At 34.8% G+C, this 230,686-nt stretch carries 216 protein-coding genes, 4 tRNA genes, 1 pseudogene and 1 CRISPR repeat array (2 of these 222 running past the window's edge); of the genes and pseudogenes, 109 read left to right on the top strand and 112 right to left on the bottom strand.

Annotated features, from left to right (window positions below):
- The 3 genes from CYAN10605_RS17235 to CYAN10605_RS17225 form a co-directional block, all read right to left on the bottom strand.
- Positions 1–1,119: the 5' portion of a NuoF family protein gene (locus tag CYAN10605_RS17235; protein WP_015221223.1), read on the bottom strand. Its footprint begins 471 nt before the window's first position; 1,119 of the gene's 1,590 nt are visible here — the first part of the coding sequence; it begins with the start codon at positions 1,117–1,119; its stop codon lies beyond the left edge, outside the window.
- Between the two features lie 6 nt (positions 1,120–1,125).
- Positions 1,126–1,632 carry a bidirectional hydrogenase complex protein HoxE gene (gene hoxE / locus CYAN10605_RS17230; protein WP_190275004.1) on the bottom strand — a complete coding sequence of 169 codons (507 nt, stop codon included), beginning with the start codon at positions 1,630–1,632 and terminating at the stop codon, positions 1,126–1,128.
- A 381-nt stretch (positions 1,633–2,013) separates the two neighbouring features.
- Complete coding sequence (locus tag CYAN10605_RS17225; RefSeq protein WP_051018170.1) at positions 2,014–2,334, bottom strand: four helix bundle protein; 321 nt, start codon at positions 2,332–2,334, stop codon at positions 2,014–2,016.
- A 117-nt stretch (positions 2,335–2,451) separates the two neighbouring features.
- Here CYAN10605_RS17225 and CYAN10605_RS17220 point away from each other — a divergent pair, with 117 nt between their 5' ends.
- The 3 genes from CYAN10605_RS17220 to gghA all read left to right on the top strand — a co-directional run bounded on the left by CYAN10605_RS17220 (position 2,452) and on the right by gghA (position 6,308).
- On the top strand, positions 2,452–2,706 hold the full coding sequence (locus tag CYAN10605_RS17220) for a HypC/HybG/HupF family hydrogenase formation chaperone (RefSeq protein WP_015221220.1): 255 nt from the start codon (positions 2,452–2,454) through the stop codon (positions 2,704–2,706).
- Between the two features lie 320 nt (positions 2,707–3,026).
- Entirely contained in the window at positions 3,027–3,752 is a 726-nt protein-coding gene (locus CYAN10605_RS17215; RefSeq protein ID WP_241212786.1) for an IS200/IS605 family accessory protein TnpB-related protein, read from the top strand.
- Positions 3,753–3,797: 45 nt separating this feature from the next.
- Entirely contained in the window at positions 3,798–6,308 is a 2,511-nt protein-coding gene (gene gghA, locus CYAN10605_RS17210) for a glucosylglycerol hydrolase (RefSeq protein WP_015221218.1), read from the top strand.
- 97 nt (positions 6,309–6,405) lie between these two features.
- On the opposite strand, the gene CYAN10605_RS17205 is transcribed toward gghA, so the two are convergent.
- Both CYAN10605_RS17205 and CYAN10605_RS17200 read right to left on the bottom strand, forming a co-directional pair.
- Positions 6,406–7,392, bottom strand: a complete 987-nt coding sequence (locus CYAN10605_RS17205) for a GGDEF domain-containing response regulator (RefSeq protein ID WP_015221217.1) — start codon at positions 7,390–7,392, stop codon at positions 6,406–6,408.
- Between the two features lie 16 nt (positions 7,393–7,408).
- Positions 7,409–8,599: a response regulator gene (locus tag CYAN10605_RS17200; protein ID WP_015221216.1), complete on the bottom strand. Its 1,191-nt coding sequence runs from the start codon at positions 8,597–8,599 to the stop codon at positions 7,409–7,411.
- 129 nt (positions 8,600–8,728) lie between these two features.
- On the opposite strand from CYAN10605_RS17200, the gene CYAN10605_RS17195 reads away from it, so the two are divergent.
- Both CYAN10605_RS17195 and CYAN10605_RS17190 read left to right on the top strand, forming a co-directional pair.
- Positions 8,729–9,898: a homocysteine biosynthesis protein gene (locus CYAN10605_RS17195; RefSeq protein WP_015221215.1), complete on the top strand. Its 1,170-nt coding sequence runs from the start codon at positions 8,729–8,731 to the stop codon at positions 9,896–9,898.
- 105 nt (positions 9,899–10,003) lie between these two features.
- The gene (locus CYAN10605_RS17190) at positions 10,004–12,403 is read left to right on the top strand and encodes a DHH family phosphoesterase (protein WP_015221214.1); all 2,400 of its coding nucleotides are present in this window, start codon (positions 10,004–10,006) and stop codon (positions 12,401–12,403) included.
- A 449-nt stretch (positions 12,404–12,852) separates the two neighbouring features.
- Here CYAN10605_RS17190 and CYAN10605_RS17185 read toward each other — a convergent pair whose 3' ends face one another.
- The 4 genes from CYAN10605_RS17185 to CYAN10605_RS17170 all read right to left on the bottom strand — a co-directional run bounded on the left by CYAN10605_RS17185 (position 12,853) and on the right by CYAN10605_RS17170 (position 15,009).
- Positions 12,853–13,218: a hypothetical protein gene (locus tag CYAN10605_RS17185; protein ID WP_015221213.1), complete on the bottom strand. Its 366-nt coding sequence runs from the start codon at positions 13,216–13,218 to the stop codon at positions 12,853–12,855.
- 33 nt (positions 13,219–13,251) lie between these two features.
- Positions 13,252–13,548, bottom strand: coding sequence for a hypothetical protein (locus CYAN10605_RS17180; protein WP_015221212.1), 297 nt, complete (start codon positions 13,546–13,548; stop codon positions 13,252–13,254).
- Positions 13,549–13,551: 3 nt separating this feature from the next.
- On the bottom strand, positions 13,552–13,806 hold the full coding sequence (locus CYAN10605_RS17175) for a SemiSWEET transporter (RefSeq protein ID WP_015221211.1): 255 nt from the start codon (positions 13,804–13,806) through the stop codon (positions 13,552–13,554).
- A gap of 213 nt (positions 13,807–14,019) precedes the next feature.
- The gene (locus CYAN10605_RS17170; RefSeq protein WP_041922570.1) at positions 14,020–15,009 is read right to left on the bottom strand and encodes a DnaJ C-terminal domain-containing protein; all 990 of its coding nucleotides are present in this window, start codon (positions 15,007–15,009) and stop codon (positions 14,020–14,022) included.
- Positions 15,010–15,246: 237 nt separating this feature from the next.
- On the opposite strand from CYAN10605_RS17170, the gene rlmN reads away from it, so the two are divergent.
- Together rlmN and CYAN10605_RS19235 are read left to right on the top strand one after the other, a co-directional pair.
- The gene (rlmN, locus tag CYAN10605_RS17165) at positions 15,247–16,275 is read left to right on the top strand and encodes a dual-specificity RNA methyltransferase RlmN (protein WP_015221209.1); all 1,029 of its coding nucleotides are present in this window, start codon (positions 15,247–15,249) and stop codon (positions 16,273–16,275) included.
- Positions 16,276–16,386: 111 nt separating this feature from the next.
- Positions 16,387–16,782: an HNH endonuclease gene (locus CYAN10605_RS19235; RefSeq protein ID WP_051018168.1), complete on the top strand. Its 396-nt coding sequence runs from the start codon at positions 16,387–16,389 to the stop codon at positions 16,780–16,782.
- A 452-nt stretch (positions 16,783–17,234) separates the two neighbouring features.
- On the opposite strand, the gene tnpB is transcribed toward CYAN10605_RS19235, so the two are convergent.
- The 7 genes from tnpB to gcvA form a co-directional block, all read right to left on the bottom strand.
- Positions 17,235–18,428 (bottom strand): IS200/IS605 family element RNA-guided endonuclease TnpB, encoded by a 1,194-nt coding sequence (gene tnpB, locus CYAN10605_RS17155; protein ID WP_015221208.1) that lies wholly within the window; start codon positions 18,426–18,428, stop codon positions 17,235–17,237.
- Between the two features lie 172 nt (positions 18,429–18,600).
- On the bottom strand, positions 18,601–18,759 hold the full coding sequence (locus tag CYAN10605_RS18955; RefSeq protein ID WP_155084367.1) for a hypothetical protein: 159 nt from the start codon (positions 18,757–18,759) through the stop codon (positions 18,601–18,603).
- A 2-nt stretch (positions 18,760–18,761) separates the two neighbouring features.
- A complete protein-coding gene (locus tag CYAN10605_RS17150; RefSeq protein WP_041922569.1) occupies positions 18,762–19,019 on the bottom strand; it encodes an HU family DNA-binding protein in 258 nt (85 codons plus the stop codon).
- Between the two features lie 106 nt (positions 19,020–19,125).
- Positions 19,126–19,455 carry a hypothetical protein gene (locus CYAN10605_RS17145; protein ID WP_015221207.1) on the bottom strand — a complete coding sequence of 110 codons (330 nt, stop codon included), beginning with the start codon at positions 19,453–19,455 and terminating at the stop codon, positions 19,126–19,128.
- Positions 19,452–19,709 (bottom strand): HNH endonuclease, encoded by a 258-nt coding sequence (locus CYAN10605_RS17140; protein ID WP_015221206.1) that lies wholly within the window; start codon positions 19,707–19,709, stop codon positions 19,452–19,454. Before CYAN10605_RS17140 ends, CYAN10605_RS17145 begins: the two co-directional genes overlap by 4 nt.
- A gap of 49 nt (positions 19,710–19,758) precedes the next feature.
- Positions 19,759–20,509: a CRISPR direct-repeat array (repeat unit 37 nt; unit sequence GTTTCCGTCCCCTTACGGGGTAAATGTGGAATCGAAC).
- Between the two features lie 523 nt (positions 20,510–21,032).
- Positions 21,033–21,515 (bottom strand): cupin domain-containing protein, encoded by a 483-nt coding sequence (locus CYAN10605_RS17135; RefSeq protein ID WP_015221205.1) that lies wholly within the window; start codon positions 21,513–21,515, stop codon positions 21,033–21,035.
- A 162-nt stretch (positions 21,516–21,677) separates the two neighbouring features.
- Positions 21,678–22,580, bottom strand: coding sequence for a transcriptional regulator GcvA (gene gcvA / locus CYAN10605_RS17130; protein WP_015221204.1), 903 nt, complete (start codon positions 22,578–22,580; stop codon positions 21,678–21,680).
- Between the two features lie 340 nt (positions 22,581–22,920).
- Here gcvA and CYAN10605_RS17125 point away from each other — a divergent pair, with 340 nt between their 5' ends.
- The gene (locus tag CYAN10605_RS17125; protein ID WP_015221203.1) at positions 22,921–23,577 is read left to right on the top strand and encodes an FMN-dependent NADH-azoreductase; all 657 of its coding nucleotides are present in this window, start codon (positions 22,921–22,923) and stop codon (positions 23,575–23,577) included.
- 88 nt (positions 23,578–23,665) lie between these two features.
- On the opposite strand, the gene CYAN10605_RS17120 is transcribed toward CYAN10605_RS17125, so the two are convergent.
- From CYAN10605_RS17120 to CYAN10605_RS17110, 3 genes are all read right to left on the bottom strand, one after another.
- Positions 23,666–24,001: an antibiotic biosynthesis monooxygenase family protein gene (locus tag CYAN10605_RS17120; RefSeq protein WP_015221202.1), complete on the bottom strand. Its 336-nt coding sequence runs from the start codon at positions 23,999–24,001 to the stop codon at positions 23,666–23,668.
- Positions 24,002–24,251: 250 nt separating this feature from the next.
- Entirely contained in the window at positions 24,252–26,087 is a 1,836-nt protein-coding gene (gene feoB / locus CYAN10605_RS17115; RefSeq protein WP_015221201.1) for a ferrous iron transport protein B, read from the bottom strand.
- 85 nt (positions 26,088–26,172) lie between these two features.
- Positions 26,173–26,739, bottom strand: a complete 567-nt coding sequence (locus tag CYAN10605_RS17110; RefSeq protein WP_015221200.1) for a metal-binding protein — start codon at positions 26,737–26,739, stop codon at positions 26,173–26,175.
- A 45-nt stretch (positions 26,740–26,784) separates the two neighbouring features.
- Between CYAN10605_RS17110 and CYAN10605_RS17105 the strand changes: the two genes are divergently transcribed.
- The 4 genes from CYAN10605_RS17105 (at position 26,785) to tatC (ending at position 30,813) form a co-directional block, all read left to right on the top strand.
- Positions 26,785–26,856, top strand: a tRNA-Val gene (locus CYAN10605_RS17105).
- Positions 26,857–27,395: 539 nt separating this feature from the next.
- A complete protein-coding gene (proS, locus tag CYAN10605_RS17100; protein WP_015221199.1) occupies positions 27,396–29,198 on the top strand; it encodes a proline--tRNA ligase in 1,803 nt (600 codons plus the stop codon).
- Positions 29,199–29,269: 71 nt separating this feature from the next.
- Entirely contained in the window at positions 29,270–29,773 is a 504-nt protein-coding gene (locus CYAN10605_RS17095) for a late competence development ComFB family protein (protein WP_015221198.1), read from the top strand.
- A gap of 272 nt (positions 29,774–30,045) precedes the next feature.
- Entirely contained in the window at positions 30,046–30,813 is a 768-nt protein-coding gene (tatC, locus tag CYAN10605_RS17090) for a twin-arginine translocase subunit TatC (RefSeq protein ID WP_015221197.1), read from the top strand.
- A gap of 385 nt (positions 30,814–31,198) precedes the next feature.
- Here tatC and CYAN10605_RS17085 read toward each other — a convergent pair whose 3' ends face one another.
- Complete coding sequence (locus CYAN10605_RS17085; RefSeq protein WP_015221196.1) at positions 31,199–31,867, bottom strand: DUF4335 domain-containing protein; 669 nt, start codon at positions 31,865–31,867, stop codon at positions 31,199–31,201.
- On the bottom strand, positions 31,860–32,459 hold the full coding sequence (locus CYAN10605_RS17080) for a hypothetical protein (protein WP_015221195.1): 600 nt from the start codon (positions 32,457–32,459) through the stop codon (positions 31,860–31,862). The genes CYAN10605_RS17085 and CYAN10605_RS17080 overlap by 8 nt, the downstream gene beginning before the upstream one ends.
- A 314-nt stretch (positions 32,460–32,773) precedes the next feature.
- Here CYAN10605_RS17080 and glgA point away from each other — a divergent pair, with 314 nt between their 5' ends.
- The 5 genes from glgA (at position 32,774) to aroA (ending at position 38,642) form a co-directional block, all read left to right on the top strand.
- Positions 32,774–34,276, top strand: a complete 1,503-nt coding sequence (gene glgA / locus CYAN10605_RS17075; protein WP_015221194.1) for a glycogen synthase GlgA — start codon at positions 32,774–32,776, stop codon at positions 34,274–34,276.
- Positions 34,277–34,598: 322 nt separating this feature from the next.
- Complete coding sequence (dapB, locus tag CYAN10605_RS17070; protein WP_015221193.1) at positions 34,599–35,426, top strand: 4-hydroxy-tetrahydrodipicolinate reductase; 828 nt, start codon at positions 34,599–34,601, stop codon at positions 35,424–35,426.
- 306 nt (positions 35,427–35,732) lie between these two features.
- Entirely contained in the window at positions 35,733–36,455 is a 723-nt protein-coding gene (gene pyrH, locus CYAN10605_RS17065; protein ID WP_015221192.1) for a UMP kinase, read from the top strand.
- Between the two features lie 16 nt (positions 36,456–36,471).
- Positions 36,472–36,993 (top strand): ribosome recycling factor, encoded by a 522-nt coding sequence (gene frr, locus CYAN10605_RS17060; protein ID WP_041922993.1) that lies wholly within the window; start codon positions 36,472–36,474, stop codon positions 36,991–36,993.
- Positions 36,994–37,313: 320 nt separating this feature from the next.
- The gene (gene aroA, locus CYAN10605_RS17055) at positions 37,314–38,642 is read left to right on the top strand and encodes a 3-phosphoshikimate 1-carboxyvinyltransferase (protein ID WP_015221190.1); all 1,329 of its coding nucleotides are present in this window, start codon (positions 37,314–37,316) and stop codon (positions 38,640–38,642) included.
- Positions 38,643–38,759: 117 nt separating this feature from the next.
- On the opposite strand, the gene CYAN10605_RS17050 is transcribed toward aroA, so the two are convergent.
- Entirely contained in the window at positions 38,760–39,926 is a 1,167-nt protein-coding gene (locus CYAN10605_RS17050; protein ID WP_015221189.1) for a cysteine desulfurase family protein, read from the bottom strand.
- Between the two features lie 53 nt (positions 39,927–39,979).
- Here CYAN10605_RS17050 and CYAN10605_RS17045 point away from each other — a divergent pair, with 53 nt between their 5' ends.
- Positions 39,980–40,192: a type II toxin-antitoxin system VapB family antitoxin gene (locus tag CYAN10605_RS17045; RefSeq protein ID WP_041922568.1), complete on the top strand. Its 213-nt coding sequence runs from the start codon at positions 39,980–39,982 to the stop codon at positions 40,190–40,192.
- Positions 40,179–40,574: a type II toxin-antitoxin system VapC family toxin gene (gene vapC / locus CYAN10605_RS17040; protein WP_015221187.1), complete on the top strand. Its 396-nt coding sequence runs from the start codon at positions 40,179–40,181 to the stop codon at positions 40,572–40,574. Before CYAN10605_RS17045 ends, vapC begins: the two co-directional genes overlap by 14 nt.
- On the opposite strand, the gene CYAN10605_RS17035 is transcribed toward vapC, so the two are convergent.
- The 15 genes from CYAN10605_RS17035 to CYAN10605_RS16965 all read right to left on the bottom strand — a co-directional run bounded on the left by CYAN10605_RS17035 (position 40,551) and on the right by CYAN10605_RS16965 (position 60,057).
- Complete coding sequence (locus CYAN10605_RS17035; RefSeq protein ID WP_015221186.1) at positions 40,551–40,784, bottom strand: hypothetical protein; 234 nt, start codon at positions 40,782–40,784, stop codon at positions 40,551–40,553. The two genes, vapC and CYAN10605_RS17035, sit on opposite strands and share 24 nt — an antisense overlap.
- A 3-nt stretch (positions 40,785–40,787) precedes the next feature.
- Positions 40,788–46,235 (bottom strand): FtsK/SpoIIIE domain-containing protein, encoded by a 5,448-nt coding sequence (locus tag CYAN10605_RS17030; protein WP_015221185.1) that lies wholly within the window; start codon positions 46,233–46,235, stop codon positions 40,788–40,790.
- Between the two features lie 116 nt (positions 46,236–46,351).
- Entirely contained in the window at positions 46,352–48,061 is a 1,710-nt protein-coding gene (locus CYAN10605_RS17025; RefSeq protein ID WP_015221184.1) for a methylation-associated defense system protein MAD7 family protein, read from the bottom strand.
- Positions 48,052–49,941 (bottom strand): hypothetical protein, encoded by a 1,890-nt coding sequence (locus tag CYAN10605_RS17020; RefSeq protein ID WP_015221183.1) that lies wholly within the window; start codon positions 49,939–49,941, stop codon positions 48,052–48,054. The genes CYAN10605_RS17025 and CYAN10605_RS17020 overlap by 10 nt, the downstream gene beginning before the upstream one ends.
- A gap of 15 nt (positions 49,942–49,956) precedes the next feature.
- Positions 49,957–50,757, bottom strand: coding sequence for a phosphoadenosine phosphosulfate reductase family protein (locus CYAN10605_RS17015; RefSeq protein WP_015221182.1), 801 nt, complete (start codon positions 50,755–50,757; stop codon positions 49,957–49,959).
- 198 nt (positions 50,758–50,955) lie between these two features.
- Positions 50,956–52,098 carry an HNH endonuclease domain-containing protein gene (locus tag CYAN10605_RS17010; protein WP_015221181.1) on the bottom strand — a complete coding sequence of 381 codons (1,143 nt, stop codon included), beginning with the start codon at positions 52,096–52,098 and terminating at the stop codon, positions 50,956–50,958.
- A gap of 57 nt (positions 52,099–52,155) precedes the next feature.
- Entirely contained in the window at positions 52,156–52,569 is a 414-nt protein-coding gene (locus CYAN10605_RS17005) for a putative toxin-antitoxin system toxin component, PIN family (protein ID WP_015221180.1), read from the bottom strand.
- Positions 52,562–52,780, bottom strand: a complete 219-nt coding sequence (locus CYAN10605_RS17000; protein WP_015221179.1) for a hypothetical protein — start codon at positions 52,778–52,780, stop codon at positions 52,562–52,564. The genes CYAN10605_RS17005 and CYAN10605_RS17000 overlap by 8 nt, the downstream gene beginning before the upstream one ends.
- Before the next feature lie 221 nt (positions 52,781–53,001).
- A complete protein-coding gene (locus CYAN10605_RS18715; protein WP_041922567.1) occupies positions 53,002–54,045 on the bottom strand; it encodes a hypothetical protein in 1,044 nt (347 codons plus the stop codon).
- A 169-nt stretch (positions 54,046–54,214) separates the two neighbouring features.
- A complete protein-coding gene (locus CYAN10605_RS16990) occupies positions 54,215–56,770 on the bottom strand; it encodes a hypothetical protein (RefSeq protein ID WP_051018167.1) in 2,556 nt (851 codons plus the stop codon).
- 137 nt (positions 56,771–56,907) lie between these two features.
- Complete coding sequence (locus tag CYAN10605_RS16985; RefSeq protein WP_241212784.1) at positions 56,908–57,183, bottom strand: PIN domain-containing protein; 276 nt, start codon at positions 57,181–57,183, stop codon at positions 56,908–56,910.
- Positions 57,183–57,359 (bottom strand): type II toxin-antitoxin system VapB family antitoxin, encoded by a 177-nt coding sequence (locus tag CYAN10605_RS16980; RefSeq protein ID WP_015221178.1) that lies wholly within the window; start codon positions 57,357–57,359, stop codon positions 57,183–57,185. Before CYAN10605_RS16980 ends, CYAN10605_RS16985 begins: the two co-directional genes overlap by 1 nt.
- Positions 57,360–57,511: 152 nt before the next feature.
- A complete protein-coding gene (locus CYAN10605_RS16975) occupies positions 57,512–58,426 on the bottom strand; it encodes a DUF4007 family protein (RefSeq protein WP_015221177.1) in 915 nt (304 codons plus the stop codon).
- Positions 58,427–58,730: 304 nt separating this feature from the next.
- The gene (locus tag CYAN10605_RS16970; protein ID WP_015221176.1) at positions 58,731–59,363 is read right to left on the bottom strand and encodes a DedA family protein; all 633 of its coding nucleotides are present in this window, start codon (positions 59,361–59,363) and stop codon (positions 58,731–58,733) included.
- Positions 59,364–59,481: 118 nt separating this feature from the next.
- Complete coding sequence (locus tag CYAN10605_RS16965; RefSeq protein WP_015221175.1) at positions 59,482–60,057, bottom strand: TerD family protein; 576 nt, start codon at positions 60,055–60,057, stop codon at positions 59,482–59,484.
- An 11-nt stretch (positions 60,058–60,068) separates the two neighbouring features.
- On the opposite strand from CYAN10605_RS16965, the gene lpxD reads away from it, so the two are divergent.
- Positions 60,069–61,115: a UDP-3-O-(3-hydroxymyristoyl)glucosamine N-acyltransferase gene (lpxD, locus tag CYAN10605_RS16960; protein ID WP_015221174.1), complete on the top strand. Its 1,047-nt coding sequence runs from the start codon at positions 60,069–60,071 to the stop codon at positions 61,113–61,115.
- On the opposite strand, the gene CYAN10605_RS16955 is transcribed toward lpxD, so the two are convergent.
- On the bottom strand, positions 61,096–61,956 hold the full coding sequence (locus CYAN10605_RS16955; protein WP_015221173.1) for a hypothetical protein: 861 nt from the start codon (positions 61,954–61,956) through the stop codon (positions 61,096–61,098). The genes lpxD and CYAN10605_RS16955 overlap by 20 nt on opposite strands.
- Positions 61,957–62,044: 88 nt before the next feature.
- On the opposite strand from CYAN10605_RS16955, the gene CYAN10605_RS16950 reads away from it, so the two are divergent.
- From CYAN10605_RS16950 to CYAN10605_RS19375, 3 genes are all read left to right on the top strand, one after another.
- Positions 62,045–63,502, top strand: a complete 1,458-nt coding sequence (locus tag CYAN10605_RS16950; protein WP_015221172.1) for a DNA phosphorothioation system restriction enzyme — start codon at positions 62,045–62,047, stop codon at positions 63,500–63,502.
- A gap of 174 nt (positions 63,503–63,676) precedes the next feature.
- Complete coding sequence (locus CYAN10605_RS16945; protein ID WP_015221171.1) at positions 63,677–63,922, top strand: four helix bundle protein; 246 nt, start codon at positions 63,677–63,679, stop codon at positions 63,920–63,922.
- Between the two features lie 10 nt (positions 63,923–63,932).
- Positions 63,933–64,055, top strand: coding sequence for a hypothetical protein (locus tag CYAN10605_RS19375; RefSeq protein ID WP_277422491.1), 123 nt, complete (start codon positions 63,933–63,935; stop codon positions 64,053–64,055).
- Between the two features lie 280 nt (positions 64,056–64,335).
- Here the strand turns inward: CYAN10605_RS19375 and CYAN10605_RS16940 are convergent, their stop codons facing one another.
- Positions 64,336–65,445, bottom strand: coding sequence for an ABC transporter permease (locus CYAN10605_RS16940; protein ID WP_015221170.1), 1,110 nt, complete (start codon positions 65,443–65,445; stop codon positions 64,336–64,338).
- Between the two features lie 144 nt (positions 65,446–65,589).
- On the opposite strand from CYAN10605_RS16940, the gene CYAN10605_RS16935 reads away from it, so the two are divergent.
- From CYAN10605_RS16935 to gatC, 4 genes are all read left to right on the top strand, one after another.
- Complete coding sequence (locus tag CYAN10605_RS16935) at positions 65,590–65,979, top strand: hypothetical protein (RefSeq protein ID WP_015221169.1); 390 nt, start codon at positions 65,590–65,592, stop codon at positions 65,977–65,979.
- 157 nt (positions 65,980–66,136) lie between these two features.
- Entirely contained in the window at positions 66,137–67,252 is a 1,116-nt protein-coding gene (locus CYAN10605_RS16930; RefSeq protein ID WP_015221168.1) for an iron-containing alcohol dehydrogenase family protein, read from the top strand.
- 81 nt (positions 67,253–67,333) lie between these two features.
- Complete coding sequence (locus tag CYAN10605_RS16925; protein ID WP_015221167.1) at positions 67,334–67,855, top strand: photosystem I assembly protein Ycf3; 522 nt, start codon at positions 67,334–67,336, stop codon at positions 67,853–67,855.
- 221 nt (positions 67,856–68,076) lie between these two features.
- A complete protein-coding gene (gene gatC / locus CYAN10605_RS16920) occupies positions 68,077–68,364 on the top strand; it encodes an Asp-tRNA(Asn)/Glu-tRNA(Gln) amidotransferase subunit GatC (protein WP_015221166.1) in 288 nt (95 codons plus the stop codon).
- A gap of 245 nt (positions 68,365–68,609) precedes the next feature.
- Here the strand turns inward: gatC and CYAN10605_RS16915 are convergent, their stop codons facing one another.
- From CYAN10605_RS16915 to CYAN10605_RS16885, 7 genes are all read right to left on the bottom strand, one after another.
- On the bottom strand, positions 68,610–69,980 hold the full coding sequence (locus CYAN10605_RS16915; RefSeq protein ID WP_015221165.1) for a (Fe-S)-binding protein: 1,371 nt from the start codon (positions 69,978–69,980) through the stop codon (positions 68,610–68,612).
- Positions 69,981–70,261: 281 nt separating this feature from the next.
- The gene (locus tag CYAN10605_RS16910) at positions 70,262–71,776 is read right to left on the bottom strand and encodes a dicarboxylate/amino acid:cation symporter (protein WP_015221164.1); all 1,515 of its coding nucleotides are present in this window, start codon (positions 71,774–71,776) and stop codon (positions 70,262–70,264) included.
- A gap of 63 nt (positions 71,777–71,839) precedes the next feature.
- Positions 71,840–72,532 (bottom strand): 5'/3'-nucleotidase SurE, encoded by a 693-nt coding sequence (gene surE, locus CYAN10605_RS16905; RefSeq protein WP_015221163.1) that lies wholly within the window; start codon positions 72,530–72,532, stop codon positions 71,840–71,842.
- A gap of 349 nt (positions 72,533–72,881) precedes the next feature.
- Positions 72,882–74,003 carry a geranylgeranyl reductase family protein gene (locus CYAN10605_RS16900; protein WP_015221162.1) on the bottom strand — a complete coding sequence of 374 codons (1,122 nt, stop codon included), beginning with the start codon at positions 74,001–74,003 and terminating at the stop codon, positions 72,882–72,884.
- A 185-nt stretch (positions 74,004–74,188) separates the two neighbouring features.
- The gene (locus CYAN10605_RS16895; RefSeq protein WP_015221161.1) at positions 74,189–75,514 is read right to left on the bottom strand and encodes a dihydrolipoamide acetyltransferase family protein; all 1,326 of its coding nucleotides are present in this window, start codon (positions 75,512–75,514) and stop codon (positions 74,189–74,191) included.
- Positions 75,515–75,569: 55 nt separating this feature from the next.
- The gene (locus CYAN10605_RS16890) at positions 75,570–75,761 is read right to left on the bottom strand and encodes a DUF2949 domain-containing protein (protein WP_015221160.1); all 192 of its coding nucleotides are present in this window, start codon (positions 75,759–75,761) and stop codon (positions 75,570–75,572) included.
- Positions 75,762–76,314: 553 nt separating this feature from the next.
- A complete protein-coding gene (locus CYAN10605_RS16885; protein ID WP_015221159.1) occupies positions 76,315–76,866 on the bottom strand; it encodes a DUF192 domain-containing protein in 552 nt (183 codons plus the stop codon).
- Positions 76,867–77,032: 166 nt separating this feature from the next.
- Between CYAN10605_RS16885 and CYAN10605_RS16880 the strand changes: the two genes are divergently transcribed.
- On the top strand, positions 77,033–77,317 hold the full coding sequence (locus tag CYAN10605_RS16880; protein WP_015221158.1) for a ssl2009 family thylakoid membrane protein: 285 nt from the start codon (positions 77,033–77,035) through the stop codon (positions 77,315–77,317).
- 178 nt (positions 77,318–77,495) lie between these two features.
- Here CYAN10605_RS16880 and CYAN10605_RS16875 read toward each other — a convergent pair whose 3' ends face one another.
- The 3 genes from CYAN10605_RS16875 to CYAN10605_RS16865 all read right to left on the bottom strand — a co-directional run bounded on the left by CYAN10605_RS16875 (position 77,496) and on the right by CYAN10605_RS16865 (position 81,239).
- Complete coding sequence (locus CYAN10605_RS16875; RefSeq protein WP_015221157.1) at positions 77,496–78,899, bottom strand: DUF1822 family protein; 1,404 nt, start codon at positions 78,897–78,899, stop codon at positions 77,496–77,498.
- Between the two features lie 52 nt (positions 78,900–78,951).
- Positions 78,952–80,430: a sigma-70 RNA polymerase sigma factor region 4 domain-containing protein gene (locus CYAN10605_RS16870; protein WP_015221156.1), complete on the bottom strand. Its 1,479-nt coding sequence runs from the start codon at positions 80,428–80,430 to the stop codon at positions 78,952–78,954.
- Between the two features lie 272 nt (positions 80,431–80,702).
- The gene (locus CYAN10605_RS16865) at positions 80,703–81,239 is read right to left on the bottom strand and encodes a DUF1176 domain-containing protein (protein WP_241212783.1); all 537 of its coding nucleotides are present in this window, start codon (positions 81,237–81,239) and stop codon (positions 80,703–80,705) included.
- 149 nt (positions 81,240–81,388) lie between these two features.
- On the opposite strand from CYAN10605_RS16865, the gene metK reads away from it, so the two are divergent.
- From metK to CYAN10605_RS18285, 3 genes are all read left to right on the top strand, one after another.
- Positions 81,389–82,651: a methionine adenosyltransferase gene (gene metK, locus CYAN10605_RS16860; RefSeq protein WP_015221154.1), complete on the top strand. Its 1,263-nt coding sequence runs from the start codon at positions 81,389–81,391 to the stop codon at positions 82,649–82,651.
- Between the two features lie 73 nt (positions 82,652–82,724).
- Positions 82,725–84,419, top strand: coding sequence for a TM0106 family RecB-like putative nuclease (locus CYAN10605_RS16855; RefSeq protein WP_241212782.1), 1,695 nt, complete (start codon positions 82,725–82,727; stop codon positions 84,417–84,419).
- Positions 84,420–84,579: 160 nt separating this feature from the next.
- Complete coding sequence (locus CYAN10605_RS18285) at positions 84,580–84,798, top strand: hypothetical protein (RefSeq protein ID WP_015221152.1); 219 nt, start codon at positions 84,580–84,582, stop codon at positions 84,796–84,798.
- An 86-nt stretch (positions 84,799–84,884) separates the two neighbouring features.
- Here CYAN10605_RS18285 and CYAN10605_RS16850 read toward each other — a convergent pair whose 3' ends face one another.
- From CYAN10605_RS16850 to CYAN10605_RS16825, 6 genes are all read right to left on the bottom strand, one after another.
- Positions 84,885–85,364, bottom strand: a complete 480-nt coding sequence (locus tag CYAN10605_RS16850; protein ID WP_015221151.1) for a pentapeptide repeat-containing protein — start codon at positions 85,362–85,364, stop codon at positions 84,885–84,887.
- A gap of 330 nt (positions 85,365–85,694) precedes the next feature.
- Positions 85,695–85,766: transfer RNA gene (locus CYAN10605_RS16845), tRNA-Thr, on the bottom strand.
- A gap of 3 nt (positions 85,767–85,769) precedes the next feature.
- Positions 85,770–85,851, bottom strand: a tRNA-Tyr gene (locus CYAN10605_RS16840).
- A gap of 344 nt (positions 85,852–86,195) precedes the next feature.
- Entirely contained in the window at positions 86,196–87,773 is a 1,578-nt protein-coding gene (locus tag CYAN10605_RS16835; protein WP_015221150.1) for an NAD(P)H-quinone oxidoreductase subunit N, read from the bottom strand.
- A 374-nt stretch (positions 87,774–88,147) separates the two neighbouring features.
- Positions 88,148–88,636, bottom strand: coding sequence for a hypothetical protein (locus tag CYAN10605_RS16830; protein WP_015221149.1), 489 nt, complete (start codon positions 88,634–88,636; stop codon positions 88,148–88,150).
- A 132-nt stretch (positions 88,637–88,768) separates the two neighbouring features.
- Complete coding sequence (locus CYAN10605_RS16825) at positions 88,769–90,898, bottom strand: hypothetical protein (protein WP_015221148.1); 2,130 nt, start codon at positions 90,896–90,898, stop codon at positions 88,769–88,771.
- 216 nt (positions 90,899–91,114) lie between these two features.
- On the opposite strand from CYAN10605_RS16825, the gene CYAN10605_RS16820 reads away from it, so the two are divergent.
- A complete protein-coding gene (locus CYAN10605_RS16820) occupies positions 91,115–92,146 on the top strand; it encodes a rod shape-determining protein (RefSeq protein ID WP_015221147.1) in 1,032 nt (343 codons plus the stop codon).
- 498 nt (positions 92,147–92,644) lie between these two features.
- Here the strand turns inward: CYAN10605_RS16820 and CYAN10605_RS16815 are convergent, their stop codons facing one another.
- On the bottom strand, positions 92,645–93,901 hold the full coding sequence (locus CYAN10605_RS16815) for an FIST signal transduction protein (RefSeq protein ID WP_041922566.1): 1,257 nt from the start codon (positions 93,899–93,901) through the stop codon (positions 92,645–92,647).
- Positions 93,902–93,999: 98 nt separating this feature from the next.
- On the opposite strand from CYAN10605_RS16815, the gene CYAN10605_RS16810 reads away from it, so the two are divergent.
- Positions 94,000–94,674 (top strand): YqiA/YcfP family alpha/beta fold hydrolase, encoded by a 675-nt coding sequence (locus CYAN10605_RS16810; protein ID WP_015221145.1) that lies wholly within the window; start codon positions 94,000–94,002, stop codon positions 94,672–94,674.
- A gap of 81 nt (positions 94,675–94,755) precedes the next feature.
- Here CYAN10605_RS16810 and CYAN10605_RS16805 read toward each other — a convergent pair whose 3' ends face one another.
- On the bottom strand, positions 94,756–94,935 hold the full coding sequence (locus tag CYAN10605_RS16805; protein ID WP_015221144.1) for a (2Fe-2S)-binding protein: 180 nt from the start codon (positions 94,933–94,935) through the stop codon (positions 94,756–94,758).
- Between the two features lie 1,317 nt (positions 94,936–96,252).
- Here CYAN10605_RS16805 and rpoD point away from each other — a divergent pair.
- Positions 96,253–97,413 (top strand): RNA polymerase sigma factor RpoD, encoded by a 1,161-nt coding sequence (rpoD, locus tag CYAN10605_RS16795; protein WP_015221142.1) that lies wholly within the window; start codon positions 96,253–96,255, stop codon positions 97,411–97,413.
- A 334-nt stretch (positions 97,414–97,747) separates the two neighbouring features.
- Here rpoD and CYAN10605_RS16790 read toward each other — a convergent pair whose 3' ends face one another.
- The 4 genes from CYAN10605_RS16790 to CYAN10605_RS16775 all read right to left on the bottom strand — a co-directional run bounded on the left by CYAN10605_RS16790 (position 97,748) and on the right by CYAN10605_RS16775 (position 100,804).
- Positions 97,748–98,200 (bottom strand): SRPBCC family protein, encoded by a 453-nt coding sequence (locus CYAN10605_RS16790; protein WP_015221141.1) that lies wholly within the window; start codon positions 98,198–98,200, stop codon positions 97,748–97,750.
- Between the two features lie 608 nt (positions 98,201–98,808).
- Complete coding sequence (locus tag CYAN10605_RS16785; protein ID WP_015221140.1) at positions 98,809–99,129, bottom strand: P-II family nitrogen regulator; 321 nt, start codon at positions 99,127–99,129, stop codon at positions 98,809–98,811.
- Between the two features lie 58 nt (positions 99,130–99,187).
- The gene (locus CYAN10605_RS16780) at positions 99,188–99,685 is read right to left on the bottom strand and encodes a glycosyl-4,4'-diaponeurosporenoate acyltransferase CrtO family protein (protein ID WP_015221139.1); all 498 of its coding nucleotides are present in this window, start codon (positions 99,683–99,685) and stop codon (positions 99,188–99,190) included.
- Positions 99,686–99,703: 18 nt separating this feature from the next.
- Complete coding sequence (locus CYAN10605_RS16775; protein ID WP_041922984.1) at positions 99,704–100,804, bottom strand: glycosyltransferase family 2 protein; 1,101 nt, start codon at positions 100,802–100,804, stop codon at positions 99,704–99,706.
- Positions 100,805–100,982: 178 nt separating this feature from the next.
- On the opposite strand from CYAN10605_RS16775, the gene CYAN10605_RS16770 reads away from it, so the two are divergent.
- From CYAN10605_RS16770 to CYAN10605_RS16760, 3 genes are all read left to right on the top strand, one after another.
- Positions 100,983–101,771 (top strand): TrmH family RNA methyltransferase, encoded by a 789-nt coding sequence (locus tag CYAN10605_RS16770; RefSeq protein WP_015221137.1) that lies wholly within the window; start codon positions 100,983–100,985, stop codon positions 101,769–101,771.
- A gap of 141 nt (positions 101,772–101,912) precedes the next feature.
- Positions 101,913–102,734, top strand: a complete 822-nt coding sequence (gene mazG / locus CYAN10605_RS16765) for a nucleoside triphosphate pyrophosphohydrolase (RefSeq protein WP_015221136.1) — start codon at positions 101,913–101,915, stop codon at positions 102,732–102,734.
- A gap of 136 nt (positions 102,735–102,870) precedes the next feature.
- Entirely contained in the window at positions 102,871–103,689 is an 819-nt protein-coding gene (locus CYAN10605_RS16760) for a Cof-type HAD-IIB family hydrolase (RefSeq protein WP_015221135.1), read from the top strand.
- Between the two features lie 277 nt (positions 103,690–103,966).
- Here CYAN10605_RS16760 and CYAN10605_RS16755 read toward each other — a convergent pair whose 3' ends face one another.
- The 4 genes from CYAN10605_RS16755 to CYAN10605_RS16740 all read right to left on the bottom strand — a co-directional run bounded on the left by CYAN10605_RS16755 (position 103,967) and on the right by CYAN10605_RS16740 (position 105,747).
- Positions 103,967–104,266, bottom strand: a complete 300-nt coding sequence (locus CYAN10605_RS16755) for a hypothetical protein (RefSeq protein WP_015221134.1) — start codon at positions 104,264–104,266, stop codon at positions 103,967–103,969.
- Between the two features lie 22 nt (positions 104,267–104,288).
- On the bottom strand, positions 104,289–104,570 hold the full coding sequence (locus CYAN10605_RS16750; protein WP_015221133.1) for a hypothetical protein: 282 nt from the start codon (positions 104,568–104,570) through the stop codon (positions 104,289–104,291).
- Positions 104,571–104,677: 107 nt separating this feature from the next.
- A complete protein-coding gene (locus CYAN10605_RS16745; protein ID WP_015221132.1) occupies positions 104,678–105,262 on the bottom strand; it encodes a rhomboid family intramembrane serine protease in 585 nt (194 codons plus the stop codon).
- The gene (locus tag CYAN10605_RS16740) at positions 105,259–105,747 is read right to left on the bottom strand and encodes a GNAT family N-acetyltransferase (protein WP_015221131.1); all 489 of its coding nucleotides are present in this window, start codon (positions 105,745–105,747) and stop codon (positions 105,259–105,261) included. The genes CYAN10605_RS16745 and CYAN10605_RS16740 overlap by 4 nt, the downstream gene beginning before the upstream one ends.
- 24 nt (positions 105,748–105,771) lie before the next feature.
- Here CYAN10605_RS16740 and CYAN10605_RS16735 point away from each other — a divergent pair, with 24 nt between their 5' ends.
- Together CYAN10605_RS16735 and CYAN10605_RS16730 are read left to right on the top strand one after the other, a co-directional pair.
- Entirely contained in the window at positions 105,772–106,188 is a 417-nt protein-coding gene (locus tag CYAN10605_RS16735; RefSeq protein ID WP_015221130.1) for a secondary thiamine-phosphate synthase enzyme YjbQ, read from the top strand.
- A 104-nt stretch (positions 106,189–106,292) separates the two neighbouring features.
- Complete coding sequence (locus CYAN10605_RS16730) at positions 106,293–107,354, top strand: YheT family hydrolase (RefSeq protein ID WP_015221129.1); 1,062 nt, start codon at positions 106,293–106,295, stop codon at positions 107,352–107,354.
- Between the two features lie 88 nt (positions 107,355–107,442).
- Here CYAN10605_RS16730 and CYAN10605_RS16725 read toward each other — a convergent pair whose 3' ends face one another.
- On the bottom strand, positions 107,443–108,402 hold the full coding sequence (locus tag CYAN10605_RS16725; RefSeq protein WP_015221128.1) for a GGDEF domain-containing protein: 960 nt from the start codon (positions 108,400–108,402) through the stop codon (positions 107,443–107,445).
- A gap of 119 nt (positions 108,403–108,521) precedes the next feature.
- On the opposite strand from CYAN10605_RS16725, the gene CYAN10605_RS16720 reads away from it, so the two are divergent.
- Positions 108,522–108,848, top strand: coding sequence for a YbjQ family protein (locus CYAN10605_RS16720; protein ID WP_015221127.1), 327 nt, complete (start codon positions 108,522–108,524; stop codon positions 108,846–108,848).
- 70 nt (positions 108,849–108,918) lie between these two features.
- A complete protein-coding gene (recQ, locus tag CYAN10605_RS16715; protein WP_015221126.1) occupies positions 108,919–111,042 on the top strand; it encodes a DNA helicase RecQ in 2,124 nt (707 codons plus the stop codon).
- A 3-nt stretch (positions 111,043–111,045) separates the two neighbouring features.
- Here recQ and queD read toward each other — a convergent pair whose 3' ends face one another.
- From queD to CYAN10605_RS16700, 3 genes are all read right to left on the bottom strand, one after another.
- Positions 111,046–111,423, bottom strand: coding sequence for a 6-carboxytetrahydropterin synthase QueD (gene queD / locus CYAN10605_RS16710; protein WP_015221125.1), 378 nt, complete (start codon positions 111,421–111,423; stop codon positions 111,046–111,048).
- Between the two features lie 65 nt (positions 111,424–111,488).
- Complete coding sequence (locus CYAN10605_RS16705) at positions 111,489–112,052, bottom strand: 1,2-dihydroxy-3-keto-5-methylthiopentene dioxygenase (protein ID WP_015221124.1); 564 nt, start codon at positions 112,050–112,052, stop codon at positions 111,489–111,491.
- The gene (locus tag CYAN10605_RS16700; RefSeq protein ID WP_015221123.1) at positions 112,049–112,678 is read right to left on the bottom strand and encodes a methylthioribulose 1-phosphate dehydratase; all 630 of its coding nucleotides are present in this window, start codon (positions 112,676–112,678) and stop codon (positions 112,049–112,051) included. The genes CYAN10605_RS16705 and CYAN10605_RS16700 overlap by 4 nt, the downstream gene beginning before the upstream one ends.
- A gap of 47 nt (positions 112,679–112,725) precedes the next feature.
- On the opposite strand from CYAN10605_RS16700, the gene CYAN10605_RS16695 reads away from it, so the two are divergent.
- Entirely contained in the window at positions 112,726–112,944 is a 219-nt protein-coding gene (locus tag CYAN10605_RS16695) for a DUF2997 domain-containing protein (protein ID WP_041922565.1), read from the top strand.
- A gap of 59 nt (positions 112,945–113,003) precedes the next feature.
- On the opposite strand, the gene CYAN10605_RS16690 is transcribed toward CYAN10605_RS16695, so the two are convergent.
- The 3 genes from CYAN10605_RS16690 to CYAN10605_RS16680 form a co-directional block, all read right to left on the bottom strand.
- On the bottom strand, positions 113,004–113,366 hold the full coding sequence (locus CYAN10605_RS16690; RefSeq protein ID WP_015221121.1) for a HepT-like ribonuclease domain-containing protein: 363 nt from the start codon (positions 113,364–113,366) through the stop codon (positions 113,004–113,006).
- Entirely contained in the window at positions 113,350–113,673 is a 324-nt protein-coding gene (locus CYAN10605_RS16685; RefSeq protein WP_015221120.1) for a nucleotidyltransferase family protein, read from the bottom strand. The genes CYAN10605_RS16690 and CYAN10605_RS16685 overlap by 17 nt, the downstream gene beginning before the upstream one ends.
- A gap of 64 nt (positions 113,674–113,737) precedes the next feature.
- Positions 113,738–114,340 carry a Uma2 family endonuclease gene (locus CYAN10605_RS16680; RefSeq protein WP_015221119.1) on the bottom strand — a complete coding sequence of 201 codons (603 nt, stop codon included), beginning with the start codon at positions 114,338–114,340 and terminating at the stop codon, positions 113,738–113,740.
- 176 nt (positions 114,341–114,516) lie between these two features.
- Here CYAN10605_RS16680 and CYAN10605_RS16675 point away from each other — a divergent pair, with 176 nt between their 5' ends.
- From CYAN10605_RS16675 to CYAN10605_RS16665, 3 genes are all read left to right on the top strand, one after another.
- Positions 114,517–114,900 carry a DUF1257 domain-containing protein gene (locus tag CYAN10605_RS16675; protein ID WP_015221118.1) on the top strand — a complete coding sequence of 128 codons (384 nt, stop codon included), beginning with the start codon at positions 114,517–114,519 and terminating at the stop codon, positions 114,898–114,900.
- A gap of 193 nt (positions 114,901–115,093) precedes the next feature.
- A complete protein-coding gene (locus CYAN10605_RS16670; RefSeq protein WP_015221117.1) occupies positions 115,094–115,522 on the top strand; it encodes a ferredoxin in 429 nt (142 codons plus the stop codon).
- A 41-nt stretch (positions 115,523–115,563) separates the two neighbouring features.
- Positions 115,564–115,743 (top strand): hypothetical protein, encoded by a 180-nt coding sequence (locus CYAN10605_RS16665; RefSeq protein WP_015221116.1) that lies wholly within the window; start codon positions 115,564–115,566, stop codon positions 115,741–115,743.
- Between the two features lie 258 nt (positions 115,744–116,001).
- Here CYAN10605_RS16665 and CYAN10605_RS16660 read toward each other — a convergent pair whose 3' ends face one another.
- On the bottom strand, positions 116,002–116,376 hold the full coding sequence (locus CYAN10605_RS16660; protein ID WP_015221115.1) for a four helix bundle protein: 375 nt from the start codon (positions 116,374–116,376) through the stop codon (positions 116,002–116,004).
- Between the two features lie 498 nt (positions 116,377–116,874).
- Here CYAN10605_RS16660 and adhE point away from each other — a divergent pair, with 498 nt between their 5' ends.
- From adhE to CYAN10605_RS16635, 5 genes are all read left to right on the top strand, one after another.
- Positions 116,875–119,514, top strand: a complete 2,640-nt coding sequence (gene adhE, locus CYAN10605_RS16655) for a bifunctional acetaldehyde-CoA/alcohol dehydrogenase (RefSeq protein WP_015221114.1) — start codon at positions 116,875–116,877, stop codon at positions 119,512–119,514.
- A gap of 377 nt (positions 119,515–119,891) precedes the next feature.
- Positions 119,892–121,541: an NAD(P)H-quinone oxidoreductase subunit 4 gene (locus CYAN10605_RS16650; RefSeq protein WP_015221113.1), complete on the top strand. Its 1,650-nt coding sequence runs from the start codon at positions 119,892–119,894 to the stop codon at positions 121,539–121,541.
- A gap of 280 nt (positions 121,542–121,821) precedes the next feature.
- Positions 121,822–122,178 (top strand): DUF1815 family protein, encoded by a 357-nt coding sequence (locus CYAN10605_RS16645; protein ID WP_015221112.1) that lies wholly within the window; start codon positions 121,822–121,824, stop codon positions 122,176–122,178.
- A gap of 107 nt (positions 122,179–122,285) precedes the next feature.
- Positions 122,286–123,380, top strand: a complete 1,095-nt coding sequence (locus CYAN10605_RS16640) for a linear amide C-N hydrolase (protein WP_015221111.1) — start codon at positions 122,286–122,288, stop codon at positions 123,378–123,380.
- A gap of 132 nt (positions 123,381–123,512) precedes the next feature.
- Complete coding sequence (locus CYAN10605_RS16635) at positions 123,513–123,968, top strand: NUDIX domain-containing protein (protein ID WP_015221110.1); 456 nt, start codon at positions 123,513–123,515, stop codon at positions 123,966–123,968.
- A 238-nt stretch (positions 123,969–124,206) separates the two neighbouring features.
- On the opposite strand, the gene CYAN10605_RS16630 is transcribed toward CYAN10605_RS16635, so the two are convergent.
- Positions 124,207–125,382, bottom strand: coding sequence for a GNAT family N-acetyltransferase (locus CYAN10605_RS16630; protein WP_015221109.1), 1,176 nt, complete (start codon positions 125,380–125,382; stop codon positions 124,207–124,209).
- A gap of 331 nt (positions 125,383–125,713) precedes the next feature.
- Here CYAN10605_RS16630 and CYAN10605_RS16625 point away from each other — a divergent pair, with 331 nt between their 5' ends.
- The 6 genes from CYAN10605_RS16625 to CYAN10605_RS16600 all read left to right on the top strand — a co-directional run bounded on the left by CYAN10605_RS16625 (position 125,714) and on the right by CYAN10605_RS16600 (position 130,143).
- Entirely contained in the window at positions 125,714–126,334 is a 621-nt protein-coding gene (locus CYAN10605_RS16625; protein ID WP_015221108.1) for a DUF938 domain-containing protein, read from the top strand.
- 279 nt (positions 126,335–126,613) lie between these two features.
- Positions 126,614–127,819: an MFS transporter gene (locus tag CYAN10605_RS16620; protein WP_015221107.1), complete on the top strand. Its 1,206-nt coding sequence runs from the start codon at positions 126,614–126,616 to the stop codon at positions 127,817–127,819.
- 105 nt (positions 127,820–127,924) lie between these two features.
- A complete protein-coding gene (gene minD / locus CYAN10605_RS16615) occupies positions 127,925–128,734 on the top strand; it encodes a septum site-determining protein MinD (RefSeq protein WP_015221106.1) in 810 nt (269 codons plus the stop codon).
- 51 nt (positions 128,735–128,785) lie between these two features.
- The gene (gene minE / locus CYAN10605_RS16610) at positions 128,786–129,085 is read left to right on the top strand and encodes a cell division topological specificity factor MinE (RefSeq protein ID WP_015221105.1); all 300 of its coding nucleotides are present in this window, start codon (positions 128,786–128,788) and stop codon (positions 129,083–129,085) included.
- Between the two features lie 403 nt (positions 129,086–129,488).
- Positions 129,489–129,752: a glutaredoxin family protein gene (locus tag CYAN10605_RS16605; RefSeq protein WP_015221104.1), complete on the top strand. Its 264-nt coding sequence runs from the start codon at positions 129,489–129,491 to the stop codon at positions 129,750–129,752.
- Between the two features lie 31 nt (positions 129,753–129,783).
- Positions 129,784–130,143 carry a DUF1622 domain-containing protein gene (locus CYAN10605_RS16600; protein ID WP_015221103.1) on the top strand — a complete coding sequence of 120 codons (360 nt, stop codon included), beginning with the start codon at positions 129,784–129,786 and terminating at the stop codon, positions 130,141–130,143.
- A 255-nt stretch (positions 130,144–130,398) separates the two neighbouring features.
- On the opposite strand, the gene clpB is transcribed toward CYAN10605_RS16600, so the two are convergent.
- Positions 130,399–133,032 carry an ATP-dependent chaperone ClpB gene (gene clpB, locus CYAN10605_RS16595; protein ID WP_015221102.1) on the bottom strand — a complete coding sequence of 878 codons (2,634 nt, stop codon included), beginning with the start codon at positions 133,030–133,032 and terminating at the stop codon, positions 130,399–130,401.
- Positions 133,033–133,408: 376 nt separating this feature from the next.
- Between clpB and CYAN10605_RS16590 the strand changes: the two genes are divergently transcribed.
- Positions 133,409–133,795 carry a hypothetical protein gene (locus CYAN10605_RS16590; protein WP_015221101.1) on the top strand — a complete coding sequence of 129 codons (387 nt, stop codon included), beginning with the start codon at positions 133,409–133,411 and terminating at the stop codon, positions 133,793–133,795.
- Between the two features lies 1 nt (position 133,796).
- Here CYAN10605_RS16590 and CYAN10605_RS16585 read toward each other — a convergent pair whose 3' ends face one another.
- Positions 133,797–134,204, bottom strand: a complete 408-nt coding sequence (locus CYAN10605_RS16585; protein WP_015221100.1) for a Fur family transcriptional regulator — start codon at positions 134,202–134,204, stop codon at positions 133,797–133,799.
- Positions 134,205–134,366: 162 nt separating this feature from the next.
- On the opposite strand from CYAN10605_RS16585, the gene hemB reads away from it, so the two are divergent.
- The 5 genes from hemB to CYAN10605_RS16560 all read left to right on the top strand — a co-directional run bounded on the left by hemB (position 134,367) and on the right by CYAN10605_RS16560 (position 138,397).
- Positions 134,367–135,341 (top strand): porphobilinogen synthase, encoded by a 975-nt coding sequence (gene hemB / locus CYAN10605_RS16580; RefSeq protein ID WP_015221099.1) that lies wholly within the window; start codon positions 134,367–134,369, stop codon positions 135,339–135,341.
- Between the two features lie 306 nt (positions 135,342–135,647).
- Positions 135,648–135,911: a hypothetical protein gene (locus CYAN10605_RS16575; protein ID WP_015221098.1), complete on the top strand. Its 264-nt coding sequence runs from the start codon at positions 135,648–135,650 to the stop codon at positions 135,909–135,911.
- The gene (locus tag CYAN10605_RS16570) at positions 135,898–136,344 is read left to right on the top strand and encodes a type II toxin-antitoxin system VapC family toxin (protein WP_015221097.1); all 447 of its coding nucleotides are present in this window, start codon (positions 135,898–135,900) and stop codon (positions 136,342–136,344) included. The genes CYAN10605_RS16575 and CYAN10605_RS16570 overlap by 14 nt, the downstream gene beginning before the upstream one ends.
- 258 nt (positions 136,345–136,602) lie before the next feature.
- Complete coding sequence (gene folE / locus CYAN10605_RS16565; protein ID WP_015221096.1) at positions 136,603–137,262, top strand: GTP cyclohydrolase I FolE; 660 nt, start codon at positions 136,603–136,605, stop codon at positions 137,260–137,262.
- A gap of 133 nt (positions 137,263–137,395) precedes the next feature.
- Complete coding sequence (locus CYAN10605_RS16560; RefSeq protein ID WP_015221095.1) at positions 137,396–138,397, top strand: CobW family GTP-binding protein; 1,002 nt, start codon at positions 137,396–137,398, stop codon at positions 138,395–138,397.
- A gap of 279 nt (positions 138,398–138,676) precedes the next feature.
- Here CYAN10605_RS16560 and CYAN10605_RS16555 read toward each other — a convergent pair whose 3' ends face one another.
- Positions 138,677–140,065 carry an MATE family efflux transporter gene (locus CYAN10605_RS16555; RefSeq protein ID WP_015221094.1) on the bottom strand — a complete coding sequence of 463 codons (1,389 nt, stop codon included), beginning with the start codon at positions 140,063–140,065 and terminating at the stop codon, positions 138,677–138,679.
- A 58-nt stretch (positions 140,066–140,123) separates the two neighbouring features.
- On the opposite strand from CYAN10605_RS16555, the gene CYAN10605_RS19370 reads away from it, so the two are divergent.
- The 8 genes from CYAN10605_RS19370 (at position 140,124) to CYAN10605_RS16520 (ending at position 146,277) form a co-directional block, all read left to right on the top strand.
- Positions 140,124–140,255 (top strand): hypothetical protein, encoded by a 132-nt coding sequence (locus tag CYAN10605_RS19370; protein ID WP_277422490.1) that lies wholly within the window; start codon positions 140,124–140,126, stop codon positions 140,253–140,255.
- The gene (locus CYAN10605_RS17975; protein ID WP_051018166.1) at positions 140,236–140,475 is read left to right on the top strand and encodes a hypothetical protein; all 240 of its coding nucleotides are present in this window, start codon (positions 140,236–140,238) and stop codon (positions 140,473–140,475) included. The genes CYAN10605_RS19370 and CYAN10605_RS17975 overlap by 20 nt, the downstream gene beginning before the upstream one ends.
- A gap of 75 nt (positions 140,476–140,550) precedes the next feature.
- Positions 140,551–141,735: an NAD(P)H-quinone oxidoreductase subunit H gene (locus CYAN10605_RS16545; protein ID WP_015221093.1), complete on the top strand. Its 1,185-nt coding sequence runs from the start codon at positions 140,551–140,553 to the stop codon at positions 141,733–141,735.
- A gap of 175 nt (positions 141,736–141,910) precedes the next feature.
- Complete coding sequence (locus CYAN10605_RS16540) at positions 141,911–143,278, top strand: 16S rRNA (cytosine(967)-C(5))-methyltransferase (protein WP_015221092.1); 1,368 nt, start codon at positions 141,911–141,913, stop codon at positions 143,276–143,278.
- Positions 143,279–143,692 carry a tellurite resistance TerB family protein gene (locus CYAN10605_RS16535; RefSeq protein WP_015221091.1) on the top strand — a complete coding sequence of 138 codons (414 nt, stop codon included), beginning with the start codon at positions 143,279–143,281 and terminating at the stop codon, positions 143,690–143,692.
- A 159-nt stretch (positions 143,693–143,851) separates the two neighbouring features.
- Entirely contained in the window at positions 143,852–145,300 is a 1,449-nt protein-coding gene (atpD, locus tag CYAN10605_RS16530) for a F0F1 ATP synthase subunit beta (RefSeq protein WP_015221090.1), read from the top strand.
- A 314-nt stretch (positions 145,301–145,614) separates the two neighbouring features.
- Complete coding sequence (gene atpC / locus CYAN10605_RS16525; RefSeq protein ID WP_015221089.1) at positions 145,615–146,019, top strand: ATP synthase F1 subunit epsilon; 405 nt, start codon at positions 145,615–145,617, stop codon at positions 146,017–146,019.
- A 171-nt stretch (positions 146,020–146,190) separates the two neighbouring features.
- Positions 146,191–146,277: transfer RNA gene (locus tag CYAN10605_RS16520), tRNA-Ser, on the top strand.
- Here CYAN10605_RS16520 and CYAN10605_RS18280 read toward each other — a convergent pair.
- Positions 146,259–147,506, bottom strand: a complete 1,248-nt coding sequence (locus CYAN10605_RS18280; RefSeq protein ID WP_015221088.1) for a BaiN/RdsA family NAD(P)/FAD-dependent oxidoreductase — start codon at positions 147,504–147,506, stop codon at positions 146,259–146,261. The two genes, CYAN10605_RS16520 and CYAN10605_RS18280, sit on opposite strands and share 19 nt — an antisense overlap.
- A 192-nt stretch (positions 147,507–147,698) precedes the next feature.
- Between CYAN10605_RS18280 and CYAN10605_RS16515 the strand changes: the two genes are divergently transcribed.
- Both CYAN10605_RS16515 and CYAN10605_RS16510 read left to right on the top strand, forming a co-directional pair.
- Positions 147,699–147,902, top strand: coding sequence for a DUF433 domain-containing protein (locus CYAN10605_RS16515; RefSeq protein WP_015221087.1), 204 nt, complete (start codon positions 147,699–147,701; stop codon positions 147,900–147,902).
- A gap of 208 nt (positions 147,903–148,110) precedes the next feature.
- Positions 148,111–148,995: pseudogene (locus CYAN10605_RS16510) on the top strand (adenine-specific methyltransferase EcoRI family protein); the annotation flags it as partial.
- Between the two features lie 94 nt (positions 148,996–149,089).
- Here CYAN10605_RS16510 and CYAN10605_RS16505 read toward each other — a convergent pair.
- The 3 genes from CYAN10605_RS16505 to CYAN10605_RS16495 form a co-directional block, all read right to left on the bottom strand.
- On the bottom strand, positions 149,090–149,278 hold the full coding sequence (locus CYAN10605_RS16505; RefSeq protein WP_015221086.1) for a type II toxin-antitoxin system HicA family toxin: 189 nt from the start codon (positions 149,276–149,278) through the stop codon (positions 149,090–149,092).
- Complete coding sequence (locus CYAN10605_RS16500; protein WP_015221085.1) at positions 149,278–149,502, bottom strand: type II toxin-antitoxin system HicB family antitoxin; 225 nt, start codon at positions 149,500–149,502, stop codon at positions 149,278–149,280. The genes CYAN10605_RS16505 and CYAN10605_RS16500 overlap by 1 nt, the downstream gene beginning before the upstream one ends.
- A gap of 111 nt (positions 149,503–149,613) precedes the next feature.
- On the bottom strand, positions 149,614–151,683 hold the full coding sequence (locus CYAN10605_RS16495) for a M3 family metallopeptidase (protein WP_015221084.1): 2,070 nt from the start codon (positions 151,681–151,683) through the stop codon (positions 149,614–149,616).
- 8 nt (positions 151,684–151,691) lie between these two features.
- Between CYAN10605_RS16495 and CYAN10605_RS19365 the strand changes: the two genes are divergently transcribed.
- From CYAN10605_RS19365 to kaiC, 5 genes are all read left to right on the top strand, one after another.
- Positions 151,692–151,826, top strand: coding sequence for a hypothetical protein (locus tag CYAN10605_RS19365; protein ID WP_277422489.1), 135 nt, complete (start codon positions 151,692–151,694; stop codon positions 151,824–151,826).
- A 238-nt stretch (positions 151,827–152,064) separates the two neighbouring features.
- Positions 152,065–152,808 carry a YebC/PmpR family DNA-binding transcriptional regulator gene (locus CYAN10605_RS16490; protein ID WP_015221083.1) on the top strand — a complete coding sequence of 248 codons (744 nt, stop codon included), beginning with the start codon at positions 152,065–152,067 and terminating at the stop codon, positions 152,806–152,808.
- 265 nt (positions 152,809–153,073) lie between these two features.
- A complete protein-coding gene (locus CYAN10605_RS16485; protein WP_041922980.1) occupies positions 153,074–154,018 on the top strand; it encodes a circadian clock protein KaiA in 945 nt (314 codons plus the stop codon).
- Between the two features lie 66 nt (positions 154,019–154,084).
- On the top strand, positions 154,085–154,390 hold the full coding sequence (kaiB, locus tag CYAN10605_RS16480) for a circadian clock protein KaiB (protein ID WP_015221081.1): 306 nt from the start codon (positions 154,085–154,087) through the stop codon (positions 154,388–154,390).
- A gap of 105 nt (positions 154,391–154,495) precedes the next feature.
- Positions 154,496–156,040 (top strand): circadian clock protein KaiC, encoded by a 1,545-nt coding sequence (gene kaiC, locus CYAN10605_RS16475; protein WP_015221080.1) that lies wholly within the window; start codon positions 154,496–154,498, stop codon positions 156,038–156,040.
- Positions 156,041–156,292: 252 nt separating this feature from the next.
- Here kaiC and CYAN10605_RS16470 read toward each other — a convergent pair whose 3' ends face one another.
- Positions 156,293–156,790 (bottom strand): hypothetical protein, encoded by a 498-nt coding sequence (locus CYAN10605_RS16470; protein ID WP_015221079.1) that lies wholly within the window; start codon positions 156,788–156,790, stop codon positions 156,293–156,295.
- A gap of 141 nt (positions 156,791–156,931) precedes the next feature.
- On the opposite strand from CYAN10605_RS16470, the gene CYAN10605_RS16465 reads away from it, so the two are divergent.
- The 4 genes from CYAN10605_RS16465 to CYAN10605_RS16450 all read left to right on the top strand — a co-directional run bounded on the left by CYAN10605_RS16465 (position 156,932) and on the right by CYAN10605_RS16450 (position 160,284).
- Positions 156,932–157,345 (top strand): GtrA family protein, encoded by a 414-nt coding sequence (locus tag CYAN10605_RS16465; RefSeq protein WP_015221078.1) that lies wholly within the window; start codon positions 156,932–156,934, stop codon positions 157,343–157,345.
- Between the two features lie 28 nt (positions 157,346–157,373).
- The gene (locus tag CYAN10605_RS16460; protein WP_015221077.1) at positions 157,374–158,510 is read left to right on the top strand and encodes a glycosyltransferase family 4 protein; all 1,137 of its coding nucleotides are present in this window, start codon (positions 157,374–157,376) and stop codon (positions 158,508–158,510) included.
- Positions 158,511–158,627: 117 nt separating this feature from the next.
- Positions 158,628–159,140: a flavodoxin FldA gene (gene fldA / locus CYAN10605_RS16455; protein ID WP_015221076.1), complete on the top strand. Its 513-nt coding sequence runs from the start codon at positions 158,628–158,630 to the stop codon at positions 159,138–159,140.
- A gap of 115 nt (positions 159,141–159,255) precedes the next feature.
- A complete protein-coding gene (locus CYAN10605_RS16450) occupies positions 159,256–160,284 on the top strand; it encodes a chlorophyll a/b binding light-harvesting protein (protein ID WP_015221075.1) in 1,029 nt (342 codons plus the stop codon).
- A 477-nt stretch (positions 160,285–160,761) separates the two neighbouring features.
- Here CYAN10605_RS16450 and CYAN10605_RS16445 read toward each other — a convergent pair whose 3' ends face one another.
- The gene (locus CYAN10605_RS16445) at positions 160,762–160,995 is read right to left on the bottom strand and encodes a hypothetical protein (protein WP_015221074.1); all 234 of its coding nucleotides are present in this window, start codon (positions 160,993–160,995) and stop codon (positions 160,762–160,764) included.
- Positions 160,996–161,129: 134 nt separating this feature from the next.
- Here CYAN10605_RS16445 and CYAN10605_RS16440 point away from each other — a divergent pair, with 134 nt between their 5' ends.
- The 6 genes from CYAN10605_RS16440 (at position 161,130) to hypF (ending at position 166,664) form a co-directional block, all read left to right on the top strand.
- Positions 161,130–161,612 (top strand): acyl-CoA thioesterase, encoded by a 483-nt coding sequence (locus CYAN10605_RS16440; RefSeq protein WP_015221073.1) that lies wholly within the window; start codon positions 161,130–161,132, stop codon positions 161,610–161,612.
- 54 nt (positions 161,613–161,666) lie between these two features.
- Positions 161,667–161,936, top strand: coding sequence for a YtxH domain-containing protein (locus CYAN10605_RS16435; RefSeq protein ID WP_241212781.1), 270 nt, complete (start codon positions 161,667–161,669; stop codon positions 161,934–161,936).
- A 66-nt stretch (positions 161,937–162,002) separates the two neighbouring features.
- The gene (locus tag CYAN10605_RS16430) at positions 162,003–162,377 is read left to right on the top strand and encodes a hypothetical protein (RefSeq protein WP_015221071.1); all 375 of its coding nucleotides are present in this window, start codon (positions 162,003–162,005) and stop codon (positions 162,375–162,377) included.
- Positions 162,378–162,602: 225 nt separating this feature from the next.
- Positions 162,603–162,950, top strand: a complete 348-nt coding sequence (gene hypA, locus CYAN10605_RS16425) for a hydrogenase maturation nickel metallochaperone HypA (RefSeq protein ID WP_015221070.1) — start codon at positions 162,603–162,605, stop codon at positions 162,948–162,950.
- Positions 162,951–163,037: 87 nt separating this feature from the next.
- The gene (gene hypB, locus CYAN10605_RS16420) at positions 163,038–163,778 is read left to right on the top strand and encodes a hydrogenase nickel incorporation protein HypB (RefSeq protein WP_015221069.1); all 741 of its coding nucleotides are present in this window, start codon (positions 163,038–163,040) and stop codon (positions 163,776–163,778) included.
- 519 nt (positions 163,779–164,297) lie between these two features.
- Entirely contained in the window at positions 164,298–166,664 is a 2,367-nt protein-coding gene (gene hypF, locus CYAN10605_RS16415; protein ID WP_015221068.1) for a carbamoyltransferase HypF, read from the top strand.
- A gap of 138 nt (positions 166,665–166,802) precedes the next feature.
- Here the strand turns inward: hypF and CYAN10605_RS16410 are convergent, their stop codons facing one another.
- Positions 166,803–167,570: an HAD family hydrolase gene (locus tag CYAN10605_RS16410; protein ID WP_015221067.1), complete on the bottom strand. Its 768-nt coding sequence runs from the start codon at positions 167,568–167,570 to the stop codon at positions 166,803–166,805.
- A gap of 74 nt (positions 167,571–167,644) precedes the next feature.
- Here CYAN10605_RS16410 and CYAN10605_RS16405 point away from each other — a divergent pair, with 74 nt between their 5' ends.
- The gene (locus CYAN10605_RS16405) at positions 167,645–168,118 is read left to right on the top strand and encodes a CRR6 family NdhI maturation factor (RefSeq protein WP_015221066.1); all 474 of its coding nucleotides are present in this window, start codon (positions 167,645–167,647) and stop codon (positions 168,116–168,118) included.
- Between the two features lie 597 nt (positions 168,119–168,715).
- On the opposite strand, the gene CYAN10605_RS16400 is transcribed toward CYAN10605_RS16405, so the two are convergent.
- Entirely contained in the window at positions 168,716–169,348 is a 633-nt protein-coding gene (locus CYAN10605_RS16400) for a M23 family metallopeptidase (protein ID WP_015221065.1), read from the bottom strand.
- A gap of 173 nt (positions 169,349–169,521) precedes the next feature.
- Here CYAN10605_RS16400 and CYAN10605_RS16395 point away from each other — a divergent pair, with 173 nt between their 5' ends.
- The 3 genes from CYAN10605_RS16395 to cobQ all read left to right on the top strand — a co-directional run bounded on the left by CYAN10605_RS16395 (position 169,522) and on the right by cobQ (position 173,148).
- A complete protein-coding gene (locus CYAN10605_RS16395) occupies positions 169,522–170,070 on the top strand; it encodes a thioredoxin family protein (RefSeq protein WP_015221064.1) in 549 nt (182 codons plus the stop codon).
- 363 nt (positions 170,071–170,433) lie between these two features.
- Positions 170,434–171,189 carry an LmeA family phospholipid-binding protein gene (locus CYAN10605_RS16390; RefSeq protein WP_015221063.1) on the top strand — a complete coding sequence of 252 codons (756 nt, stop codon included), beginning with the start codon at positions 170,434–170,436 and terminating at the stop codon, positions 171,187–171,189.
- A gap of 474 nt (positions 171,190–171,663) precedes the next feature.
- Positions 171,664–173,148 carry a cobyric acid synthase CobQ gene (gene cobQ / locus CYAN10605_RS16385; protein ID WP_015221062.1) on the top strand — a complete coding sequence of 495 codons (1,485 nt, stop codon included), beginning with the start codon at positions 171,664–171,666 and terminating at the stop codon, positions 173,146–173,148.
- Between the two features lie 264 nt (positions 173,149–173,412).
- On the opposite strand, the gene CYAN10605_RS16380 is transcribed toward cobQ, so the two are convergent.
- Positions 173,413–173,847, bottom strand: coding sequence for a photosystem I reaction center subunit II PsaD (locus CYAN10605_RS16380; RefSeq protein WP_015221061.1), 435 nt, complete (start codon positions 173,845–173,847; stop codon positions 173,413–173,415).
- A gap of 126 nt (positions 173,848–173,973) precedes the next feature.
- Positions 173,974–174,294 carry a hypothetical protein gene (locus CYAN10605_RS16375; protein WP_015221060.1) on the bottom strand — a complete coding sequence of 107 codons (321 nt, stop codon included), beginning with the start codon at positions 174,292–174,294 and terminating at the stop codon, positions 173,974–173,976.
- A gap of 432 nt (positions 174,295–174,726) precedes the next feature.
- On the opposite strand from CYAN10605_RS16375, the gene CYAN10605_RS16370 reads away from it, so the two are divergent.
- Together CYAN10605_RS16370 and CYAN10605_RS16365 are read left to right on the top strand one after the other, a co-directional pair.
- Positions 174,727–174,927: a hypothetical protein gene (locus CYAN10605_RS16370; RefSeq protein WP_015221059.1), complete on the top strand. Its 201-nt coding sequence runs from the start codon at positions 174,727–174,729 to the stop codon at positions 174,925–174,927.
- A gap of 32 nt (positions 174,928–174,959) precedes the next feature.
- Positions 174,960–175,742 carry an aminotransferase class IV gene (locus CYAN10605_RS16365; protein WP_015221058.1) on the top strand — a complete coding sequence of 261 codons (783 nt, stop codon included), beginning with the start codon at positions 174,960–174,962 and terminating at the stop codon, positions 175,740–175,742.
- Between the two features lie 604 nt (positions 175,743–176,346).
- Here the strand turns inward: CYAN10605_RS16365 and CYAN10605_RS16360 are convergent.
- Complete coding sequence (locus tag CYAN10605_RS16360) at positions 176,347–177,507, bottom strand: nucleotidyltransferase family protein (protein ID WP_041922564.1); 1,161 nt, start codon at positions 177,505–177,507, stop codon at positions 176,347–176,349.
- Positions 177,508–177,763: 256 nt separating this feature from the next.
- On the opposite strand from CYAN10605_RS16360, the gene CYAN10605_RS16355 reads away from it, so the two are divergent.
- A complete protein-coding gene (locus CYAN10605_RS16355; RefSeq protein WP_015221056.1) occupies positions 177,764–181,015 on the top strand; it encodes an efflux RND transporter permease subunit in 3,252 nt (1,083 codons plus the stop codon).
- Positions 181,016–181,185: 170 nt separating this feature from the next.
- A complete protein-coding gene (lgt, locus tag CYAN10605_RS16350; protein WP_015221055.1) occupies positions 181,186–182,034 on the top strand; it encodes a prolipoprotein diacylglyceryl transferase in 849 nt (282 codons plus the stop codon).
- Between the two features lie 128 nt (positions 182,035–182,162).
- Here the strand turns inward: lgt and rfbB are convergent, their stop codons facing one another.
- Entirely contained in the window at positions 182,163–183,227 is a 1,065-nt protein-coding gene (gene rfbB, locus CYAN10605_RS16345; RefSeq protein WP_015221054.1) for a dTDP-glucose 4,6-dehydratase, read from the bottom strand.
- A 69-nt stretch (positions 183,228–183,296) separates the two neighbouring features.
- Positions 183,297–184,007 carry an MBL fold metallo-hydrolase gene (locus CYAN10605_RS16340; RefSeq protein WP_015221053.1) on the bottom strand — a complete coding sequence of 237 codons (711 nt, stop codon included), beginning with the start codon at positions 184,005–184,007 and terminating at the stop codon, positions 183,297–183,299.
- A gap of 89 nt (positions 184,008–184,096) precedes the next feature.
- Here CYAN10605_RS16340 and CYAN10605_RS16335 point away from each other — a divergent pair, with 89 nt between their 5' ends.
- The gene (locus CYAN10605_RS16335) at positions 184,097–185,629 is read left to right on the top strand and encodes a site-2 protease family protein (RefSeq protein ID WP_015221052.1); all 1,533 of its coding nucleotides are present in this window, start codon (positions 184,097–184,099) and stop codon (positions 185,627–185,629) included.
- A 111-nt stretch (positions 185,630–185,740) separates the two neighbouring features.
- On the opposite strand, the gene CYAN10605_RS16330 is transcribed toward CYAN10605_RS16335, so the two are convergent.
- Entirely contained in the window at positions 185,741–186,553 is an 813-nt protein-coding gene (locus tag CYAN10605_RS16330; RefSeq protein WP_015221051.1) for an ABC transporter ATP-binding protein, read from the bottom strand.
- Between the two features lie 256 nt (positions 186,554–186,809).
- Here CYAN10605_RS16330 and CYAN10605_RS16325 point away from each other — a divergent pair, with 256 nt between their 5' ends.
- The 6 genes from CYAN10605_RS16325 to CYAN10605_RS16300 all read left to right on the top strand — a co-directional run bounded on the left by CYAN10605_RS16325 (position 186,810) and on the right by CYAN10605_RS16300 (position 192,026).
- On the top strand, positions 186,810–187,826 hold the full coding sequence (locus tag CYAN10605_RS16325; protein WP_015221050.1) for a FecCD family ABC transporter permease: 1,017 nt from the start codon (positions 186,810–186,812) through the stop codon (positions 187,824–187,826).
- 280 nt (positions 187,827–188,106) lie between these two features.
- A complete protein-coding gene (locus tag CYAN10605_RS16320) occupies positions 188,107–188,715 on the top strand; it encodes a hypothetical protein (RefSeq protein WP_015221049.1) in 609 nt (202 codons plus the stop codon).
- A 193-nt stretch (positions 188,716–188,908) separates the two neighbouring features.
- Positions 188,909–189,946, top strand: coding sequence for a FecCD family ABC transporter permease (locus tag CYAN10605_RS16315; RefSeq protein WP_015221048.1), 1,038 nt, complete (start codon positions 188,909–188,911; stop codon positions 189,944–189,946).
- A gap of 92 nt (positions 189,947–190,038) precedes the next feature.
- Positions 190,039–190,239 (top strand): cytochrome b6f subunit PetP, encoded by a 201-nt coding sequence (petP, locus tag CYAN10605_RS16310; RefSeq protein ID WP_015221047.1) that lies wholly within the window; start codon positions 190,039–190,041, stop codon positions 190,237–190,239.
- A gap of 86 nt (positions 190,240–190,325) precedes the next feature.
- Entirely contained in the window at positions 190,326–191,420 is a 1,095-nt protein-coding gene (locus tag CYAN10605_RS16305) for a Get3/ArsA fold putative tail anchor-mediating ATPase NosAFP (RefSeq protein ID WP_015221046.1), read from the top strand.
- A gap of 312 nt (positions 191,421–191,732) precedes the next feature.
- Positions 191,733–192,026, top strand: coding sequence for a four helix bundle protein (locus CYAN10605_RS16300; RefSeq protein ID WP_015221045.1), 294 nt, complete (start codon positions 191,733–191,735; stop codon positions 192,024–192,026).
- A 553-nt stretch (positions 192,027–192,579) separates the two neighbouring features.
- Here the strand turns inward: CYAN10605_RS16300 and CYAN10605_RS16295 are convergent.
- From CYAN10605_RS16295 to CYAN10605_RS16255, 8 genes are all read right to left on the bottom strand, one after another.
- A complete protein-coding gene (locus tag CYAN10605_RS16295) occupies positions 192,580–193,431 on the bottom strand; it encodes an SWIM zinc finger family protein (RefSeq protein WP_015221044.1) in 852 nt (283 codons plus the stop codon).
- 447 nt (positions 193,432–193,878) lie between these two features.
- Positions 193,879–194,250, bottom strand: coding sequence for a hypothetical protein (locus CYAN10605_RS16285; RefSeq protein WP_015221043.1), 372 nt, complete (start codon positions 194,248–194,250; stop codon positions 193,879–193,881).
- A 264-nt stretch (positions 194,251–194,514) separates the two neighbouring features.
- Complete coding sequence (locus CYAN10605_RS16280) at positions 194,515–195,081, bottom strand: hypothetical protein (protein ID WP_015221042.1); 567 nt, start codon at positions 195,079–195,081, stop codon at positions 194,515–194,517.
- 122 nt (positions 195,082–195,203) lie between these two features.
- Positions 195,204–195,737 (bottom strand): hypothetical protein, encoded by a 534-nt coding sequence (locus tag CYAN10605_RS16275; protein WP_015221041.1) that lies wholly within the window; start codon positions 195,735–195,737, stop codon positions 195,204–195,206.
- A gap of 253 nt (positions 195,738–195,990) precedes the next feature.
- On the bottom strand, positions 195,991–198,675 hold the full coding sequence (locus tag CYAN10605_RS16270) for a carboxypeptidase regulatory-like domain-containing protein (protein WP_015221040.1): 2,685 nt from the start codon (positions 198,673–198,675) through the stop codon (positions 195,991–195,993).
- 46 nt (positions 198,676–198,721) lie between these two features.
- Positions 198,722–199,555: a fimbrial biogenesis chaperone gene (locus CYAN10605_RS16265; protein WP_015221039.1), complete on the bottom strand. Its 834-nt coding sequence runs from the start codon at positions 199,553–199,555 to the stop codon at positions 198,722–198,724.
- Positions 199,556–199,713: 158 nt separating this feature from the next.
- The gene (gene queC, locus CYAN10605_RS16260) at positions 199,714–200,382 is read right to left on the bottom strand and encodes a 7-cyano-7-deazaguanine synthase QueC (protein ID WP_150109016.1); all 669 of its coding nucleotides are present in this window, start codon (positions 200,380–200,382) and stop codon (positions 199,714–199,716) included.
- Positions 200,383–200,572: 190 nt separating this feature from the next.
- Positions 200,573–202,318, bottom strand: a complete 1,746-nt coding sequence (locus CYAN10605_RS16255; RefSeq protein ID WP_015221037.1) for a beta-barrel domain-containing protein — start codon at positions 202,316–202,318, stop codon at positions 200,573–200,575.
- Positions 202,319–202,717: 399 nt separating this feature from the next.
- Here CYAN10605_RS16255 and dps point away from each other — a divergent pair, with 399 nt between their 5' ends.
- A complete protein-coding gene (gene dps, locus CYAN10605_RS16250; RefSeq protein ID WP_015221036.1) occupies positions 202,718–203,203 on the top strand; it encodes a DNA starvation/stationary phase protection protein Dps in 486 nt (161 codons plus the stop codon).
- A 537-nt stretch (positions 203,204–203,740) separates the two neighbouring features.
- Here dps and CYAN10605_RS16245 read toward each other — a convergent pair.
- The gene (locus tag CYAN10605_RS16245; RefSeq protein ID WP_015221035.1) at positions 203,741–204,475 is read right to left on the bottom strand and encodes a class I SAM-dependent methyltransferase; all 735 of its coding nucleotides are present in this window, start codon (positions 204,473–204,475) and stop codon (positions 203,741–203,743) included.
- A 124-nt stretch (positions 204,476–204,599) separates the two neighbouring features.
- Between CYAN10605_RS16245 and CYAN10605_RS16240 the strand changes: the two genes are divergently transcribed.
- Positions 204,600–205,406, top strand: a complete 807-nt coding sequence (locus CYAN10605_RS16240) for a DUF3598 family protein (protein ID WP_015221034.1) — start codon at positions 204,600–204,602, stop codon at positions 205,404–205,406.
- A 337-nt stretch (positions 205,407–205,743) separates the two neighbouring features.
- Here CYAN10605_RS16240 and CYAN10605_RS16235 read toward each other — a convergent pair whose 3' ends face one another.
- Together CYAN10605_RS16235 and CYAN10605_RS16230 are read right to left on the bottom strand one after the other, a co-directional pair.
- Positions 205,744–207,951: a molybdopterin oxidoreductase family protein gene (locus CYAN10605_RS16235; protein WP_041922971.1), complete on the bottom strand. Its 2,208-nt coding sequence runs from the start codon at positions 207,949–207,951 to the stop codon at positions 205,744–205,746.
- A gap of 344 nt (positions 207,952–208,295) precedes the next feature.
- Positions 208,296–208,769, bottom strand: coding sequence for an Hsp20/alpha crystallin family protein (locus CYAN10605_RS16230; protein ID WP_041922562.1), 474 nt, complete (start codon positions 208,767–208,769; stop codon positions 208,296–208,298).
- Positions 208,770–209,009: 240 nt separating this feature from the next.
- Here CYAN10605_RS16230 and CYAN10605_RS16225 point away from each other — a divergent pair, with 240 nt between their 5' ends.
- Both CYAN10605_RS16225 and CYAN10605_RS16220 read left to right on the top strand, forming a co-directional pair.
- Complete coding sequence (locus CYAN10605_RS16225) at positions 209,010–209,852, top strand: HvfC/BufC N-terminal domain-containing protein (protein WP_015221031.1); 843 nt, start codon at positions 209,010–209,012, stop codon at positions 209,850–209,852.
- Between the two features lie 160 nt (positions 209,853–210,012).
- Complete coding sequence (locus tag CYAN10605_RS16220; RefSeq protein ID WP_015221030.1) at positions 210,013–211,164, top strand: NAD-dependent epimerase/dehydratase family protein; 1,152 nt, start codon at positions 210,013–210,015, stop codon at positions 211,162–211,164.
- Positions 211,165–211,395: 231 nt separating this feature from the next.
- Here CYAN10605_RS16220 and CYAN10605_RS16215 read toward each other — a convergent pair whose 3' ends face one another.
- The 5 genes from CYAN10605_RS16215 to CYAN10605_RS16200 all read right to left on the bottom strand — a co-directional run bounded on the left by CYAN10605_RS16215 (position 211,396) and on the right by CYAN10605_RS16200 (position 221,043).
- Positions 211,396–212,397, bottom strand: coding sequence for a zinc-dependent alcohol dehydrogenase family protein (locus tag CYAN10605_RS16215; protein ID WP_015221029.1), 1,002 nt, complete (start codon positions 212,395–212,397; stop codon positions 211,396–211,398).
- A gap of 370 nt (positions 212,398–212,767) precedes the next feature.
- Positions 212,768–218,944, bottom strand: a complete 6,177-nt coding sequence (locus tag CYAN10605_RS16210; RefSeq protein WP_015221028.1) for a translocation/assembly module TamB domain-containing protein — start codon at positions 218,942–218,944, stop codon at positions 212,768–212,770.
- Positions 218,945–219,197: 253 nt separating this feature from the next.
- Positions 219,198–219,293, bottom strand: a complete 96-nt coding sequence (gene petL / locus CYAN10605_RS18275; RefSeq protein WP_071880501.1) for a cytochrome b6-f complex subunit PetL — start codon at positions 219,291–219,293, stop codon at positions 219,198–219,200.
- 73 nt (positions 219,294–219,366) lie between these two features.
- Positions 219,367–220,239, bottom strand: coding sequence for a mechanosensitive ion channel family protein (locus CYAN10605_RS16205; RefSeq protein WP_015221027.1), 873 nt, complete (start codon positions 220,237–220,239; stop codon positions 219,367–219,369).
- A gap of 96 nt (positions 220,240–220,335) precedes the next feature.
- The gene (locus CYAN10605_RS16200) at positions 220,336–221,043 is read right to left on the bottom strand and encodes a hypothetical protein (protein ID WP_015221026.1); all 708 of its coding nucleotides are present in this window, start codon (positions 221,041–221,043) and stop codon (positions 220,336–220,338) included.
- Between the two features lie 233 nt (positions 221,044–221,276).
- Here CYAN10605_RS16200 and urtD point away from each other — a divergent pair, with 233 nt between their 5' ends.
- The gene (urtD, locus tag CYAN10605_RS16195) at positions 221,277–222,395 is read left to right on the top strand and encodes an urea ABC transporter ATP-binding protein UrtD (protein ID WP_015221025.1); all 1,119 of its coding nucleotides are present in this window, start codon (positions 221,277–221,279) and stop codon (positions 222,393–222,395) included.
- Positions 222,396–222,456: 61 nt separating this feature from the next.
- A complete protein-coding gene (urtE, locus tag CYAN10605_RS16190) occupies positions 222,457–223,158 on the top strand; it encodes an urea ABC transporter ATP-binding subunit UrtE (RefSeq protein ID WP_015221024.1) in 702 nt (233 codons plus the stop codon).
- A gap of 122 nt (positions 223,159–223,280) precedes the next feature.
- On the opposite strand, the gene CYAN10605_RS16185 is transcribed toward urtE, so the two are convergent.
- Both CYAN10605_RS16185 and CYAN10605_RS18950 read right to left on the bottom strand, forming a co-directional pair.
- Positions 223,281–224,615 carry an aromatic ring-hydroxylating dioxygenase subunit alpha gene (locus CYAN10605_RS16185; protein ID WP_015221023.1) on the bottom strand — a complete coding sequence of 445 codons (1,335 nt, stop codon included), beginning with the start codon at positions 224,613–224,615 and terminating at the stop codon, positions 223,281–223,283.
- 422 nt (positions 224,616–225,037) lie between these two features.
- A complete protein-coding gene (locus tag CYAN10605_RS18950) occupies positions 225,038–225,184 on the bottom strand; it encodes a hypothetical protein (RefSeq protein WP_015221022.1) in 147 nt (48 codons plus the stop codon).
- Positions 225,185–225,804: 620 nt separating this feature from the next.
- Here CYAN10605_RS18950 and CYAN10605_RS16180 point away from each other — a divergent pair.
- Positions 225,805–226,845 carry an NAD(P)/FAD-dependent oxidoreductase gene (locus tag CYAN10605_RS16180; protein ID WP_015221021.1) on the top strand — a complete coding sequence of 347 codons (1,041 nt, stop codon included), beginning with the start codon at positions 225,805–225,807 and terminating at the stop codon, positions 226,843–226,845.
- A gap of 197 nt (positions 226,846–227,042) precedes the next feature.
- On the opposite strand, the gene CYAN10605_RS16175 is transcribed toward CYAN10605_RS16180, so the two are convergent.
- The 3 genes from CYAN10605_RS16175 to CYAN10605_RS16165 all read right to left on the bottom strand — a co-directional run.
- Positions 227,043–228,410: an HD domain-containing phosphohydrolase gene (locus CYAN10605_RS16175; RefSeq protein WP_015221020.1), complete on the bottom strand. Its 1,368-nt coding sequence runs from the start codon at positions 228,408–228,410 to the stop codon at positions 227,043–227,045.
- A gap of 302 nt (positions 228,411–228,712) precedes the next feature.
- Entirely contained in the window at positions 228,713–229,831 is a 1,119-nt protein-coding gene (locus tag CYAN10605_RS16170) for a mechanosensitive ion channel family protein (protein ID WP_015221019.1), read from the bottom strand.
- Between the two features lie 185 nt (positions 229,832–230,016).
- Positions 230,017–230,686: the 3' portion of a mechanosensitive ion channel family protein gene (locus CYAN10605_RS16165; RefSeq protein WP_241212779.1), read on the bottom strand. It continues 236 nt past the right edge of the window; the window shows 670 of its 906 coding nt (coding positions 237–906); its start codon lies off the right edge, out of view; the stop codon is at positions 230,017–230,019.

Genomic DNA, 230,686 nt, shown 5'->3' with positions numbered 1-230,686 from the left:
AGTTCCCATGGGTACTTCAATTAAGCCTGTATTCTGGACTTTTCCCGTCAAAGCAAAAACTTTTGTACCTTTACTGGTAGCTGTGCCAATACTGCTATACCATGTCCCTCCCTGACGAATAATTGGTACAACACTGGCGAAGGTTTCCACGTTATTAATGAGGGTTGGGCTTCCCCATAAACCTGACTGGGCAGGGTAGGGGGGGCGAGGGGTGGGATTTCCTCTTTTCCCTTCGATGGAGGCGATAAGGGCTGTTTCTTCGCCACAAACGAATGCCCCTGCTCCAACTCGAATTTCTACTTTAAAGTCAAAGAGACTATCAAATATCTGTGTCCCTAGCAAGTCTTTGCGTTTTGCCTGTTGAATGGCTTTTTGTAATCGGGCTATGGCTAGAGGATATTCTGCCCGAACATAAATATATCCTTCATTTGCTCCCACCGCATAAGCGGCGATCGCCATTCCTTCAATAATACGATGAGGATCACTTTCTAAGACACTACGATCCATAAATGCACCGGGATCACCTTCATCCGCATTACAAACTACATATTTCTGCTCATTAGGCATTTTCGCCACGGTTGCCCATTTTAAGCCAGTAGGATAACCTCCTCCACCTCTGCCTCTTAATCCACTGATGGTAATTTCTTTGACGACTTCTTCGGGGGTCATTTCATGAAGAACATGATATAACTGTTGATAACCACCAACAGCGATGTAATCTTCGATTTTCTCAGGGTCAATTTTGCCACTATTTTCTAAGACAACGGGCATTTGTAAGGCAAAGAAAGGATGATTATAGTCTCCTTCTGGGGCAGTGGGGTTTACTTGAGAATTTTGTAGGGCTAGAATCATAAGATAAGCATCTTCTGGTCGCACATTTTCGTAGAGTTTTCCATTGACATCTACTAAGCAACCTCTACCGCAAAAACGCATACAACCCACGGCACATAAATCAACTTTTTCCTTTAATCTCTGAGATACGATCGCATCTTCCAAAGCCTTAGCTACTTCCGCCGCCCCTGAAGATTGACAACCTGCGGCATTACAATATAAAACCCGAATCGGTTTACGAGAGTTAACGGTTTCAAGTGCGATCGCCTGTAGTTCATGCAATTCCATTATTATTTACTCCTGTAACCAGCTAGTGACTTTTTTGACAACCTCATCGGCGGTTTGTTTTCCGCATACCTTACCGTCATAAACCACAGAAGGAGCTAAACCACAGGCCCCAATACAACGAGCAGTAAGCAAAGATACCTTGCCATCAGCAGAAGTTTCCCCTTGTTGTAACCCAGTAGCCTCCGCCAGTTTTTCCAGTAATTCCGATGAACCTTTTACATAACAGGCAGTACCCAAACAAACAACGCAATTATGAGCACCTGAAGGCTTTAAAGAAAAAAGATGGTAAAAAGTAGCCACCCCAAACACTTCACTAAGAGGTAGTTTTAACTGTCGAGCAACATAGATTAAAACATCATCTTCAAGATAACCAAAAGTTGATTGGGCTTTATGCAAAACTTGAATTAAAGCATCTTGTCTGCTGTGATTTTTTTTGATAACTACATCTAAAATTTTGAATCGTTTATCTTTCACCTGTGTATTTTCCGCAGGAGATTCGATCGTTGTAGTCATGATTCCTCTGAGTAAAATAAGCCCCCAAGAAAAACCAACCTTGAACAAGTCAAACCTTTGCTACGATTGAAATTCAGGCAATTTTTCTTAGTTTTCCAATTTCAATTTAACACGAATATAAAAGCTCAAATCTCTTTGTTAACTTAGTGATAATATTCTTAACTAAAAATAACATTTACTAAATTTTTTTCACAAGTTTGTTATTGAGAATAAATCTATTTAGCTTTTGTTTTTTAATAATTATGATATAAAATTCTGACAAGAAATATACTAAGTTAACGACAAGTAAATTAATAGTTAAAATTGAGGCAAAAGGCAAAAGGCAGGAGGCAAGAGTATTTAATAATTTAATTTTTTGATAAGAGTAGAAATCATTCTAGTTTATTCTTTCAAGTTGTTAATAATTGTTTCTATATCTTTAAGTGTACATAAGCCTACTCTTGCGGATAAAAGAAGATGAGTTTCTGTTTCATTTACAGAACCCTGAGCTATGCTTAAAAAACGCTTATAATCTCTCGAAGATTTTCTTCCATAACCTTCAGATATATTTGCTGGTATAGATGATGATGATTTTCTAATTTGTAAAACCATCCCGTATAATTCTTCTTTTGGAAATTTTTTGGTCACAAAATAACATTGTTCAGCAATTTCCATCCCTTTTTGCCAAATTATTAAATCTTTAAAGTCTTTTATCTCTGACATCTTGAAGTCTTTAATATCAAAAAATATTTTAACACTTTTGCCTTTTGCCTCTTGCCTCTTGCCTACCAAAGACCAATAATTTACATACTCAAAGTAATAGAACCTTAATTTTTACCTATGTGTTTAGCAGTTCCGGGAAAAGTAATTGAGATAATATCTAGTGATAATCTCTTAGATTTAAAGGGAAAAATAAGTTTTGCAGGGATTATAAAAGAAGTATGTCTAGCTTATGTTCCAGAAGTAAAAATCAATGATTATGTAATCGTTCATGCGGGTTTTGCATTGAGTATTATAGATGAGCAAGAAGCCAAACAAACCCTAGATGATTTAGCTACGATCAAGAATTTTGATGAAGGGGTTGCTAAATTGTAATGTGCAACATTACTGATTTACCGAGATAGGCTAACCCGTTTTAATTATTCTTTCTTAGAAAGTTTTTTTAGCAGTCATGGTGTAGTTATAGAAGTATTAGATGAAGTATTACCCAAAAGTTATGAAGCTGAATTGGTAGAAGATATTATTTCTTTGATGGCTTCTATGAGTGCTAAGATATACGGGAAACGAGCCAGTGAGAATAGAAAGAAAAAATCTCATCTTTCGGTGGTATCTGGAGGTGAATCTTGAGATTAGTCCAAAGACATATCATCAGACCTGACCATAAATACTACCAGTATTTTGATCAGCAATGCTACTTGTCCAAAAATCTTTATAATCTCTCCACTTATCGTTATAGACAGCATTTCTTTCAAACAGGACAAAAGTTGTCATTCAATGATTTATACCATCAAGTATCTAAAACCTCAGCTTACTATGCTTTACCAAATACCAAAGTCGCAAAGCAAATTATTAGACGTATCGATCAGTCATGGAAGGGATATTTTCAGGCACACAAAGACTGGAGTAGAGTTGATAATTATCTTCATACAGTGTCTCGCCGTGTTATTGATTGGTGCTTGTTAAATAGCATTGGTACTTTAGTAATTGGGAAAAATGATCATTGGAAACAATCTATAAACATAGGCAAAAAAAATAATCAGCAATTTGTCAGCATTCCCCATGCTCGTTTGATTGAAATGCTTTGCTACAAAGGCGAACTAATGGGAATCAAAGTGGTGGTAACAGAAGAAAGTTACACTAGCCAATCTTCCTTTTTGGACTTTGATACATTACCGTCTTATGGTGAGAAAAAACCTAAATTCTCAGGTAAAAGAATCAAGCGAGGATTGTATAAAACATCAACAGGGAAATTGATTAATGCCGATGTTAACGGGAGTTACAACTGCATCAGGAAACATCTTCAACAAGAAAAAGTAAAGTCAAATGCTTTTCATAGCCATGACTTAATGGCATTGCCGTTTATGCCAGTAACGTATGATCCGTTACGAACACACAATCTCAATTTTCTACAGATTGTGTGAACGGTTTATTATAAGATGATCGAGATACATCCAGAAATAAAAACTATGGGTATAGAAGACAAAAAAGAAGAAAACAAATTAGTTTATTTAGTAGAGGAAGAAACTCAGAAACTGATAAAATGGGTTAAAAATATTGAAAAATCCGATGATTTAACCATATTTGAGAAAAATCAAGAGATTGTTACCCGTTTAGGGACGCATTATCGTAGTGATGGTTTAACAGAAATAGGTTTTTGGACTCCCAAGTTAATGAGGGAAGTGCTTCACCCCAAAGATATTTACTTAGAAATTTTTACTCCCCTTGAAAAAATTGATTGGCGTAAACCTTCTCAAAATATTAAATTTAGGAGAGATTGCGTCTGTTTGGAGAGATATGATATTTACTTTTGGGGAGTAATTGCAGGATTACAAGCTGGAACAAGAGATAATGCAGGATCTTTTTATTGGTTAAGATACGTTACTCCTTCGGGAAAAGTTGAGATTATCAGGGATGTTATGGCTTATTCCCTGCCTTATGGTATCTTTGCCCCTGCCGAGCTTTATGATATTGACAGTTTACAAAAGGAAAGGGCGGACATAGACTATTTTAAGCATACAGGTACCATTAGGGATAAGAAAATACCTAGGGTGTCAGATCCAAGACATATTCTACAACTTCATGTAGGCACTGCTACTCAGGAGGGAACTTTTGAAGGATTAACTCACCTTTACCGCACCATTGGCGATAAAATTCGTAAAAATCAAACCCTTTCTCCCTATGAGCAAAATTATGTGGGTTATGATGCCATTCAATTATTACCCGTTGAACCAACCATTGAATATCGACGAGATTTCAGCAATCATAGCACCATGTTTCATATTACCACTGATGTTAATGGACTCGATCGCGATTTGTCTCATGAGCCTATTGTAGTAAAACTATCGAAACCGAATACTCAAAATTGGGGTTATGATGTTCCTATTCTTGGTTCAAATGCGACTAACCCTAGTTTTTTGGGAACTTTACGCCCAGATGAGTTATTTGATTTTATTGGTGTTTTACACAATTTTCCGGAAAAGCCGATTAAATTAATTTATGATTTAGTCTATGGTCATGCCGATAACCAAGGGGAATTACTGGTAAACCGTCTCTTTTTCAAAGGTCCGAATATGTATGGACAAGATTTAAACCATCAATCGCCGATGGTAAGGGCGTTACTACTGGAAATGCAAAGAAGAAAAATCAATACGGGGGCAGATGGTATCAGAATCGATGGGGGACAAGATTTTCGCTTTTTTAATCCTCTTAGTGGTCGAGTGGAATATGATGATCAATATCTACTGGCAATGAGTGACGTGGTTCAGGAAGTAGAAGGTTATAAAAGACGATTATTTACTATTTTTGAAGACGGAAGGCCTTGGCCTGAAGAGGGTTGGGAAGAAAAATCAACCTATCTGGACTTAATTAAACTTAAATCAGAATCCTATCAATGGGGTCCTTTAATTTTTGCCCATAATACCCCTGCTTTAAAAGGTTTTTGGGATAGAAAGTGGAGTCGGGTTTGTGAGGTAATGACTCAGGGTCAAAATTGGATTACTGGATGTGGTAATCATGACACTTTTAGGAGAGGAAACCAAATACCTTTGGATTCCGATGTCAATGAGTACTTAGGAGACTCTTTAAATGAAATTATTTATAATGCCTATGATAATCCAGCAGTGGCTTTGTGGGTATATGGTTTTAGTCCGGGTTTACCTATGGATTTTATCAATGTTTTGATGCACACCCCTTGGATGTTTTTCCGTAATACCGATGAAGAATATGGGGTAAAAGTGGTTTGTGAGGAGGTGGGTTTTCTTGATTGGCGCATTACTGAGCAGTTATATCAAAGAGATGATGTCTTTACCCGTATGAAGTCTTGGGGATTTAGAGAATTGCATCAGTTGAAGGAATTTACCCACACTCTCAACTCGACGATGATTGCTAAAGATTATGACTTAGAAGAAGTTATTTTAGCCTGTCAGAGTTGTTTTAAAGAAGTTGATGGTGCTTATTGCGACTTAGAAACCCTTAAATTTCTCAAACAAGCAGAAATGATTGATTTTCTCCAAAGTTTAGACAGCGATCGCCTCAAACAATGGGCTAATATGTTTATGGAAGACTGTTATCAAGTGTGTAATGTATCTCATTATTTTGAAAAAGTAGATCCTGCCTACACCCAATTTAATTTGTCTCTGCGACATTTTCGCTCTCAACATAATTGGCTACACAATAATATACAAGGAAGCGATCGCTTCAATCGTATTAGTGAAGATGGTGCAACAATCTTTTATGGCATTCGGAATAATCCCGATAATACAGATGAAAAATTGGCATTAGTAGTAAACCTAGAAGGAAAATCAAGAGAAATCAATCTTTTAGACTGGTTACAACTAGATGTAGATGAATGGGAGATTGTTTTTACAACTCCGAATTTATCACCCCCAGATGACATCAAAGATTTAAACTGTTTTCCTCTGGCACAAAGTCAGGGATTTTTGCTCAAAAGCAAGAAACAAGAAATAAGTAATAAGTAATAAGTAGGGGCGAATGGCCATTCGCCCGTACAAGGGTTTTTAATTCTTAATTTTTAATTATCAACTATTCACTTTGCCCTTTTCTCCTTCAATGGAGTTATCCTAAAAGAACATTAACTTGGTTTCTTCCCTTTGTTTTTGACTGATATAAGGCTTTATCTGCATTTTTTAATAAATCATCAGGGTTATTTTTTTGGTCAGGAATAGTGCAACTAGCCCCAACACTTAGGGTTACATATTCAGATGTATTTGAGGTTTCGTGAGGAATTTTTGCCCCTAAAACTTGGTCACAAATCAATTTTCCTAAATGTAATGCCCCTTGCCAAGAAGAGTAGGGTAGAATCATGGCAAATTCTTCTCCGCCATAACGGGCGAGTAAGTCTGTTTTTCTTTTGGTACTAGATGATAGTATTTGAGCAACGCAACGTAAACATTCATCTCCTTTTTGATGACCATAGGTGTCGTTATAGAGTTTAAAGTGATCTATATCACAAATTAGGAGAGAAAGGGGTTTTTGTTCTCTTTTCATTTGTTGCCATTGTTGAGATAAATATTGATTGAAATGACGGCGGTTAGAAACTTTTGTTAGATCGTCAATGATTGCTAATTCTTCTAATTTTTTATTTGCTTGGCGTAGGGATGCCTCTGCTTTTTTTCTTTTTTCTATTTCTTTTTGGAGGGAAAGATTTTGATTAATTAGTTGTTTTTTTTGTTCTTGAATTGTTAACTGATTTTTAGTTCTAATTAAAACTTCTTCGGGGTAAAATGGTTTTGTAATGTAGTCCGCTCCACCTAAGTTAAAGGCTCTGATTTTATCATCTGAACGATCGCACCCACTAAGAAAAATAATGGGAATTTCTTGGGTGATGGAATTAGACTTAATAATTTCACAAACTTGATAGCCATTAATTCCGGGCATATTTATATCTAAAAGAATCAAATCTGGTTTTTTTTTGGCGATTTCTTCTAGGGCATGAGAACCGTTATTAGCTTGACGGACATGATAACCTTGAGTGGCAAAAATCTTTTTTAACAACTGAATATTATTGACAATATCATCAACTATCAAAACATCATAATTCATATTTTTACCATTAGTTTTAAAGGGGCGATAAATGTTTATTGACGATGACTAATACTTCTTCGGGATTAATTGGTTTTGCCATAAAATCTGAAGCACCAATTATTTTACTCCTCACTCTTTCAATCATGCCGTCATTAGAAGTTAAAATGATGATCGGAGTATTGCGGAAAAGAGATAATTTGCGTAAACTGGCACAAATCTCATAACCGTTAGTATCTGGCATTACTAAGTCTAAAAAAATCATATCTGGTTTTGAGGCTAAAATTTTGGCGATCGCCTTTAGGGGTTCTGTAATACCTAAAAATCTGTATCCAGCTTTTTTAAGAATAATATTCATGGTTTCGCAAATTAGAGGGCTATCATCGATACAAGCAATCAATGGTGTTGCTGTTTCCGCTTCTTGGACTTCTGTAACTGGGGAAATGGGTGCAGGTAAATCAGCCACAGAAACTAAATCAATGTAACCTTGTTGAATATAGGGGAGTAAAGAACTACTAAACTGGGGTAAATCCCGTTTAAATTGTACCGCTAAATCTCTTAGAGTGTTCCTACCATTGAATAATTTTTGGAAAATTTCATAGGTTTTCGGTGATGTTTTTGCTTGTAATTGTTTTGCAGAGCGTATTACAGGGGCTTTGTTAGGACTGCGATCACCTAATCTTAAGTTAACCCATTGTTGCCATTGTTGCCATGCGGGTACGATAACTTGACTTGCGTCAAGAAGACAAATTTGCTCCTCAAGGGGAATATGTACCTTACTATTAAGAAAAAAACTGATTTCCAGAGTTTGATTGAGATCAAAAAAAATCTCGATAAAGATATTATTCACCATTTTGATAACGCCATCTCTACCAACTTTGCCTTCTAAAAGCCAATGACGCACCAACTCATATTCCCAACAAAACTTAATCTTGTCCGAAGAGATAGATTTTATTTCCTGCTCTAAAAAAACTTGATCTGATGCCACTTCTGGAAGAAAAGCCGCTAAATTACGACGCCAACGCCTGACAGAATGATTCCCTCCTGTAGCACAAATCAATCTACCCATATAAAGATAAAATCGCCATTGTTCTTTTCCCGGATGTACTAACTGTAATTCACCACTAAACTGATGCTTTTTCAAAACATTAAACAGATAACTTTGTTTTGATGCCACAAAACCTTTAATGGGAATACTACTATGATTTTCTTGGTTTGGCGTTTCCATTAGTGGTATATCAAATCTATTCGAGCTTTAATTATGTTGATCTTAGTATAATATTTCAATTAGGAATTAGTAATTATCATCTAAAATCCAATACCTACAATCCGAAACCAAAAGCTCTACACCTAAATAATGCGTACTATTAACGAAATTAACGAAAAAATACTACAGAAAAAAGCAAGGGTTTGCACCATCGAAGAATTAAAAGCGAAAGTAAAGAAAATAGGCATAAAGAAAACTTATGAAAAAGTCGATGTAATTTGTGCTGGTACTTTTGAACCCATGGAGTCTTCAGGGGCAATTTTAAATCTTGGTCATACCGATCCCCCCATGAAAATACGTCATTGTTGGTTAGATGGTGTTCCTGCCTATGCTGGTTTTGGAGCTGTGGATCTTTATTTGGGGGCAACGGCTTTGCCTGATGTCAATGATGCAGAAAATACGGTTATTCCTGAAAAGGGAGGGGCTCATGTGATTGAAAGTCTCATTGCGGGAAATTCTGTTTCCGTTAAAGCCATCGGACAAGTTACTGATTGTTATCCCCGTGCTTCTTTCGATGCAACGATTAATATTAACTCCATAAATCAGTTTTACTTATATAATCCTCGTAATTTGTATCAAAATTTTATTGTGGGGGTGAATGGAGGCGATCGCATCTTATATACTTATTTAGGACCTTTGTTGCCTCGTTTAGGTAATGCGGTTTATTCTAATATCGGGGCTTTATCACCTCTTTTAAATGATCCTTACCTAGAAGCGATCGGTATTGGTACAAAAATATTCTTAGGGGGTGCAGAGGGTATGATAACCTGGGAGGGTACTCAACATTTTCCCTTACAAAAAAGAAGCACTAATGGTACTCCTATTGGGCCTGCTTCCACTTTAGCATTAGTAGGAGATGCAAAAAAAATGGATCGTAAATGGGTGAGGGGTTGCTACTTTAAAAATTATGGAGCATCTTTAATGTTAGGGGTGGGGATTCCTTTCCCCGTGTTAAATGAAAAAATCGTTGAAAATTGTGCGGTGGAAGATAAAGATATTTATGCTCCCGTGATGGACTTTTCTATTCCTCGCCGAGTGCGTCCTAGTTTTGGTTTAGTCAATTATGCTCAACTTAAACAGGGTAAAATCAAAATTGAAGGACAAATAGTTAAAGTAGCTTCCGTTGCTAGTCTTTATCTTTCTCGTCAGGTAGCAGAAACCTTAAAACAGTGGATTTTGGATGGTAAATTTACTTTGACTGAAGCAGTTTCTCCTTTACCTTCATCGACAACTTTTATTTCTCAGGATGGTGTCAATTAACTTCTGTTTGGGGAGTAATCTTAGAAGTTAAGAAGTAATAGTAATGAGTAATGAGTTGAAATCAGAAGTTTTTTATTCTTCATTATTATTGTGGAAATATAAGTCATGTATAAAAGTAGTATTTTATGGTGTTTTAATCCTGATGAAAATATACCAGACGACTTTTTTATTCAAGTAAATAATATTGTTAATAATCGACAACAAAATCAACTAAAAGATATTAAATATTTAGCTTTATTATTATGGAAAAGAAATGTTCGTACTAAACAAGATTTAGAACATTTTTTTAACCCTCAATATATTCACGATAATAACTCTATCTTTGAGCAGGAAATTGATGTTGCTGTTGCTAGATTAATTAAAGGAAGTGAGAAACAAGAAAAAATTATTATTTGGGGAGATTATTCTTGCGATAGTATTATTACAACTACCATCCTATTTACTGGATTAAAGAATATTTTTAGGGCAGAAGATAATCAATTATCCTATTATTTTTCTCCTAGAAATTATCCTAAATTTGGATTAAATTCTTCAGAAATTAAAAACTTAGCAGATAAAGGTTATAAATTAATTATTTGTGCTGGAATGGGAAGTAATAATTATCAAGAAATTAATTATGCTAATAGTTTAGGCTTAGATATTATTATAGTTGACAATACTTTTTTATCTGTAGATAAACCTCCGGTTTGTGCATGGCTTAATCCTCATTTTTTACCAAAACATCATCCTGATTATTCTTTATCTGGAGGCGCATTCGGCGTAGTCACACCTTCGGTGATCGCATTTTTTCTTATTAAAAAGTTATTTTCTCGTTTGTCTGAAAATATTAACTTAAATAATTTATTATTGTTAATCGCTTTAGACTTGCTACAAGGAAAATATGATTTATGGGGAAATAATCGATACTTACTTCTAAAAGGAATAAATTTGTTAAAAAAAGAGCATAATTTTGGGACACAACTTTTAATAGAGGTATGCAAAAGAAATGGTTATCATCCTTTAAATACTTATCAGGGAATCAGTGAGAAATTTAATACTTTAATAGGAATGTATAGTAATCCTGAAAATATAATTAATATTATTACTAATGAAGATAAAAATAAAAATTCCGCCTATATAAATAAAATCGAGAAAGCATACTTTAGTTATCAAGACTTAAATTATACATATTTACAGTATATACATAAGCAGGTTAATTTACTGGATCTAAGTAATCACAAGTATTTAATTTTTAAAGGTAACAAATGGAATGTAAATATTATCAATCTAGTTGCAAAAAATACTTATAATTTATATAAATTACCTGTCATCATTTTATCTAATTACGATCAAGATAATATTTTTTATGGTTTTATTTATGGCTTTTTTTCTGAGTATTGGGAACAAGTATTTAGTCAAAAAGATTGGATTATTGACTATAAATTATCTTCAGATGGTTTCAGTTTTTTTATATTAGAAGAAAATATTACAATTTTAACCGAATTGATTAGTCAAAAAATTAACAATAATATTTATCATAATTCGCAAACCATTAATATAGACCTAGTTTTAACTATATTTGATTTGAATAATATTCTCTTTCAACAAATAGGAATTATTGAGCCTTATTCGATAAATAATCCTCCTGTAAATATAATGCTTAAAAACTGTAATGTTAATAACTTATTTGAGAAAAAATATGATAAATTTAAAGGAAAAAATCAGAATTACACTAGAGATTTAACTTTAGAGTTTTGGATAGAAGATGATAGTTGTGATATTCCGTTCAAAGCCATTTGGTGGGGAGCAAAAAAAGATAATCTTGAAAAAGATAAAACTTATGATATTATCGGCACTATTGAGTATCAATATCACTTCAAAAGTACTGAGAAAATCTATTATTTAAGAGTGATTGATTTAAAACCAAGTAATTCTAGTAATAGATTTTATGTAAAAAATAATTACATTTCTATTCTTGATTATAGACGAGCAAAAAAAACAGATGAATTAGCAAATATTAATGGTAAAATTATAGATAAATGCCCTCTTAAATGGTCAGAAATTAATCGTAGTTATCAGGATGCGATCGCCGAAGGTGGGGCTACGTCGAACGCAGAATCTACAGCTTCACCTAAGCCTTACAAAAGTAGTTTAATCCTAGCTTATAATCATCCATCAGAAAAAGAGTTAGAAGAATTATGGCATCAATTTCTAACCATTATTAAACTATCCCTACAAGGGAAAAAAAGCGTTAACAAAGAGTCTTTATTAGAGACATTATGTATCAGTGATTTATCCTTAAATAAAATTTGTCATATTTTGCCTTTAATTGGTGTTAGTTTTCGGATTCAGCCGGAAGAAATTATATTCAGTAAAATATGGGAGACTTTTCCTCCAGAAAATTATTTAGAAGCAAAGCAGAATTTTCAAGATATAATTAGTCAAGAATATTTACAAAAAGAGTATTTTTATAAAGTTAAAGTAGAAAAAATAAAGGAATATTTAGATTTTCAGAAACATATTTAGTTAATGGTTCTTCAGAGTGTGGTTATGATAAATTATGTCTTAAAAAGGTTTCAGGTGGCAGGTAGCAGGTGTCAGGTTAAATAACCTCAGTTCGGTTTAAGAATATCGGAAAAGGATAGGTGTCAGGTGTCAGGTTTCAGGTTGCAGGTGTTAAAGTGATGAGAGGATGAGAGGGGAAGTAGGGGCTTGGGGTTTTGGGGTGTAACGTCAGTTCGGGTTAAGGCAATTTTATTCTTATTTCTAAAAAGCTATAAGGTTTTTTAACTACGGGATAATGCTTTCAGCTTATCCAAAACTCAGGTTAAATAAAAATTTATAAAATTTAAGTTTTAAAATCCCCTCTTCCCTATTCCCTTTCTCCCCTTTTAAGGGGAGACACAGAGGGGTTTCCCCTTTTCCCTTTTTCAACGAACAATTTATCACGACGAGAAGTGATAGAGCCAAATTAATTAGTTAGAACTAAAGAGGGATTTAACTAATGTTTTAGTTTTTTCGTCTAAAGTCTGCCAGTTTAACTGTCCATCCTCTTCAAAAAGAGTTTTATCAGTTGTTACAGGTTGAGTAGTGCTTTCTGAATAGTTATTGAAACAAACTTGAAAACATAACTCCCAAACATTATTTTTTTCTGTTTTATTTTCCTTTTTAATAGCAACAATATAACTGGGAAAAGGTTCATTAATTTCTTCATAACTAACATCATAATTAGATAATTCTGACTCCTTACGAATATTATCCAAGAGACGAATAAAAATGGGTTGCATTAATACTTGTGCTAATTCATATTCTTGGGCGTTTTTAAATTTAGGTTCAATCATGGATTTTTTTTTGATATTTAATACTTCTATATATTAGTTAGTTTGATAAACTATTTTATAAATAATTCTGCTGATAGTTAGTATTTTTTGAACATTACTAATATTATTTTTCAATCGTCGATATTTTTCTTTAATTTTTTTGATTTCTAAAGCTGTTGTTAGAATAGATAAGGAAACCTCTTTGATAATTAAAGGTAAGTTTTTATTGATATAAATTAGCCTAGTATTCAGAGTCTTTAAATATTTTTTGATTCTGATGAGTTGCCATAATAAATAAAAATTAATTACACAAATAAATATATTAAAAGATAGTATAAAAATTAAAGACATCAACTACTTATATTTAAGTTTAAAAAATAAAATTGTACCTGCTAAAATTAAGGTAACAATATTCGTAACTAGGACAGGAATATCCATGATAAATAATCCATAAATAATCCATAAAACAACCCCTAAACAAAAGCAAAGAAACATTGCTAAAGATATATCTTTTGCGGATTTACTTCTCCAAGTTTTAATCGCTTGGGGCAAAAAAGAAATAGTGGTCAAACTACCAGCCATCAAACCTATAATTGTTATCCATTCCATATATTTTTATTAAACATTAATTATTAATAAATGAAGTTATTTTACAGTAGTTATGATCAATAATATTTCTCAAAAAAGTTTCAGGTGGCAGGTGTGAGGTTGTTGGGAGGAAACAAGTAATGAGTTAGGATTTAGGAGTTAGGGGTTTTTAATTTTTAATTCTTAATTCTTAATTATCAACTATTTACCTTTGCCCTTTTCCGTAACTTTTAATTACAATTTGATATTTTTCAATGACAAACGAGGATCATCTTGACTAATTGAGCGAATTTTTTCATAATATTCTTTTTCCTGATCAGAAATATTTTTAGGAGTTGCGATCGCAATTTTCACTAATAAATCACCATTACCCCCTTTTGGATTACTCCAGCCCTTGCCTTTAAGACGTAAAGACTGCCCGTGACGAATACCCGCAGGAATTTTAACCATAACTTCCCCTTCAGGAGTTGGCACATTAACTTCTCCTCCCAAAACAGCCTCATAAGGAGTAATTGGCACTTCACACACTAACTTATCATCCTCAAAAGAGAAAAAATCATGAGGCTTTAATTCAACCTTTAAATATAAATCTCCTTTATGATTACTGATAGGGTTAATTTGCCCTTTTCCTTTCAATCTGACTTTTGTGCCATTTTTTGCCCCCGCAGGAATTTTAACAGTAACGATTTCTGAACCTAAATCTAATTTTGTCTGTACCCCATGATAGGCTTGATAATAGGTAAGAGTAATGCTTTTTTCAATATCATTTCCCCTCCCTTGACTAGCAGTTGTACCAGTGTTAAAACCGCCAAAATCACTAAAACCAGTAGTTTGAGTGCGTGTATTACCAAAAGGTCTTCCTAGTAAATCAGCAATAAACTCGTCAAAGCTATTATACTTACCAAAATCAAAATCCATATCATTAGAACTTCGTGTTTGATAGGTATTGCCCCAAGTCGTTGTATTTCTGCTTGTAGTTCTTTGTCCCATGGGTCTGCCATAACGGATAAATTGGTCATATTTTTTCCGCTTTTCCGTATCTCCTAAAACCTCATAAGCCTCGCTAATTTCCTTAAATTTTTCCTCTGCCGCTTTGTTATCAGGATTTCTGTCAGGGTGATATTTAACGGCTAATTTACGAAATGCTTTTTTTATCTCCTCTCCAGAGGCTTTTTTATCTACTCCTAACACTGAATAATAATCTTTGAATTCCATTCCTTGCATAGTTGATTTTTTCTTCTCAGGTTAAAATAATATTCTATACTTTGATCACAAATAACATAAAGTTACTATTTCTTGTAAAAAAGTCGGGGATAGTCGAAAAGATGTAGTGATTGAAAAAGTTAAGTGGGATGATGTCCGAAATCAAAAACAACTATTTGCGAGAAAGCACTGGGTTTTTATCTACAAATCAAAACACTATTTTAGTTTCTATCTATAATTTTATTCATAATTGAGAAAATGGCAATAAAAGAAAAGGAAGTTTTATTAGGAAAATCTTTATCAGAATTAACTACATGGGTGGAAAATCAGGGGCAACCCGCCTATCGTGGCAAACAACTCTATCAATGGCTATATGAAAAAGGTGCAACATCTTTAATGGATATAACCGTTTTTCCGAAACAGTGGCGAGAAAATCAAGCAGAAAATATCATCGGACGTTCACAAGTTCATTATTGTAGCACAGCAAGCGATCGCACTTGTAAATATTTATTAAAATTAGCAGATGGTTTAATTATTGAAACCGTAGGGATTCCCACAGACAAAAGATTAACGGTGTGTGTTTCCTCTCAGGTGGGGTGCATCATGGCTTGTGATTTTTGTGCCACAGGAAAAGGAGGTTTTACTCGCAATCTTTACGCCCATGAAATTATTGATCAAATTTTGACAGTACAAAATGATTTTGGTGAAAGAGTCTCTAATGTGGTATTTATGGGTATGGGTGAACCTTTACTTAATTTACCCCAAGTGGTGAAAGCCATAAAATCTATCAATGAAGACGTAGGAATCGGGGCGCGATCGCTTACAATATCTACTGTGGGTTTGCCGAATAAAATCCTCGAATTAGCTCAACATAAATTACAAATTACCTTTGCGGTTAGTCTCCACGCCTCTAATCAGGCAGTGAGAGAAAAACTGATTCCCAGTGCCAATCATTACCCCCTAGAGCAACTTTTAGCCGATTGTCGAGAGTATGTCAAAATGACAGGTAGAAGGGTAACTTTTGAGTATATTTTGCTTTCTGGAGTTAATGACTTACCCCAACACGCCCAAGAATTGGCTCAACATCTTCATGGTTTTCAGACTCACGTTAATCTCATTCCCTATAATCCCATCTCAGAAGCCGATTATCAACGTCCTTCTCCCGAAAGGGTAAGTCAGTTCAAAAAGTTATTACAACAGGAAAAAATCGCCGTCAGTGTGCGTTATTCTCGTGGTTTGGATGCCGATGCCGCTTGTGGGCAATTAAGAGCCAGTAAAATGAAGTGACATACTCCCACACCAAAATTCAAAGAATTTATCTAAATGGGAGCAAGAATACCCTATCCTTCTTTAAGGTAGGGATGAATTGCGACGTGCGACCTGAACTGGTCATTTGAATTGGTACAGCCTTGTACCGTTCACAAAAATTGTAGAAAAGGAAAAGAATTAAATCTTATTCTTTACAACATTGCTAGTACACCTATAATCAGACACATTAAAGTTAAGGGCAATGCCAGTCCAGATGATTCCTCACTCCGTGAATATTGGAATAACCGCAAACTTAAACAGGGTAAAAACTATTGGGCAAAAGGGAGTAAATACTACCTAATAGCTAAAAATCAGGAATGGAAATGTCCTGTATGTGGTGAAAACTTATTCAACGGAGAACAAATAATAGAAACCCATCATATAGTACCCGTTAAGTATGGTGGTGAAGACTCCACTGATAATCTTGTACATTTACACAAGGCTTGTCATAAACAGGTACATTCAAAATCCAAGTCAAAGGCTTGAAGTAAGGCTTGAGCCGTGTGATTGGTAACAGTCACGCACGGTTCTTAGGGGAGGGGAGAGAGGTGACTCTCAAACCTTACCCGCTCCAACAAAAAAATATTGCAGTAGCAATTCCTATTTGGTAAAATCAAGAGACCTCTCCATAAATTATTTTTCGTTGGCTCGTAGTAAGGGCTTCAGCCCTTAAAATGTCTATTATTGGAGATGTCTAAAGTATACCGTTAACGGGTATCTACGGGGGGTCTCCTCGAAAGTCACGGCTAACCATGAATTGGCATGGTGTCTAGGTTTCCTAGATGGATGTATGACCTAGTAAGGTAAGTACCAGTCAGCCTAGCAACCCTCGTGTATAGTGGAGGGAATTACAAGTAATTGCAGTTCAGAATCGCTATCCTTCTACGAGATAGGGTTCTTCAATATATTGTTCTATTAACAATTGACAACTCCCACCGTTAACCTTGCGGTGTAACGGGGGATTCTTCCTTCACAGAAAGATGCCTTACAAAAGCGGTGCCTTTACTTGGTCTTACTCTTTCTCCAGAAGCTGATGCGATATGCCCTACCGCCAAAATTCGTAAACCTTCATCTCTGATATTTTTCGCTGCATTTACATCCCTGTCATGTATTGTTTCGCATTTAGGACATTGCCAACGACGAATATCTAAAGTTAAGCTATCTACTTGATATAAACAGTGATTACACGTTTTAGAAATAGGGAAAAATCTATCCACCTCAATGTAAGTTTTTCCTTCCCATTCTGCTTTATATTTGAGCATGGTGCAGAATTGTCCCCAACCACAATCATTAATTGATTTGGCTAATTTGTGGTTTCTTACCATGTTTTTTACTGCTAGATTTTCTACTACTATGACTTGGTTTTCGTCCACTAATTTACGACTTAGCTTGTGTAAAAAATCTTCTCTACATCTAGTTATTTTTTCATGTACTTTAGCAACGGCTTTTCTTGCTTTATGACGGTTATTTGAGCCTTTCTGCTTCTTAGCTAAACGTTTCTGTTTCTTAGCTAACTTTTGCTCATACTTACGATAATAATTAAGATTACCATATTTACTACCATCACTGGTAATGGCAAAATCTTTTACTCCCAAATCAATACCCACTGCTTTACCTTCTGAGTTTTGCTCTGGTAAGTCTTGCCCGTCATCATAGAGACAAGAAGCAAAATACTTGCCCGATGAAGTCATCGATATCGTAACCGATTTCAGCTTACCCTCTGGTAAACGAGATACCTTACAGTAAACTTTTTTTAATTTAGGTAAAGTCAAGTAATCACCGTCAAGTTTAATTCCTTGTGGGAATCGTACTGATTGTTTATTTCCTTTCTTTTTGAATTTAGGAAATTTAGCCCGTTTCTCAAAGAAGTTAAGAAAAGCACTACTTAAGTCTAAAGCTACTTGTTGTAAAGCCTGAGATGGAACTTCACTTAACCATTCCTTCTCTTTCTTTAATTGTGGTAGTTTATTGATTATTTCATCACGGCTTAAACCTTTTCCTGTCGCTTTGTAAGTTTCGTTAGTTAAATCTAAAGCAAAGTTATAGAACCACCGACAGCAACCAAAAGTCTTAGCCAGTAAGACCTTTTGCTCATCAGTAGGATAGATTCTATATTTGTATGCTTTTAACATTTAACACTTTAATTTAACTACTACTACCTTATCTTAGCATAGATTGTCTATTTTGTTAAGGACTCGCTATCGCTAGATTTTCTTTATTGGTTCGTTTACATGAGGGGCTGTGGGACGAAGTGAATTCGCCCCGATAGCAAACCCCTATCCCCGGGTTAATATTTCATCTATCTTATATTTGCTGTCCGATGACTGCTTTAACTAGAGTCTCAAAAGGATTATTATGATTATTCTTCAGAGGTTGTTGAGGATATGAGGTTACTAATTGACTAATAATTTTATCTTGCTGATGGAGAAAAATAACAGCTTCTTGCCAGTAGGGAGGAGTCACAATTAAATATCTCCTCTATACGTAGAAGACCAACCAAATAGCTTGCGCAATCTTTGAGAAGGATTAAATTTAAACACTGTACTATCTCTTTTTCTTTGAATATAAAATGTTCCAAAATTCCTAAAATTGACACTTTCTTGAGCTTTTAAACAATCATATATTTCGTCTAAGGTAGCATTAACAATTTCTTCGATAACTTCATCTTTTTGATTAATTTTTTTAGCAATACGCTTTACTAATTCTTTCTGATTAATTGACATTTTATGTTTTCCAATCAATTTTGTTTTCTTCTAAATATTGGGCAATATCCACTTCTAAATCTTCTAAAGTGTCCTCGTATATAAATATTGGTTGAAAATGTTATTATTACCAAGGCCAACGACCTTTAATTATTCTAATAGGGTGATGATTTAACTCTAAATCATCTAGGGAAAAATCTTCTTTATTAACTATTTTATTAACAAATGGAATAAACCAAGCAATTTTTTCTTCAAATGCAGGATTTAGACAATTATAATAATGTCTTAATGCTCCTTCTCCATTAGTATAAAAAGAACCATCATAGTCCCCGCCAACACGGAAAGTTGTTTCTAGGTTGCTCGGACAAAATACGAAGCCTTCTGCTTTCTCGTAAACAATTACAATAAAATCAATACCTCGCGCGATCGCTTCTTGATACCAAGTAGGATAAGTCATAGATTGAGGGATAATTGACCGATAAGAATATTACTTTTACCGCCACGATGATATTTTAAATGACATATATTGCATAAGGCTACTAAATTCTCTGGTCTGTTATCTTCTGGTATTCGGTTCCAGTGATGGACTTGCAGACAACTACCTCTACTTGATTTATTTTTGAAGTCAGCACCACATTGACTACACTTCCAATCGGCTTTTTGTTTGATGGCACACGCAATCTTATTCCAATCTTTGCTATATCTGCTCATCTTATCATCTCTAATTCTGTATCTATTGTAGGGCTTTTTTTTCTGAGCCGTTTCCGTCCCCTTACGGGGTAAATGTGGAATCGAACCGCGTTGCACGTCTTAAAGCAGCCGTAGATAAAATCGTTGGGGAAGTTTCCGTCCCCTTACGGGGTAAATGTGGAATCGAACGAAGTTATGATTAAGTTTCATATTACTGAGCGGTAGTTGGGTTTCCGTCCCCTTACGGGGTAAATGTGGAATCGAACTTTCTGCCATCTCTTTTGATTACGGTTTTGCTCATTATCTTAGATTTGTTTCCGTCCCCTTACGGGGTAAATGTGGAATCGAACTCTTCCCCTGTTGAATTAAACAGAACTATTAGTGTCGAAGTTTCCGTCCCCTTACGGGGTAAATGTGGAATCGAACACAGTGATATTTTCACTCCCATTGAGTGAAAATTTTTCTACAATTTTGCTACTACTTGTTTCCGTCCCCTTACGGGGTAAATGTGGAATCGAACGCGCTACTATGTATTTTCTGGCATCAAAGGACAGGTGAAAGTTTCCGTCCCCTTACGGGGTAAATGTGGAATCGAACCTTTGCAGGGTGTGCAGAGTTCTTGGGATTTCAAGCGAAAGGTTTCCGTCCCCTTACGGGGTAAATGTGGAATCGAACGTCGATGCAAAACAAACGGAAGCTAAGGAACTAGTGTTTCCGTCCCCTTACGGGGTAAATGTGGAATCGAACCCCACCAATATAAGGAGATTCCGCAAACTTAAGTAAAGTTTCCGTCCCCTTACGGGGTAAATGTGGAATCGAACCCTAGCCGTTAGAAACCTTGTCAGACATAGCTTTTACAAACTGTCTGCGAAAAACTACAAAGTAGTTCTTTACATTTCTTAATGATATTAAATTATCAAGGTAAAAAAACTTGTTTTAGACGTTTATTCGGCAATAAGCACAATTAAAAAGTGAAGTTAAGCATTAACACTCAGTTATTTACTTATTAACCTTAAAATCTAACTCTAACTATTATTTACTAACTGCGACATTTTTACAACCCCTTGTTACTTTTCTTTACAACAAATAAACTACTAATTTTATTCTTTCAGGATATAGTCAATTATTATTGGACAGGAACAAGCCATTGCGGTAAGACAACAAGTAAAAGATAAGTTGCGATATAGCAATTTAAAAGAATGGTTAGTAGCTTTTGCCGAAGATAATCAATTTAGTCACAACATTACAGAAAATCATTTATTACATTAAGTGCGATCGCAATTTATTCCTAAACAAAGCCTTTACCCTTTTGCTTAGGTTAACCTTAGCAGTTTCAATACACACCTATTCATCTAATACCCCAAAAGGTTTAGCATCAGAAGTATCATAAATCTCCACTGAATCTCCACGACGGAGCATCCGTTTTTTCAGACGTGGAAAATCAGCAACTTCCACTTCCAGATTTTCTCCCCCCACTAAATACACTAAATCTTCATCCCCTATATTTCTGAGATGATGAGGGACTGAAGGAGTCGGAAATCCCATAAAATCTCCTGAACCCACCTCAAATTCCTCGCCGTCAATTTCTGCAATACCCCTACCTGATAAAATATAAATCCATTCTTCCTCCCGATAGTGGGAATGATAAACAAAAGACTCCTTACCTGGGGCAATCCTCGCAAAATTAACTCCAGTACGCTTTAACCCAACTGTACGTCCAAGATAGACTCCAGATATTTCAGATTTTGAGTTCCAAGGGTGAGAAAAAGTTTGGATACTGTCTGCAATTTCTGCCGCCCTTAAAATAAAAGTTTTTTTGCCTTCCATAATGTTCTAAGGTTTTTGACTCTTGTTTCTTAGTTTAATAGTAGGCATCAACTCATAACTTGACAACTAACACCACTTTTTGATCGGAAATTTATTCGGGTACGGCTCTTTGTATAAAGAAAGTCAGGCTCGTATTTTTTTCTCAAAAGAAATTACGGCTACTCAAATATACGTTTGTTCTTCTAACCAACTCACAAATTGGAGAATAAAAGCCTTTTTTGGATGGTTTTTGAGATAAACAACTGAGTAAATGAATCCGGGTAACGTAATATCAAAGGGTTGGATTAAAAAACCCATTTTGACATCGTCTTGAACATGAATACTACTGCATAATGCTATACCTTGACCTGCGATCGCAGCTTGAATTGCTAAATTTTCGTCATCAAATTTTAATCCTTTATCAGCATTAATTTCACTAAGTTCTGCTTTTGCCAACCAGTTTTTCCAGCTAGGAGCTTCTGAACCGTAGTTTAACCAGTCAAAATGAATTAACGTATGCTGAGAGATTTCTTTTGGTGTAATAGAATTTTGTTTATGGGCAAATAGTTTTGGACTGCAAACTGGAGTGAACTGATCCTGTATTAAATGATGAACTTCTAATCCAGAATAATTGCCTTGACCATAACGAATGGCGATGTCAACAGTACGAGCTTGTAAATCAACTACAGTATTAGATGTTTGCAATCGGACATCAATATCTGGATGTCGCCTTTGAAAATCGTTGAGACGAGGAACAAGCCACTTAGACGCAAAAACATTCAAGACACTTACCGTTAACTCTGTGGGATTATTAATCTGTCTAAGTTCGAGAATAGCATTATCCAACACATCTAAACTTTTCTGAACTCTAGGAAAAAGTAATTCTCCTGCAGGTGTTAAAGTCAAGGGACGCGGACGTCGTCGAAATAGTAACAAACCTAGCTCCTTTTCTAACTTTTTGATTTGGTGACTTACTGCAGTGGAGGTAACATCTAATTCCTCTGCCGCTTTTTGAAAACTTAGATGTCTTGCAACAGCCTCAAATGATTGCAACCCATTGAGAGAATAAAGTTGTCGCCTAAGCATTTTCTGTGTGTATTTAATGTAGATGAATTTTTTTCATCTTAACCTGAGTAAATTAACTTTGCATATCTCTGAAAATTACACTATTCTGTTAATTAAGACAAAAAAAGGTATCAAAAACATTTACAGTAATAAACTTTTTTAAACCAAGAAAATCATTCTGATTTCATCTCGTCTTTCAGAATAAGCAGTCATAAAAGTGGTGGTGCGGTCATCACTGAATGGGAATATCTATGCAATTTTTATTGGCTTAGATAAATAGTGTTTATATCTTGTCACTTCTAACTGGAGTGCAATTTTTTACTTTGTTTTTGATCGTATTCTTTATTTTGAGGAAACAACTATGACAAAAATTCTACAGATTGACGCAAGTGCTAGGGTTACTCGTTCTTTGAGTAGAGGATTAACTAATGCTTTTTACCAAAACTGGTCAGCGTCTCGTCCTAATGATATTTGGATTAAACGTGATGTAGGACTTAATCCACCATCTGCCATCAGTGAGGAATGGATTGCTTCAGCTTTTACACCATTGGATAAAAGAACACCTGAACAAGTGGCTATTCTACGAGAGTCAGATGAATTATTGGAAGAATTAGAACCCGCAGATATTATTGTAATTGGTACGCCTATGTATAATTACGGAATGCCATCCTCGCTCAAGGCTTGGATTGATCAAGTGATTCGCATTGGACGCACTTTTTCATTTGATCTTGCCAGAGGAGAACAACCTATTGAGCCGATTCTAACTGATAAAATTCTGGTGATTTTAGCTTCTTGTGGAGAAGGAGGATTTGGGTTTGGGGAGGCTAATGCTTCTCAGAATCATCTGGATACAGCTATCATCACAGCCTCAAAATTAATGGGCGTTACAGAGCATTATGTTATTCGTGTTGAATATCAAGAGTTTGGAGATGCCCGACACCAAAAATCTGTAGAAGATGCTCATGGCAAAATCCCAAAACTTGTACAACAGTTAATTCAAAAAATTGGAGATCAATAATCAAAATATTAGCAGACAAGATAATTGATCTCATTGTTGATTTCTATGTCGAGCAGTTTTGCTAGAAGCTGAAATTCCCCATTTTCTGTTAACTATTCTTTGCTCTATCATTGGGGGTAATATGTTCTAATTTACCATCTCCATAGGAGTGCTTAACCTCAGAGATGACAACATGAAACCCTTTATACCATTTAGTATATTGACGTTTAGCCTCAATATGTTTTGGATGTCTGGAAAATTCTTTTAGTGCGTCCATACTTTCCCAATAATAGATGGCATTCTTTCTTTTTCCATCTATTGATTCCCATGATTCTCTCCCAAGAAACCCATTTACTGATGCGGCGGCTTCATGTATTTGATTGTCCAAAAAATAAAACTGCTCATCATATTCTCCCGGTTCAAAAATAAATGCACTCGAATACATGACTTTATCTTTTGCTTTAACTAATAACTAATAATTTTATCTCAAGATAGTTGAGTTATTATTTTAATTATCTTAGGTGCGAAAGGAGTTATATTTGGTTTAATAAACCTAAACTGACTTCAGTTCGGGTTAAGGCAATTTTATTGTTACTTCTAAGAAGCTATAAGGTTTTCCGACTAGGAGAAAATAATGCTTTCAGCTTATCCAAAACTCAGGTTAAATAGTTCTACCATTTACATTAAATTTATTGTTAAATAGGAAATAATGTTAGTGCCAGATGATAGAAAATAAAAGCACATATCCAAGCATAAACTAGAGAAAAAAGCAAAGAAAATAAAGTAAAAATTGTCGATTTGGACTCTGCTTTAATGGTGGCAACGGTGGATAAACAAGGAGTATATAATAAGCAAAAGACACAAAAAGAAACTGCCGCCGCAGGAGTTATAGTTAGGGCAATATGTTGAGTTAATGCCGATGAACTTAAACCATAAATCGTGGCAAATGAACCCACAACAATTTCTTTAGCAATAAAGCCAAAAATTAAAGATAAAGTTAAATAGGGATCAATGCCAATCGGTTGCATAATAGGTTGTAATAAAATTCCTAGTTGTCCTCCCCATGTCTCTAATCCTATGCTGTTTTCAGGAAAATAAGTTAAAAACCATACTGCTACACACCCGATGATAATAAAGTTAGTTGCCCTTCGCAAAAATTCTTTTACTTCCCCCCATCCCCTTAATAGCACTTGTCTTAAAGTGGGTAATCTATAGGGAGGAAGTTCAATAATAAAAGGTTCTTGACTTTGAAATTCTTTAGTTTTACTAAATACAAAAGCAACAAAAAAACTAGCAATAAAACTTAGTAAATAGAGAGAAAAAAGAATAATCGGTCCTAAATTGGAAGGGAAAATAGCGGCAATAATAAAAACAAATACTGCTAGTCTTGCAGAACAAAGGGCAAAAGGTATAATTAACATTGATAACCAACGCATAGGTTGCGATCGAATTACTCTTGTACCCATTAAAGCAGGAACATTACAGCCAAATCCCATCATTTGCATGACAAAAGCCCTACCATCTAGCCCTAATTTTTCCATTAAAGCATCCATGAGGTAAGCTGATCGAGCTAGATAACCACTATCTTCTACCGCCGCCATTACAAAGAAAAAGAGAACGATTAAAGGTACAAAAGAAGCTACAGTTGCTACACCTAACCAAACTCCATTGAGGAGAAAATTTTGCACTATTTCGGGCAGTGGTTGAATAGTTGGCTCGATAATTTGCCCACTAATCCAATCGGTGATATTTCCCATAATGTCTTGAGAGGGTAAACCGAGATACCAAATTAGAAAGAATATTCCTAACATGGAAATAAAAAAAAGTGGTATTCCGAAAATAGGATGAAGTAAAATGCGATCGAGTTTATCCGTAATCGTTTTAATTTCTTCAGGGGGTACTTTGACGGTTTTCTCCAAAATTGAGTTAATTTCTGTCTCTGTTACAGGATTCGTGGAGAGAAAATCATGAATATCTTTAAGAATGAAAGAATCCTCTTGGGTGGATAGTGCCTTTTCTATGCCCCTAACAGCTTGGGTAAAACCTTTACCATATTTGGCACTAATTGAAAAACAAGGTATCCCTAAAATCTCTTGCAGTTGATAGTGATTTATTTCTACTCCATAGCGTTTGGCTTCATCTGCCATATTTAACATTACGACGCAAGGTAATCCTAACCTTTTCATCTCTAATATTAATCTTAAGGTGCGATCAATTTGAGTAGCGTTGATAATAATAATAGCTAAATCGAGGGGAAAAGTTTCCAAAAACCTCTGCACCACCTTTTCATCATCAGAAAAGCCATTAAAATCATAAATACCGGGTAAATCTACCACTTCCACCACTTCATTATTCAGATTAATTTCTGCCTGTAGTAAATCCACAGTTATACCAGACCAATTGCCTACAGAAGCATTACTCCCAGTTAAACGATTAAAAAAGGTTGATTTTCCAGTATTCGGTTGTCCAATTACGGCAATACGCTTTTGAGAATTTGGTAAAACTTTCGTGGTAGCAGAATGACAAGACATAAAAACAATTAATGATTAATAATGTACAATTGAGAGGTGTCAGGTTTTAAAAGATTTCTTAATTCTCCCTACTCCCCATTCCCTACTATTTGTTACGAGAAGTCTTCTTGACGACTTTTTTGTTTTTTTTCCGAGAAACTGGCTTTTTCTTTTGATGAGATTTCCATCTACTACCAATGTCATCGGCTAAGTAATGACTCATCGCTCCTAACTCTAAACCTATAAATAATGATAATACTTCTTGCCAATAGTTATTTTTCAACACTCCATAGCTGTTAAATATGAATTTTTGCCAATGCCATCCAAAACCAAATATTAACTGTGCGATCGCAACTCCTAAAATTGCTAGTATGAATAATATCAAGCTCAAATAAATTACTCGAATAAGAGTACCCAATAAGAAACCATGAGAAAAAATAGAACGATGCTTTAAAGTTTTTTGATAAGGTAGCCAAATAAAGCGAAAAAAACGCCAACGTTGAAATTGTATCGAATAAATATCCAAATCAGGGCCAAACATCAAACCACTAAAAATAAATCCAAAACCCCCCAAAGCAGTTAATAATAAGGATTTAGTTACAATAAAAAAGAGAATGATAACAAGAGGTAAACAAAACCAAGTAATTTGATCGTGAATTTTTCCCGAAGGCATTGCATTTTTTTTAAAGACTAGCTATAATATATAAATGTGAGTTGAGGGCGATTAGCTCAGCGGTAGAGCGCCTGCCTTACAAGCAGGATGCCACTGGTTCAAATCCAGTATCGCCCATATTTAAAAAGTTATAATACTATTTATCCTGTACATTAACAAATTGTTAGATTAATTAAATAAGTCTCAATTTTATTATTTTTCAAGAGTTTTTTCAGTAAATATCTCCATAAATTATTTTGGCTCTTTAGGCTGTGGTTCTGATAAATTAATAGAAACAGGACTTCCATGACCTTTATTGAATAGTGTTTATAGTAAAATAAAAACTGAAAGTTTATAAGTTATTATTTAATAATCCCCTACTGCCTATTGCCTCTTGCCTACCCTAATTAATAATTTACACGACGAGAAGTGATAGAGTCATTATTTTTTTTTGCGTCGTAGTAAAGACTTTAGCCCTTAAAACATTATCATTGAAGAAGTCTAATTAATTAGCTAAACCCTGATATTTAGTGTCTAAATCGGGTATCAATATTCAGAAAATTAAACTTAAAATCTGCCCTTAAACTGCCAGATAGCTGAAACCTAGCCAAATCGAATATTCTAGTATCGAACTTGGGTATAATAAGAGCTTGTTTATAAGCTAAATTATTATAGTTATGCGTTTATCTTCTATGTTATTTGCCACTCTGCGCGAAGATCCTGCGGAGGCAGAAATTAAAAGTCATAAGTTATTATTGAGGGCGGGTTATATTCGTCGTATTGGTAGCGGTGTTTATAGTTATTTACCTTTGATGTGGCGAGTTTTGCAAAAGGTGAGTCAGATTGTGCGCGAGGAAATGAACGCTACAGGGGCGCAAGAATGTTTATTACCCCAAATGCAACCTGCGGATTTATGGCAAGAGTCAGGGCGTTGGGATACTTATACAAAAGCGGAAGGTATTATGTTTTCCCTAACAGATAGACAAAATCGTCAATTAGCTTTGGGGCCTACCCATGAGGAAGTTATAACTGCGATCGCACGTGATATGATCAAATCTTATCGCCAATTACCTGTCCATTTGTATCAAATTCAGACGAAATTTAGAGATGAAATTCGCCCCCGTTTCGGGTTGATGCGTGGTAGAGAATTTATCATGAAAGATGGTTATTCTTTCCATACTTCTCCAGAATGCCTGAAAAATACCTATAATGATATGGATCAAGCCTATAAAAATATTTTTACTCGTTGTGGCTTGAGTTTTCGCCCCGTAGAAGCTGATTCAGGTGCGATCGGCGGTTCTGGTTCTCAGGAGTTTATGGTATTAGCAGAAGCGGGAGAAGATGAAATTCTCTATACCGAAGATGGTTTATACTCTGCAAATGTGGAAAAAGCCGTTTCTTTACCTGCGGATAAAGTTGCATCTCCTTTTACTAGCTACGAGAAAAAAGCCACTCCTAACACGGAAACCATCGAAAAAGTTTGTCAATTTTTGGGATGTTCTGCGACAAATATTGTTAAAAATGTTCTTTATCAAGCTGTTTACGATTCAGGAAAAATAGTCTTAGTTTTAATACATATTAGAGGAGATCAAGATGTCAATGAAGTTAAATTAACTAATGAATTAGTAAAATTAGCTTCTAATTATAATGCTAATACCGTGCTTAGTTTAACAGTTCCCGATGAGAATGCTCAACAAAAATGGGCAGAAAAACCCTTACCTTTAGGCTATATTGCTCCTGATTTAAGTGACGATTATATTGCTCAAAATAAAGAGGTTGCAGGGGAATTTTTACGATTAGCAGATGAAACGGTAGTGAATTTAGAAAACTTTGTCACTGGTAGTAATGAAACAGGGTATCACGTTGTGGGGGCTAATTGGGGACAACAATTTACCTTACCTAAGTTAACCGTTGATGTTCGTAAAGCCAAAGTAGGCGATCGCGCTTTACATAATCAGGAACAAACTTTACAAACCGCTAGAGGTATCGAAGTAGGGCATATTTTCCAACTCGGCACAAAATATTCTCAGGCAATGGGTGCAACCTACACCGCCGAAGATGGCACAGAAAAGCCTTTTGTCATGGGTTGCTATGGTATTGGGGTATCTCGTTTGGCACAGTCTGCCGTTGAACAGTCCCACGATAAAGACGGTATAATCTGGCCAGTTGCGATCGCCCCTTATCATGCTATAGTTGTTATTCCTAATATTACTGATGAACAACAGGTAAAAGTTGCCGAGGAAATCTATCACAACCTCAATCAAGCAGGGGTAGAAACTCTCTTAGATGACAGAGACGAACGGGCAGGGGTAAAATTCAAAGACGCAGATTTAATTGGTATTCCCTATCGTATCGTAACAGGAAGATCTCTCAAAGATGGAAAAGTCGAGTTAGTGGAAAGAAGCACGAAAAACTCTCAAGATATTCCCGTGGAAGAAATCGTCAAAATAGTATCAGAAATGATCAACAATAACTCATAATAAAAAAGGGGAAAGACAAAATCCCCTTCTCTATCCGTGTCAAATACTATTTGTCCTCAATCAGAAAAATCATGGTATCTGAACCGCAAACTTATAAAAATGTGATGGAAGCCTTTGTGCAAGAAGAGATTGAATTTCAACTGCAAAATAATAAGGCTTTGAGTAGAAGTGCAGACTATATCAATTTATTGGAGGTTGCCACTTTTGCCCTTAATCGACTCCCTTGCTATTATGCTTCATCCATAGAGGGGATAGAGAGACAAAGAAGAAGAATAAAAGAAAAAAGAGAGTTAAAACAGAAAATATCTTTTGTCGTATCCCAAGCCTTTGCCGCCGTAGAAAGAGACCCTCTCAGACGTTCAACTCCTATTATCGAAGAAGATAAGAAGGATATTTTTGATGAAGCTAGGAGTGCCGTTTATCAAGCCAAAGATACTCTGCCTGAAACCGAATTATCTTGGATTATTTCTTTTATGGAGGCTTTTCTTACCAACATCACTTATAACAGTGTATCAGCCGAAGAGGTCGTAAAACTTTATTATTTACTGTACTATTACTGGCAGGAAAATCAATAATTCTTCCATTACAAAAGGGCAAACCCCCCTTTATCCCCCCTCGAGAGGGGGGAAAGCAATGGGCAAAGGCAGATAGTTGAGAATTAAGAATGAAGAATTAAGAATTAAAAACCCTGAATACCTGTACGGGAGAATGGCCATTCGCCCCTCACCTCATCACCTCATATCCCTCTCCTCTGAACTCTCAATCCTGAACCCCTATCATCATGCTAATATGATAAAATCAAGTTTGCTTAATTTATCCTAGTTGATCAATATCTTTACCAATACTTATGACCACTCAGCAATTAGAAAATTCGGTTCAGGATAAAAATTCTCCTGAATATTGGGATGAAGTTCCTAATCCTGCGGAAATGTCTTTTTTTGATCATCTTGAAGAATTAAGACAAAGGATTTTTGTTAGTTTAATTGCTGTACTATTAAGTGCGATCGCCTGTTTTGCTTTTGTTAAAACTATCGTAGCTTGGTTAGAAGTTCCAGCCCAAGGAGTTAAATTTCTACAGTTAGCACCCGGAGAGTTTTTCTTTGTTTCTATTCAAGTAGCAGGTTATACAGGAATTATTCTCGCCGCCCCTGTGATTCTCTATCAAATAGTTCAATTTGTTTTACCCGGATTAACTAGAAAAGAAAGAAGATTTTTAGCTCCAGTGGTATTCGGTTCAAGTATTCTGTTTTTCGCTGGTTTAGCCTTTGCTTATTATGTTTTAATTCCCGCCGCTTTGAAATTTTTTATTGGTTACGGTGGTGATGTGGTGGAACAATTATGGTCAATTGATAAGTATTTTAAGTTTATTTTACTATTGATGTTTTCCACTGGTTTAGCTTTTCAAATACCAGTCATACAACTACTCTTGGGTATGCTAGGTATAGTATCCTCTCAACAAATGCTATCAGGTTGGAGAATTGTGATTTTGGCTTCGTTGATTTTAGGAGCAGTTATAACTCCTTCTACAGACCCTTTAACTCAATCTCTCCTTGGTGGTGCAGTTTTAATGTTATATTTTGGTGGTATTGGTATGGTTAAGTTGATTGGGAAATAACCCCAGTTCGGTTTAAGAATATCCGATAAGGTTAGGTGTCAGGTTGCAGGTTGCAGGTGTTAGGGGATGGGGGGATGAGGGGATGAGGTGATGAGGGGAAAGGGGGAAACAAGTAATAAATAAGTAGTAAGTATTCGTGGTTTTTCATTCTTAATTCTTAATTCTTAATTCTTAATTTTTAACTATTTAACGTCAGTTCGGATTAAGGCAATTTTATCGTTATTTCTAAGAAGCTATAAGGTTTTCTGACTACGAGTTGGGATGCTTTCAGCTTATCCAAAACTCAGGTTAAAAATTAAAAACTCCGAACGCCTTTAGGGGCGAATGGCCATTCGCCCCTACCTCCTCCTCTTAACCTCTAACTCTCATCTCTCTAAATTATTTGTTACTCATTTTCATTCGGTTTAGAGGGGGTTTCCACGGGAATTACTTGTTGATTTGTTTCTCTTGCAGGTTGAGGTTCTTGATTAGGGTCTTTTATATTATTGGGATTAGGAATGAAGAAAAGTGCGATCGCAGCTAAGGTAAAACCAACAAAGCCAAGGGTTGCGGGGGTAGATTGTTCCACAAAAGAAACCTCTGCTTGACGGTGACGACGAGATAAGGGTTTTATTTCATCTTTTAACTGGGGTAAAGTTAAAGGGTCTTGATAGAGTTGATCCAAAGCATCTAACAAATCAAAAAGTTGTACAGTTGTTAATTCTAATTCTAGTTGATCATCTGTCTGACCTTTTTCTTTCTGCCATATCAATAAATGGCGCTTTTTGTCCTCAAGGTTGGTTAAATAGATATAATCATTTTTATCTTTAGACTCAACAGGATGATTTAAACCACTTAATAAATCATGAGTATAACTACTAACTGCGTGAAGCAAATGTTCTAAAAAAGTTAATCCTCCTTGTAAAGTCGTTGAATTACCTATAATTTGACATTTCGCCAGAGTTAGCACCGACATTACTGATATTGCTTCTTGATTATCACTCTCCTCACTGAAACCTTGTAAAGATAAAACACAATTAGGAGACATATACTGACGCTCGATCGAACTACTCATAATCTATTAATCTTAAATGTTGACAATCTCTTAACCATAAATTCACAGCCTGTCCAATTATACCGTTAGTTGTATCACGGGGAGGGGAAACAGAAAAATCTCCTTCCGGTTGAGGGTAGCCAAATCTCGTTATCGCCTTGACTAATTGCCATCCTTGGGGAGTAAATGTGAAAATTAGCCAATGGAAATTTTGAGCTTCAATAATGCGATTATTACTAGAATATTGTCTTTCCAAAGTGGTAAAAAATAATTGTTTTGTCTCCTGATTTTCTGACATATAAAAATCTTCACTAGCAAAATTATTTAAAGGTAAAGATTGAGTATCAGGAATACTAGCAGTCACAATATAGGTGGGCAAAAAATTATCTAAATTAGGATAAATTCTTGAGCTTTGAATAATCCTATTACCATAATCAGCAACATCTTTTGTTAAAGACTTTGTTAAATTTTCCCAGTTATTATTACACTTCTCCAATACACTATAAGATTTTATTTCTTTATCTTCTGTGGCTAATATCTGGGGAGTATAAAACCATATTCCACTAATGAATATAAAGATGAATTTAAGAAGAAAACTGTATTTTAATTTCATTTATTTTATCAAGTCCTATTTTTCCTCAAGCTAAAATTTTTGCGAATATGCTCACTTAATTATAAACATGAAATTTTCTCATAGATGACTCGTGACTTACTCCCATCGCCTGTTTAGTTGTCTTTTTGCTTAGAAAACTAGGCGTGGGACTTCTTTCGACATTAAGTTAAATATATTTTTATCTAAATAACGATTCATCCTTAATCTGTTAGCGTTAATTCCTTGTCATGACTAATCTTTTAATTTACAAAGTTACGAAGTTCTGATATAACAAGAATCAATCTAAAGACAACGAAGAAGGGTAACAGCTTTCTATGTATATTGTTCAAATTGCTTCAGAATGCGCACCTGTAATCAAAGCAGGAGGGCTTGGTGATGTCGTTTATGGCTTGAGTCGAGATATTGAAAGGCGTAATCATACATTAGAGGTTATATTACCTATGTATGACTGCTTGAAATATGATAAGATTTGGAATTTACACATTGCCTATGAACATTTGAATGTACCCTGGTATGGTGGTACAATACATACTTCTGTTTATTGTGGCTGGGTTGATGGGTTGCAGTGTTTCTTTATTCAACCTCACTCTAATGACAATTTTTTCAATCGAGGTTGTTATTATGGCAACAATGATGATTATATGCGCTTTACCTTCTTCTCAAAAGCGGCTTTAGAGTTTTTGTTAGCCACTGGTAAACGTCCAGACATCATTCACTGTCACGATTGGCAAACGGGTTTAGTGCCTGTAATGCTATTTGAACAATATAGCTGGTTGGGAATGGGCGATGTAAGGGTTTGCTTCACTATTCATAATTTCAAACATCAAGGGGTTGCTGGAAAAGATATTTTATGGGCAACTCGTCTTAATAATGAACCTCATTTCTTTAGTTACGATCGCCTCCGTGATAATTTTAATCCTTTTGGACTCAATTTGATGAAAGGGGGAATAGTTTATTCTAATCACGTCAATACGGTTTCTCCTCACCATGCTTGGGAAGCTAGATATACTGACGTAAGTTATGGTTTGGGTCATACATTAGATGTTCATCAGAGTAAATTTAATGGCATCCTAAACGGCATTGACTATAAAACATGGAATCCAGAAGAAGACACTCATGTTCCTCATCATTTTAGTATTGATGACCTCAGTGGCAAATTAAAAAATAAAAAGGCTCTGCGCGATCGCCTCTTACTCAGAGATGAGAAAAAGCCCATAGTTGCCTTTATCGGAAGATTAGACCAACAAAAAGGGGTAGAATTAGTACATCATTCCATTTACTACTGCCTGCGCAATAATGCTCAGTTTGTTCTCCTTGGTTCACCCACGGGGAGAGAAATCAACGAACATTTTTGGCGAGAAAAACATAATCTAAATGATAGCCCTGACTGTCACCTAGAGTTAGGTTTTGATGAAGATTTAGCCCACTTAATCTATGCTGGTGCTGATATGATTGTTGTCCCCAGTAGTTTTGAGCCTTGTGGCTTAACTCAAATGATTGGGCTAAGATATGGTACTGTGCCTGTGGTGCGTGGAGTGGGTGGTTTAGTCGATACCGTTTTTGATAAGGACTACGATCAATTTCATGAAGAAGAAGAAAGAAACGGTTATGTATTTTATCAAAATGACCGTCCGGCCTTAGAATCCGCCCTAGAAAGAGCGATCGGTTTGTGGCATCATTATCCCTTAGAGTTCCAAAAACTGCAAAAGCAAGGGATGAAATATGATTATTCTTGGAAACGCTCTGGACAAGAATATATTGACCTCTATGACAAAATTCGCCATAAAGAAGAAGTTGTGGAGGATGAGGGGAAATGAGTTAGGAGTTAGGAGTTCGGGTATTGGGCTGTTAGGGTTAGTATTAATTAAAGACTTTTGCCCTCCCCCCTCTCGAGGGAGGATAAAGGGCAGGGCTGTTTCAAAGTAAAAAATTAGGTTAACTGAGATTAAGTAAGAGTAAGAGATACAAGGATTTTTTTCTATTAGTTAAAACTTTATGAACAAAAATCCCCCCATCTCCCTCTCCCCCTATCTCTCGCTCTTTTTTCTTTCTCGAAAATGAAACAGCCCTGAGGATAAAGGGGGTTTTGCCCTTTGCCTTCGCATTATTTTAGTTACTGATTACTTATTTTATTTCACGATGAATCAAGAAAATTTAATTCCTGTAGTAGTAAATGGTGCAGCAGGAAAAATGGGAAAAGAAGTTATCAAAGCCGTGAAGAATGCTCCTGATATGATGTTAGTAGGTGCAATTGATCGCAATCAAGCTGTTATTGGTAAAGATGTGGGAGAAGTAGCTGGTTGTGGTGCTTTAGAAGTTCCTATCGTTGATGACTTGGAAAGTGTCTTAGTTTTAGCTACTCAGCACAAAATTCAAGGGGTAATGGTGGATTTTACTCACCCCGATTGTATTTATGACAACATTAGAAGTGCGATCGCATATGGCATACGTCCTGTAGTGGGTACTACGGGTTTATCCCCTGAGCAAATTAAAGACTTAGCAGAATTTGCCGAAAAAGCATCCACAGGAGTTTTAATCATTCCCAATTTTTCCATTGGTATCGTGTTGATGCAACAAGCCGCCATCCAAGCCGCCCAATATTTTGACCATGTAGAAATCATTGAACTGCATCACAACCAAAAAGCAGATGCTCCCAGTGGCACAGCCATAAAAACCGCAGAAATGTTATCTGATTTAGGTAAAACCTATAATCCTCAGTTAGTGGAAGAAACAGAAAACCTAAAAGGGGCTAGAGGTAGTATTTGCGGTGATAATATTCGTATCCATAGTGTGCGCCTACCCGGTTTAATTGCCCATCAGGAAATTATCTTTGGTGCTCAAGGACAAATTTATACCTTACGTCATGATACAAGCGATCGCTCCTGTTATATGCCGGGGGTTTTACTATCTATTCGCAAAATCGTTGAGTTAAAAACCCTTGTTTATGGTTTAGAGAAAATTCTGTAGTTACCCATAGTGAATTAATTATAGTATTGAATTCCCGTAAGCCATAGTTAATAACTGACCTTACGCACTTGTTCATGTGTTAAGTTAAAGAGGTTTCAGAAAACAATAGAAAAACTAAGTCAAAAGAAAAAAGGGTGAATTTTTTTGATTTTAGACCTGACACCTGACACCCGACACCTGACACCTAAAAACAACAACTAATTATCTTTTTGCGTAACATCAGTTAATAAAAAAAACTAATTTATGGTAGTCAAAAACTGGTATCTTAACTGAAGAAAATTTATCGAATATGAAGGCAACCGAGGAATGACTTACCAACGGATTTTATTAAAATTAAGCGGTGAAGCCTTAATGGGAAATTTAGGCTACGGCATCGATCCCAAAGTTGTTGCCGAAATCGCTGAGGATATTGCTCAAGTTGTGGCTCAAAATGTCCAAGTGGCGATCGTAGTTGGGGGTGGTAATATTTTTAGGGGAGTTCAGGCTTCTGCTAAGGGTATGGATCGTGCCACAGCCGATTATGTAGGTATGATTGCCACCGTAATGAATGCGATGACTTTGCAGGATGCTTTAGAAAGAATGAATGTTCCTACTAGGGTACAAACTGCGATCGCCATGCAGGAGGTTGCTGAACCTTATATTAGGAGAAGAGCCATTCGTCATTTAGAATTAGGTAGGGTGGTTATTTTCGGTGCAGGTTCGGGTAATCCTTTTTTTACCACTGACACCACTGCGGCACTTCGGGCGGCGGAAATTGATGCTCAAGTCATTTTCAAAGCCACTAAAGTTGATGGAGTTTATGACAGTGATCCTGTAACTAATCCTAATGCTCGTCGTTATGAAAGTTTAAACTATAATCATGTTTTAACCAACGATTTACGAGTTATGGATGGAACTGCGATCGCACTTTGTAAAGAAAATAATATTCCCATTGTTGTTTTTAATCTTTTCGAGCGTGGTAATATAATCCGTGCAGTAAAAGGAGAAAAAGTAGGAACTATTGTAGGAGGTTTCTGTGACGTTAATTGATGAAATTCAAAATTTAATGCTCAAAAGTGTTGAAAAAACACAGCAAGACTTAAATACTATCCGTACTGGTCGTGCTAATGCCAGTTTGTTGGATAAAATTATGGTGGATTATTATGGGGCGGAAACTCCCTTAAAATCTCTGGCAAATATTAGTACCCCTGATGCTACCACTTTAATGATTCAACCTTTTGATAAGGGTAGTATTTCTCTGTTAGAAAAAGCTATTTCTATGTCTGATATTGGTTTAACTCCCAATAATGACGGGCAAATTATTCGCTTGAATATTCCCCCTTTAACCGCAGAGCGTCGTCAGGAGTTTGTTAAAATAGCTTCTAAGTACGCAGAAGAAGGTAAAGTAGCTATTCGTAATATTCGCCGAGATGCGATCGATAAAGTCAGAAAACAAGAAAAAGCTAGTGAAATTTCTGAGGATGAATCGAGAGATTTACAAGACGAAATTCAAAAAGTTACTGACAAATATACCGCAAAAATTGATGATATATTAAAAGTTAAAGAGAAAGAGCTAACTAATATTTAAACCAGTTCGGAGTTCGGAGTTCGGAGTTTTTAAAAGGAGGGGAGCGGGGAAAGCCTTTTGAATTATATTTCTATCAGATTATGAATAAGATAAGATGCAGTCGAATTTTTCCGTTAATAGTTATTAATTTCCTGTTTATGGGTTTTTTTGTTACTCCCTCTTCTAGTCAAAATACATCGGAATCAGACTCAAATATTCCCTTAAATGTTCAAAAAATTAAACCATCAAACTTGCTACTTGATACCTAAAACCTAGAAATTTTTGTTGTAGAAATGTGATAAGATAACTTTCTGTTGAATGGCTATTTTCTCTTATAACTTGTGATTAACCTTACTCATAACCAAAATTCAAGTCAGTTAGTAATTTCTCATCAAGCTCAATCTCTACAAGGTAATATTACTATCCCCGGAGATAAGTCTATTTCTCATCGGGCTTTAATGCTAGGTGCGATCGCATCTGGAGAAACCATAATTAAAGGATTGTTATTAGGAGAAGATCCCCGTAGTACAGCCAAATGTTTTCAAGCAATGGGGGCAAAAATATCAGAATTAAATAGCGAAGAAGTAAGAGTTATCGGAGTAGGAGAAAAAGGATTACAAGAGCCTTTCGATGTTTTAGACGCTGGAAACTCAGGCACTACCATGCGTTTAATGTTGGGATTATTAGCCGCCCAATCTGGAAAGTTTTTTAGTGTGACGGGGGATGATTCTCTCAAAACTCGCCCCATGTCAAGAGTAATCAAGCCTTTGCAAGAAATGGGAGCAATCATTTACGGTAGAAATAATCATCAAAACGCCCCTTTAGCAGTGGTTGGGCAAAATTTAAAACCCATTCACTACCATTCCCCTATTGCTTCGGCTCAAGTTAAATCCTGTATTCTGTTAGCAGGGTTGATGAGTGAAGGCAAAACCACCGTCACAGAACCTGCTTTATCAAGAGATCATAGTGAAAGAATGTTACACGCTTTTGGCGGTAAATTGGAGATTGATCAAGATACCAATAGCGTTACCATTGAGGGGGGTACACCCTTACAAGGACAAACAGTTATAGTACCGGGAGATATTAGTTCTGCCGCATTTTGGTTAGTAGCTGGGGCGATTACCCCTGATTCGGAATTAACCATTACTAATGTGGGCATTAATCCCACTCGTACGGGTATATTAGAAGCCTTGGAGATGATGGGGGCGGATATTACCATTATCAACGAAAGAGAGACCGCCGGTGAGCCGGTGGCTGATTTACAAGTAAAAACGAGCCAATTAAAAGCCTGTACCCTTTCAGGGGCGATTATTCCCCGCTTAATCGATGAAATTCCTATTCTTGCGGTAGCGGCTTGTTTTGCAGAAGGCACAACTATTATTAAAGATGCAGAAGAATTGAGGGTAAAAGAGAGCGATCGCCTTGCAGTAATGGCGTTAGAATTGGGTAAAATGGGGGCAAAAATCACCGAATTACCCGACGGTTTAGAAATTACGGGGGGAAATCCTTTACGAGGAGCGGAAGTTGACAGTTATACTGATCATCGTATTGCTATGAGTCTTGCGATCGCCGCTTTGAATGCAAAAGGAAATACAACTATTAATCGTGCTGAAGCAATCTCAATTTCTTATCCTACTTTTGTTGATACTTTGAAAGAAATATTTAATTAGAGTTTGCCGAAAAAGTGCTTTAGCTTCTTCGGGCAAAAGCCCCACACCGTAAACACGACAATTTGGGGGCTAATCTCATAGTTATCCTCCACTATTTCTCGGTACTTTCTATTTTTGTTAAATGCGAGTAAATTTATCCGCATCATAGATGCTTGTTAACTGGAAAATTTTTTCGACGGCATTGGTTATAATGTCTGCGCTTTTTTCTATTTCTATATCCCTAGTGAATTTTCCTACTCCGATTCTCAACGCACCTTCGATTAAATCATCAGATAAATTCATCGCTCTTAAAACGTGAGAAGGGGAAACGGTGGCACTACTACAAGCCGAGCCAGTAGAAATGGCTAATTGATGCCTGATTCGAGCAATAATGGCACTATTTGGCACATTAGGAATAGATATATGTAGATTCCCCGCTAGTCGATTTTCTGTGTCTCCGTTGACGACTAATTGAGGGATTTTACTTTGTAATAATGATTGTAGATGATTTCGTTTAAGAGCGATCGCGCTTTCATCTTCTTGCATTTCTAACTGTCGTAAATAACAAGCCTCTCCCAATCCCACTATCCCTGATACATTTAATGTACCTGATCTAATGCCGTTTTGATGTCCACCGCCATAAATGAGGGGTTGTAAACGATAACCTTTTCTGATAACTAATGCACCGATACCCTTTGGGGCGTATAATTTATGACCAGAGATAGTTAAAAAAGTGATACCCCAATCTTCAAAATTAACGGGAATTTTGCCCACCGCCTGAGAACCATCGCAAAGAAAGGGTATATGATATTTTTGAGCGATTTTACCGATTTCTTCAATGGGATAGATATTCCCAACCTCATTATTCGCACCCATGATACACAGTAAATCCGCCCCCTGACTACATACTTTTTCCAGATGATTGAAGTCAATTCGAGCTTTTTTATCCACCTTTAACCAGATAATTTCGGCTAATCCCTTCTTTGCCATTGCTTGACAGGTATCAATAACCGCTTTATGCTCTACTGGTGAAATGATAATGCGAGATGGTTGTAAACCTTGAATCACTAGGTTAATGCTTTCTGTTGTGCCTGATGTGAAAATAATTTCTTGGGGAGATGAATTAATTAAATCAGCTATCTGTCGTTTTGCTTTTTTGATGGCTTCTTGGGTGCGATCGCCAAAAATATGATCTATACTGCTACTATTGCCAAAATTATGCACCATATAATCATACACTTTTTGGGCAACACGGCGATCGACGGGGGTTGTGGAGTGATAATCTAGGTAGATGGGATTAGACATTAAAAATTATTGAGTGTATAATGTTTCTGTATTTACACATTTTACACAAGAAAATGAGAACAAATATTGATCTTGATGATAGTTTACTAGAGGAAGCCTTCCGTTTAACTAATGTGAGAACAAAAAAAGAATTAGTAAATATGGCTTTAAAAGAGTTAATTCGTAGTCGAAAAAAACTGAATTTATTAGATTTAAGTGGAAAAATTGAATTTAGAGAAGACTATAATTATAAGGAGTTAAGAAATAACAAAAATGTATCTAATTGATACTTCTGTTTTGGTTAATATTTTTCGAGATAAAACGGGAATTAAAAGAAAAAATTTAGAAAATATTATTCAAGATAATCCTTTCTTTTTGAGTCATTTTATCCAAATGGAATTATTACAGGGTGCTAAAGATGAAAAAGAATGGCAACTATTGGAAATTTATTTGGATGATCAAGATTATCTGACAGAAAATAGTTCTATATTGATTAAATCTGCTCGTATTTTCTATGATTTAAGACGTAAGGGTTTAACAGTTAGAAGTACCATTGATTGTTGCATTGCTCAACTAGCTATCAGTTATAATTTAATTTTAATTCATAATGATAAAGACTTTGAAACTATTAAAAAAGTAAGGGATTTACAAACAATTATTTTTTCTTAACAAGAAATTAAGATGAAAAATGAAATTAACTAAAGATTGCTTAATTTTTTTAGTGGCTTGATTGTCAAAAATATGATCTATACTGCTACTGTTGCCAAAGTTATTCACCATATAATCATACACTTTTTCCGCAACACGTCGATCGACGGGGGTAGTAGCGTGATAATCTAGGTAGATAGATTCAGATAATATCGTATTGGAAAACGTCATTTTTTAGACCTCACAATCTTTAGCAATCGTTTCACAAACAATGGCAAAATCATCTTCTGATAAAAAAGGAACTTGAGCATAAATTAAATCCATTTCTCCTGATAATCTACCAACTAGATGTCCTTTTCCTAATAAATTTTCTGCTCCTTTTTGTCCTAAAGAAAATTCAGAAGTTCCTTGACTTTCAACTCTTAAAATTAAACGATTACCTAAATTATCTCGTAATTGCATTGGAAATACCTGATTATCGGGACGTTGTGCTGCAAAAATTAGATGAATTCCCGCAGCCCTTGCTTTTACTCCTAGACGTTGCACAGCACTCGAAACAGCATCTTTATATTCATCTACTAACATCCAATCAGCAAATTCATCATGGACAACTAATAAAACTGGTAATTGTTTTTCTTTTATTACTTTTTGGTTATAAGCAAATAAATTATTAACTTTTTCTTGTCTAAAAAGAACATATCTTTTTTCCATTTCTGATACTATTTCTTCAAAAACCTCGATCGCATGATTCTGTTCAACAATAAGTCCTTGTTGTAAATGTGGTAAGTTTTCTAAGGGAAAATAATCTGTACCTTGTTTAGCATCAATCAGATAAATATGCAAAAATTTAGGGGAATTAGTTGCACAAACATCCACTAATAAATTCCTTAACAAAACCGACTTTCCACTTCCAGTTGTTCCAGCAATTAGAGTGTGTGGTGCATGATGTTGTAAGTTTTCAAATTCACTGGCTAGATTGAGATAAAGTATTTCCCCATCAATTTCTTTAACTCCAATAATTAAACTTAAATTAACTTGAGGATATTTATAATTGATTTTTCTTTTTTGCCAAACTTCTTGTAAAGAAATAATCTGTCTTTGAGGACGGGCGATCTCTACAACAATTTTACTAGGTTGTGCAGAAACGTTAATAACATTTAAACCATGAGTAGTAAGTAATTGAGAGCGACGACGTTCAATATCAGAAATATTAAGACGATCTGAGCCTTGAAATTGAATTAATGCGGCATTAGGAGTTAACCTTTGTTCTAAAACTTTGGCTTGTAAATCATAACTTAATAAGGCTTGACGGAGAGAATTAACTACTTGATTTAACCATTCTTGTTCTTCGTTATTCAAAGTTTGAGATTTTTGATTTTGATTTAACCAATTGTTTAAGTTTGGTTTTCTCCAATTACTATTAGATGACGCTAAATCAATGACCTGTTTATTAATTTGTTTGTCAATTTGATTAGGATAAATTTCCTTAATTTCATTATTATTTGATGTTTTAGTTAAAGTGATATTATTATTTTCTTTAATAAGATTATCGTCAATTTGATGGGAGAAAGAATTATTATTTTTTGAATATGTGTTTTTTTGTAATTCTGAAGAATAACTATTATTTTCACTTAAACTATTTTCATCTTTTGTTTCTATTTGATAGTCAGTATTATTTATGCTATTTGAAAAATTATCTTTATGAAATTCTTGAGAAAAATGATTTACCCAAATAATTCGAGGGGCTGGAAATTGAGGACTCGATACAAACCAAGGCTTTTCATCTCCCAATTTTTCTCTGATATTTAAAAATGATTCTCCACGCTGATATGCCAGAATTAATTGACGGACATCATCATGATTAAAAACTTCCTGAAAACAATTGTTTACTTTAGGAATAATAATTTGTTCATGACTGTCATTGTCACTAGAACTGGAAGCAAAAACGTGAGAGTAACCTAATAAATCAATTTGTACTCTACCAAAACGAATGCTATCTCGCCATTTTTCCAGAGAAATTTCTGCATTAGGACTAAATTCTATTCCCTCAAGTAACAAATCACCTAAACGAGATAACCATAAATCTCTGTCCAATCGACTAGGATTAATAAATAATGCACTACTAATTCTTTCTACGGTTTCTCTAAGTTGTTTTTGTGATGTTTTTCTTGCTTCACTAACTCCATTGGCTTTAACATATTTAGCTTCCGAAATAATTAATTTTAAGATAGGTTGACCATTGATTATTTGAGGAGAAATAACTAAAATATCAGCGATCGATCCTTCCTTTTGTCCAAGCCAATTAGCATAATCATCTAAAAAATACCATCCTATTGGTTCATTTTGAGGTAATTGAGAACGAATCAAGGCTTTACTTAAAACAACCCCGATAAGTTCACTAGCAAAAATACCACATTTAGCCGCCCTTAAAACAATATCTCCTGAGATTCCATTAGCATCATCAATCAACCGTTGAGATAGTGATTTTAATTCTTCCTCACTAAGTTCTAAATTTAATGATTCTAAACGGCGTTTGACTAATACTTGTAATAAATTTAAGGAAGCCTGAGAAGACACTAAAAAATTACGTTCATCTGTGCGATGTTGTTGATAACGAATGACTTGAACTCCCTGATTAAGTAACTGTCTCCGATCTAATAAATCATCATAATTTACCACCCATTCCCCTAACCGATGAATATCTGCAAAAATTGTCTGAGTAGTGTTATTTTGAAAAGATATTTGTCTTGCCGGAAGGAAATATTCATTACTCCCTAAATCTTTAGCCTTGATAATGCTATAAATCATGTTTAGATAAATTTTACCTACTTCGGGCTGATTAGGGCTAACTAAATATACTGTAGATTTTAATTCATCTTTAGCCGCAGGACGTTTTCGAGACCACCGAGGAGGAACATGATAGAGTAACTCATCAGTTATTTGTTCGTCAGGAGAAGATTCCCAGACAATTTCTGCTTGTCGAGAAATTACATCTTGTAAAAATACTATGTCTGCATACTTTCCTTCTTTTTGACTTTGAACAGGAATAGAATCAGAGGTGACACTAATACGAAGTTTAGCCATAAAATCTTGTGAAACCTCACTGGCAATAAAAGCATCAGGATCTGCGTCTGTATTTTCAATCATTTGTTCATACAGGCGATTTAGTTTTTTTGATTCCTGATGTCGAAGAATTACATGACAACGGTATTCTTCTTGATCTTCTTGTAATTTAGCTAATTGATTAATTACTGCTAATGGTAGTTTAATAGAGTCGCATTGATAAAGAATTAGGGTAAGATTTGTTTTTTCATGGGGTAATAATTCTACATATCTTTGCACTAATTTAACTAATTTTGTCGCTGCTTCTAAAGGATCTTCATTCGTTGTTTGGTTTTTTGTTTCCCATATAGGCTGTTCTAATAAACTATAATCGTTAGCGGTATCCGTAAGATTTAGTAACACCGGTTGTGAACCTTTATAACCAATAGCCACTTCTGGGTAATAAGGATGATTTAATTCTTTGATTATATCTGCAAAGAAAAGACGAGAATCACCAAATTGGACTTGTTCATTATCTAAAATATACTTTAATAAACCTGATACTTGACGGAATTTTACGGCGATCGCACCTAACCTAAGAGGATGCCAAGGAGCAACAATTACCGCAGGATTTTTACCAGTAACAGTAATAGAACCTAACCTTAATAAAGGTTGATAAAGATTTATTCTATTCTGATCTCCTTTTGCATATTTTAATAATATTTCCAATAATTGTTGATATTTATAAGCCTGTTCTAATAGTAAAGGACTAGCAAAACCTTCTTGTGTAATTAATTGTTTTAATGCTTGTTTATAAGTTTGACTAAAAAGTTCCCATGCTTGTTTAATTTTGTCGCCTGAATCTGAGGATAATCTATTTTCTTTAATGGCTTTTTTTAATTCTTTGATAAAGTTTTTTGCTAAATCATATTTAGTGTGATATTTAGGAATTAAAGAACCTCTATCTTGTCCAAAAGCCGCCATTATTGTCCCCATATCATAAAGAGAAATACCTTGTAAACGACCTTTTTTATTGACTAATTCTTGTCTAATTTCTGATAAAATAAAAGCCGATTTATTATCATCTCCTAATCTTTCTAAATCATTTCTTAATTCCATGCCAATAGCGTTAGGATTCGCTTTCCAAATTAATTGAATTTTAGGCTTACCTGCAGAAATATTAGATTCCAGTTCGACATAAAACTTTATTTCTATCGCAGTTTTAGCGATTGATTGATTTTCTTTATATTTACCTTTTTGTTTAGTTTCTTCAATTAATTGATCATAGTTAAATAACCAACCGGTTTCCCAAATAATATTAGGGGTTGTCAATTGTTCTATACCCCGATATTTTGTGCAAAAATATAATCCTACCTCTGTATTTATTCCTAACCATTTACTTTTTGTTTTTCCATATTGAGTAGTAATAATTAATTTTTCCTGTTTACTTTTTATTTCTGATTGACAAAATAATCTTTCAAAGGCTTGAATTAAACCAACTAAAAAATCAGTACACTCTACTGGTTGCCCATAAACAAATTTATCCCATTTAGATTTTAATTGACGATTTTTTTCTAGTTCTTGACGATAATTTTCATAAAATTCTACATCACTTTCATTAGGGTTTTTTGTTTGAGAACGTTTTTTTAATGCTTTTAAATAATCTTCATCAGCTTCTGTTAAAACATCAGGATATTCATCTTCAAAAAATTGTATTGTCAAAGAAGCTAAATCCGTTTTTTGTTTTTTTAGTCCATTAAATAAAGAATCAATATTATCTTTTTCCCATTCCCATTGAGCAAGGGCGAAACTTTTTTCATCCCATTCTGAAGGACTGTTAATAAATTCCTCAATTATTTGATGAGCGGAAATCGGAATTTGATCTTTGACTTTTTCAAAAGCATTTTGTAAATCATTTTTTTCAATGGATTTAGATGTAGATGTTTGTTTTAATAAAAAACAACCACGCTTAGAAATACCTTGTTTAAATAAATTTTCCCAGTATTTAGCCTGTCCTCTATTTTTTTCAGGAATTGCTTCAAAATAATTAGAATCACGAGGAATTTTTAGTGCTGGTAACGCCCATCCTAAAGCATTAATTAACGGTTCACTTTCTTGGCTAATTCGATAATGAGTATCTGCTATATATTTTGCAAATTGTTCTAAACTTAAATTTATAGCTTTTTGTAATCCTTTTAAAGCCTTTTCCAAGTGTTTTAAATGAGTCTCAGAGATAGGTAAATCACGACTAATTACATCTGTCCAAATATTACTTTCAGCTTTTAATTCAATTGCACCAATACGAGTAATATCTTGCAATGATTGACCTTGATCATCGTTAGTGTTCGCCAATAGTAAAACTGGTTTTTCACAAGTAGCATGACGTAAATGAACTGTTCTTTCATTCGTCATAATTTCTGGGGGTAAAGAGAAATCAGCAACTAAAGTTTCTGGAATTTTGATTTCTACTTGAGTAGATGAATAAGGATCTGCCAGTATTTCACGGCAAATTTCAGCAACTTGCTCTGATGTTAAACGATCCAATAAAAAACGAGCAATCCCATCTGATTGTTCTTCTTCTCGGAGAAAATTTTTTAAAAATTGATTAGTAACTTTTCCAATTAATTCTGATGTTTTCATTTACTGTTAATTTTTAGATTTGATAAATTTTTAGATTTATGTACAAAAATCAAAATTAATAATTTGATAATTTAATATTAACTAATGTTAAAAATTTTAAAATTATAACTTTAAATTCACAAATTTACTGCAAAAGGATTTTGAACATAAGCACAAGCATCACTAAGTCTTTTTAATAAGCCTAAACTTGATAAACGTTGTTCCAGACGTTCAGCATTAGAGGCAAACGCTTCTTGATCAGCTTCTCCATTTTCAATAAATTTTTTAGCTTGTTTATCTCCAATAATAAATCCATATTTTTCATATAACTTAGTTAAAAATTGTTGAAATTCTAAACGATGTTCTACATTTGCTAAAACTAAAGTTTTGAGAAAAGCATCATTAGGAGCATATCGATTTCTACGACTACTACGGCTAGAAATAAAACCAATCTCTTTGCCCCAAACTCGATGACAATTAGCAACGTGTTGCTTATGTTGATTAACAGCTTCTTCGCAAAATTCTTCAAGCATTTCATCGGGAATTTGAGATTTAATACTGATACCTTTATTGGTATTAATCGATGTTTGAAATTTATTTTCTAAAAATTCTTTAGCACCTTCATAATCATTATTAGAAGTAATATATTTTTGCCACTCATCGGAATTTTTAACGCTATGAACATAAGTTTCTACAGCAGTGATTGATAAATTATTATTTTCTAAAAAAGAAGCTGAAGCTAAATCTCGAACAACAGTTTTTTTAGGAGCTACTATTTCTAAGATAAAGGTAACAGGATGATTAAGTTTAAAATTTTTATTTATATCAAAGTTAATGTCTATATTTTCAGGATTTTCATTATCTAATTTTGTAGATTGATCCGGAAAAAAATCATTATTTAATTCAAAAATCTGTTTAATTTCTAATACTGTTTTTGCCCTAGTTAAAAGATAAATAATTAAATGAAGTCCGGTTAAAGTAACTAAATGAGGAATAGCATCGTAGTCAGGTAAATCATATTTTAAAATTGTTAACCAATCATCTGCGAGAGCTTCATATTCAGGTAGTTGTAAATAGGGAAGATAAGGAGGAGAACCGCTTTCTTTATGCTTTTCTATATCTTCTTTATTTTGAAGTGCTTTTATCAGATGATTCCATTTAGAAAGATGTGTTTTATCTTCTGAATCTGCAATTATTCCTAACTTTTTCAGTCCCGTCAAAAGTTCTTTTCCTTTATGACTACGACATAACATTAAATATAATAATTCTCCTGTTCGTCCGAAAAAACGTCTATCTACAGATACGTTAGTTTTTTCTTTTGTTACTTGCACTCTAAGATCTGGAAATAAAGAGTCTGGACCATACGGAAATACAAATTTAGAAGTCCAGCGTTTATTACTATCTCCTTCAATAGCATTTGCCTGAAAAAAATTAACTATTCTGACAAAATCAGAAAAACAGGAGAATCTTTCTTGTAAATAACTAAAATCAGGATTTTCAATTCCCCCGGCTGTTTCTTTTATTATTTTTTCCCATTCTTGCCAACGTTCTTTATCATTGAATATGGGGTTAGAGGCGATCGTTTCTAAATGAGGATTATTGAATAAAATATTACGAATATAAAGACGTGGATAATAGTAGTATTTTAATTTATTTCTTTGCTGATCTGATTCTTGAAAAGCTTGATTCGACTCTAACTGAGATTGAAGAATCCCGAAAAATTCTAATAAAGTCAAACAAGGAGTTTGTTCATCATAAAGTCGATGTCCCCATATTGCTTCATCAACCCACATTTTGAATTGTTCTAACTGTTTTTTATCAGGACGAGGTAAAATTTTTATCGACATATCATAACCTCCATATTAATAGGATGGGCTTTACCATCATCTTTCATTTCTAATAAATTAATTAAAAGAGAATTATCTGTTTCTAATTCTTCTCCTTCCCATTTTTTTCGTAGTTTAACTTTTTGTAAAATTTGAGTTTTAAAAGCTAATATATCCTCATAATATTCTTGAGAAAAGCTACTAGGTAAAGTCCCCTCAGCCACCCTACTTAAATATTCATATCTAGCTAAATTTAACGTTAATTTGATTGGATAAATATCATTTTGAATTACCGATAAATAAACAATTAAAGTTGGTATATTATGATTTTCTTCTAACTCAATAGTTACTTCTTCACCTCTATTTTTTCTTACGGGGATAGATTCCTCATAAACTTGGCTTATTTTAGCTTGAGAATAACTTCCTGATGTAGCTATAATTATTTCGTTAAAATTATTGACTAGCATTCCCGTAAAAATTCTATTAATTCCTTTTGCTAAACGTCCAATAATATTTTGAGAAACTTTTTCGTTATTTTTTAACTTTTTATAAACTTTATTAAGATATTCTCCAGCAAATTGAAAAATAGTTAAATTCCAAAAATTCAAGTTTTCTTCTTCATCTTTAGCAATAATAAAAAATAGCCTTTGTCTCTGAGAAATAAGTATTTTTAAAAAGTTATTTTTTTCTTCTATTAAGTCTCCTTCTAAATAACTTTTTTGTCCTATTATAAAATTTTTTGAAGTTCCATAAAAGGAATCATTTTTCAAAAATTTATGATAATAATGAGAAATTTCTGGATCATCCTTTCCAAAAATAAGAATATTATCTATTTGATTACTTGTTTCTTTACCAATACCAAAACTATTTAAAACTTTAAATACTTCTATCGAATTTATTTTACGTTCGGATAAATTAAAACCGAAAATATTATGATAAATACTGGATAAATAACTTTTATCATTATCAACAATAAAAGGTACTATTTTACAGTTGAGTAACTTATCTTTTCCCTCTGGATGACCTAATAACATATTAGATATTAGTAATAGTAATTGTCTAATAGGCAGGTGTATTCCATTTAATTCTACTAATTGTAATAAATCAATGATTCTTTCTCGCAAGATATTATTCCAATGTTTTTCTTCTAGTCTTTTTTTGTTTTCCCAAATAGGACATTTTTCATTTAAATTTGGAGGATTATGATAATAGCATTTTTGACATTCTTGCCATCCAGAATGATTAATAACAGCATCTAAAATTTTCGTAAACATTCTAGCTGTATTTAAACGACTTAAATTGTAAAAACGTAGATTATAATTCAAATCTTCTTGTTGATCATTAACCAATAACTCTTCAATTATTTTGCGAACTTTGATTACATTATCTGTATTTTCTGCTTGTTCCCATGCTTCAATTAATTGTCCATCATTAGCGGCAATTAAATATATTTGATCAGATGAAAAATTAATAATTGAATCTGCCATTAAAGTCAGTATTCTAATTTTATCTTCATTATTTAATTCACTTAAATCCTTAACAATATACAATTTATGATTATCTAAGTTTAATTGACGAATTGTTATATCTTGTTCCCAAATTTCTCTCGCACCACCTAGTGCTTCCCAAACTTCTCTACAACAAAATGTTTTGCCGTCTCCCGCAGTGCCTGTTAGAATTACTGATTTTGGAGAAGTTGATTTAAAGTTGTTAATTAATTCATCAAGATATTCGGTTTCAAAAATAATTGGCTCAATTTTTTTCGTTTTTAAATTACGCTGAATTACTTCATCATACATGTTGTCATTTCGAGGGATTGGTCCATACTGTCTTAAGAAATCAACCCATTTTGATTTATGAAAAGTTCGTTCTAAATTAGATTCTATTTGTGAAACAACCATAAAATTTTTCTTTATTTATAAATTACAAACTAAACAAGGCAAAGTTGAATCATCATCATCCAACACAGACTCTAAAGCCTCTGCTAGAGGGCGATTCGGTGCTTTTTTCTGCTCTCGTGCGATCGCCTTTTCATGATTTGCTATAATTTCATCTTTACGCTCTAATAACTCTAGTAAGGTTTCTCCCTGATTCCATGTATAGGTACGCCCATCTTGATGATTAGACTCGTATTCCACGGCTTTTGCAAACAAATCAGGATGATTTTGTGCCAACATCACCCATTCGTATTTACGCTGAAAGAAACAGAAAAAACAACCAGAGCGACTACGCCATTTATAATATTCAGGTAAACCAATACCACTTTCCTCTAAAAGTCGGAGAATATCAGCTTTAACTAAACCTCTCTCTTTGAAGGGAAAAACGGGTTTAATATTCGGTTTTGTAGAGATATAACCCTCCCTATTCTCATCGGCACGAATGCCAATATAGCTGATAGCCTCATCATCACCGACAAACTCCTCAAAAGGCTTAATCTTCATTTTAACCGTACACCAACGCATCTGCACAGAAGGCAATAAACCATCATGAATCGCCAACCAATGATCAAAACCCCTATTTTCGCTAAGATAATGTATTTTAATGCCTAAACGGGCTTGAATGCGATCGAGATAATCGTAGGTTTCCTGTAGTTCCTTATGCGTATCACAAAAAAAATACTCCATCTCAGGTACTTCTTTATGTAGCAAAACTGCTAAGGCGGTAGAATCCTTGCCACCGCTTAATCCTAAAACGTGTCTGACTTTTTTCTCAGTCATGAAAGATACTTGAATTGATTACTGATTTCACATATTAATAATCCTAGCAGAGGTGAGAGAAATCCAGTTGGGGATAAAAATAATATTTTTCAATTTCTATTTTGATAACAAAATATTACGAAAGTCTTGTAATTTTAACAATTTCATTATATGTGAAGTGAGATAATAAATCTTAACTGATTAAGTATTTTATAAGTGTTAAGAATAAGTCCAATTATCATTAAAGCCATATATCTTTGCAATAGAAATCAAAGGCTGAAAATGACGTTTATAAATATTAGTTAATAACTCAAAATTTAGTAAATCTTCTGTATGACTAATTTTTAGATCTAGCAGATAATTTTCCGTGTATTTTAACCAGTCTTTTCGAGGTAAATATTGATGAGAAATAGTTAAGCCTTGATGTTGTAATTGAATAAATTTGGCCAAATATTGAGAAGATGGTATATTATTTGATTTAGAACTATTAATATTATTCATAGTTGGTATTAAATTCCAGAGATGATCATGAGCAACAAATGACCAGGGTAAATAATGGTCAATAGAAATACTATTTTTGTTCAAAATTTGCCCAGAATAAATACACTTAATAGGTTGTTTTTCTAGTATAAACCTCCAATAATTAGCTTGGTTAGTTAAAGAGTTTCTCTTCTCAGGGGCAAATAATTTATTAACTAAATTAGGTACATTTTGATTATTTTTCTGCATATATTGTAACCATTCCCAAGTTACCCAACCCTTAATAATTATAAAATTTTGTTTGAAATATTCTACCCAATCAGGATGTAAAAGAATCGCCGTTGAATCTTGATAAGTATTAGCATTAAAACGATATAAAGGTTTAAGAATAGAAAAATATTGACTGGCTATTTCTGGGGTTTTTTTGACTACTTCATAGTTAACATCAAAATCTCGTAATTTTTCTAACAAAAAAGGGCGTAATAATCGAAAGGGTACATTCTTTTTAAAATCAGTAATAATAGCAGTTAAATTGTTTTGACTAATAATTTCTTTCAAGGCTATTTTATCACTACTATTAAATTTTAAAACGGTAGTATTTACCCTCAAATCAAGGGAGTCTAACTTGTTAGCAATTCTATCTTGTTTTCCAAAAGATAAACGAAAAAAGGTATGAGGATACCAAGCATTAGCTAACATTTCTATCATCAGTTCTTGGAAACTAATTGACTCTGAATCATCAAATAATCTCTGGGATAAAATATCTAAAATAGAGTAAAAAAAAAGGTATTTATAAGAATTAGTAGTTGACCGAAATAATTGAGAAAATGCTAATATATTTAGATGATTAGATAGTGGTAAATTGTGATAATTGTGATTCATTTGATCATAAATTAAAATCGGAAAAAGGCTTCAATTGTTTTGAATAATAATATGGAATTAAGTAAATCTATTTAAAAAGTCACTAACTGTAATAATTTCAATATCTCTAAAGGGATTTAATACTAATAAATCATTATCACCAGTAACAATAAAATCAGCTTTACCACTGACGGCTAATTCTAAAAACTTATTATCTTTAGAATCCCGACAAATATCAATTATTTCGATAACATTAATTAATAATGCCTTAGCTTTTAGTTGCCCTAAAAATTGTATTCTTTTTTCAAAAGATAAATATTTATCAAATTTTCGCTTAGTAATTGTTAGATAAAATTCAGTAAAGGTGTTTTCAGATATTAGCAAGATGTGATTTTGTGTCACAATATCAAAAACCTCACCTACTCTTGAAGATGATAGTAATAAACCACTGATTAAAATATTGGTATCTAAAATAATTCTCAGCTTATTCATCTTCTAATAATTGTGTTAATATTTCGGGAGTTAAACCATTCACTTTTGCTTCCTCTCTAATTTGAGTTACTATTTCCTCAAAACTGTCAGGTTTTAATAATTGTTTTAAAACTAAATTACAAATTTGAATTGCATTTTCTTGTTTAGTCGCATCAGCTTGTTGATAGGCTTTAGCTATTTCTGAGTCAACTTTAATTGTTATGGTTTCCATTATTAACTCCTTGATACATTTATCTATATTATCCTGATTATATCTCAAGAAAATTTCTTTCCATTTAGTAAAGGAAATGAGAATTTGTTGGGTTATGTTGTCACTAACCCAGCCTATAAGTTAATCTAAATAGAATAATTAACCATGAATCATAATCAACTTTGCTTAGGGAGGTAAAAGGAAAAAGCGATAATAATTGATTTTAAAGTTATTGAAATTGTCTAGTTTAAGATTTTTTCGGTGAGTTTTGCTAATACCGCTTCTCTGAGTTTTCGATCGCACCCTTTTAATTGAGTTAGAATTTGATTAACCAACTCCTCCGCCTCTTTTTCTCTGGTGTCATCTATCCATACCATCCTTAAAGTTTCCTTCCCGTCATCACGGGTGACAGTAATTCTTCTAGCAGTTACTCCCTCTTGAATACCTTGACTATTAACTTCTGTTTGGATAGCCTCTAAATTCTCAAATTTACGCACTATATCCGCTAATTTTACCTCAAATGCGATCGCATCTTCATCACTCCAGGATTCCGCAGGTTTATCCGCAATCACCATCACAACCGCCGACAACCACTGACTATCATTCTGTGAGTCATCAATAATGGCTTGAGTAAAACGTTTCAAACTGCGCTCAACACATTTATCCTTGATATTGTAACCCCGAATACGCAAATTTGCCCTTAACTTATCCCCCTCTACCCCAAAAGCGGTATTTAACAAGGATTGACAGTGATTGAGTAAAGTATCGTAGGCTTGATTAATTTCTCGTAAACCCTTGATTAAAGTAGTTTTAAAAATTTGGGTAACTTCTTGACTGGGGGGAGACGTGAAAGAAATGGAAGACAAACCACAGGCAGAAGGTAAAGCAGAGAAAAGTAACTCATCAGGCTCAACCGTTTGCTGTAAAGAATGTAAAATCTGAAGAGCAGTCTTACTTAAATTTTTGGTTTGTTGAGTATAACGGGGTAACTTCTTCACAAATTGATAAAGAGGAGTAACCACACTTAAAAGGGTTGCGTTTCTCACTTGGGAATTATCCTTAAGTTGAGAGTTGCTTAAAATTGTTTCTAATTCCTTAAATATTTCTCCCCTCAAACCCTCAATAGCAAAATATTTTACTCCATAGCGTTCAGGATTTTTAACCAATAGCTCAAAATGTTCTTCTCCTAAAACTGGTACGAAAGTACCATCTTGGTAAACCCCTACTTCTTCTCGATAATATAACAACACAGAAGCAAGGATAACGGGAATGATTCCCTCTTTCACTCCATAAGGCGGTTTTGACAATAGTTGATATAACTTAGAGATGTTTTCTGGTTTTTCTGTAGCTGATGTGCAAAAAGATGCGATCGCACTCCAAATATCCGTTACATTAGGATTATCCCTACTTATAGGGGGATAAAAACCCCATTCTTCTTCATTGTTTTCTGTTAATTTAGTAATACGTGTGTCGGGGGGGGGTAATCTGGCTGTCTTCAGAAGTCTTATTTTCCCCGCTTACTAAAGATGTATTAAGAGAGAATAACTGTTGCCTACCCTCACCAATATCTTTTAATCCCTCACTTATTCTATGAATCCCCGTTTCTTGCAAAAGAGAAAAATACATAGTCACTTCTGGCCCATAACCCGTTAATCCTAACTTGGGCATGGTAGAATTATTCACCATAGCAGAGATTAACTGTCGTCTAGCCATCATGCCTTGTGCAGTTAAATTACGGCGATTTATCAATTCATTCCACAAAATAGGGCTTTTAGGATATACTTGCTCACAAATACGAGAAATTCGGAAATTTAGCTGACTAATACTAGAGATATTAACTAACTCCCCTTGAATCCAACATTGATTATTTTCTTCTCTCACATCAAACACATTAGCTAAAGTGTCATCTAAAAATCTTTCCGCTTCTGCAAGGCGATAACGCACTTCTTTTCTGGCAACTCCATCCGCCTGTAATTCCTTCGCTGTTTTATCCAACCAATTTAAAGCCGAAAATTCCCTCACCCGTAATCGTAAAATGGGTAAATTACTAGCGGTAATAATAATTACTGGTAATCCGTCAACGGTAGATGAAGGGAAAGAGGAGGGGATGTCGTCATCTAACCAATAACCTAAATAACCATCGGCGGTATTGCTATCGCATTTGACAAGGGGTTTAAACCCCTTGTTGTCTAACAGAGAGAAAGAATCAAGATAATGTCTTTCAAAGTAACGTAAAGTACCTGTTTGATAACTGTGTCTTTGAGCTACCATTGGTTTTAATGGGCGTAACTCTGACAATAATTTCACTAAACTCTCTGAATCCTGATAAGATTCTAACTCCTGATCGACATTAAAATCCGAACCTTGCCAAATTCTTAATTCATCTATCTGACGGCGATAGGTAATAATTCCCCCTTTTAATAAACCATCTATTTTTTCCTGCCAATAGTTAACCTCTTCTTCTTGGGGTAAATCACATAACCCATAAGCCACCAGTTGACGAGTTGCTTTTGTTATTCCCGTAATCGTCACCAAGTTGAGGATACCAATTACTTTTAATACCCGTAAACTATCCTCATCCAAACTTTTACTATCGGCGATTAAGTCGTGAATTTCTATCCATCTTTGCAAATTGGGGCGCGATGTTAACCCCATTCCTGCTGATTCGATAAAATAATCATAGACTCGATCAAGTTTTAATGTCGGTAAGCTATACTCAACAAAATCACAATTTGAGTCTTTCAAAAATTCCTGTTGCCTATTGCCTGTTGCCTGTTGCCTACCTTCACCAGTATCTTTGATTCCCTCACTCAATATAACCGTTTCTGTGAGAAAATTTTTTAAGGAAAAAGGCTCATCAGATGTGATAAAAGTAAATAAGGTGCGATCGTTTTGAGCATAACGCATACACAGAGTTGGTAAAACCAAAGCTGTCAGAGGATGCAAAGGGTAAATATTTTCTAAGATTGACTTATCAATTTTTTCTACTGATAAAGTCTGATAAAGACTATCAAACCATTGTTGACTATAATCTACAATCCTATCGTAATTAAAAAGACTATAACTTGAGTCTTGAAAAAATCCCTCTTGCCTTTTGCCTCTTACCTCTTGCCTATCTCCATCGACATTTTTTATTTCTTTACCAATATTAATCGCCTCCCCCATTAACCGCATCATTTGTGCTACCGATTCAGTAAAGGGAATATCCTCAAACCTACCTTGAATTTTTGCCCATTCATTGCGTTGTATTTTACCTAATCTTTGCCCATATTCGGTAAAGGCTTGATGAAGAATCCCTAAAATATAGACTCGATTGCCGTTAATTGGCTCTAATTCCGCTAATTGTTGTAATAAATATACATCTTCTGCACCTTGATTGTAAACGGCATATTCTAAATTTTTTCCTAACTCGTCAATAATAAAAATTAAGTCTGTTTTAGCTTGACTAATTATCTCTTTTATCAAGGAAATAATTGCACTATTTTTAACATTTTTCCCTTGTTTTATTAATTCATTAAAACTCTCTAATTGTTCTTGAAAATGACTATTATTTTTTAGTTTAAAATTTTTTAATCCTATGGATAAAGCCCGAATAATAGTATTAGTAATAGATTCTCTTTGACTAACTGCGATCGCCCTTATAAATCCTTGTCTTGGTAGATTATTTATTAACTGCTCATAGTCTTTAATTAACTCATTATTGACCTTGGAAATTGATTCAATAATAGAAAAACTTGATTTATATATATTACTCTTTTTAGGAGATAATAAACAACCTAAATAATGACAAAAAGCCGATTTTCCAGTACCATAAACTCCCGTTAAAGTCCAACAATTACTATTACTTTCCTTAGTTAAACCCTGTAAAATTCGCCCTAAAACATCAATAGCTTTATCGGTTAAAATATAGCCTTTTAATGCTTCTTGATCATCAAAATCTCTTTCTAAGTTGATTGAGCGAGTATAACGTCTTTCTAGGGTAAAATAATTAGCTAATTTAGGATTATTCATGGGATAAATTTAATAATAAATATCAAGCTGAAATTAAATTTAAGTGAGTTACAAAAGGCTTAAAATCTTTATCTGAAAACAGTAAGGCAATATTATTTTCAATGCAAAAAGTGGCAATAATTACATCGTTAGTTTTCCTAGTTGTAATACCCTTTTTTCTTAAAAATCGATAATTTTCTGCACTTTATAATTGCCAAATTAACCCCCAATAAAGAATAAACTCTCAAAGAGGTTAACAACATTTTTGCGGTTTGATAATCTCGATCATTTTTAAAACCTTGTAATACTTCAGTTAAAATAATATCACCTATAGCGATAGAATAATTGCCTAAATATAAATCTAATTTTTTAACCTCATCTGTATCATTACCATTAAAATAATCAATCCACACACCCGAATCAACTAAAATCATTAATCTAACCTCATTTCTTCAAGATTTCCTTCCCATTTTAATTTCCCTTTGAAGTGTTTAATTTCTTCTTGTTTCTTTAAATTAATCAAGGTTTTTAAACTTAATTCAATTACTTCTGCTTCGGTTTTTAAGCCAGTAATTTTCATCGCTTCATTAATTAGCTTCTGTTTTTTCATAATATTTTTAAGTTATTATAGTTAGTATTTTATTTTTACAGAAATTATAAAAATGATTAAAATTGGATAATCAAATATTTTATTAATAGTGAATCTTTGGGGGAAGAATTAATTTAATGGAAATTCAACGAGGAGAGACTTTGAGAATTAACTTAAATCCTACCATAATAATTATTAAGAATTTGATAGGCTAAATCAAGGGGATTTTCCTCAAAGGAGAGTTGCACTAAACCTGCCGTATCCGCTAAAAATAAAGATGATTCTTGACGGCATACTGCTTCAATCGCCGAATAAATAGCTTCTTCTGATAGTTTGAATACAGTGCCGGGGCTTCCTTTGTCATAAAGTAAACGAGAGATGGTAATAGTGGATTGATTTTGACTCACCCAACTAGCGTATTCTAAACAAGTGGCTACGATTATCGCTGATGGTAAATTCGCCTTACTACCAAAGCGGAAACGGTAATAATTGCTATTTTTTGGCTGATAAATTAATCCTAACTCAGTAAAGGGACAGTCGATCGAATCTTCCACAAAATTACTATTGTTATTGTCTGATTCTACATACATTCTCAAAATACAATTAATATCTTTAACGAGGGAGGATTCAGCGACAGTTTTATTCAATCCCTGCAGATAATCCATCAAACCTTTGAGTAAATCTTCTTTTGTGAACTCATTTTGATTGAAAAGATTAAAGACATAATACCACGCACCAGCATTACAAGTTGGTTTAAGCAAACTCCAGTGTAATAACCATAAAGAAGCTGGATTTTCTAAATACCTATCCCAACCATTCACCCCTAAAAGATTATTACCAAAAGCCGAGGGGGTATTATCCTCATCAATAATCTTAAAAGTATAACACCAATAACGGAGCGATCGCACCATATTTTTCCCCACTCCCAATTTAACTGGTGCATCTTCCCCATTAAAAATTTTACCGTCAATCGAAGCCATATCAAAACCCTTCTTTAACCAACCCCAACGGGGATGAAAAGTCTCATGACGGGCAAAAGTAGGAGTTACAGCTTTTTCTAAAAGATTCAACTCCAAATTAGTCTGCATAATTAAATATTATTTTGGTATGTTTTTATATTTCTATTAAAATAATATTATGCTTTTTCCCTTCAAGATTCAATGATGCAACGCCAAAAATCTAAGTCACTATCTTCTCAAAAATCATCCTGTAGCACAAAACTAAATAGAGATAGTTTTTTAATTTGATTAAATTATTGGTTAAGAAAAGGTGTCAAGTTTGAGAGAATTTGATAATTCATAATTCTCCCTACTCCCTTCACAGCAATTGCATAAATCATTTAGGCTCACTATATTACTATTCCCCTTTCTCTAACTTCTGCAAGAAGTTTTATTAATCCCCTAATCCTTTGACTCTTTTTTGTGCATTATAAGACTTAAACCATAAAGGAATAACTACCCAGGCAATTACAGCTAATAAAGCCACAATGCCAAACTGTGCTAAATAGCTAACTAATTGGGCAAGGGGAACAATTCTACCCACAAAATAAGCTAGAGTAACGATAATTGCCCCCCAAACTGTTGCTCCCATAAAGTTGTAAAATAGGAACTTAGGATAAGGCATTTCTACAATACCAGCAATAGGTCCGGCAAAAATCCTGAGAAGAGTGATAAAACGTCCAAAAAAGACTGCTTTTGCGGCATTATCGACAAATTTACTTTTCGCCTTTTCTACCTCTGTTTCTGGCAAACGGAAAAAACGAGCTAGTTTCAGTAAAAACTGCCATCCTCCTATTCTACCAATCCAATAACCACAATTATCCCCCGTAACCGCACCTGCGATCGCAGTTAATAATACCAACCAATAATTTAACTCTCCACTACCCGCTAAAAAACCGCCCACAATGGTAATAGTTTCACCCGGGATAGGAATACCAGTATTTTCGATCGCAATTCCTGCAAACACAGCCCAATAACCATAAAGGTGGGCTAATTCTTTAATTTGTTCTAAGGATAAAAATTCCATTAGTGAATAATGAATAGTGAATAGTGAATAGTGAATAGTGAATAGATTAAAAAAGGGCAATAATAAATAGTTGATAGTGAATAATTAACAATTAATAACTCCTAACCCCGAACTAAAATTAATTGTATCTATCTAAAAGGGCTTGTAATCCCCCTTGAAAACCAGAACCAACTGCATTAAGTCGCCATTCCCCGTCTTTTCTGTACAATTCTGCCATAATTACTGCAGTTTCTACGGAGAAGTCTTCTGTCAAATCGTAGCGCAAAACTTCTTCTTTCGTTTGTACATCCACTAGACGGATATAAGCATTACTAACTTGACCAAAATTTTGTTTTCTCTTGTCAGCTTCGTAAATTGTCACCGTTACCACTATTTTAGCTACATCTACGGGAACTTTACGTAAATCGACAATTAAACCTTCATCGTCTCCCTCTCCTTCACCAGTGCGGTTATCTCCTAAAAGTTTAACAGATTGATCAGAATCGGGACTAACTAGGTTATTGTAAAAAATGAAGTGTTTATCGGAAACTAATTTGTCATTGTCTCCTAATAGAAAAACAGATACATCTAAATCAAAATCACCGCCAGTATCTGTAACATTGACATCCCAACCCAAACCGATAAATCCTGCAACTAGGCTAGGGGCAACTTTAGCTAAGGAAATTCTTTCGCCTTTTTTTAGTGAAATAGTCATACTTTAATTTTATGAAATTTAGTGATCTTATTCATCGATTATCCCCTCAATATCATAGTTTTGACTCTCATCCCCATCTTAATCCTGAGTTAACAAATATCGCTCCCATCGATCAAGCGGACGTAAATAGTCTCAGTTATATTGAGGGTGATAAGTTTGCGAATATGATAGCCATTACAAAGGCTTCTGCTCTTATTCTACCACTAGATTCTGCACTACAAACTCAAGCTACAGAAAAAGGAATTGCTTGGTTAGCTTCTCCTTATCCCCGTCTTACTTTTGCCCAAGCTATTGATATATTTTATAAACCTTATAAGCCTTCGGCTCAAATTCACTCTACGGCGGTAATTGCTGATGATGTGCAGTTAGGGGAAAATGTCTCTATTGGCGCCCATGTAGTCATCGAAAAGGGATGTAAAATTGGTGATGATGTATGTATCTTTCCTAATGTAGTTGTTTATCCTGATGTTACTATAGGCGATCGCACTTTACTTCATGCTAATTGTACCATCGAAGAGAGAACCCACATCGGGAAAGACTGTGTTATCCATAGTGGCGCGGTAATTGGTGGCGAAGGATTTGGTTTCGTGCCAACCCAAGAAGGTTGGTATAAAATGCAACAGTCAGGCTATGTCATTCTTGAAGATGGAGTGGAAATCGGTTGTAACAGTACTATTGATCGACCTGCGGTGGGTGTTACAAAAATTGGCAAGAATACAAAATTAGATAATCTTGTCCACATCGGACATAATGGGGATATAGGAGAAAATTGTGCTTTTGCCGCTCAAGTAGGTTTGGCAGGAGGCGTTAAAATTGGTAATCGGGTTATTTTAGCTGGTCAAGTTGGTGTTGCCAATCAGGTACAAATAGAAGATAATGCGATCGCATCTGCTCAAACGGGAATACATCATAATGTTAAAGCAGGAGAAACAGTTTCAGGCTCACCAGCCGTGAGTAATAAACTATATTTAAAAGTATCTGCTATTTACAAAAAACTACCTGAAATTTATAAAAACGTAAAAGAATTGCAGAAAAAATTTAATCAACTTGATAGTTAACTGCTTTTTTTACCATTTCTAAGGGCAAATTTAGACGGGTAGAAATTTCATCTACGCCCATACCCAATTGAACTAAAAGTGGTACGGTTTCCAATTTACCACTTATTTCCCCTTGTTGTATGCCTTGTTGTATGCCCCTCTGTATCGCTTTTTTCTCTCTTTGGGCTAATTCTTCTTCAACTATAGCTCTTAAACTCATAATCAATACCTGCCTTTTTTGATCAACAATGGACAATTTATTCTGATTTGCTTCGATGGCTTTTAATAATCCATATACCGATTTTAATATATTTTTTTTATTCGGATAATTTTCTGGTAAAGATTCTAATTCTGCCATAGCATTTAGTTGTATTTGTTCTCTACCGAATAACCTCAACCATAATGTTTCCCGTATTTTAGGCAATTGGTGTACCGCAATAATACCAGTATTAAGTGCTGGTGCTAAAAAATAGATTCCATTATTCCAATTTTCTTGGAATTTTGCTTCAAACTGATTTAGGATTCTTTTGGAAATAGTAGGAGTGATAATCCATAAGTTAATTTGACTTTTTTGCTCTTTTAAACGATTGTTTTTAATACTGATTAATTTACCAATGCAATCAAGAATTTGATTGATTTTAACGGGATTGCGATAAACTTCTATCAAACAAGTATTTTGAGCTATTTTACCTAATAATCCTAGGGTGTCAGCAGTTGTAGGCACTGGCTTATCAGGAATAAAAAGAATGTCAACTTCTCTTCTTTCACTACTTACATCTGCCGATGGAATCACCTGACCATAATTTTGATATAGTTCGGGCAAAATTTCTTTGACAAATTCATCATGGGGAAATTGAGACATTTTTATTCTATACTTTTGGTTGCAACTATATTCTCACCAAATTGTATCATAAGGAATTAAAATTTATATTCAAAAAAACTACAGATAAATGAAAACCGAGCAAAATACTTATCAACGGGAATTAATTAATTGGCAAAAATTAATTCAGATATTTTCAGCAAAACAGAGACATAAAGTAGCTGAAAAAAGAAATAAATATAGCGTTTATCCCCTTAATAAATATCCTCAATACCCTTCAGAATTAATTTTAAGAGATTATCAAAATCAAGCAGTTATTAACTGGATGAAAAATCAAGGGAGAGGCACATTAAAAATGGCAACAGGTAGTGGAAAAACAATCACTGCTTTAGCCATTGCGACTGAATTATATCAATATATAAACTTAGAAGTTTTACTGGTGATTTGTCCTTATCGTCACCTAGTTTTACAGTGGGAAAAAGAAGCAAAAAAATTTAATTTATCTCCCCTATTGGCTTTTCAAAGCGTTTATAATTGGCAAAGTGATTTATCACAACAACTCTATCAAATTCACCAAAAAAAACAAAATTTCTTGACTATAATTACAACTAATTCAACCTTTATTAGTGAAAGATTTCAATCTCAATTACCTTTTTTTCCTCAAAAAACTCTTATAGTTGGTGATGAAGCCCATAATTTAGGTTCGCCTCGATTTGTTTCTTGTTTGCCTAAAAACATCAGTTTAAGACTTGCTCTATCTGCAACTCCAGAAAGACATTTTGATAACGATGGTACTGATTTATTAATTGATTATTTTGGAGCAGTTTTACAGCCTGAATTTACTTTAGCAAAAGCATTAAAAAAACAAGCATTAGTTAAATATAATTATTATCCTATTTTAGTAGAATTAAATCAGTATGAAGCGTTAAAATATGCTAAATTAACAAAAAGAATTGGTTGGATATTATCAGAGAATAATAATTTGGAAGATAACCCCCAATTAAAATCATTATTATTACAGAGATCTCGCTTAGTTGCTACTGCTGAAAATAAATTAGTTGCCCTCAAAGAATTAATGCAAAATCATCAAAATATGAAAGCAACTTTGTTTTATTGCGGAGATGGCAGTATGAATAATAATGAAAAACAATTAGCCGCAGTGACACGTATTTTGGGAAAAGAATTAAATTATCGAGTTAATACCTATACTGCAGAAACACCTATAGAGGAAAGAGAAACGATTAAACAACAACTGATTACAGGGGAATTGCAGGGAATTGTTGCGATTCGTTGTCTTGATGAGGGAATAGATATACCGATGATAAATAATGCAGTGATTTTAGCTAGTAGTAGTAATCCTCGACAATTCATTCAAAGAAGGGGAAGAATTTTACGTCCTTATAAGGGAAAAAAAGAGGCTAATTTATTTGACATGATTGTAATTCCCCCTATTTTAGAAAGAGATATTTGGCAAGTGGAAAAAAGTTTGATGAAAAAAGAATTAGGACGATTAATTGAGTTTGCGAAATTAGCAAAAAATGCCGATGAAGCTCATAAGGTTTTGAATCTTATTCAAGAAAAATTTTAGACATAATTGGTGACACTATTTGGCTCTATCACTTCTCGTCGTGTAAATTATTAACTGACGTTACGCACTTATTGATGTGTTAAGTTAAGGGAGGTTTCAGGTTTCAGGTTTCAGGAAATAATAAAAATGATTGAACTAAAAAGTTATCGAGATTTAACGGTTTGACAAAAATCAATGGATTTGGTATTAATATGTTATCAATTAACTTCTCAATTTCCCAAAACAGAAATTTATGGTTTAAGTAGTCAAATACAAAGAGCCGCAGTTTCAATTCCTGCCAACATCGCAGAAGGAAAAGGGAGAAATCATTTGGGTGATTATATTCGTCATCTTTCTATGGCAAATGGCTCACTCAAAGAATTAGAAACTCATTTGATGATTGTAGGACGATTAGGCTATCTTAACCTGAGTTCGGGATAAATTTTCATCTATGAATGATGGAGAAAAAAAGGCAAAAGGCAATAAAAGGGCAAAAGGCAATAAAAGGGCAAGGGGCAAGGGGCAAAGGGCAAAGGTAAATAGTGTTGGGGTGTTGGGGTGTTGGGGTGAATAGTTGATAGTTGATAATTACTCACTACTCCCCTAAACCTGCAACCTGCAACCTGAAACCTGACACCTACCCTTATCCGATATTCTTAAACCGAACTGAGGTTATTCTATGTGCCAATAGGCAATAGGCGACTATTAAATAATAATTTATAAACTTTTAGTTTTTCTCTTACTATAAATACTATTTAATAAAGATTATAGAATTCCTGTTTCTCTTAATTTACCATAACCACTGTAGAAGAACCCACTATTTTATAATTAACATCTATTTAAAAACATAATAATTATCTACTTTTTGGATCTAAACTATCTCTTAAACCGTCCCCTAATAAATTGAAAGATAAGACAGTTAAAATAATTAGTAAAGCAGGGGGAAAAATTAACCAAGGTTGTAAAACTAAAACAGAAGCATTTGTCGCTAAAGATAATAAATTACCCCAACTGGGATCTGGTTGCTGAATACCTAAACCAATTAAACTTAATACTGATTCAGCAACGATAAAACTAGGTATGGAAAGGGTTGCGGAAATGATTATATAAGTGGCTGTTTGGGGCAGTATATGTTTTACAATTATATAAAATGAATTAGCCCCGATCGCTCTTGCTGATTGTACAAATTCTTGTTCTTTAATGGCTAAAACTTGTCCTCTAATGACTCTAGCTAATCCAGACCAACCAATAAAAGAAGTAATCATAACTATTAATAAAAATCTTTGAGCACTGCTTAAACTGGGGGGTAAAATTGCGGCTAAAGCTACTAATAAATAAATACCCGGGATAGTCATTAAAACTTCGACTAAACGCATTAAAATACTGTCAATTATTCCGCCAAAATAACCTGCTATTCCGCCGATAAACATCCCTAAAGGAAATGAAATAAGGATACCTATAATACCAATAAATAAACTAATTCTTCCCCCATATAAAATACGACTAAATTGATCTCTACCTTGTTCATCTGTGCCTAATAAATTTATTTTTCCTTCTCCTGTTGTGCCAAACAATTTACGGTTGATGGTAAATCCTGAAAAAATTTCTCTTTCTTCAAATTTAGGGGGCAATGGTAATTTAAGGGCAAAAAGTTGATAGGGTTCAGTTTTTGGGAATAACCGCAGGGGAGAGGGTTTGCTATAATCTATTTCTAAGATGCGATCGCCCGTTTGTAAATCTGTTGCACCTTGGATAGTAGGATAAACATGAGGCCCGATAAATTGTCTTTGTGAATTACGCCAATAAATAGTAGTTGGTGGTAATAATGAGCCGTTTTCCTGAACTGAATAGGGATTATACGGAGCAATAAAGTCTGCTCCAATTACCATAAAATAAAACAATAGGAGAGTAACCGCCCCCAATTTAGCAAGGGGATTTTTTCTTAATCGGCGCCACCAATTCATGTAATAACCAAATAAATAATAATTAAAGTTTAAATATAACCAGTATTGTCAATGTTAGCGAAAAATAACTGACACATCGCTTATTTTAAGATTAAAATAAAAATTTTCTGCTCATATTTATAATTTTGAAGAATAGAACAATTTATGCAACTAACAAGTCAAGAAATTAGTTATTATCGAGATCAATTATCTGACTGTGAGCCGGCGATGAAATCCCTCGATATGATAGAGGATGCGGAAGGAGATTTAGAGGATGCGGCTACTTCCATTGCTTTAGCTATTGGGCAAACTCCTGATAGGGTTGATTGGTTGGATGGTTGGGCAAAGCGTTGTCGAGTTGCTATTTGTGAAGTTAGTTTCCGCTCTGATTTAGAAGATAATTACATTGAAAATGCGGTTAAGTATTTGTTGGAAAAAAAAATTTGTCCCCCTTTATTAATAACTCCTTTACTAATTTATGTTGTTAAAAACGGAATTGAGCAATTTTGTGAGCCTCTTTCTTATAAGTTGGGCAACGATAATGAAACTCTGTAGTATTTTGTGGTTGACACAAGAAACATTTTGTTTACATTGTTTATAAGTTTGTAAATAATCACTAAAACTGGTGGTAATTCTCTTTCAGATAGTACTAGGTTTTTTTTAATTGCTACTATATAAAATAGTCTATTAATCAAGCAGTAACGGTTGAAGAATGTCGAAATCAAAATCAATTAGCATTGAAGTTGGTCAAATTTTTAGCTTACAGGTTGCACCGGGGAATATTATTAAAGGAGAAAACAGTCTCAGTAATAGTGGGGATGCGATCGCATCTTTTGGTCAAATGCCCTTAGTGGTGGGAGGAGAGAAAACTATAAAATTAATTGAAACTTATCTTGAACCTATTTGTAAGAAATTTAATTTAAAACCTCGTTACGCTAGTTATCTTCCCGATTGTAGTGAAACATCTTTAAAACGTCTCGAAAAGGCAGTCAAAACCCATGAAGCCGATTTTATCATCGGTGTGGGGGGAGGAAAATCCCTTGATAGTGCAAAATTATTAGCTCATAATTGCCATTTACCAGTAATTACCATTCCTACCTCTGGGGCTACTTGTGCCGCTTGGACTGCTTTAAGTAATATTTATTCAGAATCGGGAGCTTTTCAATATGATGTAAGTTTACGTCATTGTCCTAATTTACTTATTCTCGATTACAATATTATTGCTTCTGCTCCTAAATATACCCTGATAGCAGGAATCGGAGATGCGATCGCAAAATGGTATGAAGCCTCCGTCAGTAGCGGTAACTCTACCGCAACCTTAACCATTGCCGCTGTACAACAAGCAAGAGTATTGAGAGATATTTTACTCCAGAAAGCCGAAACTGCTTTACAAAATCCCCTCAGTGAAACTTGGAAAGAAGTAGTTGACGCAACAGTATTACTTGCAGGAGTAAGCGGAGGTTTGGGAGGTGCAAATTGTCGAACCGTTGCCGCCCATGCCGTGCATAATGGTTTAACCCACTTAGAAGCAACTCACGGCAAATTACACGGTGCAAAAGTGGCTTATGGTATTCTGGTGCAATTGAGATTAGAAGAAACCATCGCTAATAATCAACTTGCCAAAACTGCCAGACAACAATTAATCAAGTTTTATCAGTCTATCGGTTTACCTATTACCTTAGAAGATTTAGGCTTAACAAATATTACCTTAAATCAACTGCGTCAATGTGCTGAAATTACTTGTAAACCAGAATCAGACATTCACCGTTTACCTTTTAATGTGACTCCTGATATTTTACTCAGTGCAATGGTTTCAACAATGGCATAATGGACAAGAAAAGGTTTAATGTATAAATACCGATTTTAAATTTTTCTTAGTATAAATAACTCTTAGTATAAATAACATAGTATGCCTAGATCTCAGAGAAACGATAACTTTATCGATAAAACTTTTACCGTCATGGCGGATATAATTCTCAAAGTCCTCCCCATTGACTCAAAAGCTAAAGAAGCCTTTGTTTATTATCGTGATGGTATGTCAGCCCAAGCAGAAGGGGAGTATGCGGAGGCTTTAGAAAATTATGAAGAAGCCTTAAAACTAGAAGAAGATCCCAACGATCGCAGTGAGATACTATATAATATGGGTTTAATCCATGCCAGTAATGGAAAACTAGAAGAAGCATTGGGGTACTATCACCAGTCTTTAGACTTAAATCCCCGCAAACCCTCGGCTTTGAATAATATTGCCGTGATTTATCATCATTTAGGCGAAAAATCAAAACAAGCGGGAAATGAAAACGAGGCAGAAAGTTTATTTGATAAAGCCGCAGAATATTGGAAACAGGCTATCCGTTTATCTCCCAATAGTTATTTAGAGGCTCAAAACTGGTTGAAAACCACTGGGCGTTCAGAAATTGATGTCTTTTTCTAGTATTCTCTAAGCTAGGAGTGCATTTAAGTTGTCTGGTTAAGACAGGGAAGAGAGAAACTCCCCTTTCTCCCCCCTCTCAAGGGGGGAGGGGAAAAGATAAGGGTTTGAGTTATTTTCAAAAACTAAGGAAAAATGCAAGTTAAATGCGTCTTAGCTTATTAATGATTCAGCCTTCAGTAATTAGCTTTTTATTATTAATCATCATTGTTTAGAAATTAGTTATGAGTTTAAGTCAAGCAGAAGTTAAAAAAGTTGCTAATTTAGCCCGTTTACATTTAACAGAAGCGGAGGAAGAAGCATTTGCACCCCAATTAAGTGCGATTTTAGATTATTTTGAACAGCTAAAAGAATTAGATACGGAAAATGTAGAACCTACCACAAGAGCGATCGATGTTAATAATATTACCCGTGAAGATGTACAATCGACTTATGAAGATCGGGAAAGTTTACTTAATGTCGCCCCGGAAAGAGATGATGATTTCTTCCAAGTCCCAAAAATTCTTGCTTAGTATCTTACATTAATTAACCTGAGTTGGGGATAAATTTTCATCTATGAGTGATGGGGAAAAGGGCAAGGGGCAATAGGCAATGGGCAAAGGTAAATAGTTGATAATTAAGAATTAAGAATTAAAGATTAAAAACTCTGAACTCCTAACTCCTAACTCCTAACTCATTTCTCCCTAACACCTGCAACCTGAAACCTGAAACCTGAAACCTAATCTTATCCGATATTCTTAAACTGAACTGGGGTTAGTTAGGTACTTTTGATTAACTCCCCCCTAATGCTATGATCTAAAAGCTCCATCGGGTGCATTACTTTTACTTCTTTTCCCTGTAATTTGAGATGTTTGGTGATTTGTAAGGCACAACCGGGGTTTGGAGAAGCAATTATACTGGCCCCCGTGTTAAGAAGATTTTGAACTTTTTGTTCTCCTAATTCGTTGGCAACGTCAGGTTGTAAAAGATTATATACTCCCGCACTACCGCAACATAAAGCCGCATCTACAGGCTCTTTTAATTCTAGGTTAGGTATTTTTTGCAATAATTGGCGAGGTTGTAAGCTAATTTTTTGCCCATGTAACAAGTGACAAGCATCTTGATAAACAACTTTGACAGTGTCATCGGTAACGGGAGATAAGTCAACATTAAAGCCTGTTTCCATTAAAAATTCGTTAATGTCTCTGACTTTGCTGACAAATTCTTTTGCTTTTTCTTCATAGATGCGTGCTGCGTAGCAGTTCCCTTCGGGATCATCTTTTAAAATATGATGATATTCTTTAAGGGTATGACCACACCCTGCGGCATTAATAATAATATAATCAACTTCAGCAGACAAAAAACTGTCAATCATTTGTTTTGCGAGAGTTTGGGCTTGGTTTTCTTGTCCCTGATGGGCAGGTAATGCACCGCAACATCCTTGAGATGGAGGAATTACAACCTCACAACCATTTGCAGTTAATACCCTTACAGTCGCTTCATTTACAGGGTCAAAAAATAACCGTTGTACACAGCCTAGAATCAATCCTACTCGGTATTTTTTCTCTTTTTGAGGGGGGATGGTATAAGGATATTTTTTATTGATAGAAGCTAATTGAATAGATGGAAGGATAGACTCCATAGAAGCAATACGAGGAAAAAATTTGAGTATGCCCGTTTTTCTCACTAGAGCCTGTAAACCTGAAATTTGGTAAAACCACAGTAGGGGTAAGAAAATACTTAATCTTGCAGGATAAGGAAAAATATTAAAGATAAGAGTGCGAAGGATTTTTTCCCACCAATTGCGGGGTTGATTTCTTTCTACTTGAGGACGCACAGAAGCGATTAACTGATCATATTGTACCCCAGATGGACAAGTAGTAACACAAGCTAAACATCCTAAACAACTATCGAAATGAGGACTTGTGCTTTCATCTAATTTTGCTTCTCCCTGATTAATCGCATTCATTAGATAAATTCTTCCTCTGGGAGAGTCCATTTCTTTGCCAATGACTCTATAACTGGGACAAGTTGATAAACAAAAACCACAATGTACACATTGATCAATCAAATTTTGTGAGGGAGGGTTATGGTCGTCAAATCCTTTTTCAGAGTTTATAGTATCGATAGGGGTATTAGTAGTGTTCATTTAGGAATAAATATTTTAGGAACGATTCAGAAAAATCAATTTATTTTTGCTTTATTATAGCTTTTAATAAATTAATAGGAAGAATTAATTATCTTAGTTTTAAATTAGCGATTAGGGGATGAGGTGGTGAGGGGAAGGGGCGAAAGGAGGAAACAAAGTAATAAGTAAGGAGTAAGGAGTAGAGAGTTTTTAAAATTAGGGGAGTGGGGAGAGGAATTTTAATTCACCTGATACCTGCAACCTGATACCTGACACCTCTTTTCTTAATTCTTAATTGTCAACTATTCACTATTGACATTCTCTTGATTGAGGTGATTAATAACGGCGGCACCAACGCTATCTCCCCAGACATTGATTGTAGTGCGACAACGATCTAAAAACCAGTCGATAACGAGAATTAGGGAAATACCTTCTACTGGTATATTAACTGCTTTTAATACTATGACCATAGTGACGAGTCCTGCTTCGGGAATACCTGCCGCCCCTACTGCGGCTAAGGTTGCAGTCAAGAAAATAACAATTAATTGTCCCAGACTTAATTCTATACCGTAGATTTGGGCAATGAAAACGGCGGCAACTGCTTCATAAAGGGCTGTACCATCCATATTAATTGTCGCTCCTAGGGGTATGACAAAGTCAGCAATTTTACTATCGACTTTATTGTTTTTGATGGCACATTCAAGGGTGACGGGAATTGTGGCAGAACTAGAGGAGGTGGAAAAAGCTGTAATTAAGGCAGGAGACGTTTTTCTTAAATAATCAAAGGGCGATCGAGAGGTGATAAGGTAAAGTATAGAGGTCAAAATGAAAAATCCATGTAAAATTAGACCTAGTATCACAGTACTAGAATATTTCCAAAGAGAGAGAAATTCACTGCCAAACCCTTCAAATCCTCCTGCATCTCCTAAGCGCCCTGCGATTAACGCACCAATACCAATGGGAGCAAAAATAAGAATTAAATCGACAATTTTGAGGATAGCTTTGTTTAAAACGGAGATAAAATCTATGACTATTTGTCCATCTTCTAAGGTAGTCAAAATCGCACCAAAAACGAGGGAAAAAATGATTAAAGGTAAAACGTCATTTTCTACCATTGATTGAAATAAATTACGGGGAAGTAAATCTGTGACTACTTGTTCAATGGTTGTTTTGATCGAACTTTTTTCCTTCCCTTCTATTCTTTTTGCAATAGTTAAATCTATGTTTATACCTCTTCCTCTTCTTAAAGGAGATACAATTTCTCCTTGACTATTTTCCCACTGAGAGACAATTATTTTTTGACTATTAATAGGTGCTTTTTCGATAATATTTCCTTTTATATCTTGATCAATTAAAGAAACAAAATAACGATCATCAAAAGATTTTCTTAAATTTGTGTCTAGTAGTAAAACTTCATTTTCTTCAACTTTATATTCTGCGTTAGTTAAAACCTCTCCACCTCTTAATAAGACTCTTTCTGCATCAGTTTGAGCAACTCCGGGTTGAGTGATATTAACTAAAACTAAGCCTAAAATTACAGCTATTCCAGTGGTTATAAAATAAAAAATAATTGTTTTTAAGCCAATACCTTTTAATTTACTAATATCGCCTAAAGAAGTGATACTAGCTATCATGGAGGTGATAACTAAAGGTACAACCAACATTAATAAAGCATTAATAAATAATTCTCCTAAAAATTTAACTTCTTGTCCCCAAATAGGTAAAAAACCACCTAATAAAACACCGATAAAAATTCCGAGAAGAATGGGGATTAATGAGCTTAAAGAAGATGAATTTGTTGACGTGTTTTGAGTCATTGATACTATTAATTACTTTACTTAATTTATACTTAACAAGGTCAGAATCCAACCTGAGACATTTTAATTGTGAGTCGAGTTTCCATTAATGCTGATTAAACTAACGGCGATATTACCTGAAAAACAAACATCTACATCTGTATCTATGGTTCTTTTTCTTTGCCAATATTCTCCTCGATAAAAATACTGATTTCCTTCTTGTTTGAAGTTTAAGGGTAGGGGATCAATACTAGGACTACAAAATACTATATCAGGATTGGACACATAATCAAGGGGAGGTAAATTTACATTCCAAAAGCAACCTTTCGGTAAGTCTTTGTTTAATAATTTTTTAAGCACTTTTTTACTTAGTTTTTTGGCAATATCCCAATTAATAGGTTGAGGATATTTAATAACATGGGAAATTGCGATCGCACCTAAACCATGAATAGCGGCTTCTCTGACGGCGGCGACAGTGCCAGAAATGTGAATATCACTACCTAAATTTCCTCCTGCATTGATTCCAGAAAGTACCCATGTGGCGGAGGGAAAAATCTTACTAATACCGAGCCTAACGCAATCGGCAGGTGTCCCACTAATGGCATATTCTTGAGGTTTTGTTTCTGTAACAGTAATTCCTTCTTTTGTCGTCACCTGATGTCCACAACCAGATAAAGCGCGATCGGGTGCTATGATTACCTTATCTTCAGTAATAATTTCTTTTAAAGCCTTAATTCCTTCAGCGTTAATGCCGTCATCGTTAGTGATAATAAACATGAAAATAATGAGTAATGAGTGGAAGTCAGGAGTCAGAATTTTTTGTATTCTTTATTATCAACTATAAACTATTAACTACTCTCTATTGACTATTGCCTTTCAGCCAACCTTAACCGACAAATTTATATCGAACTCAGGCTAGTTAACCTCAGTTCGGTTTAAGAATATCGGATAAGAGTAGGTGTCAGGTGTCAGGTTTCAGGTTGCAGGTGTTGAAGAAAGTAATAAGTAACGAGTAATGAGTAATGAGTGTTCGGAGTTATTAATGATTAATTATTCACCCCAACACCCCAACACCCCAACACTATTTACCATTACCCTTTTCGCCATCACTCCGATGAGTGAAAATTTATCCCGAACTCAGATTAGTTAATAATTTAATTCCCTTTTGTGCTACCTGAGAATAAGTTTTTTCTCCTGCAAATATTTTCATCATAGTTTTTCCCCCAGAAGGATGCTTAACCCCTAATTGGTAACTAAGACGAGGAAAACGATAAAAAATAGAAGCTAATCTTTGCGCCCACAACATTTCTTTTCCCCATTCTTGAGCCATAATTTCACTATATTTTGCTAAAGCATTTGCCTCTCCAGCTAAAGCATTAGCCACCGCTTCGGATGCTTTTAAACCGCTATAGATAGAAGGGCGGATTCCCTCTGCAGTGAAAGGATCAACTACACAGGCTGATTCCCCTGCTAAAACGGCATTTTCTGTATGTAATTTTTGTACTCCATTCCAAAGAGCAAGGGGGTGTCCATGTTCGCAACCATCTTTAGCATTAAGATTGAACAAACCTGTATAATTTTCAATAATTTTGTGAAAACTTTGAGCTTTTCTATTTTTAGCAAAACCCCCAGCACCAATAGAATAACCATCTGCTTTGGGAAAATTCCAAGCATAGCCGTGTTGTACTAAACCAAATTCTAAATAGGTTTCTTTATTCTCTACCTTCTGTACAGGAATTTCTAATTCCAATGCACCCACCACCGATTTTTTCTGCTTTCCAAAGCCTAACCATTTAGCCATTGAGCCTTTTGCCCCATCCGCACCAATAAGATAACGTCCTTTAAATGACTCATTTTCGGTTTTAACTATCCAACCATTACTAACAAATTCAACCCCTCGTACTTTCGTTGTATCTTTCAGGGTTGCTCCTTGTTTGACAGCTTGTGTTACTAGAAAATAGTCGAAAACGTCTCTTCTTACCATCCAAATGGGATTATTTCCTAAATCAACTGCGATCGCATCTTTCTGTTCCCAAGTACAATAAACAGTATGACTTTTAAGAGAAATAGCGGGAGATAAATCAAAATCAAACCAAGATTGAATCAGAGGAGAAACTCCTCCTCCACAAGGTTTATAACGGGGTAAACTAGCCTTTTCCAGAATTAAGACAGAATACCCTTTTTTTGCTAAATGATAAGCAGAGGTAGCACCCGCAGGACCAGCACCAACAACTATACAATCATACATAATTCAACTAAGAATTTATTAATAATAAAGGGCAAAGGTAAATAGTTGATAATTAAGAATTAAAAACTCTGAACACTCATTAATCATTACTTGTTTCTCCCTCTCCCCTCATCCCCTATCCCCTAAACACCCTGACACCTGAAACTTAACCCCGAACTCCGAACTCCTAACCCATTATTCATCACCTACAATGTCAAAGAATGGGGATCATTTTCAATTAAATTAGCTAAATCTTTGAGGAATGATGCCGCATCTGCACCATAGATGATACGGTGATCACAGGTGATAGTCACTGTCATTTGATTTTTAACCCCAAATAAACCGTCTTTACTAGCTACTACGGCGGGGCGAGTACCACCAATGGCTAAGATCGAACCTTGTCCGGGAGGTAAAATAGCGGTAAAGCTACTTACACCAAACATCCCTAAATTAGAAAGAGTAAATGTACCTGTACTGTACTCATCAGGCTGTAGTTGTTTTGCTCTGGCACGATCTACTAAATCTTTCCAGCTACGGGCAAGGGAATAAATATCTATTTGAGCCGCATTTTTAATCACAGGGGTAATTAAACCGCCATCGGGCATCGCAACGGCAACAGCGATGTTGATAGAATCGTTATATTTAATGCCACCTTCTGTATAAGTAGCACTCATGATGGGGTGTTTTTGTAGGGTAACTGCAACAGCTTTGGCTAATAATGCAGTCATTGTAACTCCCTTAGTTTTGATTTTACGATATAAGCCATCTAAAGCATCAGTGGTAATATCATAGCTAACTTGGAAAGTGGGAACGTGTAAACTAGCCACCATATTACGAACAACTGCTTGTTGTAAGGTGTTAAAAGGTACGGTTTCTCCTGCTAAATTATTAATGGGAGCGGCATTACCGAGGGCAGGAGTGGGGGTAATTTGAGGAGGTATAGAGGATGTAATGGTGGGCAATGAAGGAGTAGATGTGGTTACGCTAGGTGCTTTTCCGACCGCTTTTTCTACATCTTCGGCGGTAATTCTACCGTTGACACCGCTACCCTTAATAGTGGCTAAATCAACTTTAAATTCTTTGGCTAATTTTTTTGCTCTGGGGGAAGCGATAATTCTACCGTTATTTTCAGAAGTATTTGAGGGAGAGATTTCTGTGTTAGCAGTGGTTGCCACAGGTTGAGGAGAGGTTTCTACTTCTTTTTTGAATTCAGGAGTAGTTGCGGGGGTTGAAGTGACATTATTTCCCCCTTGTGCTTGACTGGCTTTTTTCTTGGCTTCTTCTATTTCTGCTTCGGTTTCAGCAATATATGCGATCGCATCTCCCACAGGAGCTTGAGAACCGGCAGGGACAAGAATAGTAGCTAAATAACCAGAGTAGAAAGATTCTACATCCATATCAGCCTTGTCGGATTCAACGACAACAACAGTTTCTCCTTTCTCAACTTTATCACCGGGTTGTTTTTCCCATGAAACTATTTTCCCTTCTGTCATCGTGGAACTGAGGGCTGGCATAAATATATCGTAAATCATTTAGTTTATAAACTTCTTATAGACTGTTCAAACCAATAATTATATCAGTTTTGTGTTAGGCGGTTTCTAACCATTCATAGATTTTGTTGAGTTGTTGTAAATCGACTAGTCCATATTGCCATAGCACTACGGGCATTAGTCCTAAGTTTTGATCCACAGTTTTTTGAGCCATAGCGATAGAGTCTTGAGATAAGTTTATTTCATCTTGCAAAAATTTGATAAAGCGAGTGTAAGTAATAGTAGGCATAATTTTTATTTCTTAAAAATATAAAAAGATTAAAAAAGCTGGACTAAAAATAACAGAAATGGTTAAAAACAAAAACTCATTATCTGATTTTTCTTGGAAGAATTTTATGTTCTGAAAAATTGCTGAATTTATTATCACTCTCACGAAAAATTAAGCCATTTTGCTTAGATAGCTACCAATATGTCATTGATTATTAATCATTAATAGATGATATTGATATAAAAACATTCTCGATATTTTGCCAATTAAAATAGTCTGATAAAAAAATTTCCAGTTAAGCTGAAAAAGTTTTTGCAATTTAATGAATGAATCTGTTTATAGCCATCATTCTAAGATATTAAGGTACACGGACTCTTTGTTGATAGAGGGCTTCAACTCTTCTGCTCGTACCTGATAAATTGGAAAAATGCTATATGAACTAAATTAAAACTTTTCCCTTCAGATTATTTATCTTCCTTCTAAATAAACTCCCATCAAAGAGCTTAGTTTAAAAGTTTGAGTATGAGATTAACATTTGAGTTAATGATTATACACCATTAAAAAAAAATTTGCACTACTTTTTCAAAGAGTTTTCTGACGGCAAAAATTCCACAGAGATGCGATCGCCTTTTTTGATATTTAATTCTTTTGCTCTCCCTCCAGCTAACTCTATTACTTGATCAATTTCGACCTCAGAGCTATATAAAGGACAAGGCTCTTTCGTACAAGGGGGGACATTGTGAGCTATATTTTGTACAACTCCATCTCGAACAAATAGCATATCCAAAGAAATAAAAACATTTTTCATCCAAAAATTCACAATCGTAGGTGGCTGAAAAAGAAAAAGCATCCCTCTATCAGGAGGTAAATCGGTACGAAACATTAAGCCTAACTGTTGTTGTTCAGGAGTTTCTGCCACTTCCAATTCTATTTGTTGATTATCGATGGATAAAATGGCATTAATGGGAAGATTTTGGGGCGAGGAAACATCTGCTATGGAAAGAGTAGATATATTTTCCTCATTTTGTGCTTGAGATAAAGAATTTTCTCCTGTATCACAACTAGAAACGAAAAAACAAAGAGAAATAACTAAAGGATAAGATAAGATTTTGGGAAAATTAACCATGCTATACAAATAAAAAAGAGCGGTGAAAAGAGATAATAACCGAAAAAAGACTATTTTGATCAGTTATTTTTTTTGTAGTGTAAAATTAAGTTTACGGTGTATTTTCTTGAGTTAAAGATAATTACTGATTTTCTTAACAAAGGCATTTGATTATTTATTATTTATTATGAGTAACAAAGATAATTTCGGTAGTGGATTTATTATCGGTACAATTGTCGGAGGATTAGTAGGCGGTGTTGTGGGTAGTTTGGTAGCAAGTAAAAGTCAACAAAGCAAAGATTCTGATAATTCAAACCAGAAAAAGACTTCTTATTCTAGCCTCGAAGATGAATTTGCCATGGAGAATGCAAGATTAAGTTTAGAAGAAAAAATCAATCAACTCAATCACGCTATTGACGAAGTTAAATTTGGTTTAATGTCAAAGCAAGAAAAAGAGAAGGAAGAAAATTAAGTATTCAATGCAGTTAAAAGAGAAAGGGGCAAAGGTAAATAGTGAATAGTGAATAGTGAATAGTTGATAATTACTCGTTACTCGTTACTCATTACTCATTACTCCCTAAACCTGACACCTGCAACCTGATACCTGACACCTCTTTCCTAATACCCCAAACCATAAAAACCCTTAACGTTTAAATAATAAAGGCTTCACTAAGTTGGGTAGAGTGATAACTCATTTGTATCCAGAAAAACTCTCCCTTATTACCCCAGAATTTATATTGTAAGATGCGATCGCCTTCTCGGGAAGTTAATTGTTTAAACACTTTAGTTTCCTCATCCATAATTTGTACTTTCAAATTAGCTGGTAATAAATGATTATTAGTAGGATAAAGACGGAAAAAGATACTATTTTGACTATCAGATTTCGGCAATACTCCTATCACTAAAGCCAAAGATAAATCCCCCATTTCCAAACCTAAATTTAAACGTTTTCCACACCATAAACCTGCATTAGGATTATTCGGTTCTAAACGCCAAATTCCCTCGGCGGCGTGCCATCTTGTTTCATCATCATGGGAGCGACTCATAATATAATTTAGAGCTTGTAAAACTTGATTTTTATGCACACTATTAGTCGGTAAAACACTTAATCTTTGTGCCGCAACCTTCAACTGCTTCTCATCATTTATTTGATAAATATATTCTAAATTAACATTCCCAGAACGCATTACAATTCCGTTACTACTAACAGAAGGAGAAGAGGAAATAAAATTTAAGCTATCCATCAAGTCAGTCAAATTTTGCCATCCTTGACTATAAGCCTGATAAAAATTATTCTCTAACCAAGAACCTAGACTAATTGGTTGATATTTCTTATAAAGAGATAAACGACAAGATTTATCTGCAAATAAAGCCGCCCATTGAACAAAATTCAAATGATGACGAACTCTTGAAGCCTCAATATTATTTAATTGTTCCATAAATTGTCTTTTTTCCACACTAGAAAATTGTGGTAAAGCCTGATATTCAACATGATTAAATAATTGATATTTTTCGAAAAGAAATATTAGGTTAAGATCATCATCTAAAAAATGTTCAGGTAAAATATAGTAAGCAAAATAACGATTATAATAGCTATATTTTTTTATGTATTCATAGGTTGTAAAACCATAAAATCTTAACCAACCTGTCTCTAAATTAACTTGTACTGGTAAAAAATAATCTCCTCTAAGTTGAGGAATATCTAACCATTCTTGAGGGATATTAAATTCACTCAAATCTTCACATTCTTCAGGTATTACAACTAGACGACGTGAAAGATTATTAATAATAAGCGGTGTTCCATTAACAAATTGCCAAATACTAAATAAATCTTTTTCTTCAAACTCAAAATTAACTTGACGGATCAAATCACCGTAGGTCATGTTTAACCATTTAATCAGACAATTACTAGCAAGAAAATTGATTAAAGCCTGATGTTGCTGTGCTAAAGATGCAAAATTTTTGGCTTTTTCCATGGCTATATCATATTCTTTGTCAGAAAATTTTAGCCACAAATCTTCAGAGTTAAAAGCAGTAAATAGATCTAAAGACATGATATTTATTGAATTTATATTGGTAAAAATCATTGCAAAAGTAAAAAAACTATTAAATAAAATTAGGATAATTATTAATAAACCAATCCTCTACTAAATGGACAAAACAAAGATTAATGTGATTAGTTTCTGGGAAAAACAATTGGTAATCTTCTATTAATTTTGTTTTCAAATTTTTCGCTAAAGGGTTTAAATCATGGTTCAATGTATCACTATCAGTAAAATTTTTTTCTTGAAAATTGTTCATAATTGTTGACTTTTCATTATCAGACAATAATTGATAAATTTCTGTAATTTTTTGAGATAAAACCTCTTTACAATATTCTTGTAACCATTGATCTAAAGGATTTTTTAACTCTTTAAATTTTTGCTTAGTTATAGTAATTTGAGAATCAGCTAAAATTTCTCTGACCAATTTTTCCAATAATTCTTGTCGGGTAGAATTAATTTGACGGGTAACTTGATATTGTTCTCTGACAAACTCACCATAATTAACCCCCATAATTTCAGCTATCTCTGTTTGAGTTAACTGTAAACCTTTCCATAATTCAAATAAAATTTTCTGGGTTAAATCTAATTCATAAAAGGCATTAGTCAATATGGTATCCACCTGATTATATTCTTCTTTTTGAAGTTCCTTTTCTTCTCGAACATTTACATTAACTTGATCAACTAAATTTTCTGTGTATTCTCCACTATTTAAAATTTTAGGACTACAATATTGACGAGCAAATTCGATACAATTACTAATAATTAAATTACATTCTTCTTGATTAATATTAGGTAAATTAGCTCCTTTATTTTTAACAATAAAATTGTACTCTTGAGTTATTTTTAAAAAATGATTAGCAGAAGGAGGTGGTAGTTTTTGATTCTTTTTAATAGTTTTAGATGAATAAACTACATTAAAACATTCCCACACCAATAGGTATTTTTCTAAATCACTATCTTTTAAACCTCCTATTATCTGTAAACATTTTTTCCGAGTCCCAGATTTTAATTGTCTTAACAACCCCCAATCAGAAGCTCTTTCCCATCCCATATATTGATATGCCCGATCTATTAATTGGGATTCTATTTTGCTTCGAGCATAGGTAGTTAATTTATACCGAAGACTTTGATTGTATTTAGCTAATAATTTTGTGGGAGATGCCAAAAGCAAATTAGCCCATTGGAAGTAATCCTGCCAAGTAAATATATTCCAACAATTTTTAAATCGTTGATAAACTTTTTTTGTGGCAAAGAAACAAGATTCTTGCAAATAAGCGATTAAATGCTTTTTCTTTAAATTATCTTGGTTATCTCGCAACCACTCCAAAAATTCTTGGGCAATAAGGTCATCTTCTTCAGCTAAAATTTCTTGCTGATCCAATAATTGCCTCATATTTTGCTCTAATTCAGGAGTAATTTTCCAGTAGGTAATCAGAGAAGATGATTCTTCTTTCAAACAGAGAAAGGAAGAAAACTGCATAACAAGATTAGTGCGTTTTTGCATTTTCATAAAAGTAGATTTCCAATGGTTTTTCACCATGAGGGTTTCCTTATCTACTTATCAGTGTCTTTTTTCCGATTTATGCAATTTCAGCAAAAATTTTTTCACTAATTTGATTCTTTTGAGATTTTTTTTGAAACCTGCAACCTGAAACCTGAAACCTAAAACCTACCCTCATTGCAGTTTCATTGTCTCCCTGTCAGCTTTTGCCCTTTTCTCAATCACTTTCTATAAAAATTTATCCTGAATTGAGGTTATTTTTATGATACGGGTGAAAAGTCCTTAATTTCAGCATAGCGAGAATGAGTACTTCACGGATAAATAAGAGGATACTTTTCGGGAGACAGATAAACCCCATCACAATCAGATTTATAACGATATTCTCTTAAGGTAAATTCGCTATTTTGCCACTGATAAACTACAAAGCTACCACAGTCTCCTAAACCCCTAGATTTTGTCTCTAAAGATAGAGTTTGACTAATTGGATCAAATTCTGGAGAGCCATTGAGAGTAAAAGTGTTAGTTAACTGTAAATTCTGGGGATTATCTCTGAAAGTAGCAAAACTAATTTTTTCTATAGCTGAATTAACACGATTGTATAACAGATATTGATAGTTACCTTGATACGCCCCTAAAAAACATAAAATCTCTACTAAATACTGATTTTCCTTTAGAGGATAAATTTCTGTAGAATCAATAGATAAGGCTTGGTCTCTTTCTTGATTACACAGTTTTATGTCTTTCTGATTTTCATAAATTTTGCTAATAATTACCTGCTTTTCTTCTGGAGTGATAATAATTGCTTCTAGCTCAGAATTTTCTCTAGTTTCTTTTTGGCAACTGAACAATAACAAAATTAAGACATATGAGCAAAAACGATTCAAAAGCGATTGAAAGTATAACAAGTTAGGAAAATTAAAGATAGGTTTGTCTGTTTTATTTATGGCAATATTAACCTATCATAAAATATCAAACCTAAATATAGAGGAATAAACAATTGAGTCGTAGTTATCTTTTTACGTCCGAGTCCGTTACAGAGGGGCATCCGGACAAAATCTGTGACCAAATTTCCGACACTATCTTAGATGCTTTATTAGCTCAAGATACATCTAGTCGAGTTGCGGCTGAAGTAGTTGTTAATACTGGTTTAGTTTTAATTACTGGGGAAATTACCTCCCAAGCCAATGTTAACTACGTGGACTTAGCTCGTAAAAAAATTGCTGAAATTGGCTATACCGATGCTAGTAACGGTTTTTCTGCCAACAGTTGTGCCGTTTTAGTGGCTTTAGATGAACAATCTGCCGATATTGCCCAAGGAGTCAATCAGGCACAGGAAAAACGGGAATCTCTCAGTGAAGATGAATTAGACAGTATTGGTGCTGGAGATCAGGGTATTATGTTTGGTTATGCTTGTAACGAAACTCCTGAATTGATGCCCATGCCTATTAGTTTAGCTCATCGCTTATCAAGACGTTTAGCAACGGTAAGAAAATCTGGAGAATTACCTTATTTGGGTCCTGACGGTAAAACTCAAGTTACCATTGCCTATGAAAATGATCAACCTGTGGGTATTGACACCATTCTCATTTCTACTCAACACAGTGAAACTATCGGTAATATTACCGACAATGATAAAATTCAGGCTACTTTAAAAGAAGCTATCCAAGAAGTGGTAATTAATCCTGTATTTTCGGATTTAAACCTAAAGCCTTCTGATAAAACTCGTTTCTTACTTAATCCTACTGGAAAATTCGTGATTGGTGGTCCTCAAGGGGATTCTGGTTTAACGGGTCGTAAGATTATTATTGATACCTATGGTGGTTATTCTCGCCATGGAGGTGGTGCTTTTTCTGGAAAAGATCCTACAAAAGTCGATCGCAGTGCCTCTTATGCCGCCCGTTATGTAGCAAAAAATATTGTTGCGGCTGGTTTAGCTAGTAAATGTGAAGTACAACTTAGCTATGCCATTGGAGTTGCTCAACCTGTTAGTATTTTAATTGAGACTTTTGGCACTTCTACTGTTTCTGAAGATAAATTATTACCTTTAGTTAAAGCTAACTTTGATTTACGCCCCGCAGGTATTATTCAAATGTTTGATTTAAGAAACTTACCTGCCCAAAGAAATGGTCGTTTTTACCAAGATGTTGCCGCTTATGGGCATTTTGGCAGAATTGATTTAGATTTACCATGGGAACGTACAGATAAGGCGGCTATTCTTAGAGATAGTATCAGTCAAAATCTTGCATTCACCAACGGATAATTATTGAGTCATAGGTAAAAAAAGGTGTTAGGGTGAAAGGGGGCTTAGGGAGTTCGGAGTTAGTTAGGGGCGAATGGCCATTCGCCCGTACAGAAGTTATCAACATCAACTATTCACCTTTGCCCTTTGCCCTTTACCCTTGCACTTTGCTTATATGCTTTTGACAGACGAATTATTGCTTCACTATAGACGTTGTTCCCGTCGCGCTTTTCTTGATATTTATGGTGAAGAAGGTCAAAAGTCACCAGAGAAGGATTTTCTCTTTAAGTTAAAAGCAGAAAAAGAATTTCATCATCAACAAATTATTTCTCATTATGGTTTAAACCCTCATCAACCTCGAAATATGTTGAAGACACAAGAGGAAGAGGTAGATAAGGAAAAACTAATTGTATTAACAAAACAATTAATGAGTCAAGGGGTAGAAAGTATTTATAAAGGAGTTGTGGCTTGGAATCTTATCGATGGTGAGGCAGGAAAAATAACCCTAACCGCTACCCCCACAGTTTTAATTAAGCAAAATATTCCCTCTGAATTAGGAAACTGGAGTTATTATCCATTAAATATTCATTTAGGAAAAAATGTTAAACCTGAATATAAATTATTAATGGCTTTTACCATTGATATTCTTAATCAAATTCAGGGAATTAATCTTACTAGAGGAGAAATGGCTTTGCGGGATAATCGTAAGCCTCATAAAATCAACCTCAAAGTATGGTTTTCTCGTACTCAGGAATTAATTAATGAGTGTTTTCAGATGTTGGTAGGAGAAAATATACCTGATGTATATATATCTCGTCAGAAGTGCAGTTTTTGTCCTTGGTATGAAGGTTGTTATCAAAAAGCAAAATCAGATCAACATTTGTCTCTTATTCCTGGTATGACACCAAAAAGAATTGAATATTTAAAACAAATAGGGGTTAACAATATGACTACCCTTTCTCAAACTTCTATAGCCGATTTAACTTTTGTTTTCACCAAAGGTATTGCTGATAGGCTCTTACAACAGTCTATTTCTCTTATTTCTCATCAAGCAATTTTTAAACAACCGAATTTACTCCCAATACCTAATAGTGACATCGAGTTATATTTTGATATTGAAGCAGATGGTAATTTGCAAGGTAGTACACAAGGTAATAATTTGAGTAATAGTATGTGGTGCGATCGCACCTTAGATTATCTGTTAGGAATTTTATTAATTGACAAAAAAAATAACCAACAAAAATACTATAGCTTTTTAGCAAAAACCCCAGAAGAAGAAAAAATTATTTGGCATCAATTCTTAGAATTTATCAATCAATATCCCAATGCCCCGATTTTCCATTACTCAGAATATGAAGTTGAAACCATTAAAAGACTAGCCCATTTATATCAAACATCTTCTATTCAATTAAAAACATTATTATCTCGATTATTTGATTTACATAAAATACTCATTAATTCTTTTTATTTACCAGTAGAAAATTATTCTTTGAAAACCGTTGCTAATTGGTTGGGTTTTAGATGGCGTGACCCAAAAATAGGAAAATTATCTTCTAATGGTGGTAATGTAGGGGGGGATCAATGTGTGTTTTGGTATGATCAATGGTTAAAAACGGGCGATTCTACCTGGTTAGAGTACATTGTTATTTATAATGAAGATGACTGTCAAGGCACTTATGAACTAAAAAAATGGATGGAAAAATATAATAATTTTGAAGAAAAAAAACTACAGCAAAATATTAATAACTGTGAAGTTTTATCAAATTCTAATTCAAAGTATCCTATTTAACTATCATCGCCACGCAAAAATGTTAAGTTATAGTCACAGCAGGAAATAAACGCAAATTTTTACTCAAATCATAACCATAAATTTAATTTTTGTTGCCTTTGTGTTGCTTCTGTTTTTCTTATCAAGACTCGAGGTGATTGCCATGCTAATACCCATCTTCATGACACTTTTATTTATTACCACCATCGCTAGTATATTTATTTATCAACGCACGAATCAAGACATTCATCTTATTTTAGGCATTTTCACCGCTTCAGTATTTATTATTTGGGGACTTGCGATCGCACATTGGTCAATACATATGTTGGCATTATTAGCATTGTTATGTATTCGTATCCCTGTATTTACACCAAAAGCAGTAAAAATATATAACAAGTAATAATTATTTTAATTATTTAAACGATGAGTCTGTATAAAACGCATTAAAACTAAGGAATGAGTAGAGATTACATTTAGAGATTACATTTAGGGACAATACAATGTGTCACGGGTTTTTCTGCCAGTGGTGGGATTAACTCCTTTTGCCTTCTCACATAGCATCTCTTCTACATCAGGACGTAAAATAACATCAGTAAAATCAGCCCCTTCAATATTAGCCCCCTCAAATTTTGTGTTCGTGGCAAATGCACCTTCAAGCACTGCATTGCGAAGATTCGCACGGGTAAGCCTCGCTGAATCGAGAATAGAATTAGTCAAATTAGCCCCTTCTAAATTAATAGAATCCATATTCGCCCCGAAAAAGCTAACTCCTTGTAAATCAGACTGACTAAGATTGGCACTGCGTAAATTTGTTTTATTGAAAGTGGCATCTGTCAAATTTTGTCCAGAAAAGTCCACTTCTGCTAAATCCCGTTTTGTATAGTCTAAAGCCTCAGCAGACGGGCTAACGGAAAAAAAAGCAATTATCAAAGCTAAAACCAAACTAATTACCTGAGAAAAAACCATTACCTTATGATATAACTTACAATTCGTTTTGAATTTATCTAATCCCTATCATATCAAGAAAGTGTGAGCAATCCCGCTAAAAAAAATCCTTGCAACTAATTCAAGTCTTGTATAGATTCTATTTTAGAACACACGGATAGAAAAATAGTTGACTAAAAAACTTAACGTTGGTGAATTAAGCTATGATTTTGATTTTTAGTTTAGATAGAGAATAGGGAATGATAATAATATTTACAGCGTTAGACATTTTGGGCAACTTATATATACTTCATCTAACGATTAAGTCACCTCAAGAATATGAAGGCACTAATATGCAATATTCAAAGAAAAAGCCTTTGACGAGGATTGAACTCGTGACCTCACCCTTACCAAGGGTGTGCTCTACCACTGAGCTACAAAGGCAAATGGGCCGAGCTGGATTTGAACCAGCGTAGGCATAGCCAGCGGATTTACAGTCCGCCCCCATTAACCACTCGGGCATCGACCCTTTTGTTTTCACATTTACTAATTATAACTAAACATCAAAAAAAATGCCAACAAATTTGAAAAATAAATTAGTGAGACTATAAACAAGGTAAACCTGAGTTCTGGATAAATTTTCTTGGTTATGCTAAGAAAGAGGGCAAGGAGCAAAGATAATCAAAAATTAGTAATTAAAGCCTGAAACCTACTACCCGATACCTACCCTTATTCGATATTTTTAAATTGAACTGAGGTCAAAATCCATTCTAAAAGCGATAATTAAAGGGAATAGTATTATAATCAGGAATTTTTTGCATAACATTTATTCAATTCCTAATCTAATATTTTATTAGCTATTCCCTAGTTTTTTTAACGTAGTGCGATATTTTTTCTTTGATTATCCATAGTACTATCAATGTTAGCACTAGCTTGAGTCAAAGATGCTTCTAAAACTCTACTGCTAGTTACAGATTGATTAGCAACGTTAACTACAGGATTAGATAATATTCCGATGAGGGATGTGGCAATGGTTAAGACGATTAAACTAATTTGAATGGGACGCATTCCACTCATATTCCAACGCACGGATGGATAGTTTTTCACGACTTCTGACATTTCATGGGGTTCTTTAACAACCATCATTTTGACTACTCTAATGTAGTAGTAAATGGAGATAACACTGGTAACGAGGGCTACTAACACGAGGCTATAAAGTCCTGCTTGCCAACCCGCCCAAAAAATGTATATTTTACCGAAAAACCCTGCTAAGGGAGGAATTCCGCCTAAGGATAGTAAGCAAAGACTTAATCCTAAAGTTAGTAAGGGGTCTTTTTGATATAGTCCTGCATAATCACTAATTTTATCAGTTCCTGTTCTTAAAGAGAAAAGAATGACACAGGCAAAAGCACCGAGGTTCATGAATAGATAAATAAACAAGTAAAAGATTATGCTTGAGTAACCGGCTGTCGTACTAGCAACTAAACCAATCATGACAAATCCTGCTTGTCCGATGGAAGAGTAAGCTAACATACGTTTCATGCTTGTTTGGGCTAATGCCACTACGTTGCCTAACACCATACTTAAAATGGCTAAAGCCGTGAAAATGAAATGCCATTGTTGAGTTACTGGTTCAAATACTGTGACTAATAAGCGAATTGCGATCGCAAATCCTGCCGCTTTTGAACCCACAGATAAGAATGCAACTACTGGGGTGGGAGAACCTTCATAAACATCAGGAGTCCACTGGTGGAAAGGCACGGCGGAAATTTTAAACGCAATCCCCGCAATCATGAACACTAAGGCAATGGCTAAACCGAGAGATTCTAAGCCTTCTCCTGCTTGTAATACTGCACCGATTTCGTTAATGTTGGTCAATCCTCCAGACAAACCATATAGTAAGGAAGAACCATAAAGGAAAATGGCAGAACTTGCCGCACCAATTAGCAAATATTTCAAAGCGGCTTCATTAGAACGGGGATCTCGTTTCATGTATCCTGTCATTAAGTAGGAAGAAATACTAAGCATTTCTAAGGATACGAACACCATTACTAATTCAGAAGCTCCACATAAAAGCATTCCCCCTAAAGTAGCGGTAAGCATAATACCGATAAATTCAGCGAGAGATGTTCCTGTATTTTCAATATAGGCAATAGACATTAAAATAGTTATCGCCGTTGAAAGAGCTACAATTGCACGAAAAACAATACTCAAATTGTCGGCGGTGAAAGCACCTAAAAAAGAGGTTATTTCTGTGTTATTCCAACCGTAAAATAAGGCAACAACCGCACTAAATAAACCAATTACGGATAAGTATGCTAAGGCGTTAGCTGATTTACGTCCAAAAATTAAATCACCAATTAAGACTAATAATAAGGTTACAGTGACAATTCCTTCTGGCAGAATCGTGACTGCATTTAGTTGACTAGCTATTTGACTGGAAAAATCCATAGTTATTCTTGTTTAAAACTATCATTAGTAAATATTACCTGAAAATTAGAAACATTAATAACTAGAGGTTATTGAAAAACAATTTTTGTCGGTATCGCTAATTGTTTTCACGCATTTTTGCTCCTTGACTACTTGTGTAATAGTCTTTTTCACAAAATACTGTAAATTGTTTCTTTCTCATGATGACATAAAAAATCCCTCCAAGGAAAACAGGGAAAAATATTACACTGTCCTACTTGAGAGGTAATAGTTTTTATAAACAAAACTAATGATTTATTGTGATTTTTGTTCAATTTGTTTGTAACTTTTGATAATTTAAACAAAAGTTTTATAAAAAAACACCTTTGCCTAAAGAATAAAAACCTATAGACACTTTATTCATCAGGAAGTAAGCCACCGCCATCAGTGAAAGCATCAATGACAGAACCAAAGGTAATTACACCACCGCCAATAAGGTCTCCGTTACTAGCAATTAAAGCTAAACCATCAATTTCATTCTCTTGGGCAATATCTAAATCGCGATCGCCTCTGTCACCAGAAGATTCTATAAAGTTAATATCAATAGCATTAATTTCATCAATAGTAATAGGGCTACTAGAACCTAAAGCGGTAGCAGAACCGTTAAAAAATCCATCAACAGGATCAACTTCAAAAAAGGCAGAAGCCGCCGCATCTGTTTTACCAATACCGACAGCCGCCGCAACACCATTAACATTTTGGTTGCTATCTACTGTAAATGAAACAGCCGCCGCTAAACCGCCCTGACCTGCTTGTGCAGAATTCTGACTCATCAAAATAGGTAAACTTAATGCGGTCACTCCCGCAATAGCTACTGAGCTATACTTAAGTAAATTTTTTATCATTTTTTAGTGAAATTTTTGTAGATTATTCTAATCAAAATTATATAAGAAGATTACAAATGTTATGTAAAGTTTATGTAAAGTTTATGTAAAGTTTATGTAAAGTTTAAGGGTTACTTTTCGTATTAGGTTCACTCATCCTCCAAAACGAATTACTACCTGAAAAATATTATCTTTTTGAATTAAATCATCTCCTTGAGGAGTAGTACCAAAATCATAACGATATTGACTCCAATTAAAACTTAAGAATGGACTATTAGAGTTTTGTCCAAGGCGAAAATTAATTCCAGCACTAGCTTTGATACTCGATGAGTTTTCATCAATGGGAGCGAAATAGCCTGATAAGTTGACAAATGGACTAATATTAAAAATAGTTCCCAGAAAAAGTTGATTTTTCAAAGAATTAGGCAAAACACCACCAAAATTATTACCAATTTTAATAGAGAACCAATCCCAATTATATTGACCTTCTAAGATCAAAAAACTAGCTAAAGAAGGAAATATAGCCTCTGCAAAATTGCTCGCTTGAACTGGTCTGTCTATTGCATAATTAAACCGACCTACTAAAGTAAAATGCTGATTATCACTTAAGGGAAAATTCTTAGTTAGACTCCCCCATGTTTGACTGTAATATTCTCGATTAGGATTAATATAACCGATCGCACCTATATTCAAATCAAGATCATTAGAGAGATTTTGATTATAGTCAGCACCCAAGTAAGATCTAACATCATCACTAAAAATTGTACCCAGGTAATAGCGGAAAACCTTATCAGTATAAGTTAAATTTCCCGTAAAACTAATATGGGGAGCATAAATAGTGTCCTCATCAATAATAGTTTGATTAATCGCATTTACCTCTGTGGCAAAAAAACGGGCATAGGCTTGAACATAAAATCGACTTAAATCATCAGGGTTAATAATTTGGTTGCTAAAACTAACAATAGAATTGATATTACTAAAATCAGCTACACCCCCTTCTCCTCCAGCACTTTCAATTATTCTTTCTGAACCAAGAATTTCTAGGTAAGAACGATTATGGAGAGAAATTCGCACATCGGGAGAAAAACCAAACCAAATACTGTTATACATGGCAGAAGGTAACTGACTCAATTCTTCCACCTCTGATTTAGGGGTATCCGCTTCTCCTACTCCAATTTGATAGACGACAAAACTAGCAGGAGGTAAACGAGCATTATTACTGGCTAAAAATAGATTACGATTAGCACGAGGATCAACTGGTTTATCACTACCTTCTAATTTGGGGTCTATAGTTGGTAAAAGAAAACTCGCTCCCGATGATAGAGTATAAAGCCAAGGCTCTTCTCCTTCAGGAATAACAGGGATACCCCGAACGGTACGTCCTAAAACAGCTTTTTCATGATTAACTTTAATAATTTGTTCAATAGTAGAAAAAGAACCTGCAGGTAATACATCAATTTCTTCTTGCCGACGAATAGTTGTTTGACGACTGATAGAATTACCAAACACAGCTCCTGCATTAGGAATATATAAATCTATGCCGATTTCTTGTCCCTCTATACCTCTTTGGAAGCCGGGTTGACGAATAAAGTTTAAATTTTCTTGAGAAACTACTGTTCCAACTCGACTTGTTTGAGATATGTTTCTGGGCAACAGAGTTTCTGGATTGATATTATCTTCTTTGTCAATAACGACACCGGGGGTGAGAGTGCATTGATCTGTGGTATTTGAACCAAGATAAAATAAGTCACAATCCCCCGTCAAACTTAACTGTAGTTGAAAGCCCAATAAGGTTTGAGGTATTTTTGTTGTCGTGGTAATAGTTTTTTTACTTCTAATGGTTCTAACTTGAAGATAAGAGCCAGTGTGTTTACGCACAAAAATATTGTCATTACTCAAACTTTCTTCTACTTGAGAAGATAAAGTAAAAATGCTGTTAAAAGAAGGTTGATAATTTATGTTATCTCCGAAGGTACTACCGCCAAGAATTTGCCACTCTGTCAGATGACTTACTGCAACACCATTAAGAGAAAAAGAAGTAGTTTCTTGACTTACTTTATCCTTTGGTACAATCCTCGGAGGAATACGATAGTTTGGGTCAATGTATAATTGTTTTTGTCTAGTATCTGCGGAGTTCTGAAGATCTTGTTTTTCTTTTTGAGAAGATATTTCCGTTGTTGTTTGGCAATTTCCTTTCTCAGTGAAGGCAAAAACCACAGAAAATAGTATCAAGATATAAGTGGAAGATAATAATAATTTATAAATGGAGAATTTTTTTGTCATTCTCAGGGAAATAATTTAGTTTTTTTATACTCTCATTCATATTACTAGACTATTTGGAGAATAGTAAATGATTAATTTTTATGAGAAATTATAAATCACGCTCTTAAATTGACCAAACATGATTAGTCGTTTGTTTAGCTACCCAAAAGAAAAGAAGTGAATTAAGATAATGTGATTATGTGAAGTTTTTATAAAGAAGCATCTGAGGTAATATTAATGGGTTTATTTGAATTATTTTCTGAGTCCCAAGATATGGGTATTGATTTAGGTACAGCTAATACTTTAATTTATATGCCCGGGAAGGATATTGTGTTGGATGAACCATCCGTAATTGCTATTGATGAACAAACAAAAGAGGCGATCGCAGTAGGGAAAGAAGCTCAAAGAATGTTAGGACGCACTCCTAAAAATGTTCGCACCATTCGTCCCCTTAAAGATGGTGTCATTACTGATGTGAAAGAAACAGAAATGATGTTAAAGGAGTTCATCAAAAAAGTTAGAGGTAATAGTAACTTAACTCGTTCCCGTATTATCATCGGTGTTCCTAGTGGTATCACCAGTGTTGAGAGAAGAGCTATAGAGGAAGCAATGGAAACCTCCGGTGCGATCGATAATATAGAATTTATTGATGAACCCGTGGCGGCGGCAATTGGGGCTGGTTTACCCGTCGATGAGCCTGTAGGGAGTATGATCGTCGATATTGGTGGCGGTACAACAGATGTTGCGGTGTTAAGTTTACAAGGAATTGTTTTAAGTGACTCAGTCAGGATTGCGGGAGATGAAATAACCGAATCAATTAAGCGTCATTTGAAAAGAAATTACAATGTTATTGTGGGAGAACGCAGTGCAGAACAGCTAAAAACAGAAATAGGTTCAGCTTATCCGATGGATGATGAACCCCAAGGGATGGAAATTAGAGGTTTAAATGTAGTCTCAGGACTCCCTAAAACTGTCAATATAACCACCGTAGAAATCAGAGAATGTATTGCAGATACAGTTGGTTTAATTGTTGATGCTATTAAGAAAACTTTGGAACAAACACCCCCCGAATTGGCAGGGGATATTATTGACAGAGGCATTATGTTAGCAGGAGGGGGGGCATTACTTCGAGGTTTAGATAGTTTAATCGCAAATGAAACTGGCATTATTACTCATGTTGCTCCAAATCCTTTAAGATGTGTTGTTTACGGCACTGGTAAAGTTTTAGAAGAATATGAGCGTTTAAACAGAAGTAGCAGAAAAAAATAAGAGTGTTATCAATTCAAACTATGATTTTTGATCAAGTTGAGAAAAGGTAAGGAGCAAAGTTAAAGGGGCAATGAGCAAAGGTGAATAGTTAATAATTAACCTGAGTTCGGGATAAATTTTCATCTATGAATGATGGAGAAAAAAAGGCAAGAGGCAAGAGGCAAACCCCCCTTATATCCCCCCTCGAGAGGGGGGAGGGCAAAGGAAAAATTAAGAATTAGGAATTAGGAATTAAAAACCCCGAACACCTGTAGGGGCGAATAGCCATTCGCCCCTACTTCCCCCTCTCCCCTCATCTCCGTAAGGGTTGAATATATTTAACCCCTACCACCTGCAACCTGCAACCTGAAACCTGACACCTACCCTTATCCAATATTCTTAAACCGAACTGAGGTTAATTAATAACTCCGAGCCTCGAACTCATTTCCCTCTCATCCCCTCATCTCCTAAACACCCTGACACCTACCCCAATTAAATATTTTTGCCACTAAATTAAAGTTAATCAATCACAGTATCTTTAGAAGAAAAAATGCCGAAAACAGAAGTATAACCATGTAAAAAAGTATTACCTGCCACAGGGCCTATTTCTCCGTTACAAAAGAAACCCGCAATAGGAATATCTGTTACATAGTCAAGAAATAATTGAGAATCAAAATTTGGTTTGCCATATAATCCTTCTCCTCTACCTAAGCAAGAAAACATTAATGCACCAATGGTTTGATCTAAAGATTGTTTATTATTATAGTAAGTAGCCAGTAGAGTTTCTAAATCATCAGCAGAGGCTTTGGCATCTCTCAAATGAAATTTGATTCTTTGTCCTGTTCTAATTTTATCTCCAACTGCGATCGCACCATATTTGGGATCAACTCCAACCAAATTACGAATTAAAAAATCCCCAGCCCCCAACTCCAACTTAAACTCATCCCTTGCAATGCCCATAAATAAAGCATACTGAGCTAATTCTTGATCCTCTCCACTTAAACTATTAATTAATTCTCGCAGTAAATTTAACGGACTATCTATTTTTCCTTCTCTATCACTCATCTCTAAAATAACATTCCTTTGTCCCTTTGTTACCTGATAAGTTTCACCAATAGGACGACAACCTTGAGCAACAATAGATTCCACTTGAATATTCCCCGTCAATGCAATACCTACTGTGCCTTCTGTACGGAATAACTGATCAGAATTAGAGCCATCATAGTAGAATAAACCACTTCCAACCCCCATAGTACTGGTACTAGCTAAACCACCAATTTTTACCGCTCCGGGATAAGCAAAATCCAATCCTTCCAATAATTCATTAATTTTTGCTGAAAAAGGGTCAGATAAAAGAATAAAATTAGGCTCTTTTTGTATTTCTACTCCTATCATACTACACCAAGCCGAAGGAGGACTATCTAAATCTGGTAAATCATCAGGAATAATATGAAAAGGAGTAATTTCAACATCAGGCAAACTAGCAACAGTTAAACTTAAAGCAGGATTCCCTTCTATTTCTTGAGGTTGATAATCATTTTTCATGCCCACAATTCCCCCTCCCCCACAACCAATAACACAGGGCAAAGGTAATTTATCTAACAGTATCGGCATTAAACGGGGATAGTCACTAGCAAAAGCCGAGGAAATAAAAATTATACCTAAATCAGCATTACCATCAAGTTTACTCTTAATCTTATCTACTACCTCATCAATCGCCTTTTCTAAAGAAGGATTTATCGATAAAGCATTAATCCATTGCATTTTGTTTGCCATAATTCTTCTTTCCCCAACTAATACTTTTCCATTTATATTTACTATTAACAATTCATTATTCCGTATTCCTTATCAATTATCAAAACTCTCTAATTTTTATGAGTAATTATCTGCATTTATATTTACACGGTTTTGCATCTAGCCCCAATTCCACTAAAGCCCTTTATTTTCAGCAAAGGTATCAAGAAATCAATACTCCCCTCGCAATCATGGATTTTAATCAACCAGACTTTACTAATTTATCTCTTTCTCGGCAAATTAATCAGGTAACAAAAGTAATAACAGAGAAACAAGAATCTTGGGAAGGGCAAAAGATACATCCACAATTTATTTTAATTGGTTCCAGCTTTGGAGGTTTAACCGCCAGTTGGGTAGCCCACAACAACCCTGATAAAATTAAAGCCTTAATTCTTCTTGCACCAGCTTTTAACTTTGCCTTGCACTTAAAAAATTTACAAACACAAGAGGCTTTTATTCAATGGCAAAAAGACGGTTTCTTTTCTATCTACCATTATGGCTACAAGCAACAAATGTCTTTAAACTATAATTTTTGGACAGATTTACTATCCTATGACGAGTCGTTAATTAATCATTCTATCCCCACTCTGATTTTTCATGGTATCAACGATGAAACTATACCAATCCAATCTAGTCGAGATTATCTCAAAAAACATAATAACGCTACCTTAATCGAACTAAATAGCGATCACAGTTTGAATAATTGTCTGGATAACATTTGGCAAGAGTTACAATTATTTTGGAAAAGTCTTTAATTATTCTCAATAAACTTGATAATTACTATTAAATATATCTTGCTGTACTTGTACTATTTTTCATTTTCTATCCCGCTTATATTATCTTACTTGACGTTGAGCCATTGCTTCTTCAATCACTTTACAAGCGTATTCTGTACAACAGCCACAATGCTTAGTAACAGAGGTTTTTGCGGATAACTGATCTAATGAACAAATACCTCCTTCAACAGCTTTGTGAATATCTTTTTCTGTTACACCATTACAAATACAAACGTACATAAGAACTCCCAATAACTGATTTCTATTTTTATTTTAACTCTAGTTATTGCAAAATTTTATCATTATTATTTAAAAAAAACAACCCAGAAAAAAGTGAATAGTTAAGAATTAAGAATTAAAAACCTGAAGGGGTGACAATAATTCTAAAAATCTTATAGGTAGCATGTAGCAGGTGTTAGGTTTTGTATCCACTAATATTTATCATTATTTCTATTTACCCAATGGTTCAAATAATAGGCAAAACTATTGGATTATCAACATTTTGAGATAATATGTCTGGCTATTTATTTCGTAAATACAAAATACTGTTCATGTATTTGAAACCTGCAACCTGAAACCTGCAACCTGAAACCTGAAACCTAAAACCTAAAACCTACCCTCATTGCAGTTTCATTGTCTCTCCGTCAGATTAAAAACCCTAAACCCCGTTCACGACTGAAAAAAAGTGTAAGAGTTCAGCGAATTCTCCTAACTCCTAACTCGTCTTTCCTAACACCTTCACATCCTAACTTTCAACACCTGACTACCTCACCCAAGCATTACAAAAGGAAGTGCAGAATGTTGATTTTAATTGTATTGGGTAATCCATTAAAATTCGATGACAAATTATCAGTAAAATTACACAGACTATGCCCAAAATCGAAAAGGTTTGTTAACCTAGTGGTCAGGGATGATTAAGAAACAATCATAATTTACATATGTACCATAAAGAACATGAATGCTCTATGAGAGAAAAGTATCGTTTCTGGATGCTATTTTCTGTGAAATTCATTACAATATCTGAAGATTTTAATAATCGGACTTATTAAAAACTCCATGATGTTTATTTATTTTGATATAAAAGTTTTGGGAGAATAACAAGATAAAGAGATTCAGTTGTTAATGGAAAATAAGGAAAAGGAGATAAGGTTAGTCAGTAATGAGAACCCTCAACCCTTCCTACTTTCTGTTAGCCAGAATCAAACACTTTTATCTTTCGCTGATCTACAAGTATATCAGACTGTGGAATTTTCCAAAATAAAAAGAAAACAGTCGGCTAGACTTGCCTTGATTTATAAAGGTTAAGGTTATTAACTTCAGGTTGATTCCTGAATGTCTTTTCTCTAAGTAAAACATTCACTAACTATATTTTAGATGACACTAACAATTAATTTTTACTCTCTATTCGCTAATATCGGTGCAATGGTGAGGGTTTTGTTGGTGCTTATTTATGGTGAAGTTGTTTTGGAGGAAAGATAATTTGTTGTATTTATTTATTTTTTGATTATCTAATCTATCTTCTCAGTAAATTTTCAGAAGGAGTACGAGGAAAACGGCATGACCCAAGCACGAGAAATTTTAGCAACTATCTCACCCGTTAATGATTTAGAAGAAATGTTTGATTATAATTCTTCTGTTTCTGGCAGAGAAGGAGAATTAAGTGAGATGATTGTCGAGGCTGATTCCATTGGTGTGGCAGATGTTAGTAGTAAGAAATCCCGCAAGTTATCTGCTACTCCCCGTCGTCGAGGTCAATCGAAGAAAAAGCCCTTTACGGAAGATTCTATTCGTGTTTACCTGCAAGAAATAGGTCGTATCAGGTTATTACGAGCCGAGGAGGAAATTGAGTTAGCCCGACAAATTGCTGATTTATTGGATCTTGAGTATATACGTTCTACTTTGATTGAACATTTGGGGCGTGTGCCAACGGATGAAGAATGGGCGATCGCATCTGATATGCCGAATATGCGTCAATTTAATCGTCGCTTACATATTGGACGTAAGGCAAAGGATAAGATGGTACAATCCAATTTGCGTTTAGTGGTATCTATCGCTAAAAAGTACATGAATCGGGGTTTATCTTTTCAGGATTTGATTCAGGAAGGTTCACTCGGTTTAATTCGCGCCGCCGAAAAATTTGACCACGAAAAAGGTTATAAATTCTCCACTTACGCCACATGGTGGATACGACAAGCAATTACAAGAGCGATCGCAGATCAATCCCGAACTATTCGTCTTCCAGTGCATCTTTACGAAACAATTTCTCGCATCAAAAAAACCACAAAGATGTTATCTCAGAAAATGGGACGCAAACCCACAGAGGAAGAAATTGCCGAAGATATGGAAATGACCATTGAAAAGTTACGCTTCATTGCAAAATCGGCACAATTACCCATTTCTCTGGAAACTCCCATTGGTAAGGAAGAAGACTCCCGTTTAGGAGATTTTATCGAGGCAGATGGAGAAACCCCAGAAGATGAAGTATCTAAAAATTTATTGAGAGAAGATTTAGAAAATGTGTTAGACTCCCTTAGTCCTCGAGAAAGAGACGTTTTAAGACTACGCTACGGCTTAGATGATGGCAGAATGAAGACTTTAGAGGAGATAGGGCAAATCTTCAATGTTACCCGTGAAAGAATCAGACAAATTGAAGCTAAGGCTTTGCGTAAGTTACGTCATCCTAATCGGAATAGTATTTTAAAAGAATATATCCGATAGTTGCGGTTTTATAGAATAATATTTAGCCCTTACACTACATTTATAAACTGTAAGGGTTAAAGTATTTAACCTCAGTTCGGTTTAAGAATATCAGATAAGGGTTCGGAGTTCGGAGAGAATGCTCAAGCGCTCGTACACTCCTTTCAGTCGTGAACGGAGTTCAGAGTTTTTAATTCTTAATTTTTAATTTTTAATTCTTAATTATCAACTATTCACCCCAACACTATTCATCTTTGCCCTTTTTACTTTGCCTCTTGCCTTTTGTGCCACCACTCATCGATGAAAATTTACCCCAAACTCAAATTTCGTTATGTATAAAAGTTGAGCATTACAGCTACCAACCTTTTTGTCGCAAAACTTCTTTTTCAATTAGAGATTGAAAGCGGTTCAAACTTTCTACAAGATTTGCTTCCAACCAACGATCTATATTAACAGTTTTAAGTAAAGTACCAACCACTCCTCCGGGTAAATCAAAGGCAACGGTAAGACATAAACGACAGCCTTTATCCGTAGAAAAAAACTCGGCACAACCTCTGTTTTTTAGTCCAGAAACAGATTCCCAAGCGATCAACTTTTGAGGGACACGTTGAGTAATATGTGAAGTCCACTGAGTAAGCAAAGGAAATCCTAAACCAAATTTCCAGAGCGATAAATCATCAGAACCCTTTATAATCTCCACTTCCTTCACCAGAGGCATCAAACGAGGAACATTTTCAACTCTTTGCCAAAGATTATAAACTTCTTCTACCGAACAAGCTACATTGACCTCTACTATATGCTGGTGCATTTTTGTTTCATCCAAGTTTCAATTAATTAGAATGGAGGAAATACAGAATTTTTCGAAGAAAACAGTCTATTTTTGCTACTTTGCCAAGTGGAAATTATATTTAAAGCCTTTATCTGATAACGCTTTTAATTCTCAAAAGCAGACCCTAATTAAGATTTATATATCGATACCACTTGAGTTGGAGAAAAGAAATATTGAAAAATAAGGCGTTGAAAACTATAGTCAATAAAATTTTACTGTCAAAAAATAATTAATTTATAGAAAAAACCTATTTAAAATCAATTTAAATGCAGTTCGTTTCAATTATAAACACTTTTCTTGTTGCCTACCTACACCGATAATTTTATGCCGAACTGACGTGACATCACCTATTTACAATATGTCTATATTTATTTAAAAGTTTTCTAATACTAAAATTTATAGCTTTTCTATAGTAGTTATGATAAATTAATAGAAAATAAGAGCTTCAGATTATTATTACACAAGCAATAGATTAAAATTTTATCTTTTACTATTTAAGAATCCTGTGTTGCCTGTTACCTAACTTAACAAATAATTTACATGACTGGAAGTAATAGAGCCAAATTTATTTGTTTCAATACTCTTTATTAGATGATTTCAAACCCACTCAAAGCCTCTACATTTTGTCTGAAAGCAATTAAAGCATGATTCGATTGATACTCTGTCAAACCAGAAAAGATAGCCTCAGATAATTCTTGGGATACGATAGTTCTAATCTCAATATTAGTGTTATAACCTGCCATATCTCCTCTGCGACTTCCATGACGACCTGCACCCTGGGCTTGGCTTAAAGTATAGCCATTAACGCCCAAATCTTTTAGTAATTTAATAATAGGGTCTTGTAAAACGGTTTCACCGATCATAACAACCAGCACAGCCGTTTTTTTGGGCACTGATGAGGTTGACATAGACAACTCCTAAGATTTTTTCTTCAAAATTATACTTCTACAATAACTTAACAATCAGTTAGCAGGTAATTTTTCTTGTTTTTTTTAATAACAACAAATGCTGAAGTCGGAGTCGATTGTAACGTTGCACCCATAAACAAGGCAAATTAAAAGTTGTTCCCACGACTAAATTTAGTACAACTCCCCACCCAGATGTCCAGAGTATAGTCACCAACCAAAAAAACCAGATAGCTATATGAACATATTCTGCTCGACGGGTTTCAGCGACAAAACGAAACATTAGTGCATAGTTTCCACCACCTATAGAAGTTTTTTGGAAACCTCCAGGAAAAAAATTTCCTGCTTCTGGCAACCAATCTTTCCAATCCTTGATTCGTAAAACTTGCTCATACCATTTACGAGTTTCACCCCAAGGTCTTGGCTGAGTTAACCAAGTATCTATTTCTAAATGTTTTAGAGGAAGTTTATAACCAACAAAGCCGATTAAAAGTGACCAAGCGGCCCAACCTACTACGCAAAGAAGTAAAACTCTTCCATCATTTAAATTTAACAGCATTATTTAGCATAAGTACAATTATTTACTTTGTATCCGCGTGCTTATCTTTCTTCCTTTCCATTCTATTTGACCATGTTTGAGTTTTAAAATTGATTTTATAAACACTGCAAGAAAAAAAACAACTGGAATAGGGAAGAAAAAAGTGGTTAATCTAAAAGAACCAACGGGCTTTATAACTATCGCTAACTGTATAGCAAAGGCAAAATAAAGTACACCGTTATACAGTAGAGATTGATTTCCCACCATGGGTAAACCAAATAGGGATGCAGGAAAACACCAAGCCGCCCAAAACAATCCTGAAAGCCAAAGTAAAACAGCGAACATTCTTACCCAAGAAACCTCCCCCGCCGCAGTGGCAAAATTTTTGTCAAAACCATCAATAAGATTTTGTATGTTATCTGGATACATACGATAATTTAATTGCTCATAGCCAATGTATGCACTTACTGGAAGTCCTGAATTCTCATAGGCATGAGCCATGAACCAGTCCTCTACAACGTACTTGGCTACGACTTCATGGCTACCGACAAGTTCGTAGTTTTCTCTGCTAGTAGCCATAGCTGGACCAAAAGCCACACCTCCTCTTGCCCCCAGTTTAACAGACATTAAACCAACAAGATTAAATAGCATTGCTAACTGTTCGTAGGGACGTTCAGTGCGGTGATAAGGCTGGATGGAAACTAGACCTCCTAAGTGTTGAACTGTCGCCACTAATCTACGAAGTAAATCTTGTCCGGGTTCTGTATCAGCATCAAGAAATACAAGAATATCTCCTGATGAGTTATTGTAACCTGTTTTGAGAGCCCAATTTTTTCCTGTCCAACCCTTTGGCAAAAAATTATTTTGTATTACTTTTACACCTGTTTGTTGAGCGATGTTAGCAGTGTTATCGATGAACTGGTCATCAATAACGATAATTTCGTAAGGTTTGAAAGACTGATTGTTTAATGCGGTTAGTAAATGAGGAAGAGATTTTTCTTCATTTCTTGCTGGAATTAAGACTGATACTTTCGGTGAACCAATAACTGCAATGTCTGGAAGTCTTGGCAAATTCCACATTAATATCCAGCCTATTAGCCAACGAAATATCAAGGTCATGGACAGAATATCTAGATCCATAATCATAAATTAATTTCAAATAATTGTTAATATTTTAGTTTTTTTGTCAATCATTTATTTTTAGAAATAATTTTATTTCCTTACACAAAAGTTAAAGCTCATAGGGTTACAACATATTATGTAACAATAATTAGATAAAATTTAATTGATGAATAGCGGAATTATTTAATTATTTTTTATGTTAATCAGTGTGCAGAATCCCCTTGTTAAACAAGTTCGCAAACTACATAATAGTAAAGAAAGACATAGACAAAATTTGCATCTGTTAGAAGGCACTAATTTAATTTCTGTGGCATTGGAAGTCAGTTATCCCTTAGTCACGGTGTTAACTACTGAGTTATGGCAGAAAAAAAATCCTTTTTTATGGGAAAAATTACAGAGCCAAGGGGAAAGAGTTGAAACGGTTTCTGAAGAAGTGATGACGAAACTAGCAACTACCGTCAATCCTGATGGGGTGGTGGCAACCGCTAAACGGGATTCGGTGGTGTCTCATCCTCGGCAAAATTTACAATTGGGGTTAATTCTCGATCGCATCCAAGACCCCGGAAATTTAGGTACTATCATTCGTAGTAGCGTGGCCATGGGTGTAGATTTTATCTGGTTAAGTCGAGATTGTGTCGATCTGGATAATCCCAAAGTAATGAGAGCTTCGGTGGGAGAATGGTTTAAGATTAAGGCAAAGGTAGAAGATAATTTATCACTTTTAATTACCGAATATCAAGAAAAAGGTTATCAAATTATTGCCACTGATTTACAAGGAGATATAAAACCGTGGCAAGTTGATTTAACCGCTCCCACGATTATACTTATGGGAAATGAGTCCAGAGGATTATCGGCAAATTTAAAAAACTTAGCCACTCACAAGCTCAAAATTCCCTTATTTAATGATGTGGAATCCCTTAACGTTGGGATCGCATCTTCTCTGATCTTACATGAGAGAATGAGACAAATTGAAGTTCGGGGTTAGGGGATTAAGGGGTTAGGGAGAAGTTAATTCAACTCTGTTTTCTTGTCTTAATTGTTAACTTTTAATTGTTAATTGTCTTTATATTGTATCAATTGTCAACTATTATTTGACATTATCATCTAATCACCCTCTGAAATAATCATGACCAAATTTGCCAGTCACGCTAATCAAAAAATCTTAACGGCATTAGAACGCTTGATCGACATAGTAGCCAAGTTGCGATCGCCTCTAGGGGGATGTCCATGGGATTTAGCCCAAACTCAAGAATCTTTAATTCCCTACATTATTGAAGAAGCATACGAAGCAGTGGACGCTATTTACTCTCAAAATCAGGCAGAAATAGCGGAAGAATTGGGAGATTTACTATTACAGGTGGTTTTACAAGCACAAATTGCTCAAGAAAATGAATATTTCACCCTTGAAGATATTGCCGAGGGTATCAGTGAAAAACTAATTCGCCGTCATCCCCACGTTTTTGGTGATGTTGAGGTAGCAAGTGAAGAAGAAGTACATCATAACTGGGAAAAAATTAAGCAAGAAGAAAAACAAAAAACCCATGCTTTATTAAGTGAAAAACTCAAAACTTATGTGCGTAGTTTGCCTCCTCTGATGGCAACCTTAAAAATTTCTAAACAGGCGGCAAAAGCGGGATTTGAGTGGGAAAATGTAGAAGGAGTGTGGGATAAGTTTCAGGAAGAATTAAAAGAATTTCAAGAAGCTATTATTAAAGGTGATCTACAACACGCCGAAACGGAGCTAGGTGATTTATTATTTACAGTAGTTAACTTAGGGCGTTGGTATGGGATTGACCCCACTGTTGCCCTACAGGGAACAAATAATCGTTTTATTCAAAGGCTTTCCCTCATGGAACAAAAATGCGATCGCCCCTTGCAAGAATATTCTTTGACTGAATTAGAAGTTCTTTGGCAATCTGCCAAGAAACAATTATCTATTGACGAGTAATTAGTAGAAGTCAGAAGTTTTTAATTCTTAATTCTTAACTATTCACTATTGCCTATTGTCTTGTCTTAATTACTAATTACTAATTTTTAATTGCCTTTGTCCTGTGTTTTAATTAATTAATATTTATTATAAAAAAATGACAGATATAAAATTGCTAATTCTCGATATTGATGGCACGATTTCTGGAAAATCTAATCAGGTAACAGAAAAGGTAAAAAATGCCATTAAAGAAGCCCAAGGAAAAGGGGTAAAAGTTGGTTTAGCTACAGGGAGAATGTTTTGTTCTGCTTTAAGATTTCACCAAGAAATTAACGCTGACTTACCTATAATTGCTTATAATGGTGCTTGGATGCAAAGAGTTGATAATCAGGAAATACTTTTACATCAGCCTGTAAATAAAAACATTGCTCAGGAATTAATGCGATATTTTAGGGAAAAACAAATAGATAATGAATTGGAAATTCATCTTTATTATGATGATCAATTATATGTGGAAAATTTCTCAGAAAAAACAGATTTTTATGTTACTAGATCTGGAATTAATTTTAATGTAGTGGAAAAATTAGAAACTTTATTAAATAATCATCCCACAAAAGTTTTAGCACAAAGTCCTGATGCTGATTTTATCGGCAACCTTTTACAAGATTTACAAATTCGCTACTCCACAGATGAACTATATTTAACTCAATCTAATCCTATCTATTTAGAAGCAACTCAAGCGAATGTCAATAAAGGTTCAACAGTAAAATATCTTGTGGAAAAAATCTTAGGCTATAACCCTCAAGAAGTTATGGCAATTGGTGATAATTACAATGATTACACCATGTTGGATTATGTTGGCTTGGGTATTGCTATGGGGGATGCACCCCCAGAAATTAGGGCTATTGCGGCGGGGGTTACTCAAGATGTGGAAAATGATGGAGTTGCAGATGCGATCGCATCTTATATTTTATAGGAGTCCTTGATTAATAAGTGTTTTGGACTATCGCCTATTACTTACTCTCAAGAATACCACTGGTCAACCTCCAATTAACCTGAATTCAGCATACAGCAAATTTCATTTACTTAAACTACACTTTGCATTCTCCTTTGCGACTTTGCGAGAGATAAAAAATGTAGCTTATTGATTAAATAAAAAAGCGCTGTAAGAGAGAGTTTACCTGTGAGGAGTTTTTCTGTGAGTTCAAGGGTGCGATCACACGTTTTACTCAAGAAATTACTCCTTAATAACTTCATTTATAAGTAGAATCATGATCAAGATGTAAACTAAGCACTCTCAAATAATTACCATCTCTTAAAGCCGTTGCCCTATACTTTCTATTAATACGAAAACTATAAACATTTTCACCCTTATTTCCTTTTTTAGAATAAATTAACTCCCATTTCAACCCTTTACTTTTATAGAGACTATCCCAATCTATTTTAGTAATTTTCTTTAAAGTATTTATTACACTATAGGCATCTTCCTTACTCAAAGAAAATAAATCTTTTTGAAAAACAGGAGAGTTTAAATCAAGTAAAATATTAGCCATTTATGGATAGTTAAAATACTCCTTAATTATTATCATTATTACTATTGAAATGGGAAGATATAGAATTTTCTAACTCCGTTAAATCAGTGGATGTAGGTTGATTATTGCTAGCCCAATCCAAAGCCTCGTCAAGTTTGGTAGCATTATCTTTTTCCAGTAACCATTGTTCATTGTGAGGGATAAATGTACCAATTTTAATAGTCCAAATACCATATTCAGGATTATCAATCAAAACATTTTGACCGGCAAACTCTTTACCCAAAGAAATTTGTCCATTACTCCCGATCTTCTTTATTTGTGCCATAAGAATATAATAAAATTGTGCCTTATGAATTTTCTATTTTTAGGATAGCAGTTTTTATTCCTAACTCAAAAATTTACTCTATACCCAAGTGACTACCCACACTGAGGTTAATTATCTTGATTATCAGCAATAAATTTCGCCGCTAAAACTCCTCCAAAAAAACCAAATAGATGAGCTAACCATGAAATACGAGGGTCGGTTGGTAATACGCCCCATACCATTCCACCATATAAAAAAATAACAATCAAGGAAACGGCGATAGAAGGGATATTTTTTTGGAATAAGCCCCGAAACATCAAAAATCCTAAAAAACCGAAAATCACCCCACTAGCACCCACTGTAATAGAGTTAGGAGAAGCGAATAGCCAAACTCCTAACCCACTAATGATCATCGAGAAAAAAGTCACGATGAAAAAGTCACTGGTTTTTCGTAACATGGTTAAGAATCCTAGTATGACAAAAGGGAAAGTATTAGCGATTAAATGAGGTATATCTCCATGTAAAAAAGGGGCGAGAATGATACCTCTTAAGCCGATTAAACTCCTCGGCATAATTCCAAGAGAATCGAGGCGATCGCCGAAGAAAGTCAGATTTATAATTTCAATTAACCAGAAAATAATGACAAAAACGCCGAGGATAGTAAATTGGATTTTTATCTCCTTTGCCAATGCTTTTAAATTCTCATCGCTCATGAGTCTGATGTGTATGGAATAATTTTTTCCATTTTATAACGATCGAAGGCAACATCTCCATAATTTACTGTTTCCATTTCAATTACGGTAAAACCGCAACGGGTAAAAACAGGATAGGAAAAAAAACTAGCTTCCGTAAAAAATCTTTTTATTTGTCGGTTAACACCTATATTTAAAACATAATTTAGTAGTTTAGTACCATAACCTTGGCGAGTATAATCTGGATGAATATATAATGAGGCGATGTGTCCATTTTTGCGTAAACCACAGAAACCAACTATTTGTTGCTTAATCAATAGTAAATATGTATCAGGATCAAAAATAAAATATTGAAAACAGTTAAAATTATTAGGGGCGGCAGACCATGCTTCTACCTGTGCTGGAGAATATAAGCTAGGGGCAAGTTTTTGAACCGTATAACGGTATATTTGTTGGAGGGTGTCAAAATCTCTCTCTGTTGCCATTGAAAAACTCAATTCTTCCATTTTTTTGTTTAATTTTTTACTGTTATGAAACTTCACCAACAAGTAATCCAAGTCAAAACTAGCGGCAAGTGTTTACACAAAATAACCTCTCAGGTGAATGACGTGGTCATTAATTCAGGTATTAACACGGGTTTATGTACAGTTTTTATTCTTCATACTAGCGCAAGTTTAATTATTCAAGAAAATGCTGATCCTGATGTATTAGCTGATTTGAGTAGTTTTTTTAGTAAGTTAGTGTCTGAAAGTGCTGATTATCTCCATAGCGCCGAAGGTGTTGATGATATGCCCAGTCATATTCGCTCTGTCTTGACTAGCACTTCTGAGAATATCATTATTCATCAGGGGCGTTTATGGTTAGGTACTTGGCAAGGATTATATTTATGGGAACATAGAATGCGATCTCATCTTCGCCAAATTGCTATCCATATTCAAGGGGAATAATTTGAATTCAGGTTGCAGGTTGCAGGTTTAGGGGAGTAATAAGTAATTATCAACTATTCACTAATTGCTATTGCCTTGTCTTAATTACTAATTCCTAATTAATTATGTGGTATTATGAACCGAGTATCTTTTTGCGTAGTGGTTTAATTCAAACTCTCTATGTTGCCCTTTTTGCCCACAGAAATTGGCATAAAACCATCAAATATAGTGAGCCGAATTATCAAGAACATATATTCTATGGTGCGAATAATGTAGCCATTTATGGTTTAGTAGCAATTCCTCCCCATGCTCAAGGTACGATTATTGCTACCTATGGAGTTACAGGAAGTTTACAAGACCAATGGTTTTTAAAGATTTTGTCGGCTAAGGCATATGCTCAGAATTATGCGGTAGTTATGTTTGATTGGAGAGCCCATGGTAAAACCGCTTTGCTTTCTCCAACGTTAACCTCTGATGGCTTATATGAAGGACAAGATTTTCTGTGTATTGCCTCTGAAAGTAAAAAATTAGGTTGCCCTCCTCAATTTTGGTTTACAGGCTATTCTCTGGGGGGAAAATTAACGTTATGGGCATTATATGAAGCATCCCATCTGAGTAAGTATGAAGATTCTTTAGAGTTATCAGAAGAAGATATAGGAGGAGGTTGTGCTATTTGTCCGAGTTTAGATGCTTGGAAATCCTTAAATTATCTGGAAGCTCATCCCGTAGGTAGTAAATTAGAAAAGGCAATTACCCGTAATTTACGACAATTGGCAGAAAAGATATTTCAAGCTCATCCTCATCATTTTAATCAACAACAACTCGATCGAGTCAATAGTATAAAAGAGTTCGATCGAAATTTAGTTATTCCCCAATTAGGTATTGATAGCTTAGAGGAATATTATCGACTTAGTAGCCCTCTGGGAATCATGGCTCAAATCAAAAAACCGACCTTAATCTTATATGCTAAAGATGATCCCATGTTTGCCCCCTGTTTAATCGAAGAAGTTGTCAAAGTAAGCAAAAACAATCCTTGGATTGACCTAACTCTTACAAAATATGGCGGTCACGTCGGTTATATTAGTAGTAAAAACTGTCAAAAACAGTGGAATGATCAAGATAAATGGTGGGCATGGAATCGCTTTTTAGAATGGATTACCGATTCTCAGAAGAAAAAGAAAAAATAGAACCCTACTAAATGGAAAACACTGACTCCTAACTTCTGGATTCTTCCTTAACCACCACATCACAATTCAAATAAAATTTCTACATAGTTTATTCAAAATTAGGTAGAGACTTTTCTAAATTATTAATGATAGAATTATAGTCTTGATTATATTCAGGAATGATCGTTAAAATTTCTGCGACGCACTGAAAACTTTTTTGAGCATTAGTTATTTTTGCTAAGGATTTGAAAATATTTTTTTTCACCCATAAAGCACCACTGCTATTTGTATTAGGAAGCATAATCATTATTTTATTATTCCCAAAATAAGCACCTAAATCAGCAGGACGTTTTATTTCTTCTTGAATTAAATAACCGATTTTTGCTAAAATTCTTGTGTTAAATTCAGCTTCAAATCTTAATTTGAATAAAATTAATGAAAGAGGTTGCTTTTCCCTTGCTAGTCTTCTCCATTCATAATCTAAACAGTCAATAAAAGCTGAATAATTTGCCAAACCAGTTTGATCATCAAGAAGGGAATAAGATTGACATTTTTGCTGTGTTTCTAGTAACTTATCAAAGATAATTTTTCGCTCTATTGCTAAAGTTAAAATACTAATAATTTCATCAATTTGTTTAATTTGTTCTTCTTGCCATTTACGCTCATAATTATAGTCATAAATAGATAAAATTCCCCAAAGCTCAATATCTTCATTAACGGTTATAACTTGAGGTGTTTTGAGCTTAATAGGGAACAGTAATTCTGCTCTTTTTAAGGGATAAGTATCTTCTGTTAAATCATCACTGTCATGGGTAAAATAAGATTGTTGATTTTTCTTTATTTTTCCTATTAAAGAATCACTAATTTCATATAAGCTATTTTCTTGAAAGGAATCTTTTTTTTTTGAAATTAGCTCTGAACCATTGATAATATTTTCTAATTCACCACTAGAATTAAATTGACTAATAAATACTTGATCAACTTCTAAATCATGTTTGATTTTGGCAAGAATTGATAATACAAATGGATTAGGATCAATGGAAGAAAATAGTTGATTAAGGTCAATCATGGACAGTCATTTTCTATTATTAATTGGTGATTGCTGGAGAAATTTTATTACTGTTGTTATTATATAATAATCTGAGCTTATTTAAAATTAGAAATTAAATTATATTTACTTTTACCACAATGATTGTTACTACCACAGATAATATTCAGAATCAAGAAATATCTTCTTACTTAGGTGTTGTTACAGCAGAGGTAATTTATGGCACTAATGCTTTAAGGGACTTTTTTGCTGGGATTCGTGATATGTTTGGAGGGCGTACTGGTAGTTATGAAAAAGTTTTTGAAAAAGCCCAATTAGAAGCCATTGAAGAATTAAAAAAACGCGCAATTAAACTTAATGCGGATGCCGTTATTGGTATAAAGGTTGACACTGGAACAATTAATGTAGATCAAGAAGGTGTATTGTTATTAGTTACTGCTACTGGTACTGCGGTTAGTTTACAGTAGTAGTTATCGAGTGAAGTCGAGATGCTGAGTTTTGTTGATTGCAAGTCAGACAGAGGTGGGAATTTAGATAATGTCATCCTTACGCCAGTCATTAAAGAAATACTTCGGTTATGATAGCTTTAGGGAAGGACAAGAAGAAATTATCCAAAATGCCCTCAATAATCGTGATTTACTGATAATTATGCCTACTGGAGGCGGAAAATCCCTTTGTTTTCAACTTCCTGCTTTGCTGAAAAAAGGGGTGACAATTGTTATTTCTCCTCTGATTTCCTTAATGCAAGATCAGGTTATGTCGTTGCATGATAATGGTATTGGGGCAACTTTTATCAATAGCACCCTTGATTTTCAAGAAATTAAGCATCGGGAACAATTAATTCTTTCTGGTAAAATTAAATTACTCTATCTTGCTCCTGAAAGGCTTATTAGTGAGAAGTTTCAGTCATTTTTAAATACCGTTGCTAAGACTAATGCGATCGCATCTTTTGCTATTGATGAAGCTCATTGTATATCTGAGTGGGGCCATGATTTTCGTTTAGAATATCGACAATTAAGGCAATTACGTCAACGTTTTCCGCAAATACCAATTACAGCTTTAACTGCCACGGCAACCCCCAGAGTGCAACAGGATATTATTCAACAGTTACGGCTTCGTAATCCGATTATTCGTCGCTTTAGCTTCAATCGTCCTAATCTTTATTATGAAGTAAGACCACGGGAAAAACGCAACTATCACCAAATTTTGCAGTTAATCAATTCTTTAGAAGGTTCTGGTATTATTTATTGTTTAGCTCGTAAAACCACAGAAGATTTAGCCTATAGACTTCGTCAAGACAATATTTCTGCTCTCCCTTACCACGGTGGCTTAACCGATGAGATGCGATCGCACCATCAAGATTGTTTTATTCGAGATGATGCCCGTATAATGGTTGCTACCGTAGCCTTTGGCATGGGTATAAATAAACCTGATGTCCGTTTTGTCATCCACCACGATTTACCTCGTAACATTGAAAGTTACTATCAAGAGTCAGGACGAGCAGGCAGAGATGGAGAACCGGCAAAATGTATTCTGTTATATAATCCTAGCGATGAATATAAAATCAATTATTTTATCAAACAAAAAGAAAATATCAACGAACAAAAACAAGCAAGAGAACAACTAAAAAAAGTACAAGAATATGCAGAAACAAATTACTGTCGTAGAATAGTTCAATTAGGCTATTTTGGCGAAAAATATAAAGGGGATTGCGGAGGTTGTGATAACTGTTTAAATCCCAAAAAATTTGTTGATTGGACCATTGAAGCTCAAAAATTTTTATCCTGTGTTGCTCGAACGAGAGAAAAATTTGGCATGAACCATATTATCAACATTTTAAGAGGAGCAAAAAATCAGAAAATTTATCAATATGGACATCATTTATTATCCACTTATGGTATTGGAAAAGACCACACAACCAAAGAATGGCAATACTTAGGAAGATCTTTAGTTTATCAAGGCTTAGTAAGTCAAAGTAACGATGGTTATAAAATTTTAAAACTAAATAATGAAAGCTGGAAAATTTTACAACATAAAAGAAAAGTAAAAATAGCATTAAACAATGAGCAAAATAATAATTCTCAAGACTTAGATAATCCCAGAAAATTAGAAACAGAAATTTTACTATCCAGACTAAAAAAATTAAGAAAAAAATTGGCAGATGAAGAGAATATAGCCCCTTATGTTATTTTCGGCGATTCTACCTTAAAAGTCATGGCACAACTACAACCAATTTCCTTAGAGAGTTTAAGCAAAATATCTGGAGTTACAGAATATAAATTAAACAAATATGGAAACTATTTTCTCAGAGAAATTATTGCGTTTAATCATGAACAACCTGTAATAACTCCTTTACCTTCTCATACTCATATGAAAACATTACAATTCTATCAACAAGGCTTAACAGTAAGTGAAATAGCAAAAAAAAGAGGCTTAACAGAATCAACAATTATTAGCCATTTTTGTGAATTAATTGAATTGAATCAACCCGTCAATGTAAATGAATTTGTTAACCCCGAAAAACAGAAAAATATCAGTGAAGCCCTTAATAAAATAGGAGATAAATTTCTCAAACCCATTAGAGACTATTTAGGTAGCGAATATAGTTATGATGAAATCAAATTAGTTAAAGCTAAATTAGCTTCCTATAAAATTAAATAAAAGTTAAATTCTCATATATCTTGCCGCCGCCGTGCAAGTTTCCTGTATTTCTACTGCATATAAGTTAGGCATTCCCATCGATTCTAGTTTATTATATAGCCAAAGTGCGATCGCCTCGCTAGTGGGGTTTTCTAAGCCCAATGATTCATTGAGGTAGTAATGATCCAAATATTGATCTAAAATGGGTTGCACATAAGCCCTAATATCACCATAATCCATCACCATCCCTTGTTTAGTACCTTCGTTAATTAGGTGATTACTACGGACATAAATTCTTGCTTTCCAACTATGCCCGTGTAACCTTGCACATTTTCCGTCATGGTGAGGTAGTTTGTGAGCGGCTTCAAAGGTTATTTCTTTGTAAATAATCCATTCATCCATTTTAGTTAAGGGTAAGGGGTAGTCAATTCAATCGAAAGGAATACAGAGATTAGGGAAGATTTGTCTTAAGAGTCTAAACGAGAAAAATGTTGGGCAATGTCGCTACCAGTAAAATTTGCTACCCAACCTTCAGGATTATTAAAAAAGCGGATGGCAGTAAAATGGGGATTTTCCCCCATATCAAACCAATGACGAGTATTCGCAGGTACACTGATTAAATCTCCCCTAGTACATAGTACTTCAAACACTTGGTTATCAATATGAAGACTAAACAATCCTTTACCATCCACAAAAAATCTTACTTCATCTTCACTATGAGTGTGTTCATCTAAAAATTTTTGTCTAAATTCCGCCTTTTGGGGATGAGCTGAGGTTAAACTAACTACATCAACAGTTAAATAACCTTCCTCATCCATTAACTGTTTTACTTCCTGTTGATAGGCGTTTAATACTTCCTCTTGAGACACCCCAGAAGTTAAATTTTCGATGGTTTGCCACTGTTGAAAGCGCACTCCCACTTCTTCTAGTTTATGAGTAATTTTACTAACTCTATCCACTTCAGGAATACTATCACTATCAAAAATAGGTGTAGAGGGTTGATTATCTAAAAAGATTTTTAATGCTGTCATTTTCTGCCTTTAATCCTCATTATTTCTAATTCACACTTCATTAAATATTCTATCGCTTCTAAGTGGCGCAAGGCTGAAGCCATATCTTCCCCCCAAGTATATACCCCATGTCCTTTAATTAAATATCCCCAACAAGGCACATCAGTATTCAAATAATTAATCACTTCTTGAGCTAAATTGGCTATATCTTGAGTATTCTCAAAAATGGGAAATGCGATCGCATTTTCATGGGTGCTAATACCACTAAAAGCCTTCAATAATTCATAGCCTTCTAATTGCAAAATATTATTATTTGTTAATAAGCTAATGAGAGTGGTATTGAGAGAATGGGTGTGTAAAACTGCCCCAATAGTATCATTCCAACCATAAAGACTGGTGTGAAGTAAAGTCTCAGCTGATGGTTTTTGATTAGTTTGGGGTTTACCCTCAAAATCAACTATCATAATATCATCGGCGATTAACCTACCTTTATCTTTTCCAGAAACAGTAATAGCACAATAATTATTATCAAGTTTTTGCGAAAAATTACTGCTAGTGGCGGGAGTCCATCCCTGAGAATACAAATAGTTAGCAGTAGAAATAATAGATTGACAGGCTTGATCAAAGTCGAATTGAGAATAAACCATAGGTTAAAATTTGAAAAAGATAATTTAGCTAAAGGGAAAATAAATTTATGTCCATGGAAACATTAGAATTTATTATCTATCCTGACGGTAGAGTACAAGAAAAAGTCACAGGCATTATCGGAAAGTCTTGTCAGGAAGTAACCGAAGCCATTGAGGCACAATTAGGCAGGATTATCTCTCAGGAAAAAACGGGAGACTATTATCAGGAAAATTTAGAAACTACTAATCAATTTAATCATCATCAAACAAATAATTATAGTTGGTAATTTTAAGGTAGGGGTTGATTTTTTTTTCAACCTTTACTTTCAATTATTCTTAAATTTAATTATAGTGATTTATTTTGAGGAAAATCTAGTTTTAGAATATCATTAATTTGTGCTAGTAAAATGGGTAAATTTTCTGTTATAGTTTGCCAGACAATATCATAATTAATACCAAAATAAACGTGTACTAAACGATTTCTCATACCGATCATATCTTGCCAAGAAACATCTGGATGACGATTTTTTAATTCTGAAGAAATATGATTAGTCGCTTCGCCAATAATCTCTAATTCTTTTACCAAAGCTAAACTAAGCATTCTATCATTTTCTAACTCTTGTCTGGTTATACCTTTGATAAAATCTAATGCTTCTTGACAGGCATCAGCAATATGTTTTAGTCTAGTAAAATCATCTATTGCTGTCATATTGAATCACCGCTTCTTTGATAACTTTATCTCGAAAATAAGGACTTAATTCTTCTTTTGTTCTCAGGTCGATTTTTCGCCCATTAAATAATGTTGATAATACTCTTTCCATCTCTGATAATTTAAAGAATGTGGGAATATAATCGGCTTTAAATTCTACTAAAAAATCAATGTCACTATTTTCATTAAAATCATCTCTTAAAACTGAACCAAATAGAGATAATTTACTAATATGATAAACTTGACAAAATTTATCTAATTTTTTTCTTGGTATAGTTATCGGTAATGACAATAATTGATTATTCATAATTTATTTTTAATCAAGGTTTTTTGTGAAGATTTATCGAAAATAGTTATTTAATTATGTATTGCTATTTATTTGTAAACTTAACCCGTTTATACAAATCTGCCAAACTAATTTCTACCTCAATGGATTCTAAAGTTAACACATCCTCTTGACTCATTAATTCTGTTAATAACCATTGATTTTTACCTACTTTGCGATACAATTCAACCCGATAATCTTCTTGATCAATCAAAATATATTCTTTTAATTCAGGAATAGTGCGATAAAAGGCAAATTTTTGATTTTTGTCAAATCCCTCTGTTGAATTTGATAAAATTTCTGCAATCAAGCAAGGATTCGTCACCGCCGTTTGTTTCTCATTAGTAAATCTTGGCTCACCTTTGATTACCATAACATCAGGATAAAAATAATTCTCACCATCAGGAGCTAATAATTTCATATCACTCACAAAAATCTCGTAACTTTGATTATTGATTTCTAAGGGTAATAAACGGCTAAAATTAACCGCTAAACGATTATGATTAGCTGAAGCACCTGCCATTTTAATGATTTCTCCTTCGATAAATTCGTTTTTCTCCTTGCTGATTTCTTCTTGTGCTAGATATTCTTCAACGGTGATGGGAGATGTCTTAGACGTAGTCGCACCTTTGGTGATTGCCGTTACCATGTTAAACCTCGACTTTCGCTACTGGTATATTAATCAATTATCTTCTCTTTTTCGCTTCAATTATAACTAATCACACACTGTTCAAAAGAAGGTCTTTACAACCCTGATTTTTTGTTAAACTTAATGAATATAATTTTCATCTTGTCCGATTTAATCAAATTTAGTCATAAAAAACTATGTCTCACTTTAGCAGTATAAAGACTCAAATTCGGAATCTGGAATCATTACAAGCCTCTTTAAATAATTTGGGTATTGAGTGGAAAAATGGTCCTTCCACCGTCAGAGGTTATCAAGGACAAACTACCCAAGCCCAAATAGTTATTGAACAAGAGAATAACTATGATATTGGTTTTGCTTGGAATGGTCAAGAGTATGAGTTAGTCGCTGATTTACAATACTGGCAACAGCCTTGGACTGTTGATGGTTTTTTACAGCGTGTTACTCAAGGTTATGCTTTGCATACAGTCCTTCAAGAGTCTTCTAAACAGGGCTTTTCTGTCACTGAACAACAAAAAAATAACGATGGTTCAATTCGTTTAGTTGTTCAGCGTTGGAGTTAATCCCTTTTCTCTTTTCTACTGAAATTTGGGCTAATCATCCCGATTTCTGCTTGTTATATAACTTGAATACTCACCAATGATTGCGATAGACAAGGTTTAGATACGGATTTCCCATTCTACTACCTTGTTTATCCCAAAACCATTATATAGACAAACGATTATTATTAGCATTGACAGTTTAATTTTTTTTATTATGTTAGATCAAGGGGATCGAGAATCAAAAACAGGTTTTGAACCAGAATTAGGAGGCATTTGGCGAGATAATCCCGATAGAAGTGGTTTTGAGCCAGAGTTAGGAGGCATTGACAGAGAAAAAGGTGTTTATGTGGATGAGGTGACTTGCATCGGTTGTAAAAATTGTGTTCATGTCGCTCCCAATACTTTTTATATTGAAAATGATTATGGGCGTTCTAGGGTGTATAATCAGGATGGAGATACAGAGGAAATCGTTCAAGAAGCGATCGACACTTGCCCTGTGGACTGTATTCACTGGCTAGACTACACAGAAATTAGAAAAAAAGAAGAAGAAAGAAAATATCAAGAAATACGTCCTTTAGGTTATCCCCAAGTCAATAAGTCGGGAAAAAACACGAAAAAGAATAAATCAAAAGTTAATAAATAAGTAAGTCAAAAGTTAATCATTCACATATTGGAGGAAAAATCATGGCTGATCAAAAATCATCATTTCAATTACCCTGTGTTGCCCTTAGTCTATTAACTCCCCCTATGGTTTTAGGGCAAATGTTGGGAAATAATTTGATGAGTTTGTTAGTGGATATGGGAAAAGCTAGTGAAGAAATTTTCCGAGGTGAGAGATTACCTATCTTAAAAAATAATAACTAACGTCACGTAATTTATTAAGTTAGTTTTCTGCATTGCTGATTTTAGATATGATTTCTCATTTAAGTGCGGGTAGGAGCAATGGTCAATAGTGATAATATTTTGATGTCTCAATTTTTGACATAATTTCATTACATTTCATATCATGATTAAGCAACGCCCAGTTTTTTTATTAACTGATGTTACGCAAAAAGATAATTAGTTGTTGTTTTGAGGTATCAGGTGTCAGGTATCAGGTGTCAGGTTTAAAGTCAGAAAAATTCACCCTTTTTTATTTTGACTTAGTTTTTCGATTAAACTATGTAACATTCTGCCAATTTCCTCACATTTGTTTAAAGTAACTTTTAATTCTTGCTCTTTAAGATAGCCTAATCGTCCTATAATCATCAAATGAGTTTCTAATTCTTTGAGTGAGCCATTTGCCATAGAAAGATGACGAATATAATCACCCAAATGATTTCTCCCTTTTCCTTCTGCGATGTTGGCAGGAATTGAAACTGCGGCTCTTTGTATTTGACTACTTAAACCATAAATTTCTGTTTTGGGAAATTGAGAAGTTAATTGATAACATATTACTACCAAATCCATTGATTTTTGCCAAACCGTTAAATCTCGATAACTTTTTAGTTCAATCATTTTTATTATTTCCTGAAACCTGAAACCTGAAACCTGAAACCTCCCTTAACTTAACACATCAATAAGTGCGTAACGTCAGTTATTAATTTGAAAGAGGTTTCAAATAGTAGAGTCAATTGGATTGTTTATTTATCCACTTATCTTCATGACAACACTTTTCCAGCAACTTCTATTTAAAAAGAATAATAGTTTATGTTTTTTACGAAATATTAACTCTGATAAAAATCTTATAAGACCCCAATAGACATCTCCAATAATAGACATTTTAGGGGCTGAAGCCCTTACTACGAGCCAACGAAAAATAATTTATGGAGAGGTCTAATATATTGCATTTGGATAATTTTTGAGAGAAATATGGAAATAGCTTAACAAAAAATAAATAATTCAATTTATAGAATTGTCTATAATGAAGTTAGAGAATAAAAATAAATTTTTTTATCTTCCGACTCTTACTCAATATCTCTCCACATTTGACCTAAAAAATAGGAGTTATTTCTTATGGAATTTGCTAGTAGTTTAGCATTCTTAGAGCAGTTAATTAGTAATGTTAAAAAAGCTCAACAAAAGTATGCACATTTTTCTCAAGAAGAAGTAGATCGCATCTTCAAAAGGGCGGCATTGGCAGCAAACTCAGCCCGAATCCCCTTAGCTAAAATGGCTTGTGAAGAAACTGGGATGGGAATTGTTGAAGATAAAGTAATAAAAAATCACTTTGCTTCTGAAATTATTTATAACAAATATCGTGACGAAAAAACTTGCGGAGTCGTAGAAAAAGATGAATGTTATGGTATAGAAAAAATTGCTGAACCTTTAGGAGTAATCGCAGGAATTATTCCCACTACTAACCCCACTTCTACGGCAATTTTTAAAACTCTTTTAGCCCTCAAAACTCGCAACGCAATTATTCTCTCTCCTCACCCTAGAGCGAAAAAATGTACCATCGAAGCAGCAAAAATTGTCAGAGATGCTGCGATCGCGGCTGGAGCACCGGAGGATATAATTGGATGGATAGAAGAGCCGACATTACAAGCCTCTCAGGCATTGATGCAACACCCAGATATTAAGCTAATCCTTGCCACAGGAGGACCGGGGATGGTGAAAGCGGCTTATTCCTCTGGACATCCTTCTTTAGGGGTAGGGGCAGGAAATACCCCCGCTGTTATCGAAAAAAGCGCCCATATCAAAATGGCAGTATCTTCGATTATGCTCAGTAAAACCTTTGATAATGGCATGATTTGCGCTTCTGAACAGTCTGTGATAGTTGAAAATGCTATTTATGAGGAATTTAAACAGGAATTTGAGCTTAGGGGGGCGTACTTCCTCAAAGATAAAGAAACTGATCAATTGAGAAATATTCTACTCAAAGATGGTAGAATCAACGCAGAGATAGTGGGGCAGTCCGTGCAAAAAATCGCTCAACTAGCTAATATTACCATTCCTGCCGACACCAAAGTATTAATTGGAGAAGTGGAAAAAATTGGTTATGATGAGCCTTTTGCTTATGAAAAATTATCTCCCATTTTAGCAATGTATCGAGCAGACACCTTTGAAGATGCAACAGAAAAAGCGGCTCAATTAGTAGAATTGGGTGGAAAAGGGCATACATCCTCAATTTATATTAGTCCTGATAAGCACAAAGAAATCGCTTATTTTGAAAGTAAAATGGAAACCGCTAGGGTATTAGTAAATACTCCCTCCTCCGTAGGTGCGATCGGGGATTTATATAACTTCCGTCTTGATCCGTCTTTAACCCTCGGTTGTGGTAGTTGGGGCGGTAACTCCATCAGTGGTAATGTGGGAGTGCAACATTTACTCAACATTAAGACTATCACCGAACGGCGAGAAAATATGCTTTGGTTTCGTGTACCGCCGAAGGTTTACTTCAAATACGGTAGCTTACCCGTTGCTTTAGGGGATTTAGCAGGAAAAGAAAAGGCTTTCATCGTCACCGATAAACCTCTCTACGAATTGGGCATGACAAAGAAAATAGAGAGTGTTTTAGAGCAAATGGGCATAAAATATGATATTTTCTACGATGTTGAGCCTGATCCTTGCCTTGCTACCGTCAGTCGTGGTTTAGCTCTGTTAAACAGCTTTAATCCTGATGTTATCATCGCCCTCGGGGGAGGTTCACCGATGGATGCGGCAAAAGTGATGTGGTTAATGTACGAACAACCCGATATCGAATTTGAAGGCATCGCCACTCGGTTTATGGATATTCGCAAACGGGTATATGACTTACCAGAGTTGGGCAAAAAAGCGATTATGGTAGCCATTCCCACTACATCAGGCACAGGCTCAGAAGTAACACCTTTTGCAGTCGTCACCGATGAAAAAACGGGCATTAAATATCCCCTTGCTGACTATGCTTTAACCCCTAATATTGCCATAGTTGATCCTGAATTGGTGTTAAATATGCCCAAAAGTTTGACGGCATTTGGAGGCATTGACGCTTTAACCCACGCTTTAGAGGCTTATGTGTCTATCTACTCCACCGAGTTTACCAGTGGTTTAGCATTAAAGGCGATCGGACTTTTATTTAAATACTTACCCAATGCTTATCATAACGGGGCAAAAGATCTCAAAGCAAGGGAAAAAGTACACTACGCCGCTACCATTGCCGGAATGGCTTTTGCTAACTCCTTCTTAGGTATCTGTCACTCATTGGCTCACAAACTAGGTTCAAGTTTCCATGTACCTCACGGATTGGCTAATGCGTTGATGATTTCCCACGTTATTCGTTACAATGCCACGGATGCACCCTTTAAACAGGCGATTTTCCCTCAATATAAGTATCCTAACGCTAAATTTCGCTATGCTCAAATTGCCGACTATTTACAGTTAGGGGGCGTCACCGATGATGAGAAGGTAGAGAAACTCGTCGAAGCGGTGGAAAACCTGAAAAAAGAGTTAAATATACCTCTTACCATCCGAGAAGTCTTATCCATTGAAGATCAACAATTTTATGATGAGATAGAAAGTTTAGCAGAACAAGCCTTCGATGATCAATGCACTGGTACAAATCCCCGCTATCCTTTAATTAAAGATATGAAGGAATTGTATATCATGGCTTATCGTGGCTTTAATCTTGAATCCCAATTCTATCACCAACCAGAGGAAGAGACAGTGGTTAACTAGATTTAACCTGAGTTTGGGATAACTTGTCATCTATGAGTGATGACGAAAAAGACAATGTGCAAAGTAAAAGGGCAAAGGGCAAGGGGCAAGGGGCAAAGGAAAAATTAAGAATTAAGAATTAAAAACCCCGAACTCCGGTACGGGCGAATGGCCATTCGCCCCTACTTCTCCCTCTCCCCTCATCCCCCCATCCCCCCAACACCTGTAACCTGCAACCTGACCCTAATCTTATCCAATATTCTTAAACAGAACTAGGGTTATAAACATCACTTTTAAACTCAATAAGTATAAATAACTAATAAACCTTAATAAAAGTTAACAGAGTGTAGTAAGATGGTCTAATTAAAAATATTTGAAAGTTTAGAATAATAGTGAATATGATAGCGGATCAATTTCCATGGCTTACCGCAATGATTGCCTTGCCTTTAATCGCCGCTTTGCTAATTCCTCTCATTCCTGACAAAGAAGGAAAAACCCTGAGATGGTATGCTTTAGCTGTTGGATTGGCTGATTTTATACTCATGTGTTATGTTTTCTGGCAAAATTACGATACAACTAATGCCAGTTTTCAGTTAACAGAGAAGTATTCTTGGATTCCTCAATTAGGTTTAAGTTGGGCAGTTTCCGTTGATGGTTTATCTATGCCCTTAGTTTTATTAGCCGGTTTCGTCACAACTTTATCCATGTTTTCTGCATGGCAAGTCGATCGCAAACCCCGATTATTTTATTTTTTAATGTTATTATTATATTCTGCCCAAATTGGTGTTTTTGTAGCCCAAGATATATTACTACTATTCATCATGTGGGAATTGGAATTAGTACCTGTATATTTATTAGTTTCTATCTGGGGTGGTCAAAAAAGACGTTATGCGGCTACTAAGTTTTTACTCTACACTGCCTTAGCTTCTATCTTCATTCTCATAGCTGGATTAGCCTTAGCTTTATCTGGTGGGCAACAAATTACTTTTGATATGGTGGAATTGGGATTAAGGGAATATCCTATCGCCCTAGAAATTTTACTTTATGGTGGCTTGTTGGTTGCCTTTGGAGTTAAATTGGCTATTTTTCCCCTTCATACATGGCTACCAGATGCCCACGGTGAAGCCTCCTCTCCTGTATCGATGATTTTAGCGGGAGTTTTGTTAAAAATGGGCGGTTATGGCTTAATACGTCTCAATTTAGGGCTTTTACCCGAAGCTCATGTTTATTTTGCTCCTTTATTAGTAATTTTGGGGGTAATCAACATTGTTTACGGCGGTTTCGCTTCCTTTGGACAAACTAACATGAAACGCCGTCTAGCTTACTCCTCTGTTTCTCACATGGGATTTGTTTTAATTGGTATTGCTTCTTTCTCTGATTTAGCCATCAGTGGAGCAATGTTACAAATGCTTTCCCACGGTTTAATTGCCGCCTTATTATTCTTCCTTGCTGGTGTAACCTATGATCGCTCCCATACTATGTATTTAGATGAAATGGGTAATATCGGTAAAGCAATGCCTAAAGTATTTGCCTTATTTACTGCTGGTGCATTAGCTTCTTTAGCCTTACCCGGTATGAGTGGATTTGTGAGCGAATTAGCTGTATTTGTTGGGTTTAGTAATAGTCCTATCTACGACTCTAGTTTCCGCACCATTACCGTGCTTTTAAGTGCTGTAGGTTTAATTGTTACTCCTATTTATCTCTTATCTATGCTCAGACAATTATTCTATGGCAATGATCAAGTGCAAATGTGTATTCTTGGTAAAGAGGAACTATCTGCCACTGATCAAGACAATGAACCTGCGGTGTGTTTTGGTACTAACTGTATTTTACCCACTGAGGCAGTTTACGAAGATGCTAAACCCAGAGAGGTATTTATTGCCCTTTGCTTCCTTGTGTTAGTAGTTGCGATCGGACTTTATCCTAAAATGGCAACTAACCTTTATGATACAACCACTGTAGCTATTAATAGTCAGGTGTCTCAAACTTATACGCAAATTGCTGAAACAAATTCTGTTCTCAATCCGTCACAGGTGGCAATAAGGTAGGTGAGGAGTTCTGATTTAAGGGTGTCAGGTGTTAGGGTATTAGGGTTTAAATAGTTTAATCGTCAGAAATTTTCTTGGAATTCTCTAATATTGAAAGTTCATCCGTTGTCAACAATTCTTTTGTTCCAACACCAAAAAACTGATCTATCCTTAAATTAAACCATTAATCTTATCTAATTTTGCATTTTTTGATGAACTTACCATATAATTTAAAAGGGAAATCTTAAAAAAACATTAAGAAAAGTAAAAAAATTAAAAATGGTGCAATAAGGAGGCATAAATGTTTATTCGCTTAGCACAACAATATCGAGAATTCGTTAAAGATTTAGTACTGAATCTACAAGCCTTAGCCATCGTCTTAGAAAAAAGAGGCTACATTGCTTCCTGCTATACTTGTGGAACTCAATTAAATAGTGCCTCCTTTATGGTAAGTTTGGGAGATAATCATTTAATTCGCTTTTTAGTGTCCGATTACGGCATAACCTGGACAGAAATGCAGGATGACAGAGAATTAATGAAACTTGAAGGAGCGGAAGCTATCAGTCAATTACAAGAGTTAGCTGACTTAGTCAAATATCAGATTAAAGCCAGTGAGAGTAAAATACCAACCTATGATCATAGTCTTTTGGTGGGCTAGAAATAGCTTTTAATAATTAGTGGTAATTAATGTCTAATATTAAGGTTGGTTTTGTGTGAAGTAGTTTGGTTGTTAATATAATTTCAGTGATTATATAAATAAACAACATGACTTTTTTACACATTCTCAAAAGTATTTCTCTTGTTATACCAACGACTTTAACTTTATCTGCACTTTTCGGCTTGAGTGTATTAGCCTGTACCCGTGTGGTTTATTCGGGTTCTGATAACACGGTTATTACAGGGCGATCAATGGATTGGAAAGAGGATATTCGTTCTAATTTATGGGTTTTTCCGAGAGGACGCGATCGCAATGGACTAGCAGGGGAAAACTCCATTGAATGGAAATCAAAGTATGGTAGTGTCGTGGTGACAGGGTATGACATTGGGACTGCTGACGGCATGAATGAAAAAGGTTTAGTGGCAAATCTTCTCTATTTAGCAGAATCAGACTATGGTGATACACAAGGCAAACCCACTCTTTCGATGAGTCTTTGGGCTCAATATGTCTTAGATAACTATGCAACTGTTGCCCAAGCAGTGGAAGAACTCAAAAACGAGCCTTTTCGAGTAATAACATCCACTTTACCTAATGGCTCTCAAGCTCAATTACACCTTGCCATTTCTGATAGTAGTGGCGATTCAGCTATCTTTGAATATATTGACGGTAAATTAGTCATTCATCACAGTAAAGAATATAAAGTTGTAACTAACTCTCCTATATTTGAAAAACAACTAGCTTTAAATCAATATTGGCAAAGTATTGGCGGTTTAAACTTTCTCCCCGGAACCAATCGGGCGGCGGATCGTTTTGCTCGTGCGTACTTCTTACTCAATTCTATTCCAAAACAAACAGTTTCTAACTATATCAGTGCTGTTCCTGAACAAAAATACCAAAACCAAGCTCTTGCTAGTGTTTTAAGTGTGGTGCGTAGTGTATCTGTTCCTTTAGGGATAACCACTCCAGATCAACCAAATATCGCTTCTACGGTGTGGCGAGTGGTGGCAGATCAGAAAAATATGACTTACTATTTCGATTCTGCTACAAGCCCTAATGTTTTTTGGATTGATTTTAGCCAGTTAGATTTCAGCCCAACAGCTTCTGTGAAAAAACTTTCTTTAACAGATGGAACTTTTTATGCGGGGGATGCAACCGATAATCTAGTTTCAGAAACACCTTTTCAATTTTTACCCGTGAAATAGATAATATTATAGATAATATTAATTGTTTTGATAGGGTTTTAAGTAGTAGGTGTTAGGTATAAAATACCCACAAATCATCCAAGTCTGATAACATCAAGATATTATTTACTAAGTTTTAAAGCACTAAAAAAAGTGTGGCGTAATTGGCAATTCATTTCTGGAGTTCTCAAAATAATTTTCCGTCATCCTGTCATGGGTGTTACCCTCGTACCGGTATTACCTGATGGTAGAGTTGTTTTGGTTTATCGTAGAGATTGTCAACAATGGAGTTTACCCGGAGGAATGATTGATTGGGGTGAAAATGTCCCCAATACTGCCCGTCGAGAGTTGAAAGAGGAAACAGGTTTAGATTTGGTCAATATTTCACGCTTAGTGGGTGTTTATTCATCTCCAGACCGAGATCCCCGTTTACATTCTATTTGTGTTCTTATTGAAGTCGAAGCAACTGGAGAATTATCAGTCAAAGATACTTGGGAAATTTCCGAAGTTAAGGCTTTTCCACCCCAAGAAATTCCCATTGGCAATTTAGCTCATGATCACGATCGCCAAATACAAGATTATTTAGAAGGTAAAAATACTATTAGTTAACCTCAGTTCGATTTAAGAATATCGGGTAAGGGTAGGTGTCAGGTTGTAGGTTGCAGGTTGCAGGTGTTGGAGAAAGTAATAAGTAACGAGTAATGAGTAATGAGATTCGGAGTTATTAATTATTAATTATTCACTATTCACTATTTACTATTCACTATTCACTAATTGACCTTTTCGCCATCACTCATAGATGACAATTACAATTTATTCCGAACTCAGTTTAGTTAGGGTTTCTTCACTATTCTTGATGGTCTGCTGATTTATTCTGAGAATTATGGGGATTATCTTGCCAGTGGGATTTTGTCCAAGGAGTGGGAATAGGGGTATGAGCTGGTTTTAAACTGTTTAAAACTTCAGGTAAACTCAGATCGAGAGATTTGCTTTCTTTCAGCTTATGCCATACAGAACGAGACATTAATAAATTGTGATCTTGACGGGTTGCCCCTAATTGTTCTAAAAATTCTTCTCTTTCTGCTTGATAGTCAGCCGAGGACAATATTAAAGATTGAGAGGGATAAATCTTAATTAAGGTTGCCATTTGCGATAACAATTTAGGATATAGCCATGTATAAGCCGGATGTACTGTTAGTTTTGCTTTGTGAGGATGATTTCCGTTTTTACATAAGCTAATTTCAAAATAACCGATCGCAGCTTTTCTCTGAGGTTCAAAGACATAAGCGCTAACTACTTCTGTATGATTAAATAATTCTTGTATTTTGCCCGTTAAATATTGCCATAAATTAGTTTTAAAATCATCCACATGGCGATCGAAAATTTGTCTTAACATCGGAGGCATGGAAACACAATCTAACTGATAAATAAGTTTGGCATCTGCATTACTGACAGGTAGTAAATTCGGCAAATTAGGTTCTTGTTGTGCCAGTTTTTCTAAGGTATCCCCATCACATTGCCAATAGGTAATCTGTGCCATCGGTTGAAAACCATTTTCCCTATATAAACCAATGGTATTTTTTTCATTTACATTAACCTCTAGTACCCAAGTTCTAGCTTCCCAAATTTTCTCAAAACAATAACGTAATAGTTGAGAACCAATACTGCAATTACCGATTAATAAGTGACTTAAAGAAGTATTGTGATTGATTAAAACTTGTTCAACTTTCCAAGTACTGCGATTATGGTTAATGGGATAAACTTGAATTAACCCTTGAATTTGTTGGTCTTTTTCCGCTACATAAACATAAAAATCTTGATCAACAGTCCAAGGTAAAATTTTTGTTAATTGTAATAAACCATAACAACTTTGATATTTTTGAATTTTCTCTAATAAAGCGTTTTGACGACTGTTAAATTCGATAGATAAACGTTCTTGTAATAAGCGTGCGATCGCACCTAAATCACGATATTGAATAGGACGAATTTGCATAATAGACTTAGATTTAGAGTAAGTATTCATAGCTGAAAAAATAAAAATAGTGCAGTAAAATAAATGAATAATAAAATTATTTCTTCTAAAAAAACAAAATACGAAGAAAAGCTAAAATAGCAATAATATCAAATACTAAAATAGCAAAATTTAATAGTTAAACAATCAATATTCTAACAGTGAAGAAAAGATTTTGAGTTAAATTATCAACAAAGAAGTAGTTAATGGTTGCTATAGTAATTATTGTAATTCCCATTTTAATCTTAACCGATAAAAAAAGATCTGAGATCCACCGAAAGAGTTAAAAATTTGTAACCCAAAATTTTTGATTAGATAACAATAAAAAATCGATGGAAATTTTATGAAAAAACACGCTCCTGCAACAATTAACAATCGTAAGCCCATACTAGAAGTATTAAAAAGCATAATTGCAAATAATGACACGGGTAACATCTTAGAGGTTGCTAGTGGCACAGGAGAACACTCTATATTTTTTGCACCTCATTTTCCTCAACAAAAATGGATTCCCTCTGATCAAAATCCAGAATCTATCGCTAGTATCAAAGCATGGAGAGAAGAATATCCCTGTGCTAATTTACAATCACCTTTAATGATTGATGTTATGGAGAGTGATTGGTATTTGTCTCTAAAAACGGAAAAAATAAGCACAATAATTTGTATTAATATGATTCATATTGCCCCTTGGGAGGCTTGTCTCGGCTTAATGGAAGGTGCAGGAGACCTGTTACCTCTCAATGGTATTTTATATCTGTATGGGGCTTATAAACTCAACAACCAGCATACTGCTCCCAGTAATGAAGAATTTGATTATTATTTAAGAAGTCAAAACCCGGCATGGGGGGTGAGAAATTTAGAAGATGTGGAAAAAGTTGCCAATAAATATCAGTTGGAATTGGAGCAAAAAATAGCTATGCCTGCTAATAATTTTTCTTTAATTTTCCGCAAAACAAATATTAATTAACCTCATTTCGGTTTAAGAATATCGGATAAGGGTAGGTGTCAGGTTGCAAGTTGCAGGTGTTGGGGATAGGGGGATGAGGGGAGAGGGGATGAGGGGCGAATGGCCATTCGCCCGTACAGGGTTTCAGGTTTTAGAAGAAAGTAATGAGTAACGAGTAACGAGTAATTATCAACTATTCACTATTCACTAATTGCCCTTTTCGCCATCACTCATAGATAAAAATTTATCCCAAACTCAGGTGATGTTAGGTTTTAATATATAACTTTAAAATACTTAAACATGAGTAAATTATCATTAAACCCACAAGTTTGGATATTAGCAGGAGGAAGATTATTATTACAATTTGGTACAGGATTTACTTTATTTTATGCTCCGATATTTTTTGTTAACGAATTGAATTTTTCGCCCACAATGGTGGGTATTGCTCTTGGTAGCTCTTCTGTATCGGGAATTGTTGGACGTTTCTGGGGAGGTAGTTGGAGTGACTCCCTGAAGTGGGGAAGAAAGAAAACCTTACTTTTATCAGCGTTAATTTCGGCAGTAGCAGACATATTTTTAATTCTCACTCATAACTATCTTTTCCTATTACTAGGTAATTTGTTAATGGGTTTAGGAATCGGTTTATATTGGCCTCCCGCAGAAGCGGCAGTGGCGGATTTAACGACAGAAAAACAGAGAAACTCGGCTTTTGCCTTAAGCCGTTTGGGAGATAATATTGGTTTAGGTTTGGGGGTTGCCGTGGGGGGGTGGTTAATTGCCCTTACTAATAATTATCGCTTGTTATTTATTATTGATGGTTTTTCTTTTATTTTATTTTATTTAGTTATTAAGTTTACTATTAAGGAGAGTTATCACGGAGGAAAAGAGGGAGATGAAGATAATTGGCAAAATTGGCAGAAGGCTTTAAAGGACAAAAGATTATGGGTTTTTTGTTTTATTAATATTTTGTTTACCACTTATATTTCTCAAATTCAGTCCACTTTACCTCTATACTTGACTAATTTTACCAACAGTAATCAATTTTCTATTACTAATCTTAGTGGTTTATTTAGTTTACATATTGCTTTTGCCGCTTTGTTTCAATTACCTGTGGTGAAAATTCTTAATCGCCTTAGCCATCTTCGTGGTTTAATGTTTTCAGCTTTAATTTGGGGCATTAGTTTTGCTCTAGTATGGTTGACGGGAAATGTAAACAATTATGCTTTTTATTGGGGTATATTAGCGGTTTTATTAGGTGCGATCGCACTTACTACTTATAATCCTGCCGCTTCCGCTTTTGTGGTGGATATATCTCCTGAATCTTTACGGGGAATTTATTTCGCAATTAATTCTCAATGTTGGGCCATTGGCTATTTAATTGGTCCTCCTTTAGGAGGTTGGGTTTTAGACCAAGGAGAAGTTTATGCTCATAATTTCTGGTTAATTTTAGCTCTAAGTGTTGCGATCGCAGTTTTTGCTTTACAATATTTAATCTCTAAAGAATAGGGACAATTATCGACTTAAAAGTAGAAGGTTATTTTTAATTTTAGTTAAAATTATTTAGCCTAGTTGATTTATATTGGTTTTGTTATCTTTTATTATTATTTTTATATGACTAGAGTTATTGTTATTACTTCTGGAAAAGGCGGAGTTGGAAAAACAACCATTACGGCAAACCTTGGTACAGCCGTTGCCCAATTGGGGAAAAAAGTTTGTCTGATTGATGCGGATTTTGGGTTAAGAAATTTAGATTTATTATTGGGGCTAGAGCAAAGAGTCGTTTATACTATTATTGATGCTTTATCTGGTGAATGTACTTTAGAAAAGGCGATCGTTAAAGACAAAAGAACAGAAGGCTTACATCTGTTACCTGCGGCACAGAATCGCACCAAAGATGCCATTACTCCCGAACAAATGAAGGAAGTAGTTGAGCAACTTAGTCCTAATTTTGATTATATCTTTGTTGACTGTCCTGCGGGGATTGAAATGGGCTTCCGTAATGCTATCTCGGCGGCAAAAGAAGCCCTAATTGTCACAACACCCGAAGTTGCAGCCGTTAGAGATGCCGATAGAGTTGTCGGCTTACTCGAAAGCGAGAATATGAGTAATATTCGTCTAATTGTTAATCGATTGCGTCCAGAAATGGTACAAATGGATGAAATGTTAAGTGTAGAAGATATACTTGATTTATTAGTTGTTCCCCTAATTGGCATTGTACCTGACGATAAAAAAATCATAACATCTTCTAATAAAGGAGAACCATTAGTTTTAAGTCCTCAAGATTCTCTCCCAGCTATGGCTATAAAAAATATTGCTAGAAGAATTAATGGTTCTGATGTTCCATTTTTGGATTTTATGACAACTCAAGATAACTTCATTACAAAAATCCGTCGCTTTTTTGGTTTTTCTTCACAGAAGTAATTTTTTCTGTTTACACCCATTTTCTTGCTAAAAAATATCCCCCAACTGAATATGTTTAAAGAAATTGTTGATACTATTAATTCATGGACTGGCTCAAATAAAACTCGCAATCAAGCAAAAAGTCGTTTACAATTAGTATTGTCTCATGATCGAGCCGGTATTAATCCTGAAATCATCACGAAAATGCGTCAGGAAATATTAGAAGTCGTTAGCCGTTACCTTGATATTGATGTTGAAGAAACTGAATTTTTCATCCAAAGTAATGATCGTAAAACGTCTTTAAGTGCCAATTTACCCATTAAAACATTTAAGCGTACTCAATCACCCTTAAATGAAGATGATATAAACTAAAGGGTAAGAGATTTGAGTATTAGGGTGTTAAGAATTGGGGTATTAGGGAGAAAGGATTACATACTCACACTATAGAGCCATTGATTTTCATTTTTCCCATTTTTTAAAGGAATCATTAAAATGTTTGAAAAATTAAACTGCCAAACCTGCTATTCACTACTTGATAAGTTAGGAGTGCATTTAAGTTTACTGATTAGGCTAAGAAAGAGGAAAAAGTCAAGGGTTTGAATAGTTTTTAGTTTTTCAAATTTAATAAAAATGATAAGTTAAATCCGTCTTAGTTTACTGGATCAAACCGAACATTATTACATTAAACAGAGTTTTTTATTCTTTTCTTCTATCCTGATTAATTTATAATTAATAAACTATAGTTATTTATAAAAAATATTATTTAATCATAAAAATGGAATTGATTTTATATAGCAAAACTGGATGTCACTTATGCGAAGGATTAGAGGAAAAATTAAGAGAAATTGATGATATTGACATAAATTTAGAAATAAGAGATATTACAAAAAATAAAGAATGGTGGGAAAAATATCAATATGAAATTCCAGTTTTATACTTAGTGATGGACGGACAAGAAAAATTAATTCCTCGTAATTCTCCTCGCATTTCTGTTAATCAATTAAGTAAAGTTTTACAAAAGTTTGCCAATAAACAGTAAGTAAAAACTAGATATCAAATAAGCTAAAGATATGGAATTCATCGAACATTTAGAAGAAGGTTTAGTCTATATTGCGACATTGGCAAAAATCTTTCTCGAAGCATTAGGGATAATCACCGTAACCATGGGCATTATTATCAACCTTCATCATATAATTTATCTTTGTCATCACCCCAATAATCACATTTATAATATTGTCAGAACTCGTGTAGCTAGATCTTTAGCTTTAGCATTAGAATTTCAATTAGGAGCAGATATATTAGCCACAACGGTAGGTGCAACTTATGAGAGTTTAGGAAAGTTGGCAATAATTGCTATTATTAGAACATTTCTTAACTATTTTCTCTCCAAAGAGATTAAAGAATTAAATTTAGACAATCATAACCACTAGCAATCAATCTGAGTTCGGAGTTTACCTCAATTCGATATAAGAATATCTGATTTGACTAAGTTTTAGGTATTAGATGCCAGGTTTTAGGTTTGATTTTTATGTAACCTGAGTTTTGCATAAGCTGAAAGCATTATTTTCTCCTAGTCGGAGAACCTTATAGCTTCCTAGAAATAACAATAAAATTGCCTTAGTCCGAACTTACGTACTTATAGATCATTGACTAATTGCCCTTTGTCCTTATTCCTGCCCCAATTTTTAATTGACTTCCTCTTTCTTACTAAAGACTAGATGATCTTTTTCAAAACTTACTAACACTGTATCCCCTTCTGTAAAAGCCATTTCTAAGATTTTCGTGGCAAGAGGATTTTCTAATTCTCTTTGTATTGCTCGTTTTAAGGGACGGGCGCCATAGATAGGATCATACCCCACATTAACGATATAATCCTGTGCTTCTGGGGTTAATTCAATGGCAATTCTTTGCTCACTCAACAGATTCTCAAGGCGTTTGAGTTGTAAAGTAACAATGTGCCTTAACTCATCTTTTTTCAAGCCGTGGAAAATGATTAAATCATCAATACGGTTGAGAAATTCAGGACGAAAGTGCTTTCTTAATGCCACTAATACTTTATCTTTCATCGGTTCATAATTGTTATCATCCCCTGCTAATTGGAGGATGTATTCACTGCCGATATTTGATGTCATAACAATAATAGTATTACGGAAATCTACTAAACGTCCCTGACTGTCGGTAATTCTACCATCGTCTAACACCTGCAAAAGAATATTAAAGACATCTCTATGTGCCTTTTCCACCTCATCTAACAATACCACTGAGTAAGGGCGACGACGTATGGCTTCCGATAATTGTCCTCCTTCTTCATAGCCTACATACCCCGGTGGTGCGCCAATAAGACGGGAAACTGCGTGTTTCTCCATGTACTCTGACATATCAATCCTCACCATTGCGTCTTCGGAGTCAAAGAGGAAACCTGCTAAAGCCCTAGCTAATTCTGTTTTTCCGACTCCTGTAGGTCCCATGAACAAAAATGACCCGATCGGTCTATTAGGGTCTTTCATTCCCGCCCTCGCACGTCTAATGGCGGCTGAAACGATAGATACCGCCTCGGTTTGTCCGATTACTCTTTCATGGAGATGGGATTCTAATTCGAGGAGTTTTTGTCTTTCGGTTTCTAAAAGGCGATTGAGGGGTATCCCTGTCCATCCTGCCACAATTTCGGCTATGTCTGCTTCGGTAACATCTTCCCTCAACATGGCGTTTTCTTGGGATTGAATTTCCAGTAATTTCGCCTCTTTTGCCTCTATATCTTGTTGTAGGGTTTCTAGTTTGCCATATTTAAGTTGAGCGGCAGTATTTAGATCATAAGCCCTTTCTGCCTGTTCTACTTGCAAACGCAGTTCTTCTTCTTCTTCTTTGAGGGCGTTAATTTCGTCTAAAAATTCTTTCTCGATTTGCCATTGGGATGACAATTCCCTCTGTTTCTTTTTCAATTCTTCTATTTCTTTGGAAATGCGATCGAGGTTTTCAAGGGTCATTTTATCGTTTTTTCCTTCCCCAGACAGAGATAGTTTTTCCATCTCTAATTGCATCAAACGGCGATCGAGGTTTTCTAACTCCACGGGTTTAGAGGTAATTTCCATCTTTAATTTAGCCGCCGCCTCATCCACTAAATCAATGGCTTTGTCGGGTAAAAAGCGCCCTGTGATATAACGATGGGATAAAGTTGCCGCCGCCACTAAAGCAGAGTCGTTGATTTTTACCCCGTGATGGACTTCGTAACGCTCTTTTAAACCTCTTAAAATGGAGATGGTATCCTCAACGCTAGGTTGTTTGACATAGACTTGCTGAAAACGCCTTTCAAGGGCTGGATCTTTTTCAATGTGTTTCCGATACTCATCAAGGGTACTCGCCCCAATACAACGCAATTCTCCCCTTGCTAACATGGGTTTGAGAAGGTTTCCTGCATCCATCGCTCCTCCTTCCCGTGAACCCGCACCGACTACAGTATGTAATTCATCTATAAATAAAATAATCTGTCCATCGGAGTTGATGACTTCTTTTAATACACCCCTCAATCTTTCTTCAAATTGCCCCCGATATTTCGCCCCTGCGATTAAACTTCCCATATCAAGGGAAATCAGTTGTCTATCTTTAAGAGAATCCGGTACATCACCATTAACAATTCTCTGCGCCAATCCTTCTGCGATCGCAGTTTTTCCTACTCCCGGCTCACCAATCAACACAGGGTTATTTTTGGAACGTCTGGACAATACTTGAATTACTCGACGCACTTCTTCATCCCTACCGATAACGGGATCAAGTTTTCCGGCTCTGGCTTCTTCGGTTAAATCCCGTCCAAATTTAGTTAAAGATGGTTCAGATTCAGTTTTTTCAGTCTTTTCTTCGGTTTCTGCTTCCATTTTCTCGATTTTAACTTTGAAATCTCTTACTTTCTGCTCAAAGTCTTGGGGATCGAGGTTAAAACTGCGTAAGGTTTTTTTTCCGATTCTTTGATCATCCGCAAAGGCAACCAATAAGTGAGAAACTCCGATATATTCATCCTGCCAACTAACCCGACAATTCTCGGCGCGATCGAGCATTTGATCTAAACTACGTCCTAAGTATAACTGATCCACACTATACATTCTCGGTTGACGGGTAGCAAAGGTTTGTAGTTGTTTCTGTAACCTGTTAATTTCAACGTTAGCCTTTTGGAATATTTGTACAGCAATGGTATCTTCTGCTAATAAAGCAAGGATTAAATGTTCTACCTCTAAATTTTGGTTTTTTAACTCCTTACAAATTTCTTGCGATCGCACGATCGCATCCCAAGCAATTTCAGTAAACTTATTTGGATCAGTTGGCTGCATTTTATGTCAATTATCGGTTTTCACAAATTTAATTATTAATCTTTTTTAACATAAGTGTCAAAGGTTATTTAGGTATCTCAATGTCAGTTCGGTTTAAGAATATCGGATAAGGGTAGATTTCAGGTTGCAGGAGGTAGGGGTTGAATATATTCAACCCTTACGGTGATGAGGGGGTTAGGGTATTGAGGTATTAGGGAGAAATTAATTAAAAACTTTTGCCCTCCCCTCTCTCGAGGGGGGATAAGGGGGGTTTGCCTCTTACCCTGTGCATCGTTACCCATTACTCATTGTCTTTGCTCCTTTTTGTTTCCGATTTCAGCAGATAATGCTAAAGTGGAGGGAGTATATTTTTTTAAAGTACGGGGAATAAATTTTAGTGAAACCGAACTTTAACAACAGAATAATTAATGTTAATGACTCTGGACTGGGTTGCTTACTCACCATAGTAATAGTTAGCCTATTATTGGGAGCAGTGGGTTTACAATGGGTTGTTAACAGCGTTTTAATTCTCATCGCTTTTTTAATTATTAGTCCTGTTATTGCTTTTTGGGGTTTTCGTTGGTGGTTAAAAAGAAATTTAGTAGAGGATTCATGCCCTGTCTGTAACTATACTTTTACTGGCTTTAATAATACTGATTGTCGTTGTCCTAATTGTGGCGAATCTCTCCGAGTAGAGTCTGGAAAATTTACAAGAGAAACTCCACCTGGTACAATTGACGTGAAAGCAGTAGATGTGGATGTTTCTGGAAACAATAACGAGTAATTTAAGAAAATTCTTTTTCCTGACAGGCTTCACAAATTCCAAAAAACTCCAAAGTGTGGTAGTACAGCTTAAAGTTTTGAGAAGAACACCACTGATTGAACATATCATCAACGGGACATAATTTCTGTTTTAAAAGAAAAGATTCTCCACAATTAATACAATTAAAATGGTGTGTGTGATGGTGATTATCACTAATTAAAGAATATAAAGATTCACCGTTTAAACTATTTCTTTCTTGAACAAATCCCTTAAGGTGCAAAGTATTGAGAGTTCTGTAAACCGTTGCTAAACCTATTTTTAACTTACTTTCTCTTAATTTTATATATAATTCTTGTGCTGTAATTTCTTGATTAATAGATTTTAGTATTTGCAATATTTTTTGTTGATTTTTAGTAAGTTTAATAAGCATTTTTTTGTTTATTATTTTAATCGCTAAATAATATATTTTAGATAATTTTAAATACTTTTAATACTTTATCATTCTTGAGAAAATTTCTTTCAATCGTTTTTATTGTCAAAAATTGTCTTCATTCTGTTCATATTTTATGATAATGATTATCATTTTAGTAAAATGTTATTATATCGTCCTCGTCGTTTACGTCGCACAGAAGCACTACGATCAATGGTGCAAGAGAATCATCTCACGGTGAATGATTTAATTTATCCTATCTTTGTCATGGAAGGAGAAAATATCAAACAAGAAATCCCCTCCATGCCTAACTGTTATCGCTACTCCCTCGACTTATTGTTAAAGGAAGTACAAGAAATTTATGATTTGGGTATAAATTCGATCGCACTTTTTCCCTTAATAGAAGAAAATAAAAAGGATAACGAAGGAAAAGAAAGCTATAACCCAGAAGGGCTAGTGCAACGCAGTATAAAAACGATTAAAGCCGAAATACCTAAAATAACAGTAATTACCGATATAGCCCTTGATCCTTACTCAGTTTATGGTCATGATGGTATCGTTAGAGATGGAGAGATATTGAATGATGAAACTGTAGAAGTATTAGTCAAAATGGCATTATCCCACGCCGAAGCAGGAGCGGATATGGTTGCCCCCTCAGATATGATGGATGGTAGAATTGGAGCAATTAGACAGGCATTAGATAAAGAAGGATGGATAAATACAGGAATCCTCGCCTACTCAGCAAAATACGCCTCAGCTTATTATGGGCCATTTCGGGATGCTTTAGAATCTGCACCTCAATTCGGCGATAAAAAAACCTATCAAATGGATTACGCCAACGGAAAAGAAGCTATTAAAGAAGTTGCTTTAGACATCAAAGAAGGTGCAGATATGGTAATGATCAAACCTGCTTTAGCTTATTTAGATATTATTAGACGGGTAAGAGACTATACCAATTTACCCGTAGTTGCCTATAACGTTAGTGGTGAGTATTCGATGATAAAAGCCGCTAGTCAAAGAGGATGGATTGATGAGGATAAAGTAGTGTTAGAAACCCTTACCAGTATGAAAAGAGCAGGTGCAGACTTGATTTTAACCTATTTCGCCAAACAAGTAGCCCAACAATTAAAGAAATAGTCATCATAAATTATAATTTTGTGCTGGCTCGTAGTAACCCCTTTAGGGGTTATCAAACTGGTGAATAGTATCATGCTTATTATCTTTTTTATATTTTTTTGTAAAATAATTTAAATTTATCTTAAAAAAAATTCAACCTCATATTCTTGAAGTATCATGAATTAAGTTAATCTGATTTATAGGAGGATTTATATGATTTTTTATCAATTTCTATCATACCTCTTTTACTACTATTACAATCCCTTGTTTCGTACTTTGTCTTCTACTGAAAACGATGTTTATCTTATATTTTAAAGGAGAAAAATAATGTTGGAAATTAACACGAAACTAACGGAAAAAACAGCAGATAAATTAGCGTATATTCAAACTCAAACCCAAGAGGAAATAAATCAGATTTTGGAATTAGCCATTGATAATTATTACCAAAAAATAAAAGGTAAGCAAAAAACATCTTTAGAATTATTAGAAGAATCGGGATTAATTGGTTGTATTTCTGCTGAACCTTATTTATCAACTAATTATAAATCTGTTATTGGTGAAGGATTAGAGTCTAAATATGATCATTGTTGATACTGGTTTTTGGATTTCTTTATTTAATGATAAAGATCAATACCATCAAAGGGCAAAAAAAACTTTAGCAAAATATTCATCTGAACCTTTAGTTATTACTTGGAGTGTTTTGACAGAGAATTGTCATTTATTGTTACAGCGTTCGATTACAAAACAGAAAGGGGTAGAAAAACAAGTACAATTAATTAATCTTTTTGACCAATATCCAGAAATGTTTAAAATATTCAACATTAGAGAACATCATTTTCCGAAAATGAAAGAACTAATGAAAAAATATGCAAATTTACCAATAGATTTGGCTGATGCTTCTTTGATTGTTTTAGCGGAAGATTTAGGAGATGGGCGAATTTTATCTGTAGATAATCGAGATTTTAATGCTTATCGTTGGAAGCAGACATATCCTTTTACCAATCTTTTTTTTGATTATGAATAAATAACATTTATTCTATGCTTTTGTAAGATTATAAAAAACATAATCGCTTTATTTAATCGATATGGTAGAGATAAAATCAAGTTGTTATTAGCTTAAAAGACGATCGAACTTTACAAGGTTATGAGTGTTATTAGCTTTTAAATTATATTCTATTGTCCTGAACGTATTAATAATTTTAGCGAAAAAGATTGAATCTCAACCTCTTGTCAAAATAAATGATAACGATTATCATTTTAAACAGTCTCATCAACCAAAAATATGACATACACAGAATCTTCTATCATCAAGTCTGCTAACCAGAATAATTCTTTGCCTAACCTCATCACAGAATCACAACCTCCCGTAACAGAAGCGGATATGATTCAAGCAGTTAGAACATTATTACTAGGGTTAGGGGAAAATCCTGACAGAGAAGGATTAAAAGACACTCCCAAAAGAGTAGTAAAAGCCTTAAAATTTCTCACCTCTGGTTATGGTCAATCCCTCGATGAATTGTTAAATGGTGCAGTATTCCATGAAAACGCCAATGAAATGGTATTAGTGAGAGACATCGATTTATTTAGCTCCTGTGAGCATCATATACTACCAATTTTAGGTAGAGCGCACGTTGCTTATATTCCGAATGGTAAAGTGATTGGTTTATCGAAAATTGCCCGTATTTGCGAAATGTATGCAAGAAGATTGCAAGTGCAAGAACGCTTAACCGCTCAAATTGCCGATGCTTTACAAGGTTTATTGCAACCTCAGGGTGTAGCAGTGGTTATCGAAGCAACTCATATGTGTATGGTGATGCGAGGAGTGCAAAAACCCGGCTCTTGGACTTCTACCAGTGCATTACGAGGCGTATTTAATGATGATGCCAAAACTCGTCAGGAGTTTATGAATTTAATTCAACATCGTCCCACTTTTAACAGTTAATATTGGTAGGCTAAAGTATTGGCGGATAAAGAAAAGTAAAACAGGCATCTTGCCTGTGATAAAAATAATTTTTATTATGCCTCTTGCCTTGTCTTTCTTAAATTCTTAATTCTTAATTTTTAATTCTTAATTTATGGATAGTTTAATTTTACCTAAAAGAGGTTTACCAGTTACTATTATTACCGGGTTTTTAGGTAGTGGTAAAACTACTTTATTAAATCATATTTTGACCAATAATCAGGATTTAAAAGTTGCTATTTTAGTTAATGAATTCGGAGATATTGACATCGACAGTCAGTTACTAATATCTGTAGAAGAAAATATGGTAAGTCTTAGTAATGGCTGTATTTGTTGCACTATAAATGATGATTTACTGGATACAGTTTTTCAAATTTTAGAAAGTGATAAAAAAATTGATTACTTAATAGTAGAAACAACAGGAGTTGCCGATCCTCTTCCTATTATTTTAACTTTTTTAAGTCCAGAATTAAGAGATTTAATTCGTCTTGACTCTGTATTAACTTTAATTGATGCGGATAATTTTACTTCTGAACATTTTGATAGTGATGCGGCTTTAAAACAAATTATTTACGGCGATATTATTATTTTAAATAAGGTTGATTTAGTTTCAGAAACCAAAATTAAACAATTAGAAGAGGACATTTTATGTATTAAAAATAGAGCAAATATTTTATGTTCTCAATATGGAAAAGTACCTTTACCTCTTATCTTAGATATTAATAGTCATAACTCTAATAATTATAGTCTTGAAAAATCAAAACAAAAACAACATCATCACCATCATAATCACGATCATGATCATGATCATCACCATTCCCATCATTTAGAAATTGATGGTTTTATTTCTATTTCTTTTGAGTGCGATCGCCCTTTTAATGTAGATAAATTTCAGAACTTTATTACCGATAATATCATGAGTCAGGTATATAGAGCAAAAGGAATTTTATGGTTTGCTGAAAGTCAACTAAAACATATTTTTCAATTAAGCGGTAAAAGATACGATATTGATACAGAGGAATGGCAAACAAATCCTAAAAATCAGTTAGTAATGATAGGTAGAAATATTGACGAAAATCAATTAAAAACTAAACTAAAAGAATGCCTTGTTAGTTAATAGTTAATAATAAATAGTTGATATAATAACTGCTCATTAATTTTGAATCATATTTGAATAACTTTAGCTTTAAGCCATCAAATTCATTTGTTGGCATTATGTTGATTGTAATTTAGACAAACAATCTATTGCTGATACTTTGGGAGATTTTTGTCTGGAAGATTCTGCTGTTTATTTTTATCAACAACAAATTAAGGAGTCTTTGAGTAACTGAATTGTTTTACCAGAAAAATTTGATCGGACAACTTTTTAAAATAACATTAATAAAGTACCATACAGTTAATTTCCGTTTAATTTTATGCGAATATTATTCATCCCTAGGGCTTGAAATCGCCAAACAAAAACCACAGAAGCGATCGCTACCGCAATTAATAGTCCTAACCATAAGCCAATAACATCCAAATTCCAACTAAATGCCAACCAATAACCACAGATTAAGCCAATGCACCAGTAGAATAGAAAACTCAAAATCATTGGCACACGGGTATCCTGTAAGCCCTGCAACGCTCCATAGGCAATTTTCTGAACTCCATCAAAGATATGTGCGATCGCTCCAACCCTCAGAATAGAAACAGCTAGAGAGACAATGGGTTCGCTTTCTGGTTTGAGAACGTCAATATAAAGCCCCACAATTTGTTGAGGGAATACTAACAGCACAACTACAATAACAGTAGTCCATAAAGTACCAAGTACAATACCCACCAACCCCGCTTGGCGAATTCCCACCATATTATTTTGTCCAAACCATTTACCAACTCTGGCAGTTGCGGCAAATGACATACCCAATGGCACCATATAAATGATATTGATGGTTTGAAAAACAATTTGATGGGCGGCTAATCCATTAGCACCAAATTCTGCTACAAGATAGCTTACAACTGTATAAGTTCCAATTTCAAGGGTAGAAAACACCCCTATAGGTAGCCCTATTTTAAACAATTTCCAGAGTTTTTTAGGTTTTAACTGATATAGACTTGAAAAGAACTTATAACTTTCAAAATGATGACTAACAGAAAGATAGATAATTAAAGCGACAAACATCCCCCATAATGTAACGGTAGAAGCTAAAGCCAATCCTGCTAATTCTAACCGAGGAAATCCCAATGCACCAAACCCCAACACATAGTTCCCTAAAATATTAAGCCCTGTTCCTATGGTTACAATCAAAAAAATGGGACGTGCTTGGGATAATGCAGAAACAACACCTCGCAACATAGCGAAGCCCAAGGCTGGAAATAACCCCCATAACATAATATCAAGATATGTTTTGACTGATTTTAACATAGTTTCATCTAATCCTAATCCACTCACTAAGCTATCAAAATGGGCTGTTGCGACCATAATGGGAATAGATAGGAGTAATGATAGCCATAATCCTTGTCGAGTAAATTGTTCGATGTCTGTTTTATTCTCTGCACCATAGGCAGTTGCCACTAAAGGAGTAACGCCCATAACGATTCCACTGGTAGCTATCATAATGGAGAAAAAAGTAATCGAAGCTAAGCCACCAGCGGCTAAAATCTCGTTTCCCAAGTGTCCCATCATCACGGTATCAGCAAATCCTGTAGTTAATTGTGCTACTTGAGCTCCAGCTAGGGGAACAGCTAGTTTTAAAAATTCCTGTGCTTCAGTACGAATACTTAATTTTTCATTATTAGGAATGGTCATATTAAAAAACTTCAGTGTTATTTTATAGTTTCTGCAATACTTTAAAAGGACTAGATTTTTGTTTGTAGAATTTGATTGTCTTTTGATTCATGGCAGTAGTGTCAGTGTTAGCGAAAAATTAACTCCTGAAACTTCCACTTTAACTATTTTGGATCGCATTAATCGAGTTAATGTTAATTACTATATTTAGTGCGCGATCGCATCTCACTTTTAATTACCAACTACAAACAGGTTTAATAAAATCAACGGTAACGACACTAGAGGGTATTTCCACGACTCAAACTCAAGAAACCAAAAATAAAAATCTAGTGGGTATTGGCAGAGTAAATAAAAATTCTCATCAAGGTACTTACACTATATATAATCCCTACAATAATCAATTAGAATTTAGGCATATTAGCTATTCATAGCTTAAAATTAACCAACCAAAGACTTCTTTCACCATAAAAGTTATTATATAGAATAAACTAGAAATTATAGTTCTCATGGCAAAAATAGAAACTAGAACTGAACCTATGGTGTTGAACATGGGTCCTCATCATCCCTCAATGCACGGGGTTTTGAGACTCATTGTCACCTTAGATGGAGAAGATGTAATCGACTGTGAACCTGTAATCGGTTACTTACACCGAGGCATGGAAAAAATTGCCGAAAATCGCACTAATGTTATGTTTGTGCCTTATGTGAGCCGTTGGGATTATGCGGCGGGGATGTTTAACGAAGCCATTACCGTTAACGCACCTGAAAAATTGGCAGACATAGAAGTACCCAAACGGGCGCAATATATCCGAGTGATTATGCTAGAGTTGAATCGCATTGCAAATCACCTTCTTTGGCTTGGGCCTTTTCTAGCAGATGTTGGCGCACAAACTCCCTTTTTCTATATTTTCCGTGAAAGAGAGATGATTTATGATCTCTGGGAAGCGGCCACAGGGATGCGCTTAATCAACAATAACTATTTTCGTATTGGTGGGGTTGCCGTAGATTTGCCCTATGGTTGGGTTGACAAATGCGAAGATTTTTGCGATTATTTCTTGCCCAAAGTGGACGAGTATGAGAAGTTAATCACCAATAACCCTATTTTCCGTAAACGGGTGGAAGGAGTAGGAGTGATTACCCGTGAACAAGCTATCAACTGGAGTTTATCTGGTCCTATGTTGCGCGGCTCCGGAGTAAAATGGGATTTACGCAAGGTCGATCGCTATGAATGCTATGATGACTTTGATTGGGATGTACAGTGGGAAACTGCCGGAGATTGTTTTGCCCGTTATATCGTGCGAATCCGTGAAATGCGCGAATCCGTGAAAATTATTCGCCAAGCCTTAAAAGGTTTACCCGGTGGCCCTTACGAGAATTTAGAAGCAAAAAGATTACAGGAAGGCAAAAAATCAAAATGGAATGATTTTGAATATCAATACATCGCCAAAAAAGTACCTCCTACCTTTAAAATACCTGCTGGAGAGCATTATGTACGCATGGAAAGCGGTAAGGGTGAGTTAGGGGTGTTTATTGTCGGTAACGATGATGTTTTCCCCTGGCGTTTCAAAATTAGAGCTCCTGATTTCAATAATTTACAGATTCTACCTGAACTGCTTAGAGGTGTAAAAGTTGCTGATATTATGGCAATTCTCGGTAGTATTGATGTCATTATGGGTTCTGTCGATCGCTAGTTTTGAGTAGGAAGTGAGGAGTAGGGAGATAGGGAAGCATGGGAGGATGGGGAAGATGGAGAAAAAATCTTCATTTATCCGACACCTGAAACCTCTAAATTCTAAATTCTGAATTTTACATTCTTCTCTATTCTCTTTTCTTCATTCTTCATTTTTAATTTTTAATTTTTTGAATATGTCAAATAATCCCCGTCAAGTAGCGTTTCAGGCTTTAGAAGATATTTACCAAAATCATGCTTATACCGATATTGCTTTAGATAGAGCCTTAAAAAATAATTCCCTTTCAAGAAGTGGGTTGCATAGTAAATCCTTTCAAGATCGCGCCTTAGTATCTGAGTTAGTATATGGTATAGTGAGGAGAAAAAGAACTTTAGATAGTATTATCAATCAATTTGCCAGTAAAAAAGCCTCTCAACAACCGTTAAAACTGAGAATTATTCTGCAATTAGGGTTATATCAAATACGCTATCTCGATAAAATTCCAGCCTCGGCGGCAGTCAATACCAGTGTGGAATTGGCGAAAAAAAACGGTTTAAGTAAAATATCGGGAGTGGTTAATGGTATTTTGAGATCATACTTGCGTCAAAGTGCCGATGGTGATCCTTTGATTCTACCTTCTGATAAAATTGCTTATCTAGGAGTAAAATACAGTTTTCCTGATTGGATTGTTAAACTCTTTATTGATCAATTTAGTTATCAAAAAACAGAGGCTCTTTTAGACTGGTTTAATAATACTCACCATATCGATTTAAGAACAAATATTATCAAAATAAATAGAGAAAATCTGCAAAATAAGCTATTAGAAAATAATATAGAGACATTTTTATTGAAAGAAGCTCAAGGTTTAAGGTTAAGCAAAGCCGTGGGAAATATAGGTAATTTAGAAGAATTTAAACAGGGATTGTTCACTATTCAAGACGCAAGTGCGCAGTTAGTAACTCATTTACTCAATCCCCAAGCAGGAGAGACAATTATTGATGCCTGTGCCGCACCGGGGGGGAAAACGACTCATATAGCTGAGTTAATGGGAGATAAGGGCAAAGTTATTGCTATAGACACCTACGCTAAACGTCTCGAAAAAATCAAGGAAAATGCCACGAGATTGGGTTTAACTTGTATTGAAGTAAAAGAGGGAGATAGTAGTGAGTTAACAGAGTGGGAAAATCAAGCGGATAGAGTTTTAGTAGATGTACCCTGCTCAGGTTTAGGCACATTACACACAAATCCAGATATTCGTTGGCGTAAAAAACCAGAAGAGATAGAAAAATTAACTAGATTACAGCAGAAAATATTAACCAATGCCAGTAAATGGGTGAAAAATGGCGGTATTTTAGTTTATGCAACTTGTACCCTTAATCAAAAAGAAAATGAAAATATAGTCACCGAATTTTTGGCAAACCATCCTCAATGGCAGTTAGACACAAAAAATAATAATTTCCTTGATAATTATTCGCTACCATCAAAGGGAATGATCAAAATATTTCCTCCTGATGACAATATGGATGGATTTTTCATAGCAAAATTAATTAAAGGAGAAGTTTAAATGAGTAAGGAGAATAAAACTAAGTTATTAATTAAGATTCTAGTGGGTGCGGCTTGGATTGATGGGGTAATTCAGGCAGAAGAAAGAGAATATTTAAAAAAAGTTGTCACTGAAAATCACCTAGAAAATGATCCAGAAATAAAGTCTCTCCTCTCGGAAATTAAACCGATAAATGCCCAAGAATGTTATCAATGGCTAGAAGATTATCTCGGTAACAGTCCCAAAACAGAAGATTATCAAAAGTTACTTGAGGCAATTAGTGCTTTGGTTTACAGTGATGGTGATATTGACATTCAGGAAGCAAAACTCTTGAGTCGTCTGCAAGATTTAGAACCTAATGGAGATAATAAGTCTATTCCAAAACAAATTTTACAGTCTATTAAAAAGATATATCAAAAAGCGATCGCAACTTAAAGGATAATATTCTTCAATCCGAGGTTCACAAACCCATTTTTTCATGAACGGTTAATTAGGAATCCCTTGTCAAATTTGATCCAGTCCATGATAATCTTGAAAGTGGCAAATTTTATTATAAATTAACATTTACTTAAGGTAAATTAAAACTATATCAGCATGGTTGCAGTACAAGAAAAAACAAACGTCGGTAAAATCACCCAGATTATTGGACCGGTGGTTGACGCTGAATTTCCTAGTGGCAGTCTTCCCCGTATTTATAATGCCCTTCGTGTTGAAGGTACTAATTCCGCAGGTGAAAAAGTAGCAGTTACCTGTGAAGTACAACAACTCCTCGGGGATAACCAAGTTCGTGCAGTATCGATGAGTACTACCGATGGTTTAGTCAGAGGAATGGAAATTGTTGACACTGGTGCACCTATTAGCGTTCCCGTTGGTAAAGCAACTTTAGGACGTATCTTCAACGTTTTAGGTGAACCCGTTGACAACAAAGGTGATGTTAATACCTCCGAAACTTTCCCCATTCACCGCAAAGCCCCTGCTTTTACAGAATTAGATACCAAACCTACCGTTTTTGAAACTGGTATTAAAGTTGTGGACTTATTAACCCCCTATCGTCAAGGTGGTAAAATCGGTTTGTTTGGTGGTGCAGGTGTTGGTAAAACCGTTATTATGATGGAATTAATCAACAACATTGCTATTCAACACGGTGGTGTATCTGTGTTTGGTGGTGTGGGTGAGCGTACCCGTGAAGGAAATGACCTCTACAACGAAATGATTGAATCTAAGGTTATCGATCCTGATAATCCTGAAAATTCCAAAATCGCTCTTGTTTATGGTCAGATGAACGAACCCCCCGGAGCTAGAATGCGCGTAGGTTTATCTGCTTTAACTATGGCGGAATATTTCCGTGATGTTAACAAACAAGACGTATTACTATTTATTGATAATATTTTCCGTTTCGTTCAAGCTGGTGCTGAAGTATCTGCGTTATTAGGTAGAATGCCTTCTGCGGTAGGTTATCAGCCCACTCTTGGTACTGACGTGGGTGATTTACAAGAGCGTATTACCTCCACTAAAGAAGGTTCTATCACCTCTATTCAAGCGGTTTACGTTCCTGCGGACGACTTAACCGATCCCGCTCCTGCTACTACCTTTGCTCACTTAGATGGTACTACAGTATTGTCTCGTAATTTAGCGGCTAAAGGTATTTATCCTGCGGTTGATCCTTTAGGTTCTACCAGCACCATGTTACAAGCTAGTATCGTAGGGAAAGAACACTATGAAACTGCTCGTGCGGTACAGTCCACCTTACAACGTTATAAAGAGTTACAAGATATTATTGCCATTCTCGGTTTAGATGAATTATCTGAAGAAGATCGTATTGTGGTCGATCGCGCTCGTAAAATTGAGCGTTTCTTGTCTCAACCTTTCTTTGTTGCAGAAGTATTCACTGGTAGCCCTGGTAAATATGTTTCTTTAGAAGATACCATCAAAGGTTTCCAAAAAATCCTCTCTGGTGAATTAGATGATTTACCAGAACAGGCTTTCTACATGGTAGGAAACATTGATGAGGCGATCGCTAAAGCCGAAAAAATGAAAGGCTAAAACCCTTAAGAATCTGTAGAGGTGTGTTATCGCATCTCTACCCTATTTATTTACCTCATTTCGATACAAATATATGGTATTTAGGCAGGTTTCAGGTATCGGGTAGCAGGTTTCAGGTAAAGATTTTCAGAAATCTTGATTATTCAATCAAAGAATTGAAAAAGAATCAATTAAAATAAATATACTTTTTGTGAATTTTTTAACCTGACACCTAACACCTGACACCTGACACCTTTACACCATTAGAAATTTTATATCGAATTCAGGTTATCTATAAACATAAGGCTATTAAATCTTAAATTTATCTTTGAATTATGACTTTAACGGTAAGAGTAATTACTCCCGATAAAATTGTCTGGGATCAAACTGCTCAAGAGGTAATTCTTCCTAGCAGTACTGGACAGTTGGGTATTTTAACAGATCACGCTCCCCTGTTAACTAGCCTTGATGTAGGTGTTATGCGTGTACGCCCTGATAATAAAGAATGGAAATCCATTGCTGTTATGGGTGGTTTTGCAGAAGTTGAAAACAATGAGATTAAGGTTTTAGTTAATGGAGCTCAATTGGGAGAAACTATTGATAAAGAACAAGCTCAAATTGCAGTCAATGAGGCTCAAACAGCTTTAGATCAAGCCACAGCAAAAGGCGATCGCCGTGAGCAAATGAAGGCTACTCAACAATTGAAAAAAGCCAAAGCTAGATTACAAGCCGCCAGTTAATCAATAATGAAGCTAGTTTGTATCTAAGTTTACTGGTTAGGGTAGGGAAAAGGGAAACCCCCCCTGTTTTTCCTTTTAAGGGAAGAAGTTAAGTGCTTAAGTCATTTTTAAACTTCACCCTAAAACCCCCTTTATCCCTACTCATTATTATTGGTTATAATATACCTAAGTGGAGAGATGGCAGAGTGGTTGAATGCGGCAGTCTCGAAAATTGCTAAGGGGTAACACCCTTCGAGGGTTCAAATCCCTCTCTCTCCGTTTGCAGACATAGCTAGTCCTGCTAACCATCCTGTAGTCCAAGCATTCTGAAAGTTGAATCCCCCCGTCACTCCATCAACGTCTAAAATTTCTCCTGCAAAATATAAATCGGGGCATTTTTTACTCATCATTGTTTTAAAATCTATCTCCTTTAAACTCACTCCTCCACAAGTAACAAATTCATCTTTAAATACTCCTTTCCCTTGAATTTGATATACACCCCTTATTAATTCTTCTGTCAATTTATCTATCTCTTTTTTTGTAATTTCAGCCCAAGTTTTATCCCGATTAGTTAGGCTATAGGTAACTAAACTTTGCCATAGTCTTTTTGGTAAATCAAAGCCATGATAATTAATAACTTTTTGTTTAGCTACGGTGTTTTTACAATTAATTAACTCTTCCTTGACTGATTCATAATTCCTTTGAGGAAGCCAATTAATAATCAACGGTATATTATACTTATTATCATGTAAAATCCTTGCTCCCCATGCCGACAATTTTAGAGTAGCAGGTCCACTTATACCCCAATGGGTGACTAATAAAGCACCATTTTGCTCTAATTTTTTCCCTTTTTTAAGAGATAATTTCAACTGGACATCATCACAAGTAATTCCTGCTAAATCTGCTAGACGTGGGTCTTTTATTTTAAAGGTAAATAAAGAGGGAATAGGAGTTTGTATCGTATGCCCCAATTTTTTCGCCCATTGATAACCATTAGGATTACTTCCAGTGGCAATTAGGATTTTTTCAGCTTTAATTATTTCCCCTGATTTAAGAGTAATATTAAAGCCTAATTCTGATTTATCAATATCCTTAACGGGAGTTTGAGTATAAATTTTTATCCCCAATTGAGTAGCAGTGTCGGTTAAACAGTCAATAACTGTTTGAGAGTTATCGGTGATGGGAAACATACGCCCATCGCTTTCAGTTTTTAACTTAACTCCTCGTTTCTCAAACCAGTTAATGGTATCTTGGGGTTGAAAACGAGAAAAAGCACCTCTTAATTCCCTGCCACCACGGGGATAATTATTGACTAATTCTGAGGGATTAAAGCAATGATGGGTAACGTTACATCTACCTCCCCCGGAAATTTTAACTTTTGTTAGGGGTTGTTTTCCTGCTTCTAGGATACTCACCGTTACATGAGGATAAACAGATGCGCAATTTATTGCACCAAAAAACCCCGCTGCACCCCCTCCAATGACTACTATTTGCGATTTTTTTATCATTTATCTTAACCTATGTCCCACGCCACGAATTTTACCAAACTCTAGGCTCAAACTCGGATGAATTAAGAATTGTCATATTTTCTCTTGATTGGGGCTGTAGGTTGGGTAGAGGAAACGAAACCCAACTTTTATGATCTTTAGGTTAGGTTTAATTTTTGATAAAATAATGGGAATTTAATCTATAAGAATTTCATGTCATATAAAGATATTATTACTATACAATCAGGAAAAAGAAGTGGAAAACCTTGTATTAGAGGAATGAGAATTACCGTTTATGATGTTCTTTCCTATCTCGCTTCGGGAATGACTTATGAAGAAATATTAAACTATTTTCCTTATTTAACCAAAGAAGATATTTTGGCTTGTTTAAGTTATGCAGCCGATCGTGAACGTTAAACTCTTTTGGTGAATTAATGAAATTGCTTTTTGACCATAATTTATCACCACGTCTAGTTAATATTATTAGAATTCTCCATGAACTTAGACTAACGAAAACCGCAATTACTATAGAATTTAATTTATATGGATATTACCTGTAGAAGAAAGTGGAAAATTTAAGTAAGGAAAAGACAAAATATGTCTAAAAAGAATCAATCAAATTAAGGACAAGGTTGTATATTGCAATTGCGACGACCCTCGAATTAGCAATTTCTTTAATTATTTTGCTTCAAACTTCAAAGAGTTAGGCCTTAAAAAATTAATAACTGCTTGTTATAGAGAACAAGTAAGAGATTTATTTAATACAGAAGAAAATGAAAATGGTTTTTTCTTTGAATATACAGGTACAGAAGGAGAAAAAAACAAACCAAGTTCAACAGACATTGTTTACTTTAAAGGGGATGGGGATTTTCGTAGTGCTGAAAGTATTGAACTATTAAAGCAGTCCGATATTGTTGTTACTAACCCCCCATTTTCATTATTTAGAGAGTATGTAGCTCAATTAGTTAAATATGATAAAAAGTTCTTGATAATTGGCAATATTAATGCAATAACCTATAAAGAAATTTTTAAACTAATTAAAGAAAACAAAGCGTGGTTAGGAATAAATCTTGGTAGAGGTATTTCTGGTTTTATTGTCCCCGAACACTATAAACTTTATGGAACTGAGGCTCGGATTGATAGCTTAGGAAATAGGATCGTTTCTCCAAATAATTGCCTATGGTTAACTAATTTAGATAATTTTAAACGGCACGAAGATATTGCACTCACAAAAAGATATTTTGGGAACGAAGTTGAATATCCAAAATATGACAATTATGATGGAATCAATGTTAATAGAACACAAGATATACCTTTAGATTATCAAGGGGTTATGGGTGTGCCAATAACATTTTTACATAAATTTAATCCCGCTCAATTTGAAATAATTAAATTCAGAAAAGGCAATAATGAAAAAGATTTATCAACAAATGGGAAATGTCCCTATTTTAGAATTCTAATCAAAAATAAACGAATACAAAATAAAATAATTGAAAGTACAGGAATAGAAGTAAAGATGGTCGATGGAAATTCTAACATAAATCTGAGTTCACCTCAGTTTGAGATAAAATGTTATACTAATTTGATCGCATCTTAACTAAGGTTTAAAACTTTTTATCTAATCCAGCCTGTTTACAAATTTGATTGGCAGTTATTCGATCGAACAAATTATGACGTTTGACAGGAATTGTTATATTATCGTTAGTATAGATTGAATGATTACCACCTTCTCTTAAAAGATAAAAACCATTACCCTCTAAATATTTGATTAAATCTTTTCTCTTGACTGACATTAGGCAACCTCAATCGATAAGGTTTCAATAATATCCTCATCATTGAGAGGAATTGTTTTGCCTTGTTGTTGATATGCCAATATCATCTCATTTAAAGCATCTTCTAGCAGAAAACGACATTCTCTAAGACTTTTTCCTTCTGTAATGACTTCTTGCCATTCAATTATTTGCCCCATATACCCCGAAGGAATTTTTGTATATTTAGCAGTGTATTTATATCTCATAAAATATTTTGTTTTTCAAAAAACCTAAAATAATCCCTATCTTTATCTTTTATTGACAAGAATTTTACTATAGTTTGGGTTGAATAATGTCCAACCCTTTGTTAACTTAATCTAACTGGCTAACAACCCACTATGTCTTAATAATGCCTCAGTTTTAGGCTCTCTACCTCGGAATTTTTTGAATATTTCCATCGGTGATAGACTACCTCCCAAAGCTAAAACCGTATCACGGAAACGTTGCCCAACGGTTTTCACTTCTTCCTCATTGTCTAAACCTACTTCTTCAAAAGCAGAAAACGCATCCGCACTCAAAACTTCCGCCCATTTATAGCTATAGTATCCTGCGGCGTAACCTCCAGCGAAGATATGCCCAAAGCTACACAAGAATCTGTCTTCAGGTAAAGGTTTCATTACTGTAGTTGTCTCAGAGATGCGATCGCGCAATTGATGGGGAGTTTCGCCACTATGGGGTTGATAACGGGAATGTAACTCTAAATCAATAATACTGAAATGTAATTGACGTAACATAGAAGAGCCACTCATATAATTTTTAGACGCCACTAACTTATCGTAATAGTGAGAAGGCAAAATTTCCCCCGTTTCATAGTGTTTAGCCATACCAAAGAGAGTATTTTTTTCCAAACACCAATTTTCCATAAACTGACTAGGTAACTCCACTGCATCCCATTCCACGTTATTAATACCCGCCGCTCCCGGGTAGTCAATAACCGTTAACATATGTTGTAAACCATGGCCAAACTCATGGAAAAGGGTTTCCACATCCGCAAAAGTCATCAAACTAGGTTTACCATCCACTGGAGGAGTTTGATTACAGGTTAAATAAGCCACCGGTAAACGATTAACCACCTCGCCATTAACCTCAAATTTTGCCCTACCTAAACAGTCATCCATCCAAGCACCTCCCCGTTTTTCCGAGGGGCGAGAATAAGCATCTAAATAGAAATGGGCGATAACCTCATTATCATTATTGCTGACTTGAAAATATTGGACATCCTCATGCCAGACAGGGGCTTCTCCATTAGCAGGGGTGATAGTGACACCGAAAATCCGTTTTGCTAACCCAAATAAACCGTCTAACACTTGATTTAAAGGGAAATAGGGGCGTAATTCTTCCTCAGTGAAATTAAATAACTTTTCTCTTTGTTTTTCTGCCCAATAGCTCACATCCCAAGGTTGCAAATCATCAGAATTGGCAAATTCTTTTAATTGGGCTAATTCCTGTTTTGCACTTTCAAAACTAACAACTCTCAATTCTTCCAAGAGTTTTTCCACGGACTCCACATCGTCAGCCATCTTTTTAGCAAGGCTTACTTCAGCATAATTATCGTAACCCAAAAGATTAGCTAATTCAAGACGCAAACTTAAAATTTTATCAATAAGAGGATTATTATCATATTCTCCTCCTCCTGCTCGACTGATAAAAGCCCGATAGACTTTTTCTCTTAAATCTCTTCTTTCACTGAATTTGAGAAAAGGCACGTAACTCGGATAATCTAAGGTTATCACCCAAGGACCGTTTTCCGCAGTGGCATTTTCATCCCCTTCATTTTTGGCGGTTTGAGCGGCTAGGCTGAGTAAACTAGGAGGCAATCCCGCCACTTCTTCGGATGTAGTTAGCTTTAACTTAAAGGCTTTAGTAGCATCGAGGACATTATTAGAGAAATTAGTAGATAACTGTGCTAATTCAAGTTGAATTTGATTAAAACGCTCTTTTTTCTCTCCTTCTAAGGCAACTCCTGACAATTCTGCTTCTTTAATGGCTGATTCGACAATTCTTTTTTGAGCAAAGTCTAAATTATCCCATTGTTGAGAATCTCTGAGAGCAACGAATCCCTTGTATAAAGGTTGACTTTGGGCGACTCGATTGGCAAATTGTACTAATTCTGGTTGTACTGCTTCATAAGCCTCTCGCAATTGGGGACTATTTTTCACTCCCATTAAATGCCCAATTATACCCCAAGTCCAACGCAATCTTTCTTCAATTAAATTAAGGGGAATCACTAAACCTTCCCATGTAGGTTGAAGGTTATTTTCTAACTCCTGCACTTGGGTTTCTAAAGTGGGTAAAAGTTCCTTAACTGCGGGTACAATATGCTCAGGTTTAATTTCAGGAAAAGAAGGTAATCCTTCGCCTTTGAGTAAGGGGTTATGATTGCTCATGAAATTATATGATGTCTAATTTTTTGCTAACTAAGATTATTATTTCTATTATTAACAAATATGGCTCTCTTACTGCTCGTCGTGTAAATTATTGGTTAGGAAAAGGTTTCGGGTGGCAGGTGGCAGGTTTGACGGTTAAATAATAAATATTAACTTATAACAATTTATAACAATTAATTTTTTTAATCGTTAATCTCTTGTTTTACATAGCTTATAGCAATTATTTTTTATTAATTTATCATCGCTACTGTAGAAGAGCCACAAATATTAGGTGTGTTTCGCTGATGTCTTTGGCTTTTGCTCTTTAGTACATGGGTGATGTAGAATGTACCAGAGTTGTAAATCGAATTTTAAATAGACTTTTCCACTAATTAATTATTTATGGCAGGACATAGTAAATGGGCAAATATTAAACGACAAAAAGCCAGAGTTGACGCCAAAAAAGGTAAGACTTTCACTCAACTTTCAAGAGCTATAATTGTAGCGGCTCGTAATGGTCTTCCTGACCCTGATGGTAATTTTCAGTTGCGCACGGCCATAGAGAAGGCAAAATCGGCGGGGATTCCCAATGAAAATATTGAAAGAGCGATCGCAAAAGGAGCAGGGACATATAATGATGATGATAGTATCTTAGAAGAAATTAGATATGAGGGTTATGGTATTGGTGGGGTAGCAGTATTAATTGAAGCCTTAACAGATAATCGGAATCGCACGGCGGCGGATATTCGTGCCGCTTTTAGTAAAAATGGTGGCAATTTAGGGGAAACTGGTTGCGTTAGTTGGATGTTTGAACAAAAAGGAGTAATTGTTATTGAGGGGGAGTTAGAGGAGGATAGTTTATTAGAAGTCTGTTTAAATGCTGATGCCCAAAGCTATGAAATCATTGACGAGGAAGACTACCAAGGGGCAGAAATTTTTACTTCAGTGGAAACTTTAGAACAAGTTAACTCTTTTTTTCAAAATCAAGGATTTAATGTCAAAGAAACCGAATTACGTTGGATACCAAATAATTATATAGAGATTAATGATCCAGAACAAACTAAATTTTTACTGCGTTTGATGGATGCTTTAGAATCTTTGGATGATGTGCAGAATGTAACCGCTAATTTTGATATTCTCGACTAGGAATGAGTAAATAGTTAATAGCGAATAGTGAATAAATTTCAGTTAAAAATTGAGAGTTAAGAGTTTGTTTCCCCCTCTCTCCTCATCCCCTCATCATCGTAAGGGTTGAATATATTCAACCCCTACCACCCGCAACCTCTCCCTAAACTCCCCAATAGCCTATCTTAATCCTTAAAATATCCAAGACATAAAGTTGATTATTAGTAAAAACTCAAGTTAATATATAGCTTAGTTAAAGTAATATATAGTGATTAGTGAAAATCCCTTGTCTTCAAGATTATCAATCTGTATTTTTGCCCCCGAAACCAAAATTGTACACTCCTTAACAGAATTATTGAGTGGCGATCGCTATGATTTGCATATTCTTAATTCTGCCAGTGAATTGGGAGGCTTTGTCGTAAACAATAAAGAAAACCTCGATTGTCTTATTATCCTCAAAAACGATTTAAGTATTCCCATTATCAACGAGTTTTATGAACAGGGATTAATTTTACCTGTGATTATTCTTGAACCAGATAACCTTGAAACTCCTTCTTTAATAGAACATAATTCTAATCCTATCCCTCTTGAATTAACCACTGATACGCCTATAGGTAATCACACTTTTCATACCGCAGAAGTTAAGCTGACACTAAATAGATTAAATCATATTAATCACTATATAGATAAGGCAATTACTCAGTTTTTACATCTCGCCCCCAGTTGCTCAATTACGGAAAATCCGGGGAATCAAAATACTCATAAGAAAATAGAAGAAAAGCAAAATTTTTTGCTGTTACAACAGAGAAGACTAGCGGAAAAACTGAAAGAAAGACTAGGTTATTTAGGGGTTTATTACAAGCGTAATCCTAGTTATTTTTATCGTCATCTTTCCCAGACGGAAAAGGAAGAATTTATCACACAAATGAGCGAACAATATCGCCAGATTATTCTTGACTATTTTAATCAGGAAAATGAAGTTAATCAAGCGATAGATCAATTTGTTAATCAGGCATTTTTTGCAGACTTATCTGTTTCTCAAATATTAGAAATCCACATGGAATTAATGGATGAATTTGCTCAACAATTAAAATTAGAAGGAAGAAATGAAGATATTTTATTAGATTATCGTCTCGCATTAATTGACATAATTGCTCATCTTTGCGAAATGTATCGTCGTTCAATTCCTAAAGAAGATTTACCTTTTGATGTTCTTTTTACGGTAGATTAAGTGTATAAGTAATTATAGAATATAAATAATAATAAATAACCGTTAATAATTTTTTAAATCACATCCATGAGTCCTATAAAAAAAACCTATGTCCTCAAATTATATGTAGCGGGAAATACTCCTAATTCCGTTAGGGCCTTAAAAACTCTAAAAAATATCCTTGAAGAGGAATTTAAGGGGGTATATGCCTTGAAAGTAATTGATGTTTTGAAAAATCCTCAATTGGCAGAAGAAGATAAAATTTTAGCCACTCCTACTTTATCGAAAGTTTTACCTCCTCCAGTGAGAAAAATCATTGGAGATTTATCTGATCGAGAAAAAGTTTTAATTGGTCTTGATTTATTGTATGAAGAAATAAGAGAGAGAGAATAGTTAAAAATAGTAATTTCTGATAAATTACTAACAGCCAATAAAACCATTTTTAAAAAACAAAATTTAACTTTTAGACAATTCAAATTAATACTCAAATTATAAAAAATGAATATAAATAAGGAAGAATTAAAAGCAAAAGGAGTAAAAAAAATTCGCACTATGATTGAAGGATTTGATGAAATCAGTCATGGCGGTTTACCAATGGGTAGGACAACTCTTGTCAGTGGTACTTCAGGTACAGGAAAAACCCTTTTTGCGATTCAATTTCTTTATCATGGTATTAAATACTTCGACTATCCCGGATTATTTATCACCTTTGAAGAATCTCCTAATGATATAATCAAAAATGCCTACAGTTTTGGGTGGGATTTAGAAAGTCTGGTTGAACAGGGCAAACTCTTTATTTTAGATGCTTCTCCAGATCCTGAAGGGCAAGAAGTAGTTGGTAACTTTGATCTATCTGCTTTGATTGAAAGAATCCAATATGCTGTTAAAAAGTATAAGGCAAAATTAGTCTCCATCGATTCTGTTACAGCTATTTTTCAACAATATGATGCTGCCGCAGTGGTGAGACGGGAAATTTTTCGCCTAGTGGCAAGACTAAAAAGCCTTGATGTGACTTCCGTAATGACAACTGAAAGATTGGATGAATATGGTCCGATCGCGCGTTTTGGGGTGGAAGAATTTGTTTCTGATAACGTGGTAATTGTACGCAACGTTTTGGAGGGAGAGAGAAGAAGAAGAACTATTGAAATTTTAAAGTTACGGGGTACTACTCACATGAAAGGAGAATATCCTTTTACCATTACCATTGATGGTATTAATATCTTTCCCCTTGGTGCAATGCAACTTACACAGCGCTCATCTAATGCCCGTATTTCCTCTGGGATTAAAACCCTTGACCAGATGTGCGGAGGAGGTTTCTTTAAAGATTCTATCATTCTTGCTACAGGGGCAACAGGTACAGGAAAAACCCTTTTAGTTAGTAAATTTCTTGAAGAAGGTTGCCGACAGGGTGAAAGGGCGATACTCTTTGCCTATGAAGAATCAAGGGCGCAATTATCCCGTAATGCTTTTTCATGGGGTATAGACTTTGAAGAAATGGAGAAAAAGGGCTTACTTAAGCTATTATGTTCCTATCCAGAATCGGCAGGATTAGAAGATCATTTACAGATGATAAAATCCGAAATCGCAGAATTTAAACCCAGTAGAATTGCGATCGATTCTTTGTCAGCTTTAGCTAGAGGTGTTACCAATAATGCTTTTCGTCAATTCGTTATTGGGGTAACAGGCTACGCTAAACAGGAAGAAATTACAGGTTTTTTCACCAATACCACCGATCAATTTATGGGGGCTCACTCCATTACTGAATCTCATATTTCCACTATTACCGACACCATTTTAATGTTACAGTATGTCGAAATTAGAGGGGAAATGTCACGGGCGTTAAACGTCTTCAAAATGCGTGGCTCATGGCATGATAAAGGTATTAGAGAATATACTATCAGTCGTGAAGGTCCAGACATCAAAGACTCTTTCCGCAACTATGAGCGTATTATTAGCGGTTCTCCTACTCGCATTGCAGTGGATGAAAAAAGTGAGTTATCCCGCATTGTCAAAAATGTAAAGGATAAGAGTGCTAATGAATAAAGAGATGTTGCCCAGTTAAAGTATTAGGGTAGGTTTCAAGTTTCAGGTTGCAGGTGGTAGGGGGATGAGGAGATGAGGGGAGAGGGTGAGAGGGGAAAGTAGGGGCGAATGGCCATTCGCCCGTACAGGAGTTCGGAGTTTTTAATTCTTAATTCTTAATTTTTCCTTTGCCCCTTGCCCATTGCCCTCTGCCCTTTTACTTTGCACATTGCCCTTTTCGTCATCACTTATAGATGAAAATTTATCCTAAACTCAGGTTAATTGTGATTTTACCCTAGTGAGCAAGTCTAATAATTGAATTTTGACAGAATCATGGGTATATTCATCTTCGGGATGAGGAATTTGCCCCGGTTTTTGAAAGTAAGGTCGTTCTTGGTACATTTGACCCCACTTTAAGTCCACCTGTCTGACAAATTCATAATATAAATTATCATTACTAATTATTTCCTCAATTATTAAACTTAGAGCATTTAAAGGATTTTCTCGATTTGAACTAATTTTGTCGTCGCTAATATTCACCCAATCCTGTAAAACTGCTTGTAACGAACCTGATAAATCTTTTAAATTATTTTTGATGAAAAAGTTGATTTCTGTTTTTAGTTGTACAATTTTAGGTACGGGGGATTCCCCTTTCAAAAAATCTCCTCCTTCCTTTGCGATGAAATCCGCCAGAGTAAATTCGCGCCCCTGATAAATATCTTTTTGTAATTCTAAATCTTGATCTAAATCTTGTTTTTTTTCTTCAGTCATGAGAATATTAATTTTCTTAGTAAACTAAAAATCATAGCTTAATTCACCCATGCCTCAAATTTCACCTAACCCATAGATAGGATTGATATATTAGTAATTTACGGATTTTAACAAATAAATGGGATACAAATTAGTTTTAACATGGAAAAAATTAGGGATTTATTAAATTTGAGAATTTTTCGATTTTTAGGGGTGGGCGGATTTTGTGCTGGGTTAAGTTTAATAATAATGTATGTATTGACTTCTATCATTCATATTAATTATTTAATTTCCACTGTTATCACTATCATTGTTACAAATTTTATCGGCTTTTATCTCAATAAATATTATACATTTCAAACTAAAAAAAAGTTATTTTGGCGTGAGTTATGGAAATACTATAGCGTTATGTTATCTAGTTATATCCTTAACGTTTTTGCCATGTATGTCCTTGTTGATTTAGTGAATATATGGTATCTTTACGCTAACATTTTGCTTATGGCAATTTTAACCCCTTTTAATTATTTTTTCCATAAAAAATGGAGTTTTAATAAAAAGAAACCATCCTCAAAGTGATAGAGCCATTTATTTTTAATTTAATTATATGAAAATATTAGTAGTTACTCATTATTTTCCCGAACATAAAGGAGGGGTAGAAGTAGTTGCTGGAGAAATTATTAATCAGTTATCCAAAAATCGAGTAGAAATCAAATGGTTTGCTAGTAATACTGACTCGCCGCCCCAAAATAATCAGTTTTTAGAATGTATATCTATTCCCACTTCAAATATCATTGAAAAAAAATTTGGTTTTGCTTATCCTCTATGGAGTTTGACTATTTATCGTCAACTATGGCGACAAATTAAGCAGGTTGATTTAGTTCACCTTCATGAATATATTTACATCGGCAATTTAATAGCTTTTTACATCGCAAAAAAACAGGGTAAACCTGTAATTATTACTCAGCATATTGGCTTTATTCCCTTTAGTAATAAGTTATTTTCTTTTTTGCTTAAATTGGTTAATAATACTCTCGGTAAATATATTTTAAGCAGATGCGATCGCACTGTATTTTGTAGTAAAGTTATAGAAGATTACTGGGACAGTTTAAAAACAAAATATAAAAAAAAACCAGCCTTTATTCCTAATGGTGTGGACACAAATATCTTTTATCCTGTGAAATTAGAAAAAAGACTACACATTAAAAAAGAATTAAACTTAGATTCAAATAAACTAACAATTTTGTTTGTGGGAAGATTTGTTGAAAAAAAAGGCTTAAAACTCCTTGAAAAATTGGCGAGAAATTATCAAGAAATAGAATGGTTATTTGCAGGATGGGGAAGTTTAAATCCAAAACAATGGAACTTAAATAATGTTCATGTCTGGGAAAATTTACAAAAATCCCAACTAACTCCCCTATATCAATGTGCAGACTTACTTATTTTGCCCAGTGTAGGAGAAGCATTTCCTCTTGTTATTCAAGAAGCGATGGCTTGTGGTACACCTGCTTTTGTTAGCGATGAGAGTGCTAACCAATACCCCCAATTAGAGGGATTAATTTTTTCTGCTTCCGTTAATTATTCCCACAGTGAAGATGAATGGTCAAGAAAATTAGAGGAAATTGTATCCCAAGGCGAATATCTCGCAAGTTTAAGGGAAGCAGTCTCAGAATTTGCTCAAAATTATTGGTCATGGGAAAAAACCAGTTCATCCTATCATTCTTTGTTTCAGCAAAATAATTAAACTACCAACCTCTTTTATTGCTAAATATAATCAATTAAGCTAATCTAGTCATAGACTTATTAAAACTTACTAGCAATAAGTCTTAACTAATAGTGTTTACATACTGGAAAAAACAAAATGGCAAAAATTGGCTTATTTTTTGGTACACAAACAGGAAATACAGAAACCATTGCAGAAAGCATCTTTGAAGCCTTAGGAGGTGATAGTATTGTCGATTTATATGATGTCGCTGATGTGGATATAAATACTTTGGGCGAATATCAATATTTAATAATAGGGTGTCCAACATGGAATGTGGGAGAATTACAGAGTGATTGGGAAGGATTATACGAAGATCTCGATGAAATCGACTTTAATGGTAAGAAAATTGCTTATTTCGGTGCTGGAGACCAAATTGGATATGCGGACAATTTTCAGGATGCCATGGGCATTTTAGAAGAGAAAATCTCTAGTTTAGGAGGTCAAACCGTTGGTTATTGGTCAACGGAAGGTTATGACTTTAATGAATCTCAAGCGGTGAAAAATGGCAAATTTGTCGGTTTAGCCCTAGACGAAGATAATCAATCCGAATTAACAGAGGAAAGGATTTCTTCTTGGGTTGCTCAAATCAAAAATGAATTCGGCATCTAAAATTTGTAACAAAACTTTACCTAAAATTGTTGCAAAATACTAGCAACTAAGATAAATTTACATTAGGCTTATTACAAATAAGTATTAATAAGCAAAGAAAGGAATAGACAATAGTATGCAAACTTACGATAATCCTGAAGTTAAATACGAATGGTGGGCAGGAAATGCCCGATTTGCTGATAAAAGTGGCTTATTTATCGCCGCTCATGTGGGACAAGCCGCCCTAACAACTTTTTGGGCTGGAGGTTTCACTCTGTTTGAACTGTCTCGCTTTGATGCTTCCTTACCCATGGGAGAGCAAGGCTTAATTCTTTTACCACACCTTGCAACCCTCGGTTGGGGAGTCGGTGAAGGAGGTCAAATAGTAGATACTTACCCCTATTTTGTTGTCGGTGCGATCCACTTAATTTCTTCTGCTTTCTTGGGTGCTGGAGCATTATTCCACACTTTTAAAGCACCAGAAAATTTGAAATCTGCTCAAGGAAGAGCCAAAATGTTCGATTTTTCTTGGGAAGACCCTGCTAAATTAGGTTTAATTCTTGGTCATCACCTTCTCTTTTTAGGCATGGGAGCTTTACTTCTTGTGGGTAAGGCTATGTATTGGGGGGGACTTTATGATGCAACTACCCAAACAGTACGTCTTGTTGAACATCCCACCCTCGACTTTGCGACTATCTACGGCTATCAAACTCATTTTGCTAGTATTAGTAGTTTAGAAGACCTAGTGGGAGGACACATTTATGTTGGTTTTATGTTAATTGCTGGTGGCATTTGGCATATTCTCGTTCCTCCTCTAAAGTGGGCAAGAAAAGTCTTAATGTTTTCAGGGGAAGCAATTTTATCTTACTCTTTAGGGGGAATTGCTTTGGCTGGATTTGTTGCCGCTTATTTTTGTGCAGTGAATACCCTTGCTTATCCTGTGGAATTTTATGGTCCTGCCTTGGAAGTCAAATTAGGAATTACACCCTATTTTGCAGACACCGTCAAGCTACCCTTTGGAGAACATACTTCTCGTTGTTGGTTAGCAAATGCTCATTTCTTCCTTGCCTTTTTCTTCTTACAAGGACATTTATGGCACGCCTTACGGGCTTTAGGATTCGATTTCCGTCGTGTGGAAAAAGCCTTGGATTCTATCCAAGTTTAGAAGACGATGAGGGAAGGATTTATCTATACTGCCAATATATTTAAGCCTATCCCCTATCGTACTTAACTACTACAAAGCAAACATCAAGGACTAATTTGGGAAAAGTCCATAGCTTATATTCTATTTCCAATGTTATAGGGAACGTCTCAAGACTGTCAACTTCTGAGATGCTCCCTTTTTTGTTATTTAACCTCAGTTCAGTTTAAGAATAGAATATCGGGTAAGAGTTCGGAGTTATGAAAGAGGTGTCAGGTGTCAGGTTTCAGGTTTTAGAAGAAAGTAATGAGTAACGAGTAACGAGTAATTATCAACTATTCACTATTCACTATTTACCTTTGCCCCTTGCCCCGTGCCTTTCAGCCTACCCTAACCAATAATTCACATACTCAAAGTAATAGAGCCATTATATTTTTGTGCAACATTAACTATAAGTTAAACACTACATTCCAATAATGATTTTTCATGATTACAAATGGCTTAATGACACGAATATATTTTTTGTATTTGGTCTTCGTTAAGTTCTACTGTCACTCTAATCTGTTTTGTTTGGATAAGAGTTTTTAAGCAAATATTCAACATAGAAACTGGGCGATTAATTTCTCGTTTTAAAGACTTTAAAGTTAATCCTTTAGGGTTTTCTTGAATAATTTGTAAAATTCTTTCTGTAGTAGTTAAACCACCTCTTGATTTTATAAATTTGATTCTTGCCATTGATTTTTCCTCACACACAAAATATTAAAAAAATATTAAATCATATTTCTACGAGTCCTGATTGACAATGATAAGTTGATCGTCAAAAATAGAGACAAGAAAATTCTGAGCGTGTTTGTTTTGGGAGTAAAAAATTGTCTCAAGGAAAAAAACCACAGTTACCCCCTAGTACAGATATTGAATTAGATCATAGTTATCGGGCAAATACAGAAAAATGGTTCGAGTATCCTATTGTTGTGCATCCTCATCATACTGATTATGGTGGAATTGTGTGGCATGGTAACTATATTGCTTGGATGGAAGAGGCTAGGGTTGAGTGTTTACAGTCTATTGGCATTGATTATGCCCATTTAGTTGAATTAGGATATGAGTTGCCAGTGGTAGAAGTAAACATTCGCTATCATCGTTCTCTGAAAATGGGCGATCGCGCTATTGTAAAAACTAGAGTTAATGATTTAGAAGGGGTAAGAATCCACTGGGATTATGAAATTACAGCGTGGCGGGGAAACATAACTTATGTTACGGGTAAAGTTACTTTAGTGGGAATTGATCGGGAAAAAGGTAAAATTATGCGACAGTTACCGCCAGTGTTAAAGGATGCACTTATAAAATTATAAAAATACAGTCTAATTTATCAAAAGGGGTTAATGATGAGTCAAGAAGAAAAAAACATGACTTTTATAATCGGATTACTACTCGGTAGCAGTATCGGTACCATTGCCACTCTATTACTAACTCCTCGAACCGGCAAGGAAAATCGTAAAATTATTGCTAAAACGGCTCAAGCCTTACCTGAAATGACAGAGGATATATCATCCACTATGCAAAATAATACTCTCCGCTTATCTTCTTCCGTCATGACAAAATGGCATAACACATTAGAAAGACTACAAGTTGCGATCGCTGCTGGTATTGAAGCAAGTCGCCTTAAAGATGATTAAAACTATAAAGACATCAAAAATGTATAACAAATATACGACCATTCCATCTCAAATAAAAAATACCCCATGAATGAACCCTTATTCTGGCTTGGCTTATCCCTTTGTCTTGTAGCCACTAGCTTAACTGCCGTCTTAATTGCACTCATACCAGTAGTACAAGAATTAAGCAGAGCGGCTCGTAGTGCAGAAAAACTATTTGATACTTTAAATAGAGAATTTCCCGATACCTTAGAAGCCATTAGAGTAACCAATATAGAAATCACAGAATTAAGCGAAGAAATGAAGGGAGGGGTAAAAAGTGCTTCTGGAGCAGTACAAAAGGTCGATCGCACCCTCATTAATGCCAAAAAACAAGTAGAAAGTGCGCAAACAAAAAGTAAAAGTTTTTGGATTGGCTTAAAAACAGGTTTTCAGACATGGAAAAATTATGATAAATCTTAAAATCTTTCCCCTCAGAATAGGCGATATGTTGGAGGTAAGAGCAAGAAACGTTGAGGTTGCGCAATTATGATATAAAATATGGTTAAACTATTTCGGTAATGCAATATATTATTACCACTGCCAGAGTGCTTATTCCCCATTCCCAAATTAAACGAAAAATCATAGCTTGATTCACCAACGCCGAAATTTTCAACGAAATTAGTTATTCACTGCCATACTAAAACTATGCACGAATTAAGTATTATGGAATCTACCCTCGAAATCGCAATTAATTACGCAAAGCGAGAAAAGGCAAAAAGTATTAAACAGATTTCCCTGAAAATAGGAGAATTATCTGGGGTGATTCCTTCGGCACTAGAATTTGCTTTTGATGTGATTACTAAAAATACCATTGCTGAAAATGCAATTTTAAAAATCGAAAATATCCCTGTTTGTTGTTATTGTCAATCTTGCGAAGACAAATTTTATCCTCCTATTCAATATATTTTTGAATGTCCTTTCTGTCATCAATTAAGCCATCACATTTTACAAGGTAAAGAAATACAATTAAGTTCATTAGAAATAGAAAATTAAATTAAATACTCAATATTTTTTAACATCAAATATCTAATTTTATAGATAGAATAAAATTATAGTTAACCTAAATAAATTTTGACTAATATGTGTACTGATTGCGGATGTAGTGTCACTCCTGATATAGTTAAAATTAATCATAAAATTGAATATCAACATCAATTAAAAACCTTAAATATTCATCAAGATATTCTTTCAAAAAATAATCATATCGCTAACCATTGTCGAGATTTATTTAAACAGAAAAATATCTATACTTTAAATATTTTGTCCTCCCCGGGTTCAGGAAAAACAACTTTTATTCAAAAAACTTTAACCGATTTAAAAGATATTTATAAAAGTGCCGTTATAGTGGGAGATTTAGCAACCGATAATGATGCCCAAAGATTAAAACAAACTTCTGCCCAAGTTGTGCAAATTACCACAGGTAATATATGTCATTTAGAAGCAGAAATGATTCGTCAAGCCTTAAAAGAAATTAATTTAGATAATTGTCAATTATTGATGATTGAAAATGTAGGTAACTTAGTTTGCCCTTCCGCTTATGATTTAGGAGAAAATAAAAGAATTGCCTTATTATCTGTAACAGAAGGAGAAGATAAACCCTTAAAATATCCCACCTTATTTAAAAGTGCTGACGTGGTAATTATTAACAAAATAGATATAGCAGAAGCTGTAGAATTTAACCAAAAATTAGCCCTTAAAAATATTCATCAAATCGCCCCTCAAGCTAAAATTTTTATGGTATCTTCCCGCAAGGGTAATGGAATGAATAATTGGTATCATTATTTACATCAAATAAGCACAATAAAAACTACGTTTATTTAATAAATTTGGCTCTATCACTTCTCGTTGTGTAAATTATTAATTAGGGTAGGCAACACGCAATAGGGGATTATTAAATAATAATTTATAAACTTTTATTTTTTATTTTACTATAAACACTATTCAATAAAGGTTATGGAAGTCCTGTTTTTCTTAATTTATCATAATCACACTCTGAAGAACCATAAATTTAGATAAATGTTTAATTTGTGAGTAGATTTATTTAATTAGAAAAATATTCGAGAAATTAAATTGATGGCTATTTTCATCAAAAATTTAGAATAAAATATGTATCAAAATCTGTGGTTGCTTAATTGTGACATGAAACATGGGAAACATTCTTAAATTAATACAAATATCTACAGTGAAAATATTATTAAATGCTTAGGCAAAATAGATTATATATTTTAAAATTAATCCAATACCATTGCCCTTATCTATTCCCAATCTAAACTAAAAATCATAGCTTAATTTACCAACGCCCCTGAAACTAGCCCCAACTTGAGATTAAATCTTTTATGTATGAGTTTAAGTAGATATGAAATCAAAATAAACGGTTTAGTGCAAGGAATAGGATTTCGCCCTTTTATTTATCAGTTGGCACATAAATTAAATATTAACGGCTGGATAAATAATTCCTCTGAAGGAGTGACAATTCAAATAGAGTGTAGCCCCGAAACACTTAATTTATTTATTGCTAAAATTAAACAAGAAAAACCTCAACAATCCTATATTGAAAACTTAGTCATTAGTTCTTTAAATTTTGTTGGCTATAAGTCATTTATCATTAGAGATTCTCAAAAAGAAAATAAACCTATTTCTGCAAGTATTTTACCAGATTTAAGTACTTGTAATGATTGCATAAAAGAGTTATTTGATTGTCAAAATCGTCGTTATCGCTATCCTTTTATTAACTGTACTAATTGTGGTTGTCGCTACTCTATAATAAAAAAAATACCATATGATCGCATCTTTACAACGATGAGTAAATTTGAGATGTGTGAAGAATGTGAGAAAGAGTATAAAAATCCCCTTGATAGACGTTTTCATGCTCAACCCAATGCTTGTGAAAAGTGTGGTCCCCATTTAGAATTATGGAATCAAAAAGGAGAAATACTAGCTAAATTTGATCAAGCCTTGCAGACAACTTGTGAGTTAATAAAACAAGGTAAAATTTTAGCAATTAAGGGCTTAGGAGGATTTCATTTAGTCATTGATTCTAGGAATAAATTAGCGGTAAATAAATTAAGACAATTAAAAAATAGACCTGATAAACCCTTTGCTTTAATGTATCCTAATTTGGATAAAATTACTCAAGATTGTTATGTTTCTTCCCTAGAAAAAAAAATATTATTATCTTCGGCTTCTCCCATTGTTTTACTAAGAAGAAAAAAAGAAAATAGTCTTAGTTTGATTTGTTCAGAAATTGCCCCTAATAACCCTTATTTAGGTATAATGTTGCCCTATACGCCTTTGCATCATTTATTACTAGCAGAATTAAATTTTCCTATTGTTGCTACTAGCGGAAATCGTCACAGTGAGCCTATTTGTATTGACGAAACAGAGGCTTTAGTTAAATTAAATTCTATTACCGATTATTTTTTAGTTCACAATCGCCCTATTTTTTCTCCCATAGATGATTCTATTGTCAGAGTTATTGACAATCAAGTCATTATTCTTCGTTGTGCCAGAGGTTATGCTCCCTTATCTATTACTCTCAAAAATCAAAATATAGCCCGTGATAAAAATATTTTAGCATTAGGAGGTCACTTAAAAAGTGCGATCGCACTTAAAATAGATAATAAAGTTTTTCTCAGCCAATATTTAGGTAATTTAGATAACCTAGAAAATGAAGAATTATTAGATAATACTACCAAAAAGTTAAACAATATTTATCAAATTAAACCAGACTTAATAACGTGTGATTTGCATCCAGATTATTACTCAACTAAATACGCAGAAACAATTATTGACAAATTCCATAAAGAAGGAAAACTCAGTAAAAATGAAGATAGAAAAAACTCAATTTCTCTAGTAAAAGTACAACATCATATTGCCCATATTTATAGTGTTATTGCTGAACATAACTTAAATTTACCCTTATTAGCAATAGCATGGGATGGCACGGGATATGGCTTAGATAAAACTATTTGGGGAGGAGAGTTTTTTTTAATTACAGAAGAAAAAATTCAAAGGATTGCAACATTTTCACCCTTTCCATTATTAGGAGGAGAAAGAGCAATAATTGAGCCAAAAAGAATTACACTAGCCTTATTATCTCAAACATTTAAAGCAGAAAATAACTTAGACACTATAATTAATAAATTAAAAATCAATCAATATTTTTGCTCTCAAGAATTAGCCATATTAAAAAAAATGTTAGCAAAGCAAATAAATAGCCCGTTAACATCTAGTGTAGGACGTTTATTTGATGGCATTTCCTGCTTATTAAAACCGAAAGAAATAATAACATTTGAAGGACAAGCCGCAATGGCATTAGAATATTTAACTAATGACATCATAACCACAGAAACTTATCCTTTTAGTTGGCAATATAATGCAGATCAATGTAATTATATTTATTGGGAAAGTATCGTTAAAAATATTGTTAAAGAATATCTTGAGAATCAATCAATCAATAATATTTCCGTAAAATTTCATCAAACTTTAGTTAAAGTTATATCAACTGTTGCGGAAAAAGTTAGACTCAAAAATATTGTTTTAGCAGGAGGTTGTTTTCAAAATAAATATCTCTTAGAGAATACCATTCATAGTTTAAGAAAAAATAATTTTCAAGTTTACTACTCAAAAAAAGTGCCTACTAATGATGGAGGTTTAGCATTGGGACAAATATTGTTTAGCCTATCACCAAACTCGATAAAATTTTAATAAAAACTGAGAATTATTATTTATGAAAATTCTACTTGATTGGTCTTAATTATCTTGTCAAAAAAAGTAAAGAGGATAGTATTTTTTATATTTTTTTATGATTAATACAAATAATTTAGGAGTGCTATATAAATTAAATTATCTTAGATTACGCCAATTATCTAAAGATAATAACTGAATATGAGATAAATTTTTGGCTTTATTTCTAACATAATCGGTGTTATAACCCCAACTGGCTAAAAATAATTTTACACCTTGTAAATCAGATTGTTGATAAACTAATTCTAGGGCTTCTAGTCTATCTTCAATAAAACAAACTTCTTGAGGATTAACTTTTTCAGTATCAATAATAGAGCGTATAGTTTCATATTTAGGACATTTTGCTTCTTTACCAATAATCGCTACTGACGGTAAAAATATTTCCTGCTTTTCTAATAATTGTCTGGTAAATTTTTCAGATTTAGTAGTAACAATATATATTTTGATACCCTCGTTGATTAACTTCTTTATATGTGGAATGATGCCCTCATAAAAACTATGTAGATTAAGCCAATTTTGCAAATTTTCTTCAATTTGTTTTTGTCGCACTTCATCCAAGGTTTTTGTCAGATTTTTAATAGTTATTCCTTCTTTTTCTATGGTTTTTATAGCTTTTTCTCTAACTGTTTGCCAATGATTTAAAATATTATCGACAGTTTTTCTATCGTCAATTAAAACTCTTAAAAGTAAAGGCATTTCCCAGCCTGTTTCTACTACAGGACGTAAAATATTAAATTTTTCCTGTAATAATTGCCAATTAATTTCTCTTGTTTGCCAAATTTTCTGATAAACTAATTTACTAGAATAAAAATATTCTAATAATCCATTACAAATCACACCATCAAAATCACTTACTAATACTTTCATTTCATTCTGTTCAAAAAAACTATAAGTTTTATTATTTATACGATAATTATTAATTAAAAATCTGTCAATTTTTTATGACTACTGTTATTAAAATTAATCAAACTCAAATTCACCAATTAGATTTATCCCCCGTTATTAATGTGATTGAAAAATTTGATAAATCTTCTGAAATTCTTAATTTAGAACAAGAAATCACATTTCAAATTGATTATGCCCGTGAGGAAACTGATCCTCGTGAATTATCAGAAATTTCAGAAATAAGATTGTGGTTTATTGCTTTAGATAGTCTTTATCCATGGTTGCCTTTTTGTCTTAATTGGAGAGAGGGAGAATTAGCTCGTTATGTAGCGATGTTAGTACCTCACCAGTTTAATCGTAGTGAGGGAATACAATATAATCAGGAAGCCCTTGATATTTGGATAATGCAAAAAACTTTTGTCCTACATCGTTGGTTAAAACAACAAGGTATCAAAACCAATTCTCGCCTCAAAGCGATGACGCAAATTTTTGGTTATGACTTAGATGATTATTTGTTTGAATTACTATAAATAACCGATCAAAAAAAAGACAAGAGCCACCCCTCCCCGACCGCTACGGGTCAAGAAAAGGGTGGCTATCTTTTTATAAGTAAATTATAACAAAATTCTATTTTTATGTCAATAGTTTTTTTGTTCTTTTTAGATTTATTTAGAATAAGTAAATTAGTATATTTAGCTCTTCAGAGTGTGGTTATGATAGATTAAGAGAAACAGGACTTCTATAACTTTTATTGAATAGTGTTTTATAGTAAAATAAAAACTAAAAGTTTATAAATTATTATTTAATAATCCCCTATTGACTCTTGACTCTTGCCTACCCTAACTAGCCTGAGTTTTGGATAAGCTGAAAGCATCCCAACTCGTAGTCAGAAAACCTTATAGCTTCTTCTTAGAAATAACGATAAAATTGCCTTAACCCGAACTGACTTAAACAAGGGGCTTAAGCCCCTTGCTAAAAACCCCTACCACCCCAAAACCCTCTCTCCTCATCACCCTAACACCTGCAACCTGCAACCTGACACCTCACACCTAACCTTATCAGATATTCTTGAACCAAACTGAGGTTAACAAATAATTTACATACTCAAAGTAATAGAGCCGTATATTTTAGGTTCTTTGAGCAAACATTTGTCTAAGAATATCGGCGGGATCAATGCGATCGCCCTTATATCTTAATTCCCAATGTAAATGAGGGCCTGTGGTTCTTCCTGTCATGCCAACTCTACCAATTCTTGCCCCAGAAGGGACATTTTGCCCTTGTCGAAGAATAATACCTCCAGAACGATCAAGCAAGACTAATCCTTGAGAAGTTTTTTCCACACTGCCCATTAAGTGACAATAAACATGAGTCCAATTACCGGAGCGAATTTTAATCATCGTACCACAAGCAGTATGATCGGATAAGTGAATAATTTGCCCTCCCCACCAACTACGAACATAACTTCCTAGAGGAGCGGCTAAATCTAAACCACCGTGAAATTGTCTTTGTCCAGTGACAGGGTGAATACGATAGCCAAAACCAGAAGTATAAGCCTGAAAATTTTCGACGGGAAAAGATGCTTGTCGCCAAGATGCTCTTACGGGAATAGTTTGAGCTTGTAAAGACTGATTTTTTGACAATCCCAGAGGATTAACCAATCCGAAAGTTAACCCAATAATCAAAAAAAAAGAAAATGTCAAATAGGGTTTATGGAAAATTTTGGGGGGCTTTTGTTTGCCCAGAGGGGGGAAATCTAACATTACTCCTCAATGTCACCAATAAAATTGATATTTGCCTTTGATGAACAAAATTAATTGCGAGTTTTATTTTAGCTCAAACTCCGCCCGAGTAATTTTTATCTTTGGTTGTTGGATCTAATCTACTAACGGATAATAGATGAAAACTAAATAAATGAATTGATTAAACTAAAACCATGACTGATAGCCCTAATACTGTTAACAAAATTCGTAATCTTGTAATTGCTTTAGTTGCGATCGCACTCGCCATTACTTTAGTCTTTGCATCACAAACAAAAGTAAGTAGTCAATCCCTTGAAGCCCAAGCTCAAAAAGCAACCAACTTAGATATTGCCTTAAATAACGGTAAACCTAGCTTAGTGGAATTTTATGCCAATTGGTGTACCAGTTGTCAGGCGATGGCTGGAGACTTAGCCCAACTCAAAGAAAATTTTGAGGATAAAATCAATTTTGTCATGCTCAATGTGGATAATAGCAAATGGCTACCCGAAATTCTTAACTATGGCGTTGACGGTATTCCTCACTTTGTATTTTTTAATGAAAACGGAGATGCGATCGCAGATACCATTGGAGAACAACCTTTAACCATCTTTGAAGAAAATTTACAAGCATTATTAAACCATCAACCCTTACCTTATGCCAACTCTAGGGGCAATATTTCCGCCTTTAACCCAGCAAATAAATTACAAACAGGAAATCAAGACAATCCCAGAGACCATAGATAATTGACAAGTTAATATAAAAAGAGCAATGAGCAAAGGTAAATAGTGAATAGTGAATAGTGAATAGTGAATAGTGAATAGTGAATAGTGAATAGTGAATAGTGAATAGTGAATAGTGAATAGTTGATAATTACTCGTTACTCATTACTCCCCTAAACCTGAAATCTGAAACCTCTTTCCTAACTCCTAACCCCGAACTAATCTCCCTCTCCCCTCATCCCCTTACTTTTACTCTATCATCAACTTAGCTTATAAGACCCATTACTAATTACTTTCAATGATTGCCCTGAAGATAAGTTAATATTAATTAACAGATTTTAATATTTCTTAATGTTAAGATAGGTTACTGTAAAGATAAATAAAACAATGTCAGCAATCGTGTTTGGTAGTTTACCTTTTCCAGGACAAAGTGGCGATCAAATCGTCAGTAAAGTAGTTACAACAGCGATCGCAGCCTTATTTAAAAAAACAGGCAAACTAGAAGCCAATGTGAGAGCTGAACCTATCGCTAAAATATTACAAGGAAGTATTGATGGTTTTGATTTCGTCGGCAAAGGAATGGTGATGTATAACGGATTGCGTTTAGAAGCAATGGAGTTGTACTTACAAGCTATTTCCATCGACTTTAGTGCTATTTTTAGCGGTAAGGTCAAATTGAGACAACCAACTCAAGCCACCATGAGAATCGTCTTAACAGAAGAGGATTTAACTCGCTCCTTTAATACTCCTTTTATTATCGAAAAACTGCAAAGACTACAATATCAAGGGCAATCCCTTCATTTTCAAAATACCCAAATAACCGTTAATCCAGACAAATCCATTAATATTCAATCAGAAATTAAAGTAGGGGATAATACTGAGTATATTCCCATTAATATGCAAACAGAATTACATACTGAAAGTAGAACCAAAATCCAGTTCATTAATCCTAAATTTGAAGGGGAAGAAAACTCAATTCAATTAAGCCAAGCTATATTAGATCATGTTAATAACTTACTTGATTTAGACAAATTTAAACTTGATGGCAGTAGGTTAAGAGTCGATCGAGCTAGAGTAAAAGATAAAGAATTCGTCTTTTATGGCACAGTGGAAATTGATCGTTTCCCAGAAGGGAAAAAATAACGTTTCAATCATTAAGATCGAAGAAAAAATGCAATTGTTATATAGCGTTTTTCAAAAATGTGAGGTACAGTTTTTTTAACATCATTGCAAGAGTGCCTATTCCCCATCATGTGAGATGCCTCATCATAATGAGAATTGCTATAGATTAACAATTTTAATCCAATCTAAAACCTGCTACCTGAAACCTGACACCTTTTTTAGGAATAATTCATCATATCCAAAGTAAGAGAGCCGTAATTACCAATTATAATTTAAGAGTTAAGAATTAATTTTATCTTCATCCTTCATACTTAACCGCCCTCTACTACCCTAATGTTTCGAGAATTCTATTGATTTTTTCAGACTTTTTCACGATACTTAAGAGGAAAAGGAATAGAGAATCATTTTCAATCCCTTATAGGTATTAAGTTAGTCTTATTTCAATTCCTTCTAAGTATTAATACAGTCTAACATCCAACTAAATAGAATAATCCGATGAAAGCAATAATGGTAGTGGGAACCGCATCTCACACGGGTAAATCATCTTTAGTAACCGCCCTATGTCGCTTAATGTTGCGTAAAGGATGGTTAGTTACTCCCTTTAAGGGTCAGAATATGGCTTTAAATGCCTATGTTACCGCTACCACAGGGGAAATTGGCTACGCTCAAGCCTTACAAGCATGGGCGGCGAAAACAATACCAAGGGTGGAGATGAATCCGATTCTCTTAAAACCTCAAGGTAATATGACTTCTCAGGTTATTATCAAAGGTGAATCTGTCGGAGTTACCAACGCTAAAGAATATTATGAAAACTATTTTGAAAAAGGTTGGCAAGCGATAATCGAAAGTTTAGACATCCTAAGCCGAGAATTTGATTTAATCATTTGTGAAGGAGCTGGTAGTCCAGTAGAAGTAAATCTTAAACATAGAGATTTAACTAATATGCGTATTGCCAAGCATCTTAAAGCAGATACTATTTTAATTGCAGATATTGAAAAGGGTGGGGTTTTTGCTCATATTGTTGGTACATTAGAATTATTAGAACCAGAAGAGCGATCGCTAGTTAAAGGTATTGTTATTAATAAATTTAGAGGGGATAAATCCATCTTAGATCCGGGGTTAAAATGGCTAGAAGAATATACCAAAATACCAGTTTTAGGTGTTATTCCTTGGTTTGACTCTCACTTACCGGCAGAAGATTCTTTAGGATTAATAGAACGCCCTAGCCGTAAAATTAATTATCAACTAAAAATAGCCGTTATCAAGCTACCTCGCATCTCTAATTTCACAGACTTTGACCCCCTTGAAGCAGAAGAGAGCATTTTAATCGAATATATTGAACCAGATCAACCTCTTGGTTATCCTGATGCTGTAATTATACCCGGTACAAAAACCACAATTCCCGATTTAATAGTTTTAGAAAACACAGGAATGAAAGCTCAAATTCAAGAGTATGTGGAATCGGGAGGAACAGTATTTGGTATTTGTGGAGGCTTCCAAATGTTAGGACATCAAGTCTTAGATCCAGATCACTTAGAAAACTTAAATGAATCTTGTCAGGGACTGGATTTATTACCCATTCAAACCACATTAAAAGTAGAAAAAATTACTCGTCAAAGGGAAGTCACGGCTAACTATCCTCAAAAAGGATTACCTGTGGATGGCTATGAAATTCATCAAGGTTATACAGAAGTAATACCTGCTTTGAGCAGACAAAGAAAAATTGGTTATAACAATCTTTTTGATGATCCAACCCTTGGTTTAGTTAATGATAATCAGTCTGTATGGGGTTGTTATCTACATGGAATTTTTGACAATGGTGCATGGAGACGAGCATGGTTAAACACTTTACGACTTAAGCGAGGTTTGCCATCTTTACCCACTGGAATTGCTAATTATCGCCAACAAAGGGAAAAAATTCTTGATTCTCTTGCAGATTTAATTGATGAGCATTTAGATTTAACTCCTCTGAAGTTATGATTAGTCAGCCAAAGAAAGAAGCAAAGTTATAAGAACAAAGATTATGTAGTAAAGAATGTTCTCTATAAATTCTTGTCACTTTTCCCTGTTCCCCTTTTCCCTACCTTAATCGAACATTTTATATAGAAATCAGGTGACTTCTGCAAGAAGTTTAAATAAATAGTTAATCATAAAAAAAGGAGATGGAATTGTAAAAGATGTGCGGATTAAAATTCCTTTTTCTTTTACTTACCATCCCCCTAAGTCTGGGATTAACAATTCAAACTATACGTCGTAAGGTGTTTTACCAGAGAATTTGAGAGTAACAGGTTCAGGATTTTTGCCGATATTTCTGTCTTTTTTGCCATGAAACTCTCTGCCTTCATTCACTTTTTCAGGGAAAACGCCGTCAGCAGGATGAAGATATTGAGTTTCACCAGTGGGGTAAATACGGTAAATTTTATAGTCTTCAATTTTGGGCTTGAATTTAGTGCGTAATTGAGTACCTAATGCTAAACACTGTTCTTTACGGGCAAAATATAATAAATTTTCACCCTCATTCATAATTGCCGCTCCGCCGGTAGGCATTTCAAAAACTTGCTCTGTTTTGCTAGTCCAAGTGATGGCATATTTTTCTTCTCTGTCAGCCGCAGAAAGTAAACCGCCGGTGCTACCGCCAAATTTAGGCATTGTTCCTGTAAGTTGAATTGTTTCGCTCATAGAGATATTGCTTTTGTACAAATTATATTTACTATCTAGGCAATGCTACCACTGAGATCCCTATTATTGTGCATCTTTGTTATGAACTGTAACAGTTTATTTCTTTAACCCTTCAAGTGTAAATTCTTATGAAGGAGAAAATTCTGTTAAAACATCATAAAAGTTGGTTTGAGGAGGAGTGGCAAATAAATGCTTCATTTGTTTCATAATTTGGTTATGGACTTCGTTTTTGTTTTCTTCCATATCTTCTATTTTTTCCCAAATAATAAAGGCTATTCCCTCCTCTGTGTTTGGTTTTTGGAATAGGTACGCCCCTTTAAATCCTTGAGAATAAGATGCGATCGCCTCTTCAAAAAGTTTCTGGGCTTCGGGAAATTTACCCGGTTTAAAGGTTGCTGTTGCCACGTAGGCACATTTATGACGTAAAAAGTCACTAAATTCTTGCATAGTTTAATTCAGAAATATAACAATTAATCTCTATTGATCATCTTAAGTTTTTTTGCTTGCATAGGAATCTTCTGATTAATAAACAGTAACATTAAGATAAAAAAGGCAAGGGACAGGGAGCAAAGGAGTTCTTAAAATACTAAAACTTATGAACTGATTAAGTCTAATTTGCTCTGTTGACTCAGATTGGATCTTGCGTCTGGCAAAAAAATGGAGTAATGAAGATATTTAATAGAAAATAACAATAATAATTGACAAAAAACTTATTAAAATTGATTTGAAAGATTTATTTTTGAATATTAATATACTGGCGTGAGATCTTATGTATTGACGGAAAATTAATTAAATTTTAGATCGATGGAAACTTTTTATTTATTATTAAAGTCAAAAATAATAACAAATACATTATCATATTCTCAATGATTCTCCATTATGTTAAAACAAATTACCCTTTCTTCTGTCTTTTGGCGTAACTGTATAATAGCTTATATTATCGTTGGTTTTTCCTCTTCTTTAATTGCTGAATTTTATCAAAGTTTTCAAATTAGTAATCAGTGGGAAAATGGTGAGCGTCTTTCTCGTCTTGTTTCCATCGGTGTTGCTTATTCTATGAAAGAAAACCTGTACAAATAGTATCAATAGTTAATTTATAAAAATATCGATTTATGTTTTATTATGAAGGTCAATTTTACGAAGGTAATAGTATTTCTCTTAATATAAATGATTCTACATGGCTTTATGGAGCAACAGTTTTTACTACCATGAGAGTCTATAAACAATCATTAAATCATCCTCTCACTAATTGGCAAAAACACTGCGATCGCCTCTTAAAGAGTATAGAAGAATTAAACTGGACTTTTCCTGATTGGCAATTAATAAAACAAGAAGTTGAGCAATTACTGATATATTTTCCTGTGATTAGAATTACTGTTTTTCCTGATGGTAGAGAGTTAATCATTGGGCGACAATTACCAACAAATTTATTTCAAAAGCAACAAGAAGGAATAAAAGGATTAGTATGTTTAAATCCTTCAATACAACGCTCCATTCCTGAACATAAAACAGGTAATTATCTTGCTCCGTGGTTGGCGTTACAACAGGCACAAAAACAGGGTTATCAAGAAGCAATTTTGACAAATATTGAACACAATTGGCTAGAAACCAGCACCGGTAATTTGTGGGGATATAAACAGGGTATTTGGTTTACCCCTAATTTAGCTCAAGGTATTTTGCCCGGAATTGCTAGACAAACTATTATTGACAAAGCACAATTCCCCATTGAAATTAACCAGTGGACTCCAGATTTTATCAATGACTTAGAAGCTATAGCCTATAGTAACAGTGTGATAGAAATAATTCCTTTTCATAAGATAATAAACGGAGAAAAAGTGATTGACTATGATCACAATCATCCAGCCTATAAGGCTTTGAAAGGGATTTTTGATTAATCCCCCGTATTTCTCCTTAAAACCAAAAATTATCTTGTTGACGTAAGACTCCCATTAAATAACGAGTTTGAGTAGAGCCAACGTTATGATATAATCAAAATTAAGTCGTTGACTTTGGGAACGCAGGAAACAAGAGACACTCCGTAATCCCTAAATCTCTAGCTGTCAATGGTAGAGTCCACACAGTCAGAGCGTTACAGCAATTAAATACGGTGGGGCACATCGAAATTCACGCTTGGGGAGTAGCTCCGTTAAGTGGCATAAGTAGCGATATTTGTGTCGGACTAGCATGAATGTGTAAGACCAAAATCAATTCTTGTTGGTGGAGGCAGTATCGGTTCCCAAGAATCCCCCGTTAACCTTGCGGTGTAACGGTGGGAGTTGTCAAAGTGGCTCTTCAGAGTGTGGTTATGACAAATTAAGAGGAACAGGACTTCTATAACCTTTATCGAATAGTGTTTATAGTAAAATAAAAACTAATAGTTTATAAATTATTATTTAATAATCCCCTATTTCCTCTTGCCTCTTGCCTCTTGCCTACCCTAACTAATAATTTACACGACGAGCAGTAAGAGAGCCTTTTATATTTAACTCAGGTGGTTTCTTAAGATTGATTTGTAACAAAATTAGAAATAACCTGTCCCTTATTATGATGACTAACTGTTTCTTGACGTGTATCTGTAATTAACCAGTCAATTGCAGCCGCTTGAACATCAATAGCAGTACCAGTTTTGTCCACACAATACCTACCAAATACTAATTTATCTTGTAAATAAACCCCCGAACCAAGACGAGAATATTCAAAAATAACACTATTATCCACCGTTGCCCCCTCACAGATCCAACAATTAGGGCCAATCATCGAAGGACCAACTATTTTCGCACCATCTTCAATGTGAGTCATTGCACCAATATAAACAGGACCAGTTATATCAACTTTATCCCAATTAACTGACACATTTAAACCCGTATAAACCCCCGGCCTTACCTCTTTTCCCGGTATCTGTACATTTTTCACATCTCCCCTTAACACCGCCCTAATAGCCTCCCAATAATCAGGTACTTTTCCAATGTCCACCCACTCAAAATCCATATTAACCGCATAAAAAGGTAGATTTAATTGTACTAATTTAGGAAATAACTCACTACCAATATCATATTCTTGATTAGGGGGAATATAGTTAATTACTTCCGGTTCAAAAACATAAATCCCTGTATTGATTTCTGTGCTCAAAGCATCCTCTACAGAAGGTTTTTCTTGGAAAGTGAGAATTTTACCATTTTCATCGCTTACTACCACACCATAGCTTGATACTGCGTCTTTGGGAACACTTTTTGTTACCACTGTTGCGATCGCTCCCTTGGCTTTATGTTGTCTCACAACTTCAGTTAAATCTAAATCAATTAAGGCATCACCACACAAAACAACAAAAGTATCATCAAAAAAAGGGTTAAACTCTTGAATCTTTTTCAAACCACCAGCAGAGCCTAGAGCCTCTCCCACCAATTCTCCATCAATGATACGTCCTTCAAAAGAATAACCAATTTCCACTCCAAAACGTTGGCCATCTCGAAAATAGTTTTCGATTTCTTCGGCTAGATGACTAACATTCACCATTATTTGTTTAAAACCATGTTGACGGAGCAACTCCACTAAAAACTCCATTACTGGCTTTTGTAAAATGGGAATTAAAGGCTTAGGGATAGTATGGGTAATAGGGCGAACACGAGTTCCTTTACCCGCCGCCAGAATCATTGCTTTCATAATATTCTTGATCTTAAATTTGATATTTAATATAACTTAATCAAGTTTACCCTACAGTGCAATTAACAATTAATAATGATAGCGTTGCTGATTTTAGCTATGATTTTTTTGGTTAGATAAAGATATTTAAAGATAATAATTATAAAATTTGGGATAAACTTAGTGGAATAATAAATATTCTTAATTTTAAAGATACAATCAATCGCTCCTTATTTTTAGCAATTCATAATTCAAAAAGGAAATTTAACAGTCAATTATGTCTCTCTCAACCCCGTTTATTAAGCGCCCTGTTTTAACAACGGTTTGTTCTGTAATTATTATCTTAGTGGGTACTATCTGTATGGCATTGCTACCCTTAGATAAATTACCACAAATTGCCCCAAAACAAATTAGTGTAAGTGCAAACTATGTAGGTGCGGACGCACAAACCGCAGTAGATAATGTAACTACCGTACTAGAAAGAGAAATTAACGGTACAGAAAATGTTCGTTGGATTAACTCTAATACAGGAAATACTGGACAAGCAACCATTAACGTAAGTTTTCCCGTAGAAATGGATACTAATATTGCCCAAGTGTTAGTACAAAATAGAGTCGCTCAAGCCCAATCCAGCCTCCCCACAGTAGTTAATCAAAACGGTATTACTACAGAAAAACAATCTCCCAGTGTTACCCTAGCCTATAGTTTCTTCTCAGAAAAAGACTCCGAAGGCAATTATTTATATGATCCAGTGTTTTTATTTAATTACATGGATCGTTATATTTGGAATGAAATAAGACGTATTCCGGGGGTAGGAAGTTTAAATGCGTTAGGCTCTTCCACCTATTCTATGCGATTCTGGCTTGATCCTGACAAATTAGCCGCCCGTAATCTAACAGCAATGGACGTGGTTTCTGCCATTCAAGAACAAAATTTCGACATCGGTACTGGCGGTATTGGAACTCGTCCCAATAATAGCATACAAATGTTTGAAATTCCCCTCAAAGTGCAAGGACGTTTTATCACCCCAGAAGAAGCCGCTAATATAGTCGTACAAGTGGGAAATGATGGTACTTTAATTAGAGTAAAAGACATCGGTAGAACCGAATTAGGGGCTCAAAACTATCTAACTTTAGCTACCCTTGACGGGGAAACCCCAGCAATTGCTTTAATTGTTTATCAATTACCCGGTACCAATGCGGTGGATACTGCCAATGCCGTTAAAGCCAAAATGGCGGAGTTAAGAGAGTCTTTTCCTCCCGGATATAAAGATGTGGTGGTATTAGACAATACTCTTTTTATTGATGCGGCTTTAAGAGACTTGTTTATTACTCTTTTACAGGCGATCGCACTTGTAGTTTTAATTATTTTTATATTTTTACAAGATTGGCGTACCACGATTATTCCCTCCGTTGCGATTCCTGTAGCCTTGATTGGGGCAATGATTGCCTTACAAGGAATGGGCTTTACTCTTAATCAGTTGACACTTTTTGCTTGCGTGTTAGCAACAGGGTTAGTAGTAGATGACGGGATTGTGGTAGTAGAAGCAGTATCGAATAAATTAGCTCAAGGGATGCGCCCTCTTCAAGCCTCCCTTGATGCCATGGAAGAATTATCAGGGGCGGTAATTGCCACGTCTGTGGTTTTATTAGCTGTATTTATTCCCGTTTCCTTCTTCCCCGGCACTACAGGTATTGTTTATAAACAATTTGCCCTAACTATTGCCTTTGCAATTATATTTTCCACCTTTAACGCCCTGTCTTTTTCTCCCACCATGTCGGCGGTAATCCTTAAAGCGCCTTATAAAACTAAAAAACCCCTAGGATTACTTTTTGATGCTTTTAACATTGGTTTTGAAGCCACTAAAAGTGCTTATGCCAAACTTATCGAGTTTTTAACAAAAATCAAAACCCTGATTATGATTATCTTTATCAGTGGTTTAGTGTTAACAGGATGGATTTATCAAACTCTACCCCAAGGTTTTATCCCTGACGAAGATCAAGGCTACTGTTTTGTCATTATTTCAACCCCCCCCGGTTCATCCCTCAATCAAACATCTAAAGTTACTCAACAGGTAATGGATGAGGTAATGACCTTTGAAGAAGTAGAACACGCTATGGGACTAACAGGTTTCTCTTTTGATGGTTTAACCAGTAACTCCGCCATTTTCTTTGTCAAACTACATCCATGGGATCAACGCCCGGGGGCAGAAAGTTCGGTTTTTGGAATTGTAAGACGTTTAAATGGAATCTTAAGACAAAAAATCACGGATGGTCAAGCATTTGCCGCCAATGCTCCTCCAGTGGACGGTTTAAGTAACTTTAGCGGTTTGGAGCTTTATGTTCAAGATAGAGGCTTAAAAGGAATGGAGGCTTTAATTGATAATACTCAAAAAGTTATTGCAGAAGCCAACAAACAACCAGAAATTGGTATGGCATTTACAACCTTTACTTTCGATAGTCCAATTTTTGAGGCAGAAATCGACAGAGAAAAAGCTAAGGCTCAAGGGGTCAGAATTGACGATATAATGCGTACTTTGCAAATTTATTTAGGGGGAAATTACGTTAACCAATACGTATTAGACGGACGATTGTATCAAGTTTTTGCCCAAGCCGATGTCAATGCGAGGAAAAATCCCGATGATATTGAACGTCTCTATGTTCGCAATGCTACTGGAGAGATGGTGAGACTAGATAACCTTCTAAGCATAAAACCAAATACTGCCCCTCCCATCATTACAAACTATAATGTTTATCCTGCCATAAAAGTCAATGTGTCTCCGGCTCAGGGATATAGTTCAGGGCAAGTAATTGAAGTAATGGAGAGAGTTACAGCACAAGCCTTACAACCGGGTTTCGGTTTTGAATGGACGAGTACAGCCGCCGAGGAGAAAACCGCAGGAGGTGCCGCTCCTATTGTTTTTGGTTTGGGTTTTGTGATGGTATTCCTTGTCTTAGCCGCTCAGTATGAAAGCTATATTGACCCCACAATTATTATGTTAACTGTACCCTTAGCAATTTTAGGGGCGTTGGGTGCAATTTGGTTAAGAGCAACTTTTCTTCAAGGTCCACAAAGTATCTTTCCCATTCTTGATAATAATATTTATGTGCAAGTTGGGCTAGTAATGTTGATTGGGATGGCAAGTAAAAACGCCATTTTAATTGTGGAATTTGCAAATCAAGCCCGTGACTTGGGAATGAGTATCACTAAAGCGGCAATTTATGCGGCGGAAGAGCGTTTTCGGCCTATTTTAATGACAGCTTTAGCAACGGTTTTTGGCTTTTTACCTTTGTTAGTAGCTAGTGGTGCTGGTAGTATGAGTCGTTGGTCGCTAGGTACAGCAGTATTTGGAGGAATGATTATTTCTACCGTGTTGAGTCTGTTACTTGTACCCAATCTCTACATTGTAATCAAGAATTTTGAGAAATATGTGTTGTTGGGAGAGAAAGAACCTCGTAATCCTTCGGGAGGAAATGGACAGAATACTGGTAAAACTCAGGAATCAAGTGTCGGAGGAGGTAATGATTAATTAGGAGACTAGGGTGTTAGGGGAATTAGGGGAGGGGGAGATTAGTTCGAGGTTTGGAGTTAAAAGCTATTAACTATTAATATTGCCCTTCTCCCTTTTTAAGGGGAGATACAGAGGGGTTTCCCTATTGCCTTGTCTTAATTACTAATTACTAATTTACTAATTCTTAAATGCTAGTTGACTCTTTATTTTTATTAAAATTTCAATCTCCTGGACCTATCTTATTTGAGTTAGGGCCTATTTCCTTGCGTTGGTATGGTTTTTTGATTGCCTCCGCCGTTTTAATTGGTGTGATACTTTCTCAAAAATTGGCTACATATCGTCGGGTTGACCCTGAACTTATCGGGGATTTGGTAATATGGTTGGTTATAGGGGCAATCCCTGCGGCAAGAATTTACTATGTTTTATTTGAATGGCAAAATTATGCTCAACATCCCCAAGATATTATTGCTATTTGGCAAGGGGGAATTGCTATTCATGGGGCAATAATTGGAGGTGCGATCGCAGGTTTGATTTTTGCCAAGACTCATCGACAATCTTTTTGGCAATTGACGGATATTATTGCTCCTTCTTTGATTTTAGGACAGGCAATCGGACGTTGGGGAAACTTTTTTAATTCAGAGGCTTTTGGTACTCCTACCGATTTGCCATGGAAGTTATATATTCCACCCAATAACCGTCCTTTACAGTATATTAATTTTGATTATTTTCACCCAACTTTTTTGTATGAATCTATCTGGAATATATTGGTTTTTATGTTATTAATATCTCTGTTTTTTTGGGGAATTAAACATAGCAATAAATTAAAAGTCGGTACTATTTCTTTTGTTTATTTAATTGCCTATAGTTGTGGTAGGGTATGGATTGAGGGTTTTCGGACTGACAGTCTTATGTTTGGTTATTTAAGGGTTGCCCAATTAGTTAGTTTGGGTGCGATCGCATTTGGTATTTTTGGATTAATTTGGTTATATGGACTCAAAAAATCTTTACCTGATGTCTATAAACCCACTGACATTTGAATTCGGAGTGAGGAAAGAGGTGTCAGGTGTCAGGTTGCAGGTGACAGGTTTCAGAAGTTAGTTTTTTACTATCAACTATTCATTATTCACTATTCACTATTCACTATTCACTAATTGCCCATTCCCCCTTACCCATAAACTTGAGCATAATACTTTTGATAATCTTCGGATAAAAGAGGTTGCCACCATTGAGGGTTGTCAACATACCATTGTAGGGTTGTTCTTAAACCTGATTCAAGAGTCGCTTGGGGTTTCCAGCCTAATTCTCTTTGAATTTTACTACTATCTATAGCATAGCGTCGATCGTGTCCCGGTCTATCTTTGACAAAAGTAATTAATTCTTGCGAGGGTTTCACTGGTAAACTGGGGGCGATTTCATCCATGATTTGACAGATAATATTAACTAAGTCTATATTTTTAACCTCGTTATTACCGCCAATGTTGTAAGTTTCTCCCGCTACTCCGTAATTAATAACAGTATCTAAAGCACTACAATGATCACCCACATACAACCAATCTCTGATATTTTGTCCATCTCCATAAACAGGTAGGGGTTTACCTAAAAGAATATTAATACACATTAGAGGAATTAATTTTTCGGGAAAATGAAATGCCCCATAATTATTAGAACAGTTCGTAATAATTGTTGGTAGCTTGTAGGTATGATAATATGCCCTCGCTAAGTGATCGCTTCCTGCTTTTGAGGCAGAATAAGGGCTATTTGGTGCATAGGGGGTATTTTCTGTAAAAGCGGGGTCTTCTGGACTAAGACTTCCATATACTTCATCTGTCGATACATGAAGAAAGCGATAATCCGAGGATTGATTATGTTTTAGCCAATGGATACGGAAAGTTTCCAAAAGGGTGAATGTGCCGATAACATTAGTGTTTATAAAGGTTTCAGGGCTATAAATTGATCTATCTACATGGGATTCGGCGGCAAAGTGAGCAACGGTATTAATACTGTAGTCTTCTAAAATCTTTTCAACCAGAGTGCGATCGCATATGTTACCATGAACAAAAGTAAAACAGGGACTATCTTTTAAAGAACTAAGATTATTAAGATTTCCTGCATAAGTTAAAGCATCGAGGACAACGATATTATCTTCTGAATGTTTATCGTGCCAATAGCTAACAAAATTAGAGCCAATAAAACCTGCTCCCCCAGTGACTAAAAGATTTCTTTTCCCCATAGTTTTTTTATCAATAATATATATCAAATTTTAATCCCGAACTACTAACTCTGCTTTCCCCTCTTCTTATTAGTTATTGTCTGACGCAACATAGTTTTGATTTGATTCAATTAATTTTTGATAACCTTTATTCATAAAGCCTTGACCTCTTAAATAACCAGTGTTTGCCCCCGGACAAATATATTCTAAAGTCTTTTCAGAAAAGCGATCGCACAATTTTTGAACACTACGTAATTGTCTTAACCAGTGGAAAGTTTTTTTCAATTTGAGAGCAGAAATTTTATCATTGCCAACAGGTAATAAATGACGACCAGAAAATAAAACTCCTCCATAATTACCATAATATAAACAAGCAGAAGCGGGGCTATAACCACAAGTCCATAAACCAAAACAGTCATCATAAAGACGATATTCTTCTGAGAATGTAATGGGACTTAAATTAGGTAATAAATAAGCCTCTTGTTCTTGAATAACTAACTCGCAATGAAGTTCTTTTTTTATATGGCTAATATGTTTACTAATACCGTCACGATTAGTCACAAATAAATATTTAACACCATGAGACAAACAAAAATTTTTATTTTCTTCAGACCAAAAAGGACAATCGACTAAAATGTTACCCAGAGGATGAATTAAAAGATAGGATGTTCCCCCTAAAGTATCACGATTAGGGGCAAAAGCAAAAAGATTTTCTAAAATTAATTTAGGATATTTAGCACGGGTGGGGACTTTCGTTTTTTCTTGATTAACTTTTTCTGTAAAATTGAGATCAGAGTCCATTATTAAAACAGTAATTATTTTTTCAGCTTGAATTAGTCTTGAGGAAATAAAAATTCTACAATAAAAAACAGCGTTATTATAAATAAAACATGGAATTAGTAATTCTTTTTCTCATCCTCAGTGCCATCGGTTATGTCGCCATCAAAAAAAGCGTAGGAAAACTCACCAAGACACCGATTTGGCTACTTTGGTTAGCTTTGATGAGTCCCCCTTTTATTTGGGTGGGATGGTATCTAGCTAATGGGAATCAAAGTTCCATGCCCCGCAGTTTAATTTTAATGCCCCTCATTTTATCACCTTTAGTGTATCTGTGGTTAATAGAAATTGGCAGACCCAAAAATCATAAAATTGAGCAAGAATTATCAACCCCCGAGTCTTCGGAAGATAATAATTCCACTACTCCAATTATTCTCAACACTGACGAAAATCATCAACAGGCTCTGGAAAAGTCAACGGTAAAAGTAAAACCCATTAACTCAGAAGAAGAAAAGGCTTTAAGAGATTGTTTTCCTTGGGGTGTTTATTATTTACAAAAAGTTGATTATTTACCTCAAGGGGTTTTGTGTCTTGGAAAGTTAATGACTGCCCCAGAAAAGGCTTATACTACTATTAAGGCTAATTTAGAAAAAGTATTTCATGATCGCTTTTTAATTATTTTTCAAGAAACCTTACAAGGACAACCATTTTTTGCTTTAATTCCGAATCCTAATTCTCAAGCGGAAAAAGAGAAACAAAAAGAAGAAGAAAAATTAACTCGTCCTTTAATGGCATTAGGTTTACTCTTATTAACCTTCGTCACTACGACTATTATTGGAGCGGAAATTAGCGGTGTCACCACTACAGAATTAGAAACTCATCCCGAATTAGTTTTACAAGGCTTACCTTATAGTTTATCTTTAATTGCCATTTTGGGAGTTCACGAGTTAAGTCATTATTTATTTGCCGTTTATTATCAAATAAAAACTACTTTACCCTATTTTATTCCAATTCCTTTCTTTTTAGGTACATTTGGAGCTTTTATCTCCATTAGATCACCTATGCCTAATCGTAAAGCCGTTTTTGATGTTGCGATCGCAGGTCCCATTGGAGGCTTTTTAGTAGCATTACCTGTACTCGTATGGGGTTTAGCTTACTCAGATATTGTTCCTTTAGCTGATGACTCTAGTATGCTTAGTTTTCAAGCATTAGACCCCCGTTTTTCTCTCCTTCTTGCCACTATCAGTAAATTAGTTTTAGGTAGTAAATTAGTAGCAGAGAAAGCTATCGCCCTTCATCCCGCCGCCGTAGCCGGATATATCGGTATTATTGTTACTGCTTTAAATCTTGTTCCTGTAGGACAATTAGATGGTGGTCATATTGTTCATGCTATGTTTGGACAAGGAAAAGCACTTGTTATCGGACAAATAACTCGTTTATTAATGATACTTTTAGCCTTTGTGCGAGGAGAATTTTTAATTTGGGCAATTATTCTTATGTTTATGCCCATTGCCGATCAACCTGCATTGAATGATGTGACAGAATTGGATAATGGTAGAGATTTTCTGGGATTAGTTGCGATCGCACTTTTAGTTGCCATTCTCTTACCTTTACCCCCCACGTTAGCACAATGGTTAAATATTTAAAAGGGCAAAGGTAAATAGTAAATAGTGAATAGTTGATAATTGCTCGTTACTCCCTTAAACCTGACACCTGCAACCTGATACCTGAAACCTGACTACTCTTATCCGACATTCTTAAGCCGAACTAAGGTTTATCTGAGTGGGCAAATAGCCACTAATAGGAATACACAGAGGAGTATTCGTGATAGGATCTGAAATGATGTGAGATTCTAAACCAAACACTTCTTTGATAATCTCTGAGGTCATAACTTCTTCTGGTTTTCCCTTTGCATATATATAACCTTCTTTCATAGCGACTAAATAGTCAGCATAACGGGCGGCTTGATTCAACTCATGCAAAACAATAATGATGGTGCGTTCAAGTTTATGGTTTAATTCCTTTAATAAATCTAAAACCTCAATTTGGTGAGCTAAATCTAAAAATGTAGTAGGTTCATCTAATAAAAGAATTTCCGTATTTTGTGCCAATGTCATAGCTATCCATGCCCGTTGTCTTTGCCCTCCTGAAAGAGTATCTAATTCTCGGTGGGAAAATTCTTGAATACCTGTCATCGCAAGAGCTTTATTGACTTGAGCTTCATCCTCTAAAGTCCATTGTTGCCACCACTTTTGATGAGGATACCGCCCTTGAATGACTAAATCTTTAACGGTTAAGCCTTCAGGTGCAGTGGGATTTTGAGGAAGAATACCCAAACTTTGAGCGACTGTAACGCTTTTTTGCTGATGAATCGCTTTTCCATCAAGATAAACCGCCCCTTGACGAGGTTTTAGAATACGCCCAATGCCTTTAAGTAGGGTTGACTTTCCGCAACCATTTGCACCAATAAGAATAGTTATTTTTCCTTGGGGAATATCTAAATTAAGATTATTGATAATGTCTATATTTTGATAACCAAGACTTAGTTTTCGGGCGGATATTTGTTTCATAGAAATATTTTTAATAAATTTAAGACAAGGCAATAGGTAATAGGCAATAAGCAACAGTGTTTAATTAATTTCCTCCTCATCACCGTAAGGGTTGAATATATTCAACCCCTACCACTTAAAACCTGACACCTCTTTCCGAACTTCGCTCTCTTTCTTTTCATCTTCTGATTCCATCAAAGAACTTTTGCAGGGCTTGTTTTGGCTAAAACTTAATGATATATTTTAGCAATAATTTCCTATTTTATGAAAGGTCAAAATGAGAGTTAGTCTCAAGAGTACAAATTCGTCAATTCCTTTAATTATCCTTTTAATAGTAGTTACAGTAATTTTATGTCTTAGTTTTTTAGCAAGTTTAACTTTTGGGGTTGCAGATATTCATTGGCAAGATTTACCGAAAGCCTTTACTGCTTTTGATGGTTCAACATCTCATCTGATTATTACTACTATTAGATTACCAAGGGCAATTATCGCTTTGTTAGTGGGAGCAGGTTTAGGAATGGCGGGAAGTTTGATGCAGGGTATCACCCGTAATCCTTTAGCTGATCCTAGCATTTTAGGGATTAATAGTGGAGCAGTTTTGGCGGTTGTTGTTACTACTTTTGTCCTTAATGAACCTAGTTTAAATATCTTAGCTATTTTTGCCTTTCTGGGAGCAACCATAAGTTCGATCGCAGTTTACTTTTTTGCTTCTTTAAGTAAGAATGGTTTATCACCCCTCAGTTTAACTTTAGCTGGTTCAGCCATTACTGTTTTTTGTTCTTCTCTTACCAGTGGTATTCTAATATTAAATCAACGCACCCTCGATGAAATTCGTTTTTGGTTAGCAGGTTCGATCGCAGGTAGAGATATAGAATTAATTAAACAAATATTACCTTATTTTGTCATTGGCTTAATATTAGCGTTGATTTTAGCCCGACAAATAACCATTCTCAGTTTAGGAGAAGAAACCGCCAAAGGCTTAGGACAAAATACCTTACTAATAAAAATAGGAGCAATGATTGCTGTGATACTCTTAGCAGGTGCTAGTGTTTCTTTAGCAGGTCCTATTGGCTTTATTGGCTTAATTATGCCTCATTTAGTGCGTTTATTGGTAGGAAATGATTACCGTTGGATTTTACCTTTTTCAATGTTAGGAGGGGCAATTTTGTTGCTTAATGCAGATATTGTTAGTCGCTTGATTCTTAAACCCCAAGAAGTACCTGTGGGCTTAATTTTACCAATTTTAGGTGCTCCCTTTTTTATCTATCTCATTCAGGGAAAAATCAAAAAATAATTCAGTATATGAATTTAGATAAAATATATTTTTTCTTGGAAGTCAGGCAGTAAAGAAAAATTAATCTAATATTGATTATGGATGGTTTATTGCTAAGAATTAATCTTTATTTAAAATTTCTTCTATATCTATGTAATAAAGATAAAAACAATTTCATACGATTTAAAGAATACTAAAAATATGGTAAAAACTATATGAATTTTCATATCACAACATAATCTTGATCTCAAACTAGAAAGTTATGATTAATCTCAAAAAATGATCATCAACTCAAAATAAAATGAAAATAAATTCTATACTGTTATTCTTAGTTACCGTGTGTTCCACTTTTTCTTTTTCCACCATAGCTAAAGCAGATAGTATTCAATCTCGTTGTGACATTTACCCCAAAGGAGAAGATAAGGCTTCTAAAGTTGTTAACTGTATCTTTTCTCAGCGTCAAGGTTTTATTACTATTACTCGTGAAGATGGTGTCACCTATGACTTAGAGCCAAGTGATAACCAATATATAGACCAAAATGGCAAAACAGTTACAAAAGAAATAGATGGCAATACCTTAATTTTTCGGTTTCAGAAAGAATCTGTTTACTTATATCAAGGGGAAAAAGCACCCTCATCATCTAATTCTTCCCACTCTCTGGCGCAAACCCCAGAGAATTTAATTAGCACTACTCCTACAGCTTTAAAAGACTTAGTGGGTGCGAAGGCAGGACAAGCAGAAAATACCTTAATATCAAGAGGTTATACTTATCGCAATACTGTCACTTTTGAGGGAGGAAAAAGTGCTTATTATGTGGAAAATAAAACTGGTTACTGTGTAGAGGTTGGAACTGTGGATGGTCGTTATAGTAGCATCGTTTATAATACAAGCGATCGCTGTAACAAATAGTTGAGAAATAGAAAATTTTTACTTTTACCAAAAATCCTGTGGGGTTTCTTTTTCAATCAGAATAGTGGTAGATTAACATAGCCATAAACAGTTAAAAGCTAAGGAATGATACAAATTTTTCTGAAAATCACTTAAATTCAATTATTCTGTGAGCCATCGGAGAAACAAAAAATATTGCTAATTTTAGATTGCTATGAAAGATTCTTTGATTATAATTCGATCGCGTTTTCCATCTTTTTCTTTATGGTTAGATGGTAGAGTACCTAAAACTATCTCAATCTTAATAATATTATCTTTGATTGTCATTACCGTTAGCATTAGTTATGGCGAATATTATATTTCTCCTGTAAATGTAATTAAAACCCTATTGGGATTCGATACCCCATCAGATTTTCAATTTATTATCAATACCCTTCGTTTACCTCGCACCCTTACCGCTTGGCTAGTGGGCATAGGATTAGCAATAGCAGGTTGTATCATGCAAACTATTACCCGTAACCCATTAGCAGATCCCAGTATTATCGGCATCAACGCAGGGGCAGGATTAGCCGCCGTCTTATTTATCGTGGTTTTTCCTTCTCTACCCATTGCTTTATTACCTTTTTCCGCTTTTATGGGGGGAATATTAGTGGCATTGGCTATTTATGCCATAGCATGGAAAGGAGACAATTCGATTATTCGTTTAATTTTAGTAGGTATTGGCTTTAATTTTATTGTTTCCGCCATTACAAATATTATTACAACTTTTGGTGAAATAAATAGTGTATCTCAAGCCTTAGTGTGGTTAACAGGTAGTGTATATGGAAAAACCATGACACAGGTTTTAATTTTACTGCCTTGGATTGTTATTTTTTCCGTGGTGACTTGGATAATGAGCAAAGAGTTAAATAGTCTTCATTTAGGGGAAAATTTAGGCAAAGGTTTAGGCTTACCTCTACAAAAAACACAATTAACTCTCTTAATTTCTGGTGTTGCTCTTTCTAGTGCCAGTGTTGCTATTGCGGGGGCAGTAGGTTTTGTGGGTTTAATTGCCCCTCATATGGCTCGTTTTCTCGTGGGGAATACTCATCAAGGTTTAATTCCTGTTACTGGTTTAATTGGAGGTTTATTAGTAGTGAGTGCAGATTTATTCGGTAGATTATTATTTACTCCCCTTGAGCTTCCTTGTGGAATTATTACTGCAATTATCGGCGCACCTTATTTTATCTTTTTACTAAGTAAATCTCGTTAGTCAAAGATGCCTCTCAAAAAAGCTGATTGATGGAAAATGACCAAATTCCGTTAAAATTAAGAGTTGTTAAAAAATTGATATGAAAAATTACTATGGAAGTAGGACAAAAAGTTAAAATTTGTCGTCTCAGAGAAAAAGTATCCCCTGAGATTCTCAAAAAAGCTCAAGAAGGGCAACCTGCAGTAATTAAATCTTTTAAAATGACTGATGGTAGCGGTATTGGCGTTTTTGTCGAGTTTGCTGACTCTACCACTGGTTGGTTTTTTGAAGATGAGGTTCAAGTTGTAAAATAGTTTGATGGGGTGGGAAATTTCGGGATTGACATTAATCTGTTTTTCCTACCTACACTTTTCATCATAACTTCATTATATTTAACACAATGGCTTTTATTCTCACATTCTTAGGTAAAGGTGGCGTAGGCTGTACCACAATGGCGATCGCATCTGCGAAAAAATACGCCCAAATCGGCAAAAAGGTATTATTAGCAGTCCAAGATTCAACCCCTTCATTTTCAATACAATTAGGGGCAAATGTTACCTCAGAAATTAGCGAAATTAGTCCTAATCTCGATGTAGTTCAATTACACAGTACCCAGTTATTAGAAGCTAGTTGGGAACAATTAAAGCAGTTAGAGGCGAAATATTTACGCTCTCCAGTGTTAAATAATATTTATGGTCAGGAATTAGCATTGTTACCGGGTATGGATTGCGCTTTGGCACTCAACTATATACGAGAACAAGATTCCAAATATGATGTCATTATCTATGACGGAAAAACCAGTCTTAATTCTCTACGAATGTTTGGTATTCCTGATACTCTTAGTTGGTACATTCGCCGAGTGAAAAACTTGTTAGAAAACTCTGACATTGTTAAGGCTTTATCTCCTTTTGTCCAACCTGTCAGCAGTGCCATTTTTAATGTTACATGGAGTCCTGATAATCTTAGCAATGAATCCACTAAAGAAGCGGATCAAATTTTAGAACAAGGCAAAAAGGCAATTAATGACCCTAGTAGGGTTTGTGCTTTTCTTGTCACTAATCAAACATTAGAAGCGATCGCAACTTGTAAATATTGGTGGGGAAGTGCGCAACAAATTGATTTAACCGTAGGTGGAGTTTTATTAAACCAAGACTCAATAACAGAAGACATAACTACAACCTTTAAACCCTTAAACATCAGTAGTATTCCCTCGAAAAAATCTGATAACTGGGAAAATTTGACCCAAGCCCTGCCAGATTTTGAATCTCAGGCAAAACAAGCCCCCAGACCAATTATTATCGATACTGTAGCCAGAGAAGTAAAAGTATTCCTTCCCGGATTTGATAAAAAACAAGTCAAACTAAGTCAATCAGGTCCTGAAATTACTATATCAGCAGGGGATCAAAGACGTAATATATTTTTACCCTCTCCTCTCAAAGGTCAATCTGTCAAAGGTGCGAAATTTCAAGACGCTTATTTAGTGATAAATCTTTAATTAGGAGCAACAATTAGTAATTAACCTCAGTTCGGTTTAAGAATATCCGATAAGGTTAGGTGTCAGGTGTCAGGTTGCAGGTTGCAGGTGGTAGGGGTTTTTAGCAAGGGGCTTAAGCCCCTTGTTTAAGTCAGTTCGGGTTAAGGCAATTTTATCGTTATTTCTAAGAAGAAGCTATAAGGTTTTCTGACTACGAGTTGGGATGCTTTCAGCTTATCCAAAACTCAGGTTAATTAGTAACTGACGTTACGCACTTATTGATGTGTTAAGTTAAGGGAGGTTTCAGGTTTCAGGTTTCAGGAAATAATAAAAATGATTGAACTAAAAAGTTATCGAGATTTAACGGTTTGGCAAAAATCAATGGATTTGGTAGTAATATGTTATCAATTAACTTCTCAATTTCCCAAAACAGAAATTTATGGTTTAAGTAGTCAAATACAAAGAGCCGCAGTTTCAATTCCTGCCAACATCGCAGAAGGAAAAGGGAGAAATCATTTAGGTGATTATATTCGTCATCTTTCTATTGCAAATGGCTCACTCAAAGAATTAGAAACTCATTTGATGATTGTAGGACGATTAGGCTATCTTAACCTGAGTTCGGGATAAATTTTCATCTATGAATGATGGAGAAAAAAAGGCAAAAGGCAAGAGGCAAGAGGCGAACCCCCCTTTATCCCCCCTCTCGAGGGGGGAGGGCAAAGGAAAAATTAAGAATTAGGAATTAAAAACCCCGAACACTCATTATTTGTTACTCATTACTTTCTCTCAACACCTGCAACCTGCAACCTGAAACCTGACACCTACCCTTATCCAATATTCTTAAACCGAACTGAGGTTATCTTAAAGAGCAAGAATTAAAAGTTACTTTAAACAAATGTGAGGAAATTGGCAGAATGTTACATAGTTTAATCGAAAAACTAAGTCAAAATAAAAAAGGGTGAATTTTTCTGACTTTAAACCTGACACTTGATACCTGACACCTGATACCTCAAAACAACAACTAATTATCTTTTTGCGTAACATCAGTTAGTAATTATTAATTAAGACAAGGCAATAGGGAAACCCCTCTGTGTCTCCCCTTAAAAGGGGAGATGGGCAACGATGCACTGGGAATTAAAAATTAGCAATTAGCAATTAGCAACTCTGAACCCCAAAAACCCTATGATGAACTAGCACCTTCTGAGCTCGGCGTAGCCGTACCTTCGGCGATAGTCATTGCTTTAGAAGGAACAAGCTGATAAACTTGGGTAAGATATTGCATAACTGCTTGAGAGTCATTGTAAGGTAGAGGAATATCTCCTAAAACGTCAATGATGGTCTTATTTTCGGTGCTAGGAGTAATTACCACCAAAGAAGAATCCAAAGGCTCGTCATACTCCCAAAAATTATCGATAGATAAGGGGGCAGAAGTTTTGTGAGGGTTAGTTTTCCGTTTTGGTAGGGATTTAATTTTGCCTAATTTTTCGGGTTCAAATTCCTTACCTGATAATTGCAAACTACGAGATACTCTTAAAGCCTCTAAAATTTGGGCTTTGCTTCTTCCCCTTAATTGAAATATGATGAAAGGGTCTTCACTAAAGCGATCTGCTAATTGGTAATAAACTGCGGCGATGTGTTTACAGGGATTAGCTTTATCTGGACAAGTACAGCGCGATCGCACATCTGCTAAATTAAAAGGAAAAAGACTTAAGCCATTTTTGATAAAAACCTGTTCAATTTCTAAAGGCATTTCTCCCACCAATAATTGAGCAGAGAGCATCGCCTTATCTGACATAGTCGCAATTACATATCCCCAATCTTCATCGGAAAAAGCATCTAAAGCTAAGGTGACTCGATAGGGTTTTTCTTCTGTGCCTTGTACTTGAGCAATTAGTTGAGATTGCTTATTAAACTCTATGTTAAGGACATTTCCTTCTCTGGAATAGTTACGTCCTCTTTCTAACCTCTTTTTAAAACGGTATGAGTCGAGTAACTCTAGCCATTTTTCTACCCACCACTGTCTCTCAATCATCTTTACTACAAAAAATTCTCTCTCTGAAGAACAAAATCAAAATTATTTCTCATTTCACTAAATCTATCATGAAAATGATGGGAATTAAGGGATTTATATACAGATCATTTTTACTATACTTGGTAGAAAAATAACCCGATTTTACCTGAGTTTGACGAAAAAGCCATTAAAAAATAAAGAGTTGAGACTCATCGTTAGCAAAATTTTCCCCGAAAAAAATCATTAAATTGAGGAAAAATTTATTTAAAACCAAATTTAAACTCTGTTTATGTCAATTTTAAATACCATTCCCTGCTCCCTTTCTCTTTTTTTAAGGGGAGATACAGAGGGGTGATTTCCCCAAATTTCCTACCATCACCAGACAACTTTATATCGAACTCAGGTGATGTTAGATAAAGATGAAACCTACCTTTACCAGATATTCTTGCATTGAGTTGAATTTGAATACTATTTTGGAGTAGCAGAAAAACGAACATTAAAGCGATATAAACCCGCTGAAACCTCATTATCGCTAGTTACACTCATATTAACTGTCAGATCACGACTTCCTTCCATTCTGCGATTGTTTCCATAAGTCTTAGAAGCAGGAGAACCATTAGTAGCAGTTAAAGTAATAATATTCCCGGGTTGAGGGGAATTACCCGGACTATTTTCCTGATAGGTTGCAGTTGCCCAAGATGAAGCGATAATAAATGGAGCAGAATTTGTGGAAACTTCTGGCGGATTAAGTGTAATATCAAGACTTGTGCGGTTACAAGTAAGTGTTGCCGTGGCAGGATTGTCACTCGTAAACGTTTTTCTGTCACCACTCAGTTGCAAAGAACCTCCCTGAATGTTAGTGAATGAACACTCTCCGCCTATAGTCGTTTGAAAATTGAAAATAGCTGTTTGAGCTTGAGAAGATTTTGCAAAAATAAACCCACAACCAATAAAAGATAATAAAAAATAAATGGTTAAGGATTTAGATCTGGAACGGGGGATAAAGCCTATTGCCCAGATGTAAGACGTGGTAGAGGAGGACGTAAGAAATCCACTACACCGCTATCTGTTGGGTAGTTCACAAATTCGCATAAAAATTGACTTTCATTGTGGAATTGCAGAAAAACGAACAATAAAGCGATACAAACCAGCAGAAACTTCAGTATCACTTGTTGCACTCATATTAACTGTTATCGTTCGGCTTCCCCCTATTCTTAAAACCGAAGAGCCAAGTGTAAGCCCTGTATATGTTCTGGAGTCTGGAGAGCTATTGGTTGCTTCTAAGGTGACGATATTACCTGTCGCAACTGCACCAGATAAAAGATAAGTAATAGGATTATTTTCTTGATAAGTTGCAGTAGCTGTAGAAGAAATGATATTAAAAGGAGCCGAAATAGTAGAAACCTCTGGCGGGTTTAATGTAAGACTAACATTTGTCAGATTACAAGTAAGAGTGGCAGTGGCGGGTACGTTGCTAGAGAAAGTTTTTCCGTCTTCACTAAGTTGCAAAGAACCCCCTTGAATATTGGAAAAAGCACACTCGCCACCGATAGTAGTTTGAAAATTAAAAATAGCTGTTTGAGCTTGAGAGGATTTTGCAAAAATAAACCCCAAACCAACAAAGGATATAAAAAAATAAGTGGTTAGAAGTTTGCCCTCTCGTATAAACATCTACTTATTTAAAAATTAATGAAAATATCGGTTAAATGCTTTTAAGCACCGTGTGTTAGTATGAGAAATTATTTATGTTGAGTGAAATAATTGTTCTTTATCTCAAATACAAGCAATAAATCCTAGTTATTTGCTAATGTTACCTGCACTTCATAAGAGTAAGAACCCGCTTGGAGAGTCTGACTGCCAGCACCAAAATCTGCAAGTAATTGTAGTGTCATATCTGTAGTTCCAGCATCCAGTTCAGATGTTGTAGAAGAACCACCTCGATTTGCAGTTAAAGAGGGAACACTAGCATTATTATTTAAGCCAAGGGTTGCAGTCAAATTATTGTCACTATTGAGAGTTACTTCATTAGTACCTTCAGTGACGCCAGTTATTTGTAGTGTTCCTCCATCAAAATTACACTCAACACTAATATCTGTATTATTGCCAGAGAGTGTATTGTTAACAAGATCTTCTGTTAGTTCGCTCTCTGTAGTAACAGAGCCACTACCTGCATCTGTACCACCAATAAAGACACATCCCGTTTCTATTTCTCTGGTAAAGGAAAAAGTTGCAGTTTGAGCGATCGCTTTTGGAGCAAAAGTTATAACAGAAGAAACAAGAGCAACAGAAGCAACAGCTAATTTAGCAGAATAATTTTTAATATTCATGGGTTTGAGTTAAGTTAATGTAGAGTTTACTTTGATAGTTTTCGTGAATTTAAGTAATTATGATATTTATTCAGTGTACTTAAATATTTACACTGTTTTTCACCTATAGTTTAATCGTACCAAAAACGATAGGATCTCCAATCCGTAGAAACATGGAAATAAATTAACCGAGTATTGTAAAGATTTGATAAAGTTAATCAATATTTATGAAAAAACCCGAAGACACCCAGAAAAATATCTGATGGTATCATTTTTAGTTTATTATTTTTAAGTTTAACTCTTGGAAAGGTTCTGATTGGTCATCTATTATAACCTCTGAAGGTGTGGGAATTTCACCATTAACTCTTAAATTATATTGTCCTTGCTTTAAATTTTCCAAAAAGAAGACCCCTGCACCATTTGTAATAGAAGAAATCGTTTTTCCTCCATTTTCTGGTATTGCTTCCACTCTTGCACCACCAATGGGTTTATTGTCCTCATCTGTAAGAGTTCCAGCAAAGGTATAGGACAAGACAAAAGGTATATAAACTTCTGTATAACTTCCTGCGACAACTTTTACCGCCAAGGCTGTGATGGTAGGAGTCCAATCAAAGGGATAACCAGCTTCATCTAAATCAAGGCGATAGGTATCTGGAGGTACAACTACAAATACTCCATCAGGTTGAATTTCGGGCAAAGAAGAACGAATGGGGCGATTATTTAAGATTAACAATAAATTTGCGTCCTCGGTGAAAATTTCGTCACTATCATCAAAAATTTCATTGCCATTTTTATCATAAAAAGGTTTAATCCATAATCCCCCCTGAGAACGAAGATTATCAAAGTCTCTTTCACTGGTAATAGTTCTAACTCCATTTTGGACATTAAAGCGGGGAAATATGTCAATGATAAACTGACGGTTACTAGAGGAAATGGAAAAATCTTGGTAACGCAAACGGAGGGTTAAACCGGGGATAAAGCCAGTGGAAAAAGAGGTGTAAAACCCACTACCACGAGAACCGACACCGTAGCCTAAATCATATTCCCAGAGGGGTAAACCACCATTTAAGCGATCTTCGGAACGATAGCGCCATCTCAACAGTCCGATATAGTCACTACGATTATTGTTGTTTTGGGTTTCATAGTCGAGGATTAAGGAATGTCCATCACCAAAGTAACTTTTCCCTGAAAGATTATAACTAATTTCTGTATCGGTGCGATCGCTATCTCCTCTGTGGTTAAGATAAAAACTTCCCCAACGTTGACTCAAGTACCAATTAAGTTCATCATTAGTGCCGATTTCTCCTCGAATATTGGTAGAGGAGTTGATTCCGCTAAAAAATAAACCTAGTCCAGCAGAAATATAAGGATTATCATCATCATAGTTACCTGTGGCAGTGAAGTTAAGATTACGGGATAATCGCCAATTAAGATTCATTCTTTGTCCAAAACGATCTGCATCTACGCTTAAGTAAAAATTAGGAGAAGGATTGTAATAAAGGCGAGAAATTAATTCCCAAGGGGAATCAAAGTCTCCTGTTAGGGCAGAAACAGAAAATCGCAGGGGAATACCATTGGGTTGATAGAAAATTTCTCCTAGACTACGAAATGACTCATTATCATTGTAAAAACCAACACCGAGAGTAATACCTTCCAATAAACCATAACGATAAGCCATACCAGCCCCAATCGTATTAAATTCCCCAAAAAGATTATCTTCTATAGTTTCTCTCCTTGCCCCTGCAGTAAGAGTTAACACGGATGCTCCTTTAGGTAGCAATTCGGGAATATCACTGAAATTAATATTTTCAATAATTGGCTCATTGCTTAAGAGTCCATCGGCATATAGTTTGACTTGATAGGATTGTTGTCTTATGGGTATATTTTCAAATACATATATTCCAGATTCATTCACTAAAGTTTGAGCAACCACACGGGCGCCAAAACCTTGTATTAATTGAACAAGAGTACCCGGAGGGGCTTCTCCTGTAATAGTACGGGGTAAATCATTAGCTTGTAATCTTTGTTGAGGGCTAAAAAAACCGCCAAATCTAGTTTTTTCTGGGGTAAATCCCCACCTTTGAATCGTCGTTAATCCCCAAAAATTACCTCCTCCTTCTCCTCGCCAAAATGTGGGTTGAGAACCAACTATATAATCGGCACGATCGCCCTGATACCACCACTGAGCTTCTTGAATATTCCATTGTGTGCTATTGTAAAGGTCATCTTGATTGGTGCTAATAAACCATCCGCCGCCCAAAAAAGATCCGATCGCAGTTAGATTTCCTCGGTCATCATAGAGATTATTTTCCGAGTCAGGAGAACCACTAAAAGTTGCTTCATTACCAATAGCCGTAAAACTAAATATGGGAGGGGAAACAAGGGGCAAACCATCTGTAACCACAGGAATTTCTTGATACTGTCTTAAATTAGAACGTAATCCTAACCATGGGGGTTTTAAGACGATAGCATACTCTAAAAGGTTAAATTCCGTGGGTACTTTAAACCATGTTTCGATTTGTTGAGGGGTAATAGCTAGTCCTAAATCTTCGTCTCGGGTTAACTCATTTGGGTTAATTTCGGTGACTAATCCGGGGGCGGTAATTTGCCAACTTTCCTCACTTTGTTCCTCGATTTTTAATTGTAATACCTCAACTATGTCTTCCCAAGGAATGAGCCAGAAGGAAAAATTAAGAGCTTGAGTGCCGTCTTCTGCTCCTTTGACTAGGGTTGATGGTAGGATATTTCTTTTCTCAACATTGATACCGATGGGTAATAAATCAAATTCCACCGGTTCAGAGTTATCTAATGGTGCATCGTCAATACTGGTTTTATCTTCTTGAGCAAAAGAAGGACAAATACCGACATTGAGGAAGGAAAAACGAACAGGAGGTATAATAAGTCCAAAGAAATGGACAACAACAATTATGGGAAATAAACGAATATATTTCCGTAACATGATTTATGAGTATTTTTCCTCACACCAATATTGATCATTAGATCGATTAATCTATGGATATTGTAGTTTCAAAAGGGATGATATTAGGGTTATTATTTCCCTCTCGCCATACTAATTGTCCACTAAGTTGATATTGTCCTTTGTTTAATCTTATGGGTTTATCTTCTTGGGTTGCTTCATCTTTTTCGATTAATGCAAGATTAATGATGCGATCGCTTCCAGCCATAACGGTGGTTTCTGGGGCTTCTCCTGTGGCAATAGTCGAACCATTTTGATTGAGTTGCCAAGCTATTTTTGGTAAAGCGGTAGCTTCTCCCGTATTTTTTACCAATAGACGAATAGTATTATCTTGAGGATTATAAGTGGCGGTTTCTGGGGTTAAATTGGGTTGTAAAGAACCCTTGCGAACATATACTGTGACTCCGATACGAGCAATAATACCTACCGTATTTTGTTGATTATCTTGAGCTTGTCTAAGAGTTTCAGAAAAAATAGCCGCTCGATATTCTTGATCGGGCAAACTGGGAGGAAACTGTGCTAAAAAACGAACCCTACGCTCTGCACCGGGGGGAATAGTCATTTCCGTGGGAGAAAATCTTAGATAGGGGCTTAAATCAGCTTCATTGGTTTCTACCGTTTGAAATCCTTTTTCTCGGTCATAAATAAAAGGCTCTGTATAGACTCTAACTCTAATGGGTTCATTGGTGGTATTACGAACATTAATAATACCTTGTGCTTTTCCTCTTTCTGTATTTTCTTGAATAACGAGGGGAGAAACTCCTATTTGAGCATAAGTGGGATTTGCCCAAATCAAGTTAAGGGGAAAAAAAAAGATTAGAGTGGAAAGTATTTTTTGGACAAGATTTGTTTTGATAAACATTGTAATTTAACCTCAGTTCAGTTTAAGAATGTCGGATAAGGTTAGGTTTCAGGTTTCAGGTTTCAGGTTGCAGGTGTTGGAGAAAGTAATAAGTAACGAGTAATGAGTAATGAGTGTTCGGAGTTATTAATTATTAATTATTCACTATTCACTATTCATTAATTACTAATTCCTAATTGTTTTAAGGCTTCATTCCGAATACGACAAGAATCACAAACACCACAGGGAATTTCTCCTCCTTGGTAACAAGACCAAGTTTCATCTATGGGTACATTTAAGCTAAGGGCTTTTTTGATAATATCTACTTTTGATAAATTGATGAGAGGAGCTATTAATTGAGGGGTTTTACCTTCAATACCTACTTTAGACGATAAATTTGCTAAATTTTGAAATGCTTGTAAATATTCAGGGCGACAATCAGGATAGCCCGAATAGTCAACGGCGTTAATGCCTAAATATATTGCTTCTGCAGACGCAGCTTCGGCAAGGGAAAGTGCGATCGCAATAAAAACGGTATTTCTTCCGGGTACATAGGTTGAGGGGATAATTTGAGGGTTTACTCCTTCTTGGGGAATAGCTAAATTATTATCAGTCAGAGATGAACCTCCCCAAAGAGATAAGTTAACATCAATGACAAAATGTTCTTTTATTCCCAATTTCGGGGCAAGATTTTGGGCTATTTCCAATTCTTTAGCGTGTTTCTGCCCATAGCGAAAAGAAAGAGCGATAGTATCATATCCTTGGGAAACTGCGATCGCAGCACTGGTAGCAGAGTCTAATCCTCCTGATAATAAAACAATGGCTTTTTTCACAATATTGAATCTAATTTTGGTGTAAATGATAAAAATTGTTTCAGGTGTCAGGTTGCAGGTTTCAGGTTTCAGGGTGTTAGGGAGATGAGGAGATGAGGTGATAAAGGGAAACTTCTTTCTTATCTTAACCCCAAACTCTGAACTCAAACTATTGCCCGTTGCCTTGTCTTAATTACTAATTACTAATTTCTAATTCCTAAAGGTGTTATCTAACCTGTTTCAAACTTTCCACTTTTTTGGTGAATAGTTCGGTAAATAAACTTAATACAGTACGATTTTCCCTTACTTTTATATTGACACTAACAGACATTCCTGACTGTAAGTCAACCTCTTCACCACGAATCATTAAGTTTTGAGCATCTAATTCTACTTTGACAGGGAAACGATAAAAATTATAAATTTGATCTGGTTCTAAAGCGTCTGAAGCAACGAAATATACTTTACCTTTAATATCTCCAAATTCGCTATAGGGAAAAGAGTCTATTCGCACATCCGCTTCTTGCCCCGGTTGAACAAAACCAATATCTTGATTAGTAACATAAACTTCGGCAACAAGAGGATTATCAGGACCGGGATCAGGTACAATTTTTAACAGTGCTTCTGCTTGACCACTTTTTGGCACAAACCCCGGACTAGCTTGTAAATCGAATACTTCTCCCGATACAGGGGCTTTCAATTCTTGATACTTTATAGTTTGTTGAGCGGCACTGATTTGACTATTTAACTCTGCAATACGCTTCTCATTATCTACGACTACTTTGTTAATTTGACTGTCAATTTCTGCGATGCGTTTTTTATTTTCTGCGATGCGATCGCGCACATCTTTTTCTGTAATAGCGATAGTATTCTGAAATTCTTGTTGTGCCTGATTAATGTCAAGTAACAGTCGAGATTTTTCTTCTTCTAATTGTTGAATTTCTGCTAAACGGGTTTGCACTTGTTGTTTTTGGTTTTCCAGTTCAATAATACCATTAGAGCGGCGATCGACTAAATCCCTTTGACGGTCTTGCACTTGTTGCTTTTGTCTTTCAATTTGAATTGTAGCTAATGCCCCTTCTTCGGAAAGAGGTAAAATACTTTCTAATATTTCCCTGTCTATACGCAAACTTTCTTCGGCTTGAGCAATGGATTCTCTATTTCGTTGTTCTATTTCTTGTAATACTCGACGATCATTAGCTAGTTGTTTTTTTGCATCTTCAATTTGTACCTGATTTTGGTTTAATTGTTTTTCCAGTTGTTCAATTTCTAATTCTGCAGCCCTAGAGCGAGAATCTAATTCTGCAAATGCCGCTTGTAGTCTGGCAAGTTGATCTGGTTTTAAGGATGCGATATTGGAATCTTCGGATAGTTGCATTTGATAAAGTTGATTTTCTGTCACCAAAGCAGTGCGATTTAAGGCTAGTGCAGAAATTTCAGGGGGTAATTTAAGTCTTATTACTTCCTGTTCTACAATATTCGGGCTTAAAGGTGCATTAAACAAAGTTCTATAGAATTTATTTTCTTGAATCAAACTATTTCTAATTTTTTCCAAAGATTCCAATTCTGCTTGACTAGCTTGAGAGTCGAACACCAATAATGATTCACCTTTCTGAATGTGATCGCCATCTTCCACTTTAACTTCTTTTACCACCCCATTAAGAGGAGCTTGAATTTCCTTCACTGTTTGTCTTGGTTTCAATTGCCCCTGAGCGGTTACAACTTGCTCAATTTTCGCCACAGAAGCCCAAACTACTGCGAAAGTGGTTACACCCACAATACTCCAAATCGTTGCTCGTGACCATACAGGAGAAGGTTTTAAAATTACATCCTTTTCAAAGTTAGAAGTATCTAAGTCGATAGAGCCTTCGGCTGTGCCATTGCTAGAGTTATTTTCTGTTGACGGAGTTGTTAGTAATGTATCGTTAGCATTGTTTGCTTGATATTGTTTACCATTATATTTAGATTCTGCCATGATTAATAGTTTAAGTTTAATTTAATTGTGATTTTAGATAGTTAATTTCAGAGCGTATAGTTAGTTTAATAGATCAAAGTTAAGTTTCCTTTATATACCAATCTATTTAGGGGACTATTGTCTGAGGGGAAAAAGTAATAATTCTTAAAATGAGTAATGGGTAGAAAGAAAGGGGGATGAGGGAATGAGGGGAGAGGGGGAAACAAGTAATAAGTAATAAGGATGGGAGTTGGGAGTTTTTAATTCTTAATTATTCACTATTATCTTTTTGATAGAATTGGCAACGTTAGTTAAAAAATAAAATAGTTTTCGGCAAAATAAAAAAAAGGATTGCTATAGTAAAAATAGATCATGTCAAATGCTTGACATAATAAGGCAACAAAAACCTAAAAATATTTTATGAACGCTAAACTATACGATACTCGTCTTGACTTAAGTGCAGAAATAAGAGAAAAAGTAGTACAAATTCTCAATCTCACATTAGCAACAACCCTAGACTTAAAAACCCAAACTAAACAAGCCCATTGGAATGTAAAAGGTAATGACTTCTTTCAACTTCATGAACTTTTTGACGAGATGGCAGGAGAATTGGAAGAATATGTGGATATGGTAGCAGAAAGAGTCACCGCACTGGCAGGAGTTGCTTTAGGCACGGCTAGAGTTGCGTCTCAAACCTCACTTTTACCAGAATATCCACTAGAGATTACCGCAGGTTTAGATCATGTTTCTGCTTTGGCTGATCGCTATGCTACTTATGCGGCTCATGTGCGAGAGGCTATATCTAAAACTGATGATTTAGGCGATGCAGATACTGCGGATTTATACACAGAAATATCTCGTACTATTGATAAGCGTCTTTGGTTTTTAGAAGCTCATTTACACTAATTCTGAGTTTTGAGGATTTCAGGTGTTAGGGAAAAATGAGAGTTAGGGGTTTTTAATTCTTAATTTTTAGTTATCAACTATTTACCTTTGCCCTCCCCCCTCTCGAGGGGGGAGAAAGGGGGGTTTGCCCTTTTAACTTTGCCCTTTGTCTGTCTTAACCAGACGAAATTAAATGCAGATTAGCTTATCGTACTTAATAATAGACTGATAAACGCGATCGCATTACAAATCAAGGTACAATTTTTTGAGATTAATTATCTTAATAAAAATCAATTTAAACCAAAACAAATATCTTTAATTTGATAGTGAATTAATTTCTTATTAATTAACCTGAGTTTTGGATAAGCTGAAAGCATTATTTTCTCCTAGTCAGAAAACCTTATAGCTTCTTAGAAATAACGATAAAATTGCCTTAATCCGAACTGACTTAAACAAGGGGCTTAAGCCCCTTGCTAAAAACCCCTACCACCTGCAACCTGCAACCTGACACCTAACCTTATCGGATATTCTTAAACCGAACTGAGGTTAATTCATAAATTACACCCATGCGTGAAAAATAGCTCTATCTTTTCGCCATTTGACTAACTCCACTTTACTAAAACCTGCGGTTAACAACCATGATTTAACCAAAGCGATATTTGCACCAGTCCAATTTGTTACATCTTTACTTAATTCATTAGTAGGATAAAAACGCATTAAAGGTACAGGAAATAAGCTAAAAAATAAACTTATATGAGTTTCTAAAATAAGCAACTCTTTGGTAACACTTCTTACTTTTTCTAAAGCATAAAGAGGATATTTCATGTGATATAAAACCCCTAAAAAAAATACCACATCAAAAGTACCAATTTTTTCAGGATTAAAATCTAAAACATCAATATTGTAATCCTCTACTTGGGAATTAAACATTTTTCTTGCTAATTCAAAACCCTGTTTTCCCGCTCCAAAATCACGCCAAAAATTATCATCTAAACCATATAATTGCCTCTGTTCCCAAATAAAAGAATCTGTGGCTAAAACTCTTTTTGCACCCCTTTTTTCCGCAGAAAAAGAATAAAAACCATCCCATGCACCAATATCTAAAACAGTTTTTCCTGTTAAATCTTGAGGAATACCACTTAAAATCCAGTTTTGAAATTTCTTACAAAATCGTCCTTCTTTTCCTGTTTTTGTTTCTACCCCTGCACCAAAATCTATGTAATGATGCCAGTATTTTATTTTAGCAACCTCTTTAACTAAATTCTCTTTATCTATTTCTTTTGACTGGTTCATTCTAACAATTTTATTAGTATCAATTAAGGGAAATTTTAGCAATATTTATGATAGTATATTATAGCCTGATGTTCGTAGTTTTATAACAAAATAATCTCAGTTAATTTAATTAAAATATCGTCTTATGTCTTCCTCACAGTGGTCTTATTTACTAAAAAACTCAGGAGTTTGGTTAGGCTCGTTCAGTCAGTTTTCTCCTCACGGTAAATTACTCAAAGAGACTTCCAGTAAATTAACTCTCGGTAGTGATGATGGTAAAACCATTAGATTTACTCTGGCTAGAGATGGAAACCCTAATCCTGTAGTCAATGAATTTAGTAGCCTGAATCGTAATATATTTTTATTTGAAGATGGTCATTTTGCCAAAGGCTCTCAACAGTTTAGTCCTTTTTCCGTTTTCGGGGCAGAATATGGTTATGTAAGGTGCGATCGCCGTTGTAGATTAGTACAATTGTTTGATAAAGATAGTAATTTCGACTCTGTTACTCTTATTCGAGAATTTCGGGAGGGAGGAGAAGGAATAGAGAGGGAGCATCTTACCATTGAACAACTAGAAGGAGAATGGCGAGGAGAAGCGCTAACATTATATCCAGACTGGCGTAATAGTGAACCATATCAAACTCAATTAACTTTAAAACGAGAAGGAAACACTCTCAAACAAACCCTAAAAACCCCTTTTATGAACTATTCTTCTGAAGGCACTATCAATGATAACATCATTACATTTAATCAGGGAAATAAAGAAAATCGAGTTTTGCTTTTGCCCGATGGTGCATCTTCTACCACTCCTGTAAAAATTGAAAATCGTCAAAGTTTCTTTCTTGAATTTGGTTGGTTAGTAGAAACGAATATGAGATTACGTTTAATTAGACAATATGATGATCAAGGAAGATGGGTTAGTATCACTTTGGTACGGGAAATTAAGTCCTGATTAGGGGATAAGGGGATAGGGAGAGAGGGAGAAACAAGTAATGAGTTAGGAGTTAGGAGTTAGGTAGGGGCGAATGGCCATTCGCCCGTACATTAGAAGTTATTAATTATCAACTATTTACCTTTGCCCTTTTTTAATTAACTTGAGTTTTGGATAAGCTGAAAGCATTATTTTCTCGTAGTCAGAAAACCTTATAGCTTCTTAGAAATAACGATAAAATTGCTTTAATCCGAACTGACTTAAACAAGGGGCTTAAGCCCCTTGCTAAAAACCCCTACCACCTGCAACCTGACACCTGACACCTAACCTTATCGGATATTCTTAAACCGAACTGAAGTTAATTAATAATTGTCAATTCTCCCTTGCCTTTTGTCTCTTGCTTGATTTCTGTAGGAATTTGATTAACTTTAATTAAATTGACGGCACAAGCTTTTAATTCTGGCTGTTTGGAAATAGGACAAGAATGGGGATGGGTTAGGCTATTGGCTTCGGCATTTTCTGCCCAGAGAAAACCCCAGTGCATGGGTGCAAAAACGGTGGAAGGTGCGATCGCACTTGTTATTTTCACTTTAAATTTAGCTTCTCCTCGAACAGATACAACTCTAACTAATTCACCATCTTCTAATTGATATTTACGAGCATCTTTGGGATGAATTTCGAGGAACGGCTCAGGGTGCATTTTTACTATTTTGTCAATTCTACCGGTGCGAGTCATAGTGTGCCAATGTCCATAAAGTCTGCCCACCGTTAAAACAAGGGGATAATCTGGGTTAGGAGGTTCGGCTAAACCTCGGCTATGGAAAGCGGCAAATTTTGCTCTGCCATCTTCGGTGTGAAAGTGCAAATCGGTGTAAAGTCTTCTACCATAACGATTTTCGGGATCGCTTCGGAGAGGAAAAGGCCACTGTATCGGACCATATTTTGATAACAACTCATGACTCAAACCAGACATGTCACAGGGGCGATCGCGCGTTGTTTTGACAAATTCTTGATATACTTGAGCAGAGTCTTTAAAACTGAAATACTTTTCAAATCCTAATCTTTTACCTACCTCCGCAAAAATTTCCCAATCCGCTTTTGCCTGAGAAGGAGCAGAACTACTAAAAGCAGGACTATAGGTTACAACCCGTTCTGAGTTAGTCATAGTACCCGCTTTTTCACTCCATTGGGTGGCAGGTAAGACTAAGTGAGCATAATAGGCGGTTTCTGTGGGATAATAAGCATCTTGATAGATAGTGAAAGGAGATTTTAACAGAGCTTGTTTTGTCCTTTCTAAATCGGGCATACTCACCGCAGGATTAGTGGCCGCAATCCACAATAAACCCACATCCCCATTTTCCAAACCCATAATCATTTCCCATACTGTTTTACCCACATTGGCGGAAATAGCCCCCGATGGTAATTGCCATATTTCTTCTAATTCCTGACGATGAAGGGGATTTTTGACACTGCGATAACCCGGGAGAATATGAGATAATCCTCCTGCCTCTCTTCCTCCCATGGCATTAGGTTGACCTGTCAGAGAAAAAGGGCCACATCCTGCTTTACCGATTGTAGCAGTCATCAAATGAAGATTAATTAAAGTTCTTACTTTTGCCGTTCCCTCAGAAGACTGGTTTAACCCCATCGACCACAAAGATAACACCTTTTCCGACTCTGCCCAATAACGGGCGGCAGTTTCTAAATCTTTAACTTCAATACCGCATTTATCGGCAACAATTTGAGGAGGATAATGACTAATTATCTGTGTATAGGCGGGGAAATCCCTTGTACATTCGTCAATAAAAAAAGTATCGATCGCACCCCACTGTAATAATAAATAAGCAATACCATTAAATAAATCAATATCTGTACCGGGTTTAATAGCTAAATGAAGATCCGCCGCTTCTGCGGTGGCTGTACGACGAGGATCAACCACAATCATCTTAACATGACGATTTTTCTTATGATATGCTCGTAAACGATTAAAAACGATGGGATGACATTCTGCGGTATTTGTTCCCACCAAAAAAGCACAGTCTGTTAATTCTAAATCCTCATAGTTACAAGGAGGACCATCCGCCCCAAAACTGCCCATATAACCTGAAACCGCCGAGGACATACATAAACGGGAATTGGCATCAAAATTATTTGTCCCTAAGCAACCTTTTAATAATTTTTGAGCAACATAATAATCTTCTGTTTGAAACTGCCCTGAGCCATACATACAAATACCATCAACTCCGATAGTTTTGCTCACTAACTGAATTTGTTTAACGATTAGGTTAAAGGCTTCTTCCCAATCAATTTGTCGAAAATCTTGCTGTAGTGTTTCTCTATATAAAGGATATTTAAGGCGATTTTTATTGATCGCTTCGGTTACCGTTGCTCCTTTCACACAAACTTTTCCTAAACTAGAAGGATGGGTGCGATCGCCCATTACTTTCCAAATGGGAGTACCCTCCGAATCTCTATTTGTCGCTTTTCCTTGAGAAGCAGGGGGCTGAACTTCTAAACCGCAACCAACACCGCAATAAGGGCAAACTGTGGTAACTTTTTCACTTATCATCTAGGACTAATCAATATATAAAACCTCGGATTTCGTGTGTTTAATCTTGTCACCAGATTTTGTTAAGAAATGTATCTTCTGATACGGAAGATCTAAAGTATTCTTTTTTCTGCATTTTATTTATGGTTATTTTGCATCTAAATTTGGCGTTGCTGATTTTAGATATGATTTTTCAATGGGCAATGGAAGAATAAAGAATGAAAATAGTTAACTCCTAATTCTTAATCCTATCTTTCCAACTCCTCACTTATTACTTATTACTTTCATAAAAAAACCTGTCTTTTTGAGACAGGAAAATTAATTATTTATTTAGTAAGCATTAAACCTTTTTTAGAATAATATTAGCCATTACTTTCTGATTCTAAAGCTGGTTTTTCCTCTGCTCCTAAACTAACTTTAAATACCTTATTTTTCTCGTCTTCAAGTTTTGGTAAAATTAACGTTAAGACACCGTCATTATATTCTGCTTTTACTTGGTCATTTTTGATCGGTAATGGTAAATTAATTGTGCGTTCAAATTTACCGTAATTAAACTCAGAAATGTAGTAACCAGTATCTTTATTTTCTTGTTGACGATGGTATTCACCACTTACCTTCACACTATCACGGGTAACACTGACATCAAGATCTTTTTTGTCAATTCCGGGTACTAAAACTTTAAGCATTAAACTATTGTCATTATCTAACAATTCTACTGCAGGTTTGAGAAATGAATTAGAAGTATCATCCCATGCAGTTATTTCATCTAGTAGTCGATTCATTTGACGATGTAAGCTATTAATTTCATACAAAGGATTAAAACGAACAATAGCCATACTTTTACCTCCTAACAAATTCTGTTTCAATTGATATTTATTTAATTTTAAATTGTTATTTTTATCTTGTCATATCCTTCTTATTTAATAGGGAGAGAAAACCGAAAATATCTAGGTATTGTTTTCCGTATTTTCCCTGATTTTAATCATTGCTTAATTATTTTCTTGCAAATCCATATGATAAACTTGGTCTATAAAATATCCATTCTTCTTTACATTGGTTAATATTCCTAAAATTTCATGAAATCACCCACCCTTTTAAAGCTAGAACAGCAATTTCTCAAAAGTTTGAGAACAGACAAAAATTCTCCTTGGTTAGAAAGTATTATTATTCCCGCTCATCAAAGAAACACAGAAGAGGTTTTAGACTTATACTTAAATAGGGCTAGAACGAGAACGATCGCACCTTTTCATGAGATATTTCCTGCCTGTGAAGCGATTATGGGATCAGAATTATTTGATCGCTTCGTCGATGATTTTTACCTTCATAGTCATTGTGATAATGTCACCGTTTTAGACTATGCCAATAGTTTTATGGATTATCTCACCGTAGTTAAACCAGAATTTTTCGAGCCTTTGATACCTACTATAGAAGAACAAACTATTGATTGGTCAAGACTATTAATTGATGTTGCTCTCACCGAATGGCGACTAAGAAGGGCAGAAACAGCCCCTACTTTAAGAAAAAATAATCCAGAGGAATTATTACACCGTCTCCGAGTAAAAAAACTTCATGGTTATCGCCCCAAATTAGAACATGGTACTCGCATTCCCTTTTCCTGTTATTGCTTAGTTCCCCTCACCAAAGCCCATAAATGCCCCATTGAACCCAGACACCTCATTGCAGGAGAAAGAAAGCCTTATTTGATTTGGCGCAAACCTGATAATCAAGTGGAAATAAGAACTATTAGCGAAGATGAAGCCCGTTTGTTAAGAAGTTGTAATGGACACTTAAGCGTTACTGCTATTCTTCAGGAAGAAACCCATTTTGGTTTTAGTCGAGAAGAAACCCTCGATCGCATCTCAGAAGCGATAAAATTAGGTTGGATAGTATCTCTATTTGACCCCATGAGTTATCAATAAACTTAAAAGGGCAAGAGGCAAAAGGCAAAGTTAAAAGGGCAATGGGCAAGGGGCAAGGGGCAAAGGTTAATAAAAATCTTAATTAAATGATCTTTTTTGTGTCAATAATTTGGTACATTAACCTAAATATGTTGAGATAATAACAAGAAAAATAGTCACAATGAAAGCATTAGTAATAGGCGGAGATGGTTATTGCGGTTGGGCAACGGCCCTTCATCTCTCTAATAAAGGTTATGATGTTGCTATTTTAGACAATTTAGCCCGTCGTCACTGGGATGATAAATTAGGTGTAAATACTTTAACTCCCATTGCCTCTATTCAAAAAAGAATTAATCGTTGGTATGAATTAACTGGTAAAAAAATTGAGCTTTTTGTCGGTGATATTACTAACTATGATTTCTTAATTAAGGCTTTCCGCAAATTTGAGCCTGAGTCTATCGTACATTTCGGGGAGCAACGTAGCGCCCCCTATTCAATGATTGACAGAGAACACGCTGTATTTACCCAAGTTAATAATGTGGTAGGTACTTTAAACATTCTCTATGCCATGAAAGAGGAGTTTCCCGACTCTCACCTCGTTAAGTTAGGTACGATGGGGGAATATGGTACTCCTAATATTGATATTGAAGAAGGTTATATCGAAATTGAACATAACGGACGTAAGGATATTTTACCTTATCCTAAACAGCCCGGTAGTTTCTATCATTTAAGTAAAGTACACGACAGTCACAATATCCATTTTGCTTGTAAAATTTGGGGTATTCGTGCCACTGATTTAAACCAAGGGGTAGTTTACGGGGTTTTAACCGAAGAAACGGGCATGGATGAGTTATTAATTAACCGTCTTGATTATGATGGTGTTTTTGGTACTGCCTTAAACCGTTTTTGTATCCAAGCGGCTATCGGACATCCTCTTACTGTTTATGGTAAAGGTGGACAAACTCGTGCTTTCTTGGATATTCGTGATACTGTCAGATGTATGGAACTTGCGATCGCAAATCCTGCGGAGGCTGGACAATTTAGAGTGTTTAACCAATTTACCGAGTTATTCAGTATCAAAGATTTAGCCACCATGGTGCAAAAAGCAGGGGCAACTTTAGGCTTAAAGGTTGAAATTAACAATTTAGAAAATCCCAGAGTAGAATTAGAGGATCACTATTTCAATGCTAAAAACACTAAACTCTTAGATTTAGGTTTACAACCTCATTATCTCTCTGATTCTCTTCTTGACTCCTTACTTAACTTTGCTAATAAATATAAAGGTAGAGTAGATATGGAGCAAATATTACCCAAAGTTTCTTGGCGTAGATAAAAATAATGGTAAGGTGGGCATTCCCCACCACCTTTGATTTATAAGGCAACTCTGATAGGCAACAGGCAATAAATAGTGAATAGTGAATAGTGAATAATTAATAACTTCTAACTCTGAACACCTCATTACTCATTCATTACTTGTTTCTCCCTCTCCCCTCATCCCCCTATCCCCTAAACACCCTGATACCTGAAACCTCCTCTCATTTGATATTCTTAAGGTGAACCAAGGTTAAATTGTCAGGGCTATTTTTCCAGTGGTTGAACCAGACTCAATCATTTGATGGGCTACTGACGCTGATTCCAACGGAAAAGTATGTTCTAAATGTATGGTTAATTTCCCCTCATCAAACCACACTGCACATTGTTCTAAAATTTTTCTTTGATGTTTCAACCCTTCTTGTAAATTCATCAAAGCTGGAGTTAGCATCAACTCCAAACTGATTCTTAAGTTACGATTACGGGCTGTTTTTAAACTTGAGCTATGGCAATCTGGTTCAAGTATTGTGACTATATCTCCATATACCTTCACTGCTTGACAAGTATCAAAAAAAGTTTTCCCCCCCACCGTATCAAAAGCCGCATCTACTCCCTTTCCTTTTGTCCAATCCATGATTGCATTGATAAAATCTTTTTGTTTATAAAGAATAGGATAGTCTGCCCCCAATTTTCTCACTAATCTTTCTTTATCAGGATTACTCACCGTTGTGGCTACTTCTGCTCCTCTCAATTTTGCCAACTGAATCGCTACATGACCTACTCCCCCTGCTCCACCATGAATTAAAATTTTATCATCAGCACCTAAAGAGATGCGATCGCACATAGCCTCCCAAGCCGTGATTAAAACTAAAGGAGCACAAGCCGCTTCCGCAAAAGAAAGAGATTGAGGTTTTTTTGCAACATAATCTTCCTCAACTACCGTATATTGGGCATAATTTCCCGTTTCAGGCTTCCCTAAACCACCAGCACAAAAATACACTTCATCACCCTTCCTAAACCTTGTCACCCCATCGCCCACTTCTACAACTATTCCTGCACCATCACAACCTAAAACAGGAGAAGAAAATTCAGGATAAAAACTACCACGCTTTCTAATTTTTGTATCAATAGGATTAACCCCCGCCGCCTTCAACTCAACTATAACTTCCGTAGGACTTTTGATTTGTGGAGTGGGAATATCCCTTAATTGCAGAACATCCACCCCCCCAGCTTCAGTCATTAAAATTGCTTTCATAAACTAAATTATTACTCAAAGACTATTCTGAATTTATTATAAATAACCTGAGTTCGAGATAAATTTCCATCTATGAGTGATGATGAAAAGGGCAAAGATGAATAGTGAATAATAAATAACTTCTAACTCATTCTCATTTCCCCCTTTCCCCCCATCTCCTAACACCTGCAACCTGAAACCTAATACCTAACCTTATCCGATATTCTTAAACACAACTGAGGTTAAATAGGTTCTCCTCTCCAGTGGGAAAGGGTAAAAAATTTTGATCTCTACCTTGAAACAGCCCTGCCCCTTAAAAGGAGGAAATGGAAAAATAAAACCTGATACCTACCAAGAATAATTTTGTCTATTTGACTCAAACTACATCAACTTAAAACTGCATCTGATAACGTACTTTAAACTCCCCATAAATATAATCATAAGAAACAGAAACACTAGATTTCTCCTGCACCTCATAAACGCCCTCCACTAGAGGAAAAATACGCAAATCCTTCATGCCCAAAGGTTTTCCCCAAGTGCTAACCCTTTCATTTACCCCAAAACTTAAATTATTAGCAATGGGTACTAAGAAAAATTGTACTAAACCATTTTCAAACAATTGTTCTCCACTCAAATTTTGTAACTGATCTGCAATATTAATCAATTGACCTCCCACAATCAAATTAATCAATTCCCCCTCACTACGATTGGGGGTACTACTGAGAGAAACAATCGGAGAATTAAATAAATTAAAATTAGCCCCTTGCTGATTTAAAACAGCTAAATTGACGCAAGTTTCTACTTCTTTTAAACGTTCAGAGGAAATTTTATCCCCGATGATAGTTTCAGAAGTAGGCAAGTAGCAAAATTGATTAACTTGACTCGACAATACTGGTAACAGTTGACCCAACTCACCATCAATATTTAAAACAACTTGAATATTATCTCCTCTCCCTCCCCTAACGATGGGCTCTGCAATTTCATTGCTACCTGTAACAGGTAATTGGCGAGAATAATCTACTATATCGGCTTGTACTTCTATATCGATACTGGGGTTAAGAATACTATCATTAGGATTAAATACTATTCTATTCTCATTAGTGCGAGATAAAAAGAAAGTAGTATCACCAAAACCAATCCCTGACACTGCATTAGGTAAAGGATTTGCACCCCCTATGTAAATAGTCCCTCTACGGACGTTTATAGCTCCATTTGCCCTTAGTTTTTCAAAATCAAGAGGATTCCCATTAACATCCACATCACCTTCAAAAAGGAAGCGATAGAACCCCCATTGAGCTAATTGTGAGTTAACCAATTTTAGTTGAAAATTATCTAAATTTGGTTGAATAATACCGCTACCTCTATTACTTGAAGGATTATTATTGAGCCAATTACTAGCAATTAAACCTGAGTTTTTATTATTATTAAAGGATGATAATCTTTCTTGAGAAGGAATAGTAAAACTACCATTATTCAAAGCTAAGTAACCAGCAATTTGAGGATAAAAAGCAGTGCCATTTATTTCAATATTTGCATCAATATTTCCTGAATATAAACCTTCTAAATTAAGAGATTGCTGAGGGATATTTACTGTTAAATTATCACCTTGAATGTTATTTGAATTAAAAACAGGTAGATTTCCGCTAATATTAACCTCAGTTTGATTAACTTTTGCTAGTAAATTATCAGCATTAATAACTCTATTTTCTTGTAAATTAATATTTCCCGTCAGAAAAATTGATTCATCAATTAAACTTGTTTTAATTTGAGTATTTTCAAAATTAAGATTTCCTTTAATTGCAATATTTTCAAAATTGAAATTATTTACTAATTGATTCAAAGAAGCGGTAGTTATTTCTAAATTTCCTTGAAAATCTCCATCAACCAAATCTATTTTTCCTTGAGTCAAACCCTTTACCAAACCTCTGGATTCTGGACGTAAATTTAAACTAATTAAAGCAGGTTTATCTAATTCCATCAAAGGATAATAAGGTAAAATGGCCTTAAACTGTAAATACTCTGGTTGACTACTTTCCACATTTAAAGTATAGTTTTGATATTGAAAATCAGCAAGAATTTGGTTTGCTAAAATCGAACCTTCAACGGCGGCATTATTAAGAGCGAAATTACCGATAATAGAAGGATTTAAAAGATTCCCAGCGATTTTTCCATTAACATTAATTAAACCATCCACATCCAAAGGAGAAGGGATAATATCCGTGATAAAATCTACAGGCAAATTAGCAATTTTAAATTCTCCCTCTTGACTATCTAAAGATAAATTTCCTGCAAAAGAAACTTCACTTCCCCCTATATTTAAGAGAAAGGGTTTCAAGGTCAAATTGTTGTTAACAAAATTAGCATTAATAGCAAGTTTAGGAATAGCCATCGCTTGGGTTTGTTTCATTACCAAGCCTAAAGAATCAAGAATCACAGGATAGTTTTGTTGCGGTAGCCATTGCCATTGATTGCCTTCAAAATCCAATTGAATTTCGGGATTAGTTAACTTTCCTGCGATAAGAATTTCCCCTTTATATTTCCCTCGAATATCTAAATCATTGGGAATGCTTCCTGATTCAACTTTTCTCGCTAGGGTTTGGATTTGTTTATCAACTTGAGTGAGTAAATTAACTTGAGTTTTAATACTATCATCACTATTACCTAAAGATTGAGAAGGAATATTATCCGCCGAGGAGAAGGTATCTTGATTTTGTAATTGTTGCCATAAAGCGGAGACACTAGCAATATCGGTTATTCTCAGAGTGGAAAAAATATCTTCCATCTCTCCTCGTAAGTTAACGTTGCCTTCTATTTCCTGAGTGACTAGATTCAGTTTGCCACTCAAATCATATTGCGTATTAGCAAATAATAACCTTCCTTGATTCAATTGGGCGATATTATTTTGATAGTTAAAATCGGCTTTAATTTCTTTTCCTTCCACCACCCCAATGGCAGGATTATTAATGGTAATATCCCCCTCGGCGGTGAAATCATTTAAGTTGAGGGTTAATTGGGTGTTGAAGTCTCCTTTTAATTTGCCTTTGATGCCATAATTAGCCACTGGTTGTAAAGCCAAATTTTCTAAGGATAAGTTTTTTACCGTTGCGATGAATTGATTATTTTCTGCTAAATTGCCTTCTAGGAAAAATCTATCTTTTTGATTAATAGTGATAGAAGAAGGAGTAAAGGGAATAGTTATTTGATTGGGTAAAGTTAAATCCTTTCTAATTAAATTGGTAGCGATAATGTCTTCCTTACCTTTAAGATTAACAGCTATTTTCTCAAGGGGATTAACATTAACTTTTCCTGCAAGGGAAGATTCAAAAGCTATCTGATTAAAAGCAAAGTTATTGAGACTTAAATCTCCTGTTAAGTTAAAACCAAGGGGATTAGTTAAGACATTGTTAGCTGTAATAATGCCATTAAATTTAGCGATACCATTTAAGTTTACTTCGGACGGAATATATTTAATACCTTGACTATTATTATCCAGAGAGGTAAGAAGACTGTTAAGGGGAAGAGTTGCTAAATCCGCTTCTGTTGTTAACTGCAGTTGAAGGTTATTTATATCAGGTTGAGTAAAAGGATTGATTAAAAGAAAATTTCCTGCAAGGGTAACAAGATTATCTCCGATATTAATGTTGGTTGGTTGAATAGTAATAGGTAAAGATAGATTATTAAAAGATAAATCTGTTAAATTGCCACCTAAGTTAATGCTAGTGTTAAGACTACCAAGAGAGGCAAGGTTAAAACTATCATTATTATCAAGGAAGGGTAAGGAAAGTTGAGAAGCAATTTTTTCGATGTTAATATTTTGGGTATCTATATTGCTTTGCCATTGATTCCCTCTCAAGTTACCTGATATTTTTACTTCTCCTCCTGCTATATTTAATCTTCCATTACCTTTAATCTTTAAACTGCGAAGAGAGGCTAAGGATATATTTTGATTGTTGAGATAGTTTTTCCCGAAGGTGATTAATTCTGATACACCGGCTTTGAGTTGAAAGTTTCCTCTGATATTTTCTGCTTGAATATTATTCAGATTGGTATTCTTCAGATTGGGTAAGAGTTGAGATAAGACTATATTTTCTGTTTCCCCTGATAAAGATAAAATTCCGTCTTTGACTATGGCTTCTGTTGATAGTAAACCCCCGGCAAATTCTCCCTTAACATCAGCATTGACGGTTAAACTATCTAAGGTTGTGATAGTGTCTGAGTTAAAAGATTGTTGAGTTAATTGGAATAATTCCGCAGTGGCTAAGTTGATTCTGATTTGACTGGATGTAATTTGAGCAGGAAGGTTATTAATGATATTATTTAAAGGAAGCTGACTAACATCGAGATTAATCTTTGTTTGATTTTCATTGACAACAGAATTAGCCAATACAACTCCATCATCAATTATTAACTGAGTATCAGCATTTATGTTTAAACCAGAAGCAAGGTTATTAAAGTTATTTTGATTAGTCGTTAGTAACTCATCAATATTAGTAGATAACTGAAAATTTCCCCTGACTAATTTGACATTATTAGAGAGAGAAGGAAGCAAGGGATTAAAAGCCACATCATTGCCATTACCAGTTATTTGTAAATCACCATTACTTAATCGAGTATCTAAATTGAGATTACCCTGATTATTTACCACTAACTGAATATTTCCTCTACCATTAATATTATTGGGATTTAGATTAGAGAAGTTGCCCTGCAAATTCACATCTAAATTAACAACATCGAGAGGAAGATTCGTATTTATGGGAGAATTAACGCAAGCTGTAAGATTTTGACATAATTGATTAACAAAAGGAGTGAGATAAAAATTATTCCCCGTGACGTTTACTAACCAATTATCTTTTCTCCAATTACCATTACCATTAATATTTAATTGACTATTATCTGTTATCAAAGCAGTGTTAATTATTTCTACTTGATTGGCATTAACTAACAACTCTCCCTTGACACTAACATTCTCTAAACTATCTCCTTCTATATTGGGAAGAAAAAAAGCTAGTTTCCCTAACGGATTATCTAAATTTCCTGTGAGATTTCCCCTCGCCGATAAATTACCTAAATTAATACCCAATGGGGAGGTATTATATTTTTCAAGAATGGCAGTGGGTAATAAATTAGCAGTGAATTGAAAATTTAAAGGAATTTTGCCGAGAGAAAAAGCCTTTCCCTCAAAAATAGTTGGGCGTAAGTTAATATTTAATGAACCTTGAGAAACTATCTCTCCTCCTGCTTGGGGTTGAATTTTCACTGCATTAACGTTAAGGGTATCTAAATTAGCTGTAAATTCAGTATCAATAGTATCTATGACAACTTTATCCACTAAACCATTTTTTATATTCAAATAACCTTTAACTTGAGGATTGTCAATATCTCCTGTTACTGTGACATTGGTTGCCGTTAAACCATCTAAGACAAGATTTGATTTGATATTTAGGAGAGGAAATAATTTACTTAACTGTAAAGGATTAATACTAGCAGAAAGATTATAACCATTATTTAAATTAACTTCTCCTTGGGCAACGGCTTTAATTTCTTCCCAGTTAAGTCTTGCTTTATCAATAATTAATGTTTGAGAGTCAGTAATGGTTAATTGAGTGTTGGCAGTAAATTCTTTCGCCATCAGAGGTAAATTAACAAACGTCTCCTCCTTACTAATTAGAGAGGGAATAACTTTTCCTCTCACATCTTCTATTTTTACATTGCCTTGAATATCAGAAGCCAAATATTCGGGTAAAGAAGCCGTTTGAGTTTTGAGATTTGCATTGACTCTTCCTTCCTGAAGATTGAGGGGGAGTTGAGGAATTAAACCAGTTACTTCGGGTAGGTAAAGATTGCGAATATTTAACTTATTTTCACTCTGGGTGTTGCTTAATAGAGTCTTACCCTTAATGGTAATTAATCCGCTACTGTTATTAAGAAGAGTCTCTATATTATAGGTAAGGGGTTGAGTTTCTTGATCATAAATTAACTGTAATTTTCCTCTGCTGTCTAACTCCACTGGTTGAGTTTGGGCATTGGGAGTAACTTTTATAACTGTATCTTGTAAACGAAGATTAACTTCGGCGGTAATGGGTAAAGTAGGTAAAAGAAAAGAATTAGGTAAGGGTTTTTCTTCTTCTGAAGGGGGAATTAAAGTATCTAGTTGGGCATAACCTTCCACGTCATCAGCAATAATATGTATGGGCAAACGCTGACGGAAAATTAATGACCATAAATCTAAATCTATTTTAGCGGCAGAAATATTAATAAAACTAGGATCATTAATAGTGGGGGCAATTTTTATATCATTAACAACTAATTGATGGAAAAAAGAAAAGTTATTTATCTCCCCAATATTAACATCTCTAGCTAGTTGTTTTTCTAACTCTGTTTCTAATCTGTCAGGAATAAATTGAGTTAATACCCATTTGCCCCCGAAATAACCTATTACTCCCATGGTGCCAAGAGTCGCTAAAGCAATCATTTGAGTACGGGGTTGTTTAATAACAGAAAAGACTTTCTGAGTAATGGTAGTTGACTCCTGATTTGAGTCTGATTCTGGGGGGCGTTGACTTGTCATTTCCTCACTCTAAGTATGCTCGTTTTTTTTCGCTATAGTCTCGCTACCTTGAGGATAGAAGATTTAATTTTGACTGTCAATTTTTCTGTTTTTTTTCTTGACAATTTTCTTTATTGATGAGAAACTCTAATTATCAAGATCACAATGGGCTATCCTTGAAAATTTTATCAGATAGTACAAATATTCATTGATCAACGAAGTAATGTTCATTAATCAATGAGAAAAAATTATTTGAGAATGAAAAAAAAGTTTTTTAGAGAAATTTAACTGCTTTTAATCCGTAGTAGAGAGTTAAGGCAATAACGGAAAAAGCGATGATAAATCCTGCGTAAGCAACAATTCCAGACATTTATAAAACTCCTATTTGTTATAAGACAATTTGATATTCTATCATAACTAGCAACGGTTAAGGTTCGTTTTTGTTATTGGTTGGGAATATAGTCGCTATATTTATCTTGATCGAAATAGTATAAAGTTCTAATAGGATAGGGAATAGTAATAGAAGCCTTATCAAAGGCTTTTTTAATGGCAATAATAGCTTTTGTTTGAATATACCTAACTGTTTTCTGTTGGGGTAAAGTCCAATAACGCACAACAAAATCAATGGAACTATCACCAAAGTTTACTAAATCAATTTCTGGTGTAGGTTCTTTTAAAACTCCATCAAGACTGGTTATCACATCAAATAGTAAGTTTTGAGCTTGAGCTAAGGAAGTATTATAGTCCACACCCACTCCTAAATCTGTTCTTCTTTTATCGTAACCAGTTCTAACCTGAACGGAATTTGTAAATATAGTGGCATTGGGAATCAATATTTTTTCCCCTTGATAAGTACGGATAGTGGTGGTGCGAATGTCTATATGTTCCACAAAACCTTGATAGTCTTGTACGACAACCTCATCTCCTATCCTAAATGGCTCTTGTAGTAATAATAATATACCTGCTAAAAAGTTTTTGAAAATGTCCTGAAATGCAAAACCAATAGCAACCGAGCCTAATCCTAACGCACCAATTACATTACCTAAACTTAGCCCGGGAAATGACATAATTGCGGCAAGAAAAACACCGACTACCCATGTAGTTATATAAATTGATTTAATAAATAAAATTTGTAAGGATCTACTTTTAATGGTTTTTATTGCTATTTTATTAGCAAAATTTTCTGTCCAATGGGCAATATAGCGGGTAAGAAAAATAACGATTAAGCCACCTATTAACCCCGGTATAATTTTAATAGTATCTGCAATTAAATCGTTGATAGCATCAATAACGGTATTAAGAAATTTATTAATCATGATGATGAATATTTTATTTGCTTTCGTTATATTTTAACGATTATATAATGGTATAATAAGCTGTCATTTTATAAATCATAATACTCATTGATAAATTTAATAGTAAATAGTAGTATTATTCTGAGGAATGACTATTTCATTATTTCCGGGATAAAATCCATTCATATTAGGTGGTTGTTCTAGTTTTTGAGTAAATTCTAATGATTCTACAATTTCTTTTTCTTGGTTAATATTATTAGCTCGATCGCACTTTTCTTCTTCTTTTTTATAGATAATATTTCCAGTAATTAAATTATAATTAAGAGTCTCATAGTAATCACAGAAAGCTCCAAACTCAACTGTTGCTTCAATTAATTTCCAATCGTTTTCAAGATATTTATATTGATGTATATATTGCCATTTATAACGACTGCCTCCAAAATGATAAATTTTTATTGCTCCATTTTCTATATTTATTTCTTGGAAAGGATCTCCCCAAACACCACCGTGTTTACTAGGAAGAACCGCCCCTGTATTCTTCTCCCATAAAGTCCAACTATCTTCCGTCTTTTTAAAAATATGAATTTCCCTTTGAGTCCCAAATTCAGTTTCCTTATTGGTATCATAAACAACAACTTTTTCAGGGATTGAGTCATTATCTAAATCCCCTAATGCTTCTCCAATTTTATTAAAATTATCTGTATCCTGAGCTATAAAATTATTTGAATATAAGGAGAAAGAATAAGCTACATAAATATTATTAATTGTTAAGTTAAATATATTAAATAAAAATATATAAAAGTAAAAAGTAATTTGTTTTTTCATGATTTAATTTATGTTAAATTCAAACTATATTTATAGTAAATATCTAACTAAAATATGGTGATAATTAGTTTTTACATTGCTTGATTGTAAAAGAATTTTTTATTTATATTTTTTCTTTCATTCAATGCTACAATACTTATCTCCATTTTTGTAACAGTCACTACCGAAATAGACTATTCCCAACAATTATAGTTTCTATTTATATTGAGATCACAGTTAAATATAATTCTTCAATGAATGAAACAATATTAGAAATTGATAATTTAAGCGTAAGTTTTGATGGTTTTAAGGCGTTAAATAATCTTAACTTTAAAATGGAGAAGGGAGAATTAAGAGTAATTATAGGACCCAATGGAGCTGGAAAAACCACCTTTCTGGATGTTATTACTGGAAAAACTCAACCAACAGAAGGAAATGTTTATTTCAAGGGAAAAAATCTCAAAAAAATGAGCGAACATCAAATAGCTAGATTCGGTGTTGGTAGGAAATTTCAAACACCTAGAGTCTATCTTAATTTGACGGTAAAAGAAAATTTGGATTTAGTTATTAACAGAAATAAAAATGTCTTTTCCACTCTTTTTCAAAAAGCTAATCAACAAGATAGACATAGTCTCGCTAGTCTATTAGAAACCATCGGTTTGACGGCAAAAGCAAATTTACAAGCCGCTTTACTTTCTCATGGAGAAAAACAACGCCTAGAAATAGGTATGTTAGTCGCTCAATCCCCTGATTTATTATTAGTAGATGAGCCTGTAGCTGGTTTAACTGATGAAGAAACGGAAAATGTGGGTAATTTACTCCTTGCTTTAGCTCAAAGCCATTCTATTATCGTCATAGAACATGACATGGAGTTTGTCCGACAAATTGCCAGACGTGTAACTGTATTGCACCAAGGTACAGTTCTTTGTGAGGGCAACATGAATGAAATTCAAAATAATCCTCGTGTAATTGAAGTTTATTTAGGTGAGGAAACATCCCTTGATAACAATCAAATTTTATGGGCAAGAATTGCGGCAACTATAGGTTGGTCAGATTTTAATTTAACCCCAAAAGAGCAGGATTTAATTATTAATAATTTAAGTCAAAAATTTGCTTCATCTCCCGAAGAGGAAGATATTTTTAGAGAAGAATTAAGAAACTTTTTAGCAGAAAACATCCCCCTTGCTGATTTAATCCCTTTACTAGAAACAGATGAAGAAAAAGAACAGGTTTTAGAATTAAGCTATCAAATTTTACAGGATCATGAGATGAATGAGTTAGAAAATTTAGCTTATCAAGAATTACTAGATTTATTGCAATTACCTTCGGAGAGAGTAGCCACAATTATAAATAATCTAAAAACTAATTCATAAAGAGTAAGGAGCAAAAATAATTAATTTATAATCAATTGAATCATAATCTAAAATAAAAACTATGTTAAATTTATCTAATTTGAATGTTTATTACGGTGAAAGTCATATTTTAAGGAATGTTGATTTAACTATTAATAGCGGAGAAATGGTTTGTCTAATTGGGAGAAATGGGGTAGGGAAAACAACACTATTAAAAACTATTATGGGATTATTACAATCTCGTACTGGAAATTTAATTTTTAAAGAGCAACCTTTACAGAAATTAACTACAGATAAAAGAGCAAAATTAGGGATTGGATATGTGCCTCAAGGGCGAGAAATTATCCCTCGTTTAACGGTGAAAGAAAATTTACTTTTAGGTTTAGAAGCCTTACCCAATAATACCAAAGTTAGAAAAGTTATTCCTGCTGAAATATTTGATTTATTTCCTGTTTTAAAAACAATGCTCAATCGTATGGGAGGAGACTTAAGTGGGGGACAACAACAGCAACTTGCGATCGCACGTGCTTTAATGGGAAGACCCCAATTATTGTTATTAGATGAGCCGACAGAAGGTATTCAACCATCTATTATCTTAGAAATAGAAACAGCAGTGAAAAAAATCATTAAAGAAACTGGTATTTCTGTACTTTTAGTTGAGCAACATTTACATTTTGTTCGTCAAGCAGACCGTTATTATGCTATGCAGAAAGGAGGAATAGTTGCATCAGGTAAAACAAGAGAATTAAGCCAAAGAGTAATCCAAGAATTTTTAGCAGTATAGTTTAACCTCAGTTGGGTTGAAAAATATTAAATGAGGGCAGGTATCAGGTTTAGGGGAGTAATGAGAAGATAGGAGCTTGGGGTGTTAGGGAGAAACCAATTCTTAATTCTTAATGAATAATTCTATTTTCTATCTGCATGGATATAGTCAACAAAATAAAATTGAGGCTCAAACCAAAATTTTAACCAACTGAAAAAACCTACAGAAATTAAACCGGTAATAATTAAATAAATTCCCCAACTAATCCTATAAGTATCAGGTAAAATAGCGGTAATAGATAGTGATAAAATAAAGTAAATAATCGATACTATTTGTAAAATATAGTTAGTTTTTAAAGCATTACGACAACTTTTACAATACTTAGTATGCTGAGAATAGCGATCGAGAATTTGTTGACGATTATCACTTATTTTTAAATTTTCAAAATTAGAAAATCCTACTTTTTCCCAAGGTAATTTTCCCTCACAATAAATATCAAACCAGCGACGAAATTCAATAACTAAACGATCTGCTTTTGTGGGCATTTTATAGGAATTTTTCCAATTTTCTCCTGCTAATTTTTGTTGTAAAAAACGCTCCTGTTGGTGCAATAAAATCATATCGCCATCTAGTACAGCATTTCTAGTTTTTATATGCTCCCACCATCGAGGGGTAATTTTATGAAGACTATAGGCGAAATTACGGGCAAATTGAGCAACAATTCTGCACTTTCCCGGTTCTATGGGAATACAATAGGTTATCAGTCCTAGTTGTTGTCCTTTATCGCCAAAACCAATGGCATACTCTAAACGGGAAGGAGGTTCAAAAGTAATCGTAGTCGTAAATAGACGGCTTACTTTAGCTTCTATTAAATTTACTGAAGATTTGACAATTTCGATCGCAATCGGTTGAGCCTGTTTTCGATTACCTTGTAGTCCGTGATGTGCAAAAGGTACATGACTAGGGTCTGCGACATTTTCAATGAAAGTTTGCCAATCATATTCTAAATCTCTTACCATAGAAGACCACACAAAACCTCGCTCTTTATCTATCTGCGGTGAGAGAGGTAGAGGTTTTTTTTCTGCTAAATCGGGGGTATTGGCATCAGCCCAAACCCAAAGTAAATCATTTTCCTCACGGGTAGGGAAAACTTTAACAGCAAAATTATGTTGATTTTTGACAACTAATTCCTGATTTTCGGCTTGAGGGATACAAGTGCAAATTCCTTTTTCATTAAATTGCCAACCATGATAACTACACATTAAATTTCCTGTTTCCTCATCAATACGTCCTTCACTTAAAGGGGCTAAACGATGGGGGCATAAATCTAAAAATACCTGAAATTTTTTTTGTTTTTCTCCTTTCCAAATAACTAGGCGTTGTCCTAATAAAGTGAAAGATTGAGGTTTATTTATTTCTAAGTCTTCTAACGGAAAAATAGGATACCAATTTTGAAAAAAATTAAATTCTGATGACATTTCTCATATGGGGTTAAAACTTGATTTAATTTATTGTATGTTACTTTATTTTTGATTATGTTAGAAAAGGGAAGATTTTTCTCGATTAAATAACTGTTATCCTGTTAAAAAATTAGAAAAACTGTGCAAAAAATAAAAGATTTAGATTTAGTTGCTTTGTTAAAAGATATTGCCACAACCCATTATGAAACAAGAGAAATAATTAAACGGCGTTGCTTAATCATGGTATAAAATGTACTGAAATTATGCCAAAAATTGAGACATCAAAATATTTATTTTTACTATTGTCTATTACCCATTCCCTACCTAAATGAGGAATTATATCGAAAATCAGCAACGCCAATCAAAGGAATATGTATTGACAAAAAATTAGATGGAGAGACTGCCCCATCTTTAAATTTACGAAAATTTTTGATTTGAGATTATGCAGAAGGTTTTTCCCGATAAGGAGCGCATTCAAAAGGTTGTACGCCAATTTCTGGAGGGGATTCTTCTGGAGGACTAAAAATTCTGGCAAATCCTTCCGTTAAATATTTAGTCATATTTTCTAACATTTTCATGATGTTCATAACCTTATACCTCCCATGCTTCTGAATATTTTATGAGAACGGTTGTGAACTCAAATTTATAGATAACGTTTGAATATTTCTTTATTTATTGTTCTGGGTTTTTAGTTATCTTTTTATCTAAGTCCCTCTACCTTTTATTATTCTATGAAATTAGTATTTTGACATTGATTCTTTATAAAAATTAGTATTTTTTTGCAATACTTTACAGAATAGTTGCGATCGAGCTTATGGATTTTCTTTAAAAGATAATTGATAATTATTGGTAATTTATTTTTAGGTCTAACTATTCTATTTTTTATGGATTTACAATAAATCAGCATTGTCAATAAGCTATAAATATCGCCACAAAATAATTCACAAATAACTATTTTTGATAAAGTATATTATTTTCAAAAGAGTTCAAAAAATATTTAATTTGTAGATGAATAATTAATTCTAATTTCTATATTTCCTTGAATTTTAGAAGACAAAATAAATTTTAACTTCATGATATAAATATCAGTAAAAATACTTATCTAATTTATTCTGATTGATAAATTAAAAAAGCAAAATGAGAATATGTTGAGAATATAGAATTAGTTTTTGTACAATCTTAAATATCACACAACTTAGCAGGTATTATGACACAAAAAATTGCTGTTATTGGGGCAGGAATGGCAGGATTAACAGTGGGTAAAATCCTATCGAAAAAAGGGTTTTCTGTTGATATTTTTGATAAAGGGCGTGGGGTTGGTGGTAGGATGTCTAGCAGAAGAACAGAATGGGGTTATTTAGATCACGGTTGTCAATATTTTACGGTGAAAGATCCTTTGTTTAAAGAGTTTTTGCAAGAATATAATTCTTCAATTACTGTATGGCAAGGGCGTTTTTTTTCTTGGATAGAAGGTCATTTTCAGGAAGTTGCTGAGGAAAAAAGTCGTTATTTGCCTATTACAAGTATGAATACTTTATGTAAACAGATGGCGTTAAACATCAATATTTGTTTACAAACTCGTATTGTTTCTTTACACCAACAGGAAGATAAATGGATTTTAGTTGACGAACAATCAAACTACTATGAAAATTATGATTGGGTAATCATCACTGCACCGCCAATACAAACATGGGATTTAATTAAGACTCATCGCAATATTATAGATTTAGTCTCGACGGAGACGGGGGAGACAGGGATTAGAGGAATCGCATCTATTGAATCAGTGCAAATGTATCCCTGCTATAGTTTAATGTTAGTTATGGCAGAGGAAAAAGATTTTGGTTTTGACGGTTTGCAATTAGAGCATCCGATTTTGGGTTGGATAGGGGTTAATAGTAGTAAACCTGCACGGGGAAAACAACTAAGTTTAATTATTCAATCTAATTTTCATTGGGCAGAAAATTATTTAGCTTCTAATCAAGAAGTATTACAGTCTGATGGAGATAGCCGTAATTTAGTGGCAGAAATATTGAAAAAAGAAGTAGAAAAAGTTTTATCTCACAATTTTGAGGGAATTTTATATGAATCCTTGCATTTATGGCGTTATGCCTTACCAAAGAAACCAAATACTAAAAAATACTATATAGATAAATCTAATCAATTAGCTGTTTGTGGGGATTGGTGTTTTCAGGGTAAAGTTGAATCAGCTTTTTTAAGTGCTTACTTGTTAGCGACAGAGGAATTTTAATTCAATTCAATTCAATTGAGGAATGATAAAAGGGCAAGGGGCAAACCCCTCTATGTCTCCCCTTTTAAGGGGAGAGAGGAAAGAGGCAAGAGGCAAAAGGCAATTAGTGAATAGTTGATAATGAATAGTTGATAGTAAAAAAACTTCTGAAACCTGTCACCTAAAACCTGTAACCTGTAACCTGAAACCTGACACTTCTATTCCTCTAACCAAACCGGTGGTAGTTGGGTAGGACGATTTGGTAATTGCATTAAACCCATTTCTGTAAGGCGAATAACGGTTTTTAACGATTCCACTAAATCAGGATCAAAACGAGTACCACTGTAGCTTTGACACTTTTCTAAGGCAGTAGAAAGACTATAGGCAGGGCGATCGCCTCTTGGTTGAGTTAATTCTTGAAAATAACTAACTAAGCCTAAAATTCGAGCTTCTAGGGGTATCTGTGTGCCTTTTAAACCGTCAGGGCTACCACTGCCATCCCAATATTCTAACTGATGTAATACAATTTCGTTAATTGGTTGTAATTCACTCATAGATGAGAGTAAACGGGAACTAAGAATTGGTCTATCCTTCCAAAATTGTGCTGTTTCGGGATTTTGACTTTTTCGGGCGAATACCTCTTGGGGAGCTTCGGCTAAACCGATACGGAATAATAATCCTGCTAATCTTAACCTTCTCAATCGTAAAGTTGGTAAATCAAGAATTTGTCCAAGGGTTTCTGCAAGGGCTGATACCTGTAAACTGGCACAGGGGTTATAAGGGTCATTTTGATCGACTCTTTGTGCCATGCGTAAAAATGCCTGTAGTTTACTCGCTCCTAAATTGCGATTTAATTTGAGGGCTTGTCCTTCTAAATCCCTTAATTCTCTTGTTTGGCGATTAACAGTGTATAGTTCCTCTTGACTCATTTGCAAGTATGAAACAATGCGATTTACTACCCCTGATAAATCCACTGCACCACTGGCGGGAATATTTTTAAGGTGCGATCGCTCTTGATTCAATTTTTCCGTTAAACTGGGGTTATAATGGGAGGTGCTTTGAGTTAGGATGGTAAAAGCCTTTTCTACTAAGGTGCGATCGAAAGTCCATAAACCATAAAATTTTCTTTCCGTATCTATTTGAGGCTCACTACCTTGATAATATTCTTCAGGGGATAACTCACGACAAAGCACCATGGCCGCATAATCAGGAGCTAAAATAACTAAATTCCACTCTTGTACTAAACAGTCATCCTCTGCAAGATGAATTAAATCCACATTTGCCAATTGACTGGTAGGATGGTCAGCAAAACCACTGTCTGCCACTGCCGCTATGGTAATATGACGGGAATGAATAGCTAAATCTCGATAGCGCTCTGCTTCTTGTAAGTACCATTTCCCTTTCTGGAAGGTTACAAACAATAAGGGTTTATACTTTTCTTCCTCGTAGTGATGTTGTAGAATATGATCCTCTAGGGCATGACAAAGGGCAACTAAAGTATTTTTAAAATAAACACCATAGCTAGAAGGTAGTTTGTCTTCTCCAAGAAGATTCTTTAACTGATTCAATGTAGAATCTACGTGCATGATTTTCTAATAATTGCTTTTTGTATATTCTTGTGAAACTTAAGTTTTATGAAGGTTATATGCTAACACTGGAAATAAAGAATAAAAAGATTAAAGACTCAGAATTTTAGAAATAAGCAGTCTCAATAACTATTAATTATCCAATATACACTACTAAAAGCATCTCTGTTCAACAGAAAAATTATTGCTGTATTTAGGTTTCAGGTTTTATCTTACTTTTTTTATTAATTCTTAAAAATGATTCAAATGCTCAACTGTTGACTGTTGCTTACTACCTCCTGAAAATTTAGATGAGTCCTCGCTTATAAAGTAACAGGGGATTCTACATAAATAGTTGGCTCTTGCATAGTAAAGTTTATACCATAGGTTAACAACTGCGCAGAAATATTTTCGTTCGCTAATTCTAAAAGTCTTTTTCTCAGTTTAATTGAGCTTTCGTTTGAACCCAAAATAAAAAATGTTACCCTTGCTCTTGTTTGGGATTGCTTTTCAGGAATAAAAAGAGCTACTTTTGTACTGTCAGGGTCTATACCGAATAAAGCATTTGTGCATTTTTTGACAATATCTTCTACTAAGGCTTGTTCACTATCTTCGAGAATCCTCGCAAAATCAAGATAAAGTAACACCATGACTTTTTTGCCTCTAGTGATATTTTCAATCTCCACATTTGCCATCATCGAATTAGGCACAATCATTAATGTACCCTTTCCCGGTATTCTAATCTTCGTTGACCTTAATCCGATCGATTCTACCCTACCATATAAACCATTATTGAGACGAATATACTCACCCACAATAAAAGGTCTATCTAAATAAAGAACACAAGTACCTAATAATTGTTCAAGAGTTTTCTGAGCCGCAAATGCGATCGCAATTCCCCCTAACCCCAAACTAGCTAAGAGTCCCACCAAATTTATTTCCAATCTTTTAGCAAAAGCAACTGCCGCCACAAAACCAATAATAACATTAATAACAGTTTCTAAAACCAACAATAACTCATCAACTTCTTTCCCTAATTTTTGAATTAAATCAACACCATAAATTAAAATTATTTGTCGAAATAAACGAGAAGCTAACCATGCCATACTCAAAATTAAACTAAGATCAATTACAAAATTAAGAACTCGATAAAGACCTTGATAATTAATAATAAAATTAAGAGATAATGACCATAAAATTAATGTTCCTGTGAGGCGAAAAATACTTTTTAATGGGTCAATAATTTTCTCATAAAACTGAGTTAAAGGCTGTTTTGATATACGAGAAATTCCTAACATACAAAGATTAGGAGTATATCTTCCAGCGATAAAACTAAGAACTATTAGTAAGAAGAAAAAACCAAATTCTAAAGACAATTTTGTCATCATTGCCTGATTTTCTTCTGTTAGCCACGATTTAATTAAGTTATTAATAAGCTCCATGATAATTAACAATTAATAATGAATGGTGATTAAGGGTTTATACATTCTAATTTTCAAATTATAAATTCCCTGAATTTGATATAAAATTGTAAGTATTTAATATCCTTAAAAAACCTGAAACCTGCTACCTGATGCCTGAAACCTAACCTTATCCGATATTTTTACATTGAACTAAGGTTAAATTCTTAAATTGTGATGGGAGAATCTACATTAATGCTGTCGTCTTCTAAAGTAAAATCAATACCGTATTCTTCTAATTTTTGGCGAATATTTTGATTAGCAATATTCAACAATTGACGGCGTAAATCCATAGAAACTTGTTCTGAGCCTAACAGGAAAAAACTAATTTGTGCCTGACTAAATTCTTTTCTCTCATTCTTATTTACTTGTTTAAATTTGACTTCAGTATTCTTCGGATCAATGCCAAAAATATCTTTAGTGCTATCTAAAATAATCTGTCTAATCAAAGCCATTTCGTCCAGTTCTAAGGTACGATAAAAAGTTAAATAAACAAGAGAAATAACTTTTTTTGCTCCAGTAAAATTTTCAATATTTGTTTGAGTTAAAGAACTATTGGGAATTACCATCAATGTTCCTTTTCCTGATACTCTTATTTTTGTTGACCTCAAGCCGATGGATTCTACCCTACCGAAAGTACCATCAGGCAAACCGATATAATCGTCAAGAACAAAAGGACGGTCTAAATATATTACCACTCCTCCTAGTAATTGTTCAAGGGTTTTTTGTGCCGCAAAAGCAACAGCTAATCCTCCAATTCCTAAACTAGCTAATAAGCCAAATAAATTAATGCTATGTACCTGAGCAAAAATGAATATAATTAGTAAAAATATTATT

The sequence above is a fragment of the Cyanobacterium aponinum PCC 10605 genome (assembly GCF_000317675.1).
GTDB lineage: Bacteria > Cyanobacteriota > Cyanobacteriia > Cyanobacteriales > Cyanobacteriaceae > PCC-10605.
This window is presented reverse-complemented; position numbering and strand designations above follow the sequence as displayed.

Bases quoted from the DNA above. Each gene is read 5' to 3' on its own strand.
- CYAN10605_RS16405 (WP_015221066.1), top strand. From the start codon at position 167,645: ATGACTACTGTTATTAAAATTAATCAAACTCAAATTCACCAATTAGAT.
- CYAN10605_RS16825 (WP_015221148.1), bottom strand. From the start codon at position 90,898: ATGACAAAAAAATTCTCCATTTATAAATTATTATTATCTTCCACTTAT.
- folE (WP_015221096.1), top strand. From the start codon at position 136,603: ATGACATACACAGAATCTTCTATCATCAAGTCTGCTAACCAGAATAAT.
- CYAN10605_RS17095 (WP_015221198.1), top strand. From the start codon at position 29,270: ATGGTATCTGAACCGCAAACTTATAAAAATGTGATGGAAGCCTTTGTG.
- CYAN10605_RS17190 (WP_015221214.1), top strand. From the start codon at position 10,004: ATGTATAAAAGTAGTATTTTATGGTGTTTTAATCCTGATGAAAATATA.
- lpxD (WP_015221174.1), top strand. From the start codon at position 60,069: ATGAAATTTAGTGATCTTATTCATCGATTATCCCCTCAATATCATAGT.
- CYAN10605_RS16445 (WP_015221074.1), bottom strand. From the start codon at position 160,995: ATGGCAAGAATCAAATTTATAAAATCAAGAGGTGGTTTAACTACTACA.
- CYAN10605_RS19365 (WP_277422489.1), top strand. From the start codon at position 151,692: ATGATGTCTAATTTTTTGCTAACTAAGATTATTATTTCTATTATTAAC.
- CYAN10605_RS16270 (WP_015221040.1), bottom strand. From the start codon at position 198,675: ATGTTACGGAAATATATTCGTTTATTTCCCATAATTGTTGTTGTCCAT.
- proS (WP_015221199.1), top strand. From the start codon at position 27,396: ATGCGTTTATCTTCTATGTTATTTGCCACTCTGCGCGAAGATCCTGCG.
- CYAN10605_RS16670 (WP_015221117.1), top strand. From the start codon at position 115,094: ATGTTAGATCAAGGGGATCGAGAATCAAAAACAGGTTTTGAACCAGAA.
- kaiC (WP_015221080.1), top strand. From the start codon at position 154,496: ATGAATATAAATAAGGAAGAATTAAAAGCAAAAGGAGTAAAAAAAATT.
- CYAN10605_RS16660 (WP_015221115.1), bottom strand. From the start codon at position 116,376: ATGATTGAACTAAAAAGTTATCGAGATTTAACGGTTTGGCAAAAATCA.
- CYAN10605_RS16835 (WP_015221150.1), bottom strand. From the start codon at position 87,773: ATGGATTTTTCCAGTCAAATAGCTAGTCAACTAAATGCAGTCACGATT.
- CYAN10605_RS16255 (WP_015221037.1), bottom strand. From the start codon at position 202,318: ATGGCAGAATCTAAATATAATGGTAAACAATATCAAGCAAACAATGCT.
- rfbB (WP_015221054.1), bottom strand. From the start codon at position 183,227: ATGGGGAAAAGAAATCTTTTAGTCACTGGGGGAGCAGGTTTTATTGGC.
- CYAN10605_RS16585 (WP_015221100.1), bottom strand. From the start codon at position 134,204: ATGCTTATTAAACTTACTAAAAATCAACAAAAAATATTGCAAATACTA.
- CYAN10605_RS17125 (WP_015221203.1), top strand. From the start codon at position 22,921: ATGACAAAAATTCTACAGATTGACGCAAGTGCTAGGGTTACTCGTTCT.
- CYAN10605_RS16690 (WP_015221121.1), bottom strand. From the start codon at position 113,366: ATGACAGCAATAGATGATTTTACTAGACTAAAACATATTGCTGATGCC.
- CYAN10605_RS16625 (WP_015221108.1), top strand. From the start codon at position 125,714: ATGAAAAAACACGCTCCTGCAACAATTAACAATCGTAAGCCCATACTA.
- CYAN10605_RS16955 (WP_015221173.1), bottom strand. From the start codon at position 61,956: ATGTCTCAATTTCCCCATGATGAATTTGTCAAAGAAATTTTGCCCGAA.
- CYAN10605_RS17030 (WP_015221185.1), bottom strand. From the start codon at position 46,235: ATGAAAACATCAGAATTAATTGGAAAAGTTACTAATCAATTTTTAAAA.
- CYAN10605_RS17220 (WP_015221220.1), top strand. From the start codon at position 2,452: ATGTGTTTAGCAGTTCCGGGAAAAGTAATTGAGATAATATCTAGTGAT.
- CYAN10605_RS16745 (WP_015221132.1), bottom strand. From the start codon at position 105,262: ATGAGCGATGAGAATTTAAAAGCATTGGCAAAGGAGATAAAAATCCAA.
- CYAN10605_RS16965 (WP_015221175.1), bottom strand. From the start codon at position 60,057: ATGACTATTTCACTAAAAAAAGGCGAAAGAATTTCCTTAGCTAAAGTT.
- CYAN10605_RS17050 (WP_015221189.1), bottom strand. From the start codon at position 39,926: ATGTCTAATCCCATCTACCTAGATTATCACTCCACAACCCCCGTCGAT.
- CYAN10605_RS16500 (WP_015221085.1), bottom strand. From the start codon at position 149,502: ATGAGATATAAATACACTGCTAAATATACAAAAATTCCTTCGGGGTAT.
- CYAN10605_RS16315 (WP_015221048.1), top strand. From the start codon at position 188,909: ATGAAAGATTCTTTGATTATAATTCGATCGCGTTTTCCATCTTTTTCT.
- CYAN10605_RS17025 (WP_015221184.1), bottom strand. From the start codon at position 48,061: ATGTCGATAAAAATTTTACCTCGTCCTGATAAAAAACAGTTAGAACAA.
- hypB (WP_015221069.1), top strand. From the start codon at position 163,038: ATGTGTACTGATTGCGGATGTAGTGTCACTCCTGATATAGTTAAAATT.
- CYAN10605_RS16335 (WP_015221052.1), top strand. From the start codon at position 184,097: ATGGAATTAGTAATTCTTTTTCTCATCCTCAGTGCCATCGGTTATGTC.
- CYAN10605_RS16360 (WP_041922564.1), bottom strand. From the start codon at position 177,507: ATGAAAGCAATGATTCTGGCGGCGGGTAAAGGAACTCGTGTTCGCCCT.
- tnpB (WP_015221208.1), bottom strand. From the start codon at position 18,428: ATGTTAAAAGCATACAAATATAGAATCTATCCTACTGATGAGCAAAAG.
- CYAN10605_RS17000 (WP_015221179.1), bottom strand. From the start codon at position 52,780: ATGGAAACCATAACAATTAAAGTTGACTCAGAAATAGCTAAAGCCTAT.
- atpD (WP_015221090.1), top strand. From the start codon at position 143,852: ATGGTTGCAGTACAAGAAAAAACAAACGTCGGTAAAATCACCCAGATT.
- CYAN10605_RS16915 (WP_015221165.1), bottom strand. From the start codon at position 69,980: ATGAACACTACTAATACCCCTATCGATACTATAAACTCTGAAAAAGGA.
- CYAN10605_RS16870 (WP_015221156.1), bottom strand. From the start codon at position 80,430: ATGGTGAAAAACCATTGGAAATCTACTTTTATGAAAATGCAAAAACGC.
- atpC (WP_015221089.1), top strand. From the start codon at position 145,615: ATGACTTTAACGGTAAGAGTAATTACTCCCGATAAAATTGTCTGGGAT.
- CYAN10605_RS16515 (WP_015221087.1), top strand. From the start codon at position 147,699: ATGTCATATAAAGATATTATTACTATACAATCAGGAAAAAGAAGTGGA.
- CYAN10605_RS16945 (WP_015221171.1), top strand. From the start codon at position 63,677: ATGGATTTGGTATTAATATGTTATCAATTAACTTCTCAATTTCCCAAA.
- CYAN10605_RS16780 (WP_015221139.1), bottom strand. From the start codon at position 99,685: ATGCTGTTAAATTTAAATGATGGAAGAGTTTTACTTCTTTGCGTAGTA.
- CYAN10605_RS16330 (WP_015221051.1), bottom strand. From the start codon at position 186,553: ATGAAACAAATATCCGCCCGAAAACTAAGTCTTGGTTATCAAAATATA.
- CYAN10605_RS17080 (WP_015221195.1), bottom strand. From the start codon at position 32,459: ATGAAATTAAAATACAGTTTTCTTCTTAAATTCATCTTTATATTCATT.
- CYAN10605_RS16600 (WP_015221103.1), top strand. From the start codon at position 129,784: ATGGAATTCATCGAACATTTAGAAGAAGGTTTAGTCTATATTGCGACA.
- CYAN10605_RS16215 (WP_015221029.1), bottom strand. From the start codon at position 212,397: ATGAAAGCAATTTTAATGACTGAAGCTGGGGGGGTGGATGTTCTGCAA.
- glgA (WP_015221194.1), top strand. From the start codon at position 32,774: ATGTATATTGTTCAAATTGCTTCAGAATGCGCACCTGTAATCAAAGCA.
- clpB (WP_015221102.1), bottom strand. From the start codon at position 133,032: ATGCAGCCAACTGATCCAAATAAGTTTACTGAAATTGCTTGGGATGCG.
- urtD (WP_015221025.1), top strand. From the start codon at position 221,277: ATGAATGAAACAATATTAGAAATTGATAATTTAAGCGTAAGTTTTGAT.
- tatC (WP_015221197.1), top strand. From the start codon at position 30,046: ATGACCACTCAGCAATTAGAAAATTCGGTTCAGGATAAAAATTCTCCT.
- minE (WP_015221105.1), top strand. From the start codon at position 128,786: ATGTTTAAAGAAATTGTTGATACTATTAATTCATGGACTGGCTCAAAT.
- CYAN10605_RS17045 (WP_041922568.1), top strand. From the start codon at position 39,980: ATGAGAACAAATATTGATCTTGATGATAGTTTACTAGAGGAAGCCTTC.
- CYAN10605_RS16665 (WP_015221116.1), top strand. From the start codon at position 115,564: ATGGCTGATCAAAAATCATCATTTCAATTACCCTGTGTTGCCCTTAGT.
- CYAN10605_RS16280 (WP_015221042.1), bottom strand. From the start codon at position 195,081: ATGTTTATACGAGAGGGCAAACTTCTAACCACTTATTTTTTTATATCC.
- hoxE (WP_190275004.1), bottom strand. From the start codon at position 1,632: ATGACTACAACGATCGAATCTCCTGCGGAAAATACACAGGTGAAAGAT.
- CYAN10605_RS16505 (WP_015221086.1), bottom strand. From the start codon at position 149,278: ATGTCAGTCAAGAGAAAAGATTTAATCAAATATTTAGAGGGTAATGGT.
- CYAN10605_RS16830 (WP_015221149.1), bottom strand. From the start codon at position 88,636: ATGATAAAAAATTTACTTAAGTATAGCTCAGTAGCTATTGCGGGAGTG.
- CYAN10605_RS16755 (WP_015221134.1), bottom strand. From the start codon at position 104,266: ATGGCTAATATTTTACTTGATTTAAACTCTCCTGTTTTTCAAAAAGAT.
- cobQ (WP_015221062.1), top strand. From the start codon at position 171,664: ATGAAAGCAATAATGGTAGTGGGAACCGCATCTCACACGGGTAAATCA.
- CYAN10605_RS16395 (WP_015221064.1), top strand. From the start codon at position 169,522: ATGACTGATAGCCCTAATACTGTTAACAAAATTCGTAATCTTGTAATT.
- pyrH (WP_015221192.1), top strand. From the start codon at position 35,733: ATGACTTACCAACGGATTTTATTAAAATTAAGCGGTGAAGCCTTAATG.
- CYAN10605_RS17145 (WP_015221207.1), bottom strand. From the start codon at position 19,455: ATGACTTATCCTACTTGGTATCAAGAAGCGATCGCGCGAGGTATTGAT.
- CYAN10605_RS16450 (WP_015221075.1), top strand. From the start codon at position 159,256: ATGCAAACTTACGATAATCCTGAAGTTAAATACGAATGGTGGGCAGGA.
- CYAN10605_RS16170 (WP_015221019.1), bottom strand. From the start codon at position 229,831: ATGGAGCTTATTAATAACTTAATTAAATCGTGGCTAACAGAAGAAAAT.
- CYAN10605_RS16265 (WP_015221039.1), bottom strand. From the start codon at position 199,555: ATGTTTATCAAAACAAATCTTGTCCAAAAAATACTTTCCACTCTAATC.
- hypA (WP_015221070.1), top strand. From the start codon at position 162,603: ATGCACGAATTAAGTATTATGGAATCTACCCTCGAAATCGCAATTAAT.
- CYAN10605_RS18280 (WP_015221088.1), bottom strand. From the start codon at position 147,506: ATGATAAAAAAATCGCAAATAGTAGTCATTGGAGGGGGTGCAGCGGGG.
- CYAN10605_RS17110 (WP_015221200.1), bottom strand. From the start codon at position 26,739: ATGCCTTCGGGAAAAATTCACGATCAAATTACTTGGTTTTGTTTACCT.
- CYAN10605_RS17175 (WP_015221211.1), bottom strand. From the start codon at position 13,806: ATGGAATGGATAACAATTATAGGTTTGATGGCTGGTAGTTTGACCACT.
- hemB (WP_015221099.1), top strand. From the start codon at position 134,367: ATGTTATTATATCGTCCTCGTCGTTTACGTCGCACAGAAGCACTACGA.
- gcvA (WP_015221204.1), bottom strand. From the start codon at position 22,580: ATGCTTAGGCGACAACTTTATTCTCTCAATGGGTTGCAATCATTTGAG.
- CYAN10605_RS16785 (WP_015221140.1), bottom strand. From the start codon at position 99,129: ATGTCAACCTCATCAGTGCCCAAAAAAACGGCTGTGCTGGTTGTTATG.
- CYAN10605_RS16300 (WP_015221045.1), top strand. From the start codon at position 191,733: ATGATTGAACTAAAAAGTTATCGAGATTTAACGGTTTGGCAAAAATCA.
- lgt (WP_015221055.1), top strand. From the start codon at position 181,186: ATGCTAGTTGACTCTTTATTTTTATTAAAATTTCAATCTCCTGGACCT.
- CYAN10605_RS17205 (WP_015221217.1), bottom strand. From the start codon at position 7,392: ATGAATTATGATGTTTTGATAGTTGATGATATTGTCAATAATATTCAG.
- CYAN10605_RS17185 (WP_015221213.1), bottom strand. From the start codon at position 13,218: ATGATTGAACCTAAATTTAAAAACGCCCAAGAATATGAATTAGCACAA.
- CYAN10605_RS16630 (WP_015221109.1), bottom strand. From the start codon at position 125,382: ATGAATACTTACTCTAAATCTAAGTCTATTATGCAAATTCGTCCTATT.
- CYAN10605_RS16180 (WP_015221021.1), top strand. From the start codon at position 225,805: ATGACACAAAAAATTGCTGTTATTGGGGCAGGAATGGCAGGATTAACA.
- CYAN10605_RS16640 (WP_015221111.1), top strand. From the start codon at position 122,286: ATGACTTTTTTACACATTCTCAAAAGTATTTCTCTTGTTATACCAACG.
- CYAN10605_RS16850 (WP_015221151.1), bottom strand. From the start codon at position 85,364: ATGGTTTTTTCTCAGGTAATTAGTTTGGTTTTAGCTTTGATAATTGCT.
- CYAN10605_RS16390 (WP_015221063.1), top strand. From the start codon at position 170,434: ATGTCAGCAATCGTGTTTGGTAGTTTACCTTTTCCAGGACAAAGTGGC.
- surE (WP_015221163.1), bottom strand. From the start codon at position 72,532: ATGTTTATTATCACTAACGATGACGGCATTAACGCTGAAGGAATTAAG.
- CYAN10605_RS16760 (WP_015221135.1), top strand. From the start codon at position 102,871: ATGACAGATATAAAATTGCTAATTCTCGATATTGATGGCACGATTTCT.
- petP (WP_015221047.1), top strand. From the start codon at position 190,039: ATGGAAGTAGGACAAAAAGTTAAAATTTGTCGTCTCAGAGAAAAAGTA.
- fldA (WP_015221076.1), top strand. From the start codon at position 158,628: ATGGCAAAAATTGGCTTATTTTTTGGTACACAAACAGGAAATACAGAA.
- CYAN10605_RS16770 (WP_015221137.1), top strand. From the start codon at position 100,983: ATGTTAATCAGTGTGCAGAATCCCCTTGTTAAACAAGTTCGCAAACTA.
- CYAN10605_RS16980 (WP_015221178.1), bottom strand. From the start codon at position 57,359: ATGAAAAAACAGAAGCTAATTAATGAAGCGATGAAAATTACTGGCTTA.
- CYAN10605_RS16175 (WP_015221020.1), bottom strand. From the start codon at position 228,410: ATGCACGTAGATTCTACATTGAATCAGTTAAAGAATCTTCTTGGAGAA.
- CYAN10605_RS16875 (WP_015221157.1), bottom strand. From the start codon at position 78,899: ATGTCTTTAGATCTATTTACTGCTTTTAACTCTGAAGATTTGTGGCTA.
- CYAN10605_RS16460 (WP_015221077.1), top strand. From the start codon at position 157,374: ATGAAAATATTAGTAGTTACTCATTATTTTCCCGAACATAAAGGAGGG.
- CYAN10605_RS16210 (WP_015221028.1), bottom strand. From the start codon at position 218,944: ATGACAAGTCAACGCCCCCCAGAATCAGACTCAAATCAGGAGTCAACT.
- CYAN10605_RS16720 (WP_015221127.1), top strand. From the start codon at position 108,522: ATGATTGTTACTACCACAGATAATATTCAGAATCAAGAAATATCTTCT.
- CYAN10605_RS16535 (WP_015221091.1), top strand. From the start codon at position 143,279: ATGAGTAAGGAGAATAAAACTAAGTTATTAATTAAGATTCTAGTGGGT.
- CYAN10605_RS17120 (WP_015221202.1), bottom strand. From the start codon at position 24,001: ATGTATTCGAGTGCATTTATTTTTGAACCGGGAGAATATGATGAGCAG.
- CYAN10605_RS16680 (WP_015221119.1), bottom strand. From the start codon at position 114,340: ATGGTAACGGCAATCACCAAAGGTGCGACTACGTCTAAGACATCTCCC.
- CYAN10605_RS17005 (WP_015221180.1), bottom strand. From the start codon at position 52,569: ATGAATAAGCTGAGAATTATTTTAGATACCAATATTTTAATCAGTGGT.
- CYAN10605_RS16465 (WP_015221078.1), top strand. From the start codon at position 156,932: ATGGAAAAAATTAGGGATTTATTAAATTTGAGAATTTTTCGATTTTTA.
- CYAN10605_RS16575 (WP_015221098.1), top strand. From the start codon at position 135,648: ATGTTGGAAATTAACACGAAACTAACGGAAAAAACAGCAGATAAATTA.
- CYAN10605_RS16775 (WP_041922984.1), bottom strand. From the start codon at position 100,804: ATGGATCTAGATATTCTGTCCATGACCTTGATATTTCGTTGGCTAATA.
- CYAN10605_RS16240 (WP_015221034.1), top strand. From the start codon at position 204,600: ATGTCTTCCTCACAGTGGTCTTATTTACTAAAAAACTCAGGAGTTTGG.
- CYAN10605_RS16620 (WP_015221107.1), top strand. From the start codon at position 126,614: ATGAGTAAATTATCATTAAACCCACAAGTTTGGATATTAGCAGGAGGA.
- CYAN10605_RS16295 (WP_015221044.1), bottom strand. From the start codon at position 193,431: ATGATTGAGAGACAGTGGTGGGTAGAAAAATGGCTAGAGTTACTCGAC.
- CYAN10605_RS19375 (WP_277422491.1), top strand. From the start codon at position 63,933: ATGAATGATGGAGAAAAAAAGGCAAAAGGCAATAAAAGGGCAAAAGGC.
- rlmN (WP_015221209.1), top strand. From the start codon at position 15,247: ATGGCAATAAAAGAAAAGGAAGTTTTATTAGGAAAATCTTTATCAGAA.
- CYAN10605_RS16990 (WP_051018167.1), bottom strand. From the start codon at position 56,770: ATGAATAATCCTAAATTAGCTAATTATTTTACCCTAGAAAGACGTTAT.
- CYAN10605_RS16935 (WP_015221169.1), top strand. From the start codon at position 65,590: ATGCAACTAACAAGTCAAGAAATTAGTTATTATCGAGATCAATTATCT.
- CYAN10605_RS16375 (WP_015221060.1), bottom strand. From the start codon at position 174,294: ATGCAAGAATTTAGTGACTTTTTACGTCATAAATGTGCCTACGTGGCA.
- CYAN10605_RS16560 (WP_015221095.1), top strand. From the start codon at position 137,396: ATGGATAGTTTAATTTTACCTAAAAGAGGTTTACCAGTTACTATTATT.
- CYAN10605_RS16570 (WP_015221097.1), top strand. From the start codon at position 135,898: ATGATCATTGTTGATACTGGTTTTTGGATTTCTTTATTTAATGATAAA.
- CYAN10605_RS16950 (WP_015221172.1), top strand. From the start codon at position 62,045: ATGAAAACCGAGCAAAATACTTATCAACGGGAATTAATTAATTGGCAA.
- CYAN10605_RS16245 (WP_015221035.1), bottom strand. From the start codon at position 204,475: ATGAACCAGTCAAAAGAAATAGATAAAGAGAATTTAGTTAAAGAGGTT.
- CYAN10605_RS16370 (WP_015221059.1), top strand. From the start codon at position 174,727: ATGTTAAAACAAATTACCCTTTCTTCTGTCTTTTGGCGTAACTGTATA.
- CYAN10605_RS16705 (WP_015221124.1), bottom strand. From the start codon at position 112,052: ATGACAGCATTAAAAATCTTTTTAGATAATCAACCCTCTACACCTATT.
- CYAN10605_RS16220 (WP_015221030.1), top strand. From the start codon at position 210,013: ATGAAAGCATTAGTAATAGGCGGAGATGGTTATTGCGGTTGGGCAACG.
- urtE (WP_015221024.1), top strand. From the start codon at position 222,457: ATGTTAAATTTATCTAATTTGAATGTTTATTACGGTGAAAGTCATATT.
- CYAN10605_RS17035 (WP_015221186.1), bottom strand. From the start codon at position 40,784: ATGACGTTTTCCAATACGATATTATCTGAATCTATCTACCTAGATTAT.
- kaiB (WP_015221081.1), top strand. From the start codon at position 154,085: ATGAGTCCTATAAAAAAAACCTATGTCCTCAAATTATATGTAGCGGGA.
- CYAN10605_RS17975 (WP_051018166.1), top strand. From the start codon at position 140,236: ATGTTAATTACTATATTTAGTGCGCGATCGCATCTCACTTTTAATTAC.
- CYAN10605_RS16820 (WP_015221147.1), top strand. From the start codon at position 91,115: ATGGGTTTATTTGAATTATTTTCTGAGTCCCAAGATATGGGTATTGAT.
- CYAN10605_RS16790 (WP_015221141.1), bottom strand. From the start codon at position 98,200: ATGCACCAGCATATAGTAGAGGTCAATGTAGCTTGTTCGGTAGAAGAA.
- CYAN10605_RS18285 (WP_015221152.1), top strand. From the start codon at position 84,580: ATGACACTTTTATTTATTACCACCATCGCTAGTATATTTATTTATCAA.
- CYAN10605_RS16325 (WP_015221050.1), top strand. From the start codon at position 186,810: ATGAGAGTTAGTCTCAAGAGTACAAATTCGTCAATTCCTTTAATTATC.
- CYAN10605_RS17225 (WP_051018170.1), bottom strand. From the start codon at position 2,334: ATGTCAGAGATAAAAGACTTTAAAGATTTAATAATTTGGCAAAAAGGG.
- rpoD (WP_015221142.1), top strand. From the start codon at position 96,253: ATGACCCAAGCACGAGAAATTTTAGCAACTATCTCACCCGTTAATGAT.
- CYAN10605_RS16910 (WP_015221164.1), bottom strand. From the start codon at position 71,776: ATGACTCAAAACACGTCAACAAATTCATCTTCTTTAAGCTCATTAATC.
- CYAN10605_RS16725 (WP_015221128.1), bottom strand. From the start codon at position 108,402: ATGATTGACCTTAATCAACTATTTTCTTCCATTGATCCTAATCCATTT.
- CYAN10605_RS16685 (WP_015221120.1), bottom strand. From the start codon at position 113,673: ATGAATAATCAATTATTGTCATTACCGATAACTATACCAAGAAAAAAA.
- CYAN10605_RS17010 (WP_015221181.1), bottom strand. From the start codon at position 52,098: ATGAATCACAATTATCACAATTTACCACTATCTAATCATCTAAATATA.
- CYAN10605_RS16540 (WP_015221092.1), top strand. From the start codon at position 141,911: ATGTCAAATAATCCCCGTCAAGTAGCGTTTCAGGCTTTAGAAGATATT.
- CYAN10605_RS16205 (WP_015221027.1), bottom strand. From the start codon at position 220,239: ATGATTAATAAATTTCTTAATACCGTTATTGATGCTATCAACGATTTA.
- gatC (WP_015221166.1), top strand. From the start codon at position 68,077: ATGAGTTTAAGTCAAGCAGAAGTTAAAAAAGTTGCTAATTTAGCCCGT.
- CYAN10605_RS16400 (WP_015221065.1), bottom strand. From the start codon at position 169,348: ATGTTAGATTTCCCCCCTCTGGGCAAACAAAAGCCCCCCAAAATTTTC.
- CYAN10605_RS16730 (WP_015221129.1), top strand. From the start codon at position 106,293: ATGTGGTATTATGAACCGAGTATCTTTTTGCGTAGTGGTTTAATTCAA.
- CYAN10605_RS16435 (WP_241212781.1), top strand. From the start codon at position 161,667: ATGACTTTTATAATCGGATTACTACTCGGTAGCAGTATCGGTACCATT.
- CYAN10605_RS18950 (WP_015221022.1), bottom strand. From the start codon at position 225,184: ATGAACATCATGAAAATGTTAGAAAATATGACTAAATATTTAACGGAA.
- CYAN10605_RS16275 (WP_015221041.1), bottom strand. From the start codon at position 195,737: ATGAATATTAAAAATTATTCTGCTAAATTAGCTGTTGCTTCTGTTGCT.
- CYAN10605_RS16230 (WP_041922562.1), bottom strand. From the start codon at position 208,769: ATGGCTATTGTTCGTTTTAATCCTTTGTATGAAATTAATAGCTTACAT.
- adhE (WP_015221114.1), top strand. From the start codon at position 116,875: ATGGAATTTGCTAGTAGTTTAGCATTCTTAGAGCAGTTAATTAGTAAT.
- CYAN10605_RS17180 (WP_015221212.1), bottom strand. From the start codon at position 13,548: ATGTCTTTAATTTTTATACTATCTTTTAATATATTTATTTGTGTAATT.
- CYAN10605_RS17140 (WP_015221206.1), bottom strand. From the start codon at position 19,709: ATGAGCAGATATAGCAAAGATTGGAATAAGATTGCGTGTGCCATCAAA.
- CYAN10605_RS16320 (WP_015221049.1), top strand. From the start codon at position 188,107: ATGAAAATAAATTCTATACTGTTATTCTTAGTTACCGTGTGTTCCACT.
- minD (WP_015221106.1), top strand. From the start codon at position 127,925: ATGACTAGAGTTATTGTTATTACTTCTGGAAAAGGCGGAGTTGGAAAA.
- petL (WP_071880501.1), bottom strand. From the start codon at position 219,293: ATGTCTGGAATTGTTGCTTACGCAGGATTTATCATCGCTTTTTCCGTT.
- CYAN10605_RS16815 (WP_041922566.1), bottom strand. From the start codon at position 93,901: ATGGCAAACAAAATGCAATGGATTAATGCTTTATCGATAAATCCTTCT.
- dapB (WP_015221193.1), top strand. From the start codon at position 34,599: ATGAATCAAGAAAATTTAATTCCTGTAGTAGTAAATGGTGCAGCAGGA.
- CYAN10605_RS17135 (WP_015221205.1), bottom strand. From the start codon at position 21,515: ATGGAAGGCAAAAAAACTTTTATTTTAAGGGCGGCAGAAATTGCAGAC.
- CYAN10605_RS17200 (WP_015221216.1), bottom strand. From the start codon at position 8,599: ATGGAAACGCCAAACCAAGAAAATCATAGTAGTATTCCCATTAAAGGT.
- CYAN10605_RS16695 (WP_041922565.1), top strand. From the start codon at position 112,726: ATGTCCATGGAAACATTAGAATTTATTATCTATCCTGACGGTAGAGTA.
- CYAN10605_RS16380 (WP_015221061.1), bottom strand. From the start codon at position 173,847: ATGAGCGAAACAATTCAACTTACAGGAACAATGCCTAAATTTGGCGGT.
- CYAN10605_RS16365 (WP_015221058.1), top strand. From the start codon at position 174,960: ATGTTTTATTATGAAGGTCAATTTTACGAAGGTAATAGTATTTCTCTT.
- CYAN10605_RS16740 (WP_015221131.1), bottom strand. From the start codon at position 105,747: ATGGAAGAATTGAGTTTTTCAATGGCAACAGAGAGAGATTTTGACACC.
- gghA (WP_015221218.1), top strand. From the start codon at position 3,798: ATGGGTATAGAAGACAAAAAAGAAGAAAACAAATTAGTTTATTTAGTA.
- CYAN10605_RS16895 (WP_015221161.1), bottom strand. From the start codon at position 75,514: ATGATTTACGATATATTTATGCCAGCCCTCAGTTCCACGATGACAGAA.
- frr (WP_041922993.1), top strand. From the start codon at position 36,472: ATGCTCAAAAGTGTTGAAAAAACACAGCAAGACTTAAATACTATCCGT.
- CYAN10605_RS16940 (WP_015221170.1), bottom strand. From the start codon at position 65,445: ATGAATTGGTGGCGCCGATTAAGAAAAAATCCCCTTGCTAAATTGGGG.
- CYAN10605_RS16930 (WP_015221168.1), top strand. From the start codon at position 66,137: ATGTCGAAATCAAAATCAATTAGCATTGAAGTTGGTCAAATTTTTAGC.
- CYAN10605_RS16355 (WP_015221056.1), top strand. From the start codon at position 177,764: ATGTCTCTCTCAACCCCGTTTATTAAGCGCCCTGTTTTAACAACGGTT.
- CYAN10605_RS16890 (WP_015221160.1), bottom strand. From the start codon at position 75,761: ATGCCTACTATTACTTACACTCGCTTTATCAAATTTTTGCAAGATGAA.
- queD (WP_015221125.1), bottom strand. From the start codon at position 111,423: ATGGATGAATGGATTATTTACAAAGAAATAACCTTTGAAGCCGCTCAC.
- CYAN10605_RS16970 (WP_015221176.1), bottom strand. From the start codon at position 59,363: ATGGAATTTTTATCCTTAGAACAAATTAAAGAATTAGCCCACCTTTAT.
- CYAN10605_RS16200 (WP_015221026.1), bottom strand. From the start codon at position 221,043: ATGAAAAAACAAATTACTTTTTACTTTTATATATTTTTATTTAATATA.
- CYAN10605_RS16925 (WP_015221167.1), top strand. From the start codon at position 67,334: ATGCCTAGATCTCAGAGAAACGATAACTTTATCGATAAAACTTTTACC.
- CYAN10605_RS16650 (WP_015221113.1), top strand. From the start codon at position 119,892: ATGATAGCGGATCAATTTCCATGGCTTACCGCAATGATTGCCTTGCCT.
- CYAN10605_RS16750 (WP_015221133.1), bottom strand. From the start codon at position 104,570: ATGGCACAAATAAAGAAGATCGGGAGTAATGGACAAATTTCTTTGGGT.
- dps (WP_015221036.1), top strand. From the start codon at position 202,718: ATGAACGCTAAACTATACGATACTCGTCTTGACTTAAGTGCAGAAATA.
- CYAN10605_RS16605 (WP_015221104.1), top strand. From the start codon at position 129,489: ATGGAATTGATTTTATATAGCAAAACTGGATGTCACTTATGCGAAGGA.
- feoB (WP_015221201.1), bottom strand. From the start codon at position 26,087: ATGTCTTGTCATTCTGCTACCACGAAAGTTTTACCAAATTCTCAAAAG.
- CYAN10605_RS17085 (WP_015221196.1), bottom strand. From the start codon at position 31,867: ATGAGTAGTTCGATCGAGCGTCAGTATATGTCTCCTAATTGTGTTTTA.
- CYAN10605_RS16490 (WP_015221083.1), top strand. From the start codon at position 152,065: ATGGCAGGACATAGTAAATGGGCAAATATTAAACGACAAAAAGCCAGA.
- CYAN10605_RS17150 (WP_041922569.1), bottom strand. From the start codon at position 19,019: ATGTCAATTAATCAGAAAGAATTAGTAAAGCGTATTGCTAAAAAAATT.
- CYAN10605_RS16545 (WP_015221093.1), top strand. From the start codon at position 140,551: ATGGCAAAAATAGAAACTAGAACTGAACCTATGGTGTTGAACATGGGT.
- CYAN10605_RS16410 (WP_015221067.1), bottom strand. From the start codon at position 167,570: ATGAAAGTATTAGTAAGTGATTTTGATGGTGTGATTTGTAATGGATTA.
- CYAN10605_RS16495 (WP_015221084.1), bottom strand. From the start codon at position 151,683: ATGAGCAATCATAACCCCTTACTCAAAGGCGAAGGATTACCTTCTTTT.
- mazG (WP_015221136.1), top strand. From the start codon at position 101,913: ATGACCAAATTTGCCAGTCACGCTAATCAAAAAATCTTAACGGCATTA.
- CYAN10605_RS16880 (WP_015221158.1), top strand. From the start codon at position 77,033: ATGAGTAACAAAGATAATTTCGGTAGTGGATTTATTATCGGTACAATT.
- CYAN10605_RS16985 (WP_241212784.1), bottom strand. From the start codon at position 57,183: ATGATTTTAGTTGATTCGGGTGTGTGGATTGATTATTTTAATGGTAAT.
- CYAN10605_RS17020 (WP_015221183.1), bottom strand. From the start codon at position 49,941: ATGGTTGTTTCACAAATAGAATCTAATTTAGAACGAACTTTTCATAAA.
- CYAN10605_RS17195 (WP_015221215.1), top strand. From the start codon at position 8,729: ATGCGTACTATTAACGAAATTAACGAAAAAATACTACAGAAAAAAGCA.
- CYAN10605_RS16805 (WP_015221144.1), bottom strand. From the start codon at position 94,935: ATGTACGTTTGTATTTGTAATGGTGTAACAGAAAAAGATATTCACAAA.
- CYAN10605_RS16900 (WP_015221162.1), bottom strand. From the start codon at position 74,003: ATGTATGATTGTATAGTTGTTGGTGCTGGTCCTGCGGGTGCTACCTCT.
- CYAN10605_RS16225 (WP_015221031.1), top strand. From the start codon at position 209,010: ATGAAATCACCCACCCTTTTAAAGCTAGAACAGCAATTTCTCAAAAGT.
- CYAN10605_RS16305 (WP_015221046.1), top strand. From the start codon at position 190,326: ATGGCTTTTATTCTCACATTCTTAGGTAAAGGTGGCGTAGGCTGTACC.
- CYAN10605_RS16185 (WP_015221023.1), bottom strand. From the start codon at position 224,615: ATGTCATCAGAATTTAATTTTTTTCAAAATTGGTATCCTATTTTTCCG.
- CYAN10605_RS16975 (WP_015221177.1), bottom strand. From the start codon at position 58,426: ATGCAGACTAATTTGGAGTTGAATCTTTTAGAAAAAGCTGTAACTCCT.
- CYAN10605_RS16735 (WP_015221130.1), top strand. From the start codon at position 105,772: ATGAAACTTCACCAACAAGTAATCCAAGTCAAAACTAGCGGCAAGTGT.
- CYAN10605_RS17170 (WP_041922570.1), bottom strand. From the start codon at position 15,009: ATGCAAGGAATGGAATTCAAAGATTATTATTCAGTGTTAGGAGTAGAT.
- CYAN10605_RS17015 (WP_015221182.1), bottom strand. From the start codon at position 50,757: ATGACTGAGAAAAAAGTCAGACACGTTTTAGGATTAAGCGGTGGCAAG.
- CYAN10605_RS16645 (WP_015221112.1), top strand. From the start codon at position 121,822: ATGTTTATTCGCTTAGCACAACAATATCGAGAATTCGTTAAAGATTTA.
- vapC (WP_015221187.1), top strand. From the start codon at position 40,179: ATGTATCTAATTGATACTTCTGTTTTGGTTAATATTTTTCGAGATAAA.
- CYAN10605_RS16885 (WP_015221159.1), bottom strand. From the start codon at position 76,866: ATGGTTAATTTTCCCAAAATCTTATCTTATCCTTTAGTTATTTCTCTT.
- CYAN10605_RS16700 (WP_015221123.1), bottom strand. From the start codon at position 112,678: ATGGTTTATTCTCAATTCGACTTTGATCAAGCCTGTCAATCTATTATT.
- CYAN10605_RS16340 (WP_015221053.1), bottom strand. From the start codon at position 184,007: ATGGACTCTGATCTCAATTTTACAGAAAAAGTTAATCAAGAAAAAACG.
- CYAN10605_RS16855 (WP_241212782.1), top strand. From the start codon at position 82,725: ATGGCCATTCGCCCGTACAGAAGTTATCAACATCAACTATTCACCTTT.
- CYAN10605_RS16675 (WP_015221118.1), top strand. From the start codon at position 114,517: ATGTCTCACTTTAGCAGTATAAAGACTCAAATTCGGAATCTGGAATCA.
- CYAN10605_RS16430 (WP_015221071.1), top strand. From the start codon at position 162,003: ATGAATGAACCCTTATTCTGGCTTGGCTTATCCCTTTGTCTTGTAGCC.
- CYAN10605_RS16470 (WP_015221079.1), bottom strand. From the start codon at position 156,790: ATGACTGAAGAAAAAAAACAAGATTTAGATCAAGATTTAGAATTACAA.
- hypF (WP_015221068.1), top strand. From the start codon at position 164,298: ATGAGTTTAAGTAGATATGAAATCAAAATAAACGGTTTAGTGCAAGGA.
- recQ (WP_015221126.1), top strand. From the start codon at position 108,919: ATGTCATCCTTACGCCAGTCATTAAAGAAATACTTCGGTTATGATAGC.
- CYAN10605_RS16555 (WP_015221094.1), bottom strand. From the start codon at position 140,065: ATGACCATTCCTAATAATGAAAAATTAAGTATTCGTACTGAAGCACAG.
- CYAN10605_RS16810 (WP_015221145.1), top strand. From the start codon at position 94,000: ATGAGTAATTATCTGCATTTATATTTACACGGTTTTGCATCTAGCCCC.